The organism is Microbacterium sp. CCNWLW41 (assembly GCF_037083505.1).
The window spans coordinates 175,886-406,571 of sequence record NZ_JBAOJP010000006.1 but is presented as its reverse complement, the minus strand read 5'-3'; the positions used below and the strand labels follow the sequence as shown (position 1 = coordinate 406,571).

199 protein-coding genes and 8 tRNA genes are annotated in these 230,686 nt (G+C 70.0%); 63 read left to right on the top strand and 144 right to left on the bottom strand.

The features are described from left to right. Positions 1-76 precede the first annotated feature (76 nt). The gene (locus V6R91_RS22325) at positions 77-580 is read right to left on the bottom strand and encodes a DUF3145 domain-containing protein (protein WP_336397103.1); all 504 of its coding nucleotides are present in this window, start codon (positions 578-580) and stop codon (positions 77-79) included. Positions 581-725: 145 nt separating this feature from the next. Beyond that, a complete protein-coding gene (locus V6R91_RS22320; RefSeq protein ID WP_336397102.1) occupies positions 726-1,499 on the bottom strand; it encodes a hypothetical protein in 774 nt (257 codons plus the stop codon). A gap of 165 nt (positions 1,500-1,664) precedes the next feature. On the opposite strand from V6R91_RS22320, the gene V6R91_RS22315 reads away from it, so the two are divergent. After that, positions 1,665-3,671, top strand: a complete 2,007-nt coding sequence (locus V6R91_RS22315; protein ID WP_336397101.1) for a DUF262 domain-containing protein — start codon at positions 1,665-1,667, stop codon at positions 3,669-3,671. Positions 3,672-3,734: 63 nt separating this feature from the next. On the opposite strand, the gene nagE is transcribed toward V6R91_RS22315, so the two are convergent. From nagE to V6R91_RS22300, 3 genes are all read right to left on the bottom strand, one after another. Beyond that, positions 3,735-5,672, bottom strand: a complete 1,938-nt coding sequence (gene nagE, locus V6R91_RS22310) for an N-acetylglucosamine-specific PTS transporter subunit IIBC (RefSeq protein ID WP_336397100.1) — start codon at positions 5,670-5,672, stop codon at positions 3,735-3,737. Positions 5,673-5,869: 197 nt separating this feature from the next. After that, a tRNA-Ile gene (locus V6R91_RS22305) sits at positions 5,870-5,943 on the bottom strand. A gap of 54 nt (positions 5,944-5,997) precedes the next feature. Then, positions 5,998-7,089, bottom strand: coding sequence for a DMT family transporter (locus V6R91_RS22300; RefSeq protein WP_336397099.1), 1,092 nt, complete (start codon positions 7,087-7,089; stop codon positions 5,998-6,000). A gap of 42 nt (positions 7,090-7,131) precedes the next feature. Here V6R91_RS22300 and def point away from each other — a divergent pair, with 42 nt between their 5' ends. Next, on the top strand, positions 7,132-7,698 hold the full coding sequence (gene def / locus V6R91_RS22295) for a peptide deformylase (protein WP_336397098.1): 567 nt from the start codon (positions 7,132-7,134) through the stop codon (positions 7,696-7,698). A 76-nt stretch (positions 7,699-7,774) separates the two neighbouring features. Here the strand turns inward: def and V6R91_RS22290 are convergent. From V6R91_RS22290 to recO, 10 genes are all read right to left on the bottom strand, one after another. Continuing rightward, positions 7,775-7,847 (bottom strand) — tRNA-Asn (locus V6R91_RS22290). 74 nt (positions 7,848-7,921) lie between these two features. After that, positions 7,922-8,710 carry an ATP-binding cassette domain-containing protein gene (locus V6R91_RS22285; RefSeq protein WP_336397097.1) on the bottom strand — a complete coding sequence of 263 codons (789 nt, stop codon included), beginning with the start codon at positions 8,708-8,710 and terminating at the stop codon, positions 7,922-7,924. A gap of 49 nt (positions 8,711-8,759) precedes the next feature. Beyond that, positions 8,760-10,616 carry a DNA primase gene (dnaG, locus tag V6R91_RS22280; protein ID WP_336397096.1) on the bottom strand — a complete coding sequence of 619 codons (1,857 nt, stop codon included), beginning with the start codon at positions 10,614-10,616 and terminating at the stop codon, positions 8,760-8,762. After that, on the bottom strand, positions 10,616-11,980 hold the full coding sequence (locus tag V6R91_RS22275; protein ID WP_336397095.1) for a deoxyguanosinetriphosphate triphosphohydrolase: 1,365 nt from the start codon (positions 11,978-11,980) through the stop codon (positions 10,616-10,618). Before V6R91_RS22275 ends, dnaG begins: the two co-directional genes overlap by 1 nt. Further along, the gene (gene dusB, locus V6R91_RS22270) at positions 11,970-13,145 is read right to left on the bottom strand and encodes a tRNA dihydrouridine synthase DusB (protein ID WP_336397094.1); all 1,176 of its coding nucleotides are present in this window, start codon (positions 13,143-13,145) and stop codon (positions 11,970-11,972) included. The genes V6R91_RS22275 and dusB overlap by 11 nt, the downstream gene beginning before the upstream one ends. A gap of 118 nt (positions 13,146-13,263) precedes the next feature. Continuing rightward, positions 13,264-13,944, bottom strand: coding sequence for a DsbA family oxidoreductase (locus tag V6R91_RS22265; RefSeq protein ID WP_336397093.1), 681 nt, complete (start codon positions 13,942-13,944; stop codon positions 13,264-13,266). Positions 13,945-14,008: 64 nt separating this feature from the next. Continuing rightward, entirely contained in the window at positions 14,009-15,001 is a 993-nt protein-coding gene (locus tag V6R91_RS22260) for a hypothetical protein (protein ID WP_336397092.1), read from the bottom strand. Beyond that, entirely contained in the window at positions 14,998-15,774 is a 777-nt protein-coding gene (locus V6R91_RS22255; protein WP_336397091.1) for a hypothetical protein, read from the bottom strand. The genes V6R91_RS22260 and V6R91_RS22255 overlap by 4 nt, the downstream gene beginning before the upstream one ends. A gap of 88 nt (positions 15,775-15,862) precedes the next feature. Further along, entirely contained in the window at positions 15,863-16,675 is an 813-nt protein-coding gene (locus V6R91_RS22250; RefSeq protein ID WP_336397090.1) for an isoprenyl transferase, read from the bottom strand. Then, positions 16,672-17,415 (bottom strand): DNA repair protein RecO, encoded by a 744-nt coding sequence (gene recO / locus V6R91_RS22245; RefSeq protein WP_336397089.1) that lies wholly within the window; start codon positions 17,413-17,415, stop codon positions 16,672-16,674. Before recO ends, V6R91_RS22250 begins: the two co-directional genes overlap by 4 nt. A 91-nt stretch (positions 17,416-17,506) precedes the next feature. On the opposite strand from recO, the gene V6R91_RS22240 reads away from it, so the two are divergent. The 3 genes from V6R91_RS22240 to V6R91_RS22230 are packed head-to-tail and all read left to right on the top strand — an operon-like array spanning position 17,507 to position 19,354. After that, on the top strand, positions 17,507-17,974 hold the full coding sequence (locus V6R91_RS22240; protein ID WP_336397088.1) for a MarR family winged helix-turn-helix transcriptional regulator: 468 nt from the start codon (positions 17,507-17,509) through the stop codon (positions 17,972-17,974). Continuing rightward, positions 17,971-18,612, top strand: a complete 642-nt coding sequence (locus V6R91_RS22235) for a hypothetical protein (protein ID WP_336397087.1) — start codon at positions 17,971-17,973, stop codon at positions 18,610-18,612. The genes V6R91_RS22240 and V6R91_RS22235 overlap by 4 nt, the downstream gene beginning before the upstream one ends. A gap of 55 nt (positions 18,613-18,667) precedes the next feature. Further along, positions 18,668-19,354, top strand: a complete 687-nt coding sequence (locus V6R91_RS22230; RefSeq protein ID WP_336397086.1) for a trimeric intracellular cation channel family protein — start codon at positions 18,668-18,670, stop codon at positions 19,352-19,354. Between the two features lie 67 nt (positions 19,355-19,421). On the opposite strand, the gene leuA is transcribed toward V6R91_RS22230, so the two are convergent. Continuing rightward, positions 19,422-21,182 (bottom strand): 2-isopropylmalate synthase, encoded by a 1,761-nt coding sequence (leuA, locus tag V6R91_RS22225; protein WP_336397085.1) that lies wholly within the window; start codon positions 21,180-21,182, stop codon positions 19,422-19,424. Between the two features lie 258 nt (positions 21,183-21,440). On the opposite strand from leuA, the gene V6R91_RS22220 reads away from it, so the two are divergent. Then, on the top strand, positions 21,441-22,067 hold the full coding sequence (locus V6R91_RS22220) for a hypothetical protein (RefSeq protein ID WP_336397084.1): 627 nt from the start codon (positions 21,441-21,443) through the stop codon (positions 22,065-22,067). 54 nt (positions 22,068-22,121) lie between these two features. Here V6R91_RS22220 and era read toward each other — a convergent pair whose 3' ends face one another. From era to V6R91_RS22160, 12 genes are all read right to left on the bottom strand, one after another. Further along, positions 22,122-23,084: a GTPase Era gene (era, locus tag V6R91_RS22215; RefSeq protein WP_336397083.1), complete on the bottom strand. Its 963-nt coding sequence runs from the start codon at positions 23,082-23,084 to the stop codon at positions 22,122-22,124. Beyond that, positions 23,081-24,463: a hemolysin family protein gene (locus V6R91_RS22210; RefSeq protein ID WP_336397082.1), complete on the bottom strand. Its 1,383-nt coding sequence runs from the start codon at positions 24,461-24,463 to the stop codon at positions 23,081-23,083. Before V6R91_RS22210 ends, era begins: the two co-directional genes overlap by 4 nt. Beyond that, a complete protein-coding gene (gene ybeY / locus V6R91_RS22205) occupies positions 24,460-24,930 on the bottom strand; it encodes an rRNA maturation RNase YbeY (RefSeq protein WP_336397081.1) in 471 nt (156 codons plus the stop codon). Before ybeY ends, V6R91_RS22210 begins: the two co-directional genes overlap by 4 nt. Then, on the bottom strand, positions 24,927-25,958 hold the full coding sequence (locus V6R91_RS22200; protein WP_336397138.1) for a PhoH family protein: 1,032 nt from the start codon (positions 25,956-25,958) through the stop codon (positions 24,927-24,929). The genes ybeY and V6R91_RS22200 overlap by 4 nt, the downstream gene beginning before the upstream one ends. A gap of 70 nt (positions 25,959-26,028) precedes the next feature. Next, on the bottom strand, positions 26,029-26,376 hold the full coding sequence (locus V6R91_RS22195; RefSeq protein ID WP_336397080.1) for an HIT domain-containing protein: 348 nt from the start codon (positions 26,374-26,376) through the stop codon (positions 26,029-26,031). A gap of 86 nt (positions 26,377-26,462) precedes the next feature. After that, a complete protein-coding gene (locus V6R91_RS22190; protein ID WP_336397079.1) occupies positions 26,463-27,200 on the bottom strand; it encodes a 16S rRNA (uracil(1498)-N(3))-methyltransferase in 738 nt (245 codons plus the stop codon). Positions 27,201-27,203: 3 nt separating this feature from the next. Beyond that, a complete protein-coding gene (gene dnaJ, locus V6R91_RS22185; protein WP_336397078.1) occupies positions 27,204-28,316 on the bottom strand; it encodes a molecular chaperone DnaJ in 1,113 nt (370 codons plus the stop codon). A 51-nt stretch (positions 28,317-28,367) separates the two neighbouring features. Beyond that, positions 28,368-29,408: a heat-inducible transcriptional repressor HrcA gene (gene hrcA, locus V6R91_RS22180; protein WP_336397077.1), complete on the bottom strand. Its 1,041-nt coding sequence runs from the start codon at positions 29,406-29,408 to the stop codon at positions 28,368-28,370. Between the two features lie 139 nt (positions 29,409-29,547). Further along, entirely contained in the window at positions 29,548-30,765 is a 1,218-nt protein-coding gene (gene hemW, locus V6R91_RS22175) for a radical SAM family heme chaperone HemW (RefSeq protein WP_336397076.1), read from the bottom strand. Positions 30,766-30,772: 7 nt separating this feature from the next. Continuing rightward, entirely contained in the window at positions 30,773-31,423 is a 651-nt protein-coding gene (locus V6R91_RS22170; RefSeq protein ID WP_336397075.1) for a DUF1990 family protein, read from the bottom strand. Positions 31,424-31,433: 10 nt separating this feature from the next. Then, positions 31,434-33,284: a translation elongation factor 4 gene (gene lepA, locus V6R91_RS22165; RefSeq protein WP_336397074.1), complete on the bottom strand. Its 1,851-nt coding sequence runs from the start codon at positions 33,282-33,284 to the stop codon at positions 31,434-31,436. A 43-nt stretch (positions 33,285-33,327) separates the two neighbouring features. After that, on the bottom strand, positions 33,328-34,494 hold the full coding sequence (locus V6R91_RS22160) for a pyridoxal phosphate-dependent aminotransferase (RefSeq protein ID WP_336397073.1): 1,167 nt from the start codon (positions 34,492-34,494) through the stop codon (positions 33,328-33,330). A 40-nt stretch (positions 34,495-34,534) separates the two neighbouring features. Here V6R91_RS22160 and V6R91_RS22155 point away from each other — a divergent pair, with 40 nt between their 5' ends. Both V6R91_RS22155 and rpsT read left to right on the top strand, forming a co-directional pair. Then, a complete protein-coding gene (locus tag V6R91_RS22155; protein WP_336397072.1) occupies positions 34,535-35,314 on the top strand; it encodes an alpha/beta fold hydrolase in 780 nt (259 codons plus the stop codon). A gap of 116 nt (positions 35,315-35,430) precedes the next feature. Further along, positions 35,431-35,691, top strand: coding sequence for a 30S ribosomal protein S20 (rpsT, locus tag V6R91_RS22150; protein ID WP_336397071.1), 261 nt, complete (start codon positions 35,431-35,433; stop codon positions 35,689-35,691). 124 nt (positions 35,692-35,815) lie between these two features. Here the strand turns inward: rpsT and holA are convergent, their stop codons facing one another. The 5 genes from holA to pabB all read right to left on the bottom strand — a co-directional run bounded on the left by holA (position 35,816) and on the right by pabB (position 44,004). Continuing rightward, entirely contained in the window at positions 35,816-36,853 is a 1,038-nt protein-coding gene (gene holA / locus V6R91_RS22145; protein ID WP_336397070.1) for a DNA polymerase III subunit delta, read from the bottom strand. Positions 36,854-36,908: 55 nt separating this feature from the next. Further along, entirely contained in the window at positions 36,909-39,323 is a 2,415-nt protein-coding gene (locus tag V6R91_RS22140) for a ComEC/Rec2 family competence protein (RefSeq protein WP_336397069.1), read from the bottom strand. Further along, positions 39,320-39,940 (bottom strand): ComEA family DNA-binding protein, encoded by a 621-nt coding sequence (locus tag V6R91_RS22135; protein ID WP_336397068.1) that lies wholly within the window; start codon positions 39,938-39,940, stop codon positions 39,320-39,322. The genes V6R91_RS22140 and V6R91_RS22135 overlap by 4 nt, the downstream gene beginning before the upstream one ends. Positions 39,941-40,030: 90 nt before the next feature. After that, complete coding sequence (gene leuS / locus V6R91_RS22130) at positions 40,031-42,601, bottom strand: leucine--tRNA ligase (RefSeq protein ID WP_336397067.1); 2,571 nt, start codon at positions 42,599-42,601, stop codon at positions 40,031-40,033. A 92-nt stretch (positions 42,602-42,693) separates the two neighbouring features. Next, positions 42,694-44,004, bottom strand: coding sequence for an aminodeoxychorismate synthase component I (gene pabB / locus V6R91_RS22125; RefSeq protein ID WP_336397066.1), 1,311 nt, complete (start codon positions 44,002-44,004; stop codon positions 42,694-42,696). 42 nt (positions 44,005-44,046) lie between these two features. Between pabB and V6R91_RS22120 the strand changes: the two genes are divergently transcribed. From V6R91_RS22120 to V6R91_RS22105, 4 genes are read left to right on the top strand one after another with little or no spacing between them, the layout of a single operon-like run. Beyond that, positions 44,047-44,724, top strand: coding sequence for a DedA family protein (locus V6R91_RS22120; RefSeq protein WP_336397065.1), 678 nt, complete (start codon positions 44,047-44,049; stop codon positions 44,722-44,724). Between the two features lie 4 nt (positions 44,725-44,728). Beyond that, positions 44,729-45,784, top strand: coding sequence for an App1 family protein (locus V6R91_RS22115; RefSeq protein ID WP_336397064.1), 1,056 nt, complete (start codon positions 44,729-44,731; stop codon positions 45,782-45,784). A gap of 41 nt (positions 45,785-45,825) precedes the next feature. Then, positions 45,826-46,533, top strand: coding sequence for an SOS response-associated peptidase (locus V6R91_RS22110; protein ID WP_336397063.1), 708 nt, complete (start codon positions 45,826-45,828; stop codon positions 46,531-46,533). A 43-nt stretch (positions 46,534-46,576) separates the two neighbouring features. Next, positions 46,577-47,449, top strand: a complete 873-nt coding sequence (locus tag V6R91_RS22105; RefSeq protein ID WP_336397062.1) for a 3-methyladenine DNA glycosylase — start codon at positions 46,577-46,579, stop codon at positions 47,447-47,449. A gap of 1 nt (position 47,450) precedes the next feature. On the opposite strand, the gene V6R91_RS22100 is transcribed toward V6R91_RS22105, so the two are convergent. The 18 genes from V6R91_RS22100 to V6R91_RS22015 all read right to left on the bottom strand — a co-directional run bounded on the left by V6R91_RS22100 (position 47,451) and on the right by V6R91_RS22015 (position 69,511). Further along, positions 47,451-48,662, bottom strand: coding sequence for a glycoside hydrolase family 3 N-terminal domain-containing protein (locus V6R91_RS22100; RefSeq protein ID WP_336397061.1), 1,212 nt, complete (start codon positions 48,660-48,662; stop codon positions 47,451-47,453). Positions 48,663-48,689: 27 nt separating this feature from the next. Continuing rightward, complete coding sequence (locus tag V6R91_RS22095) at positions 48,690-50,369, bottom strand: acyl-CoA dehydrogenase family protein (protein ID WP_336397060.1); 1,680 nt, start codon at positions 50,367-50,369, stop codon at positions 48,690-48,692. After that, complete coding sequence (locus V6R91_RS22090) at positions 50,366-51,451, bottom strand: zinc-binding metallopeptidase family protein (protein ID WP_336397059.1); 1,086 nt, start codon at positions 51,449-51,451, stop codon at positions 50,366-50,368. The genes V6R91_RS22095 and V6R91_RS22090 overlap by 4 nt, the downstream gene beginning before the upstream one ends. A 39-nt stretch (positions 51,452-51,490) precedes the next feature. Further along, positions 51,491-52,630: a PQQ-dependent sugar dehydrogenase gene (locus V6R91_RS22085; RefSeq protein WP_336397058.1), complete on the bottom strand. Its 1,140-nt coding sequence runs from the start codon at positions 52,628-52,630 to the stop codon at positions 51,491-51,493. Then, positions 52,627-53,118 (bottom strand): VOC family protein, encoded by a 492-nt coding sequence (locus tag V6R91_RS22080; RefSeq protein WP_336397057.1) that lies wholly within the window; start codon positions 53,116-53,118, stop codon positions 52,627-52,629. The genes V6R91_RS22085 and V6R91_RS22080 overlap by 4 nt, the downstream gene beginning before the upstream one ends. Before the next feature lie 94 nt (positions 53,119-53,212). Then, positions 53,213-54,070: an ABC transporter permease gene (locus V6R91_RS22075; RefSeq protein WP_336397056.1), complete on the bottom strand. Its 858-nt coding sequence runs from the start codon at positions 54,068-54,070 to the stop codon at positions 53,213-53,215. Further along, positions 54,057-55,040: an ABC transporter ATP-binding protein gene (locus V6R91_RS22070; protein WP_336397055.1), complete on the bottom strand. Its 984-nt coding sequence runs from the start codon at positions 55,038-55,040 to the stop codon at positions 54,057-54,059. The genes V6R91_RS22075 and V6R91_RS22070 overlap by 14 nt, the downstream gene beginning before the upstream one ends. Before the next feature lie 10 nt (positions 55,041-55,050). Further along, the gene (locus V6R91_RS22065) at positions 55,051-56,178 is read right to left on the bottom strand and encodes a LolA family protein (RefSeq protein ID WP_336397054.1); all 1,128 of its coding nucleotides are present in this window, start codon (positions 56,176-56,178) and stop codon (positions 55,051-55,053) included. A gap of 129 nt (positions 56,179-56,307) precedes the next feature. Beyond that, a tRNA-Ala gene (locus tag V6R91_RS22060) sits at positions 56,308-56,383 on the bottom strand. A 204-nt stretch (positions 56,384-56,587) separates the two neighbouring features. Beyond that, positions 56,588-57,646, bottom strand: coding sequence for a hypothetical protein (locus V6R91_RS22055; protein ID WP_336397053.1), 1,059 nt, complete (start codon positions 57,644-57,646; stop codon positions 56,588-56,590). A 27-nt stretch (positions 57,647-57,673) separates the two neighbouring features. Next, positions 57,674-58,372: a M48 family metallopeptidase gene (locus V6R91_RS22050; RefSeq protein WP_336397052.1), complete on the bottom strand. Its 699-nt coding sequence runs from the start codon at positions 58,370-58,372 to the stop codon at positions 57,674-57,676. Between the two features lie 13 nt (positions 58,373-58,385). Continuing rightward, the gene (locus tag V6R91_RS22045) at positions 58,386-61,478 is read right to left on the bottom strand and encodes a type I restriction endonuclease subunit R (protein WP_336397051.1); all 3,093 of its coding nucleotides are present in this window, start codon (positions 61,476-61,478) and stop codon (positions 58,386-58,388) included. Then, complete coding sequence (locus V6R91_RS22040) at positions 61,475-62,206, bottom strand: TIGR02391 family protein (protein WP_336397050.1); 732 nt, start codon at positions 62,204-62,206, stop codon at positions 61,475-61,477. The genes V6R91_RS22045 and V6R91_RS22040 overlap by 4 nt, the downstream gene beginning before the upstream one ends. Further along, the gene (locus V6R91_RS22035) at positions 62,203-63,429 is read right to left on the bottom strand and encodes a restriction endonuclease subunit S (protein WP_336397049.1); all 1,227 of its coding nucleotides are present in this window, start codon (positions 63,427-63,429) and stop codon (positions 62,203-62,205) included. The genes V6R91_RS22040 and V6R91_RS22035 overlap by 4 nt, the downstream gene beginning before the upstream one ends. Continuing rightward, the gene (locus V6R91_RS22030) at positions 63,426-65,873 is read right to left on the bottom strand and encodes a type I restriction-modification system subunit M (RefSeq protein WP_336397048.1); all 2,448 of its coding nucleotides are present in this window, start codon (positions 65,871-65,873) and stop codon (positions 63,426-63,428) included. Before V6R91_RS22030 ends, V6R91_RS22035 begins: the two co-directional genes overlap by 4 nt. Before the next feature lie 278 nt (positions 65,874-66,151). Beyond that, positions 66,152-67,063 carry a hypothetical protein gene (locus tag V6R91_RS22025; protein WP_336397047.1) on the bottom strand — a complete coding sequence of 304 codons (912 nt, stop codon included), beginning with the start codon at positions 67,061-67,063 and terminating at the stop codon, positions 66,152-66,154. Then, entirely contained in the window at positions 67,054-68,232 is a 1,179-nt protein-coding gene (locus V6R91_RS22020; protein ID WP_336397046.1) for a hypothetical protein, read from the bottom strand. The genes V6R91_RS22025 and V6R91_RS22020 overlap by 10 nt, the downstream gene beginning before the upstream one ends. A 1-nt stretch (position 68,233) precedes the next feature. Then, positions 68,234-69,511: an N-6 DNA methylase gene (locus V6R91_RS22015; RefSeq protein WP_336397045.1), complete on the bottom strand. Its 1,278-nt coding sequence runs from the start codon at positions 69,509-69,511 to the stop codon at positions 68,234-68,236. A 21-nt stretch (positions 69,512-69,532) separates the two neighbouring features. Between V6R91_RS22015 and V6R91_RS22010 the strand changes: the two genes are divergently transcribed. Further along, positions 69,533-69,898 carry a hypothetical protein gene (locus V6R91_RS22010; protein ID WP_336397044.1) on the top strand — a complete coding sequence of 122 codons (366 nt, stop codon included), beginning with the start codon at positions 69,533-69,535 and terminating at the stop codon, positions 69,896-69,898. 974 nt (positions 69,899-70,872) lie between these two features. Here the strand turns inward: V6R91_RS22010 and V6R91_RS22005 are convergent. After that, entirely contained in the window at positions 70,873-71,223 is a 351-nt protein-coding gene (locus V6R91_RS22005) for a sulfate permease (protein WP_336397043.1), read from the bottom strand. Positions 71,224-71,501: 278 nt separating this feature from the next. Between V6R91_RS22005 and V6R91_RS22000 the strand changes: the two genes are divergently transcribed. The 10 genes from V6R91_RS22000 (at position 71,502) to V6R91_RS21955 (ending at position 91,041) form a co-directional block, all read left to right on the top strand. Then, positions 71,502-71,801 (top strand): hypothetical protein, encoded by a 300-nt coding sequence (locus V6R91_RS22000; protein WP_336397042.1) that lies wholly within the window; start codon positions 71,502-71,504, stop codon positions 71,799-71,801. Between the two features lie 459 nt (positions 71,802-72,260). Next, positions 72,261-72,884, top strand: a complete 624-nt coding sequence (locus V6R91_RS21995; RefSeq protein WP_336397041.1) for a hypothetical protein — start codon at positions 72,261-72,263, stop codon at positions 72,882-72,884. Between the two features lie 657 nt (positions 72,885-73,541). Next, positions 73,542-73,922 carry a nitroreductase family deazaflavin-dependent oxidoreductase gene (locus V6R91_RS21990; RefSeq protein ID WP_336397040.1) on the top strand — a complete coding sequence of 127 codons (381 nt, stop codon included), beginning with the start codon at positions 73,542-73,544 and terminating at the stop codon, positions 73,920-73,922. A 52-nt stretch (positions 73,923-73,974) separates the two neighbouring features. Then, positions 73,975-76,125, top strand: coding sequence for an ATP-dependent nuclease (locus V6R91_RS21985; protein ID WP_336397039.1), 2,151 nt, complete (start codon positions 73,975-73,977; stop codon positions 76,123-76,125). After that, positions 76,122-78,014 (top strand): ATP-dependent helicase, encoded by a 1,893-nt coding sequence (locus V6R91_RS21980; RefSeq protein WP_336397038.1) that lies wholly within the window; start codon positions 76,122-76,124, stop codon positions 78,012-78,014. Before V6R91_RS21985 ends, V6R91_RS21980 begins: the two co-directional genes overlap by 4 nt. 80 nt (positions 78,015-78,094) lie before the next feature. Then, positions 78,095-79,174, top strand: a complete 1,080-nt coding sequence (locus V6R91_RS21975; protein WP_336397037.1) for a hypothetical protein — start codon at positions 78,095-78,097, stop codon at positions 79,172-79,174. 195 nt (positions 79,175-79,369) lie between these two features. After that, positions 79,370-82,771, top strand: coding sequence for an exodeoxyribonuclease V subunit gamma (gene recC / locus V6R91_RS21970; RefSeq protein ID WP_336397036.1), 3,402 nt, complete (start codon positions 79,370-79,372; stop codon positions 82,769-82,771). Further along, positions 82,768-86,031, top strand: coding sequence for a UvrD-helicase domain-containing protein (locus V6R91_RS21965; RefSeq protein ID WP_336397035.1), 3,264 nt, complete (start codon positions 82,768-82,770; stop codon positions 86,029-86,031). Before recC ends, V6R91_RS21965 begins: the two co-directional genes overlap by 4 nt. 44 nt (positions 86,032-86,075) lie before the next feature. Continuing rightward, positions 86,076-87,932, top strand: coding sequence for an exodeoxyribonuclease V subunit alpha (recD, locus tag V6R91_RS21960; RefSeq protein ID WP_336397034.1), 1,857 nt, complete (start codon positions 86,076-86,078; stop codon positions 87,930-87,932). 406 nt (positions 87,933-88,338) lie between these two features. Beyond that, complete coding sequence (locus V6R91_RS21955; RefSeq protein ID WP_336397033.1) at positions 88,339-91,041, top strand: ATP-dependent DNA helicase; 2,703 nt, start codon at positions 88,339-88,341, stop codon at positions 91,039-91,041. Between the two features lie 370 nt (positions 91,042-91,411). Here V6R91_RS21955 and V6R91_RS21950 read toward each other — a convergent pair whose 3' ends face one another. The 14 genes from V6R91_RS21950 to rplU all read right to left on the bottom strand — a co-directional run bounded on the left by V6R91_RS21950 (position 91,412) and on the right by rplU (position 101,576). Beyond that, entirely contained in the window at positions 91,412-92,380 is a 969-nt protein-coding gene (locus tag V6R91_RS21950; RefSeq protein WP_336397032.1) for a hypothetical protein, read from the bottom strand. Next, the gene (locus V6R91_RS21945) at positions 92,373-92,648 is read right to left on the bottom strand and encodes a hypothetical protein (protein WP_336397031.1); all 276 of its coding nucleotides are present in this window, start codon (positions 92,646-92,648) and stop codon (positions 92,373-92,375) included. The genes V6R91_RS21950 and V6R91_RS21945 overlap by 8 nt, the downstream gene beginning before the upstream one ends. Positions 92,649-93,038: 390 nt before the next feature. Beyond that, positions 93,039-94,310, bottom strand: coding sequence for a site-specific integrase (locus tag V6R91_RS21940; RefSeq protein WP_336397030.1), 1,272 nt, complete (start codon positions 94,308-94,310; stop codon positions 93,039-93,041). Further along, on the bottom strand, positions 94,307-94,540 hold the full coding sequence (locus V6R91_RS21935) for a helix-turn-helix transcriptional regulator (RefSeq protein WP_336397029.1): 234 nt from the start codon (positions 94,538-94,540) through the stop codon (positions 94,307-94,309). The genes V6R91_RS21940 and V6R91_RS21935 overlap by 4 nt, the downstream gene beginning before the upstream one ends. 156 nt (positions 94,541-94,696) lie before the next feature. Continuing rightward, a tRNA-Ala gene (locus tag V6R91_RS21930) sits at positions 94,697-94,772 on the bottom strand. A 69-nt stretch (positions 94,773-94,841) separates the two neighbouring features. After that, positions 94,842-95,222 carry a ribosome silencing factor gene (gene rsfS / locus V6R91_RS21925; protein ID WP_336397028.1) on the bottom strand — a complete coding sequence of 127 codons (381 nt, stop codon included), beginning with the start codon at positions 95,220-95,222 and terminating at the stop codon, positions 94,842-94,844. After that, positions 95,222-96,412, bottom strand: a complete 1,191-nt coding sequence (locus V6R91_RS21920) for a hypothetical protein (protein ID WP_336397027.1) — start codon at positions 96,410-96,412, stop codon at positions 95,222-95,224. The genes rsfS and V6R91_RS21920 overlap by 1 nt, the downstream gene beginning before the upstream one ends. Then, positions 96,409-97,005 (bottom strand): nicotinate-nucleotide adenylyltransferase, encoded by a 597-nt coding sequence (gene nadD, locus V6R91_RS21915; RefSeq protein ID WP_336397026.1) that lies wholly within the window; start codon positions 97,003-97,005, stop codon positions 96,409-96,411. Before nadD ends, V6R91_RS21920 begins: the two co-directional genes overlap by 4 nt. Positions 97,006-97,014: 9 nt before the next feature. Further along, positions 97,015-97,239 carry a hypothetical protein gene (locus tag V6R91_RS21910; RefSeq protein WP_336397025.1) on the bottom strand — a complete coding sequence of 75 codons (225 nt, stop codon included), beginning with the start codon at positions 97,237-97,239 and terminating at the stop codon, positions 97,015-97,017. A gap of 54 nt (positions 97,240-97,293) precedes the next feature. Beyond that, positions 97,294-98,553: a glutamate-5-semialdehyde dehydrogenase gene (locus tag V6R91_RS21905; protein WP_336397024.1), complete on the bottom strand. Its 1,260-nt coding sequence runs from the start codon at positions 98,551-98,553 to the stop codon at positions 97,294-97,296. After that, on the bottom strand, positions 98,550-99,392 hold the full coding sequence (gene proB / locus V6R91_RS21900) for a glutamate 5-kinase (RefSeq protein WP_336397023.1): 843 nt from the start codon (positions 99,390-99,392) through the stop codon (positions 98,550-98,552). The genes V6R91_RS21905 and proB overlap by 4 nt, the downstream gene beginning before the upstream one ends. Continuing rightward, positions 99,389-100,897: a GTPase ObgE gene (obgE, locus tag V6R91_RS21895; RefSeq protein WP_336397022.1), complete on the bottom strand. Its 1,509-nt coding sequence runs from the start codon at positions 100,895-100,897 to the stop codon at positions 99,389-99,391. The genes proB and obgE overlap by 4 nt, the downstream gene beginning before the upstream one ends. A 94-nt stretch (positions 100,898-100,991) precedes the next feature. Then, positions 100,992-101,249, bottom strand: coding sequence for a 50S ribosomal protein L27 (rpmA, locus tag V6R91_RS21890; RefSeq protein WP_109211194.1), 258 nt, complete (start codon positions 101,247-101,249; stop codon positions 100,992-100,994). An 18-nt stretch (positions 101,250-101,267) separates the two neighbouring features. Then, on the bottom strand, positions 101,268-101,576 hold the full coding sequence (rplU, locus tag V6R91_RS21885; protein ID WP_109211193.1) for a 50S ribosomal protein L21: 309 nt from the start codon (positions 101,574-101,576) through the stop codon (positions 101,268-101,270). A gap of 154 nt (positions 101,577-101,730) precedes the next feature. Between rplU and V6R91_RS21880 the strand changes: the two genes are divergently transcribed. Beyond that, entirely contained in the window at positions 101,731-101,997 is a 267-nt protein-coding gene (locus V6R91_RS21880; protein WP_336397021.1) for a DUF4031 domain-containing protein, read from the top strand. Between the two features lie 3 nt (positions 101,998-102,000). Here the strand turns inward: V6R91_RS21880 and V6R91_RS21875 are convergent, their stop codons facing one another. Both V6R91_RS21875 and V6R91_RS21870 read right to left on the bottom strand, forming a co-directional pair. After that, positions 102,001-103,095 carry a glycosyltransferase gene (locus tag V6R91_RS21875; protein WP_336397020.1) on the bottom strand — a complete coding sequence of 365 codons (1,095 nt, stop codon included), beginning with the start codon at positions 103,093-103,095 and terminating at the stop codon, positions 102,001-102,003. A gap of 106 nt (positions 103,096-103,201) precedes the next feature. Beyond that, a complete protein-coding gene (locus tag V6R91_RS21870) occupies positions 103,202-105,628 on the bottom strand; it encodes an Rne/Rng family ribonuclease (RefSeq protein ID WP_336397019.1) in 2,427 nt (808 codons plus the stop codon). Positions 105,629-105,968: 340 nt separating this feature from the next. On the opposite strand from V6R91_RS21870, the gene V6R91_RS21865 reads away from it, so the two are divergent. Next, a complete protein-coding gene (locus V6R91_RS21865) occupies positions 105,969-106,586 on the top strand; it encodes a vitamin K epoxide reductase family protein (protein WP_336397018.1) in 618 nt (205 codons plus the stop codon). A 69-nt stretch (positions 106,587-106,655) separates the two neighbouring features. Here V6R91_RS21865 and ndk read toward each other — a convergent pair whose 3' ends face one another. From ndk to ileS, 4 genes are read right to left on the bottom strand one after another with little or no spacing between them, the layout of a single operon-like run. Further along, positions 106,656-107,072 (bottom strand): nucleoside-diphosphate kinase, encoded by a 417-nt coding sequence (gene ndk, locus V6R91_RS21860; RefSeq protein ID WP_336397017.1) that lies wholly within the window; start codon positions 107,070-107,072, stop codon positions 106,656-106,658. Positions 107,073-107,091: 19 nt separating this feature from the next. After that, positions 107,092-107,493, bottom strand: a complete 402-nt coding sequence (locus tag V6R91_RS21855; protein WP_336397016.1) for a DUF4233 domain-containing protein — start codon at positions 107,491-107,493, stop codon at positions 107,092-107,094. Next, positions 107,483-108,847: a bifunctional folylpolyglutamate synthase/dihydrofolate synthase gene (locus V6R91_RS21850; protein ID WP_336397015.1), complete on the bottom strand. Its 1,365-nt coding sequence runs from the start codon at positions 108,845-108,847 to the stop codon at positions 107,483-107,485. The genes V6R91_RS21855 and V6R91_RS21850 overlap by 11 nt, the downstream gene beginning before the upstream one ends. Continuing rightward, on the bottom strand, positions 108,844-112,236 hold the full coding sequence (gene ileS, locus V6R91_RS21845) for an isoleucine--tRNA ligase (RefSeq protein ID WP_336397137.1): 3,393 nt from the start codon (positions 112,234-112,236) through the stop codon (positions 108,844-108,846). The genes V6R91_RS21850 and ileS overlap by 4 nt, the downstream gene beginning before the upstream one ends. 310 nt (positions 112,237-112,546) lie before the next feature. Between ileS and V6R91_RS21840 the strand changes: the two genes are divergently transcribed. From V6R91_RS21840 to V6R91_RS21830, 3 genes are all read left to right on the top strand, one after another. Further along, entirely contained in the window at positions 112,547-113,884 is a 1,338-nt protein-coding gene (locus tag V6R91_RS21840) for an MFS transporter (RefSeq protein WP_336397014.1), read from the top strand. A gap of 140 nt (positions 113,885-114,024) precedes the next feature. Next, positions 114,025-116,622, top strand: coding sequence for a valine--tRNA ligase (gene valS, locus V6R91_RS21835; protein ID WP_336397013.1), 2,598 nt, complete (start codon positions 114,025-114,027; stop codon positions 116,620-116,622). 1 nt (position 116,623) lies between these two features. Then, positions 116,624-116,872 carry a hypothetical protein gene (locus V6R91_RS21830; protein ID WP_336397012.1) on the top strand — a complete coding sequence of 83 codons (249 nt, stop codon included), beginning with the start codon at positions 116,624-116,626 and terminating at the stop codon, positions 116,870-116,872. A gap of 9 nt (positions 116,873-116,881) precedes the next feature. On the opposite strand, the gene V6R91_RS21825 is transcribed toward V6R91_RS21830, so the two are convergent. Genes V6R91_RS21825 through V6R91_RS21815 form a run of 3 tightly spaced genes read right to left on the bottom strand, consistent with a single transcriptional unit; the run spans position 116,882 to position 119,107 of the window. Beyond that, positions 116,882-118,240 carry an MFS transporter gene (locus V6R91_RS21825; protein WP_336397011.1) on the bottom strand — a complete coding sequence of 453 codons (1,359 nt, stop codon included), beginning with the start codon at positions 118,238-118,240 and terminating at the stop codon, positions 116,882-116,884. Further along, positions 118,237-118,467: a hypothetical protein gene (locus V6R91_RS21820; protein WP_336397010.1), complete on the bottom strand. Its 231-nt coding sequence runs from the start codon at positions 118,465-118,467 to the stop codon at positions 118,237-118,239. Before V6R91_RS21820 ends, V6R91_RS21825 begins: the two co-directional genes overlap by 4 nt. A 10-nt stretch (positions 118,468-118,477) precedes the next feature. Then, positions 118,478-119,107, bottom strand: coding sequence for an ArsR/SmtB family transcription factor (locus V6R91_RS21815; protein WP_336397009.1), 630 nt, complete (start codon positions 119,105-119,107; stop codon positions 118,478-118,480). Between the two features lie 105 nt (positions 119,108-119,212). Between V6R91_RS21815 and V6R91_RS21810 the strand changes: the two genes are divergently transcribed. Next, positions 119,213-121,264, top strand: coding sequence for a M3 family metallopeptidase (locus V6R91_RS21810; protein ID WP_336397008.1), 2,052 nt, complete (start codon positions 119,213-119,215; stop codon positions 121,262-121,264). Here the strand turns inward: V6R91_RS21810 and V6R91_RS21805 are convergent. The 10 genes from V6R91_RS21805 to V6R91_RS21760 form a co-directional block, all read right to left on the bottom strand. Further along, positions 121,261-122,334 (bottom strand): alpha/beta fold hydrolase, encoded by a 1,074-nt coding sequence (locus V6R91_RS21805; RefSeq protein ID WP_336397007.1) that lies wholly within the window; start codon positions 122,332-122,334, stop codon positions 121,261-121,263. The two genes, V6R91_RS21810 and V6R91_RS21805, sit on opposite strands and share 4 nt — an antisense overlap. Before the next feature lie 80 nt (positions 122,335-122,414). Continuing rightward, entirely contained in the window at positions 122,415-123,545 is a 1,131-nt protein-coding gene (locus tag V6R91_RS21800; protein ID WP_336397006.1) for a class I SAM-dependent methyltransferase, read from the bottom strand. Between the two features lie 141 nt (positions 123,546-123,686). Next, the gene (locus tag V6R91_RS21795; RefSeq protein WP_336397005.1) at positions 123,687-124,514 is read right to left on the bottom strand and encodes a hypothetical protein; all 828 of its coding nucleotides are present in this window, start codon (positions 124,512-124,514) and stop codon (positions 123,687-123,689) included. 129 nt (positions 124,515-124,643) lie between these two features. Further along, complete coding sequence (locus V6R91_RS21790; protein WP_336397004.1) at positions 124,644-125,084, bottom strand: hypothetical protein; 441 nt, start codon at positions 125,082-125,084, stop codon at positions 124,644-124,646. A gap of 261 nt (positions 125,085-125,345) precedes the next feature. Further along, positions 125,346-126,614 (bottom strand): ATP-dependent Clp protease ATP-binding subunit ClpX, encoded by a 1,269-nt coding sequence (clpX, locus tag V6R91_RS21785; protein WP_336397003.1) that lies wholly within the window; start codon positions 126,612-126,614, stop codon positions 125,346-125,348. Positions 126,615-126,801: 187 nt separating this feature from the next. Beyond that, the gene (locus V6R91_RS21780; protein WP_336397002.1) at positions 126,802-127,476 is read right to left on the bottom strand and encodes an ATP-dependent Clp protease proteolytic subunit; all 675 of its coding nucleotides are present in this window, start codon (positions 127,474-127,476) and stop codon (positions 126,802-126,804) included. Positions 127,477-127,507: 31 nt separating this feature from the next. Further along, the gene (locus V6R91_RS21775) at positions 127,508-128,092 is read right to left on the bottom strand and encodes an ATP-dependent Clp protease proteolytic subunit (protein WP_336397001.1); all 585 of its coding nucleotides are present in this window, start codon (positions 128,090-128,092) and stop codon (positions 127,508-127,510) included. Positions 128,093-128,257: 165 nt separating this feature from the next. Beyond that, the gene (tig, locus tag V6R91_RS21770) at positions 128,258-129,736 is read right to left on the bottom strand and encodes a trigger factor (RefSeq protein WP_336397136.1); all 1,479 of its coding nucleotides are present in this window, start codon (positions 129,734-129,736) and stop codon (positions 128,258-128,260) included. A gap of 84 nt (positions 129,737-129,820) precedes the next feature. Continuing rightward, positions 129,821-129,894, bottom strand: a tRNA-Pro gene (locus V6R91_RS21765). 78 nt (positions 129,895-129,972) lie between these two features. Further along, a complete protein-coding gene (locus V6R91_RS21760) occupies positions 129,973-130,350 on the bottom strand; it encodes a nuclear transport factor 2 family protein (RefSeq protein WP_336397000.1) in 378 nt (125 codons plus the stop codon). 96 nt (positions 130,351-130,446) lie between these two features. Here V6R91_RS21760 and V6R91_RS21755 point away from each other — a divergent pair. Next, a tRNA-Gly gene (locus tag V6R91_RS21755) sits at positions 130,447-130,517 on the top strand. 130 nt (positions 130,518-130,647) lie between these two features. Next, entirely contained in the window at positions 130,648-131,550 is a 903-nt protein-coding gene (locus V6R91_RS21750) for an alpha/beta fold hydrolase (protein ID WP_442928170.1), read from the top strand. Positions 131,551-131,567: 17 nt separating this feature from the next. Here V6R91_RS21750 and V6R91_RS21745 read toward each other — a convergent pair whose 3' ends face one another. After that, positions 131,568-132,107: a gamma carbonic anhydrase family protein gene (locus V6R91_RS21745; protein WP_336396998.1), complete on the bottom strand. Its 540-nt coding sequence runs from the start codon at positions 132,105-132,107 to the stop codon at positions 131,568-131,570. Continuing rightward, positions 132,104-134,251 (bottom strand): acyltransferase family protein, encoded by a 2,148-nt coding sequence (locus V6R91_RS21740; RefSeq protein ID WP_336396997.1) that lies wholly within the window; start codon positions 134,249-134,251, stop codon positions 132,104-132,106. Before V6R91_RS21740 ends, V6R91_RS21745 begins: the two co-directional genes overlap by 4 nt. 166 nt (positions 134,252-134,417) lie before the next feature. Between V6R91_RS21740 and V6R91_RS21735 the strand changes: the two genes are divergently transcribed. Beyond that, positions 134,418-134,900 (top strand): Dps family protein, encoded by a 483-nt coding sequence (locus tag V6R91_RS21735; protein ID WP_336396996.1) that lies wholly within the window; start codon positions 134,418-134,420, stop codon positions 134,898-134,900. 48 nt (positions 134,901-134,948) lie between these two features. Here V6R91_RS21735 and V6R91_RS21730 read toward each other — a convergent pair whose 3' ends face one another. The 7 genes from V6R91_RS21730 to V6R91_RS21700 form a co-directional block, all read right to left on the bottom strand. Beyond that, the gene (locus V6R91_RS21730) at positions 134,949-135,632 is read right to left on the bottom strand and encodes a response regulator transcription factor (RefSeq protein WP_336396995.1); all 684 of its coding nucleotides are present in this window, start codon (positions 135,630-135,632) and stop codon (positions 134,949-134,951) included. Then, positions 135,629-137,026, bottom strand: coding sequence for a sensor histidine kinase (locus tag V6R91_RS21725; RefSeq protein WP_336396994.1), 1,398 nt, complete (start codon positions 137,024-137,026; stop codon positions 135,629-135,631). The genes V6R91_RS21730 and V6R91_RS21725 overlap by 4 nt, the downstream gene beginning before the upstream one ends. 109 nt (positions 137,027-137,135) lie before the next feature. Beyond that, complete coding sequence (locus V6R91_RS21720; protein ID WP_336396993.1) at positions 137,136-138,641, bottom strand: amidohydrolase; 1,506 nt, start codon at positions 138,639-138,641, stop codon at positions 137,136-137,138. Further along, positions 138,638-139,279 carry an FMN-binding negative transcriptional regulator gene (locus tag V6R91_RS21715; RefSeq protein WP_336396992.1) on the bottom strand — a complete coding sequence of 214 codons (642 nt, stop codon included), beginning with the start codon at positions 139,277-139,279 and terminating at the stop codon, positions 138,638-138,640. Before V6R91_RS21715 ends, V6R91_RS21720 begins: the two co-directional genes overlap by 4 nt. 50 nt (positions 139,280-139,329) lie before the next feature. Then, entirely contained in the window at positions 139,330-140,328 is a 999-nt protein-coding gene (locus V6R91_RS21710; RefSeq protein ID WP_336396991.1) for an Fpg/Nei family DNA glycosylase, read from the bottom strand. A gap of 4 nt (positions 140,329-140,332) precedes the next feature. Further along, positions 140,333-140,881, bottom strand: a complete 549-nt coding sequence (locus tag V6R91_RS21705) for a ribose-5-phosphate isomerase (RefSeq protein ID WP_336396990.1) — start codon at positions 140,879-140,881, stop codon at positions 140,333-140,335. A gap of 42 nt (positions 140,882-140,923) precedes the next feature. Next, the gene (locus V6R91_RS21700; protein ID WP_336396989.1) at positions 140,924-142,123 is read right to left on the bottom strand and encodes a ferrochelatase; all 1,200 of its coding nucleotides are present in this window, start codon (positions 142,121-142,123) and stop codon (positions 140,924-140,926) included. Between the two features lie 54 nt (positions 142,124-142,177). Here V6R91_RS21700 and V6R91_RS21695 point away from each other — a divergent pair, with 54 nt between their 5' ends. From V6R91_RS21695 to V6R91_RS21670, 6 genes are all read left to right on the top strand, one after another. Then, entirely contained in the window at positions 142,178-142,540 is a 363-nt protein-coding gene (locus V6R91_RS21695) for an ArsR/SmtB family transcription factor (RefSeq protein WP_336396988.1), read from the top strand. Further along, complete coding sequence (locus tag V6R91_RS21690; protein ID WP_336396987.1) at positions 142,537-144,234, top strand: SulP family inorganic anion transporter; 1,698 nt, start codon at positions 142,537-142,539, stop codon at positions 144,232-144,234. The genes V6R91_RS21695 and V6R91_RS21690 overlap by 4 nt, the downstream gene beginning before the upstream one ends. Positions 144,235-144,346: 112 nt before the next feature. Next, positions 144,347-146,893, top strand: coding sequence for an aminopeptidase N (gene pepN / locus V6R91_RS21685; protein ID WP_336396986.1), 2,547 nt, complete (start codon positions 144,347-144,349; stop codon positions 146,891-146,893). Between the two features lie 67 nt (positions 146,894-146,960). Then, positions 146,961-148,082, top strand: coding sequence for a mechanosensitive ion channel family protein (locus tag V6R91_RS21680; protein ID WP_336396985.1), 1,122 nt, complete (start codon positions 146,961-146,963; stop codon positions 148,080-148,082). After that, the gene (locus V6R91_RS21675) at positions 148,079-148,591 is read left to right on the top strand and encodes a globin (protein ID WP_336396984.1); all 513 of its coding nucleotides are present in this window, start codon (positions 148,079-148,081) and stop codon (positions 148,589-148,591) included. The genes V6R91_RS21680 and V6R91_RS21675 overlap by 4 nt, the downstream gene beginning before the upstream one ends. 29 nt (positions 148,592-148,620) lie before the next feature. Continuing rightward, positions 148,621-150,285, top strand: a complete 1,665-nt coding sequence (locus tag V6R91_RS21670; RefSeq protein ID WP_336396983.1) for an FAD-binding dehydrogenase — start codon at positions 148,621-148,623, stop codon at positions 150,283-150,285. A 35-nt stretch (positions 150,286-150,320) separates the two neighbouring features. On the opposite strand, the gene V6R91_RS21665 is transcribed toward V6R91_RS21670, so the two are convergent. Beyond that, the gene (locus tag V6R91_RS21665) at positions 150,321-150,998 is read right to left on the bottom strand and encodes a hypothetical protein (protein ID WP_336396982.1); all 678 of its coding nucleotides are present in this window, start codon (positions 150,996-150,998) and stop codon (positions 150,321-150,323) included. A gap of 83 nt (positions 150,999-151,081) precedes the next feature. On the opposite strand from V6R91_RS21665, the gene V6R91_RS21660 reads away from it, so the two are divergent. After that, positions 151,082-151,969 carry an acyl-CoA thioesterase gene (locus V6R91_RS21660; RefSeq protein WP_336397135.1) on the top strand — a complete coding sequence of 296 codons (888 nt, stop codon included), beginning with the start codon at positions 151,082-151,084 and terminating at the stop codon, positions 151,967-151,969. 1 nt (position 151,970) lies between these two features. On the opposite strand, the gene V6R91_RS21655 is transcribed toward V6R91_RS21660, so the two are convergent. The 4 genes from V6R91_RS21655 to ssb all read right to left on the bottom strand — a co-directional run bounded on the left by V6R91_RS21655 (position 151,971) and on the right by ssb (position 155,437). Continuing rightward, positions 151,971-152,498, bottom strand: coding sequence for an acyl-CoA thioesterase (locus V6R91_RS21655; protein WP_336396981.1), 528 nt, complete (start codon positions 152,496-152,498; stop codon positions 151,971-151,973). Continuing rightward, the gene (gene ettA / locus V6R91_RS21650) at positions 152,491-154,170 is read right to left on the bottom strand and encodes an energy-dependent translational throttle protein EttA (protein WP_336396980.1); all 1,680 of its coding nucleotides are present in this window, start codon (positions 154,168-154,170) and stop codon (positions 152,491-152,493) included. The genes V6R91_RS21655 and ettA overlap by 8 nt, the downstream gene beginning before the upstream one ends. Before the next feature lie 137 nt (positions 154,171-154,307). After that, positions 154,308-154,844, bottom strand: a complete 537-nt coding sequence (locus V6R91_RS21645) for a DUF6993 domain-containing protein (protein WP_336396979.1) — start codon at positions 154,842-154,844, stop codon at positions 154,308-154,310. A gap of 41 nt (positions 154,845-154,885) precedes the next feature. Next, entirely contained in the window at positions 154,886-155,437 is a 552-nt protein-coding gene (gene ssb, locus V6R91_RS21640; RefSeq protein WP_336396978.1) for a single-stranded DNA-binding protein, read from the bottom strand. Between the two features lie 239 nt (positions 155,438-155,676). Between ssb and V6R91_RS21635 the strand changes: the two genes are divergently transcribed. Continuing rightward, on the top strand, positions 155,677-155,940 hold the full coding sequence (locus tag V6R91_RS21635; protein ID WP_336396977.1) for a hypothetical protein: 264 nt from the start codon (positions 155,677-155,679) through the stop codon (positions 155,938-155,940). Between the two features lie 18 nt (positions 155,941-155,958). On the opposite strand, the gene yczR is transcribed toward V6R91_RS21635, so the two are convergent. Continuing rightward, entirely contained in the window at positions 155,959-157,383 is a 1,425-nt protein-coding gene (gene yczR, locus V6R91_RS21630; RefSeq protein WP_336396976.1) for a MocR-like transcription factor YczR, read from the bottom strand. Between the two features lie 61 nt (positions 157,384-157,444). Here yczR and yczE point away from each other — a divergent pair, with 61 nt between their 5' ends. Continuing rightward, positions 157,445-158,050, top strand: coding sequence for a membrane protein YczE (gene yczE / locus V6R91_RS21625; RefSeq protein ID WP_336396975.1), 606 nt, complete (start codon positions 157,445-157,447; stop codon positions 158,048-158,050). Between the two features lie 39 nt (positions 158,051-158,089). Here the strand turns inward: yczE and V6R91_RS21620 are convergent, their stop codons facing one another. Beyond that, positions 158,090-158,302, bottom strand: coding sequence for a methyltransferase (locus V6R91_RS21620; protein WP_336396974.1), 213 nt, complete (start codon positions 158,300-158,302; stop codon positions 158,090-158,092). 107 nt (positions 158,303-158,409) lie between these two features. Between V6R91_RS21620 and V6R91_RS21615 the strand changes: the two genes are divergently transcribed. The 6 genes from V6R91_RS21615 (at position 158,410) to V6R91_RS21590 (ending at position 160,495) form a co-directional block, all read left to right on the top strand. Continuing rightward, positions 158,410-158,482, top strand: a tRNA-Arg gene (locus V6R91_RS21615). Positions 158,483-158,559: 77 nt separating this feature from the next. Further along, the gene (gene orn, locus V6R91_RS21610; RefSeq protein WP_336396973.1) at positions 158,560-159,186 is read left to right on the top strand and encodes an oligoribonuclease; all 627 of its coding nucleotides are present in this window, start codon (positions 158,560-158,562) and stop codon (positions 159,184-159,186) included. Positions 159,187-159,223: 37 nt separating this feature from the next. Then, positions 159,224-159,299: transfer RNA gene (locus tag V6R91_RS21605), tRNA-His, on the top strand. A gap of 55 nt (positions 159,300-159,354) precedes the next feature. Beyond that, on the top strand, positions 159,355-159,705 hold the full coding sequence (locus V6R91_RS21600; RefSeq protein WP_336396972.1) for a metallopeptidase family protein: 351 nt from the start codon (positions 159,355-159,357) through the stop codon (positions 159,703-159,705). Then, positions 159,696-160,004, top strand: a complete 309-nt coding sequence (clpS, locus tag V6R91_RS21595; RefSeq protein ID WP_442928166.1) for an ATP-dependent Clp protease adapter ClpS — start codon at positions 159,696-159,698, stop codon at positions 160,002-160,004. Before V6R91_RS21600 ends, clpS begins: the two co-directional genes overlap by 10 nt. Then, positions 160,001-160,495 carry a DUF2017 family protein gene (locus V6R91_RS21590; protein ID WP_336396970.1) on the top strand — a complete coding sequence of 165 codons (495 nt, stop codon included), beginning with the start codon at positions 160,001-160,003 and terminating at the stop codon, positions 160,493-160,495. The genes clpS and V6R91_RS21590 overlap by 4 nt, the downstream gene beginning before the upstream one ends. 9 nt (positions 160,496-160,504) lie before the next feature. Here the strand turns inward: V6R91_RS21590 and V6R91_RS21585 are convergent, their stop codons facing one another. From V6R91_RS21585 to gatC, 6 genes are all read right to left on the bottom strand, one after another. Then, complete coding sequence (locus V6R91_RS21585) at positions 160,505-161,098, bottom strand: hypothetical protein (RefSeq protein WP_378881169.1); 594 nt, start codon at positions 161,096-161,098, stop codon at positions 160,505-160,507. Continuing rightward, the gene (locus V6R91_RS21580) at positions 161,073-161,393 is read right to left on the bottom strand and encodes a hypothetical protein (RefSeq protein WP_336396969.1); all 321 of its coding nucleotides are present in this window, start codon (positions 161,391-161,393) and stop codon (positions 161,073-161,075) included. The genes V6R91_RS21585 and V6R91_RS21580 overlap by 26 nt, the downstream gene beginning before the upstream one ends. Positions 161,394-161,475: 82 nt before the next feature. Next, positions 161,476-162,771 (bottom strand): DNA polymerase IV, encoded by a 1,296-nt coding sequence (locus V6R91_RS21575; protein WP_442928165.1) that lies wholly within the window; start codon positions 162,769-162,771, stop codon positions 161,476-161,478. 64 nt (positions 162,772-162,835) lie between these two features. Continuing rightward, complete coding sequence (gene gatB, locus V6R91_RS21570) at positions 162,836-164,359, bottom strand: Asp-tRNA(Asn)/Glu-tRNA(Gln) amidotransferase subunit GatB (protein ID WP_336396967.1); 1,524 nt, start codon at positions 164,357-164,359, stop codon at positions 162,836-162,838. Further along, on the bottom strand, positions 164,359-165,879 hold the full coding sequence (gene gatA, locus V6R91_RS21565) for an Asp-tRNA(Asn)/Glu-tRNA(Gln) amidotransferase subunit GatA (RefSeq protein WP_336396966.1): 1,521 nt from the start codon (positions 165,877-165,879) through the stop codon (positions 164,359-164,361). The genes gatB and gatA overlap by 1 nt, the downstream gene beginning before the upstream one ends. 9 nt (positions 165,880-165,888) lie before the next feature. After that, positions 165,889-166,188, bottom strand: coding sequence for an Asp-tRNA(Asn)/Glu-tRNA(Gln) amidotransferase subunit GatC (gene gatC / locus V6R91_RS21560; RefSeq protein ID WP_336396965.1), 300 nt, complete (start codon positions 166,186-166,188; stop codon positions 165,889-165,891). Positions 166,189-166,248: 60 nt separating this feature from the next. Between gatC and V6R91_RS21555 the strand changes: the two genes are divergently transcribed. Beyond that, the gene (locus tag V6R91_RS21555) at positions 166,249-167,949 is read left to right on the top strand and encodes a long-chain-fatty-acid--CoA ligase (RefSeq protein WP_336396964.1); all 1,701 of its coding nucleotides are present in this window, start codon (positions 166,249-166,251) and stop codon (positions 167,947-167,949) included. A gap of 38 nt (positions 167,950-167,987) precedes the next feature. Here V6R91_RS21555 and V6R91_RS21550 read toward each other — a convergent pair whose 3' ends face one another. From V6R91_RS21550 to V6R91_RS21535, 4 genes are read right to left on the bottom strand one after another with little or no spacing between them, the layout of a single operon-like run. Beyond that, positions 167,988-168,296, bottom strand: coding sequence for a YciI family protein (locus tag V6R91_RS21550; protein ID WP_336396963.1), 309 nt, complete (start codon positions 168,294-168,296; stop codon positions 167,988-167,990). 15 nt (positions 168,297-168,311) lie between these two features. Continuing rightward, positions 168,312-170,645: an NAD-dependent DNA ligase LigA gene (gene ligA, locus V6R91_RS21545; RefSeq protein ID WP_336396962.1), complete on the bottom strand. Its 2,334-nt coding sequence runs from the start codon at positions 170,643-170,645 to the stop codon at positions 168,312-168,314. A gap of 57 nt (positions 170,646-170,702) precedes the next feature. Further along, positions 170,703-171,800 carry a tRNA 2-thiouridine(34) synthase MnmA gene (gene mnmA / locus V6R91_RS21540; RefSeq protein WP_336396961.1) on the bottom strand — a complete coding sequence of 366 codons (1,098 nt, stop codon included), beginning with the start codon at positions 171,798-171,800 and terminating at the stop codon, positions 170,703-170,705. A gap of 9 nt (positions 171,801-171,809) precedes the next feature. Beyond that, positions 171,810-172,994, bottom strand: coding sequence for a cysteine desulfurase family protein (locus V6R91_RS21535; RefSeq protein WP_336397133.1), 1,185 nt, complete (start codon positions 172,992-172,994; stop codon positions 171,810-171,812). A 109-nt stretch (positions 172,995-173,103) separates the two neighbouring features. Here V6R91_RS21535 and glgX (V6R91_RS21530) point away from each other — a divergent pair, with 109 nt between their 5' ends. From glgX (V6R91_RS21530) to glgB, 3 genes are all read left to right on the top strand, one after another. Then, positions 173,104-175,191, top strand: coding sequence for a glycogen debranching protein GlgX (glgX, locus tag V6R91_RS21530; RefSeq protein ID WP_336397132.1), 2,088 nt, complete (start codon positions 173,104-173,106; stop codon positions 175,189-175,191). Between the two features lie 96 nt (positions 175,192-175,287). Then, on the top strand, positions 175,288-177,372 hold the full coding sequence (locus tag V6R91_RS21525) for a maltotransferase domain-containing protein (RefSeq protein ID WP_336396960.1): 2,085 nt from the start codon (positions 175,288-175,290) through the stop codon (positions 177,370-177,372). Next, positions 177,369-179,546 (top strand): 1,4-alpha-glucan branching protein GlgB, encoded by a 2,178-nt coding sequence (glgB, locus tag V6R91_RS21520; RefSeq protein ID WP_336396959.1) that lies wholly within the window; start codon positions 177,369-177,371, stop codon positions 179,544-179,546. The genes V6R91_RS21525 and glgB overlap by 4 nt, the downstream gene beginning before the upstream one ends. A 39-nt stretch (positions 179,547-179,585) precedes the next feature. On the opposite strand, the gene V6R91_RS21515 is transcribed toward glgB, so the two are convergent. Together V6R91_RS21515 and V6R91_RS21510 are read right to left on the bottom strand one after the other, a co-directional pair. Beyond that, entirely contained in the window at positions 179,586-180,530 is a 945-nt protein-coding gene (locus V6R91_RS21515) for a tetratricopeptide repeat protein (protein WP_336396958.1), read from the bottom strand. Continuing rightward, a complete protein-coding gene (locus V6R91_RS21510) occupies positions 180,527-182,446 on the bottom strand; it encodes a glycosyl transferase (RefSeq protein WP_336396957.1) in 1,920 nt (639 codons plus the stop codon). Before V6R91_RS21510 ends, V6R91_RS21515 begins: the two co-directional genes overlap by 4 nt. A gap of 174 nt (positions 182,447-182,620) precedes the next feature. On the opposite strand from V6R91_RS21510, the gene V6R91_RS21505 reads away from it, so the two are divergent. Continuing rightward, complete coding sequence (locus V6R91_RS21505) at positions 182,621-183,688, top strand: AI-2E family transporter (RefSeq protein ID WP_336396956.1); 1,068 nt, start codon at positions 182,621-182,623, stop codon at positions 183,686-183,688. Positions 183,689-183,710: 22 nt separating this feature from the next. Here the strand turns inward: V6R91_RS21505 and V6R91_RS21500 are convergent, their stop codons facing one another. The 9 genes from V6R91_RS21500 to rpsB all read right to left on the bottom strand — a co-directional run bounded on the left by V6R91_RS21500 (position 183,711) and on the right by rpsB (position 190,445). Further along, positions 183,711-184,439: an alpha/beta hydrolase gene (locus V6R91_RS21500; RefSeq protein ID WP_336396955.1), complete on the bottom strand. Its 729-nt coding sequence runs from the start codon at positions 184,437-184,439 to the stop codon at positions 183,711-183,713. Beyond that, positions 184,440-184,724 carry a hypothetical protein gene (locus V6R91_RS21495; RefSeq protein WP_336396954.1) on the bottom strand — a complete coding sequence of 95 codons (285 nt, stop codon included), beginning with the start codon at positions 184,722-184,724 and terminating at the stop codon, positions 184,440-184,442. It lies immediately after the preceding gene. Between the two features lie 3 nt (positions 184,725-184,727). Further along, on the bottom strand, positions 184,728-185,465 hold the full coding sequence (locus V6R91_RS21490) for a lytic transglycosylase domain-containing protein (RefSeq protein ID WP_336396953.1): 738 nt from the start codon (positions 185,463-185,465) through the stop codon (positions 184,728-184,730). A 58-nt stretch (positions 185,466-185,523) separates the two neighbouring features. Beyond that, complete coding sequence (locus tag V6R91_RS21485; protein ID WP_336396952.1) at positions 185,524-186,087, bottom strand: DivIVA domain-containing protein; 564 nt, start codon at positions 186,085-186,087, stop codon at positions 185,524-185,526. Beyond that, positions 186,084-187,172, bottom strand: coding sequence for a phosphatidate cytidylyltransferase (locus V6R91_RS21480; RefSeq protein ID WP_336396951.1), 1,089 nt, complete (start codon positions 187,170-187,172; stop codon positions 186,084-186,086). The genes V6R91_RS21485 and V6R91_RS21480 overlap by 4 nt, the downstream gene beginning before the upstream one ends. Positions 187,173-187,181: 9 nt before the next feature. Then, a complete protein-coding gene (gene frr / locus V6R91_RS21475; RefSeq protein WP_336396950.1) occupies positions 187,182-187,736 on the bottom strand; it encodes a ribosome recycling factor in 555 nt (184 codons plus the stop codon). A gap of 48 nt (positions 187,737-187,784) precedes the next feature. Next, positions 187,785-188,504 (bottom strand): UMP kinase, encoded by a 720-nt coding sequence (gene pyrH / locus V6R91_RS21470; protein ID WP_336396949.1) that lies wholly within the window; start codon positions 188,502-188,504, stop codon positions 187,785-187,787. A gap of 84 nt (positions 188,505-188,588) precedes the next feature. Next, complete coding sequence (gene tsf / locus V6R91_RS21465) at positions 188,589-189,416, bottom strand: translation elongation factor Ts (protein ID WP_336396948.1); 828 nt, start codon at positions 189,414-189,416, stop codon at positions 188,589-188,591. Positions 189,417-189,521: 105 nt separating this feature from the next. Further along, the gene (gene rpsB / locus V6R91_RS21460) at positions 189,522-190,445 is read right to left on the bottom strand and encodes a 30S ribosomal protein S2 (protein ID WP_336396947.1); all 924 of its coding nucleotides are present in this window, start codon (positions 190,443-190,445) and stop codon (positions 189,522-189,524) included. 351 nt (positions 190,446-190,796) lie between these two features. On the opposite strand from rpsB, the gene V6R91_RS21455 reads away from it, so the two are divergent. Beyond that, positions 190,797-191,336 (top strand): murein hydrolase activator EnvC family protein, encoded by a 540-nt coding sequence (locus V6R91_RS21455; RefSeq protein ID WP_336396946.1) that lies wholly within the window; start codon positions 190,797-190,799, stop codon positions 191,334-191,336. A 33-nt stretch (positions 191,337-191,369) separates the two neighbouring features. Here the strand turns inward: V6R91_RS21455 and V6R91_RS21450 are convergent, their stop codons facing one another. From V6R91_RS21450 to V6R91_RS21410, 9 genes are all read right to left on the bottom strand, one after another. Further along, positions 191,370-192,275: a tyrosine recombinase XerC gene (locus tag V6R91_RS21450; RefSeq protein ID WP_336396945.1), complete on the bottom strand. Its 906-nt coding sequence runs from the start codon at positions 192,273-192,275 to the stop codon at positions 191,370-191,372. 117 nt (positions 192,276-192,392) lie between these two features. After that, complete coding sequence (dprA, locus tag V6R91_RS21445; RefSeq protein WP_442928169.1) at positions 192,393-193,574, bottom strand: DNA-processing protein DprA; 1,182 nt, start codon at positions 193,572-193,574, stop codon at positions 192,393-192,395. A 5-nt stretch (positions 193,575-193,579) separates the two neighbouring features. Next, positions 193,580-195,103: a YifB family Mg chelatase-like AAA ATPase gene (locus V6R91_RS21440; protein ID WP_336396943.1), complete on the bottom strand. Its 1,524-nt coding sequence runs from the start codon at positions 195,101-195,103 to the stop codon at positions 193,580-193,582. After that, entirely contained in the window at positions 195,100-195,468 is a 369-nt protein-coding gene (locus tag V6R91_RS21435) for a YraN family protein (RefSeq protein ID WP_336396942.1), read from the bottom strand. The genes V6R91_RS21440 and V6R91_RS21435 overlap by 4 nt, the downstream gene beginning before the upstream one ends. 111 nt (positions 195,469-195,579) lie before the next feature. After that, entirely contained in the window at positions 195,580-195,903 is a 324-nt protein-coding gene (locus V6R91_RS21430; RefSeq protein ID WP_159843786.1) for a DUF2469 family protein, read from the bottom strand. Positions 195,904-195,966: 63 nt separating this feature from the next. Further along, complete coding sequence (locus V6R91_RS21425; protein ID WP_336396941.1) at positions 195,967-196,626, bottom strand: ribonuclease HII; 660 nt, start codon at positions 196,624-196,626, stop codon at positions 195,967-195,969. Next, positions 196,623-197,399 carry a signal peptidase I gene (gene lepB, locus V6R91_RS21420; RefSeq protein ID WP_336396940.1) on the bottom strand — a complete coding sequence of 259 codons (777 nt, stop codon included), beginning with the start codon at positions 197,397-197,399 and terminating at the stop codon, positions 196,623-196,625. The genes V6R91_RS21425 and lepB overlap by 4 nt, the downstream gene beginning before the upstream one ends. Positions 197,400-197,533: 134 nt before the next feature. Then, entirely contained in the window at positions 197,534-197,881 is a 348-nt protein-coding gene (rplS, locus tag V6R91_RS21415) for a 50S ribosomal protein L19 (RefSeq protein WP_172989725.1), read from the bottom strand. 167 nt (positions 197,882-198,048) lie between these two features. After that, the gene (locus tag V6R91_RS21410) at positions 198,049-198,543 is read right to left on the bottom strand and encodes an MFS transporter permease (protein ID WP_336396939.1); all 495 of its coding nucleotides are present in this window, start codon (positions 198,541-198,543) and stop codon (positions 198,049-198,051) included. A gap of 119 nt (positions 198,544-198,662) precedes the next feature. On the opposite strand from V6R91_RS21410, the gene map reads away from it, so the two are divergent. After that, positions 198,663-199,445 carry a type I methionyl aminopeptidase gene (gene map / locus V6R91_RS21405; RefSeq protein ID WP_336396938.1) on the top strand — a complete coding sequence of 261 codons (783 nt, stop codon included), beginning with the start codon at positions 198,663-198,665 and terminating at the stop codon, positions 199,443-199,445. 1 nt (position 199,446) lies between these two features. On the opposite strand, the gene treZ is transcribed toward map, so the two are convergent. Genes treZ through glgX (V6R91_RS21390) form a run of 3 tightly spaced genes read right to left on the bottom strand, consistent with a single transcriptional unit; the run spans position 199,447 to position 205,744 of the window. Further along, positions 199,447-201,180, bottom strand: coding sequence for a malto-oligosyltrehalose trehalohydrolase (treZ, locus tag V6R91_RS21400; RefSeq protein ID WP_442928164.1), 1,734 nt, complete (start codon positions 201,178-201,180; stop codon positions 199,447-199,449). Beyond that, positions 201,177-203,534, bottom strand: a complete 2,358-nt coding sequence (gene treY, locus V6R91_RS21395) for a malto-oligosyltrehalose synthase (protein WP_336396937.1) — start codon at positions 203,532-203,534, stop codon at positions 201,177-201,179. The genes treZ and treY overlap by 4 nt, the downstream gene beginning before the upstream one ends. Further along, entirely contained in the window at positions 203,531-205,744 is a 2,214-nt protein-coding gene (glgX, locus tag V6R91_RS21390) for a glycogen debranching protein GlgX (RefSeq protein ID WP_336396936.1), read from the bottom strand. Before glgX (V6R91_RS21390) ends, treY begins: the two co-directional genes overlap by 4 nt. 309 nt (positions 205,745-206,053) lie before the next feature. Here glgX (V6R91_RS21390) and nirB point away from each other — a divergent pair, with 309 nt between their 5' ends. Genes nirB through V6R91_RS21370 form a run of 4 tightly spaced genes read left to right on the top strand, consistent with a single transcriptional unit; the run spans position 206,054 to position 210,913 of the window. Continuing rightward, positions 206,054-208,633, top strand: a complete 2,580-nt coding sequence (gene nirB / locus V6R91_RS21385) for a nitrite reductase large subunit NirB (protein WP_336396935.1) — start codon at positions 206,054-206,056, stop codon at positions 208,631-208,633. Then, positions 208,630-209,028, top strand: a complete 399-nt coding sequence (gene nirD, locus V6R91_RS21380) for a nitrite reductase small subunit NirD (protein WP_194398192.1) — start codon at positions 208,630-208,632, stop codon at positions 209,026-209,028. Before nirB ends, nirD begins: the two co-directional genes overlap by 4 nt. Further along, on the top strand, positions 209,025-209,780 hold the full coding sequence (cobA, locus tag V6R91_RS21375; protein WP_194398191.1) for a uroporphyrinogen-III C-methyltransferase: 756 nt from the start codon (positions 209,025-209,027) through the stop codon (positions 209,778-209,780). The genes nirD and cobA overlap by 4 nt, the downstream gene beginning before the upstream one ends. Continuing rightward, positions 209,777-210,913 carry a uroporphyrinogen-III synthase gene (locus tag V6R91_RS21370; protein ID WP_336396934.1) on the top strand — a complete coding sequence of 379 codons (1,137 nt, stop codon included), beginning with the start codon at positions 209,777-209,779 and terminating at the stop codon, positions 210,911-210,913. Before cobA ends, V6R91_RS21370 begins: the two co-directional genes overlap by 4 nt. A 28-nt stretch (positions 210,914-210,941) precedes the next feature. Here the strand turns inward: V6R91_RS21370 and trmD are convergent, their stop codons facing one another. Next, entirely contained in the window at positions 210,942-211,637 is a 696-nt protein-coding gene (gene trmD / locus V6R91_RS21365) for a tRNA (guanosine(37)-N1)-methyltransferase TrmD (protein WP_336396933.1), read from the bottom strand. 181 nt (positions 211,638-211,818) lie between these two features. On the opposite strand from trmD, the gene V6R91_RS21360 reads away from it, so the two are divergent. Then, complete coding sequence (locus tag V6R91_RS21360) at positions 211,819-213,252, top strand: MFS transporter (RefSeq protein ID WP_336396932.1); 1,434 nt, start codon at positions 211,819-211,821, stop codon at positions 213,250-213,252. Positions 213,253-213,339: 87 nt separating this feature from the next. On the opposite strand, the gene V6R91_RS21355 is transcribed toward V6R91_RS21360, so the two are convergent. The 4 genes from V6R91_RS21355 to rpsP all read right to left on the bottom strand — a co-directional run bounded on the left by V6R91_RS21355 (position 213,340) and on the right by rpsP (position 218,845). Continuing rightward, positions 213,340-217,401, bottom strand: a complete 4,062-nt coding sequence (locus V6R91_RS21355) for a bifunctional nitrate reductase/sulfite reductase flavoprotein subunit alpha (RefSeq protein WP_336396931.1) — start codon at positions 217,399-217,401, stop codon at positions 213,340-213,342. A gap of 101 nt (positions 217,402-217,502) precedes the next feature. After that, positions 217,503-218,129: a ribosome maturation factor RimM gene (rimM, locus tag V6R91_RS21350; RefSeq protein WP_336396930.1), complete on the bottom strand. Its 627-nt coding sequence runs from the start codon at positions 218,127-218,129 to the stop codon at positions 217,503-217,505. 49 nt (positions 218,130-218,178) lie between these two features. Then, positions 218,179-218,409: an RNA-binding protein gene (locus tag V6R91_RS21345; RefSeq protein ID WP_018171095.1), complete on the bottom strand. Its 231-nt coding sequence runs from the start codon at positions 218,407-218,409 to the stop codon at positions 218,179-218,181. A gap of 4 nt (positions 218,410-218,413) precedes the next feature. Then, entirely contained in the window at positions 218,414-218,845 is a 432-nt protein-coding gene (gene rpsP, locus V6R91_RS21340) for a 30S ribosomal protein S16 (protein WP_336396929.1), read from the bottom strand. A 301-nt stretch (positions 218,846-219,146) separates the two neighbouring features. Here rpsP and V6R91_RS21335 point away from each other — a divergent pair, with 301 nt between their 5' ends. Further along, the gene (locus V6R91_RS21335; RefSeq protein ID WP_336396928.1) at positions 219,147-220,310 is read left to right on the top strand and encodes a glutamate--cysteine ligase; all 1,164 of its coding nucleotides are present in this window, start codon (positions 219,147-219,149) and stop codon (positions 220,308-220,310) included. Positions 220,311-220,350: 40 nt separating this feature from the next. Here V6R91_RS21335 and ffh read toward each other — a convergent pair whose 3' ends face one another. Both ffh and V6R91_RS21325 read right to left on the bottom strand, forming a co-directional pair. Continuing rightward, positions 220,351-221,913, bottom strand: a complete 1,563-nt coding sequence (gene ffh, locus V6R91_RS21330; protein ID WP_336396927.1) for a signal recognition particle protein — start codon at positions 221,911-221,913, stop codon at positions 220,351-220,353. A gap of 70 nt (positions 221,914-221,983) precedes the next feature. Further along, positions 221,984-222,979, bottom strand: coding sequence for a TetR family transcriptional regulator (locus V6R91_RS21325; protein ID WP_336396926.1), 996 nt, complete (start codon positions 222,977-222,979; stop codon positions 221,984-221,986). Positions 222,980-223,072: 93 nt separating this feature from the next. On the opposite strand from V6R91_RS21325, the gene lipB reads away from it, so the two are divergent. Continuing rightward, positions 223,073-223,711 carry a lipoyl(octanoyl) transferase LipB gene (gene lipB / locus V6R91_RS21320; RefSeq protein ID WP_336396925.1) on the top strand — a complete coding sequence of 213 codons (639 nt, stop codon included), beginning with the start codon at positions 223,073-223,075 and terminating at the stop codon, positions 223,709-223,711. Then, positions 223,708-224,760, top strand: coding sequence for a lipoyl synthase (lipA, locus tag V6R91_RS21315; RefSeq protein WP_442928163.1), 1,053 nt, complete (start codon positions 223,708-223,710; stop codon positions 224,758-224,760). The genes lipB and lipA overlap by 4 nt, the downstream gene beginning before the upstream one ends. Before the next feature lie 17 nt (positions 224,761-224,777). On the opposite strand, the gene V6R91_RS21310 is transcribed toward lipA, so the two are convergent. From V6R91_RS21310 to smc, 3 genes are all read right to left on the bottom strand, one after another. Then, on the bottom strand, positions 224,778-225,278 hold the full coding sequence (locus V6R91_RS21310; protein ID WP_336396924.1) for a DUF2004 domain-containing protein: 501 nt from the start codon (positions 225,276-225,278) through the stop codon (positions 224,778-224,780). Positions 225,279-225,382: 104 nt separating this feature from the next. After that, the gene (gene ftsY, locus V6R91_RS21305) at positions 225,383-226,255 is read right to left on the bottom strand and encodes a signal recognition particle-docking protein FtsY (RefSeq protein WP_336396923.1); all 873 of its coding nucleotides are present in this window, start codon (positions 226,253-226,255) and stop codon (positions 225,383-225,385) included. Positions 226,256-226,270: 15 nt separating this feature from the next. Then, positions 226,271-229,819 carry a chromosome segregation protein SMC gene (gene smc / locus V6R91_RS21300; protein ID WP_336396922.1) on the bottom strand — a complete coding sequence of 1,183 codons (3,549 nt, stop codon included), beginning with the start codon at positions 229,817-229,819 and terminating at the stop codon, positions 226,271-226,273. A gap of 488 nt (positions 229,820-230,307) precedes the next feature. Between smc and V6R91_RS21295 the strand changes: the two genes are divergently transcribed. Next, positions 230,308-230,562: a hypothetical protein gene (locus tag V6R91_RS21295; RefSeq protein WP_336396921.1), complete on the top strand. Its 255-nt coding sequence runs from the start codon at positions 230,308-230,310 to the stop codon at positions 230,560-230,562. Positions 230,563-230,686 lie beyond the last annotated feature (124 nt).

Sequence of the window (230,686 nt, the reverse complement as noted above, 5' to 3'; positions counted from 1 at the left end):
GGCGCCTCGCACCGCCCGGGTCTGTGAAGTTGTGTCACGCCGACGTGGCGGCGGCCGGGCCGCGCCCGGCCGGAGATCAGCCGACCTTGTGGAGCCAGACGACCGGCGCCTCGTCGCTCGCGTGCCGGAACGGCTCGAGCTCTTCGTCCCACGCCGCACCGAGGGCGACCTGCAGCTCCCGGTGCAGCTCCGAGGCGTCGCCGCCGGCGATCTCCATCGCATACCGGATGCGGTCCTCGCCGATCACGACGTTGCCCGCGGAATCGGTCTGGGCGTAGTGGATGCCGAGTCCCGGGGTGTGCAGCCAGCGGCCGCCGTCGCTGCGCGGGGTCGGGTCCTCGGTCACCTCGAACCTCAGGTGCTCCCAGCCGCGGATCGCCGTCGCGAGGGCCGAGCCGGTGCCTGCCGCGCCCTCCCAGTAGAACTCGGCGCGGCGGCTTCCTGCCAGCACCGGCTGTTCCGCCCAGTCGAAGCTGACGGCGCGGCCGAGGGCCCGACCGACCGCCCACTCGAGGTGCGGGCACAACGCTCGTGGCGCGGAGTGGATGAAGATCACCCCACGCGCCTTGTGTGTCGCCATGATCTCTCCGTTCATCAGGTGCGTCTTCCCCTACGACCTGAGACGGTGTCACAGCGTGCTGTTCGGTTGTGCTGTCGCCATTATCGCCGAGGGGGCGGTGGAATCACAAGTATGTGATTCCACCGCCCCCTGGATGAGATGCGGGTCAGGCCTCGCTCATGGCCTGGACCGCGGCCTTGCCCTTGGCCGCGTAGTAGGCCGCGCGGGCGGCGTCGCGGCGCGCCTGCTCTGCCTGCCCGGCGTCCAGGACGTCCTGGGGGACCTCGAACTGGTCCGTCGTGGGCTTGCCGTGGTACTTCTCGATGTAGGCGTCGAGCTCGGGGCCGGACTCCCACGACGTGATGAGGCAGTAGCGCGGCGCGTCGCCGTCGTGGTGCACCGCGTGCCACAGTCGCTGCGTGTCGACGATGAGCTGCGCGCCGGCAGGGAGCGCCACGCGGTACTCGATGCTCGGGTCGGTGCGGTTCTCGCGCAGGACGAAGTAGCTGTTCTTGTCGTCCGTCAGGTTGAAGAAGCCGCGGACCACCCAGCCGGTGCCGTCGGGGTTGAGGCGGTTGTTGTCGTCCTGGTGCAGGTTGTACAGCGCGTCGGCGTACGTGTTCGGCTGCAGTTCGATGATGCGGCAGCGCCCCACGTTGGAGCCCGGCTCCTGCGCGCGACGCGTCAGGGTCGGCGCCTTCTCGGTCTGCTCGGGGATCCAGACGCCGTCCTTGTCGGTGCGCGGCGGCGTGTGGTTCCAGAACCCGTTGCACTCGATCTCGCCCTTGGCGGAGGCGAGCGGTGCGAACCGGGTGTCGCCGGAAGACTTCCAGTCGACGTACTCGATCGAGAGCCACTCCTGGGGATCGATCTCCTCCCCGTAGGAGTCGAGCACCACGAAGCCGGTCTCATCGAGAGCGGCGGACTTGATGTAACCCATGACGAATCATGCCTTTCGGTCAGTGAGCCAGCACGTTTTAACAGGCTCAACTTAGGCAAGCCTACCTCGCACCCCTCGGGCGCCCCCGTGACCGAGCCGTGAATAACCGGCGCCCCGGCGGCCCGCCGATTCCGCGCCGGGGGCCCCGAATAGACTGAGGGAGCCATGGTCACTGCCACGAACGTCGATGCGACTGCTGTCAACACGATCGGGTGGCTCTCCGCCGCGGACTGGACCATCGTCGTCCCCGTCTACCAGCGGCAGTACCGGTGGGACATCGGCGGATGCGAGCAGCTGCTGGCCGACATCCGCGCCGTCGCGGACCTCGACGACCGGCACATGCACTTCATCGGCTCGATCCTGTCCTCCGCGAGCGGCGAGGGCGAGGGCGCGGAGCTCGTGCTCATCGACGGGCAGCAGCGCACCACCACACTGATGCTCCTCGTCGCGGCCCTGCACCACACGGTGCGGGAGGCCCGGCCCGACCTCGCCGACGAGCTGCAGCGCGTCCTGGTCCACTCCCACGACGTCACCCGCACGAAGCTGCGACCGCACCGCGCGTGGGCCGGCGTGTTCGAGCGCGTCGTGCTCGACCTCCCGCTGCCGCCCGGTGAGCACCGCGACTCCCGCTTCGACGACAACTACGCGTTCTTCCGCAGCCAGATCAGCGTGGAGGAGGCGCCGCACATCTGGCGGGGGCTGCAGAAGCTCGAGCACGTCGCGATCACGCTGGGTGCGGGCGCGAACGCCCAGCAGATCTTCGAGAGCCTCAACTCGACGGGCGAGCCGCTGCGCGACCACGAGCTGATCCACAACTACGTCCTGATGGGGCTCACGCACGCCGAGCAGCGCGAGGTCGAGGCGGACTTCTGGCGGCCGATCGAGGCGAACACGGGCGACGCGATCGCCGACTTCTGGCGGCAGTACCTCGTGATGCGGACCGGCCGCGAGGTCACCGTGGTCGGCGGACGCGGTGTCTACGACGCCTTCCGTCACGAGTTCCCCCGCCTCCCGTTCCCCGAGCTCGTCGCGCGGGCAGAGGAGTGGCGCGCGCTGTCACGCGTGTACCGGGTGCTGCTGCGGCCGGACGAGGCGCCGGATGCCGAGATCGCACAGCAGCTCCGTCACCTCAACACCTTCGGCACCGCGATGTACCCGCTCGTCATGCGCGCATACCGGGACGTCGAGACCGGTGCGCTCGCCCGCGAGGCGTTCATCGAGACCCTGGAGATGATCCAGGCGCTGTTGATGCGCCGGTCGGTCGTCGGGACGGGCACGCAGCGCCTCGTCGCGCGCCTGTGCCGCGCCCGAGAAGCGGGATGGGAGGCCCTCGTCGCGGCGATCTCACGCATCACGCCGTCCGACGAGCGCATCGCCGTGGCGCTCAAGTACTCCGAGCTGCCGCACGCGCGATATGCGCTCGGGCGCATCGCCGGACTCGACCCCGCCGCCGAGGTCGACATCGAGCACATCTTCCCCCTGGCCCCCGGCGATGCCTGGTCGGGCGACGGCGTGCGGGAGTGGGCCGCGTACAGCGAGGACGAGCAGAACAGTCATCGCGCGCTCGCCCAGACCATCGGCAACCTGGCCGTGCTCGAGGAGGACCTCGCGTTCCGAGCCTTCGACCGCTCGTTCCCCGAGAAGAAGGCCCTCTACGCCCGGAGCGCGATCGTGACGACCGCCGAGCTCGCCGAGGTGCCGGCGTGGGGCACCGCCGCCATCGCCGAGCGCTCCCGGCACCTGACCGAGCGCTTCGTGCAGGTGTGGAAGCGCCCCGGTGGGCCCGCCATCGACGACGACGGCCTCACCCCGATCCTCGACGCGGTCCGCCGGCGGGGATGGCCCCCCGGCTGGCACCGCGAGTGGTCGTACGTCGAGTACTGCGGCGAGCACTGGGAGGTCTACGACGTCAAGCACCTCTTCAACCGCGTCTTCAAGCGGCTGTGGGCTGATGCGCGTGCGGCGGTCGTGTCGTACAGCGCCCGCCGCGGCGGCCCGGTCTACACCGCGCAGTCCTGGAACGGTCAGTGGGATCGACTCGACGACCATCACTCGCTCTACATGGGGTGGGACTCCAGCTACATGCTGAGCGCCGTGCAGGGCGTCCTCGAGGAGGCGGGCATGGCCCCCGAGGTCTTCGTCAAGTACTCCTACATCGGCGAGGCGATGTGACGGGCGGGACGGATGCCTCGCGCCGAGGCATCCGTCCCACCCGTCATCGGGGTCCTGCCGGCGTCACTCGAACGAGACGGCCGCGTTCTCGTTGTTGAGGACGATGACCGGGGTCACCGCGGGGTGGCCGGCGGCGCGGATCCTCGCCAGGTCGAAGCGCAGCAGCGGAGTGCCTGCCGTCACCTTCTGCCCCTTCTGGACGAGGGTCTCGAATCCGTCGCCCTTCATGCCGACCGTGTCGATGCCGACGTGGATGAGCAGCTCGGTGCCGTCCTCCAGCACGAGGGCCACGGCGTGGCTGCTGTCGAACGTGGCGCCGATGGTGCCGTCAGCGGGAGCGACCACCGTGTCGCCGGTCGGCTCGATCGCGACGCCCGGGCCCATGACGCCCTCGGCGAAGGTCGGATCGGGCACCTCCGAGAGCGGCACGACGCGGCCCGCCAGCGGCTGGCGCAGCCGGATCGTGGTCGTCGCGGGAGCATCGGTCAGCACGGCGGTCCCACCCGCGGCCGGCGCGGGTGCCGGCTCGGCCGTCGCGCCGGCGGGAGCCGATGCGCGGCCCGCGAGGATCGCCTCCATGGCGTCCTTCACGAACTGCACGTTCGTTCCGTAGACCACCTGCACGGACTTGCCGCCGGGCTTCATGGTTCCCGCCGCACCGGCGCGCTTGAGCGCGGCGTCGTCGACCTTGCTCACGTCGTCGATCTCCATGCGCAGGCGGGTGGCGCAGTTCTCCAGCTCGAGGATGTTGTCCTTGCCGCCGAGGGCGTCGATGAACCGTCCTCCCGTGACGAGGTACTTGTCGTCGGCCGTGTGGGTGTCGTACTCGGTGCCCTCGCCGAGGATGTCGTCGTCCTCGCGTCCCGGCGTCTTGAGGTTGAACCGCTTGATGAAGAAGTAGAACACCACGAAGTAGATGAAGAACCAGAAGACGCCCATCACGGGGATGAGCCACGGGTTCTGCGCCATCGGGTTCATCCAGTTGAGGACGAGGTCGATGAAGCCGCCGGAGAAGCCGAATCCCATGCGCACCGGAAGGATCTGGCTGATCGCCATCGAGATGCCCGTGAACACGGCATGCGTGAGGTAGAGCACCGGCGCGAGGAACATGAAGGCGAACTCGAGGGGCTCGGTCACACCCACGAAGAAGGAGGCGATGGCGCCAGAGAACAGGATGCCGTAGGCGAGCTTCTTCCTGGTGGTCCTCGCCGTGAGGTACATCGCGAGGGCGGCGCCGGGGAGGCCGAACATCATGATCGGGAAGAAGCCCGTCATGTACTGCCCGGTCACGCCGTACGTGCCCTCGCCGGCGAGGAAGTTGTTGAGGTCGTTGATGCCCGCGACATCGAACCAGAACACCGAGTTCAGGGCGTGGTGGAGCCCCACCGGGATGAGCAGGCGGTTGAGGAACCCGTAGATGCCCGTGCCGAACGCGCCGAGCGTCACGATCCACTCGCCGAATCCGACCAGGCCGCCGTACACGAACGGCCAGACGAAGAACAGGACGACGGCGACGACCAGCGAGAAGCCGGCCGTGACGATCGCCACCGAGCGCTTGCCCGAGAAGAACGACAGCGCGTCGGGCAGGCGCGTGTCCTTGAACTTGTTGTAGCAGTAGGCGCCGATGAGGCCGCAGATGATGCCGACGAAGACGTTCTGCACACGCAGGAACGCCGGGTCGACCTCATTGACGTTGTCGACGCCGGTGAAGAGGAGGACGGTCTCGGGCTTGAGCAGCGTCGTGACCACGAGCCACGACACCAGGCCCGCCAGCGCCGAGGTGCCGTCCGACTTCTCCGCCATGCCCAGCGCGATGCCGACGGCGAACAGCAGCGCCATGTTGTCCAGCAGCGAGCCGCCGGCCGCGCCGAGGAATGTCGAGACGACGTTGGGACCGGCTGCCGAGCTGATCCAGTACGAGATGCCGGACAGGATCGCAGCGACCGGCAGCACTGCCACCGGAAGCATGATCGATCTGCCGAGCCTCTGCAGGAACTTCATTGTTCTCCTCCAGGGGGGGGCCAGGAATGGGTTGTGACGATGACGCTACCGTCAATCGGCGATCGCCGTCAGTGCCACTCCCTCCGAAAGTAAGGATGGTGAACGAATCCGGCTCGATCGGGCGCGGCGGCGGCGCGCACGCAGACCGGGAGCGCAGAGGACCGCCGCGGACAGGATGCCGCGGCGGTCCTCATCGGTAGGGCGGGTGGGACTTGAACCCACGATCGTCGGGTTATGAGCCCGCTGCCTTGACCAGCTTGGCCACCGCCCCCCGCACATCGGGTGCGCGAAGAAGCCTACCCGCCCGCCGGAGCGATCCGCGGCGTCAGCGGGTGTCGGGCTTGTCGGCCGGGTCCTTCACGGGCGGCTCCGGCCACACCTTCGCCACCGCCTCGGTGACCTTGATCGACGCGGTGGAGGGGTGCGCGTCGTCCGGTGCCGTTCCGGTGCTCCCCCGCTGGATCGGGAGCTCCTGGCTCTCGCTGAGCACCTGCGGGTGATGGCGCGCGAGCTGGAACACGCCCCATACCGCGACCGCGCCCACCACGGCGAAGGCGATGTACACCCACAGCGGCGCCCCCGCGACCTCCTGCAGGACGATCAGGCCGATGAGGATGGCGACGATCGGGTCGATGACGGTGAGGCCGGCGACCACGAGGTCCGGCGGGCCGGAGGCGTAGGCGCTCTGCACGAAGTACGCGCCGACGATCGCCCCGACGATGAGGGCGGCGAGGCACAGGAAGGTGAGCCCGTCGAAGTCGTTGTCCTTGATGCGCTCGATGACGACCTTGGCGAGCGTCGCGACGAAGCCGTAGATGACCCCCGCGGCGGTGATGTAGAAGAGGGCGCCCATCCGCTTGCGCAGCCACACCCACAACCCCGCGAAGACCAGCGTCACCACGGCGAGCAGCACCAGGATCGTGATCAGCTGTCCGCTGGAGACCGGCTTCTCGGTCGCGAAGAGGGCCGCGATGGTCACGAAGACGAAGATGCCCCCCACGCACGCCGCGATCGCGATCAGCGAGCGTCGCGTGGGCTTGTGCCCGCTGATCTGCGCGTTCAGAAGGGTCGTGATGACGAGCGCGATCGCACCCAGCGGCTGCACCACGATGAGCGGCGCCACGGCGAGGGCGGAGAGCTGACACACGATGGCCAGTGCGAGCATGACCGTGCCGATGACCCACGAAGGGCGCGAGAGCAGCTTGAGCAGGTGGCTCGCATCGAGGCCGCCCTGAGTCGGCTGCGAACGGCTCATCCGTTCGACCTTGGTCACGCCGCGGTGCTGATACTGGGCCCCGAACGACATGAAGACCGCGCCCAGCAGGGCGAGCGGGATGCCGTACAGCAGGCCAGGGTTCTGGAACGCGCCGACCAGCTGGTCTCCCACGTCCTCGAGCTCCACCGCGGTCCACAGCACACATCGACATTAGCCGCAGGCGTCGCTCGATAGGCTCAAGGCGTGGCTGTTCTCCCGATTCGCATCATGGGCGATCCCGTCCTGCACTCCCCCGCATCCCGTGTCGAGGCGATCACGGACGAGGTCCGCACGCTCGTCGCCGACATGTTCGAGACGATGGATGCCGCCCCCGGCGTGGGCCTGGCAGCCCCGCAGGTCGGCGTCCCGCTGCGGATCTACACCTACTCGTACACCGATGACGAGGGCGCTCCCTGGCGCGGCGTGATCGTCAACCCGGAGCTGTGGATGCGGCCGCTCGAGCCCGGCGCGCCCGACCCCGACGAGGAATCCGAGGGGTGCCTGTCGTTCCCGGGCGAGCGGTTCCCGCTGCGGCGCTCCGACGAGGTGCTCGTCACCGGGACCGACCTCGAGGGCGAGCCCGTGCGCATTCAGGTCGACGGCTGGCGCGCCCGCATCATGCAGCACGAGTTCGACCACCTCGACGGCGTGCTGTACGTGGACCGCCTCGACGACGGCGACTGGAAGACCGTGCAGAAGATCGCCCGCAAGCGCGGCTGGGGCCGGCCGGGAAGCTCATGGACCCCCGGCGTCGACGACCTCGACGCGTGACGCGACCCGCCGCGCGGCGTCCTCAGGGCGTCTGAAGACGAAGAAAGGCCCCGAGGTGGAGCTCGGGGCCGATCCGCTCCCCCACTTGGACTCGAACCAAGAACCTATCGGTTAACAGCCGATTGCTCTGCCAATTGAGCTATGGAGGAATGTTCCGCACTCTCGCGCGGGCAACCAGTCCATATTAGCAAAGCTCCACCCATGGTCATGACCACGGGAGGCCTCAGGACCCGACGAGTCTCCGATCCGCTTCGCCGCTCGGCGTCCACAGCAGGTCCTGTGTTCCGTGGCCGAATGCGACGGCATGGCCGGCGCGCAGCACCAGCACGTCGGCGTCGAGCTCGTCGACGACGTCGGCCTGATTCGTCACCACCAGCGCGGCCATGCCGAGGTCGCGCTGCCGTCGGAGGATCGCCTCGCGCGCGGCTTTGCGCACCTCGACGTCCATGTTCGCGTAGGGCTCGTCGGCGATGAGGACACGCGGCTGGAGCACGAGCGCGCGCGCCAGCGCGACGCGCTGGCGCATGCCCGCGCTCAGCTCGTAGGGGTACTTGGCCGAGGCGCCCAGCGGAAGCATCATCTCGTCCAGCAGTGACGCGACGCGCACCGCGAGAGCGCGCGAGCTCACCCGCCGGTCGCGGCTGGTGATGGGCGCGCTGATGACCTCGGCGACGGTGAGCCGGGCGGGAAGGCGCGCCCCCGCCGACTGGGGCAGGTATCCGGCGTAGTAGGTGAGGAAGCGATGGTCACGCCCTGGCCGGCGCACGGAGACGCCCTCGACCGTGCCGTCCCCGCCCACGACCGCGAGGCCGGGCTCGTCGGCTCCGGCCAGGACCGCGGCGAGCGAGGACTTGCCGGATCCGGTCGGTCCCATCACGGCGAGGTTGCGTCCATGCGCCAGGCGGAATGTGACGCCGTCGACGACGCGCTGACTCGGGCCGCCACGACCCGCGCGGGCGATCGACAGGTCGGAGCAGTCGATCGCGGCATCCGCGGTTCGTCGTCGAGCCATCTCCTCATCCTGCCCGGCAGCGGACCCTCGCGCCAGTCGGAGCAGTCCGTCAGGAGGACTCGTCGGCGATCGCCTGACGTCGTGCGTCGAGCTCGCGCAGGCGCAGGCGGATGCTGCGACCCTGTTCGGAATCGGCGGGCACCCGCTGGATCGCGCCCAGCAGCTCGGCCTTCTCGCGATCGATGGCGCGCATCACGAGCCGCCGCGCCAGGTCACCGGCCGAGGCGACGGCCGCCTCGTCGTTCAGGGCCGGGAAGTCGCCCGCAAGCAGCTCGGCCGCCAGCGACCGGTAGGGCTCCCGCACGGTGCCGACGACCGCAGCCGACCAGCCGGGCCGCTGCATGTCGGCGGCCGAGACCACCGCGGCGCGGACGGCGTCGAGCGCCGGGTGGCGGAACGGTTGCTCCAGCGCCCGTGCGACGAGGGCGGGCTCCATGCGGTGGCCGAACTGCAGGACGCCCATCAGGGCGTCGCGCTCGAGTCCCACCTCCGGCGTGCGCGGCAGCGTGGCGAGCGTGACATGCAGGGCGCCGTCCTCCGAGGAGGAGGGTGCGGGCGGCTCCGCAGCGGCCGGGGCATCCCGTCTCCCGCCGCGCCCGGCGCGCTCCACCTCCCGCCGGACGTCCTCGGTGTCCATGCCGAGCCGGCGTGCGAGCACCCTCACGTACTCCGGCTGCAGCAGCGGGTCGCGAAGCTCGGCCACCACGGGGGCGGCGGTGCGGAGCGCCCCGACTCGCCCCTCCACGCTCGCGAGGTCGTAGCCCGAGATGCGCTGGTCCAGGACGAACTCCACCATCGGGACCTTCGTCTCCAGAAGCCCGCGGACCGCGCTGTCGCCGCGGGTGAGGCGCAGGTCGCACGGATCCAGCCCCTCGGGCCCGGTCGCGACGTAGGTCTGCGCGTTGAAGCGCTTGGCGTCGGCGAAGGCGCGCAGCGCCGCCTTCTGGCCGGCCGCATCGGGGTCGAAGGTGAAGACCACCTCGCCCGCCGTGGAGTCGTCGCCCATCACGCGTCGCAGCACCGAGATGTGGTCGGAGCCGAAAGCGGTACCGCACGTCGCGATAGCCGTGGTGATGCCGGCGAGGTGACAGGCCATGACGTCGGTGTAGCCCTCGACGACCACGACGCGGTGCTCCCGCGAGATCTCGCGTTTGGCGAGGTCGAGGCCGTAGAGCACCTGGGCCTTCTTGTAGATGGTCGTCTCGGGCGTGTTGAGGTACTTGGGCCCCTGGTCGTCGTCGTAGAGCCTGCGTGCGCCGAAGCCGATGACCTGCCCGGTGACGTCGCGGATCGGCCACACGACGCGGCCGCGGAAGCGGTCGTACACCCCGCGCTGCCCCTGCGACACCAGCCCCGCGGACGACAGCTCCTCGTCGGTGTAGCCCTGCGCGCGCAGGACGGAGTGCATCCCCGACCAGCCCTTCGGGGCGTAGCCCACCCCGAAATGGGCAGCCGCCCCGGCGTCGAAGCCGCGCTGGCCGAGGAACCTCCGCGCCGTGTCGGCCTCGGCGGTCATGAGCTGCGCGCGGAAGAACTCGGCGGCGGCGGCGTTGGCGGCGTACAGCCGCGCGCGCCCGGTGTGCTCGGGGGCTGCGCCGCCGTCCTCGTAGTGCAGGGCGTAGCCGATCCGCCCGGCGAGGCGCTCGACGGCCTCGGTGAACGTCACGTGGTCCATCGCGCGCAGGAACGAGTAGACGTCCCCGGACTCGCCGCAGCCGAAGCAGTGGTAGAACCCGGCCTGCGGGCGCACGTTGAAGCTGGGGCTCCGCTCGTCGTGGAAGGGGCACAGCCCCTTGAGCGAGCCCACGCCGGCGGACTTGAGGGCCAGGCGCTCGCCGATGATGTCGGCGATGTTCGTGCGGGCCTTCACCTCGTCGACGTCGGCCTGCCGGATTCGCCCCGCCATCAGCGCACCTCGGATCGCTCGGGCGCGGCGCCCGCCGGTGCGTCCATCGGGCGGGCGCCGGGGGCCCAGACGCCGACGGAGGCCGGATCCAGCTGTCCGACGAGGGACCCGTGCCACGCGATCGCCAGCTGATCGGTGAGGCTCGCAACCTGATCCACGACGACCCGCCGGCGCGCGGCATCCGTCCGCGCCGACGCGAAGTCCTGCGCGTGCAGGCGGTCCAGCGCCTCCGGCCGTTCCCACAGCGCGCTCGCCAGGCGCTTGAGGACCCGCCGCTGCTCCTTGTAGAGATCCTTGCGCCCCTCGATCGAGACGACGGCCGCCCCGATGATGCCCTTGAGGACCGCCATCTCGGCCTCGACGACGCGCGGCACCACGAGGTGACCGCGGTAGCGCGTGAGGACGGAGGTCGCGTACGACTCGCGGGTGGCCGTCGTGGCGGCGCGGGCGAAGCGGCCGATCAGATCGGAGGTCAGGTTCTTCAAGCGCGCGAGCGCGGCGCGGGATCCGTCGAACGCGTCGATCCACTCGGGCATGCGCGTGAGCCGGAACAGGGCGTCCTCGAGCTCGTCGCGGGCGAAGTCGAAGCCGACCCACGACTGGATCGCGGTCAGCAGCCACTCGTGCTCGCGGGGATCGGCCAGGCGCGCGGGATCCAGGTAGCCGTTGACGATCGCGTCCTCGAAGTCGTGCACCGAGTAGGCGATGTCGTCGGACAGGTCCATGACCTCGGCCTCGATGCACCGCACACGTCCGGGCGCGTCCGCACGCAGCCAGCGGAAGACGTCCTCGTCCTCGGGGTAGACGCCGAACTTCAGCCGTCCGCCGGGATCGGGAAGCGGGTGGTCGGCGGTCCAGGGATACTTGCACGATGCGTCCAGGCTCGCGCGCGTGAGGTTGAGGCCGAAGCTGCGCCCGTCGGCGTCGATGACCTTCGGCTCGAGCCGGGTGAGGATGCGCAGCGTCTGCGCGTTGCCCTCGAAGCCGCCGAAGTCCTCGGCCCACTCGTTGAGCGCGCGCTCCCCGTTGTGGCCGAACGGCGGATGCCCCAGGTCGTGACTGAGACAGGCGGTGTCGACCACGTCCGCGGCGAGGTCGAGCGCGGTGGCGAGCTCGCGACCGACCTGGGCGACCTCGAGCGAGTGCGTCAGACGGTTGCGTGCGAAGTCGGCGGGGCTCGCGGGACTGAGCACCTGGGTCTTGGCCGCGAGGCGCCGCAGCGCGGCGGAGTGGAGCACGCGCGCGCGGTCGCGGGCGAAGTCGTCGCGCTGGGAGCGGTGCTGCTCGGCGTGGAAGCGGGCGGCGTCGGCGTCGTCGTAGCCGGCGGGCCGGTCGGCGGCGCCCGCGGAGTCGTCAGCCGCCACTGTGGTCGAGTTCCGCGTCGGCGATGGCGGTGGATGCCTCGGCGCTCAGCTCGCGCGAGTTCAGCCAGCCGTCGGGCAGCGCCGGACGCTTGGGGGTCCCCGCGCGGCCCCGCTGCCCCTCGGCGGCGGCGCCGGGGTACGGCGCGTCGGCGTCGAGGGTCGCCAGCAGATCGTCGATCTCGGTGAGGCTGGACGCCGTCGCCAGGCTCGCGCGCAGTTCGCCGCCGACGGGGTAGCCCTTGAAGTACCAGGCGACGTGCTTGCGGATGTCTCGGCAGCCGCGGCCCTCGTCCTCGAAGAACTCGACCAGGAGCTCGGCGTGCCGCCGGAACGCGCGGGCGACGAACCCGAGGGTCGCGTCGACCGGCTGCGCGGGCGCCGCCCCCGGGCCGCCGAGGGCGCGCGCCAGGTCTCCGAACAGCCACGGCCGGCCGAGGCATCCGCGTCCGACGACGACGCCGTCGCAACCGGTCTCAGCCATCATCCGCGCCGCGTCGTCGGCCGACCAGATGTCGCCGTTGCCGAGTACCGGGACGCTGGTCACGGCCTCCTTGAGCCGGGCGATCGCCGACCAGTCGGCCTGGCCGGAGTAGAACTCCGACGCCGTGCGCGCGTGGAGCGCGACCGCGGCCACGCCCGCGTCCTCCGCGATCCGCCCGGCGTCGAGGTACGTCAGGTGGTCGGCATCGATGCCCTTGCGCATCTTCACCGTGAGGGGGATGTCGCCGGCGGCACGCGCCGCGCGCGTCACGATCTCACGGAACAGGCCGAGCTTCCACGGCAGCGCCGCTCCGCCGCCCTTGCGCGTGACCTTGGGGACGGGGCATCCGAAGTTCAGGTCTATGTGATCGGCCCGGTCCTCCTCTACGAGGAGCCGCACCGCCGCCTCCGTCGTCGCGGGATCGACGCCGTAGAGCTGGATGGAGCGCGGGGTCTCGGACTCGTGGTGGGTGATGAGCCGCATCGTCGTCGCGTTGCGCTCGACGAGTGCGCGCGTCGTGATCATCTCGCTGACGTACAGCCCCGCGCCGTACTCGCGGCAGAGCCGGCGGAACGCGGTGTTGGTGATGCCCGCCATCGGCGCGAGCACCACGGGCGCGTCGAGTTCGATGGGCCCGAGGCGCAGCGCGCGGGTCGGGGCGAGGGCGGTGGTCACGCGTTCCATTCTCGTACAGGAATCCGTTCCTTGGCTGAACGCCCGTCTCGGCTGTGGATCCGCGTGGCGCGGCGCGGCCACGGGACGGGCCCGCCGCGGATCGCGACGGGCCCTGGGCGGGTGCGGGTCAGGCGTCGACGTCGGCGGGCTCGTGGTGCTCCGCCCACACCTGGCGCACGATCTGCGCGAACGCCTCGGCCGGCTGCGCGCCCGAGACGCCGTACTTGCCGTCGATCACGAAGAACGGCACTCCGTTGATGCCGTACGCGGCGGCCTGCGCCTGGTCGGCGCGCACCGCGCTGAGGTACCGGCCGCTGACGAGCGCCTCACGGGCCGCCTCGGCGTCGAGTCCGGCATCTGCCGCCAGCGAGACCAGCTCGTCCTCGCGGCCCAGGTGCCGTCCCTCGGTGAAGTAGGCCGACATGAGGCGTTCGGCGAGCTCGGGCTGACGACCGTGCTCCTTCGCGAAGTGCAGCAGCTCGTGCGCCTTGACGGTGTTGGTGTGCTTGAGCAGATCGAACCGGTACGCCAGACCCGCCTCGTTGGCGACGCCGGTGACGCGCTCGAGCATCTGCTGCGCCTGCGCCGACGAGATGCCCTTGTGGGTGGCGAGGTAGTCCGCCTCTCCGCCCTCGAAGTCGACGGGGGTGTCCGGCGACAGCTCGAACGAGTGGAACGTGACCTCCACAGCGGGCGCGTCCTCGTCGGCGGATGCCGCGGCCAGCCCGTTCTCCAGGTTGCGCTTGCCGATGTAGCACCAGGGGCAGGCGATGTCACTCCACACGTCGATCTTGATCGCTTCCGTCATGCTGAGGGACAACCGCGCGCGGATGCTCATCTATTCCGTCGCATGGGTCTGCGCGACGCGTCCGTCAGGAGGTCGGCGGATCGGCGTCGGGCACGAACCGGAATCTCACGCGGACGTCGTCGTACGGCACCACGATCGTGGACGCGTCCGGCGACCAGGCATCAGGGACGAGGTAGAGCCTGCCACCGCCCTGGGCGAGCAGCCGGAGTCCGAAGTAGCGATAGGCGAAGGCCGGCGGCGTGAGCCCCTCACCGTTGGCCGGCGCCTGCGCACCGAGCTGCTGGAACGCGATGTCGTCGTTGCCCGGGTACAGTCGCTCGGTCGTGTCGAGCACCACGGCGGGAAGGGTCGTGAGGTCGGCGGCGAGCGAGCGCGCCTGCCCGCGTCCCCACCACTGGGCGATGGTGGCGGTCGACCAGAACGTGCCCGCGACCATGACGAGGACGAGGAGGACCACCACCGCGCGGCTCACGGTCGCGCCTCCGAAGGCGCGTGCGGTGGAGGCGGCATAGGCGGCCAGTCCTGCGCCGATCGCCAGCGACAGCGGCGTGAGCAGCTGCCCCCACGCCCAGGCGGGGAAGAACGGCACGAGGAACGCGCACGCCAGGCCGGCCAGGAGGAACGCGATCCCCGTCCAGGCGATCACGCCCACCACGCGGCGCCGCACCGCATCGGGCCGCTCGCCGAGCCGGCGTCGCAGCGCGCGGTGCCCCACGATCCCCGCGGCCGCCAGGAGCAGGAGCACCATGACCGGGATGAACAGGGCCCCCGGGCTGCGCATGACGAACTCCTGGGTGCTGAGTCCGATGATGTCGACGTCGACGCCGAAGTAGCGGAAGAACTCCCGCGTCGAGACGTATCCGAAGTAGAACAGCAGCGCCGTGACGAGGGTGAGGGGCGCGACGAAGGACGAGAGGAACCCCATCCACTTCTCGAAGCCGAGGCCTGGTTCCACCTGAACGGCGCCCTTCGGGACGGGCTCGGCGTCGACGGCGGCCTGCTCGGCCGGTGCTGCCCCGGGCGTGGGGGCCGCCGGGCGTACCCGCCAGGCGCTCAAGGCTCCTCCCCGGGCTGCTCGTCGGCCGGTGGCTGGTCGGGGTCTTCGGACGGCTGCTGTTCGCCCGGCGCCTGCTCGTCGGACTCCTCCTCGCCGTCGATCGGCGCGTCGCCGCCGTCCGCCTCGGGGTCGGTGACGACGATCGGCGGGCCGGGGTCGACCGCGCGGGCCGCGACCGCGTCGCAGATCTCCGCGCTCGGGCATTCGAGCGTGCCGACGAACGAGATCAGCGTGCCGTCTTGGAAGTCGGCGGACGGGCGCAGGAGGAGACCGCAGAAGATCCCCGACTCGTTGGCGGCGACAGTCAGTCCGAGGCAGGAGCGGTCGGCCCCGCGGGAGCCGCAGGCCTCGCCCTCCACCTGCAGTCCCGGCCGATCGGTCACCGCGCCGTCGAACGTGAAGCGCACTCCTTCGGGGATCGGCTCGCCGCCGCCCCAGAAGACGGCGATGGTCTTGCACCAGACACCGGCCGCGATGACCTCGGCGACGCCCTGGTCGCCGTACGCCGGTCCCCCGTACTGCGCGACGGGTCCGGTCCGGACGCGGTCCTGTGCGGGATCCTCGCCCCCGTCGGAGCCGCCCCCGTCGGAGTCGGTCCCGCCAACGTCCTCACCGTCGGCGTCGGTCCCGTGGTCCGAGCGGTCGGGTGACGGGCTCGCGCTCATCGTCGCCCCGGCGTCGCCGGGGCTCACGGGCGTTCCGCACCCGGCGAGGCCGAGCAGCAGGACGACGCACAGGGCGGTGGCACCCGCCCTCGGTCTCGACAGCGCCACGATGCACCTCCGACCGGCCGCGCATGCGGCTCACGTCAATGATGAGCGCGCGCGGGCGCCGTGGATACCCCGGCCGAGGCGCGGCCGGTCAGCCGGTCGAGGCGTCCGGCGCGTCCACCGCGCCGCCGAAGCGGCGATCGCGCCCGAGGTAGACGTCGATGCCGTGCCACAGGTCCGTGCGACTGAAGTCCGGCCACAGCGTGTCGAGGAAGACGAACTCGGCGTAGGCGGACTCCCAGAGCAGGAAGTTCGACGTGCGCTGCTCGCCGCTGGAGCGGAGGAAGAGGTCGACGTCGGGCATGTCCGGGCGGTAGAGCCGCCGCTGGATCAGCTTCTCCGACACGGCCGAGGGCCGGAGGCGTCCCGCGGCCACGTCGTCGGCGATCGAGCGCATCGCGTCGACGAGCTCGATGCGGCCGCCGTAGTTGACGCACATCGTGAGGGTCAGCACGTCGTTGCCCGCCGTCAGCCGCTCGGCGAACTGCAGCTCCTTGATGACGCTCGACCACAGTCGCGGCTTGCGTCCCGCCCACTGGATGCGCACGCCCCACTCGTTCAGCTGGTCGCGCCGGCGGTGCAGCACGTCGCGGTTGTAGCCCATGAGGAACCGCACCTCCTCGGGCGAGCGCGACCAGTTCTCCGTCGAGAACGCGTACACCGACAGGTGCTTGACGCCTGCCTGGATCGCGCCCGCGACGACGTCGAGCAGCGCCGCCTCCCCCGCTTTGTGTCCCTCGATCCGAGTGAGCCCGCGACGATTCGCCCAGCGCCCGTTTCCGTCCATGACGATGGCGATGTGGTTCGGCACTGCTCCCTTCGGGTACTCCGGCGGGTGCACTCCGGTCCAGTCGAGCGGCCGGTACGGAACCGCGTCGCGGTGGGTGTAGGGCTTGGGGGTCACCGGCGGCCTTCCTGCGAGGGTGACGAGACGTGGGAGAGCGAGCGGATGCCGCGCTCGAGGTGCCACTGCGCATAGGCCGCGATGAGGCCCGAGGCGGCCGCGGTCGCGCCAGGGGACGCGGCATCCACCACGTCCCACTCGCCGGCCATGAGCGACTGCAGCAGCGAGACGGTGGCGGGGTCGACGCGCGCCGCGCCCGTGGGCGCGCAGTCGCGGCACACGATCCCGCCCTGCTGGGCGACGAAGGTGTCGTGGGGCCCGATGCGTCCGCAGCGGGCGCACTCCCCGAGCCCGGGCGCCCAGCCCGACAGCGCCATGGCCCGCAGCAGGTAGGAGTCCAGCACGCTGCGCGAGGCGTGCTCCCCGCGCGACAGCGCGCGCAGCCCGCCCACCAGGAGCAGGTACTGCTGGGGCGTGGCCTCGGCCTCGTTCAGGCGATCGGCCGCCTCCACCATCGCGTGCGCGGAGGTGTAGCGGTCGTAGTGCGCGGCGATGTCGGCGCCGTAGGAGCCGAGCGACTCGGCCTGCTGCACGATGTCGAGCGAGCGGCCCTGGTAGAGCTGCACGTCGGCGACCATGAACGGCTCGAGCCGCGCGCCGAAGCGCGACGACGTGCGCCGCACGCCTTTCGCGACCGCGCGCAGCTTGCCGTGACGGCGGCTGAGCATCGTCAGGATCCTGTCGGCCTCACCCAGCTTGTGGGTGCGCAGGACCACGACTTCGTCGCGGTAGGTGGGCACCCCTCGATTATCCCCGCGCGCGTGCGGGATCGGGCGGCGGCGCGGCGGGCGGGCGGCCAGCGCATCGGAATAACCGTGTACATTGTTCACTATGTCGGGGACTCACATATTGGACACCCTCCTTGCGATCTCCGTCGTGCTGGAGGACGACCAGCGCCGCGAGCTCGAGCGACGTGGTCTCACCCAGCCCCGCACCCATCTGCTGTGGCTGCTGCACCACCGAGGTCCGGCGACGCAGGCCCAGCTCGCGGAAGCGCTCGGTGTGACGCCGCGTCATGTGACGACGCTCGTCGACGCGCTCGAAGCGACCGGGTTCGCGCACCGGCAGCCGCATCCCGCCGATCGCCGCGCCGTGCTCGTGACGCTGACCGACCGCGGACGGTCCGCCATGCGGCGGATGGATGCCGAGCACGAGGTGCTCGGCGCAGGCCTCGTCGAGGGCCTCGACGAGGAGTCCGTGACGGCGGCGGGCCGGGTGCTGGAGCACGTCCTCGCCAGGCTGCAGTCACTCGTCGCCGAGCACGAGGCGCGCGAGAAGCGTCGGGCGGACTCGGCATGAATCTCTCCACGGACAGCGGCACCGAGGTCCGTGCGCGCGGCCGCGTGCTGCGGCTCGCACGGCTCGCCTGGCGCGCCGAGATCGGCGTGTGGCAGAGCCTCTACCGCTGGATCTTCCGGCGTCCGCGCGTTCCGGCCGGGGCGACGGCCTTCGCCTACCACGCACCCGTCATGACGATCCTCATGGTGTTCATCGTGCTGTCGGCGGTCGAGATCCCGATCATCGACCTGATCGTGCATCCCTGGCCGTGGGTGCGTATCCCGCTGCTCGTCGCGGGCATCTGGGGCCTGACCTGGATGATCGGTCTCGCGCTCAGCTACCTCACCCGTCCGCACGCCGTCGGAGCCGCCGGTATCCGCGCACGTGCCGGCGCGGACGTCGACATCGACCTGCCGTGGGAGGTCGTCGCATCGGTCGAGAGATCGCACGACGTCGTCGAGAAGGCGCCGAAGCTGCGCGACGAGCAGCACGGCCGCACGCTGTCCCTGCGCATGGCCAACGAGACCAACATCCTGGTCGTGCTCGAGCGACCGGTCCTCGCACGCGTGTCGGATCGAGACGTCGAGATCGACGCCGTGCGGCTCTGGGCCGACGACGTCGACGGCTTCCTGCAGGCGGTGCGCACCCACATCCCGTGAGTCCTCCTGCGGGCGCGCTGCGCAGCCCGGGCCGCGCGGACGCGACAATGGTCCTGTGAACGAGCCGGTCTTCATCATCCCGCTGTGGGCGGATCTCACCGCCGTGGCCCTCGGAGGGGTGCAGGGCGCCCTGTTCGCCTCCGGCTTCCGGGGCCAGCGCCGACTCGATCTGCTCGGCGTCGCCATCATCGGCGTCGTGGTGGGCATGGGCGGCGGCCTCATCCGCGACCTGCTCCTGAACGTCGCGCCGACCACGCTGCAGAGCAACTGGTACCTGCTGACCGCGACCGGCGCGGCGCTGTTCGGGATGCTCCTCGCCGGCGTCTTCCAGCGCCTCAACGCCCTCATCGTCGGCCTCGACGCCGTGGTCATCGGCATGTTCGGCGCTTTCGGCACCAGCAAGGCGCTGGCCCTCGGTCTCCCCGCGGTGCCCGCCGTGTTCGTCGGCGTCTGCGCCGCCGTGGGGGGCGGCATCCTGCGCGACATGATCATGGGGCTTCCGGTCGCCATCATGCACGTCGGCTCGCTCTACGCGGTCGCCGCCGGTGCCGGATGCCTCGTGCTGGCGATCTCGCAGCAGCTCGGGCTGAACGTCGTCGCGGCGTCGGCGATCGGCATCCTCGTCACGGCGGTGATCCGCCTTCTCGCGGTGATCTTCGACATCTCGCTGCCCGAGCAGCGAGCCCTCTACCGCCGCAAGGTGGCCGTGGAGACGTCGACGATCCCCATCGTCAAGCCCTGACGACGCCCACCACACACCGACGGGCGCGCGCGGGGATCACCCGCGCACGCCCGTCGACGGTTCGCGCTCAGACGCCCGCGAGGGCCCCGGAGCGCTGCCGCGTGCGGATGGCGCGGTTCACGCCCGACACGATCGCCTTCAGCGACGCGGTCGAGATATCGGAGTCGATGCCGACGCCCCACAGGCGCTCGCCATCGACCTGCAGTTCGATGTACGCGGCGGCCTGCGCGTCGCCGCCTGCGCTCAGGGCGTGCTCGACGTAGTCGTAGAGCGTCACGTCGAATCCCTGCGCGCGGATGATCTCGAGGAACGCCGCGACGGGACCGTTGCCGCGCCCGGATGCCTCGAACCGCTCGTCGCCGTCGCGCAGCGTGATGTCGAGCGAGACATCGCCCGACAGGTCGCTGCGCGTGCTCGTCGCCAGCAGCTCGAACCGGCCCCAGCGCTCGTCGGCGTTGTCGGAAGGCAGGTACTCGTCGGTGAAGATCTTCCAGATCTGCTCGCTCGTGACCTCGCCGCCCTCGGCGTCGGTCTTGGCCTGCACGACGCCCGAGAAGTCGATCTGCAGCCGGCGGGGCAGATCGAGCGAGTGGTCGGTCTTCAGCAGGTAGGCCACGCCGCCCTTGCCCGACTGCGAGTTGACCCGGATGACCGCCTCGTACGAGCGTCCCAGGTCCTTGGGGTCGATCGGCAGGTACGGAACTGCCCAGTCGATGTCGTCGACAGTCACCCCGGCCGCCGCGGCGCGGGCCTCCATCGCCTCGAAGCCCTTCTTGATGGCGTCCTGGTGCGAACCGCTGAACGCGGTGAACACGAGGTCGCCGGCCCACGGGCTGCGCTCGTGGACGGGCAGCTGGTTGCAGTACTCGACGGTCCGCTTGACCTGGTCGACGTCGCTGAAGTCGATCTGCGGGTCGATGCCCTGCGTGAGCAGGTTGATGCCGAGCGCCACCAGGTCGACGTTCCCCGTGCGCTCCCCGTTGCCGAACAGGCATCCCTCGATGCGATCCGCGCCGGCCATATAGCCGAGCTCGGCGGCGGCGATCGCGGTGCCGCGGTCGTTGTGCGGGTGCAGCGACAGGATCACGTTCTCGCGATGCGCCAGGCGCCGGCTCATCCACTCGATCGAGTCGGCGTAGACGTTCGGCGTGGCCATCTCGACCGTGGCGGGGAGGTTGATGATGACCTTGCGCTCCGGGGTCGGCTCGAAGATCTCGATCACCCGGTTGCAGACGTCGAGTGCGAACTCGAGCTCGGTGCCGGTGTAGCTCTCGGGCGAGTACTCGTAGAACACCTGGGTCTCGGGGATGCGCTTCTCGAACTCGCGGCACAGCCGTGCGCCTTCGAGGGCGATGTCGACGATGCCCTGGCGGTCGGTGCGGAACACGACCTCGCGCTGCAGCACACTCGTGGAGTTGTACAGGTGCACGATGGCCTGCTTGGCGCCGGCGATCGACTCGTAGGTGCGCTCGATCAGATGCTCGCGGGCCTGCGTCAGGACCTGGATCGTCACGTCGTCGGGGATGAGGTCCTCTTCGATGAGCTGGCGCACGAAGTCGAAGTCGGTCTGGCTCGCCGACGGGAAGCCGACCTCGATCTCCTTGTACCCCATCCGCACCAGGAGCTCGAACATGATGCGCTTGCGCTCGGGGCTCATCGGGTCGATGAGCGCCTGGTTGCCGTCGCGCAGGTCCACGGCGCACCACCGCGGCGCGGCGGTGATCCGCTGGTCGGGCCAGGTGCGGTCGGGCAGATCCACCCGGATCTGCTCGTGGAAGGGCCGATACTTGTGGATCGGCATGCCCGAGGGCTTCTGGGTGTTCTCCATGATTCGTCGCTTCCGTCTGTTCTCGAGCGGTCACCGGATCGGACCGGCTCGATGCCTGATGATGCGGGCCAACGAAAGCTCCGCGACGAGGAAGGCCCTAGATCGAGGTCTCGTCGCGGCGGCTAAGAAGGAGAAGCCCGCGGAAGCGCATGGCACCAGGCTACACCCCGTCGCGAGACAGGGCGAACGCGTGACGACCGCCGGATGCCGCGGCATCCGCTTCTGAGACGATCGGCGCGCGGGCGACACCAAAAGGACATGACAGGTCTTCGTCGTCCGCTGCGCCTCGCCATCGTCGCCGTCACCGCGCTCGCCCTCGCCGGCTGCGCGGGTGCGGCGCCGTCAGGAACGCCCTCTCCCCCGTCGCTCGGCGCCGTCACGCCGGTGCCGCCCGAGGGCGAGGTGACGGCGGTGGGGACGGTGCTGGACACCGGCGGCGTCGCGGAACTCTGCCTCGGGCCGGTGGCCGAGTCGTACCCCCCGCAGTGCTCCGGCATCCCGCTCGAGGACTGGACGTGGGAGGGCGTCGAGGGTGCCGAGTCGTCGGGTGACGTGACGTGGGGCGCGTACGCGCTGCAGGGCACCTTCGACGGCGAGTCGTTCACCGTCACGCAGCCGCCCGTCATGCTGGCCCTCTACGACCCGATGGCCCCCGAGGACCCCACCGGCGGTGAGCCCGGTGCGGGCGACGAGCAGACGCTCGCGCGCATCCAGGAGGAGCTGCCCGATCGCCTCGGCTCGTCGTATCTGAGCTCATACCCCCAGGACGGGCGGCTCTGGGTCGACGTCGTCTGGGACGACGGCACCTGGCAGGACGCCGCCGATCGCGAGTTCGGCGAGGACGTCGTGCTCATCCGATCCGCGCTGCGCGAGAGCGGCGGCTGACCCGGCGGCGAGTGCACGGCCGGGGCGCGGCATCCTTCCGGAGTCAGGGGCGGCTCAGAAGCCGAGACGACCGAGCTGCTTGGGGTCGCGCTGCCACTCCTTCGCGATGCGCACGTGCAGCTTGAGGAACACCTTGGTGCCCAGCAGCGGCTCGATCTGCGCGCGTGCGCGGGCGCCGACATCGCGCAGCCGGGAGCCCTTGTGCCCGATGATGATGCCCTTCTGGCTGTCGCGTTCGACGACGATGTCGGCGAAGACGTCGGTGATGTCGGAGTCCTCGCGGGCCGCGATCTCCTGCACGACGACGGCGATCGAGTGCGGCAGCTCGTCGCGCACGCCGTCCAGCGCAGCCTCGCGGATGATCTCGGCGACCCGGTCCTCGGTGGACTCGTCGGTCACGACGTCGTCGGGGTACAGCGCCGGCCCCTCGGGCATCAGCGAGAGGAGCTCGTCGCTCAGCACGTCCAGCTGGTCTCGGGTGAGCGCCGAGAGCGGGATGACGGCGGCCCAGTCCTCGCGCAGCTGGTCGACCTCGATCAGACGCTCGGTGATCTGGTCCCGGGTCGCCGCGTCGGTCTTCGTGACGATCGCGACCTTCTTCGCCCTGCCGTAGCCGCCCAGCGACTCCGCGATGCGGCGGTCGCCGGGGCCGACCTTCTCGGTGGCCGGGACGCAGAAGCCGATGACGTCGACATCGCCGAGCACCTGCTCGACGAGGTCGTTGAGCCGCTGGCCCAGCAGCGTGCGCGGCTTGTGGAGCCCGGGGGTGTCCACGATGACCAGCTGGCCGCCGGGCCGGTTGAGGATGCCGCGGATCGCGCGCCGCGTCGTCTGCGGCTTGTCGCTCGTGATGGCGACCTTCTCGCCCACGAGGGCGTTGGTGAGCGTGGACTTGCCGACGTTCGGGCGGCCGACGAAGGTCACGAAGCCCGAGCGCCCGTCGACGGGCGCGGGAGAAGCCGTGGGTTCGGTGGCAGGAGCGGCCTCGGGGTCCCGGCCGGTGTCGGAATCGGTCATGGCGTGTCTTCCTTCCTCGGCAGGCGGACCTCTCCGCTGCGGGGGCTCACGGTGCGGATCTCGCCGGTGCGCGTGCCGACCGTGCGGTTCTCGCCGGTCCGCGGCTGACGCGAGGAGTCGGGCGGCGTCTCGCCGCGCTCGACGAAGACCGTCGAGATGCCGCGGCCGCGGCCGCGCGAGGCGCCGCCGGTGAGCACGAGGCCGGCGTACTCCGCCGTCGCGCCCGGCTGGGGAACGCGGCCGAGCGCCTTCCCGAGAAGTCCGCCGATGGAGTCGACGTCCTCGTCCTCGAGCTCCATGCCGAACAGGTCGCCGACCTCGTCGAGCCCGAGCCGTGCGCTGACGCGGTAGTGACCGGGCTCGAGCTCGGTGACCTCCGTGGCGCGCGGGTCGTACTCATCGGCTATGTCGCCGACGAGCTCCTCGATGAGGTCCTCGAGCGTCACGAGTCCTGAGACGCCGCCGTACTCGTCGACGACGAGGCACACGTGCACGGCGTCGCGCTTCATCTGCTGCAGCAGCGTCTCGGCCTTCATCGACTCCGGCACGAACACGGCGGGGCGGGCGATGCGGCTGATGGGGGCGTCGCGCCAGCCCACCTCGTCGCGGAAGGCGAACTGCACCAGGTCCTTGAGGTACAGCACTCCGACCACGTCGTCGGCCTCGTCGTCCACGATCGGCACACGCGAGACGCCCTTCTCGAGGAAGACCGTCATGGCCTCGCGGGTCGAGGTCGAGGCATCCACCGTGACCATGTCGGTCCGTGGCACCATCACCGCGCGCACGAACGTGTCGGTGAAGTCGAACACCGAGTGGATCAGCTCGCGGTCGTCCTGCTCGATGAGCTCGTTCTCGGCCGCCTCGTCGATGATGCTGAGCAGCTGCTCCTCCGACGCGAACGACGAGCCGCGCGAGGCGCCCGGGGTGATGCGCGTGCCGAGGGCGACCAGCCCATGGGCGAGGGGGCCGAGGATGACGCGGACGCCGCGGATGATCGGCGCCGCACCGCGCAGCAGGCCCTTCGCGTGAAGGCGGCCCACGGTGCGGGGGCTCGCCCCAACCACGACGTAGGACACGCCCGTCATCAGCAGCGCCGCGGCGAGCATCGCCCACCAGGTGTCGTCGAACAGCAGGATGAAGGCGACCGTCACGAGGACTGCGGCCGTGGTCTCGGCGAGGACGCGGATGAACACGACGGCGTTCGCGTGCGCGTCCGGATCGGCGGCGATGCGCCGCAGGGCGTCCGCGTTGCGACCCTCGGCGCCCAGCTCGGCGAGGTCGGCGCGCGAGGTCACGCCGAGCGCGGCGTCGATCGCGACCATCAGCGCGCCGAACCCGAGGAGCAGGACCGCGGCGGCGAGGAGGAGAGCGGCGGTCATGTGCGCGGTCGTCGACGCTCGGACGCCTGGAACGCCGCGATCAGCTCGCGCTGCAGTCCGAACATCTCGCGCTCCTCCTCCGGCTCGGCGTGGTCGAAGCCGAGGAGGTGGAGCAGGCCGTGCGTGGTGAGGAGGATGAGCTCGTCGAGGGTCGAGTGCTTCGCCGCGACGGCCTGCGTCTCGGCGACCTGCGGGCAGAGCACGATGTCGCCGAGGAGCCCCGGCGGCGTGGGCGCGTCCTCGGTGCCGGGGCGCAGCTCGTCCATCGGGAAGCTCAGCACGTCGGTCGGGCCGGGCTCGTCCATCCACTGCACGTGCAGGGCCTCCATCGCACCCTCGTCCACGAGGAGGATCGCGATGTCGGCGTCGGGGCTGACGTGCAGCTCCGCGAGGTGGTGCTCCATGAGCCGCAGCAGCACGGTCTCGTCGACGGCGATGCCGGACTCGTTGCCGATCTCGATGGTCATGCGCGTCCTCGCTTCGGAAGGTGGTCGCGCGGTCCGCCGTGGCGGACCGTCGCGGCCCGGCGCTCCGCGCGATTGGCGAACTCGGATGCTTCGTCGCGCTCCCTCCGCGCGGCGAGCCGGCGCTCGTCGTACTCGCTGTAGGCGTCGACGATGCGGCCGACGAGCGTGTGACGCACCACGTCCTGGCTGGTGAGGTACGAGAAGTGGATGTCGTCCACCTCGTTCAGCACCCGCGTCACCAGCCGCAGGCCGGAGGCGCCCTGCGGCAGGTCGATCTGCGTGATGTCGCCGGTGACGACCATGCGCGTTCCGAACCCGAGGCGGGTCAGGAACATCTTCATCTGCTCGGGCGTGGTGTTCTGCGCCTCGTCGAGCACGACGAAGGAGTCGTTCAGCGTGCGGCCGCGCATGTACGCCAGCGGCGCGACCTCGATCGTGCCCGTCGCCATGAGCTTGGGCACCAGCTCGGGGTCCATCATCTCGTTGAGCGCGTCGTACAGCGGGCGCAGGTAGGGGTCGATCTTGTCGGTCAGCGTTCCCGGGAGGAATCCCAGGCGCTCCCCCGCCTCGACGGCCGGGCGCGTGAGGATGATGCGGCTCACCTCTTTGCGCTGCAGAGCCTGGACGGCCTTCGCCATGGCGAGATACGTCTTGCCGGTGCCGGCGGGGCCGATGCCGAACACGATCGTGTGCTCGTCGATCGCGTCGACGTAGGCCTTCTGGCCGAGCGTCTTGGGCCGGATGATCTTGCCGCGCGACGACAGGATCGCCTCTCCGAGCACCTCCGACGGACGCGGCCCGCCCTCGGTGCGCAGGATGCGGTTCGACGAAGCGACGTCCTCCTCGCCCAGCGCGTGGCCGGCCTTGGTCATCGTGAGCAGCTCGTCGACGAGGGAGCGCGCCGCGGCGACCGCTCCGGCCTCGCCGGTCAGGGTGATCTCGTTGCCGCGCACGTGCACGTCGACATCGGGGTGCTCCCGCTCGACCACGCGGAGCAGGCGGTCCTGCGGGCCGAGCAGCTGGACCATGGCCACGCCATCGGCCCAGACGCGTTCGACGGTGGTGGCGCGCTCGCGCGCGTCGTGATCAGCAGGTTGGTCAGGCACCTACGCTCTTCTCTTCGAGGCCTCCCGCGAGCACGTGGGCGTGCACGTGGAAGACGGTCTGGCCCGCGTTGGGGCCGGTGTTGAAGACCAGCCGGAAGTCGCCGTCCGCGTGTTCGGCGGCGAGCTTGTTGGCCAGGCCCACGAGTTCCGCCATCAGGTCGGGGTCGCCGGCGGCGAGCTCGACGACGTTCCGGTAGTCCTCGCTCTTGGGGATCACCAGCAGGTGCACGGGCGCCTGCGGGTGGATGTCGCGGATCGCGAACGCGTTCTCGGTCTCTGCGATGATCTCGGACGGGATCTCCCCGTTGTGGATGCGCGTGAAGATCGAGGGTTCGCTCATGCGGCAAGTCTAGCGACGGGGCCCTGCCACCGGCTCGGGCGCCGATCGACCGGTGCGCCATGCCGGCCCGGCGCACGGCCCACCCTTCACCACCGTCCCAGCGCCGCGCTGACGACGGCCAGGGCGGCCGGGCCCGCGGTGGAGGTGCGCAGGACGGTGTCGCCCAGGCGCACGGCCCGGGCGCCCGCGGCGGTGAGGACGTCCAGCTCCTCGGGGGCGATGCCGCCCTCGGGGCCGACGACGAGGACGATGTCGCGCTCCTCCCCCTCGCCCACCCGCAGGGCGCTCAGGGGCTCCGTCGCCGTCGGCTCCAGGATCAGGACGACGGATGCCTCCGCCCGGCGTGCCAGCTGAGCGGTGGTCGTCAGCTCCGCGACGTCCGGGAGCCACGCGCGGTGAGCCTGCTTGGCGGCCTCGCGGACGATCGTGGCCCATCGCGCCCGCCCCTTCGACGCCTTCGCCGCGTCCCAGCGCGACACACTCCGGGCTGCCTGCCACGGCACGATCTCGTCCACGCCCAGCTCGGTCGCCGCCTGCACGGCGAGCTCGTCGCGGTCTCCCTTGGCCAGCGCCTGCACGAGCACGACCCGTGGTCGCGGTGCGGGGGCATCCGTCCGCTCGCGGACCCGGACGACGACCTCGCGCGGCGCGACGGCCTCGACCTCGCCGGTCAGCCACGCACCCCTCCCGTCGCCGACGGTGACCCTCTCGCCGACGCGGACACGGCGCACGGTGGCGGCGTGATGCGCCTCGGGGCCGATCAAGGTCACGGTCCTCCCGGGCGAGAGCCCAGCGGCGTCGTCGACGAGGAAGTGCAGCGGCACGGCTCAGCCGTTCCGGAAGCGGTCGCGCAGCTTGGCGAACAGTCCCTGGTGGAACTCCGCGAGCCGGGGACCGGGGGCCTTCGTGCGCTTGGCGAACTCCTCGATCAGGGCGCGCTCCTTGTGGTCCAGCCGTGTCGGGGTCACCACGTGCACGCCGACCTTGAGATCGCCCCGCTGCGAGCCGCGCAGCGGGGTGATGCCGCGCCCCTTGATCGTCAGGATGTCGCCGGCCTGCACGCCGGGGCGCACCTCGAGCTCGACCGGGCCGTCCAGCGACTGGATCGTCGTGGTCGTGCCGAGGATCGCGTCGGGCATCGACACCTCGAGGGTCGCCAGCAGGTCGTCGCCGTCACGGCTGAACACCTCGTGGGGCGACACCGTCACCTCGATGTACAGGTCGCCGTTCGGGCCGCCGGCGGGGCCGACCTCGCCCGAGCCGGGCAGCTGCAGGCGCAGGCCGGTCTCGACGCCGGCGGGGATGTCGAGGGACACGGTGCGGCGCGCGCGCACACGCCCCTGCCCCTGGCACGTCGCGCAGGGGTACGGGATCGTGGTGCCGTAGCCCTGGCACACGTTGCACGGCTGCGACGTCACGACGTTGCCCAGCAGGCTCCGCACCTGACGCTGGACGTTGCCCGTGCCGTGGCAGATGTCGCACGTCACGGGGCTGGTGCCGGGCTGGCAGCACGACCCCTGGCAGGTCTCGCACAGCACGGCGGTGTCGACGTCGATGTCGCGGTGGGCGCCGAACACCACGTCCCCGAGCTCCAGGGTGACGCGCACGAGGGCGTCCTGCCCGCGCTCGCGCCGCGACCGCGGCCGGCCGCCGCGCGTGCCCCCGGCCGCGCCGAAGAAGGTCTCGAAGATGTCGTTGAACCCGCCGAACCCGCCGGCGCCGCCGAACGGAGAATCGGCGCCGCCCATGTCGTAGCGGGCGCGCTGCTCGGGGTCGCTGAGCACGTCGTAGGCGTGCGTGACGAGCTTGAACCTCTCGGCCGCGTCCTCGCCGGGGTTCACGTCCGGGTGGAGTTGGCGCGCGAGCTTGCGGTAGGCCTTCTTGATCTCGTCGGGGGTGGCCTCGCGCGAAACGCCGAGGACCTCGTAGTGGTCAGCCACTTTCGCCTTCCTGCCGCGGCGGCGCCGCGGGATCGTGGGTACGCGTCCGCGTCAGCGGGAGCTGTCGTCCTGCTCGAGCATGCGCGTGAGGTAGCGCGCGACGGCACGGACCGCCGCGAGGTTCGAGGGGTAGTCCATGCGGGTGGGGCCGAGCACGCCGACACGCGCGAGCGAGCCGGTGGCATCGTAATCGCTGGCGACGACGGATGCCTCGGCCAGGCCGAACGGCTCGTTCTCGCGTCCGATGCTGGCGGCGAGCCCCTGCTCGTCGGCCACCATCTCGCCCATGAGCCGCAGCAGCGTCACCTGCTCCTCGATCGCCTCGAGGAGCGGATAGATGCTGCCGCGGAAGTCCGACTCGCTGCGCGCGAGATTGGCGCTGCCGGCCATCACGAGCCTGTCCTGGCGGAACTCCTCGAGCTCCTCGGCGACCGCACGCACGATCTCGTCGGTGGCGCGCTCGTGGGCGGGGGCTTGCGGGGCCTGCGCCTCCAGGCGGTCGGCGATGCGCTGCAGCCCCTCCCGGACGGGCCGGCCCACCAGCAGCGTGCCGAGCTCGGCGCGGATGCGCGCGAGGTCGGCCTCGTCGAACTCGTCGCCCACGAAGGCGAGCCGCTGCGAGACCCGGCCGGTGTCGGTGACGACGATGACGAGCATGCGCCCGGCGCCGAGCTGCACGAGCTCGACGTGCGTGACGGTGGCGCGGGCGAACGACGGGTACTGCACGATCGCGACCTGGCCCGTGAGCTGCGTGAGTGCGCGCACCGTGCGCACGAGCACGTCGTCGAGGTCTCCGGGGCCGTCGAGGAACGAGGCGATCGCGGACCGCTGCGCCGGCGAGAGCGGCCGCAGCTCCGCCAGATGGTCGACGAACACCCGATACCCCTTGTCGGTCGGCACGCGGCCGGACGACGTGTGCGGGGCGGCGATGAGCTCCTCGTCTTCGAGCAGGGCCATGTCGTTGCGGATGGTCGCCGCAGACACGCCGAAGGCGTGCCGCTCGACGATCGCCTTGCTGCCGACCGGCTCGCGCGTGTCGACGTAGTCCTGGACGATCGCCCGCAGCACCTGGAGTCCGCGCTCGCTGACCATCACGCCTCCTCACGCCCGATCTGGCACTCGCATGACTGGAGTGCCAATTCTATCCGATGAGCCCGTCACGATCGCTGAGCGACGCCGCGTCCGCAGATGTCCGCGCGGCTCCGCCCCGGCACGCCCCGGCGCGGGCGCCTCACGGCGTCAGCGCCCGGACGACGGCGTCGGCCAGGAGCCGCCCGCGTCGGGTGAGCACGACACGGCCCCGGAGCGCGTCCCGCCCCTCGATCAGGCCGTCGGCGATCAGCGCGGCCACCGCGTGCCGACCCTCGCCCAGCAGCTCGTCGACGGGCATCCCCTCGCGGATGCGGGTGCGCAGCAGTACGCTCTCCAGACCGCGGGCGGCGGCATCCGGGATCTCCCGTCCCGCCGCGGGCGACTCGCCGGCCGCGAGGCGCTGGGCGTAGGCCGCCGGGTGCTTGACGTTCCAGAAGCGCACGCCGTTGACGTGGCTGTGGGCGCCGGGGCCGAAGCCCCACCAGTCGGTCCCCGTCCAGTACGCCAGGTTGTGCCGGGAGCGGTGCTCGGGGCCGCGGGACCAGTTCGACACCTCGTACCAGTCGAAGCCGGCGACGGACAGCAGGTCGTCGGCGAGCTCGTACATGTCGGCCTGCAGGTCGTCGTCGGGCGCGGCGACCTCGCCGCGGCGGATCTGACGGGCGAGCTTGGTGCCATCCTCGATGATCAGCGCGTAGGCCGAGATGTGGTCGGGCTCCAGCGCGACGGCCGTCGCGAGCGAGCTGCGCCAGTCGTCGAGCGTCTCGCCCGGTGCGCCGTAGATGAGGTCGACGCTGACGTCGAGTCCCGCCTCGCGTGCGGCCGACACGGCGGTGCGCACGTTGTCGGGGTCGTGGGTGCGGTCGAGCGCTGCCAGGACGCGGGGGACGGCGGACTGCATGCCGATCGACATCCGGGTGACCCCCGCTGCCGCCAGCTCGGCCGCCACCGCCGGCGACACCGTGTCGGGATTGGCCTCGACGGTGATCTCCGCGTCGTCCCGGAGCCCGAACGCCTCGCGCACCCCGTCGAGCATGCGCGCGAGATCCCCCGGCGGCAGCAGCGTGGGCGTGCCTCCGCCGAAGAAGACCGTCGATGCGGGCCGGGTGCCGCCGGCGCGCTCGAGGACGCTCCGGGCGAGGCCGATCTCGCGCAGGAGCGTGTCGGCGTACTGGTCCTGGCGTGCCCCGCGCAGCTCGGACGACGTGTAGGTGTTGAAGTCGCAATACCCGCACCGCACGCGGCAGAAGGGCACGTGCAGGTACACGCCGAAGTCGGTGGCCCGATCGATGCGGATGCCGGCCGGCAGCGAGCCGTCCGCCGGAACGGGCTCGCCGAGAGGAAGAGCGGAGCCCATCAGCGCCTCACGCGGGGGTGGTGTACAGCGGCGAGATCGCGCGCAGATAGCGCGTGAACAGCTCACGCCGGCGGCGCCTGGTCAGCGCGGGAAGCATCCGGTACAGCAGCGCGTGCGGGGCGTCGAACGCGCGAACGGTGAACCACACCTCGTCCTTGTCGTTCCAATCCAGCATGAACGACTCCTCGCCGCTGACCACCGAGTCGCCGACCGTGCCCAGGGCGAAGCCGACGCGCCGGGGCTCCTCGATGGCGAAGATCACCCGGAGCTCGGCATCGGCCCGAAGCCCCTTCACACGGCCCGCGACGCGGATCGTCGTGCCGGGCCCCACGTACGGGGTGCCGTCGGCGTCGAAGCGCTGCTCCGACTCGGTGCGACTCGGCGCGACCGGGTTGCCCTCGGCGTCGAAGCTCACGCCCGAGTACATCGGCCCGGAAGCCGGGCGGACGTCGGTCACCTCGAGTCCGGCGCCGCGCTGGGCGGTCCACGACAGCAGCGCATCGCTCGCGGCGTGGAAGCGGGCCTCGCCGCTGCCGATGCGCCACGACTGCTCCGCGGGGATGCTGCGCTCCGGCGGGAAGTGCATCAGATCGGCCGCCTGCGTCGCCCCGACGGCGGCGTAGTCGACGGTGTCGTCACGGAAGGTCCCTCGACGCATGAGGACCAGCCTACTTGGCGCCCTTGGTCTCGACGTCACCCGAGAGCGCGGCGATGAACGCCTCCTGGGGGACCTCCACGCGCCCGACCATCTTCATGCGCTTCTTGCCCTCCTTCTGCTTCTCGAGGAGCTTGCGCTTGCGCGAGATGTCACCGCCGTAGCACTTCGCCAGGACGTCCTTGCGCATGGCGCGGATGTTCTCGCGCGCGATGATGCGGGCGCCGATGGCGGCCTGGATCGGCACCTCGAACTGCTGCCGCGGGATGAGCTTGCGCAGGCGCTCGGTCATCATGGTGCCGTACGCGTACGCCTTCTCGCGGTGCACGATCGAGCTGAAGGCGTCGACCTTGTCGCCCTGCAGCAGGATGTCGACCTTCACCAGGTCTGCCGTCTGCGAGCCGGCGGGCTCGTAGTCGAGGCTCGCGTAGCCCTGGGTCTTGGACTTCAGCTGATCGAAGAAATCGAACACGATCTCGCCGAGCGGCATGTTGTAGCGCAGCTCGACGCGGTCCTCGCTGAGGTAGTCCATCCCCAGCAGCGACCCGCGGCGCGACTGGCACAGCTCCATGACCGTGCCGACGTAGTCCTTGGGCAGCAGGATCCCCACCTTCACCACGGGCTCCGAGACCTCGGCGACGCGGCCGTCGGGGTACTCGCTGGGGTTGGTGACCACGACCGTCTCCCCCGTGTCGGTGGTGACCTCGTAGGTCACCGACGGCGCGGTCGTGATGAGGTCGAGGTCGAACTCGCGCGACAGGCGCTCGGTGATGATCTCGAGGTGCAGCAGCCCCAGGAAGCCGCAGCGGAAGCCGAAGCCCAGCGCGACCGACGTCTCGGGCTCGTACTGGAGGGAGGCATCCGACAGCTTGAGCTTGTCCAGCGCCTCGCGCAGATCGCCGTAGTCGCTGCCGTCGATCGGGTAGATGCCGGAGAACACCATCGGCTTCGGGTCGGTGTACCCCGGCAGGGCCTCGGCGGCGGGCTTGCGCTGATTGGTGATCGTGTCGCCGACCTTCGACTGGCGCACGTCCTTCACGCCGGTGATCAGGTAGCCGACCTCGCCGACGCCGAGACCCCGGGTGGGCACCGGCTCGGGGCTGGACACGCCGATCTCGAGGAGGTCGTGGGTGGCTCGCGTCGACATCATCTGGATCCGCTCGCGCGGCTCGAGCTTGCCGTCGACCATGCGGACGTACGTCACGACGCCGCGGTACGAGTCGTACACCGAGTCGAAGATCATCGCGCGGGCCGGGGCGTCGGCGTCGCCCGTGGGCGCGGGGATCTGCTCGACGATGCGGTCCAGCAGGTCCTCGACCCCCATCCCCGTCTTGCCGGACACCCGCAGCACGTCGTCCGGCGAGCCGCCGATCAGGTTGGCCAGCTCGGCGGCGAACTTCTCGGGGTCGGCTGCCGGGAGGTCGATCTTGTTGAGCACCGGGATGATGTGCAGGTCGTTCTCGAGCGCGAGGTAGAGGTTGGCGAGGGTCTGGGCCTCGATCCCCTGCGCGGCGTCGACGAGCAGGATCGCGCCCTCGCAGGCGGCGAGCGAGCGCGACACCTCGTAGGTGAAGTCCACGTGCCCGGGCGTGTCGATCATGTTCAGCGCGAACGTCCCGTCCGCGGTGGACCACGGCATGCGGACGGCCTGCGACTTGATCGTGATTCCCCGCTCGCGCTCGATGTCCATGCGGTCGAGGTACTGCGCGCGCATGTCGCGGTCGGATACGACGCCGGTGATCTGCAGCATCCTGTCCGCCAGCGTCGACTTTCCGTGGTCGATGTGGGCGATGATGCAGAAGTTGCGGATCAGCTCAGGAGGGGTCGCAGACGGCTCGAGAGGCTTCAGGGCACGGGGTGACATGTCCAGACGATTGTACGGGTGACGGATGCCGCGACCCTGCGCGTCACCGGATCCCGCCGTGCGCAGGCCGCGCCGGGGCCGGCAGGCGGCTGAGGCCCTCCAGCAGCTCCGCCTTGTCGCTCGCGACGCAGACGCGCACCCATCCCTCGCCGGAGGCCCCGAACGCGCTGCCCGGTGCGACGGCCACCCCGTGCTCGTCGAGGAACCGCTCGCACCACGCGACCACGTCGCCGCCCGAGGCGTCCGAGACGTCGATCCAGAGGTAGAACGCGCCGGTGGGTGCGAGATAGCGCAGGCCGCGGGCATCCAGCAGCGCCGTCGCGGCGGCCAGGTTGTCGCGGTAGTGCGCCGCACTCGCCGCGACGGCGGTCTGCTCCCCCGTCAGCGCCGCGACAGCCGCCCGCTGCGCGGGCTCGTCGACGCAGCTGACCACCGACTCCTGCACCCGCAGCATGGTCTGGCGCCATCCGGGAGGCGTCACGAGCCAGCCCACCCGCGCACCGGTCATCGCGTACGTCTTCGACATCGAGAACACCGAGAGCACGCGCCCGTCGTCGTCCAGGGTCGCCGGGCTCACGTGCGGATGTCCCCACGTGAAGCGCTCGTACACCTCGTCGCTGATCACCCACAGGTCGTGCCGTCGAGCCAGCGCCATCAGCGCCTCGAGTGTCGCTCGATCGAAGGTGGACCCCAGCGGATTGGACGGTGTGTTCACGATCAGGGCGCGCGTCCGCGGGGTGACGAGGGCGTCCAGCTCGTCCAGGTCGGGCTGGAAGCCGCGGTCCGGACGCAGGGGGTAGGGCACCGGCGTCGCCTGCAGCAGGTGCGCGTTCATGGTGAAGGTCGTGTACCCGGGGTCGGGCACGAGCACCTCGTCGCCGCGCGACAGGGTCAGGGCCATCGCGAGGTGCAGCGCCTGCGTCGCGCCGACCGTCACCCAGATCTGCTCGACGTCGGCCTCGAGCCCGTTCTCGCGCGCGAGCTTCGCGCGGATGGCTTCGCGCAGGGCCGGGATGCCGCCGTTCGGCGTGTAGCGGATGGCCCCGGCCGTCCACGCCGCCGCCGCCGCGTCTCTGATCGCCGCGCCCGCCACCTCTCCGGGCTCGCCGACGGCCAGGACGATGGTGCCCGGCCGGCGCAGCGCGCGCTCGAGGATGTGTCGCACGCCCGAGCCGGGCATGCGCGCGATGTGCGGGGCGATCTCGGGCATGCCGCCATGCTAGGGCGGGCGCTGTGGCTAGCCTGTCGTCATGGCGGTCCACGTCGTCCTCGTCCACGGCATCCGCACATCCGCGACGATGTGGCGGTCGCAGGTCGCGTATCTCCAGGCGCGCGGGACCCCGGTCACGGCGGTCGATCTGCCCGGGCACGGATCCCGCATGCGCGAGGAGTTCACGATCGAGTCCGCCTTCGCCACGATCGACGACGCCGTGCAGGCCGCGGCGGAGCGCGGCCCGGTGCTGCTGGTGGGGCACTCCATGGGCGGGCTGCTGTGCATCGAGTACGCGGGGGCCGAGGAGCGGCCGCCGGTCTCGGGATTCATCGCGGCGTCGTGCACCGCGATCCCGCGGGGCATCGGCCTGCGGGCCTACCGCCTGCTGGCGCGGGGCTTCGACTCGCTCCCCGACCGGGGCATGTGGCTGACGGACCGGATGCTCGATCGCATCCTCCCCGAGGAGACCCGCGCGGACTTCGGGGCAGGCGGCTACGCGCTGGACGCGCAGGACGTCGCCCTGCGGAGTCTGTCGGTGCTGGACCTGCTGTCGGCGCTCAGGCGCATCGAGGTGCCGCTGTGGATCGTCAACGGGCAGTACGACCAGCTGCGGGTGAATGAGCGGCTCTTCACCCGCGTGGCGCAGCACGCCGAGCTCATCGTCGTCCCCCGCACGACCCATCACGTCACCGTGATGCGCCCGCGGGTGTTCAATGCGGTGCTGGAGGTCGCCCTCGCTACGCTCGAGGCGGGGCAGCACGAGCACCCGGGCCGCAGCGTCGGCGGACTCCCGTCATCGACCGGGCGACCGACCTGATAGAATCCTTGTTTGGCTTGCGTGTGGGTTCGCCCTCACGACCGCCGAGCAGCGCCCCTCTCCCGCTGACCGGCATCATCAATCCGATTCCCTTCGAACGAAAGAAACGTCGACACGTGGCGAACATCAAGTCGCAGATCAAGCGCAACAAGACCAACGAGAAGGCGCGAGAGCGCAACAAGTCCGTCAAGAGCGAGCTGAAGACGCTCGTGCGCCGCACGCGCGAGGCCGTCGCCGCGGGCGACAAGGCGGCCGCTGAGAAGGCGCTCGGCAAGGCCACCAAGAAGCTCGACAAGGCCGTCAGCAAGGGCGTCATCCACAAGAACCAGGCGGCGAACCGCAAGTCGGCGATCTCCAAGCAGGTTGCTGCGCTCTGACGCCGGAACGGCTCGGCAGGTCCGCGTCGCATGAGAAGGCCCGTCCCGCGAGGGGCGGGCCTTTCGCATGTACACGGCGCCGGCGGTGTCGGCGACGCGCCCCGAGCGGCGAGGACCCGCGGGGTCAGGAGCCGTAGGGAGCGCGCGTGGCGATGACCGTGATCATGCGCTCCAGCGCGAAGATCGGGTCTCGCGAGCCGCCCTTGACCTCGGCGTCCGCGCGCGCCGTCGCCTGGATCGCGCGGCCCAGGCTCTCTTCGTTCCACCCGACCAGGTCGCGGCGCGCGCGGTCGACCTGCCAGTCCTTCATGCCCAGGCGCGCGGCGAGCGCCGCGGCGGGCTCGCGGTTGCCTGCGACCCTGGCCATGGTCCTCAGCTTCATCGCGACCGCGGCGACCAGCGGGACCGGGTCGGCTCCCGAGGCCAGCGCGTGCCGGAGCGCGATCAGCGCCTCGCCGTAGCGCCCGGCGATGGCCGTGTCGGCGACGGTGAAGGCCGAGGTCTCGACCCGACCGCCGTAGTACCGCTCGACGATCTGCTCGGTGATGTCGCCGGGGACGTCGGCGATGAGCTGCTGGCACGCCGCGGCGAGCTCGGTGAGGTCGTCGGCGAACGCGGACACGAGCGCGCGCAGCGCGACCGGGGCGATCCGCTTGCGCGCAGCCTGGAACTCTCCCGCCGCGAAGTCGAACCTGTCGGAGTCCCGCTTGATCGCCGGGCAGGCGATCTCCACCCCCGCGCCCTGGCCTGCCCGGATCGCGTCGAGGAGCTTCTTCCCGCGCACGCTCGCGCCGGTGTGCCGGAGCACGACCGTGGCGCCGTCCTGCGGGGCGGCGAGGTACGCGAGCGCTTCGGAGAGGAAGGTGTCGGAGCACTTCTCGACGCCGCTGACCCGCACCAGGCGCGGCTCGCCGAACAGGGACGGCGAGGTCACACCCAGCAGAGACCCCGCCGGGTAGTCGTCGGCCCGGATGTCGGACACTTCGAGCGTCGGATCCTCTGCGCGCAGATAGTCGCGGACACCGGCGATCGCGCGCTCGGCGCAGACCTCCTCGGGGCCGGACACGAGCACGACGGGAGCCGGCTGCGGGGTGCGCCACGACAGCTGAGGGATGGCGCTGCGCGCCGACTTCGCCGGTGATCGGCGCGCGGGTGATGCCATCCCCTCAGCCTACCGACGACCGCCGACGCGAGCCGCGGCGCCCCCCCATGAGCGATCAGCCGCCCCGGTCGCGCCAGAGTGCCACCGCTCCCCCGGCCGTCGTCCACAGCGCGACGGATCCGTCCTCGTCGGTGCGCACCACGCGTGCGCGGGCGTCCGCGAGGACCGCGAGGAGCTCGGGGCGCGGGTGGTCGTAGTCGTTGTCGAGCCCGACCGTGATCACCGCGACGGCGGGCCGGGCGGCGGCGTAGAGTGCGGCATCCTGATCCGCGCTGCCGTGATGGGCGACCTTGACGATCGCGTACGGCGGGTCCAGCGTCGCGGATGCCACGAGGGCGCGCTGCGGCGACGCGGACAGGTCGCCGAGCAGCAGGGTGGGCGGCACGCCGCCGCCACGCACGTCCAGCACCACGCTCGCGTCGTTGCCGGCCGGGTAGGCGCGGCTGTCGGCGCGCGGCCAGAGCACCCGCCACCGCGCCCCGCCGAGCGACCCCGACATCCCCGCGGACGCCTCGACGGCGCGGGCGCCCGCCGCTTCGAGGGCGGCGATCCCGGCGTGCCCGGCGGCGTCGGTGGGGCCGTGCAGCACCGTGCCCACCCGCCCCTGCACGGCGTCGAGACCGCCCGCGTGGTCGAGGTCGAAGTGCGTCAGCACGAGGAGTTCGATGCGTCCGACTCCGGCGCGCGACAGGCATGCCTCGAGGGCGCCGGGGTCCGGTCCGGTGTCGACGAGCGCCACGGCGTCGCCCGAGCGCAGCAGCACGGCATCGCCCTGGCCGACGTCGCACGCCAGCATCGCCCACCCCGAGGGGAGGGTCAGACGCCCGGCGACCGTCGCCAGCGCGCCCGTGCCGAGTCCCGCCCCCACCACCGTCGCCACGAGGACCGCCGCGCCGGCGCGCGCGGCGCGAAGCGCGGGCGGGCCGGCGCGCGGAAGCGCGATCGCGGCGCCGACCGCGAGACCGACGAGCGCGAGCGCCACGGCGCCGGGCACGCCCTCGGGCCACGGCAGCTGATCGGCGGGCAGTTCCGACATCGTCACCGCGGTCGCCGCGATCCAGGACGCCGGCACCCATGCCAGCACCGCGAGGCCCGACTGCAGCCACGGCAGCGGCGCGCTGAGGCACGCGGCGAGGCCGAGCACGGTCGCCGCCGGCGCGGCCGGACCTGCCAGCAGGTTGGCCACCACGCCGTAGACCGGCACCGTGGGCTGGATCAGGATCAGCAACGGGCCGCAGGCGAGCTGAGCCGCCAGCGGCACCGCGAGCGCCAGCGCCAGCGGACGGGGTACCCAGCGGGCCAGCCCGGAGGCGAGCGGGCGCGCGAACAGCAGCAACGACCCGGTCGCGGCGACGGAGAGCCCGAATCCGAGGGATGCCGCCAGCCACGGGTCGAAGACGAGGAGCAGCGTCACCGCGAGGCACAGCAGCGCCATTCCGGCGCCGGGACGGCCGAGGAGGACGGTGAGCATCGCGATCGCCGCCATGGTCGCGGCGCGAACGACGCTCGGCTCGGGGGTCACCAGGACGACGAAGCCCAGCAGCACCGCCAGCGCGCAGCCGACCCGCAGCCCGCGGGAGGCGCCGGCCGCCGCCGCGAGGCCGAACGCGATGCCCACGACGAGGGCGCAGTTCGCGCCGGAGACGGCGGTCAGATGTGACAGGGAGGCCTCCTTCATGGCGGCGTCGAGCTCCGGGGAGACGATCGACGTGTCGCCGACGGCCAGCCCCGGCACGAGTCCGGCGCCCGCCCCCGGCAGATCCGCGACGGCGCGGACGAGGCCGCGCCGGAGGTCGCCGGTCAGCGCCGCGGCACCGTTCGCCGCCTGCCGGACCTCCACGCCGCGAGATGCCCACAGCACCAGGACCGCGCGATCCCCCGCCCGGCCAGTGCTCGCGGTGCCGTGGACCTCGACGTCGGCGCCCACATCGAGCAGGTCCGGGCGGTCCACGTCGTCGGGAGCGACGCGTACCGTGACGTCGATCGCCACGCGGTGGGTCTCGCTGCCGGCGTTGACGCTGCGGGCGCGCGCGGCGAACGAGAGCGTGCCGGCGCGCCGCTCGACCTTGCCGGCCACGTCGGCCCGCACGTCGACCGCCCGGCCGCCTTGCAGGGCCAGCTCCGTGACGGCTTGGCGCCCGGGCCAGGCCACCGCCACGTGCGCGGCGGTCGTACCCGCGGCCGCGGCGGCGAGCACGATCACCGCCAGGACGACGCGTGCTGTCCGGGTCGGCATCCCGAGCCTCGGTGCGACTCCGGCGGCCGGAATCGGCGCCGCAGCCGGGGAGAGACGCCCGCTCGAGACGCGGCGACCCGCTCGCGCGACGACGGCGACGGCGACGACGGCGACCGCCCAGGACCCCGACGCGATCCAGCCCGCCGCCGCGGGAGCGAGGATCGCCGCCGCGGCGACCGCCCACGTCGCGCCGGCGACGGGGACGAGGCGCAGTGCCGGGAGACGCCGTGTCACACCGTCACCAGGTCGCGGAGTGCCTCGAGCATGGTGTCGCCGATCCCCGGGACGGCCAGCAAGTCCTCGACGCTGGTGAACCCGCCGTTGTCATCCCGCCACGCGATGATCCACTCCGCCAGGGCCGGTCCGATGCGCGGCAGCGTCTCGAGCAGCGTCGCGTCGGCGGTGTTGATGTCCACACGGCCGTCCGGCGCCTGTCCCGGCGGTGCCGCCGTGGGCGGCGCGGCCTCGCCCTGGCGCGGAACGGGCAGCTGCTCGCCGTCGTCGATCGGCCGCGCGAGGTTCACCGCATCGCGCGCCGCGTCGTCGGCGAATCCGCCCGCGGCCGCGATCGCGTCGACCACCCGGGCGCCGGCGGGGAGGACGTACAGGCCGGGCTCCCGCACGGCGCCCGAGACGTGGACGAACAGCTCTTCGCCCCCGCCGGGGGTCGCGACCGGCGAGGGGTCGACGGCCACCTCGTCGACGGGAGTCGTCGCGCCGCGGACGATGCCGATCGCGATGGTGACGGCGAGGGCCACGAGCACGATGACCACGACGGCACCCGCGCCGAAGCGTCGCCGCGCGCCAGGACCCGGCGCCTGCTCCGGGTCGTCACGGGCACCGGCTGTCACGCGCCCACGCTACGAGTGCGCCGCGACCGCCCGGGACGCCCGGAACGCGATTGTGCAGTCCGCGCGCCCGTCCGCTCCTGGGGAGGAGCGTCAGTGCGTGCTGAAGCTCACGACCTTCGGCGCTCGCACGACCGCGCGCGTGATCTCACGACCCGCCAGCGAACGGACGACCTTCTCGTCCGCCCGCGCGAGGCGCTCGAGCTCGGCGGCCTCGATGCGCGCGGGCACCTGCAGGGTTCCGCGCACCTTCCCGTCGATCTGCACGACCGCCGTGACGCTCTCTTCGACCAGCAGCGTCGGGTCGGCCGTGCGCCACGGCACGAGGCCGACAAAGCCCTCGTAGCCCAGGATCTGCCACATCTCCTCGGCGGTGTGCGGGGCGAACAGATCCAAGATCATCGCGGTCGCCTCGGCGGCCTCGCGGACGGCGGGGTCGGCGGGGCCGGCGCCGGTGTCGATCGTCTTGCGGGTGGCGTTGACCAGCTCCATCAGGCGGGCGACGACGACGTTGAACTTCGTCTGCTCGACCAGCCCGGGGGCATCCGCGAGCAGTCTGTGCGTGACGCGGCGGAGCGCGGTGTCGCCCTCGGCCCAGACGACATCGGGGTCGCTCGTGACGTCCTTGGCGACGCGCCAGGCGCGCGCGAGGAACTTCTGGGCGCCCGTCGTGGACACGTCCTCCCAGTTGATGTCGTCCTCGACGGGACCGGCGAACGCGATCGCGATCCGCACTGCGTCGGCGCCGGGGTCGACCATGCTCGAGGCGAACTCGACGAGGTTGCCCTTCGACTTCGACATCTTCGAGCCGTCCAGCAGCACCATGCCCTGGTTGATGAGGCTCGAGAACGGCTCCGTGAACTCGATGAGCCCCATGTCGAAGAGGACCTTCGTGATGAAGCGCGCGTACAGCAGGTGGAGGATGGCGTGCTCGACACCGCCGATGTACGAGTCGACGGGAGCCCACCGGTCGGCGACACGCGGCGGGAACGCCTCGGCGTCGTCCGTCGGCGACAGGAACCGCAGGAAGTACCACGAGCTGTCGACGAACGTGTCCATCGTGTCGGGGTCGCGCAGCGCGGGCTCCCCCGTCTCGGGGTCGGTCGTCTGCATCCACTCCGTGGCCCCGCCCAGCGGCGAGGTGCCCTTGGGCGCGAGGTCCAGGCCCTGCGCGTCGGGGAGGCGCAGCGGCAGCTGGTCGTCCGGCACCGGCACGATGCGCCCGTCCTCGGTGTGGATCATCGGGATGGGCGTGCCCCAGAAGCGCTGGCGCGAGATCAGCCAGTCGCGCAGGCGGTATGACTTCGCGGCGCGGCCGGTGCCCGCGGCATCCAGCTCCTCGATGACCCGCGCGATGGCGTTGCGCTTGGACAGGCCGTCGAGCGAGCCGGAGTTGATCATGCGGCCGTCGCCGGTGAGCGCGATGCCGGTGCGCGCGGGGTCGATGTCGTCGAGGGTGTCCACCGGGCCCGGGTCGATCGGGACGCCGTCGTCGTCGAGCTCGATGACGGGGATCGCGCCCGTGATCGGCGCGGTCGTGTCGACGACCACCTTCACGGGCAGGTCGAACGCTCGGGCGAAGTCGAGGTCGCGCTGGTCGTGGGCGGGCACCGCCATGACCGCGCCGTGCCCGTAGTCGGCCAGCACGTAGTCGGCGGCCCAGATGGGCAGGCGGTCGCCGTTGACCGGATTGATCGCGAAGCGGTCCAGGAAGACGCCGGTCTTCGGCCGGTCGGTGTTCTGCCGTTCGATCTCGGTCTCGCGCTGCACGGTCTCGAGGTAGTCCTGGAAGCGCATGCGCACCTCGGCGGTCGAGCCCGCGGCGAGCTCCGCCGCCAGGTCGCTGTCGGGGGCGACGACCATGAACGTCGCGCCGTGCAGCGTGTCGGGTCGCGTGGAGAAGACCGTGACCTTCTCGGCGCGACCCTCGATCTCGAAGTCGATGTCGGCCCCGACCGATCGGCCGATCCAGTTCCGCTGCATGCGGATGACCTTCTGCGGCCAGAACCCCTCGAGCTGGTTCAGGTCGTCGAGCAGGCGGTCGGCGTACTCGGTGATCTTGAAGTACCACTGCGTGAGCTTCTTCTTGATCACCTCGGCGCCGCACCGCTCGCAGTGCCCCTCGACGACCTGCTCGTTGGCGAGGACCGTCTGGTCGTTGGGGCACCAGTTGACCGGGCTCTCCTTGCGGTAGGCCAGGCCGCGCTCGTACAGGCGCTGGAACAGCCACTGGTTCCACCGGTAGTACTCCGGGTCGCTGGTGTGCAGGATGCGGCTCCAGTCGTACGACGAGCCGTACTCCCGGAAGCTCTTCTTGTGCTGCGCGATGTTCGCGTAGGTCCACTCGCGCGGGTCGGCGCCGCGCTGGATGGCGGCGTTCTCGGCGGGCAGCCCGAACGAGTCCCAGCCGATCGGGTTCAGGACGTTGTAGCCGCGGTGGCGCCAGAAGCGCGCGACGATGTCGACGTACGCGTAGCTCTCGGCGTGGCCCATGTGCAGGTCGCCCGAGGGATACGGGAACATGCCCAGCACGTACTTGCGCGGCCGCGTGTCGTCGTCGCCGCCCGCACGGAAGGGGTCGGCCTCGGCCCAGCGCGCCTGCCACTTCTGCTGGATGGCGTAGGCGTCGTAGCCCTCTGCGGGCGCACTGGTGTCGGAGGACATGGTCTGACTCACGGGGGAAGAACCAATCATGGGAGGGGCTGAGACGCGCTCAGCGCGCGAAGCGCGTCTTCCAGGTTAGCGGAAGGGCGCCCTCACCAGCCGGGCGGCAGTCCGGCGCCGAGCGCCGCCAGCGGCCCCCGCGCCTTGATGCCCACCTCGGCGACTTCGGCCGCGGCATCCGATCGCCATGTGATCCCCCCGCCCGCGCCGACGTACGCGCCGTCCGGGCGCACCACGATCGATCGGATGACCATCGCGAGATCCAGCGCGCCGTCGTCGCCGACCCACCCGAAGCAGCCCGAGAACACGCCGCGCGGCGCGGCCTCCAGCCGATGCAGGATCGTCATGGCGGAGAGCTTCGGCGCACCGGTCATCGACCCGGCGGGGAACGTCGCGTCGAGCAGGTCCGCGAGCGTCGTGCCGGGGACGAGCGCACCGGACACCGTGCTGACCAGCTGATGCACGGCGGGATACGACTCCACCTCCAGGAGCGCGTCGACGCCGACCGTGCCGGGCACGCACACGCGCGAGAGGTCGTTGCGCATGAGGTCGACGATCATGACGTTCTCGGCGCGCTCCTTCTCGCTCCCGCGCAGCTCCGCCCGAAGCGCCGCGTCCTCGGCGGCGTCGCGGCCGCGCGGGCGGGTGCCCTTGATGGGGCGGGTCCGCACGATCGCCGCGCCCTCGCCGCCGCGCTCCACGTGGAGGAAGCGCTCCGGGCTCGCGCTCAGCAGCGCAGAGTCGCCCGAGCGCACGAACCCGCCGTGGTGGGCGGGGGTCGCAGCGCGCAGCCGCAGGTAGACCTGCACCGGGTCGACGGATGCCTCGACCTCGAAACGCGTCGTCAGGCACAGCTGGTAGGCGTCGCCCTCGCGGATCGCATCGCGGCAGCGCTCGATGAGAGTCGCGTACTCGTCCGGCGTGTGGCGCGAGCGGGCGTGTCCCAGGGGCGCGGGCGGCGCAGGCGCCGGCCCGGTCGTCGCCGCGGCGACGGCCTGGACCAGCCCGGTCAGCGCGCTCGGGGGCGCGAACACGCGGACGCGCCGGCGGGCATGGTCGAAGGCGACGAGCCGCTCGACCCGCAGCCACCGCTCGTGCGGCACGGCGTCGTCGTCGCGGACGGCGGGGGCGCCGGCGCGGGCCGCGGCGTCGTCGTAGCCGATCCAGCCCACCCAGCCGCCGCGGAACGGGCTGTCGCCGTCGTCCTCGCCGCCGCCGCACGCCGTCGCGCGCACGACGGCGGCGTCCTGAGGCGTGCCCGTGCCCATGAAGCTCCAGCCGGCTTCGGCCGCCGGCCCGGCATCCAGCCAGAAGGCGTGCTCCGCATCGGCGAGCAGCGCGGAGAAGACGGATGCCGGATCCACCCACTCCGCGAGGTCCGCGGCGGCGAGAGGGTCCGACATGTTCCCAGGTTAGAGGGACGGACGGAGCTCTAGGCTCGTGGCGTGAACGAGTTCCTCACGTGGCTCCTCGACGCCGTCCAGAGCGTCGACCCCCTCGTCAGGACCCTCCTCGCCGGTGTCGCGGTGATGCTCGAGACCAGCGTGCTCATCGGGCTCGTCGTGCCCGGCGACACCATCGTCATCGTCGCCGGGACGGCCGTGGCGTCGCCCCTGGAAGGCGTGCTGCTCGGGATCGCCGTCGTTCTCGGCGCGCTGGCCGGCGAGAGCATCGGCTTCTGGCTCGGACGATTCCTCGGCCCCAAGATCCGGCATTCCCGGCTCGGGCGCCGCATCGGCGAGGAGAACTGGGCCCGCTCCGAGCGCTATCTGCGGCGTCGCGGCGGCCCCGCCATCTTCATCTCCCGCTTCCTGCCCGTGCTCCACTCGCTGGTCCCGCTCACGGTGGGGATGAGCGGATTCCCCTACCGGCGCTTCCTCGCGTGGACCATCCCCGCGTGCGTCATCTGGTCCACGCTGTACATCTCCGTGGCCGCTCTCGCGGCGGGGACGTACCGGGAGCTGGCCGATCAGCTGCACTACGCCGGCTACATCTTCGTCGGGGTCATCGTGCTGTTCCTGGGCCTGGTCTTCGTCAGCAAGAAGGTGATCGAGCGCGCCGAGCGGAAGCACCTCGATCATGACGGTCCCGACCAGGCCGCCGTGGCGGACATGGAAGACTGAAGGAGTGTCTGCCACCGATACCCGGTCCGAGCCCGCCAACGTGCTGTGGTTCGCTCGCCTGGAGTATCGCTTCCACGCCTGGCGGGAGCGACGCGCCCGGCGACGCGGCCACAGGCCGACGGTGGCCCCCTTCCCGGGGTATGCGGGGCCCGATTGGGTGCGCGTGCTCGGGCGGGTCATGATCGCCCCGCCGGCGAAGACGACCGAGTCCGGCGAGTACGCGGGCGTCCGCGGCTGGCGCAGCTTCGTCGCCGTCCCGATCGGCTATGCGCAGGTGACGGTCTCCATCGGCGGCGTCGACCACGAGGTCGTCGCCGATCGCGGCGGCGTCATCGACACGCGGCTTCCGGCGAAGCTCGAGCCGGGCTGGCAGACCTTCACGATGTCGGTCGAGGGCGGCGAGCCGGTCGAGACGCGCACGTTCGTGGTGGGCTCCGACGTGGAGTTCGGAGTCGTCTCGGACGTCGACGACACCGTCATGGTCACGGCGCTGCCCCGCCCGCTGCTGGCGGCGTGGAACTCGTTCGTGGTCAATGAGCACGCCCGCCAGCCGGTCCCCGGAATGGCGGTGCTGATGGAGCGGGTGGTGCGCGAGAACCCGGGCTCGCCGCTGATCTACCTCTCGACCGGCGCCTGGAACATCGCGCCCACGCTCATCCGCTTCCTGAGCCGTCACGTCTTCCCTCCGGGGTCGCTCCTGCTGACCGACTGGGGTCCCACCCACGATCGGTGGTTCCGCAGCGGGAAGACCCACAAGCTCACGAACCTCCGGCGCCTGGCCGACGAGTTCCCGCACGTGCGGTGGCTGCTGATCGGCGACGACGGCCAGCACGACGACGAGATCTACACCACCTTCACCGACGAGCACCCCTCACAGGTGGTGGCGGTCGCGATCCGGCGCCTCTCCCCCGCCGAGGCCGTGCTCGCCGGTGGCCGCACGGCCGTCAACGACCACGCCGCGGCATCCGTGCCCTGGGTGAGCGACGACGACGGCGCCGGCCTGCTGGAGCGCCTGGAGGGTGTCGGCGTCCTCGGCAGCGGCGGCACGATCGAGGCCTGAGCGGCCGCGCCGACGTCGGCGGCCGCGCGTAGGCTGGCCGCATGTGCGGACGCTTCGTGGTGGCAAGTGCCGGTTCCGACCTCGTCGGGGTGCTGCGAGTCGACGTCGAAGGCGATGACCTCCCCGAGCCGTCGTACAACGTGGCGCCGACCTCCCGCGTGGCGATCGTGCTCGACTCCGCCAAGACCGAACCGCCGACCCGGCGGCTCGAGGCGGCGCGGTGGGGGCTCGTCCCGTCGTGGGCGAAAGACACCAAGATCGGGGCGCGGGCCTTCAACGCGCGCGCCGAAGAGCTCGAAGACAAGCCGATGTTCCGCGGAGCGCTCGAGAAGCGCCGAGCAGTGGTGCCCACCTCCGGCTACTACGAGTGGAAGAACGTCGACGGCGTCAAGATCCCGCACTACATCCACCCGGCCGACGGCGAGCCGCTGTTCCTCGCGGGCCTGTACGAGTGGTGGCGCGACAAGACGAAGGGCGACGACGACCCCGATCGCTGGCTGCTGAGCTTCACGATCCTCACGCGCGACGCCATCGGGCGGCTCGGTTCGATCCACGACCGCATGCCGCTGTTCCTCGACCCGGATCACGCCGACGCGTGGCTCGATCCCACCACCGACAATGTGCGGGACGTGCTCGACGCCGCGATCGACGCCGCTCCCGCCCTCGCCGAGACGCTCGACGACCACGAGGTGTCCACCGCCGTCGGCAACGTCCGCAACGATGCGCCGGAGCTCATCGAGCCGGTGTGACGCTCCGGCTCGGCGGCTGTACGAGCCCGCGTATCCTCGAACGGTGACCATCGCGCCGCCCTCCGCCCCCGTGCTGCCGGCGGCGGTCTGGCGTGAGCGCGAGGCCGCGCACGAGACGCGGGCACGGGCCTCGACGGCCGCCCGCCGGGCGCGCCAGGAGCGCCGCGAGACGCACCCGGTGGAGGACTTCCTCTTCACGTACTACTCGTACAAGCCGGCCGTGCTGCACCGCTGGCATCCGGGTGAGGGCGTGGAGCTCGCGGATGCCGCAGCCGATGCCCGTGCCCGGTGGCGCTGGTACCGCCCCGGCAGCGCGCGCGGGGCGATCGCCGTCGACGGCGCGGGATTCCGCGCGGAGCGCGGGGCCCTCGTGGGCAACATCGCCCGGATCCTCCGTGCCACCGCGTACCGGGCACCCGGGTTCGGCTGCTTCGGTCTCCACGAATGGGCGATGGTCTACCGGCAGGCGGAGCACCGGCATCCGGTCCCCTTGCGTCTCGGGCAGGACGCCACCGATGCCGTGGTCGATGCGCACGACCTGCGCTGCACCCACTTCGACGCCTTCCGGTTCTTCACCCTGGCCGCCGTCCCGCGCAATCGCGAGACGCCGACCCGCGAGCGGCAGGCGGAGCTCGAGCAGCCCGGATGCCTGCACGCGGGAATGGATCTCTACAAGTGGGCCGTCAAGCTGGGGCCGCTGGTGCCCGGCGAGCTTCTGCTCGACGCCTTCGAGCTCGCGCGCGACATCCGGGTGCTCGACATGAGGGCATCCCCGTACGACCTCGCCGACTGGGGATACGACGCCGTGCCCATCGAGACCGCCGAGGGCAAGGCCGCGTATGTCCGCGAGCAGCGCGGGTTCGCCGAGCGCGGCGCGATCATCCGTGCCCGCCTGCTCGAGATCGCAGCGGGCTGAGTCAGCCCGCCGGCTCGCAGGTCGTGCACGGCAGCTCGCCGCCGTCAGCCTCCGCGATGGCCAGGCGCAGCTCGGTCACGCGCTCCGCCGCCTCCTGGAGCCGCTCGGCGGGGAGAGCCCCCGACTCCACGGCTGCGACGATGCCGTCGACCGTCTGCGGCGCGGTGTCGGCCGTCGAGTACACGACGGTCAGCACCATGTCATTGCCCGCCGCCAGGGCGGCGACGGCGTTGGCGACCGGGTCTGCGTACACGTCGATGCCGGAGGCCTGCAGCATGCCGAGATCGTCGGTGATCGCGACGCCGTCGAAGCCGAGCTCCTCGCGCGCGATCCGGTGCCACTCGGTGGAGAGGCTGGCCGGCGCCGCGTCGACCGCGGTGTAGGCGAGGTGCCCGTACATGAGGAGCTCCGCCCCCGCGTCGATACCGGCGCCGAACGGCAGCGCATCGGCGGCCCGCCACTGATCGAGCGTCATCCCCGTCGACGGGATCGATGCGTGGGAGTCGCCGGGAGCTGCGCCGTGACCCGGGAAGTGCTTGAGGGTGGAGAGCACGACGCCCTGCTCGCCCTTCACCGCGGCGGCCACCCTCGCGGCTCCCGAGTCCGGCGTCGTGCCGAGCACGCGCCGGTGGATGAACGAGGCAGGGTCGGCCGACACATCGGCGACGATGCCGAAGTTCACGGTGATGCCGCTCTGGGCGAGAAGCGCCGCGCGGCCTGAATAGGCGGCCTCGGACGCGGACGGGTCGGCCTGCTGCAGCTCGTACGGCGCGGGGAGGTCGTCCCACGGAAGACGCGAGACGTCCCCGCCCTCCTGGTCGATCGCGATCAGCGGAGGGTTCGCGGGATCGACGGTGAGGGCGGCGGTGATCTCCTGCAGAGCGGCCTCGTCGGCGGGCATGTTGGCCCCCATGAGGAGGAAGCCGCCGATGCCGGTCTCCGACATGTACGAGTGCAGCGCCGCGGCGTCTGTCGTGGGGATGTGCCCCATCACGACACTGGCAGCCCGCTCCCGCAGGGTCATCGCCGCCACCGCGTTCTCAGCGGGCGTCGCCGCCTCGTCGGGCGACGGCGACGGCGTGGGCGTCGCGGCCGCGGACGGTGAGCGAGTGGGCGAGGCGGTGGGCGTGGGCGCCGGAGCGCAGGACGCGCACGCGATCGCCGCGGCGGCGACGACCGCGGCGAAGCATCCCACCCGCGCCGCTGCCGTCATCCATCAAGCCTAAGCGGCGTCGAGGTGTCAGTGGCGCGCGACGACGGCAGCGGCATCCGTCCCGACCGGCAGCACGCCGTACTGCGCGCGGCGCTCGTCGCCCAGCCGTGCGGCGATGAACGCCTCGGCATCGCGCGAAGGAGCATGGCGGAGCATGAGCGAGGCCTGGAAGGCCAGCGCGAGGTCCTCGCTGATCCGCCGCGCCTGCGGCGCCGCGTCGCCGGATGCGGCACCCGACAGCCGGCTCAGCAGCGAGAGCGTGCGGTCGACGTGCCGATCGAGGACGGCCGAAGCCCCCGCCGTGCCGGCGAGCTCGTCGGCGAACGCCTCGCCCGAGTCGCGGTCGCGTGTCAGCGCTCGGAGGACGTCCAGGGCGATCACATTGCCGGAGCCCTCCCAGATCGCCATCACCGGCTGCTCGCGGTATCGGCGGGCCAGCGGGAAGGACTCGGTGTAGCCGTTGCCGCCGAGGCACTCCAGCGCCTCGTAGGCGTGCTGCGGACCCCGCTTGCACACCCAGTACTTCGACACCGGGGTCGCCAGCCGCCGCAGCGCGACGTCCCGGTCGGACGCCCCGGCCTCGAACAGCTGCGCCAGACGCAGGCCGGAGAGCATCGCCGCCTCGTACTCGAGCGCGAGGTCGGCGAGCACCGCGGTCATCGCCGGCTGGTCCACCAGCAGCGCGCCGAACGCGCGGCGGCCACGCGTGTGCCACAGCGCTTCGGCCAGCGACTGCCGCATCCCGGCGGCCGTGCCCAGCACGCAGTCCAGCCGGGTGCGCTGCACCATCTCGATGATCGCGCGGACGCCCCTGCCGGCTTCGCCGACCAGGAATCCGACGGTCCCGTCGAGCTCGATCTCGGCGGACGCGTTCGAGCGGTTCCCGAGCTTGTCCTTCAGCCGCTGGATGCGCAAGACGTTGCGCATGCCGTGGGGAAGGATCCGCGGGACGAAGAGGCACGACAGTCCCTCGTCGGTGCCGCCGTTCCGCGTGTGAGCCAGGACGAGGAAGGCATCCGACATCGGCGCCGAGCAGAACCACTTGTGCCCGGTCAGCTGGTACGCCCGGCCGCCCATCGATTCGCCGACCGTGGTGCCGGCGCGCACGTCCGAGCCGCCCTGCTTCTCGGTCATGGCCATGCCCACCAGCGCGCTGCGCTTCCCGCCCTCGACGACGAGGCGCGGCTCGTACTCGCGTGAGAGGAGCCTGGGCAGCCATTCGTCCGAGATCCACCCCGCGTCCTGCAGCGACGCCGCGGCGGCGTGGGTCATCGACACCGGGCAGGCGTGGCCCGGCTCCACCTGCGCGAACAGCATGAACATCGCCGCCCGTGCGACGTGCGCGCCCTGCCGCGGATCCGCCCACGCCGAGGTGTGCGCGCCGCGCGCGATCGCCTCGCCGATCACCCGGTGGTAGGACGGGTCGTACTCGACCTCGTCCAGCCGGAAGCCCCAGCGATCGTGCGCGTGCGAGGCGGGCGGATGCACCTCGGCCAGCTGCGCATCGCGCTGGAACGACGCCGATCCGACGAGCCGTCCGGCCTCGAGGAGGTCGTCCTCGGCCCAGCCCGCCCCGAAGGTCCGCACCGCCTCGCCGAGCGGGACGTTCAGGTCGTACTCGTTCACGTCGACGCGCCACGGCGGCTGATTCTCGACGTGGTGCGTCGCCTGCCCGATCACCCGATCACCGCGCCCGAGCGAGGTCATGCCCGTTCGCTCTCCACCGGCAGGGCCAGCGCATACTGCTGCTCCGGCGTCAGCGGTGCCCGCGTGACGATGTCGTGCACGAACGCCAGCTTGTGCCGCACGGGCGTGACGATCGTGAACGGGTACAGGTCGCCGAAGCCCATCGACCGGTTGATGCGGTTGAAGCTCTGCGAGAGCCATTCCCAGTCCGTCAGCAGGCGCTGGATCGGCTCGCGCTCGTAGGAGACGAGCGGAACGACGTCGGTGTCGCGCAGATTGGTCACCGCCGCGTCCAGGCGGATGCCGATGATCGCAGCCGTCTGCAGGGTGCCGGTGATGTGCAGATAGTGGGCGAAGGTCTCGGCGAAGTCCTCCCAGGGGTGCATCGTCGCGTACTCCGAGATGAAGGACTCCTGCCAGCCGGCCGGCGCGCCCACCTGGTAGTAGCGGGTGAGCGCTTCGCGGTAGCTCGTGCGCTCATCGCCGAACAGCTCGCGAGAGCGCGCCCACAGCTCGTCGTCGGTCAGGAGCACGTTCTGGAAGTAGTGGCCCACCTCGTGGCGGAGGTGGCCGAGGATCGTGCGGTACGGCTCGCCGAGCCGTACCCGCAGGGCCTCGCGCCGGTCGTCCAGACTCTCCGCCAGGTCGATCGTGATGATGCCGTTCGCGTGTCCGATCGTCACCGGCTTGCCGTTGGAGAGACTGGAGATGAGGTCGAAGCCGAGGCCGCCCTCACGCACGTCCCACCCCACGATGGGCAGGCCGAGGTCGGCCAGCTGCAGAAGCAGCCGGCGCTTGGCCTCTTCCGTCTTGGCCAGCTTGTCCAGGGCGACGGTGTCGTCCGCCGCGGGCCGGCGGCGCGTCAGGCGGCACGAGAAGCAGCGCCCGGCGGGTGCGTTCTCCCACACCAGCCAGTTGCACGCCCAGTCGCGATTGGAGCACGTGTACCAGGTGGCGCCGTCGATGACGACCTGACCGTGACGGATGCCGTAGAACTCGCGCGTCAGCAGGTGGTACGCGATCTCCCCTTCGCAGTTGGGGCACTGCAGCGTGTCGAGGTAGACGAAATGGCGGCAATGCGGACAGCGGGGCTGCGAGCTCACGCTCTCACCGTAGCGCGCCGCCACAGCAGACGTCCCGCGTCAGGTCGCCGGTGTCAGCGGGACGCGGAGCAGGAGGTCGTCGCCCTCTCGCGGCGTTCCGCGGCCGTCGGTGTTGCCCGTGAGCACCCAGAGCGAGGCATCCGGCAGCGCGATGACGTCGCGGAGCCGACCGTGCGCGCCGTCGAGGGCGGCCACGGCGCTCCCTACCGGCTCGCCGTCCCGTGTGTCGATCTGCCACAGCCGCTCGCCGCGCAGACCCGCGACGAAGACGGTGTCGCCATACGCGGCGATTCCGCTGGGGCTCGCCTCGCTCGTCGCCCATGTGACGACCGGATCCACGAACTCCGCCCGCCCACCCACGCCTTCGACGACCGGCCATCCGTAGTTCGCGCCGGCGTCGATGCGGTTCAGCTCGTCCCAGGTGTTCTGGCCGAACTCGCTCGCCCACAGTGTGCCGTCGGAGGTCCAGGCGATGCCCTGCACGTTGCGGTGTCCCATCGAGTAGACCGCGTTGCCCCAGGGGTTGCCGGGCGCCGGGTCGCCGTCCGGCGTGACGCGCAGGATCTTCCCGCCGAGGGCGTCCGGATCCTGCGCGGCATCGGACCGCTGCGCGTCGCCCGTCGTGACGTACAGGGAACCGTCCGGGCCGAACGCGAGGCGACCGCCGTCGTGCGTGCTCGCGCGCGGTATGCCCTCGATGACGACCTCCGCCGGACCGAGGGCGTATGCCCCGGCCTCCCCCTGCAACGGCATCCGGACCACCCGGTTGTCCTCCGCCGCGCCGAAGTACGCGTACAGCAGCGTGGTCTCCCCCGCCTCCCGCAGAGCCAGGCCGTGCAGGCCCGACTCGCCTCCGGAGGCCACGCCCGGGATCGTCCCCGCGAGACGCAGATCGCCGTGTGCCGTGAGCTCGAGCACGGTCCCGTCCCCGCGCTGGGAGATGAGGGCTCCACCGTTCGGGAGCGGGACCACCGACCAGGGCGCGTCGAGGCCGGATGCCAGCGTGCCGGTCGCCGAGCCGGCGCGCCACCGTGTGCCGGCTTCGGGGGCAGGGCTCGGCCCGAGCGTGGGGGCCTGCGACGTCGGCGCCCCGCCCTGCGGGCGGGAGGTGCAGCCGGATGCCGCGAGGAGTGCGAGCACGAGGAACGCGGCCGCCGCCACGCGGGCGGGTGACGTCATCCGTCGCCCACGGCGGTGTCCGCCACGGCGGCCTCGAGAGTCGCGAGGTCGATGCGCCGCATCCGGAGCATCGCCTGAACGGCACGGTGTGCGACGTCGGCGTCGGGATGGCGGATAAGTTCGACGAGGCGATCCGGGATGATCTGCCACGACAGTCCCCAACGGTCCTTCAGCCACCCGCAGGGCTGCTCCTGGCCGCCGTCGGCGGTCAGCGCGTCCCAGTACCGGTCGACCTCGGCCTGGTCGGCGCACGAGACGTACAGCGAGACGGCCTCGGTGAAGGGGAACTGCGGACCCGCATCCATGCCGTAGTAGTCCCGGCCCGCCAGTCGGAAGTGGACGTGCATCACCTTGCCGCCCATGCCGGGCACCTCGTCGGGATACCGGCCCAGCGAGACGATCTCGGAGTCCGGGATGAGCGCGGTGTAGAAGCTGACCGCCTCCTCCGCCGAGTCGTCGAACCAGAGGAAGGGAGTCACGCCGCTCATGCGTCCCACCCTCGCCGACGCGGCCCCCTCGCGCAATGGCCGGCGCATCCCGGGAAGGGGAAGGGCCGGCCGGTCGGGCGGCCTGCTCATGGTCCTACGAGAGGACGTCCTTCGTGGTGAACCTGGTGATCGCGGCGAACCCGAACACGAGGATGTAGCCGCCCTGCAGCAGCGCGTTGCCTGCGAACGAGTCCCAGGCGATCGGCGAGCGCAGCAGGTCGCCGAAGTCCAGCCACCGGTCGGTGAAGAGCCACGGGTGCACGGCGTCGAGCTGCGGGATCGCACCGACGATCTGGGCGGCGACCGCCAGGATCGCCGTCGCCGCCATCGCTCCGATGGGCACGGTGGTGAGCGTCGAGAGGAACAGTCCGATCGCCGCCAGTCCGCACAGCGACACCGACACGTAGGCGCCCACGGCGAGAAGACGCAGCAGGCCCTCGCCGACCGACACCTGAGTCCCGGTGATCAGCGTGACCGGCCCGACGGGGAAGAGGATCCACCCCACCAGCACTCCGATCGCGATCACCGTGAGCGTCGCCGAGAGGCAGAACGCCACCGCAGCGAGGTACTTCACGAGGAGGAGGCGCACGCGTCCGGCCGGGGCGATGAGTAGATAGCGAAGCGTGCCGTGGCTCGCTTCGCCCGCGATCGCATCGCCCGACGCGACGCTCACGGTGAGGGGGAGGAAGAGCGGGATCGCGACCGTCAGCGCCGCCAGCGAGACGAAGAGCCCGTTGCCGGTGATCTGATCGAGGAACGCCGGTCCGCGACCAGGGCTCGATCCGCCCACGAGCCGGATCGCGACCCCCAGCAGGATCGGGATGAGCGCGAGAGCGGCCAGCATCGCCCACGTGCGCCGGCGCCGGAACTGGGTGAACAGCTCGTTGCCGAACAGCTGCAACGTCCCCGATCCGGCGCGGGGTGTGGCCGTCGCGACGTCACGCGACGACATCGAAGCCCTCGCCGGTCAGCTCGACGAACCGCTGCTCGAGAGTCTCGCCCACCACGTCGAACCCTCGCACGCGCACGTCTGCCGCGACGAGCGCGGCCACCAGCGCCTCCGGGGGGACGCCGTCGTGCAGCATCCCGGTCACCAGATCATGATCGGATGCCCCATCCTGCGCGTCGGGGCGGATCTTCATCGATGCGAGCACCGCCCGGGCCGCGTCGACGTCGGGGGTGCGGACGCGGACGCGGGTGGGTCCGCCGCGGCGGCGGAAGTCGTCGAGGGTGCCCTGGGCCACGAGCCGTCCGCCGCTCATCACTCCGACGTGGGTGCACAGCTGCTCGACCTCGGCGAGCAGGTGGCTCGACACGAACACCGTCGTGCCGTCGGCGGCGAAGGAGCGGATGAGGGACCGGACCTCGCGGGTGCCCTGCGGATCGAGCCCGTTGGTGGGTTCGTCGAGCACGAGCAGCTCTCGCGGCATCAGCAGTGCGTTGGCGAGCCCGAGGCGCTGCTTCATGCCGAGCGAGTAGGCGTGCGCCTTCTTCCTCGCGGCGTGCGCGAGGCCGACGCGCTCGAGCGCCGCCGCCACCCGCGCCGTGCGCGTGCGGCTCGGCGAATGACGGTCCGCGGCATCGAAGCGGGTCAGGTTCTGCTCCCCGGTGAGGAAGGGCGAGAACGCGGGGCCCTCGACGAGCGCTCCCACGCGGGGAAGGACGGTGTCCAGTGACCGGGGCATCGGGGCGCCCAGGACGCGCGCCGCACCGCCCGTCGGCCTCAGCAGTCCCAGCAGCATCCGGATCGTCGTGGTCTTGCCCGACCCGTTCGGCCCGAGGAACCCGTAGACCGACCCGCGGGGCACCGCGAGGTCGATGGCGTCGACGGCGGTCTGCGCACCGAATCGCTTCGTGAGGCCGGTGGTCACGATGGCCGGCTCGGCCCCCTCGGTCGGGCGCACCGGGGTCGGGATCGTCACCGGCGGTCCGTCAGCGGCCGGTCCGGGCGGCTTCGACGAGACGCGCAGCGGGCACGGCGCCCGCCAGCACGCGACCGTCGTCCGTGAACAGGACGCTGACCAGCGAGGTCTGCAGGACGCGGCCGCCCTCGACGGCGGTGGTGACGCTCTCCAGCATCGCGAGCTGAGCAGGCTCGAGCGCCTGCGGCACGCCCGAGCCATCCGCCGCGGTCAGCGCGACCACCGTCGCCCAGCCCTCTCCGATGACCACGGGGGCGGCATCCCCCTTCTCTGCGTCCCTCTCGTGCTCGGCGTCATCCGGCCCGGTGAGGTCCTTCTCCACCACGACCATGTCGGCGCCGGGCTCGAAGGCGAAGGTGTCGGGGGCCGGAGCGGAGAAGTCGATGCGCGTGAACGCGATCTCGAAGGCGGGCGCACTCGCGCCCCGCGCGGTGACGGAGGCCGCGAGCGCGGCGCCGTTCTCGCCGTCGATGGCGAAGCGCACCTCGCCGACGAGGGTGTCCTCCATGCGCGGCACGATAAGGAGCTCGTACACCTCGCGCCCGGCCACACGCGCGTCGGTTCCCACCGTCACCTCGGTGGTGGCGTCGAGCCGGGCCAGCGCCTCGTCGAGCATCCGGTCGGGAGTCGGCAGGGTGCGGTCGGCATCGCCCGCACCGGGTGACGCGCCCGCCGGAACGGTGAGCCTCGTGGCGGTCTGCGACTCGCTGTCGACGAACCAGGCCTCCCCCGCTTCTTTCTCGACGTAGACGTTGCGCTCGCCGAGCTGGTCGAGCACCTGCAGGCGCGCCTGATCGCCGTCGAGGTAGACGTTCGCCGTGTGCGAGCCGGTGACCAGGGCGATCAGATCGTCGACCTCTGCCGCGCGCGGCCCGTCGTCGCGCTCCCGTGGTCCGCCGGTCAACCCGGCCAGGTCCGGCAGTCCGAGCTCGGACGACTGCTCGATCGTCCCGCTGAGCGCATCGACCTCACTGGCGCTCGCGAACGCGATCAGTTCCTCGACGGACTTGTCGGGCAGATCGACCGCTCCGCTGGCCGCCATCGGCACGAGCACCGCGGCGCCCACCGCGATCGGTGCGGCGATCGCCGCTACCCACGCGAGGGGACGACCGGCGAGCACACGGCTCCTGCTGCTCATGCGGCAAGGCTACGCCGGTGCCGGCATCCCGTCCCGGATCACGGTGAACACTCAGGGTCCAGAAGACGACTGCGAACCAGTGACAATCCCTGATGAGGGAAGGAAGATTCGGTGCTTTACCGGAAGTTTTGGTGGACCTGAGGGGACTCGAACCCCTGACCCCCTGCATGCCATGCAGGTGCGCTACCAGCTGCACCACAAGCCCGCATGGTCTCGCGGATGCCCAAAACCCCCGGAATCTTGCGCTTCGGCTTCACTCCGGTGGTGGTGACTGCCAGCATACGCGACTGGGCTTCGAGGATTCTCGACGCACCTCGAGGACCTGCGAGGTATCCGAACTGTCGAGAAAAGGACTACAACTCAATTTCTCCGGCGATCGGAGTGCGCGGCGAGACCAGTGCATTGTCCGCTACGCGCGGAGATCCAACTGACTGACCCAAGCCGACCAGTCCCGGTTCTGTATGCCGCCTGACTCAGCGCTCACCTGCGCCAGCGCCTCCACCCCGGACTCTTCGACGGTGTCGGACTCTAACGACTCGCTGTCGGGATCCCATCGAAGGAAGTCGACGCTGACTCGAAGTTCGACTAGCGCGAGTGCGGTGGCAGTTTCGTCTCTTCGGGACACTTCAATGTCGTCAACGTTCACCACACGATCGATTCCGAGCACGCGGACCACAGGATCGTAATTGGAGTCCCGGCGCGGCAGCAATCCTGGTGGCAAACCACCAACAACGGTTGTGCGATGGAGCTGACGTTCGGACAGGCGCGGCAAGTCCTCGCGGATCGCCTGATCAACCAGATTGAACGCGAGCTCCGATCCGTTCTGCAGACGAAGCAACGCCTCTTTTGCGGCCCAGATATCTCTGAGCAAGACCGGAGCATCACCGTCAGCAAAGTGCCGGTCCGCATCGCCGTCAGCCGTGACGAGCACGACCCTTCCCAAAGAGTCAGCCGCCGCTTGGATTAAGCGCCACGAAGCGCTGTCCGATGCTCCAGTCTTTACGGCTTGACCCTTGTCCGACTTTGTACGCCCGGCCCCTAACCTGAGCACCTGATCGCGAATCCCCGCGACTGCCGCTTCTGCATGGCTACCAAGATCAAGAACTACAACGGCCTGTCGCCCATCGTCTAGCCAAAAGTCAGTGACCTTCTCCTCCAGGTGCTCGACAAGCTCAGCAACGCTCCAGTTGTACGCCACTTCGGCGAACCCCTCGACGCCAGATGCGTCTAAGCGCCGCGCCGCCGTCTCCGTTGTCTTCTTTGTGGTCAAGGCCAAGTTGTGGGCGTGTTCGGCCCACTCCCATAGCGCGGGCTCTGGGATCCAGATTTCCACGTCCAGTTCTTGCGCGTTGATCACGTGGACCAACTCCTGGATCTGATCCAAGTTCAAGAAGCCGTTGCTGCCCGAGTTGGTATCCAGCACAATCGCTTGCACATCTTGAGGGATCTCACGGTTTCGTTCGGTCATCACGCCCCTGACCCATGCGCCGTTCGCTCATGCCGTCCAGACCTCTTCCGCCAGCGGCGCATCGTTTAGCTCAGCGCGACGGACGCGCCAGTCGGGCAGGTTGCGATCCATCAGCGCGGCAAAGCGCGCGCCGTGCGCGCCGTCGAGGTAGTGGGTGAGTTCGTGCACGACGATGTACTCGAGGCAGTCCGGGTGCTTCTTGGCGAGTTCGACGTTGAACCACAGGTGGTGACTCTCGCGGTTACATGAGCCCCACTTGGTCTTCATCTTCCGAATAGTCCACTTCGGAACTCGCACCTCCAGCCGCTCCTCCCAGGTGCTGATGAGGTCAGGGAGCGCAGAGCGCAGCTGCGCTCGATACCACTGGTCGAGATAATCCCGGCGCTGCTCGATCGAGGCGTTCGGAGCCACATACAGCGCGAGACGATCGCCGTCGACTTCGACGTGCGCGCGACCCGGTCGCTCGATGACCTTCAGCCGCTTCCGGATCCCCCAGACGTAATGCGACTCCCCTGTCACCATTTCGCGATGCGACTGCCGTGCGGCGCCCTGCAGCTCCTTGCGCTGTCGCCGGATCCAGGCGAGACGCTGAATCACCGCCAGGCGGATTTGCTCGTCGTCCAACCCTATCGGCGCAGCGACGCGCACGCGGCCGGCCGGAGGGTAGACACCGACATGGAGATGCTTGATGTTTTTGCGGACAATGTCGATGTCCAACCCGCGCACAGTGAGGTATGCACTAGCGGTACTCATCACGTGACCTCACGAGATCAAACACCGCGTCGAGCCGACCGTCGGCGTCAGGAAGCGCCCGCGCGATAGCTTGCCTAACCTGCTTCCGCTTCATCGGGTTGTCGGCCCAGTCGTGCTTCTTCACGTTTCGCACCGCCGAGTCGATGACGAACGCGAGGTCAGCATCGTCATCCAACGTGTCGATCAGCGCCTTCTGTCCACCGTGCTTCGCCCACGTCGGGTAGGTCTTGCCGGTGTCCTTGCTGCCGAGTTGCTGTGCTGCTTCGAGGATCTTTGCGAGGTACGCCTCGTAGTCGAGTGCTTGTTTGCGGCGCTCCTCGAGTATCGCGTCGAGCAGTTCACTCATCCGGTCGTAGAACTTCGGATTGAGTGCGTGCTCGTCGATGATCACCTTGCGCATGTTGTTGACGATGGTCTCGGCGACCGCGTCCTTGCTCTTCCTGATGCCCGGCGGGAGCTTGTCAAACGCGGCCGGGCCGAGCTTGACGATGAGGTCAATGAGGCCGGTGTCCTCAAAGTTGGACACAACTTCCGAGGCACCCGCCTTGATGTAGGTATCGAGCAAGAAACGCATGTCGGCCTCGTAGGCCTTGAAGTCGACGTCCTCACCTGCGGCGAGCTTCACCTCGGCCCGCACGTCGCTGTAGTGCGCGATCTCATTTTTGATCTTCTCGACGTCCGCAGGACTGTAGCCCGCTTCGTCCATGTCGTTGGCGAGGTTCGCGAACGCGCGCACAACGCCTGAGACAGCCTTATACAGCTCCACGCGCTTCGGTTCGTTGACCTTTATCTGGGCAGCATCGCCGGCCACCTTCGAGACGAAGTAGGCCCGATACTCGTCGGTGCCCTTCGGCGGAAGCACAGGCTCACAGAGCGCACGGATCCGCTCGAGCGCATCATCAAGCTCGTCGCGAGCCTTATCGATGCGATCGGTGAGGAGCCCTTCGATGTCCTTCTTCTCGTACCCTTCGAGGGCACCCGAGGTGTAGTCGTTGATAGCGCTTTCAAGCGAGTTGAACAGGTCACGGTAGTCAACGATGTAGCCATAGTCCTTATCGTCGCCGTCGAGTCGATTCACACGGCAGATCGCCTGGAACAGCCCGTGATCCTGCATCTTCTTGTCGATGTAGAGGTAGGTGGCGCTCGGCGCATCAAAGCCGGTCAGAAGCTTGTCAACCACGATGAGAAGCCGCATCTGTCCCGGCTCTTCGATGAACTGCTTCTTGACTGCAGACTCGAACTCTTCGACGCGCCCCATGGCAGCGTCCTCGGACTCGTCAAAGTAGTCTGCTAGCATACGGCGGTACGTGTCGTACTGGGCGAGCTTTTCCGTCCTGCCGGCCCCGGAGTCTTCCTTCGAGATCTCGGTGACGTTCGGCTGGTAGCTCGTGACGATGGCGCACTTGCCCTTAAAGCCAGCGGCGACGAACAGGTCATAGAACTTGCACGCCTGATAGATACTCGCGCCGACAAGCATGGCATTCCCGCGCCGGTCCATGAGTCGCGGCTTGGTCTCCATGTCGAGCAGGATGTCCCCAACGATCTGCTCCGCGCGCGACTTGCTGGACACCACCTTCTGCATCGTGCCCCACCGCTTCTTGAGCTCGGCACGCGAGAGGTCCGTCATACCCTTGGTCTTCGCCTCGAACCACTTATCGACACGCGCAGGCGAAGCGAGGTCCTGGTCAATATCGCGCGCCTCGTAGCGGAGGTCGAGCACGACGCCGTCGCTGACGGCTTCGTTGAACTTGTAGGTGTGGATGAATGAGCCAAAGGTCTCGATGCTGGTGGCCTTATCAGCCTTCAAGAGCGGCGTACCGGTGAATCCGATGAACATCGCGTCGGGGAGGAGCTGCTTCATGGCGCGGTGCATGCGTCCGGACTGCGTTCGATGGGCTTCGTCAACGAAGACGAAGATATTGCCCTTGGCGCGGAAGTCCTTCGGAAGCGCAGCACTCAGCTCCGCGATGTAGTCGTCGGCGTCAGCGTCGGCATTGGAGTCGTCGCCACTGTCGCGGAACTTGTGTACCAGCGACCCGATCAGCCACTCCTCTGAAGTGTTGAGGGTGGCGATGAGATCGGCGCCGCTCTTCGTCCGATAGATCGACTCGTTGACGCCCTTAAAGACCTTCTCGATCTGTTCGTCGAGTTCGGTGCGGTCGGTGATGATGAGGACACGCGGATCGGTGCCGACCTGGGACTCACGGATCCACTTTGCGAGCCACACCATGGTCAGGCTCTTGCCCGACCCCTGGGTGTGCCAGATGATGCCACCCTCGCGCTGCGCGATGCGCTTCTGCGCGGCCTTGACACCGAAGTACTGGTTGTGGCGCGGACCCTTCTTGACGCCCTTGTCGAAAACCATGAAGTCGTGGATCAGTTCGAGGAAGCGATCCTTCGAGCACACCTGCAACAGCGCACGGTCGAGAGGAGAGTCAACGTCGGAATCCTCCTTCCACTCCAGCCAGTACTTTTCCGGGGTATCGATAACTCCGTACCGAAGACCCTCGGCGTCATTGCCGGCGAACAGGTACTGGACGGTTGAAAAGAACGGACGGATGAAGTCCTTACTCTGATTGCCGATGGACTGGCGGATCCCTTCAGTCAGCGAGACCTTAGAGCGCTTGAGCTCAACGACGCCAAGCGCCAGGCCGTTGACGTAGAGCACGATGTCCGGACGCTTGGTGTGGTGGCCGAGGACGGTCACTTCCTCCGCGATCGCGAAGTGATTGGCGGACGGGGTCTGCCAATCGATCAGCCAAACAGTCTGCGTTGACTCCCCTACCGCTGCCTTCACCTTCACGCCGTAGCGAAGCAGCTGATAGACGTCGCGGTTCGCTTCGTAGAGGTTGTGACCGACGCCGACGGCGGCGGCCTTCTCCAGCTGGTCCAGCGCGCGGGTGATGAGCGTCTCGTCATAACTCCGAGCGCGCAGGTTCTGCGTCAGGAGATCCGGTTCGATCCCGTTGGTGCGGTTGCCGTCGTGCCAGTCGCCGAGGTACTCGTACCCCAACTGTTCAGCGAACAGCCTCACGACCCGATCCTGTGTCTTCTTCTCGATCTGTCCAACTGTGCTCATGATGCTCCCCTTGCGTGCTCAACTACTGATTCATCTACCCAACGTGCGAGCACGCTCAGCGCCGCCAAGTACTCGAGGGCAACCTGCTCGATGAGCTCCTGATCCGCTTCGTGCGAAAGCGGATTGCGAATGCCCGCAAACACGCCCTCAGCAAACGCCATCGCTCCGCGTTGTACGGAGCGGTACGTGTCGCTGTCCTCGGGCGGCAGGCGCCGCAGCCGTGACTTCCCTGCCTTCGCTTCATCGAGCGAGAAGGACTGCTTGAAGAGATCCGTCTCGCTGACGTCGCGACGGCCCACCTTGTTCTGCGTCTCGGCGTTGAGCTTGGTCACGGCGTCGCGCACGGCCTGGACAAAGTGACCGGATTGCCAGAGCGAGCGCGCGCCGCTCCAGATCCACGGGTGGAGATCCGCCGCCGAGATCTCGGGCGCGTCGTCACCGAGGTTCTGCCTGATCTCGTCCGCACGCTTCAACTGCGCACGCGCACGCGTCGCAGCCTCACGATGTCGAGCCCACGCGGTGTACTCATCGTCGGGAACTTCGACCCGCCAGCGTGGAAGCACTCGATTCAGAATCTGCTCAGCGACCTGCGCTTGCGCCGCAATATCTTCCTCGGAGCCTCTCGGAAAGCTACCTATGACATTCGGAGACGGATGCGGAACAAGCTCGGTCAAGTGAATAAGAGTGTCGAGCTCCTTGAGCGCCCATTCGGTGTTGAGGCCACTCACGCTGCGATCCCCACAGGAATCCGAACGCGTCCGGTAAGGAGTTGCTGCATCATGCCTTGCTTGATGGCGCGAGCTTTCGCAATGCGCCGATTGATTGCGTCAAGTTCATCGTCTATGGACGTGAGGACTGTCGCGATTGCGCTCTGTTCATCAACTTCGGGCATGAGCACTTCGAGTCTCTTGATGATCGCCAGATTGAGCCCACCACGGCCACCGTCCCCCGAGGACCCACCACGCAACTCCGCATAACGGGTGTCGAGGTTGTAGTACAAGAAGTCTGAGTTGTGCTCTGTGCTGGGCAGAATTCCGGCGATCGACTGATTGGTCGACAACTCGACGCGCGAGACCGCGACTGTGCCTCGAGTCTTGCCTTGTCCCGCAAGTGCGATCAGGACAGTGCCCGCTGGTAACAGCTGTGCAGCGGACTCCCGCAGGCCCGCTCTCGTAATGCGTCCCACGACTTCGGTGATGCGCTTGAGGTGAATCTCACCGGAACTCATCCACCTCACGTCACCACCCCAGTATCGAGCTACAGCTGTCGATGGCGTCCCGCCCGCCTTCACTTGGGCGAAGCTGCCTACCTGCCGTGCGGTCCATTCGCCTTGGAACCCCGGAAGGCGCGTGTGAGCAGTCAGAAGTTCCCTCATCATGCCCTCCTTCAGCGACTTCTTCTTCACAGCAAGGCGCTGCAGGGTTGCGATCAAGCGCTCGACGTCCTCGAGCGCGTCCCCAATTGCCCGTTGCTCGTCCGCATCCGGGGCGAGAATCTCAAGTGCGAGTACGCGGTCCTTGGGGATGCTCTGCATGCTCATGCTCGTTCCCGAAGCAAGCCCATGGAGAAGCGCTGAGCCCGGCTCCGAGGCGAGGAAGTATGTCAGCCAACGCATATCCGTGCGTGCTCCGCGTTTCGACCGTGCGAGCCACAGCCGGTCAGGCAGGTAGAGGTTGGGGTATGTCTTGTCTACGTACCCAACATCGCCGACCATCGCCGGCGTGTTCATTCGACTGATGATGAGGCTTCCTGCGACGGGGTTGCAGCGAGCGCGTCCGCGATCGGCGGCGAGGATTGTCTTCACCTCATTCGGCACGAATCGACCCTGGTCCACGGCAGACGTCTTTAGGACTGACGGCCCGAAGCCGACACCATCAACTGAGCGCACGCTCACACCAGCGGTTAGGCCGTCGATCAAATCTGAGATGCGACGCGTCTGCCACTCACTCACGACGAGATCCCCATTGCTTCCAGGTGCCTAGCGACGTTCGCCTCCAACGTCGCTAGCTCGGCGTCCAAATCGTCCACGGTCTCGGCGTAGCGTGCTCCGAGCACAGTGACTCGCCCAACAAGCTTGAGCGTGAGGTTGCTCACCGCGTCATCGACGCGCGTGAGCAACGTGGATCGCCACTTGCCGTCAAGCACAACCTCGTGCACGTCCGAATCCTGCAGCACTCCGTACTTGCGCAACGCAGATTCATTGAGGTCAGCCTGCGCCTCTTTCGCCGCCTTCTTCGCCGTGGCCTCGTTCCCGTAAAGCTTGATCAGGCGAGTCAGTGCGGCGATCTCGTCCGCATCGCCGCTCCCCTTGATCTCACGCAGACGCTTGGCCGCCAGAACCTTCGAAATCTTGTCATCGTCCATGGCATCGGCAAGCAATCCTTCTTCGCCCGCGTGCTCTTCGACGTACTCCTCAACCGCGCGAGTGGCGTCGTCCGCAGCCGCTTGCAGTTCATCGGCCTTGAGCTGGTCATCTGGGAAGAACCGCGCCACGATAAGCGCCGGCGGAACGAGGTCCATCTTGAACTTCTTCTTCGAGCGTCCGGTGCCGATCTCGAGGTCAGCTTCCTCGCTGAGCTTGCGCTCCTTGTCCTCGATCGTTGGTCGGGGCTTGGCCGCGCTGGCCCACGATCCTCCGTTGCCAAGCTCAGTCATGAGAAGGTACACGTCATCATGCATGGTGTCGTTCCAGTAGCTCATGAGCTGCTGATAGACGTCATACTCGTCAAGCAGTGGCATGTCCTTGAAGCGCGTAAGCAGGTCGTCGCCGAGCTCTCGGATCAGGTCATTCGGAATCGTCTCGGCCGAGATGCCGAGAAGCGCGCTGCGGTGCGCTTCGAACCAGTCCGCCACCACCGTCGCCACTTCCTGGCGGATGGAATCCAGCCCGCTGCGGTTGAGCGCATACTCCTGCACCTCGGAGGGGTCAACGACCAGCGTCGAGTAGCCGTCACGGAGTGGCTGGAACAGTTGGCCTTTTAAGGCGGGTAGCGCGTCCCAGTAGTTCTGCAACGCATCGATGTCGCGGTTCGGAATGCCGCCATGCAGATGACCCGACAGATCTTGAATGTCCTCGGGCTCGGAGCTGTCGATGTAGCGCGGGATGTTGAGGTTGTAAGAGTTCTTAGGGTCTGCGATCTCGCTCATCGGCACCATGCGCGAGTAGCCATCGATCGGCACCTGGCGATTGAACGTGTCGACGATCTTGTGGATGTCCTGATCGCGGAGGCGGTTCTTGTTGCCGTCCTTCGTAAAGCCCTTGCTGGCATCCACCATGAACACGCCGGTGCGACTGACCGCGTTCTCCTTATCGAGGAGCACGATGCACGCCGGGATTCCGGTGCCATAGAAGAGGTTTGCGGGCAGCCCGATGACGCCCTTGATGAAGCCCCGCTTGAGGAGCTCGCGGCGGATGTTGCCCTCGGCGTTCCCACGAAACAGGACACCGTGCGGCAGGATGACTGCTGCTTTGCCTTCAGACTTCAGCGACGTCAGCGCGTGAAGGAGGAAGGCATAGTCGCCGTTCTTCTCCGGAGGCATGCCGTACTCGAACCGGCCGTAGTCCTCTTCCAGTCCGTTGTTCCACGACTTGATGGAGAACGGAGGGTTCATCACGACGTAGTCGAAGGTCTTGAGGCTCTTGCCGTTCGTGAGCTGCGGGTTGGTGATGGTGTCGCCCTTGTAGACCTCGGCATCCGCGTTGCCGTGAAGAATCATGTTCATCTTGGCCAGCGCCCAGGTCGCGTTGTCCTTCTCCTGGCCGTATATCGTCATGCCACGAGGAGCTTCCGCGGCCGCCTTCAAGAGCAGCGACCCCGACCCACAGGCGGCGTCGTAGACAGTCTCGTCCTGGCTGGTGGAGCTTCCGATGCCGACCACCTTCGCCAGGACGCGAGAGACCTCGGCAGGCGTGTAGAACTGTCCCTTGCTCTTGCCCGACTCCGTTGCGAAGTGGCGCATCAGGTACTCGTACGCGTCGCCGAGAAGGTCGTCACCTTCGGCCCGCGAGCCGCGGAAGTCCAGGTCGCGGAAGATGGTGACGAGCTTGGAGAGGCGATCCTGCATCTCCTTGCCGTTGCCGAGCTTCTCCGCGTCGTTGAAGTCGGCCTGGTCGATGACGTTGCGGAGCCCGTTCGCGTCGGCCAGTTTGCCGATGATCTTGTTGAAGCGATCACCGATCTCCGGGTCGCCCTTGGCGGCGAACATGTCGTCGAAGGAGCCGCCGTCGGGTACCTCGATGAGACTATCCGGATCGGAGGCAGCCTTGTCTGAGACGTACTTCATGAAGAGCATCGTCAGGATGTAATCCTTGTACTGGCTGGCGTCCATGCCGCCGCGCAGCTGATCGCAACTTGCCCAGAGGGAGCTGTAGAGATCGGACTTCTTGAGAGCCACTACCACACCACCACCCTCGACCGCGCAGCAGCACTCTGCGTCAGCGCGCAGCGGTTGGTGTGTCGGGTTGTGGCGTGAGTCATTCGTGAAAGTTCCTTCTGCGCATCTGCGCGCGATCGTTAGTGATGTCCGCCAGGGCATCGCTCTCAGACTAGTGATCGACAGCGACACCCCTTCGGAAGTGGCGGGGGTGGCGTGCCGCGGGAGCCAACGCTCGACCGGCCTTCACGGCGCTGCCCTTACTTTTACGCTGTTCCGCCCGAGTTGCATACCCCGACTTACGAGTACCCGCCGCCGATGTCGTACTGCATCGTCGGCCACAGTGTTCCCCATGGCGGTCTGTTACCGGGGTCGGCTAGTTCGGCCGCGACGTGCTGACAGATGAACTGCGTAACGCCGGCGATCGTTGGCGTGACCTCTCGATGCTCGGACGCCTTCCTCGCGGCATCGTCGAAAGTGATGCCGTCCGACTTGACGTGCGTGAGCACATTTCGCCTCGGAACGAACTTTGGGTCGTTCCAGTGACTCTTCATCGCCAGATACTTCCGGCCCTCCATGTGACGCTGGGACTCACTCACCAGCTGACCGATCGACGACGAAAGGCTCGGCGGATCCCGAGGGCTGAGCGATTCCGCCAAGCCAGCGCTCCGCCAGTGCGTGGATGAACCCAGCATCTCCGGCCACGGCGTGGACTTTGGGAGCGTTCCGACGTGCTCGACCAGCCCGATGTAAGCCGCAGCGATGTCGTCATCGGAAGGGAGTTTGGCCGGCACAACGGGCAGCACAACGTCGAACTCGCCGACCACCTTCCCAAGGGTCCACGCGACGACGATCCCGGCCGCTCCTTCAGGCAGGATCCCCGTCGCCACGCCAGTGTCCGCGGAATAGCGCTGAAGTACACGAGCTCGCAGCTCATCGCTGAAGTTGTCGCTGGGCTCCTTTAGGCGAAGCGCGGCTAGGATCCAGCTGGCAAGGTGCGCATGGTCCTCCGAGAGCAGGGCCATCGGGCTTGCGTCCGTCACCGTGTCCCAGTAGCTCGAGTACATCTGCGCGGCTTCGCTCAACCACGCCAAGTCGAGTCCGCCGTCCGTGAGACGGTCCTCGAGAGTGTCGGCCCAAGCGGTCTTGTCACTCAACAGCGAGTAGATCTCGGCAAACACGAGGGGCGACAGCTCACAGGTCAGCCCCATAGCAGCTGCTCCAGTCGCGCCTCGAGGGGAGGCGCCCAAGAGTACACAGCTCCGTCACGTCCGACCTCGCTGTAGACGTCATCAGTGACACGGAGCTGACGAATGTCCCGCAGGTTCAGTCGCGTGATGAAGCTGCCAGTAAGCCTGAGCGCGCGCATGCCGAGTCCCGTTCGGCTATTGAGGAAACGCGCGAGACCGCGGGAGAGCTCCGGGTTATGAAGTGTCACAGCGGCGACGCTCGTATCGATGACGAGACCAGCGGGTGCAACCTGGGCGTGCGCGGCGCGGCCAGTCACAGCCATCACCACATCGTCCTGTTCGGTTCTTAGTGCCGCTCGAGGACTGTCGGGCGCGCACCATCGGCGGAATTTGCCGCTCCGCAGCCAACCGGCGTCGGCGACGGGCAGGTCAAAGGGGCCGGGTGCATTTGTGGGCGCGCTTCCGACCGAGCGCCCGATGCGTATGTCACTCGCGAGACTTTCGAGAGGAACACCCTGACCGAGCAGCTCGGGACGCGACGTAGCGAGCGCAAACCGCCACTCGGTGTCACGGATGTCCGCGACCCGCCACCACGAAGTGGGTGCATCCTCCTCATCTGCTCCGGTCATGGTGACGAGATCACGTAGAGCCGGCTCCACACGTCGTTGCTGCGAAAGAGGCGGTCGAGGGATAAGAAGAGAGAGCAGTGCGGCCTTCTGGCCCAGCCTCAATGTCTTGCTCGTCGTTGCCATGGCCCGGAGTTGCTTGCCCTCGGTCGAGTTCAGGACTCCCCAAAGCCACAGCGAATCGGCGTCCGTTCGAAGCGCCAAGAAGGATCCCGCGACCAACGCGCCTTGCATCGCCGGTGTCACGTACAGGACGGGGAGGCTGGCGATCGGAGGTACGAGGAGGTCGCCTTCGCGCAAGCTGCGCTCCGAAGCGCCTACTTGATAGACGTTGCCGAGGTACTTGTTGGTTCGCCGTCTAATCCCGCCTGTGCGTGCGTCCAGTCCGCCTGGAGCTATGACTAGCGCGCCTTCTGGTGGCGAAGTGGTGGGAGAGATCATGGCGGCGATCTCGCCGAGGGGCACAGTACGCCAGTCCACCGGCCATTCGAAGGCATCCGCGAGGAGCCGCCCCAGATCCCAAGTGCGCTCGACGCGAAGATCAACGGTGGCTGTGCCGCTCACGTCATTCCCCCGCCGTCGACGACTCGACGTGAAGCAGCGCCGCCTCCAGTGCAGCGCCTCCCGAAGCGAGTTGAGACTCCCAATCTCCAGCGAGCTGAGCGATGAACGTCTTTCCAGGTTCAGCCCTGTCGATGACCAGCAGAACGGTCGACACACTCGTGCTGGGTTGAAGCGCCGCATCGAGCCCGATGAGCGCGGCGACACGGTAGTTCTCCGCGAGGTACTGCCGATAGCGCTCACCACTTGCGCGGAAGGTAAAGCTGCTCGGCACAAGCAGGACAGCGCGCCCGCCAGGGTTCAGGCTCCGCAGTGCCATGTCGACAACGACGAAGTCCCCATCGCGAGCGGGTGATCCATCGAGCAACTGATACGGTTTGGCGCTCGATGGCTGCACACGGATGCCGAACGGCGGAACGCTGATGACGAGGTCCGCTGAGGCGACTTTTTCGAAGAGATCGCTCACCGGCTCGAAGATCGCAGGCGCCGGACTCGTGAGCGCGATTGCTGAAGCGAGTTCGCGAGAGCGATCGGCAATCTCGCGACCAAGAAGAGTAACGGTGGCACCCCGGCGCTCAGCTTCATCAGCCGAAGCCCAAAGGAGCGTGCCGACACCCGCAAACGGATCGACGACCGTGCCGGAGAGATTCTGACCTCCGAGCGCTGCCATCGCAGCCGCGAGAACTGGATGTGGCGAGAGGAACGAAGCCCGATGTTGTCTCGCAATCACGCTCTCGACGAGTCGGCGGCTTGCCTCAAACAATGCGCTCCGCGACACCGGGGCGAGCTCACCTTGCGCCAGTTCGATCCCACGCTCAGCGGCGGCGCGTATGACATCAGCAGCGTCGCTCAACTCGGCTCCGTCGCGGTCGATGGACGTCGCGCGATTGATCTGCAATGCCAGAAGGGAGGTAATGAGGCCAACATCGGCGAGTTCACCCGCCGAGCCGAATGGCGGCGCCTGGGGCATCTCAACCTGGCGCAGCGAACGGAGACCGTCGTCAGCGCGGAACCACCTCCCGTCCACAACCACGTAGTGATCGACCGTTCCGAGAAGGTCGCGGTATCGAGCCAATTGGGGAAGCACTAGGTCCGGCGGCCTCTGGGAGCCACGCTTGACCTCGACGACCGCCCACGGAACCAACTCACCACGCTCGTTGGCCGCCCAGGCGATGAGATCCGGCCGGTAGTTTCTGAGCTCCGGCAGTCGCGGCTCAACCTGAACGAACGCGAAACCCGCATGCTCAAGTGTTTGCTGTGCTTGCGCTTCCACTTTCGTCACCTCCGCGCTCCAAGGCAGCCGATGAAGCTATCAGCACGTGTGAAGTCATCGCAACTGTCAACGCAATTCATCGCCCACGGAGCATATGAGGTCCATGCAGCACTCGTCGACCTACGAAGCACTCCCACAGGACTGGGCGCTCGCGCTCCAACCGAAGGCTTCGGTGATCCGGAGATCCTCGAGGTCCGCGCTGCGGCCAACGATCCCGCCGCAACGCAGGTTCTCTCGCTCGAGACGAACCTCTTCCGCGCGTTCTACGCAACGCCGCTCCGCAAGGTGCGTGTCGTCGTCGTTGACGTTGCCCGCACTTCGCGGCTCGTGGGCATCGGCAACATCGCCGAGCTGAAGCGCGCCATGGAAGATCCGGTCGCCGTCTTCGAGCTGTAGGCACGCTCCTCAGGCTCCGACAAGGACACTCTCAGGTCGCATCACCAGGTGGCACGATTCGCACCACCACGCACCAACGCGCGGATCCATGCTGTGGAGACAGTCGGGGCAGCGCTCTACCGCGAACTCGATCGGATCAAAGGGATCAGCACAGCCCGAGGATACTGATTGCGTGCATGTGGACGCCGAAGTTGTCCACACGGAGTCAGCGTGACACCTGACGACCGAACTAGTGAGCACTCGGTCGTCAGGACTTCTCGCTGACCCGATTCCAGGGTCCCGGGCGTAGCGTCGGCGGCGACGCACGGCTTCTGCCGAGACAAGGAAGCCGTCGCAGGTGTCCGGCGGTTGTGACCCAATTCGTCGCTTAGACCTGGAGCGGGGCTGGGCGCGGCGACGCTCCTGTGTGAGATTGGCGAACGGCAACTTGCCGAAGTGGGCGGTGAACTTCTGAGTGAGATCCGCCTCGACCGCACCGGGGTCCGCTGGTTCCTCGCGCCACGCGACCAGCAGGTCGTCGCAGTCCTCGAGGCACCAGATGTAGCGGCCGCCCGGTGCCCGATCGGCTCCCGCCAACACCACGTCGGCGAAACTCATGCGAGCGCTTCGCAACGCCCCGTCGCCCCCGTGCTCCGGGCGTGGCCACGCCGATGTAGACGACGAATGCGGCATCCACCCAGGCCCTCTGTAGCTTCTCGCTCGCGACTGAAGAATCACGCTGCTGGAACGAGCCAGCTGGGCACGCCTGCCGAAACTCTTGCGGATGTTCGGGGTCTGGACGAACCACAATGTAGACGCCACCAGTCTTCGGAACGTCGGCACTGGGGAGCCCCGCGAATGGGACGAATCCTCCGAATCCCTCTGCGCGCAGTTCGTCAATGAGCTGATCGGTGGTGGTCGCGTTGGGACTCTATCCGCCGGTTCACACAGCACCCTGCCGTTGGAGCGCCGCGAGCGTTCATTGGCTCGAGGTCTCAGCCCACGGACATCCATTCGTTCGAGGCAACATCCGCGTAACGGTAGCGACGCTCGACTGCTCGAACGCGAACCAGCCGCGCGAGCGTGATCGGCCCATTCACCACGAACTTGAGCGCATTCCACAGGCTGACCAGCACGAGAAGGTTGATCCAGCCGGGCGCTCCGCCGGCGACCCACTGCGCGAGCGCAGCAGCGACGACGACGTAGACAACGGCGAGAAGCATCGCCGGAGCGCCCCACTTCAGCCCGCGTCGGGGGTGGGTGGCGCGGATGAGGATGTTCGTCGGCATCGTACGCTGGAAGAACGCGTAGATGCGGCTCACGAGACCGATCAGCAGTTGAAACATCGGCCAGGCCTCTCCTTCAGGCGTGGGGCTTGCGGTTGCGCTCAGGCTACGCCCGGCATTCCGGTGCCGATAGGACCATCCGCTACAGGCTGTGAACAGGCCGCGTCCGCACAGGTGACCGCGGCGGCTGTGTAGGAGTATCCGTCCGTGACAGCCAGATCGCACGGTCCCGCGCGACGGCTGCGGCCGCGGCATCTATCCGCTGGTTCGGTGACGTGGCGGGCGCGCCGAGCGCGTCACCCTCGAAAACGCCGTACCGGTCACGATAGGCAGCAACGATGCGCACCTGGAGCCGCCACGCACTCGCGCGCGCCGGATCGACGGGGACGCGCCCGAGCGACGCGATCCACCTGGGATCAGGCCTAAAGAAACTCGAAGCAGCGGGCTTGCCGATCCACCCTGCACTAAAGGCAGCCTGGCTAGAGATGTACGGCTGGACGTCAGACGACGACGGGATCCGCCCCGGTGGGATCGAAGCGGCGGGAGCCGACCAAGCGCTCGCCAAGTACGTCCTGGTCACCTCCTCCGCGTTCGTGTCGCTCCTCATCGAAGAGGGCCGCAAGATCGGCCTGCTGTGACTCAGTGTTCCCGCTCTCCGGCTCGCTGAGTCTGAGGGTCGCAACCTCGCCCGAGGATCCCTCAGGGTTTATCGAGCCACCGGTCGTCCCAGGAAGATGACGAGCAATCCCTCGGCGACCTTCGAGCCGTCACGCTACCTCGGCGTGGCTGGCGTCCAGCTCCCGATCTGAAGGCGCAGTCGCTGCCGCGTCGGTGGGTGGATCGCGGCGGAGCGAGATAGGCGGCCGGCGGCAGCACCCGGGTAGCCCTCGCAGCATGCCCTTGTGCGGGATCGACCCAAAGCGCGGCGCTTCCGATCAATTGGACTGACAGGGTCGGAACTCGGTTGCGTGGACCTCAAACTAAACCCGCGCAAAGTCCGAGCGACTTCGCATCGGCGTCGAGTTCGCGCCATGATCGAGACCTAATGCCCGTCCGGAACCTGGAGTGGGCCCCAGCCCGCGTCAGAGAGGACATGTATGGGCAGGCGAAGCAACCGAACTGATCCCATCAAGCTGTTCCAGTCAGTACCGAACACCGACTACAGCCGTCTGATCGTGCGATACCCCTACCAGGACGACGCCACATTCGCATTCTCGTACAAGGAGTCAGCTGAGCGACTCGCGAGTACGTTCAAGGGAGTCGCCCCCGATGATCTGATGCTTCTCCCCTTTCTGACTCTGTACCGCCAGGCATTTGAGCTTCAGCTGAAGGTTATGGCTCGCCAGCTCGCTAAGATAAGGCGCACCTACGAGGGTGATTTCGGGCCTGAGACCGACGCGGCCAGTCTCGACGCGCGTCTGCAGAAGGAGATCGGCCACAATCTGCACAAGCTCCTCAACGAGGTGCTCAAGCACTACGACGCACTCGATCTCGGAGAGCCGTTCCCGGCGAGCATCAAGAAGTTGATACTCCTCCTGCACGATGCGGATGCCAGCGGCACGGCGTTCCGGTATTCCGGACAGCTTCCGGACGTCACTGAGCACATCGACTTTCCCGACCTTGTCAAGATGCTCGATGACGAGTGGGAACTCCTCAACGGAGTCTGGAGCTGGATCGAGGCGGGCTACGACTCCATGCCGACTCTTGACGAGTTGATGTAGGCCAGAGTCGGAAGCCGACGGCTCTCCGTCGACACACCACCGTCGCTACCCGGGAGCGCCGCGGGACGGAGATCGCGCGCGACACCGCGCCGCGCGGAAGACGACCTCCTTGCGGTCCTGGGGCGAGGCCCCTAGCGACTGCGAAGTCGCTTCTTGCGGAGGGCGGCGACCGTGACGACCATGATGACCGGCGCTCGATGCAGGCCAAAGCCAGATATTCGTATCGATACCGATAAGCGAGCGCTGGAATGAACCGCGACGCGATGCGCCTTCATCTGGCGCATCGGCACACCATCCGCCGCTGATCACCGGCGCGAACAGGATGGAGGTTGCGACCAGTCCCGCCACGCCAAGCCAAGCGATCGAGGCGGAAGATCGCTCGGTGCGTCATGACGCCATCAATCAGAAGGGGCACTGCGGCGGCCGAGTTGAGACAGGCTCGTAATCGAGAACGCTTGGATGAGAACCGCAGGTCACCTGTCGCACACGAAGACGCCGCTCGCTCGAGGACCGGCTGAAGTGCGGCGATCGAGCGCCTAACGACCCGCTGGTCACCCAAAGGGCTTTGCTACCGGGGACGTTGGGCATCAGCGTTGCGCCCGGAGTGTGTCACCGATCGTGTGGAATGTGTGCAGCAGCGAGGTTGCTTCCACAGGTGTGAACAACGACGTCAGCACAGCCCTGCACCGAAGTCAGCTCATTGACTTGACGACGACCGGTCGCCGTAGCGGGCTACCTCGCCGCATCGAGATCTTCCTGCACGATGAGGACGGCGTGCTGTTCATCACTGGGATGCCGCGTCGAGACCACACGAGGGATTGGATTCACAACATCACCGCAGACCCCAACGTCATCGTGCATCTGAAGAAGGGCATCGAGGCCGACGTTCCTGCCACGGCGCGGATAATCGCTGACCCCCAAGAAGCTCGGCCGCTCATCGAGGCCGCCGCCCGCCGATGGCGCAGAGACGATGTCGGCGAGATGATCGCGCACAGTCCGCTCATCGTGCTGACTCCGGCTACGGCGCCCGCCGCCTGACCGCATCACGAGGCACTGGCCGCTGTCCTCGGTGAGAGGGAGCGGAGCCTCCATGAGCCAGACGAGCAGCGGGGAGGCAAATGCCACAGCTACGGGAGCTCCCCGACCGGACCGGATGAGCGGAAGTTCCGACTCCTCGGTCGCACTACTAGCGATTCTGGACCTTCGCATGGGCGACACGGCTGCCAGCGAGCAGTTGAGGATAGGGAGCCGCTGGATACGCTCAGAGGACTGGGCAGTAGAGAAAGGGGTGCAGGCGGTGCACCTAGAGCGCGTGAGCATTGCGGGTTTTCAGAGTTTTGGTCCGAAAGCGGAACAACTCCGGTTTGACCCACAGCTGACAGCGTTCGTTGGAGTCAACGGCGCGGGCAAGACGTCCGCGTGTCAGGCGCTCCTCCGGATGTTCAGCGTTGTGAAGGACCAGCGTGCGCTCACCCTGGCTGACTTTCATGTCCCCGAGAACGAGACGGAGGCACCGACTTCTCGCCGGTTGCAGGTCGATGCAGTGTTCGCGTTTCCTGAACTCGATGACCCAACTAGTGACGCCCACCTGACGGTCCCCGAGTTCTTTCGACAGATGACCGCCCAGGAGGATGGCGCGCTGAAAGTTCGGATCGTGCTCGAAGCGGAATGGAACGACGACGGCTCGCCAGACGGGGTCATCGCCTCGAGCGTGCGGGTCGTTCACACTTTCGAACCCGATTACGGTGAGAAGTGGGTTCCGCTGCGCGAGCGCGGCAGAATCCAGGCGGTCTATGTTCCGGCGACACGTGATGGGGCCAAGGAAATTACCGCCTTCCTTCGCGGACGACTATGGAGGGCAAGTCAGTGGTCCGCCGACTTTCGCACACATCTGTCCAACGCGACGGAGGAACTGACATCGCGCTTTCAGGATGAAGACGTCGTTGCTCGAGCGACCGAGGTCATCGCCAGCCGCTGGCAAGAGCTTCATCATTCAGCCGCAGAGTTCGAGCCGACTTTTCGACCGGTCAGCAAAGAGTTGAGAAGTCTGGTCTCGAATGCGGAGTTGCTGTTTGACCCGGCGCCCGGCGGCAGGAGCAAAAATGCATCGGAACTCAGCGACGGTCAACGTGCGCTCCTCCACATCGCAATAACATCGGCGACGCTCGATCTCGAACGGGAGATCGTCGCGGGTGAGCATGCTGAAGTTTTTGAGCTCACCCCTACTGCCCTGCCGACGCTCACCCTCCTGATCCTGGAGGAACCCGAGAACAATCTCTCGCCATACTTCTTATCCCGTGTCGTTGAGCAGCTCATATCGGTCACGGGGGCAGGCGGGCGTTCGCAAGCGATCATCTCGAGTCACTCCGCAAGCGCTGTTACCCGCGTCAGCCCAGAGCGCATTCGCCATTTCAGGTTGAGAAGGAAAGACAGAACGACTCGGGTGAGAGAGCTCAGTCTCCCCGACGGCGGCACCGATGTGGGCAAGTACATCCGGCAGGCGGTGCACGCTTTCCCCGAGATCTACTTCGCCCGATATGTGGTACTCGCCGAGGGTGACTCTGAAACGATTGCGCTACCTATCCTCGCCGGCGCGAGAGGCATTCACATAGACCAATCATTTGTAGCAGTGGTGCCTCTGGGCGGTCGTCACACCAATCATTTTTGGAGGCTGCTCCGCGAGTTGCGCATTCCGCACGCCACACTTCTGGATCTGGACTGGGGTCGTGCCGGTGGCGGCGAAGGACGCCTCCGCGACGCGTGCAACCGTCTGGTCGAACTCGGCTACGACCCATTCGAAGGGGCGCCCGGAGGCGCGGCGTCCTCGGCCGATCTCAATGGCCTGGACCAGGACCAGGACCTCATGAAGAAGTGGCTGCAGCACCTCGAAGGGTTCGGGCTCTTTTTCGCGACTCCGCTAGACCTGGATTCTCGGCTGCTCTACGACTTCCCGGAGGCGTATCACGCGACCGTCCCGGCGGGAGGCAGCGGCCCTTCGTCTAGTGGGGACCCGCGGAAGACAGTGCTCGGGAAAGAAGCCGCTCGGCCTGACATCGAGTTCTGGGACAGAGAGGACCAAGTCGAGTTCCTGCGTTGGTACCGGTACCTGTTCCAGACTAACTCGAAACCAAGCACGCATCTGCTGGCGCTCTCGAAACTCTCGACGGAGCAACTCTCCTCCGTCGGTGGAAGCATCGGTCGACTTCTCGATACTGTCGGAGAAAGCATCGCGGCCAGATGAGGATCCAACCTGAGGAATGGCGCCCCACCGGTGTCGATGAGCTCGAGAAGGCAGCGTGGGACGCGCTGCGAGCTGGTACGGCATCAGTGGCTGCCGGACCTGGAGCAGGAAAGACCGAGTTTCTCGCCCAGCGCGCGGCCTATTTGCTCGAGACCAACGAGTGCCGATCCCCCACCCAGATTCTGGCCATCTCGTTTAAGCGTTCCGCAGCGGCGAATTTGCAGGATCGTGTTGCACAACGAGTACCGGAGCACGCGGACCGTTTCAAATCGATGACGTTCGACGCGTTCACAAAGGCGCTCGTCGACCGGTTCGCGAACGTGCTCCCACCATTCTGGTCCCGAGAGCAGTACAAGATTGACTTCGCCAGTCAGAATGACACGAAGGTATTCCTTGGTGTCACGGGTGGCGCAGCGCCGCCTACGTTTCGGTCGGACGTCTACTCGCTCTCTGCCGACTCATTCCTAGCTTCTGTGGTCGGTTCATGGAGTCTCCCTCCTGAGCTGGGAGAGCCCGTGGACGGCGCCGAGTTTGCGATTCACGAGTGGTGGAAGGCCCGTTACCTCAACGAGGAACCCCCACTTGTTGACTTCGTAATGCTCAACAGGCTCGCGGAACTTATCGTCCGCACGAGCCCGCAGTTGCGGAGAGCTCTCGCCGTCACGTACCCATTCGTCTTCATAGACGAGTTCCAAGACACGACGTACGCGCAGTACACATTCTTGAAGACTTTGTTCGGTGGAACGGGCGCGACGGTGACCGTCGTCGGAGACCGCAAGCAGCGCATCATGGGTTGGGCGGGGGCCATGGACAATGCCTTCGAGGAGTTCAAATCCGACTTCGGAGCCGCGTCGTTTGAGTTGGTACACAACTATCGTTCCTCGGCTGAGCTTGTGAAGCTGCAGCATCGCTTCGCAAAGATCCTGGCGCCTGACGCCGCCGAGCAGGTCTCGCAGCGGATCAGCGATGTCGCTGACGCTTCGGCGCAAGTCTGGAACTTCTCGAGCGCGCAGTCGGAGGCAAGGAAGATCGCCGCATGGATTGAGGCGGACATCGCCGACTCCGGTCGCCGACCCGCCGACTACGCCGTACTCGCGCGCCAGAAGGTTGCGGATCTTGAACCGCATCTTGCGGCCGCTTTTGGGGACCACGGACTTCGTGTTCGAAACGATGACGCCGAAGTGGGGCAGATTCGGCTGCAGGACCTACTAGCGGACAGTCTGGTTCGCCTGCACGTTGCGCTCATTCGCCTTGCAACCTCGGGGGTTGGAGAGCCAGATGCGTGGCGTTTCGCAATGGCGGTTGTCGAGGAGTTCATCCCCGAGGGACGTGAAGCGGATCTCGGCTCGACGGCCGAGGATTCGTTGTCCGCACATATCCGAGAGCTTCGTTCCTGGTTCGCCTCGCACGCCGACGATCTTGTTTCGAAGCTCGACCTCGAAGACTTGGCACGCGAACTGATGCACCAGACAGGGCAGTTCGTGACGGCCGAGAGAATCGGCAACAGCCGCACGCTGGCCGAGAGTGCGGGTGACGCGGATCTCAAACTTGCAGCCACCCAAATCCGGCTCGCGCAGACTCTCGCTAGGTGTGACACATGGAACTCGGTGCCGGACGCCTTCATGGACGAGGACGCCGTTCGTCTCATGACAGTGCACCGAAGCAAGGGGCTCGAATATCACTCCGTGTTCATCATCGGCCTGGACGACGAGCAATGGTGGTCTCATCGACGGAACGTGGTCGAGTCGACTATGACATTCTTCGTCGGTGTGTCGAGGGCAGCGGAGCGGATCATCTTCTCGCGCGTGACCACAAACTCGTCAAGCAACCTCGAGCAGTTCTTCGCCGAACTTGAAGCCGCTGGCGTGCCCACGCTAGATCTTGGCTAATTCCGCGGCGTGAGCGTGGGCGTTGAAGGCGGAGTCGGGCGAGTGGTAGTAGCGTTCGATCAGTTCGGTGGGAAGGCACTATGACGATCGAGTCCCACACAGGAGAAATGGCGATCGTTCGCGCGCAACTCGGGCAACACTTCGACCAGCTCGTGACCGTGATGCGCGACGTAGATACGTTTCCGATCTTCCTGTTCTCTGATGACCGGCCACGACTCGTCGAGGCACGTACGCGAGCCGTGGAGGTTCTCGACGCGTGGGTAGTTGCTGCCCCTGAGTCGGCTCAGCGCATCTACAAGACGCTGCCCGACTACCATCAGACCAGGTCAGTCGCCGAGTCACTCCTTGAAGCAGCGACCGCGACAGACTTCAACGATCCCTCCATCGGCCTTTTCGCCGCTCCGGACCCACGCTCGCGGGTATTCGCTGCGGCACCTCATCTCCTGCCGCTACTTGACGAGAGTGGGCTCGTCCTTATTGATGGGCTCGATGCTCGTCCATGGGGCCTGCACACCCACGACTACGCCTTTCAATATCACCAACTTCTCCGGCGCGCTTATGGTTCGGGGATTCACTACGGCCTCATCGACACCATCCTGCGACTCAGCGCGGCGCATGGACTCACCGCACGCCTGGCGCTGGACGAGCGACGCGTCCGTTTCAAGAACGAGTACCAGGAGGTCCACGAGTTCGACTACTGGTACGGGCGTGCACTTCAGGAGGAAGAACTCGACACCCTTTCGGTGGTCGGAGAAACCTTCCACGGCGATCCTCACGGCGGGACTTCCCTACTGCACCCGTATGCCGGCCTATCGGTTCGATGGAAAGCGGACGGCCCGCTCAAGGTAGTCGAAATCGAGGAGTTCATGCCGGCCCCTGAGGCCGACACACAGTGGGTCTTCGCGCGATACCTGCACGCTATCCGTGATACCAAGCAGCAAGCCTTCGTTCACTGTGATGGGGCGGTGAAGGCTTTCGCCGCGGACAAGTACCCGCGCGAGGCGTCGGAATTCAAGAACCGCGGAAAGGGAGATCGCTATCGAAAGCTGTTTCGCGTTGACGGTATGTTTCCGGCGAGCGCATGGTCCGAACTCGCATCGTCATGGTTTCGAGGGAACGAACTCGTCGCCGAGTACTTCGGCAGAGAACATACTTCGTAGCCGCGCACCGGGGCCGTGAGTTTCGCACAGGCGGTCTGACTCGAGCCGCGGTTGCAGGCATACCGAAACTGCGCGCATGCGGACTCAGGCGCGGAGGATTGACTGGGAACGACGCGGATTGCGAAACGTATCGCCCCCGACCATCTTCGGGGCCCGTACACCAGCCACTACTCTCACAGGGAAGGGGTGTGAGGCATGTTTGTCGTCCATCGGGCAGAGAGCGGCGCAGTACTCGCGGAAGAGCTCGCGCGGCTGCTGGCGGACCCACTCGATGATCCCTTCGCGCCCGAGATCGTCTCGGTACCCGCGAAGGGTGTGGAGCGTTGGCTGACGCAACGTCTATCACTGCGCTTGGGAGCAATCAATCTCGATGGCATCGCACCCAAGGACGGGGTGTGCGCGAACGTTGATTTCCCTTCGCCTCGGCAACTGTTTGAAGAGACGGTTGCCTTGAGTTCTCCCGCTCTTGGGGAACGGTTGGCGATGTGGGCGCCACCGCGTTTGACCTGGTCCGTCCTTGCCGCTCTGGACGACAACCTCAACGAGGATTGGTGCCGGCTGCCACGTCAGTATCTGTTTCCGAACGGTGCAGGTGACGATGACGCGCCGGATCGTCGCCTAGGTTTCGCGGCGCGCGTTGCGCGACTGTTCGACACGTACGCACATTCTCGACCGGAAATGTTGGCCCGGTGGGCGAATGACGAGTACGTCCTCCCCGACGGCTCGCCGGTCCCTGCATCAGAACAGTGGCAACCCCGGCTCTGGCGGAGCGCGCTGAACATGCTAGGAGGCACCTCCCCCGTTGACCTGCACACGCAGCTTGTGGAGGAAGTGAGAACTCACCCCGAGCGGGTGGCACTGCCGCGCCGCTTGAGCGTGTTCGCGCCGAGCAGGGTGACCCGACGTGACCTCGAGATGTTCCACGCTCTTGCAGAACACCGGGACGTACACATCTGGCTGCACCACAGCTCCCCTGCACTCTGGGAGTCCGTCTCCCGATCCCCCGTCGCTGTGCGCCGATCCGAGGACGCCACATCGGTATCCAATCCGCTTCTGCGCAGCCTGTCGCGGGACGTCCGTGAACTGCAGATGATGCTGCGCGCCTACGCGCCGGGCCACATGTCGGTTCACCACCCTCCGCCCTCGCGGAGCGAGAATACTGACCTGTTGAGGAAGGTTCGAAGTGACCTCGCCGCAGATGTAGTTCCCGAGTCACGCGCCGCTCTAGGCACCTCAGATCGCAGTGTCCAGGTGCATGCCTGTCACGGTCGCACCCGGCAGGTGGAAGTGCTCCGCGAAGTCGTTGTCGGGCTGTTGGCGGACGATCCAACCCTGGAGCCACGAGACGTGCTGGTCATGTGCCCCGACATCGAGACGTTCGCGCCCCTGCTATCAGCCGTGTTCGCGCCTCGTTCCCCGGGCGATGAGACACATCCGGCGGAGCAGATGCGTGTCCACATCGCCGATCGTGCCCTGCACCAGTCCAATCCAGTGCTTGCAGTCCTGGACGCGCTCCTCGAGTTCGGAACGGCACGCCACACCGCCAACGAGGTGCTCGGGTTCGCTGAGCTGTCTGCGGTTGCACGCCGTTTCCGCTGGGATGACCAAACCCGCGAGCAGCTGCGCGAGTGGACGCGCGCATCGAATGTCCGGTGGGGATTGAACGATGCGGATAGGAGTCAGTGGCAGCTGTCCAGGGTCACTGATGGCACTTGGCGGAGCGGAATGGACAGGCTGCTGCTCGGCGCCGCATTCGATGCAGCCAATGACGACACACGTCCAGTGGCGCAGCTGCTTCCTTCGGACGATATCGACTCCGCTGACCTGGACCTGCTGGGACGGTTCACCGAGTTCCTCGACCGGGTCGACGCTACACAGAGCCTGCTCACACAACCACACACCGCAGCGGAGTGGGCGGACATCCTTCAACAGGCGACGACTGGCCTGACGTTGCCAGACCCGGACGCACCGTGGCAGGCACTCCAGCTTCGTGAGCTGCTGCAGGAGGTGCTCGTCGACAATGCTGGCGGGACCGGCGCAAATTTGATGTTGACGTTGCGGGAGATCCGCCCCGCGCTACGGGAAGCGTTGGCGGGACGCCCGACCCGGGCCGGGTTCCGCACCGGCGCCCTCACTGTGTGCGAGCTCGTTCCGATGCGGTCTGTTCCCCATCGTGTCGTGATTCTGCTGGGGCTGGATGACGGGGCCTTTCCTCGTCAGAGCGCACGCGACGGAGATGATCTGCTCGCTCGCGATCCGTGGATCGGCGACCGCGACCCGCGCAGCGAGGATCGGCAACTCTTCCTGGATGCGATCGGAGCAGCCGGCGAACGACTCGTCGTCATCTACACCGGGCACGATCAACGCACCGGCGCACCGATGCCCCCAGCAGTTCCCCTGGGGGAGCTTCTCGATGCGCTCGATCGCACCGCGATTGGCCCCGACGGGCGGTCCGCGCGGGATACGGTGACCACTCACCATCCTCTGCAACCTTTCGACGCGCGTGCGTTCATCGCCGGGGCCTTGGGAACCGATCGCCCGTTCAGTTTCGATCCCCGCGCGCATGCCGGGGCGACCTCGGCCACGCAGGATCGTTCCGCCCCTCCCCTACTGACAGATACACCGTTGCCGGCGCTGCCCCCCGCCGATGTGGAGTTGGAGGACCTCGTGGCGCTGCTGTGTCATCCTGCCCGGGGTTTCCTGCGTCAACGACTGCAGATCAGCACCACCGAGGTCGACGAAGGTCTAGAAGACTCTCTGCCGCTTGAGCTGACCCCTCTTGAGCGGTGGGCGTTGGGTGGTCGGGTGTTGCGCGAACTGCTCACCGGAAGTGACACCACCCTAGTCCGTGAGCGCGAGCTAGCCCGAGGTAACCTCCCGCCTGGCCCGCTGGGCACCCAAGAACTGAGTGTCGTCGGGCCACGTGCAGAGGCGATCGCCCACGCCGCTGACGCGCTCCTCGCCGAAGAAGCGGAGTCCTACGACATCGACGTCGACCTGGGCGACGGGACACGACTGCTCGGCACCGTCAACAACGTCCGCGGTAGCTGCCTCACCGGGATCGGGTACGGAGCCCTCACCCCCCGGCAACGATTGAGTGCATGGCTACGGCTACTCGCCCTGACCGCGACCCTCCCCAACGAGCCCTGGCGGGCCATCACGCTCGGGCTCGACCGTGACCGAGCGCAGTGTGCACGCAGCACGCTGCAAGCTGTCGACGAAGATGTCGCGGGTCGGCTTCTCCGCCAATACGTGTCCCTGTACCGGGACGGCTTGCAGGCACCCCTTCCTCTTTCCCCGCGCAGTTCCGAGGCGTACGCTGCACGGCGCTTCAATGGGACGCCACCGCAGCTTGCCCGCTCGGAAGCAGCACGGCAGTGGAACGACGCGTGGAATGTGCCCGGGGAACAGTCCGACGATGCTCACGCGCTGCTTTTCGGCAGTGCTGCACCGTTCGATGTGCTGCTGCGCGATGCGGCCAGCATCGAGGACTATTTCCAACGTTGGCCCAGTGACGAGGAAGGTGACCGGTTCGGGGTGTTGAGCCGGCGACTGTGGGGTCCACTACTTCGATACGAAACCCGGGACACTGTATGACCGCGCCCTCACACTTCGACGTCGAAGGCCCGCTGCCCACGGGAACGTCGGTGTTGGAGGCGAGCGCCGGAACTGGGAAGACATATACCATCGCGCGCCTGGTGTCTCGCTACATCAGCGAAGGGCACGCTCGGATGGACGAGCTGTTGGTCGTGTCGTTCAGTGAGGCGAGTTCTCGGGAACTGCGCGACCGAGTCCGCAGTCGACTCGTCCAGGATCGCGACGCGGCGATCGGGGTCGCGCGCGATCGGCTCGAGCAGGCACTGACCGATTTCGACGGGGCGACCGTGACGACCACGCACGGGTTCTGCTACGCGATGCTTCGTGAGTTGGGGACCGCGGTAGACCACGACACCGACGCGTTGCTCGTCGAGGATCCCTCTACGATCGCCGCGGATGTGGCCGACGATCTGTACGTACGGAAGTGGGGATTTCCCGGTGCCGAGACCGCAACTCTCGCACCGGGAGACTTCCGCGAACTAACGCAGCAGGTGGCTCGCGATCCGGTCGCCGCCTTGGTGCCCCGTCCCGATCCAAACGGATCTGCCGATGCGCAGCTTCGGGCGCGAATCGCCACTGCGATACGCGGGGAGGTCGCCCGACGGTTGCGTGCCGGACGCCTGCTCACATACGCCGATATGGTCACCCGCCTCGACGCTGCACTGCACGACAGGTACACGGCGGACGTAGCAGTCAGTCGCCTGAGGGCACGCTATTCGATTGTACTGGTCGACGAGTTCCAGGACACCGACCCTGTGCAATGGCGGATCCTGCGAACGGCATTCCACGGGTATTGCACCCTGGTGCTCGTAGGCGACCCGAAGCAGGCGATCTACGGCTTCCGTGGCGCCGACGTCCAGGCATATCTCAACGCTCGGCGGGCCGCCGCCACCATCGAGACCCTGCCCGCGAATTACCGCAGTGATCCCGGCGTGCTGGACGGTCTCGCCGCCTTGTTCGCCGGCGCTGCGCTGGGAGACCCCGCAATCACCGTCCCCACTGTGTCCGCAGCCGTCGAGGGCCGCATGATCGACACCGGCGCTCCGGTCCGGCTGCGGATCGTTCCTCGTGACGGACACCCGCTGACTGATACCGGCGACATCAAGACCGATGCCGCAAGGAGGACGATCCGTGACGATGTTGCGCGGCAGGTCATCGATGTCCTTGGCGCCCCTCTGCGGCAACGGGACGGCCTCGAGCGAGCGGTCACTCCCGGCGATATCGCCGTGATCGTGCGCAGCAACGCGGAAGCGGAACAGATCCGTGACCGTCTCCGTCGTGCGGGTGTACCCGCTGTGGTGTCCGGACGTTCCAGCGTTTTCACCACCGACGCAGCCGCCACCTGGCAGTACCTGCTGGACGCACTCGAACAACCCCACAGCACCGCCCGGGTGCGACGTCTGGCGGTCAGCTCGCTGGTCGGATGGACGGCAACCATATTGCTCGAGCACGTTGACACGCTCGCTCTGCACCTGCGGCAATGGGTACCCGTCATCGTCAACAACGGTGTCGGCGCCCTGTTCGAACGCGTCCAGTCCGACATGCGCGTCCAGGAGCGCCTGCTCCGCCAGCCCGACGGGGAGCGGCTTCTGACAGATTTTCGACACCTCGCAGAAGTTCTGCAGGAGGAACAGACCCGCAATGCACTCGGCCTAACCGGGCTCACGTCCTGGCTGCGCCGACGACGCCGCGACCACGATGACTCCACCATCGAACGCAGCCGCCGCCTCGAAAGCGACGCCGCTGCTGTGCAAGTACTCACCTCTCATATGAGTAAGGGGCTTGAGTTCCCTGTTGTGCTGGCTCCCTCGCTCTGGGACCACCGGCCGCGGCCCCAGACATACCCGCGCTTCCACGATGGTGGCGAACGGTTGCGAGACATCGGCGGGCCTTCTGGTCCCGACAACGCCGCGCACGTACAAGCGAACAAGGAGGAGGATGCGAACGATGAGATGCGTCTCGCGTATGTCACCCTCACGCGAGCTGCCGCCCTCGTGATCGCGTGGTGGGCGCCCACCCAAAACAGCTCATCCGGGCCTTTGACCCGGATCCTGCTGCACAGCGACCCGACACGCGTTGCACCGTTCTCGATGCCGATACCCAGTGACCGCGATGTCCTGGCTCGCGCCGAGGACCGCGCTAGCAGCAGCCGCGGCGCACTCCACGTCAGCACGATCACATCGCAGACCCTGAGCGCGCCTCCAGAGTGGGTTGCGCCTGCCCCGGATACGGTGGAGCTTCGTCTTGCATCCTTCGACCGTCCCATCGATCGAGGGTGGCGTCGGACGTCCTACACGGCACTCACCCACCATCCAGCCCAAGCGCACGCCATCGGGAGACCCTTCGCTGACGATCTGGATGCGGCACTCAAGAATGACGAGCAAGACATAGCCGACACGTCGCTCGTGTCCGTGCCGGCCGACGACCCCGACGCCGACCTGCACCAGTTCCCGTCGCTGTGGGAAAGACTGTCCACTGGAAGTGGATTCGGAACCCTCGTGCACCGGGTCCTCGAGCAATACGAACCAGAGTGCGACCTCGCCGAACTGATCACGTCGGTATCCCCCGGTTACAGGAACACCGCGACGCTCAGTGACGCACTCCAACACGCGCTGGACACGCCGCTGCGCCCGCTCTTGGACAGCTCCTGGTCCGCGATTGACGCAAGCGACCTGATGCGGGAAGTGACGTTCGAGCTCCCCCTCGCCGGAGGTGACATCCCCCACAACGCAGCCGTCACCCTTGCCGGGCTGGTCGACCTTTGGCGTCAACATGTCCCCGAAGGGCTCATGGCCAGGTACGCCGACACGCTTGCCCAACTCGCCACCGACGACGCGGCGCACACGCTGCGCGGCTACTTGACCGGATCGATCGACGCGCTCCTGCGCACCCGTGCGGACACAGCCAGCGACGAGCAGTATGTCGTCATCGACTACAAGACCAACCGGCTCACCCCCACAGACGAACCGCTCACCGGCTGGCACTACCGACACACCGCCATGGAGACGGCGATGATCGACGCCCACTACCCGCTGCAGGCGGTGCTGTACTCCGTCGCCCTGCACCGCTACCTGCGGTGGCGGCGCCCCGGCTACGATCCGGACCGGCACCTCGGCGGCGTCCTATACCTGTTCCTCCGCGGTATGAGCGCAACAAACCCACTCGACCACGCCGGCTTCACCCCAGGCGTGTTCACGTGGAAGCCGCCCGCACGCCTGATCACCGACCTCTCCGACCTGCTGGCTGGAGGTGACCAGTGACGTCCCCACCCTCGGCCGCAGACATCACGCAACGGGCAACCGGCGTGCTCGCCGAGTTCAACCAGCACGGCATCCTCACCCCGGCCGATGTGCATGTGGCGTCCCGGCTCGCCGCCCTCCTCCACGAAACCGACGACAGCGTCATCCTCGCCCTCGCACTTACTGTTCGCGCCACTCGTCACGGCTCTGTCCTCATTGACCTGTCCTCGATCGCGCAAACCACCATCGCGGGCGAGGACGCGGAGACATCGGATAGTCCCGGCGTCCCCTGGCCCGAACCGGGCGCATGGACGGCCGCCTGCCAGGCCAGTGCTCTCACGAGCGGAACTGAAGCCCCGCTACGCCAGCAAGGGACACGGCTGTGGTTGGCCAAGCATGACGCACGAGAACAGCGTGTCGCCGATCAGCTCCTCGCGAAGACTCGAACACTGCCGGACGACCTCGACCTTCCACAATTGCGTACTGGCCTCGACCGGCTGTTCCCTGACCCCGACGATGCGGACCAACGCCTCGCCGCGGCTATCTGCGCCCTTCCCGCGGTTTCGGTGCTCGTCGGGGGTCCCGGCACCGGAAAGACCACGACCGTGTCACGGCTGCTCGCGCTTCTCCGCGAACAGCGCCCGCAGTGGCGGATCGGGCTCGCAGCTCCCACAGGGAAAGCGGCTGCCCGGCTCGGCGAAGCTGTCGCCCGATCTCTCGAGACACTCCCAGTCGCAGACCAGGACCGACTCTCCGGACTCGAAAGCATCACCTTGCACCGGCTCCTCGGATGGCGCACTGGACGGCACCCCGGTTTTCGGTACGACCGTACCAACCGGCTTCCGTTCGACGTCGTCGTGATCGATGAAGCCTCCATGGTGCCGCTGTCCCTGATGGACAGACTCCTGGATGCCCTACGCCCCGCCACACGTCTCATCCTCGTCGGAGATCCCGATCAGCTCGCGTCGGTGGAAGCCGGTGTCGTGCTTGCCGACATCGTCGGCGACGCAACGCCAGGACCACGCACCGCGCCGTTCCTTGCGGCGCTCGATGCGATCAATCCCAGCCACGGGTCGACTTCGGTGGAATCCACGCCGGCGCATGGCCTTCGGGACGGTATCGCCCAGTTGACCACCAACCACCGCTTCCACGCATCCTCCGCGATCAGCGCATTGGCGTCAGCAATCCGGGCTGGGCACACCGACGACACCCTAGACATCCTGCGCGCCCGCGACACCGAGGTCGAGTTCGTGGAGCTCGACGACACCACTCCACCCAGCGCGGCGGTTCTGGGCACCGTCCAAGCTGAAATCGAAGCATGGTCCGCTGCCCTCCGAGCCGCGACGGTGCGCGGCGACCACCACGCAGCACTGCAGGCGTTGGAGAGTTACCGGCTCCTGTGCGCGCACCGCCGGGGCCCGCGCGGCGTACAGCACTGGGGCGCCCTCGCCAAGCGATGGGCGACCTCCTACGCGTCCGGATTGCGCGGTCCGAGTTTGGACGCTTACCAGCCCGGTGAGCCGCTCCTCGTGACAGCCAACGACTACGAAATCGGCCTCTTCAACGGTGACACCGGTATCGCCGCCGGATCGCCCGACCCTGGATCTGGTCTTACACAGGCGTGGTTCGACCACGGCGGCCAGCCCGTCACCGTTCCACTTGTCCGGCTCGGCGCTGTACAGCCCGCGTACGCGATGACCGTGCACCGCACCCAGGGTTCGCAGTTCGGACGTGTAACCGTCATCCTGCCTACGACGGCCTCGAATCTCGCGACCCGTCAGACGCTGTACACCGCAGTTACCCGCGCCGTCCACCACGTCCGAGTGATCGGATCTTCCGAATCAATCAAAACCTGTGTCAGCACACCTATCACTCGCGCCACCGGTCTTCAGGCGCGGCTTACCCTTCAGGATGCGAGCTGAGCCGCGTCGGTAGCAGCAGGACATCTGCGAACGCATGCCCGCGTTTGTGGTTAGGTCCAGTGGGTCTCGATCCCGCCGGCCTGGTCAAGATGTTCGTAACAACTCGCGGATACGACTCTGTTGACCCATCCGTTGGTAGCGGTGAACACGGTGCGATGCGCTGTGCGCGACAGGAGCAACCCAACGGGCTCCGGCGAGACTCACCACCGCTGATTTGAATGTAATCGCCGAGTCCATCGACGACGGGTACTACTGAGACCTCCGGCCGGGTCGCCGTGACAGTTGAGGCTGAATCGATACGCTTGGTGAGAGTGCTCGGTAACTTAGCTGAGTGTGAGTCTCGGGGGACACGCCACATGGGGCGGCGTGATCTGCGCTGAGCGCTGTGCGATGGTGAGGTACGGTAATGGCCAGCGTCGATTCCCAGATCCGCGCGACCGCCAAGACCATCTCTGATGCGATCGACGCGCTCGCCCACGACCGCAATCTGCTGTCCCGGCTCACGATCAAGCAGTTGCGCGACCTGGTCGAAGCTGTCGCTGTGCGCCTGCATCTGGGTAGTGGCGAAGCCGAGTTCCATTTCGAGAAGACGCATGCCGCGATCGAATGGGTAGGCTCCTCCGACGCGTCGACCAACTTCCTATACGGGTTTCACCGGATGCTGCAGGCGGGCATGTCGCACTACTCGTTCGAGGGTGACGCGGCTGAGCGGCTGATGCTGAAGTACTACGAGTTCCTGCTACGCACCCGCGTGCTGATGAAGGAGCTCGATGGCACCAGGATTCTCCGCAACCTGGAGAAGTTCCCGTTGGACACCGACCCGGCGCTGACTGAGTACCACGAGAAGATCGCCGAACGTGTGGTTTGGGCCCGGGAGCTTCCGGGGGAGCGTGGGAACCGGACCCGCTACTACGTGCACAGTGTCCGCCCGTTCTTCGTCGGCGGGCGGATCTTCTACGAAGTGACGTTCTCGAACATCGCGGATCAGCCCAACAAGTTCGACCGGGTGATCGCGTTCACCGACATCGCCATGACCGACGCGTATGCCGCGCAGTTGCGCGTCTACCCGGACGAGATCGAGATCCTCGGGCAGCGCATGCCGATCCTCATCATCCGGCAATGGGACGTGTCCATCCGCCCCTGCGAGTTGGAGCACTTCGCGGAGATCTTCGGTAAGGCCGTCGACGTGGATGCCCGCAGTGCCGAGTACACCCGGCTCATGGAGATCCTCACCCGCACGTCGTTCAACCTCATTGACCTGACACTGATGAGTGACACGCGCTACGCCGAGATACGCACGTCGGTCACCGACAAGATCGTGCGGCCGCAGATCTTCCCGGCACTGGATGAGGCACGCCGGGTCGTTCAGGGGAAGCTTCCGGGGCACAACATCGTGCGCTACCTGATGCTCGAGATGCGCAACCGAGTCATCAAGAATCAGCTGGGCGACTTCCCTCACCGCTACCTGTCGCGGTTGTACCTGTCCCCGAAAGTCAGCCCGTTCGACCAGATGCCGTTCTGTGCGATGCCGGTGCGTCACGTTCCTCACTTCCGCGACCTGATGGCCAGCGTCGACGCACGCAAACGCAAGCACGAGTTCCTGGGGCGGCGGATCCGCAACAACGTCGAACGACACGGGACGCTGTACACGCCGGTCGGAGACTTCTCCGACCTAGGGGATATCGACGAGCTCGTCCAGACGCACAACGACACCCTCCCGCCGACTGCGAATCATGCGGGGCGGGTCATCGAGAAGGACATGGACCACGTGTTCATGCACACCTACGAGGACAGTTCGGTCGCCATCGTCGAGCATCTTCAGGAGCTCGCCGCGTCCGGCGTGAGCGGGTACCAGTCTGCGATGACGAGGTGGTTGGCTGAGACCACGCTCGATATCGACGATTCCGTCAAACGCAAAGCGCTGCCCGCGCTGTTCGCCACCTCGAAGGTCGCGTTGGTGTACGGCGCGGCCGGCACCGGTAAGTCCACCATGGTCGGCTACATCGCGAGCTACTTCGACGACAAGCAGAAGCTGTTCCTCGCGCACACCCACTCGGCGAAATCCAACCTGGAACGCAGGGCCGCCACCGCAAACGCGGACTTCCGCACGATCAAGAGCCATATCAACCGGTCGGGTCGCAGCCAAGTAGACGTGCTCGTCATCGACGAGTGCAGCATCGTGAGTAACGACGACCTGTTGGCGGTGTTGCGCAAGACCGACTTCAAGCTGCTGGTGCTCGTCGGCGACGTCTACCAGATTGCTTCCATCCAGTTCGGCAACTGGTTCAACATCATCCGCGGATTCATGCCGAAATCAACGGTGTTCGAGCTGACCAAGCCGCACCGCACGAACAGTTCGGCGCTGCTGGACTTCTGGGCGAGAGTGCGAGCGCTGGATGAGGGAATTGAAGAGGCCATCGCCGCCCACGGCTACTCCGCCGACCTCGATGAGTCTCTCTTTCAGACCTACGACGAGCGCGAGATCATTCTCTGTCTCAACTATGACGGTCTCTACGGGATCAACAACATCAACCGGTTCCGACAGAGCGCGAACCCCGGCAAGTCTGTCGTCTGGGGCGTGAACACCTACAAGGTGGGAGACCCGGTTTTGTTCCAGCACACCGACCGGTTCGCACCGTTCATCTACAACAACCTGAAAGGTCGCATCGTCGACTTCACCGCCGACAAGGAACGCATCCGCTTCGACATCTGGCTTGACCGCCCGGTCACCGAGCTGGACGTCGACGGGGAAGATTTGGAATACGTCGGAGATTCGACGGTGCGCTTCTACGTCCACCGTCGCGGCAGCACCGACCGCGACAACGAGAAGCTAAACACGTTCGTGCCGTTCCAGGTGGCGTACGCGGTATCGATCCACAAGGCGCAGGGGCTCGAGTATGAGTCGGTGAAGGTCGTGATTACCGAAGCGAACAGTGATGACGTGACCCACAGCGTCTTCTACACCGCGGTCACCCGCGCACGTACACACCTGAAGATCTACTGGTCGCCGGAGACTCAGAAACGAGTTCTTGAGCGACTGGAGCACGGCCGAAGCGGGAAGGACGTGGCATTGCTGCGGGCCCGGCGTGGGGTGCGCCCGCTGCGCTGACTGACCCGCTCAGAGCGAGCCGAACACCTGAGCATGCAGGTCGACCGAGCGTGGAGCCCCCAGGTCGCCACGCAGCCGGGTATGAACCGACCGCGCGGATCGCCACGACTACCCTCTCACGCTAACCGGCGAGTACGGCGGCGTGGATGTTGTTGTCTCTCGGTCTCTCCGCGTTACGTCATACCGACGGCCTACCGAGCGGTCGGCGGTGCCATAGTCCGGCGGCGTATGCCAAACGTGACCACGACTGCCGCGGCCGGTGTGCGTTGCAACTACAGTGCGCCGACGACATTCCCCGCAAAGAGGATAACCGTCCACGGGTTCGCCGAGGTCTCCGCCCAAAGCATTTAGTGCCCGAACAGCAGGGCGCTTAGAGCACGATGTCAGGTCCCCACTTGGTGAGATCGGTCGTGAGCCAGCGAAACACGGCCAACGACGACGTCGGCGAAGCGACATTGGCACGGAGATAGCCCCGGCTCGCGAACCCCAGCGCGTGACGGCGCGGCTCCGTGTACACATCGAGGGGCAGCATCCCGCCCCGGAAGCGCGCTCGGGATACCTCTGCGACCCGTGCCCGCAGCTCGAGTTCATGATCGGCGAAGTACTCCTCGGCGATCGCGAGGATCTCGCGAACTACGCGGCGGTTCTCGGAGCGCTCCCGCAAAGCGTGCACCAAGTCCGGAGGAGTCGGCTCGTCCTGCAGTCGGATTCGGGCGACGTCTTCACCAGAGCGCTTCTGGGCGAAGAAGGCGTCCGCCGCGGCATCGTTGTGGCGCCGCTCCGGAGCGTGCACGCGGTGCAGCTGACGCTCCGGCAGCCCGGCACGGGCACGACGCCGCGCCATGCGCCTCGCCTCGTTCTCGCGCTCACGGTACGTCGCCCGTTGATCAGATGTGGGCGACCAGGTCGAATTGCGGCCGGCCTCCCGGGCACGGTCGACCGCGCGCCGACGAGCCTCGTTCGCCTTGCCCGGGTTGGCAGCCTCCCGAGAGCGCCGGCGCTCCGCGATCGCCTCACGATTCCGGTAGTAGTAGTCACGCTGAGCCTGCCTGTATGCCTCGGGATGCTTCTGCTTGTACCGCTCGCGTGCCTCCTGGCGCTCCTCGGGGTGCTCCTTCGCCCACGCCGTCGCGCGGTCGATCCCCTTCTGGCGCCGCTCCCTCTCGTCGCGCTCGCGCTGAGCCTGATCTCGCATGTACTCGCGGTTCTTGCGGCGGATCTCCTCACGGTTCCGATCACGGTACTCGGCGTAGTAGGTCGGGTTCGCGTCGTTCCAGGCCTTCCGCTGAGCGGCCAGCCGCGCTGCTCGCGCATCGGCGCTCGAGCGCTCGTCACTCACGGTGATCCGCCGTGGGCACGCGGTCGAGGTCAGCGAGCGCCGTGAAAAGCTCCTCGCGCGCCGCTGTGGGGTCCGTGATCGCTCGCGCGAAGAGCGCGCCCATCCGCTTGCGCTCGGCCTCGGGCACGTCACCGAGCCGCACGAGACACCACTCGATGTCCTCGGCGAGGCGATATCTCGGATCGTCCACCTCGATGCCGGGGTAGTACAGGAATGCGAGCACGGCCACGTGCTCCAAGACCGCGTCAGCGCGCTCACGATCGCTCATGACAGGAAGGTGCGCCGCCCGCGCCCATTGCCCGCGTGGCGATGTCGCCGTCCCGCTCTACGCTCATACGTGTTCGGCCGGAGGGAGAAAGCCCGATGGCCGAACCGAGGCGATGGCACCCCCTGCTCGCAGCGCAGGAAGGCCCAACCGGAACGTGGGGCTTGCTCGACGGGTACGACCGTGTGTACGGCACTATCGAGATCCGCCGAGTGAAACGCCACTGAAGTCCGTCACCGCGCCAGCTTCCAAGGCAAAGTCATCGGCTGGTCAACATCACTTCGCCTCGCGCGCGAGGGGGGTGCACACCGAGTTCCTGCGCAACCACGGCCCCGATGGCGGACCGATCGCGAGTTGGGGTGCGAGCAAACAAGACCCATAGGCCGAGAAGCCCTACGCCGCCTCGATGTCTTCCTCGTCGAGGAAGTTGAGCGCCGGATCGTCGGCCGTTGCATCTTCGGTCGACAGCAGAGAAGTATCGGGGCTCTCGCGGCGTAGGGTCCGCTCGAGGATTCCTGCCGGTACGCGGTCCACGGTGCGATCCGGCTCGATGTAGTGCCCCTCGGTGATCGCGGTCGACCCGTGCCCGAGAAAGGTCGCGGCAGCATCGGCGCTCGCACCGCGGGCGATGACGGTTGCGCCAGTCCGTCGATACCAGCGAAGTGTGATTCTCTCCCCCGGGAGATCCGCAAGCTCGAGAATTGCACGGAAAGTCCGTCGCACATTGAACGGGCTGAGCGGCTTGCCTGCGCGACTGGCGAAGATCGTCCGCTGCGGATCCGAGGTCGGGATGGCAGCGAGGCGCGCTCGAAGGACGGCGGCGGCGAAGTCCGGAACCGCAAGGCGGCGGATGGAGTGCTCAGTCTTCGGGTGGTCTTGACGCACGGCACCGCTGCCGGTGCGCAGCACGACCGTACCCGTCACGGAGATCGTCATCCCGCTGGCGCCGTCCTCGACGTCGCATATGCGGAGAGCCAGACATTCGCCGATGCGCAACGCGGTACCGAGAAGCACTTCGAGGATGTCGCGCACCTGACCGTCCGGCTTGGGCCCCTTGACGTCGGGCCCGGTCCGCCAGCGACTGGCGGCGTCGCGGATTGCACTGATCTGCTCGACGTTCAGCGCCTGCCGCTCCCCTTTCGGCCGCCGCAACGGACTCGTCCCCTGCACCGGATTCCGCGGGATTGCATCGTGCCGGAGAGCAAACCCGAAGAGCTGATTGAGGATCGTTCGCGAGTGGTGCGCTCGCGAGAACGACACGGCCCTCTCGGAGCGCAGAAACCACTCAACCCGACCCGTGGTGATCTCACCGAGCGAGAAGTGCTCGAACTGCGGCCTCACTCGAAGCCGGAGATCGTCGCGATAGTTCTTCTTCGTCCCGTCCGATAGCTCGCGCAGCTCCAGATCCTCGAGCCACAGGTCGGCGAGGTCTGCGAAGGAGCTGCTGAGGTCGAGCAGGCCGCCGGCCCCGAATCCGGGCCTGTCGAGGAGGCGCTCCTTCAAGCGGGCTCGAGCCGCCGATTCGGTGCGAGCAGCACCCGTTACCCTGCGCAGGCGCCCGTCGGTATCGCGGATGCGCGCGAGAGCGACGTACGAGGCGCCGCGCCTGCTGACGCTGATGGTTCCGTACGAGCCGATCAGGGTGCGTGGCCGCCCGCCGTTCATGATGCGCCGCCGGCGTGACGCTGTTCGTCGGCCAGCTCCATGCGCTCGACCCAGGCATCGATCTCGCTCTCGCGGAACCTCAGCTGCGTGCCGACACGGAAACCGCGGGGGCCGCGACCCTTGCTCCGCAGATCGTAGATCGTCTGCACCGTGACTTTGAGCTGAGCGGCGAGCTCCGCCAGCGACACGTAGTTTCCGTGCCCTGCATCTGAGCTGCCCGCGCCGTCCATGTAGCCAAGGTGCGCGGGCGTTGCCGCGCACCTTCCAGATAGTTCTAGAAGGCTCGAAGGCGCCCGGCGGCGGCTTGGCGAAGTGTCCAGTAAACGACGACCAAACATTCAAACTCCCTGATTAGGGAGTGAAGTTTCGGTGCTTTACCGGGAGTTTGGTGGACCTGAGGGGACTCGAACCCCTGACCCCCTGCATGCCATGCAGGTGCGCTACCAGCTGCGCCACAGGCCCTGACGTTCCCCGCTCTCGCGGGGCAACTCGTCTAGCTTACAACACCGCTCGGGGTGCTCCGAACCACCGTCACTCCTCCGCGGCCGCACGAGCGGGAAGGGTCACCGGCACCACCGGGCAGTCCTTCCACAGCCGCTCCAGGCCGTAGTAGACGCGCTCCTGCTCGTGGAAGACGTGCACGACGAGGTCGCCGAAGTCGATGAGCACCCAGCGCGACTCCTGGCGTCCCTCGCGGCGCAGTCGCTTATAGCCGGCCTCGAGCAGCTTGTCCTCGATCTCGTCGGCGATGGCCGCGACGTTGCGCTCGCTGCGACCGGTGACGAGGAGGAAGATGTCGACGAGCGGAAGCGGCTCGGACACGTCGAGGGCGATGAGATCCTCGCCGCCCTTCGCGTCCGCCGCGGCCGCGGCGATCCGGAGCATGTCGTGCGACTGCGCACTCGCGACCATCAGAAGACTCCCGTCACGAACGCGAGGATGAGGACGCCCACCAGCGCGAGGGCGAGGACGCCCGCCGTGATCGCCAGCGACATCATGAGCTTGCCGCCCTTCTCCGGTGCCGGCGGCTTGATGACCTCGCCCGGCATCTTGGAGGTGCTGACCGCGGCGCTGGCGGCGATGGGCGTCGGCGAGGAGTGGCGCGGCAGCTCGCCGTCGATGAGGGTCGCGTCGATCTCCTTGCCGTCCGCGGTCCCCTTCGCGTGCCCGGTCGAGCCCAGTCCCTCGGGCAGGTTGAAGGTTCCGGTCACGATGACCTCGCCGGTCGCGGTGACGGGCGCCACCAGCGGCGACACCTCGGGCGCCTGCGAGACGATGAGGGTGTTCGGGATGACCGTCGCCCCCGTGGTCCGCGAAAGCAGCTGATCGAACGACGGCGGGAACTCCACGGCCTGTGGCGTGCCGGCGACGGGGTCGGCGTCGAGGAGGCTCGCACCGAGGTGAGGGCTGACGACCGACTTCGGCTGCTCCTCCTCGCGCGACTCATCCTCGTCCGGGTCGGAGGACGCGTCGGCGGAGGCCTCGTCCTCGTCCGTCCGGGCGGTGCGCTCGGGAGCGAGTACCGGCGCCACGCTGGCCGACGCCGAAGCGCCCTGATCGCGGCCGGCTGCGGGAGCCGCCGGCTCGCTCTCGCGCGAGAGGCCGAACAGCGAATGCACGCCGCTGTCGGTGGATATCTGCGACGCGTCGTCCGGGGCGGTGAAGAGCGGACGCCCGGACTCCTGCGTCGCGGCGTCCGGCGCGGCGGCCACGGGCGCTGCAGGCAGGCTGGGGGCGGGTGCGGGGACGCCTGCGGCGTGCGCCGCGACGATCTCCGGCGTGATGACGGGGACGGATGCGGTGCGGATGCGCTCCTGCTGACGGGCCTGCCGTCGGGTCAACGGCGAGACGCCGAGATCCACCGCGGAGTCCGCGACCGGGGGCGGGGGCACGTCGACCGGCTCGGCAGGACGCGGGAACGGCGCAGCGGCCGGCGGCGCGACGGGCGCGGCGTCGGCAGGCGCCTCGGTCTCGGAGGTCTCGGTGATTTCGTCGGCCGATGCCGGGGTTCCGGTGATCACGGGGGTGGATCCCGTGTTGCGCAGCTCGCGGATCTGCTTGCGCGTGAGGGCTGGTGTCGCCGGGTGCTCGGGTGTGCTCATTCCTTGCTCCGGTAGAGGTGGTGCTTCGCAATGTATTGGACGACCCCGTCGGGAACGAGGTACCACACGGGGTGTCCCCGCTGAACCCGATCGCGGCAGTCCGTCGATGAGATGGCGAGGGCGGGGATCTCGAGCTGGCTGACGTCGTCGCTGGGCAGACCGTCCGTGTTCAGAACGTGTCCGGGCCTGGACACCGCGACGAAGTGGGCGAGGTCCCACAGTTCATCATGGTCTCTCCAACTGAGAATTTGCGCTATGGCGTCGGCACCGGTGATGAAGAACAGCTCCGCATCGGGGCGCTGGGCCTTCAGATCGCGGAGCGTGTCGATGGTGTACGTGGTTCCTTCGCGGTCGATGTCGACGCGACTGACCGTGAAGCGGGGATTGGATGCCGTCGCGATGACGGTCATCAGATAGCGATGCTCGGACGGCGAGACGTCGGCCTTGTGCCATGGCTCGCCCGTGGGGACGAAGACGACCTCATCGAGATCGAACCACTGCGCCACCTCGCTGGCGGCGACGAGGTGACCGTGATGGATCGGGTCGAACGTCCCGCCCATGACCCCGATCCGCGGGGCCGCCGTCGCCGTCATGGGGCAGCCTCAGTGGCCGTGCCCCGCTCGCTGGAGGTCGTCGGCGTGGGCGCGGGCGTACGCCTCGGCCTTGTGGGAGTGACGGTTGGCCACGTTGCGGTACGACAGCGTCACGAGTGCCAGCGCGGCGAAGACGATGACCGCGACGATGCCGTACCAGACCGTCTCGAGAGCGACGTTTCCGTGGTGCTCGGCCTCTTCGGCGGCGAGGGCGATGATCGTGGCGAGTGTCATTCGGGCTCCGTTCGGGTTCGCCTCTGGGGCGCAGGACTGGACCAGTCTATTCCGTTACGCGCGGACCTGCCCTGCGCCGCGCGCGAGCCACTTGGAGCTGGTGAGCTCGGCCAGGCCCATGGGCCCGCGGGCGTGCAGCTTCTGCGTCGAGATGCCGACCTCGGCGCCGAACCCGAACTCGCCGCCGTCGGTGAACCGGGTGGAGGTGTTCGCCATCACCACGGCAGAGTCCACCTCGGCGAGGAACCGGGCCTCGTTCGCGGTATCCCGCGTCACGATCGACTCCGTGTGATGGGTGGAGTAGCGCCGGATGTGGTCGAGCGCATCGTCGAGATCATCCACGACGCGCATCGCCAGGTCGAGGCTCAGGTACTCCGTCGCCCAGTCTTCGTCGGTGGCCGGTGTCACCCCCGGCGCGAGCCGCGCGACGGACTCGTCGCCGTGCACGGTGACGCCGCCCTGCTGCAGCGCCTCGACGACGGGGCCCACGAGTCGCTCGGCGGCCGCCCGGTGGACGAGCACGGTCTCGACCGCGTTGCAGACGCTGGGACGCTGCGTCTTGGCGTTGACCACGATGTCGCGGGCCCACTCCAGCGGCGCGGTCTCGTCGAGCACGATGTGCACGACGCCGGCACCTGTCTCGATCACCGGGACCGACGATTCGGTCACGACCGTCTCGATGAGCTGCGCACTCCCCCGCGGCACCAGCACGTCCACGATCCCCCGGGCATGCATGAGCTCCCGCGCGCCCTCGCGCCCGAACTCGTCGACCGTCTGGATCGCCTCCGGGTCGAGGCCGCGATCGGCCAGGGCTCCGCGCATGGCGCTCACGAGAGCGGCATTGGTGCGCTCGGCAGCGGTGCCGCCGCGGAGCACCACGGCGTTGCCCGACCGCAGGGCGAGAGCGGCGATGTCGACGGTGACGTTCGGACGTGCCTCGTAGATCGACCCGACGACGCCGAACGGCACGGCGACCTTCGTCAGCGAGACGCCGTTGGCGAGGGTGCGCTCGTCGAGGACCCGCCCCACCGGATCGGGCAGTGCCGCGATCTCGCGCACCGCTGCCGCCAGCGCGGCGACCCGCGGCTCATCCAGCCGCAGCCGGTCCTGCAGTGCCGTGGAGAGTCCCGTCTCGGCGCCGCGCTGCAGATCCTCCGCGTTCGCGGCCACGATGCGGGGCGCCGCGGCCTCGATCGCATCGGCGATGGCCAGCAGCGCGTCGCGCTTGGCATCGTCGCCGAGAAGGCCCACGGTGCGGGCGGCGTCCTTCGCCAGAAGCATCCGTTCGCGTGCCGTCGTGGCGGTGGTGGTCATCGGACCAGTCTATCGGCGGCGGTGCGCACGGGTCCGGTCGCGGCGGGCGCAGCGGGCTCGGGATTCGGCTGGAACCACGTGCCGATCTCGGCGCCCGCGAGCGCCTCGGCGACGAGGTCGGCGCTCGTGACGAGCACTCCGATCCCGGATGCCGCCGCCAGACGTGCAGCGGACACCTTGGTCGCCGCGCCGCCGGTGCCGACGCTGTTGACCACGACCGACCCGAACTGGAAGCCGTGCAGGTCGTCGCCGTATGCCACGCGCGGGATGGGCGCTGCGCCCGGCTCGTCCGGCGGGCGCGTGTAGAGGCACTCGATGTCGCTCAGCAGCACCAGTGCGTCGGCACCGATCAGCTGTGCGACGAGCGCGGCGAGGCGGTCGTTGTCGCCGAAGCGGATCTCGTGGGTCGCGACGGTGTCGTTCTCGTTGACGATCGGGAGGATGCGGAGGCCGAGCAGGCGCTCCATCGCGCGGCGGGCGTTGGAGCGGTGCGTCGGGTTCTCGAGATCACCCGCGGTCAGCAGCACCTGACCCGCGACGATGCGGAACGGTCGCAGCGCCTCCTGGTAGCGGTAGATCAGCACGTTCTGGCCGACGGCCGCCGCCGCCTGCTGCGTGGCGAGGTCGCTGGGCCGCTCGTCGAGCAGCAGGTAGGGCATGCCCGTCGCGATCGCGCCGGACGACACGAGCACGACCTCGGTCCCGCGCCCGTGCGCCGCGGCGAGGGCGTCGACGAGCGGCGCGATCTTGTGGGCGTTGTCACCGCTGATCGAGCTCGATCCGACCTTCACCACGACGCGGCGCGCGGCCGGGAGGTCGCGGCGCTCGGGGGTGCTCACTCGGCGTCCTCCTCGGCCCACCCGCGCTCGGCGAGGCGCTCGGCCTCGAGGTCGGCGCGGGCCTGAGCCTTCGCGTCCATGAGCTCGTGGTACTGCTCACGGCGCTCGGAGCTGGTGCGCCGGCCGCCCTGGTACAGACGAGGGTCGGTGCCGCGCGGGGCCGTCATGACCTCGGCGGCCGACGTCAGCGCCGGCTGCCAGTCGAAGACGATGCCGTCGCCCTCGCCGATGACGACGGTGGCCCCCGGCGTGGCTCCCGCGCGGTACAGCGCGTCGTCGACGCCGAGCTTGTCGAGACGGTCGGCCAGGAAGCCGACGGCCTCGTCGTTCTGGAAGTCGGTCTGCTGCACCCAGCGCACCGGCTTGTCGCCCAGGATGCGGTACACGTTGCCGTAGGTGCCGCCCTCCACCCGCACGGTGAAGTCCCGGTCCGCGCCCTTCGGCCGGATCACGATGCGCTCGGGGGCGGGTGTCTTCGCCTGCTCGAGACGATGCGCCGCGACGATGTCGCCGAGGGCGAAGGTGAGCTGGCGCAGGCCTGCGTGACTGACGGTGGAGATCTCGAACACGCGGTAGCCGCGTGCCTCGAGGTCGGGTCGCACGAGGTCGGCCAGATCCTTCGCCTCCGGGACGTCGACCTTGTTCAGCGCGATGAGCTGAGGTCGCTCCAGAAGCGGGACCTGACCCTCCGGGACCGGGTAGGCGCCGAGCTCGGCGAGGATGACGTCGAGGTCGGTGATGGGGTCGCGGCCGGGCTCGAGCGTCGCGCAGTCGAGGACGTGCACGAGCGCCGTGCAGCGCTCGACGTGGCGGAGGAACTCCAGTCCGAGCCCCTTGCCCTCGCTCGCACCCTCGATGAGACCCGGCACGTCGGCCACGGTGAAGCGCACGTCGCCGGCCTGCACGACACCGAGGTTGGGATGGAGGGTGGTGAACGGGTAGTCCGCGATCTTCGGCCGTGCCGCCGACACCGCGGCGATGAGGCTCGACTTGCCGGCGGACGGGAAGCCGACCAGCGCCACGTCGGCGACGGTCTTCAGCTCGAGGAGGACATCGCCCTCCCAGCCGGGCACCCCCAGCAGCGCGAACCCGGGCGCCTTGCGCTTGGGGTTGGCCAGCGCCGCGTTCCCGAGACCGCCCTGACCGCCCGGCGCCACGATGAAGCGCATGCCGGGCTCGATCATGTCGACCAGGACCTCGCCGTCGGGGTCGCGCACGACCGTCCCGACGGGCACGGGGAGCTCGAGGCCCTCTCCGGCGGCACCGGAGCGGTTGTCGCCCATGCCGAACCCGCCGTTGCCGGCGTTGCGGTGCGGAGAGTGGTGGTACGACAGCAGCGTCGTCACCTGCGGGTCGGCGACGAGCACGATGTCGCCGCCGTGCCCGCCGTTCCCGCCGTCGGGGCCGGCGAGCGGCTTGAACTTCTCGCGGCGCACCGAGACGCAGCCGTTGCCGCCCTTGCCTGCGCGCAGGTGAAGCGTCACCCGATCGACGAACGTGACCATCCGGTCCCCCTCAGGGATAAAGGGAAGGGGCGAGCCGAAGCCCGCCCCTTCTCGAAGTCTGCGCCACTTTCGCGGTGCGTGAGCCTGTCGAGGATTACTCCGCGACCGCCACGACGTTGACGACCTTGCGGCCGCCCTTGTGGCCGAACTCGACCGCGCCCGCGGCGAGCGCGAACAGGGTGTCGTCGCCACCGCGGCCGACGTTGGCGCCGGGGTGGAAGTGGGTGCCGCGCTGGCGGACGAGGATCTCGCCGGCGTTGACGGCCTGGCCGCCGAAGCGCTTCACGCCGAGGCGCTGCGCGTTGGAGTCACGACCGTTGCGGGTGGAGCTTGCGCCCTTTTTGTGTGCCATCTCTGCGTCTCCTGTGGCTTACTTGATGCCGGTGACCTTGACGCGCGTGAGGTCCTGACGGTGGCCCTGGCGCTTCTTATAGCCGGTCTTGTTCTTGAACTTCTGGATCACGATCTTGGGGCCGCGCTCCTCGCCGAGCACCTCGGCGGTCACGGTGACCTTCGCGAGCTTGTCGGCGTCGGTCGTCACGGTGTCACCGTCGACGAAGAGCACCGCGGGGAGCTCGATCTTGTCGCCGACCTTCGCGGCCTGGCGGTCGAGAACGACGATCGTGCCGACCTCGACCTTCTCCTGCCGGCCACCGGCGCGCACAACTGCGTAAACCACTTCACACCTGTTTCTTCTGGGAGCACGCGCACGCGCTCAGGACGTCATGAAAGACTCGGTGCGGATATCTCGACGCACCAAGGGTCCACTTTATCAGATGCCGGATGCGGTCGCGAAAGCGGGCGCGCGCGGCATCCGTGCGTAGGATTCGGACGTGGCGATCCTCATCGACGATCCGCGCTGGCCGGCGCACGGGCGACTGTGGGCGCACCTGGTGACGGACTCCGACCTCGGCGAGCTGCACGCGTTCGCCGCGGCCAACGGCATCCCGCGACGAGGCTTCGATCTCGACCACTACGACGTCCCGGAAGAGGCGCATGCGAGGCTCGTGGCGGCCGGAGCGCAGCACGTGAGCGGACACGAGCTGGTGCGCCGTCTCATCGCATCCGGGCTCCGGGTGAAGGCCCGCGACCGACGCTGAGCCTCACCGGCCGCCGGAAACCGCCAGCTCCAGGACCTGTGCCGCCCGCCGGGGTCCGTCGAGCTGTCTGATCGCCGCCCCGAGCTCCTGCGCACGGCGGTGCAGCGCCGCATCGCGCCGCATCCGCTCGATCGTCGCGCGGATGGCCGCCGGGCCGGCCCGCCGCGGAAGGGTCTCCCCGACTCCGGCCAGCGTCACTGCGCGAGCCATGCGGGGCTGATCCGACGTGGTGTCCAGCGGGAGCACGAGCACCGGCACGCCGTGGGCGAGCGCCGCGAGGGTCGTCCCGTGCCCGCCGTGCCCGACGATCAGCGAAGCGTCCGGGAACAGCTCGTCATGGGGCATCCACTCGTGAACCCGCACACCCGGCGGCGCAGTCACCTCGCCCGGCGCGACCGCGCGGCCGAGCGTCGCGACCACCGGCGCCTCGATCCCGTCCGCGGCATCGAGGATCCGCTGCCACATCGCGACCAGATCGGGGAACCGGAAGGTGCTGAGGGTGAGGACGACGGTCGACGCGTCGGGGCGCGCCGCCACCGCCGGCGTCATGACTCCGGCGTACACGACCTCCCCCGGCCCCGCCGACAGCGGCCGCTGAGGCGGGAAGGGCGCACGCAGGCGGGGGACGGATGCCACCAGGATCGGCGTCGCATGCGAGCGCGGCCGCGCGACGCGGATCCCTCGCGTCCAGGCGATCGCCTCGAGGGCGCGGAACCCGGGGACGAGGAAGTCGTGCATGGTGTGCTCGAGCACGGCGAAGCGCTGATCCATACGGTCGAGTACGTCCAGCACCGCGACGAGGGTGCAGTCCACGACCACGATGTCGACCGGAGCCGCGGTCAGCTGGGCCACGGCGTCGTCGGCCAGTCCCCTGTCCGTGAACAGCCGCAGCAGGCCGCCCGGACGGGGATCGAGCACGAATCCGGGCGCGCTGGGGTACGCCGTGAAGCGCAGGTGCGCGGCGCGATAGGCTTCGGCCTGCGAGTCGTGCCCCAGCACCCGCACATCGTGCCCGCGATCGACGAGAGCCCGCGCGACGGCGATCGTCGGCACGCGGTTCCCACCGCCGTCCCACGTGACGAACATGTAGCGCGCCATGGCGCCCCCGCTCCCCCGGCCCCTCGGCGCTCACACTAGCGATGGCGGGGAAGCGCCGACAGGGGGTGGCCGCCGGGGCCCGGCGTGCGCCGGGCCCCGGGCGACCTCAGTCCTCGGCGGGCGCGTGCGGAACCGGCGTGCCGGTGAGGGCCGCCGTGGTCACGCGCCGACGCGAGCGCCCCTGACCAGGAGCCTTGGGCTCGGGGAGGGCGTTGAGTACCGAATCGAGGAGCATGTCCTTCTCGGTCTTCGTCTCGCGCTTCTGGCCGGCGTCCTGACGCTTCTTGCGCTTCTTGGGACGCTCGGCCTGCGGCTGCTCCACGACGGGGGCGGCCTCGGCCACCGGTGCCTCGTCATGGTGGTGGATGGTCGAGGCGGCGATCTGGGCCAGGGCCGACTTCACGCCCTCGGTGATGACATGGGTGCCGTTCGAGCCGCCGTTCGTCGGCGCGGGCGACGCGCCGCGGCCCCGGCGACCGGACGAGGACGCACCCGCGGCCGGCGCGCGGTGCTTGACCACGGGGTCGTGGTGCACGATCAGGCCACGGCCCGCGCACACCTCGCACGCCTCGCTGAAGGTCTCGAGCAGACCGAGGCCGAGCTTCTTGCGGGTCATCTGCACGAGTCCGAGCGAGGTCACCTCGGCGACCTGGTGCTTGGTGCGGTCGCGGCTCAGGCACTCGACGAGCCGCCGCAGCACGAGGTCGCGGTTGGACTCGAGCACCATGTCGATGAAGTCGACGACGATGATGCCGCCGATGTCGCGCAGGCGCAGCTGGCGGACGATCTCCTCGGCGGCCTCGAGGTTGTTCTTGGTGACGGTCTCTTCGAGGTTGCCGCCCGAGCCGACGAACTTGCCGGTGTTGACGTCGACGACGGTCATGGCCTCGGTGCGGTCGATGACCAGCGAGCCGCCCGAGGGCAGCCACACCTTGCGGTCGAGTGCCTTCTCGATCTGCTCGGTGACGCGGAACTCGTCGAACGGGTCGTGCTCGCCCTCGAAGCGCTCGACGCGCTCGAGGAGGTCGGGTGCGACAGACTCGAGGTACTTCGAGATCGTGTGGTGGGCGTCTTCGCCCTGGATGAGCATCTTCGAGAAGTCCTCGTTGAAGACGTCCCGCACGATCTTGACCAGCAGGTCGGGCTCCGAGTGCAGCAGCGCCGGCGCCTGGATGGACTCGATCTGCTTGGAGATGTGCTCCCACTGGTTGGTGAGACGCTGCACGTCGCGGGTGAGCTGCTCTTCGGTCGCCCCCTCCGCCGCGGTGCGGACGATGACGCCAGACGACTCGGGCAGCACCTCCTTGAGGATCTTCTTCAGGCGCGCGCGCTCGGTGTCGGGCAGCTTGCGGGAGATGCCGTTCATGGCGCCGCCCGGCACGTACACGAGGTAGCGGCCCGGCAGGGAGATCTGGCTGGTGAGGCGGGCGCCCTTGTGCCCGACCGGGTCCTTGGTCACCTGCACGAGCACGCGGTCGCCGCTCTTGAGGGCGAGCTCGATGCGACGCGGCTGGTTGCCCGTCTCGACGGCATCCCAGTCCACCTCGCCCGAGTACAGCACGGCGTTGCGGCCACGGCCGATGTCGACGAACGCCGCCTCCATGCTCGGCAGCACGTTCTGCACACGGCCGAGGTAGACGTTGCCGATCAGCGAGGCGTCCTGACTGCGGGCGACGTAGTGCTCGACGAGCACGTTGTCTTCGAGCACCGCGATCTGGATGCGGCCGTTGCGCGAACGGACGATCATGACGCGGTCGACGGACTCGCGCCGGGCGAGGAACTCGGCCTCGGTGACGACCGCACGGCGGCGACCGGCCTCCCGGCCGTCGCGGCGCCGCTGCTTCTTGGCCTCCAGCCGCGTCGATCCCTTGATGCGCTGCGGCTCGGTGATGAGCTCGACCGCGCGCTGCCGCGGCTGCTGCGGCTGCTGCGGCTGATCGGAGGACGCGGATGCCTCGTCCCTGCCCTCGCCGCCGCGACGACGGCTGCGGCGGCGCGACGACCCCGAACCGGAGGCGTCGGCCTCGGGCTCCCGCTCCCGTTCCCGCTCGCGTCCGGGACGGGCGGGGAGGACGGCGATCTCGGGCGCGTAGAAGTGCAGCTGCGTCGAGACCGCCGAGACGAACTCCTGCGGCAGCAGGCCGAGGCTCACCGCCGTGACCGGCTCCGTGGGCGACGGCCCACCGGCGTCCGCGGGCTGCGCACCACCGGGGCTGTCCGCATCGGCGCTCGCGCCGTCCGCCGACTCCTGCGCCGGGACGGCGGCGGCCCCGGGGGCCGTCTCACCCTCGGCTGCGGCTGCCTCAGCCGCCTCACCCGCGGGGGTGTCGGCGGTCGCCGCAGGCTCTCCGTCGGCTCCGTCGCCGTCGGTCGCGACGCCGGCATCCGCCGTCGCGCCGTCCGTGTCGGCCACCCCGTGGTCCTCGACCTGTGCGCCCGCCGCTGCGGACGTCGCGTCGTCGACCGGCGCCGCTGTCAGCGGAGCGTCCGGATCGGTCCCAGGGATGAATTCTGCATCGGTTCCATCAGCCATCACTGGCGTACTCCTAGCGGGGCGGCACCGCGCGTCGCCCGGCGAAATCTCGTGCGGCGCCGCCCATGCCCCTCCGGACGGGGCGGTGCCGCGAACTCACTCGGTCTGCAGCGGATCTCGGCGCTCTGGCGGAGGTTCGCGCTGCCAAGGGCATTCGTCGCCCTGAAGTCTTCTGTATGCGACCGGCACGGCGCGGCCGTGATCGATCGACCCCCATTATCGCACTTCCCCCGCCATATTGCCCATTCGCGGCGCGCCGATGCGGTGGAGCGCCGTCTCGGGCATTTGGCACGGCGCCGGGTGCGGCAACCGATCAGAGCCGGATGCCATAATCCGAGGCATGCCCGAGCAGCACAGCCACGCCCGTCCGACCGGTCTCGCCGTCTGGCTCGTGGTCGCCGGCGTGATCGGCTGGTGGGCGGCGTTCTCGCTCACCCTCGAGAAGCTCCACGCGCTCGCGAATCCCGACGCCATCGCGTCGTGCGACTTCTCCGTGCTGGTCCAGTGCAGCGCCAACCTCGACTCGTGGCAGGGCAGCGTGTTCGGCTTCCCCAACCCGATCCTCGGACTCACCGGCTGGATGGCGCCGATCGTCGTGGGAATGGCGATCCTCGCGCGGGCCCGGTTCGCGCGCTGGTTCTGGTGGTGCTTCTGGGCGGGGATCGCCTTCGCGTTCGGCTTCGTCATCTGGCTGATCGGCCAGAGCATCTACGACCTGCACACGCTGTGCCCGTGGTGCATGGTGACGTGGTCGGTGACGATCCCGACGTTCTACGCCGTCACCCTCCACCTGCTGCGGGCGGGACTCTTCCCGGCGTCGGCAGGCGTGCGGCGCGTCGCCGACCGGCTGATGGCGTGGGTGCCGCTGGCCGCGATCCTCAGCTACGCGATCATCCTGCTGCTGGCGCAGCTCGAGATGAACGCGATCGTCAACGTCTGGCAGACGCTCTTCGGCTGATGCGACGGACGGCCGCGCCGTCGACCGGCGCGACCGCCCGTGCGCACGATGGCCCCCGCGCCGGTCGGCTCAGGCGAACCAGATGTCCAGCTCGCGGGCGGCCGACTCCGGGCTGTCGGAGCCGTGCACGAGGTTCTGCTGCACCTTCAGGCCCCAGTCGCGGCCCAGGTCGCCGCGGATCGTTCCGGGCGCCGCGGTGGTGGGATCCGTCGTCCCGGCCAGCGAGCGGAACCCCTCGATGACCCGGTTGCCGGCCAGGCGGATGGCGACGGACGGGCCGGACATCATGAACTCCAGCAGCGGCTCGTAGAACGGCTTGCCCTCGTGCTCGGCGTAGTGGCGCTCGAGCCGCTCGCGGTCGGGCTCGACCAGGCGGATGTCGACGAGGGCGTACCCCTTCGCCTCGATGCGGGCGAGGATCGCGCCGGTGAGGCCGCGGGCGACGCCGTCGGGCTTGACGAGGACGAGGGTCTCTTCGGTGGGCATGCGGGCCTTTCGTTTCGGATCAGGCTTCTTCGGGGGGATTCGCCGCGAGCTGCGCGTTGCGCCGGTCCAGAGCGGCCCCCTTGATCGTCGCATACCCGTACATGCCGCCGAAAATGACGGCGACGAGCGCCAGCGCGGGGACGAGGAGGGCGCCGAGCGCCACGATCACCTGCAGGGCCCAGCCGAGCGCGATGCCCCACCGGTGGCGCAGCACGCGCGTGGTGGCGATCATGAGCGCCGCCACCACGGTGCCCGCGACGATCCCCCACCACGGCTCGATCGGCGCGGGCAGCGCCTTCAGACCGTAGATCACCAGTCCAGCGAGGAACGCGATGAGCGACTCGAATCCGAGCACGATGGCGCCCAGCGATTCCGCCGCCCCTCGGGCGCGATGGGGCCGTACGGGCCGTTCAGCGCTCATCGCTCGACCCGCTCTTCCAGTCCTCGGAGGCGGACAGCGCCAGCGCCTCGCCGGCGAGGACGACCGAGCCCGCGATGACGACGGCACGGCGATCGGATGCCGCCGCCCACGTGCGCGCCGCCTCGGCGGCATCCGCGAGGTCGCGGTGCACCGACACCCGCAGGTCGTGGGCCTCGGCGAGGTCGGCGATGGCGTCGGCGTCCTCGGCCCGCTCGGAGTCCGGCGCCGTGGCGAAGACGTGGGCGGCGACCGGTGCGAACTCGGCCACGATTCCGGCGGCGTCCTTGTCGGAGAGCACGCCCAGCACCACGCCCCATTCGTCGAAGTCGAAGCTCTCGCGCAGGGCGCCGACGAGTGCGCGGACGCCGTGCGGGTTGTGCGCCGCGTCGACGAGCACCGTGGGTGCTGCGCCGACCAGCTGGAGACGCCCCGGCGAGGTGACGGCGCCGAGACCCTCGGCCAGGACGTCGCCGGCGATGCGCTGGGCTCCTCCCCCGACGAGGGACTCCACCGCGGCGATCGCGAGGGCGGCGTTGAAGCCCTGGTGGGCGCCGTACAGCGGCAGGTACTCGTCCTCGTATGTGCCCGCGAGCCCGCGCACCGTGATCTGCTGCCCGCCCACGGCCAGACGCTGCTCGGCGAGGGCGAACTCCGCACCCTCGAAGGCGATCGAGGCGCCGTGGCGGGTCGCTGCCTCGCGCAGCGCCGCCTCGGCGGCGGCATCCTGCCTCGCCGAGACGACTGCAGCGCCGTCCTTGATGATGCCCGCCTTGACCGCGGCGATCTCGGCGATCGTGTCGCCGAGCCGGTCGGCGTGGTCCACGTCGATCGGCGCGAACACGGCGACGTCCCCGTCCGCGGTGTTGGTCGAGTCCCAGGACCCGCCCATTCCCACCTCGAGCACCAGCACGTCGATCGGCGCGTCCGCGAACGCCACGAACGCCAGCACCGTGAGCAGTTCGAAGAAGGTCAGCGGCGCATCGTCCTTCGACTCCAGCTCGGCATCGACGATGTCGACGAACGGCGAGATCTCGTCCCACGCGTCGGCGACGGCGGCGTCGTCGATCGGCTCTCCGTCGATCATGATGCGCTCGGTGAACCGCTCGAGATGCGGGCTGGTGAACAGGCCCGTGCGCAGGCCGTGGGCACGCACGAGGCTCTCGATCATGCGACTGGTCGAGGTCTTGCCGTTCGTGCCGGTCACGTGCACGACGCGATACGTCTTCTGGGGGTCGTCGAGCAGCTCGAGCACGCGGCGGGTGCGCTCGACGCGCGGCTGCACCCACCGCTCCCCCTGGCGCTGGAGCAGCGCCTCGTAGACGGCGTCGGCCCTGCGGCGGTCGCGGTCGCTCATGCCGAGACCCCCACCCTGCCGACCGAGACGGTGAACGCGCCGCGATTGGCGTACGTGCCCGCGTCGACGACGGCCTCGTACTCGACGGGCGTGTCGCCGTCGCCCGAGACGACGAGCCGGCTGCCGCGGGTGCTCACCGAGTGCGCGACCGCGAGGGTCTCACCCGCGACGTCGGCGACGTCGAACGCGGACGCGACGGCCTCGCCGTCGGCGGCCTCGTCGAAGAGCAGCGCCAGGCGGATGCGGTCGCTGACGTCGAATCCGGCGGCCTTGCGCGTGTCCTGCACGGCTCGGATGACGTCCCTCGCGAGCCCCTCGGCCTCGAGCTCCGGCGTGGTGGTCGTGTCGAGCAGCACGAAGCCCTCGCCCGCGAGGAGGGCGATCGCCGTCCCCTCCGCCACGCCCCCGGCTTCGAGGGTCAGGTCGTACTCGCCGGGCTGGAGGGCGATGCCGTCGACGATCACGGCGCCGTCGCGCTCCTCCCACACACCCGCCTTCGCCCCGGCGATCACGTGCTGCACCTGCTTGCCCAGGCGCGGGCCGGCGGCGCGGGCGTTGACGGAGAGGCGCTTGCTGATGCCGTAGCGCTCCGACACGTCGTCGCCCAGCTCCATGAGCTGAACCGTCTTGACGTTGAGCTCGTCGCGCAGGATGCCCTCGAACTGCGCGAGGGCTGCGGCATCCGGAACCGCCACCGTGAGCGTGGGAAGCGGCAGGCGCACGCGGCGGCCCTCCTTCTTGCGCAGGGCGTTGGCGACGCTCGATGCCTCGCGCACGGCGTCCATGGCGGCGCGGATGTCGTCCGCCGCGGGGAACGCCTCGGCGTCGGGCCAGTCCTGCAGGTGAACGCTGCGGCCGCCGGTGAGTCCCTGCCACACCTTCTCGGCCACCAGCGGGATGAGCGGGGCGGCCACGCGGGTGAGCGTCTCGAGCACCGTGTACAGCGTGTCGAACGCCTGGCGGCTCTCCGGGTCGTCCGACACGCCCGTCCAGAAGCGGTCGCGCGAGCGGCGGATGTACCAGTTCGTCAGCGCCTCGCCGAAGTCGCGGAGCTTGGCCGCGGCCAGCGTCGAGTCGAGCGCCTCCAGGTCGGCGGCGACGTCGCGCACGAGGTCGCCGGTGAGCGCCAGGATGTAGCGGTCCAGCACGTCGGTCGAGTCGGTGCGCCACGACGCCTCGTAGCCCGCTCCGCCGGCGCCGCGCGCCGCGTTGGCGTACGTGGCGAAGAAGTACCACGCGTTCCACAGCGGGAGCAGGAACTCCCGGACGCCCGCGCGGATGCCCTCCTCGGTGACGATGAGGTTGCCGCCGCGCAGCACCGAGCTCGACATCAGGAACCAGCGCATCGCGTCGGAGCCGTCGCGGTCGAACACCTCGCTGACGTCGGGGTAGTTCTGCAGCGACTTCGACATCTTCAGGCCGTCGCTGCCCAGAACGATGCCGTGGCACGAGACGCCCGTGAAGGCCGGCCGGTCGAACAGCGCGGTCGACAGCACATGCATCACGTAGAACCAGCCGCGCGTCTGTCCGATGTACTCGACGATGAAGTCGGCCGGCGAGTGCTCGTCGAACCACTGCTGGTTCTCGAACGGATAGTGCACCTGCGCGTAGGGCATCGACCCCGAGTCGAACCACACGTCGAAGACGTCCTCGATGCGCCGCATCGTCGAGCGGCCGGTCGGGTCGTCGGGGTTCGGGCGGGTGAGCTCGTCGATGTAGGGGCGGTGCAGGTCCACCTCGCCCTCCGCGTTGCGCGGCAGACGGCCGAAGTCGCGCTCGAGCTCCTCGAGCGAGCCGTAGACGTCCACCCGCGGGTGCGACGGGTCATCGCTCTTCCACACCGGGATCGGAGAGCCCCAGTAGCGATTGCGGCTGATCGACCAGTCGCGCGCGCCCTCGAGCCACTTGCCGAACTGGCCGTGCTTGACGTTCTCAGGCACCCAGGTGATCTGCTCGTTGCCGGCGATCATCCGGTCCTTGATGTCGGTCACGCGCACGAACCAGCTCGAGACGGCGCGGTAGATGAGGGGGTTGCGGCATCGCCAGCAGTGCGGGTACGAGTGCTCGTAGCTCGCCTCGCGCAGGAGACGGCCCTCCTGGCGCAGCAGACGGATGAGCGGACGGTTGGCGTCCATCCACAGCTCGCCGGCCACGTCGGTCACCTGCGGCAGGAAGCGCCCGCCGTCGTCCAGGCTCATGATGAGCGGGATGCCGGCGGCCTCGGTGATCCGCTGGTCGTCCTCACCGAACGCCGGAGCCTGATGGACGATGCCCGTGCCGTCGCCCGTCGTGACGTAGTCGTCGACGAGGATGCGCCAGGCGTTCTCGGTGCCCCAGGTCGCGGCATCCGCGTAGTAGTCGAACAGACGGTCGTACGCGACGTTCTCGAGCTCGGATCCGAGGACCGTCTGGACGACGGCGGCGCGGGCGGCCTCGGCGGACGCGTAGCCGAGGTCCTTCGCGTACCCACCGAGCAGCTCCTCGGCGAGGAGGTAGCGGTGGGCGTACGCCTCCTCCGCCTCGTCGGCCCGGCCGTCGGGCCCGTGGTGGACGTCGGCGGCGCCGTCGGGCCCGCCGGGCACCACGACGTACCGGATGCCGGGGCCGACCGCCAGGGCGAGGTTGGTCGGCAGCGTCCAGGGGGTGGTCGTCCACGCCAGCGCGCGCACCCCGGTGAGGCCGAGGGACTCGGCCTTGGCGCCCACCAGCGGGAACGCGACGGTCACCGACGGGTCCTGGCGCATCTTGTACACGTCGTCGTCCATGCGCAGCTCGTGCGCCGACAGCGGTGTCTCGTCGCGCCAGCAGTACGGCAGGACGCGGTACCCCTCGTACGCGAGGCCCTTGTCGTGAAGCGTCTTGAACGCCCACAGCACGGACTCCATGTACGACGGGTTCAACGTCTTGTAGCCGCGCTCGAAGTCCACCCATCGCGCCTGGCGCGTGACGTAGTCCTCCCACTCGCGCGTGTAGGCGAGGACGGACTCGCGGGCCTTCGCGTTGAAGGCGGCGATGCCCATGGCCTCGATCTCGCTCTTCTCGGTGATCCCGAGCTGCTTCATGGCCTCGAGCTCGGCGGGGAGACCGTGCGTGTCCCAGCCGAAGACGCGGTCGACCTTCTTGCCGCGCATGGTCTGGAAGCGCGGGAAGAGATCCTTGGCGTAGCCGGTGAGCAGGTGGCCGTAGTGCGGCAGGCCGTTGGCGAACGGCGGACCGTCGTAGAAGACCCACTCGTCGGCGCCTTCGCGCTGGTCGATCGACGCGCGGAAGGTCTGGTCGGCCTCCCAGAAGGCGAGCGTCTCCCGCTCGATGTCGGGGAAGCGGGGGCTCGGGACGACGGCGGCTTCGCCGGTGCTCGGGGACCGTGACTCAGATCGTGGGTAGGTCATCATCTCTCGCAGGTGCTCGCTCGTGTGCTTCCTGCGGGGACGACCGAACCGGAGACTCTCCGGCCGACCGCGGTACCACCCTGCATTGACGGATGCCTCGGCGGAGGCATCCGTCCTCTCTCACTGCGGCTGTGACGGGCCTGACCCGCTCGGTTCTAATGGGGATGCCACGCGGTGGCGTCCTGTTCTTCCGAGAGCTCCCCGGTGATGGCCGGATCGGTGCTGATCGCACGAGTCTACCGGGCGTGCGCAAGGCGGGAATGCGAACGGCCGCGTCCTGGTTTCTGGACTCGTGCCAAGATTGACGTCCGTGACCGCCGCAGCACCCGCATCCACCCTCCCCCTCGACAACGCCCCGACGCGCCGCGTCGCATGGGCATCGATGGTGGGGACCTCCCTGGAGTCGTTCGACTTCTACCTCTTCGCGTACTTCTCGGCGTTCTTCGTCGGGCCGCTGTTCTTCGACCCGCTGGGGCAGTTCGGCGCCACCAGCGCGGCGTTCCTCACGATCGCGCTGGCCTTCGTCGTCCGCCCGATCGGCGCGGTGATCTTCGGGTACATGGGAGATCGCGTCGGGCGCCGCGCGACCCTCCTGTGGACCGTCGCCATCATGGGTGTCGCGACGGGCCTCATCGGCCTGCTGCCCACCTACGCCCAGGCCGGATGGCTCGGCGCCGTGCTGCTGATCGTCCTGCGTATCGTCCAGGGGCTGTCGCTGGGTGGCGAGTGGGGCGGCTCGATCCTCATCGCCACCGAGAACTCCGGACCGGTCAAGCGCGCGTTCTACGCCGCGATCCCGCAGCTCGGCTCGCCCGTCGGCTCGATCCTCTCCGCCACGGTCTTCATCGTCCTGACCGCCGTGCTCCCGCCCGAGCAGATCGCCGAATGGGGCTGGCGCATCCCATTCCTCCTCGCGCTCCCACTCCTGCTCGTCTCGCTGTACCTGCGCTGGTCCATCTCCGAGACCCCGGTGTTCGAGGGGATCGTCGCCGAGGGGCGCCGCGACCGCGTGCCGTTCGTGACGATGTTCGCGAAGCGTCCCGGTGCGATGGCGATCGCCGTCGGCGCCGCGCTCCTGGGCATCGGGTCGTACTCGCTCATGAACACCTACACCGTCAACTACGGCGTCGAGCAGCTCGGCTTCAGCTTCCAGGACCTTCTGGTCGCGACGACCATCGGCGGTCTCCTGCAGCTCGTGACGATCCCGCTGTTCGGCGCATGGGCGAGCCGCGTCGGCTCGGCGAACGTGGTGGTGTGGGGTGCGCTGGGAACGCTCCTCATCACCTTCCCGATGTACTTCCTGCTGCAGTTCGCGACGTTCCCGATCCTCGTCGGGACCATGATCGTCGGCGGCATCCTGCCGACGATGGCGTGGGCGGCGCTGGGCGGGCTCATGAACGACCTCTTCCCCGACCACTTCCGGTACTCGGCGCTGTCGTTCGCGTACGCCCTGGCCGCGACGCTGAGCGGCTTCGTGCCGTACCTGACGCTCAGTCTCGGCGAGGCGACCGGCTATGCCTGGTGGCACCCAGGCGTCATCCTCGCGATCATGTCTGCGGTGACGCTGGTGGCGGCCTTCCTCGCGTCCCGCCGCCGCGTGGAGCCGGAGCTGGCGACACGACCCGAGACGGCGACGGCGAACGCCTGACGAGACATCGAGGGAGCGGATGCCGCAGCGCGCGGCATCCGCTCGCTTTTCCGCCTTCACGCGGCCCGGGCTAGAATCGAGCGGCATCCCACACTCAGGCACGCTCACACAGTGCCGCACATATCGCTCGAGGAGTTCGCATGACCGACGCCCGCCCCGCACAGGGACAGATCCCCGACAAGCCCGCGCTGGAGGGCCTCGAGCAGAAGTGGGACGCCGCGTGGTCCGCGCAGGGCACGTACCTCTTCGACCGTGATCGCGCCGTCGAGGTCGGGCGCGGAGGCATCTACTCGGTCGACACTCCCCCGCCGACCGCCTCGGGATCGCTCCACATCGGCCACGTCTTCAGCTACACCCACACCGACGTCAAGGTGCGCTACGAGCGCATGCGCGGCAAGACGGTGTTCTATCCGATGGGCTGGGATGACAACGGCCTGCCGACCGAGCGCCGGGTGCAGAACTACTACGGCGTCCGCTGCGACCCGTCGCTGCCGTACGAGCCGGGCTTCACGCCGCCCTACGAGGGCGGCGACAACAAGTCCAGCCGCGCCGCCGACCAGATCCCGATCAGCCGCCGCAACTTCATCGAGCTCTGCGAGAGGCTGACCGTCGAGGACGAGAAGCACTTCGAGGCGCTCTGGCGCTCGCTCGGCCTGAGCGTCGACTGGACCCAGACCTACCGCACCATCTCCGACGACACGATGCGCACCAGCCAGCTGGCGTTCCTGCGCAATGTCGAGCGCGGCGAGGCGTTCCAGGACCTGGCGCCGACGCTCTGGGACATCGACTTCCGCACCGCTGTCGCGCAGGCCGAGCTCGAAGACCGCGACCAGCCGGCCGCGTATCACCGCGTCGCCTTCCACAGGACCGACGGGTCGGGCGACGTCTACATCGAGACCACGCGGCCCGAGCTGCTCGCCGCTTGCGTGGCGCTCGTCGCCCACCCGGACGACGAGCGGTATCAGCCGCTCTTCGGCACCACCGTGCGCACTCCGCTGTTCGACGTCGAGGTGCCCGTTCTCGCCCACCCGCTGGCCCAGCAGGACAAGGGCTCGGGCATCGCGATGATCTGCACCTTCGGCGACGTCACCGACATCGTCTGGTGGCGCGAGCTCCAGCTTCCGAACCGCACCATCCTCGGACAGGACGGCCGGGTGATGGCCGAGGCGCCCGACGTCATCGCCACGGATGCCGCCAAGGCGGCGTACGCCGAGATCGCCGGCAAGACGGTCTTCAGCGCGAAGAAGCGCATCGTCGAGCTCCTCCAGGAGTCCGGCGAGATGGAAGGCGACCCGAAGCCGTTCACTCACGCCGTGAAGTTCTACGAGAAGGGCGACCGCCCGCTGGAGATCGTCTCGACGCGCCAGTGGTACATCCGCAACGGCGCACGGGACGAGGCGCTGCGCGACAAGCTCATCGCCCTGGGCAAGAGCATGTCGTGGCATCCGGACTTCATGCGCGTGCGCTTCGAGAACTGGACGAACGGTCTCACCGGTGACTGGCTGGTCTCCCGTCAGCGCTTCTTCGGCGTTCCGATCCCGGTCTGGTACGCCCTCGACGAGAACGGCGACCGCGACTACGGCCGCGTTCTCACGCCCGACCTCGCCGCGCTCCCGATCGACCCTTCCACCGACGTGCCCCCCGGCTACACCGAGGACCAGCGCGGCGTCCCTGGCGGGTTCGACGGCGAGAACGACATCTTCGACACGTGGGCGACGTCATCCCTCACGACGCAGCTGGCCGGAGGCTGGGAGCGGGACCCGGAGCTGTGGAACCTCGTCACGCCGTTCGACGTCCGTCCGCAGGGACAGGACATCATCCGCACCTGGCTCTTCTCGACGCTGCTGCGCAGCGCCCTCGAAGACGACCGCGCGCCGTGGACGGATGCGGCGATCTCCGGCTTCATCGTCGACCCCGACCGCAAGAAGATGTCGAAGTCCAAGGGCAACGTGGTCACGCCCGCCGACATCCTCGCCCAGCACGGGTCGGACGCGGTGCGGTACTGGGCGGCCTCGAGCCGTCTCGGCACCGACGCGGCCTTCGACCCGCAGAACCCGACGCAGATCAAGATCGGCCGCCGCCTCGCGATCAAGGTGCTCAACGCCGCCAAGTTCGTCCTGTCGTTCCCGGTCCCCGAGGGCGCCGAGGTCACCCACGCGCTGGACGCATCGATGCTCGCCACGCTCCACGGCGTGGTGCGCGAGGCGACCAAGGCGCTCGAGGACTACGACCACGCCCGTGCTCTCGAGGTGACCGAATCGTTCTTCTGGACGTTCTGCGACGACTATCTCGAGCTGGTCAAGGAGCGCGCCTACAACCAGACCGATGTCGGCCAGGCCTCCGCCGCACTCGCGCTGCGCCTGGCGATGTCGGCGCTCCTCCGGCTGCTCGCGCCGGTGCTCGCCTTCGCCGCCGAGGAGGCCTGGTCCTGGTTCAACGAGGGCTCCGTGCACACGGCCGCGTGGCCCGTGGCGCCGGACGAGGAGTGGGGCGACCCGGCCGTGCTCACCGCGGTGAGCGCGGCGCTCGTCGGCGTGCGTCGCGCCAAGACGGAGGCCAAGGCGTCGCAGAAGACCCCGGTGGCGCGGGCGGTCATCGCCGCCCCGGCCGCGACCCTCGAGGCGCTCAAGCTCGCCGAGGGTGACCTCAAGGCGGTCGGCCGCATCGAGCGGATCGAGTACGCCGACGCCGACGCCGTGTCGGTGACCGACATCCAGCTCGCCACTCAGGAGGCCTGACATGCAGCTCGGAACACGCTGGACTTCGGGCGACGAGCCTCCCGCCGCCGTGCCGGACGCGCTGCGCCGCGGCGTCAAGTCCGTCGACGCGACGATCCCGGCCGACCAGTTCGGACAGCCTCGGCCGCGCTGGACGCTCACGTGGCTCGAAGGCAAGCCGATCGCCGAGCTCGACACCGGGATCATCGTGTCGCTCGACGCCGACGGCGAACCCGTCGCCCGGAACGATCCGGAAGACGGGTTCGGGTAGCATCCGCCGTCAGTCCTCCGGGGCGTCGTGCCGCGACGCCTCGAGCAGGAGCCTCACGGCGACCGCCGTCGCCACGAGGGTGACGCCGGCCGCGATGAGGAACGGCAGCCGGAGGTCGAAGCGCGCCACCCAGCCGCCCAGCAGCGTCGCGAAGGGGAAGATGCCCCACGTCAGACTGCGGATGATGCCGAGCACGCGGCCGAACAGGTGGCCGGGGATGATCGACTGACGCAGAGCGCCCCACGGCACGTTCCAGATCGACACGGCGCACGCCATCACCGCGTAGGCCACGGTGCCGGTGATCGCCTCCGGCGCCAGCCACACCCCGAACAGCCCGGCCGCGGCGACGACGTTCGCCGCGAGCATCACGCGGCCCCGTCCGAACCGCTGCACGAGACCGGGGGCGATGAGCGAGCCCACGAGGGCGCCCAGTCCGATGCCCGCTGTGACGAAGCCGATGGCGGCGGCGTCGACCGCGAGCTCGTCGAGGAAGTAGAGGAAGATCGGGGCCTGGGCGAAGGCGAATGCCGAGCCGACGACGCAGGTGAAGAGCACCATCGCCCGCAGGAAGCGGTGGTTCCAGAGGTACCCCAGCGCCTCCCGTGCCGAGACCGCCTCCGCCGGACGGGGCTGCGCGGCGGCGGGCAGCTCGGCGGCGGCCAACGGCTCCGCGGATGCGATCTCGCCCTGCGCGGCGATGGTCGCCGCGCGGTCGAGATCCCGCGGCTCGCGGAGGGGTCGCGCTGCGGAGAGCGGAAGGAGCAGTGCGAGGGCGATCGGGATGACGTAGCCGGTGGCGCCCACCCAGAGCGGCAGGGCGAGCGAGAAGGCGAACAGGACGCCTCCGATCGGCGCCGAGATGAAGTTGTCGATCGTGATCTGCGCCGCCTGGAGGAACCCGTTTGCGCGGTCGAGCCCTCGCCGGGGCACCAGGGTCGGGACGATCGAGTTCGTCGCGTTGTCGAAGAGCGTCTCACCCAGGCCGAAGACCAGCACGCCGGCCAGCAGCCACCACACCGTGATCGCTCCGGACACCGTCAGCGTCGCGAGCCCCACCGCGGCGAGGCCGCGGATCGTGTTCGCGATGGCCATGATCCAGCGCCGGTCGAAGCGGTCGACGATCATCCCGGCCGGCAGCCCGAACACGAGCCATGGCAGGAACGCGAGCGCGCTGATCGCCGCGATGGCGAGGGGATCCCGCGTGAGCGTCGTCGCGATCAGCGGCACCGCGACGCGTCCGACACCGTCGGCGAGATTGCTGAAGGCTGCCGCGGTCCACAGCTTGCCGAAGTCGCGGCCGAGCGGCACCCTGGCCGGTCGCTCGCTGCGCGACCCCTTCCGCGGCTGCGTGTCGGTGGCGGCGCTCATCGCGGGAGGATCCCGATCGCCGCGCGAGCTGTCGCGTCACGGCGGATGCCGTCGGCGGCCGCCTGAGCCGACACTGCGCGTCGGAAGGCGACGCCCGCGCGCCGTTCGACGCGTCCGAGGACGTGGGCGTCGAGGGCGGATGCCGCGCGCAGCAGGGCTCTGTCGAGCCCCGTGGCGGCGGCGGAGAGGGTTCCCGTCGTCACATCCGGGAGGGTGATGGTGGTCATGACTGCGCTCCTATCCTTCGAGTCCGGGGAGCGGGAACAGGTCGGCCCGGATGGTCACCGGGCGGACGTCCTCGCCGTTCTGTTCGCGGTACGTGTCGACCGCTTCGTCGATGAGGGCCATGATCGCCGTGGCGAGCTCTTTGCTCTGCTCGGGCGTGAGGCGCACGGTGGCCGTGGAGATCAAGCTCGCGTCCTGCCACGCGTTCTCTTCCGCGTTCAGGCCCCGGTCGATGAACCGCATGAGCTGCTCCTGGCGAAGCCGGAAGAACTCGCTCATCACGATCTGGGTCGCCGCACGGCCGGAGGGCGTCTTGAGCGCCTCCTCGTTCGCGAACGACACGCCGCCGACCGGACGCTCCCACCAGCGTTCCCGGCCTGATCCGCGGTCGGCCACCTCGTGGATGAGGTCGTGCTTGGCCAGCGCGCGGAGGTGGTAGCTGGTGGCGCCCGAGGACTCCCCCAGCCGCTCGGCGAGCGAGCTCGCCGTCTGGGGGCCGTACTGGCTGAGGATGTCGTAGATCTTCACGCGGAGCGGATGCGCCAGGGCCCGCAGCGCGCCGGCGTCGAGGACCCGGTCCTGCCGCCCGCTCGGGGCCGGCGAACGGTCGTCGGTGCTCGGGGCCGTGATCTCCTCGTCCATGGCTTCAGCGTACGACCGCAAAGGATTCTTTGCAAGTATTTCTTTGCATAAATTGGTTTGCAAAGCCTCGGCGGCAACGGTCGAGCCCGCGGCTAGGCTTGCGGGATGCCGACCAGCAATCCCCTCCTCTCCCCCAGCGCGCTGCCCTACGGACTGCCCGACTACGCCGCGATCCGGCCCGAGCACTACCTCCCCGCATTCGAGGAGGCGTTCGCCCGGCATTCGGCCGAGGTGTCGGCGATCACGAGGGCCCGGTCCATGCCGACCTTCGAGAACACGCTCGTCCCGCTCGAGGAGAGCGGCCGCCTGCTGGGCGACATCGCGCGCACCTTCTACACGGTCTCGTCCGCGGATGCGACGCCGGAGATCCAGGCGATCGAGGAGGAGCTCGCGCCGCTCACGTCGGCGCACCACGACTCCATCCAGCTCGACTCGGCCCTGTACTGGCGCATCAAGACGATCCACGACCAGCTGGACGAGCTCGACCTCACGCCGGAGCAGCGCTACCTCGTCGAGCGGCACCACACCGAGATGTCCCACGCCGGCGCCGGCCTCGGAGAGGAGGCGAAGAAGCGACTCACGGAGCTGAACCAGCGGCTCTCCACCCTCACCACCCAGTTCGAGAAGAACCTCCTCGCCGACACGAACGACCTGGCGGTCGTCTTCGATGACGCGCACGAGCTCGACGGGCTCTCGGAGGGTGAGCTGTCCGCTGCGGCCCAGGCCGCCGCCGACCGCGGCCTGGACGGCAAGTGGGTCGTGACGCTCACGCTCTTCACCGGCCACCCGTACCTCGCCGCCTTGACCGATCGTGCGTCGCGGGCGCGCCTCTTGGAGGCGTCGCGCTCGCGCGGCTCGCGGGGCAACGACAACGACAATCGCCAGACGCTCCTCGAGATCGTGCGGCTGCGCGCGGAGCGCGCAGCACTGCTCGGCTACGACTCGCACGCGGCCTACATCACCTCCGACCAGACCGCGGGCTCCCCCGCCGCCGTCCACGACCTGCTCCGCCGGCTGGCGGTGCCCGCCGCCCGCAACGCCCGCCGCGAGCAGGAGAAGCTGCAGGCCATCGTCGACGCCGAACCGGCACCGTTCGCCCTCGAGGCGCACGACTGGGCGTTCTACACCGAGAAGGTGCGCGCCGCCGAGTACGACCTCGACCGTGCCGCGCTGCGCCCGTGGTTCGAGGCCGAGAGGGTGCTGCAGGACGGCGTCTTCCGCGCGGCCACCGAGCTGTACGGCATCACCTTCACCGAACGCGACGACCTCGCCGGCTACCACCCCGATACGCGGGTGTTCGAGGTGCACAACGCGGACGGCTCGGCGCTCGGGCTGTTCATCCTCGACCTCTACACGCGCGACACCAAGCGCGGGGGCGCGTGGATGAACTCGATCGTGCTGCAGTCGCGCCTGCGCGGCACCGCTCCGATCGTGGTGAACAACCTCAACGTGTCCAAGCCCGCCGCCGGGCGCCCGACGCTCCTCAGCCTCGACGAGGTCACCACGCTCTTCCACGAGTTCGGGCACGCCCTCCACGGGCTCTTCGCAACCGTGACATATCCGCACTTCGCGGGGACGAACGTGTTCCGCGACTTCGTCGAGTTCCCCAGCCAGGTCAACGAGATGTGGATCTACTGGCCCGAGATCCTCGCCTCGTACGCCCGGCACATCGAGACCGACGAGCCGCTGTCCGCCAGCATCGTCGAGAGGCTTCACGCCTCCGAGGCCTTCAACCAGGGCTTCGCGACGAGCGAATACCTGGCCGCGGCGTGGCTCGACCAGGCGTGGCACTCGCTCTCGGTCCAGGACGCCGCGGCGGACCTGGACGTCGCCGCGTTCGAGGCATCCGCCCTCGCCGACATCGGGCTGGACAACCCGGCGGTGCCGACACGCTACTCGTCCACCTACTTCGCCCACGTGTTCTCGGGCGGGTACAGCGCGGGGTACTACTCCTACATCTGGAGCGAGGTGCTCGACGCCGACACGGTCGAATGGTTCCGCGAGAACGGCGGCCTGCGCCGTGAGAACGGCGATCGCTTCCGTGATCGCCTGCTCGGCGTCGGCGGTTCCAAGGACCCGCTGGAGGCGTACCGCGACTTCCGGGGCCGGGATGCCGACACCCAGCCGCTCCTCGAGCGCCGGGGTCTCGCAGGCTAGACGCCGTCCCGGTGCGAGACCGCCCACGCCGCGGCGGCCGCCCGCGAGGGCACGCCGAGCTTGGTGCGCGCATTCGCCACGTGCCGGTGCACCGTGTGCACACTCAGGAACAGCTCCGCGGCGATCTGGGCGTCGGTGAGGCCCTGTGACACGAGCAGCAGGACCTCGAGTTCGCGGCCAGAGATGGGCGAATCGGCCTCGCGAGCGCCAGGCTCGGCAGGGGGAGCTTTCACAAGGTCGCCCGCCAGCGCGGCCTCCGGGACGCCGTCGAACGCGAGGGCGCGCCTCAGGAAGGCAGATGAGTCGCCGTGCCACGGATGGTGGTCGGAGCCGTCGAGCACCTCCAGATGCGCGCCGGGGATGGCGGACGCCGTGGCCGTGCCGAGCGCGAGGCGGATGGCCCGGTCGCCGCGGCGGTGCAGCACGAGAGTGGGCGCCGTCACGGCGGCTGCGTCGGCGCGCGCGTCGAACGAGTACACCGCCTCGAGGCCGGCGGCGGCCGACTCCGCCGTCGCGGTGGAGCGCTGATGGCGCGCATACGCGCGGCGCTGCTCCGCCGTCGCGTCCGGGTAGAAGATGTCGGACATCACCCGCGAGCTCACCCCCCAGCTGCTGCGGACGAGGTCGACCAGCGCCGCCCGATCCCCCGCCGACGCGATCGAGGCCCCGTCGAGGTAAGCGCCGGCCAGGATGAGCCGGCGCACGCGCTCGGGGTGGCGTGCGGCGAACGCGACCGCGACGGCGCACCCCGACGAGCCGGCGAAGAGCGTCGCCTGCTCGGCGTCGGCAGCGTCGAGGACCGCCTTCATCGCGTCGACGTGCGGCTCCAGCGTGTCAGGGGTGCCGGTGCGGGAACGCGAGAGTCCGCTGCCCGGAGGGTCCATCCGGATGACACGACGGTGGCGGGCCATCGCCTGGACGAACCGGCGGAAAGGCTCATACTCCCAGTCGCGCTCGAGGTGGCTCATCCACCAGCCGCCGACCAGCACCGGTGCGCCGTCGCCGAGCTGCGACCAGGCGACATCGTCGGAGCCCGACCAGGCATACCGGACGTCGATGGGGGTGGACACGACATCAGTATGGGCCACGGTCCGGCCCGCCGGGAGCGGGCCGGACCGCGGCACACGGAGCGTCGGTGCAGGCAGCGTGGTCACGCGTCCAGCCGGTAGAACGACCAGGCCGGGTGCTCGATCGGCAGGCGTTCGGCGCGTCGCAGCCCCGCCGCAGCACTCCACGCCATGACGGTCGGCGCGCGCAGCACGGTGCCGTGGGCGTGGCCGCTGCCCTCGGCGAGGGTGGCGGGCAGGCAGTGGAGCACGCTGAACGCCGAGAACATCCGGTCGAGCGGCCCGGCAGGCGCGAGGAACTCGTCCTCGACCTTGGCGTCCCCGATGAGGACCGCGCCGCCGGGGGCGAGCAGTCCGGCGAGCGACGACAGGGCCCGCTGCGGATCGTTCATGTCGTGGAGTGCGAGGAAGACCGTGACCAGCGTCGCCGGCCCGCCCACCAGCGCCCGGAGCGCGGCGTCGTCGCCGACGTCGGCGCACTCGAAGCGCACGCGGTCCGCGACACCCGCCGTCTCGGCGTTGCGTCGCGCCTCCTCGATCGACGCGGCATCGAGGTCGACGCCGAGGACGACAGCCCGCGGGAAACGCCGGGCGAGGGCGATGGTGGACCAGCCGGTGCCGCAACCGGCGTCGACGATCGTCCCGCCCGCCTCGAGTTGAGACTCGATGTCGGGCAGCTGCTCAAGCCACGACGGCAGCGCGTGCGTGTAGCCCGGTCGGTAGATGACCTCCAGGCCGTTGCGCACGGGGGCGCCGAAGCGGGCGAAGCTCACGGCGCCGTCGGCGGTGAACGACTCTGCGACCGCATCGAACGCCGAGGCGATGCCGGCGAACATCGAGGCGAGCCCCGCACCGTGCACGGGTGACGTCGGATCGAGCAGGACCGCTCGATGCGCGGCGGGAAGCCGGTAGCGTCGCCGTGTCCCCGCCTCGCTCTCGAGGATCCCGGCGATCGCCTGCTGGTCGAGCCACTCGCGCAGCTGACGCTCACCGTATCCGGTGAGGCCCGCCAGGTCGTGCGCCGTGACCCCGCCGGCGGCGTCGATGGCGGCGTACAGGCCCAGCCGGTGTCCGAGCTCGATGGTGAGCAGCTCGAGGGCGGGGCCGACGGATTCCAGCAGGCGCTGCGTGAGTGCCGCCGCCTGCTCGTCGGGGCCGATGATGACCGGCTCTGACAGCGCGTCCGCGCGGTCGAGGATCGTGGTGGTGGACATTCGGATTCCTTTCTGGTGCGACGCCGGGCGCATGCCCGCGTCTGGTGGACAGTCCACCCGGCAGAGCCGGTGGACGGCATCGGCAGGATCTGCCATTGCGGATCGGGCGGGATGGCCGGAACCGGCCATCCCGGTGGTGGTTCAGCGCAGCCGGCTCGCCACGGCCGCAGCCTTCTGATGCCTGAGGGCGATCCAGGTCGCGTCGGCGCGGGCGATCTCGTCGCCACGCGCGTCTACCATCGCGACGGACGTCTCGTAGCGACGACCGCGGGCTTCGCGCGTCCAGCTGTGCACGACGAGGTGCTCGCCGACGCGCGGTCGGCGGTCGACACGAGCGGTCATCGTGCCGAGGAGACAGAGGATGCCCTGCTCGAGCGCCGCGGCCGGATAGCTGGTGCAGTCGAGCGCCGCCCAGACCGCCGGATACCAGGCGAGCCCCGCGTGGGCGAACGCGCCCGACACGGTCCACGGCGCCGCCAGCCGGTCGTCGTGGCCGACGACGGGGCCGGGGGTCACGTGCATCCCGTCGGCCCGGCGCGGCCCGCAGACGACGCAGTCCGAGAGCGCGTGACGCACGCCGACGAGCGGATGCCGCTCCCGCGCGTGCACGGCGTCGGCGAACGAGGGTGCGAGCGGAGCGGCGGCGGCGACCAGGGCGCCGGGATGCGCCCTTGCGACGTCCTTGCGCCGGTCGCGGACGACTACGCCGCCCGCGCCTTCGTCGAAGACGCCGAGCGACCGACCGAGCGGGACGGGGCTCTGCAGGACGACGGACACGGTGTCGCCGTCGACGTGCTGCGCGATGGAGCCGGCCGCGAACCCGCCGTTGGCGGAGCCGCGGGGGCCGTTGAGGTGGCGCTCGATGAGGACGGACCCGACCGGACGCGCGCCATGCCCGTCATCCGAGCCGAGTGCGTGCGTCTCGACGGATGTCGACGGAGAGTGAAGCGAGATGATGAGAGCTGACATGCTCACAAGTGAACGTGCGAGGGCGGCCCGCCCGCGTCGCACGGTCGGGCCATTCGCCGGTGGCCCGAACCGGCCAGTCCCGGGTTGTGCCGGCGAGTCGAGCCCGTCACCGCGCCGCGCAGCTGTGCCTCAGAGCATGCCCAAGCTCCGGGCGAAAGCTCGCACCCGTGCGGCCATCACGGCGGGCACCTCCCCCACCGCGAAGTGCCCGCCCTCTTCGAGACGCTCGAAGACCCGCAGATCGCGGTAGAAGCGGCGCGCCAGTGATTCGGGGTAGTCGCCCTCGTGGCGCTGGATGTGGACGGATGCCGGAACCACGACCGGTGGCATCTCTTCGGGCTGGTCGGCCCCCTCGTAGTAAGGGCGGAACGAAGAGCCGATGGTCTGCGTGGTCCAGTAGACCATCGCCTCGGTGAGGATGCGGTCGCGCGAGATCCGGCGTTCGACGGCCCGTGGATCGCCTGTGGTCGTGTCGCTCCACTCGACGAGCTTCTCCGCCAGCCACGCGACCAGCCCCGCCGGAGAGTCGTTCAGTGCGGCCGCCAGCGTGTCGGGTCGCGTCGCCTGCACGTGGCCGTACGCGCCGTTGGCGCCGCCCCACTGCTCGAGGCGTGAGAAGAACGGCAGTCGGCGCTCATGCCGGCCTCCGGCCGACGCGGCGAATCCGGCAACGGCCGGAACCGATCGAGACGCTCGCGCAGATCGGCCAGCTCAACGTCGGGGATGTGGATCGAGAAGGGGCGCGCGGTCACACGCCGACGCTATCGGCCACCCCCGACAGCCACGCGTACGGCGTCCCTGTCAGCCCGCAGTCCCGCAGACCGGTCGCGATCAGGCGCTCTTGCGCTTCTCCCGCAGCACCAGCGTGGGGGCAGCGCCCTCGTCGACCGCGGCGCGGGTCACGACCACCTTGTCGACGTCGTCGGTGGACGGGATCTCGAACATGATCGGCCCGAGCACGTCCTCGAGGATCGCGCGGAGTCCCCGGGCACCGGTCTTGCGCGCCACGGCGAGATCTGCGATCGCCTCGAGCGCCTCGCGCTCGAACTCGAGCGAGACGCCGTCGAGCTCGAACATGCGCTGGTACTGCTTGACCAGGGCGTTCTTCGGCTCGACGAGGATCTCCATGAGGGCCTCCTGGTCGAGCGGCGAGACCGATGCGACCACAGGCAGACGCCCGATGAACTCGGGGATGAGGCCGAACTTGTGCAGGTCCTCGGGCCGCACCTCGCTGAACAGGCTGAGATCGTCGCCCTTGTCGTGGAGCGGGGCGCCGAAGCCGACGCCGTGCTTGCCCACGCGCGACGAGATGATGTCTTCCAGTCCCGCGAACGCGCCGGCCACGATGAACAGCACGTTCGTGGTGTCGATCTGGATGAACTCCTGGTGCGGGTGCTTGCGGCCGCCCTGCGGCGGAACGGACGCGACCGTGCCCTCGAGGATCTTCAGCAGCGCCTGCTGAACGCCCTCCCCCGACACGTCGCGCGTGATGGAGGGGTTCTCGGCCTTGCGGGCGATCTTGTCGACCTCGTCGATGTAGATGATGCCGGTCTCGGCGCGCTTCGTGTCGAAGTCCGCGGCCTGCAGGAGCTTGAGGAGGATGTTCTCGACGTCTTCGCCGACGTAGCCCGCCTCGGTCAGCGCAGTGGCGTCGGCGACCGCGAAGGGCACGTTCAGGCGCTTGGCGAGGGTCTGGGCGAGGTAGGTCTTGCCGCAGCCGGTGGGCCCGAGCAGCAGGATGTTGCTCTTGGCGATCTCGATCTCGTCGGCGCGCTGCTCGGCCGACTGGATGGTGCCATGCGCGCGCACGCGCTTGTAGTGGTTGTACACCGCGACCGACAGCGCCCGCTTGGCGTCGTGCTGGCCGACGACGTACTCCTCGAGGAACGCGAAGATCTCACGCGGCTTCGGCAGATCGAAGTCGGCGACCACGCCCGACGAGGACTCGGCCATGCGCTCTTCGATGATCTCGTTGCACAGTTCGACGCATTCGTCGCAGATGTAGACGCCGGGACCCGCGATCAGCTGCTGGACCTGCTTCTGGCTCTTGCCGCAGAAGGAGCACTTGAACAGGTCGGCGCTCTCACCGATGCGTGCCATGCGGCTCCTCCTCGTCACCGCCGGGGAAGCCCCCAGCTGTCTCCGAGCCTAATAGGTGGGGCCGACAAGCGGCGGCATTGCGACGCACGTTGTGGACGGCCGTGGTTCGCGCTCAGCGGACACCGGACGACGAAGCGCCCCGCCACCCGACGTGCGGATGGCGGGGCGCCCGGCGCGGAACGCAGCCCTACTTCGTGAGCGCGGCCTGCTGACCCCGCTTGCGCGTGGTGAGCACCTGGTCGACGAGGCCGTACGCGACCGACTCCTCGGCGGAGAGGATCTTGTCGCGGTCGATGTCCTTGTTGACCTCCTCGACCGACTTGTTCGAGTGCTTCGCGAGCGTCTGCTCGAGCCAGGTGCGCATGCGCATGATCTCCTGCGCCTGGATCTCGATGTCCGACGCCTGGCCGTGGCCGGCCTCGCCCATCGCGGGCTGGTGGATGAGGATGCGCGCGTTCGGCAGCGCCAGGCGCTTGCCCGGCGCGCCGGCCGCGAGCAGCACGGCCGCAGCGGACGCGGCCTGGCCGAGCACCACGGTCTGGATCTGCGGCGACACGTACTGCATGGTGTCGTAGATCGCGGTCATCGCCGTGAACGAGCCGCCGGGCGAGTTGATGTACATGATGATGTCGCGATCGGGGTCCTGGCTCTCGAGCACGAGGAGCTGGGCCATCACGTCATCGGCTGACGCGTCGTCGACCTGGACACCCAGGAAGATGACGCGGTCCTCGAAGAGCTTGTTGTACGGGTCCTGGCGCTTGTAGCCGTAGGCCGTGCGCTCCTCGAACTGCGGCAGGATGTAGCGGCTGCCGGGCATCTGGAGCCCCTGCGGGGCGCTGGGTCCGAAGGTGGGGGTCTGCATTCGGGTTCTCTCTCTTTCGCCTTCGAAGCCGTCAGTTCGCCGTGCCGCCGCCGCCGATGACATCGGTGGCGGACTCGCGGATGTGGTCGACGAAGCCGTACTCGAGCGCCTCCTCGGCCGAGAACCAGCGGTCGCGGTCGCCGTCGGCGTTGATCTGCTCGACCGACTTCCCGGTCTGCGCGGCGGTGATCTCGGCGAGGCGCTTCTTCATGTCGAGGATCAGCTGCGCCTGCGTCTGGATATCGCTGGCGGTGCCGCCGAAGCCGCCGTGCGGCTGGTGGAGCAGCACGCGGGCATTGGGGGTGATGTAGCGCTTGCCCTTGGTGCCTGCGGTGAGCAGCAGCTGGCCCATCGAGGCCGCCATGCCGATGCCGACGGTGACGATGTCGTTCGGCACGAACTGCATCGTGTCGTAGATCGCCATGCCGGCGGTGATCGAGCCACCCGGCGAGTTGATGTAGAGGTAGATGTCCTTCTCGGAGTCCTCCGCGGCGAGAAGCAGGATCTTGGCGCAGATCTCGTTGGCGTTGTCGTCACGCACCTCCGACCCCAGCCAGATGATGCGGTCCTTCAGCAGCCGGTCGAAGACGCTGGTCGCGACAAGTGGTTCGGCCATGTGTACTCCTGTTTCCTTGGGTCGCCATCGAATCTACCGGGGCGCCGCGAGCGACCCGCGCGTGTTCGCCCTGGGCAGATCGGGCGGAACGAGAAGAGGACGGATGCCGCGGCATCCGTCCTCCTCGTCACCCGGTCTCGGTGCGAGCACCGAGAGGAGCGGGCGTCACTCCTTCTCTGCGGCAGCCTTCTTGGCCGGAGCCTTCTTGGCCGGTGCCTTCTTCGCGGGAGCCTTCTCGGCGTCGGCGTCGGCCTTCTTGGCGGCGGTCTTGCGCGCGGGGGCCTTCTTGGCCGGCTTCTCGGCGGCCTCGGCGTCGGCATCCGTCGTCGCCTGCTCCTCGGCGACCTCGTCCTCGCCTTCAGCCTCGTCCTCGACGGCCACGAAGCCCGTGAGGTCCACCGGCTCGCCGTTCGTGTCGACGACCTTCACCTTGCCGAGGGCGACGGCCAGCGCCTTGTTGCGGGCGACCTCGCCGACGATGGCGGGAAGCTGGTTGCCCTCCTGCAGCGCGTTGACGAACTCCTGCGGAGCCATGCCGTACTGCGCGGCCGACTGCACGAGGTACTGCGTGAGCTCGTCCTGGGAGACCTGCACGTTGACCGTCTCGGCGATCTTGTCGAGCAGCATCTGCGTCTTGAACTGCTTCTCGCTCGCCTCGGCGACCTCGGCGCGGTGCACATCATCCTCGAGGCGGCCCTCGCCCTCGAGGTGGTTGTGCACCTCGTCCTCGATGAGCTGCGGCGGCACGGGGATCTCGACCTGCTCCAGCAGCGTCTCGATCAGCTTGTCGCGCGCGGCGGAGCCCTGCGTGAAGGCGCCCTGCTGGCCGACGCGCTCCTTGAGGCTGTCGCGCAGCTCGCCGATGGTGTCGAACTCGCTCGCGATCTGGGCGAAGTCGTCGTCCGCCTCGGGAAGCTCGCGCTCCTTGACGGCCTTGACCGTCACAGACACCTCGGCCTCCTCGCCGGCGTGGTCGCCGCCGACGAGCTTGGAGCGGAACGTGGTGTCCTCGCCCGCGGTGAGCGAGTCGATGGCCTCGTCGATGCCCTCGAGGAGCTCACCCGAGCCGACCTCGTACGACACGCCCTCGGCGCGGTCGATCTCGGCGCCGTCGATGGTCGCGACGAGGTCGAGTTCCACGAAGTCGCCGGTCGCGGCGGGGCGGTCGACGGTGACGAGCGTGCCGAAGCGGGCGCGCAGGCGGTCCAGCTCCTCGTCGACGGCGGCCTCGTCGACCTCGACCGCGTCGACCTCGACCGTCGTGCCCTCGAAGGACGGCAGCTCGAACTCGGGACGGACGTCGACCTCGACCTCGACCTCGAGGTCGCCCGAGAAGTCCTTCTCGTTCGGCCACTCGGTGACCTCGGCCGACGGCCGGCCGAGGACGCGCAGCTCGTTGGCGGCGACGGCCTCGCGGTAGAAGGTGTCCAGCCCTTCGCTGACGGCGTGCTCGAGCACGGCCACGCGGCCGATGCGCTGGTCGATGATGGGCGCCGGGACCTTGCCCTTGCGGAAGCCGGGGATCTGCACGTCCTGCGCGATGTGCTCGTACGCGTGCTTGATCGAGGGCCCCAGCTCGTCGGGGCTGACCGTGATGTGCAGCTTGACCCTGGTCGGGCTGAGCTTCTCGACGGTGCTGTTCACCATGCCTGTTACTTCTCCTCTATCGGACCGCGCGAGGACGCGGCGGGCTGAAGGTCTGGGTTCGGAAATTCCGTGGCCGTGATGTCGGGGCGACAGGATTTGAACCTGCGGCCTCCCGCTCCCAAAGCGGGCGCTCTACCAAGCTGAGCTACGCCCCGGGCGGGTTCGCACGCGTGCGCGCGCCGTTCGGCCCCGAGAAGTCTAGCCGACCGAGCCGGTCGGTTCCTGCGCAGCCCTCACATCCGCTCGACCCACTGCGCCCGCCAGTCGGGGGCAGGGAAGGGCTTCGTCCAGTACGCAGTCTCCTTCGCGATGCGGCCGTCGCGCATCTCGAACACGAACACCGTCTGGTACGGATCGCCGTCGCCGTAGTCCAGGTCGGCCTGCAGCACCCACAGGTCGCCGTCGCCCACCAGCCGGCGCGGCGAGATCGCCGGAAGCCGCGGGAACGACCCGTAGACCGCACGCCGGTTGTCCGCCCCGACGATCCGCTCCCCCGACTGCGGCCACTCCATGACGGCATCGTCGTGGAACAGATCGTCCATGCCGGCGACCACGCCCGCGTTCAACGTCGCGACGAGATCCTCGACCACCTGCCTGCCCGTGCGCTCCATCGCGGCGTCCTCTCTCGGCCGCGCGTCTGGATCGACTCGGAACGGGATGGCCGTCGCGATGTACTACGATTGGTCGGTGCCCGTCAGCGGGCGCACGGGGATGTAGCTCAATGGTAGAGCCTCAGTCTTCCAAACTGATGGTGCGGGTTCGATTCCCGTCATCCCCTCCGATGCCCCGAGCGGTCGGCCGACAGCCTGCCGTGCTCGGGGCTTCTGCATTCACGCGATCTGCGCTATCGCGGGCGTCCCGCCCAAGGGCAGACTGGCATGAGCACCGTTCCCCGCTCAGGAGGCGCGATGGGCAACCGCAGGCCGACGCCACAGTGGCCGCAGGCGCGCAAGCTCCCCCGCCGGCCCGCGTCGACGCTCGCCGAGCGGTGGACGCGGATCGACGACGTCGACGTGTTCTACCGCGAGTCGCCGCATGCACCGCCGGATGCCCGGGTGATGGCGCACATCCACGGCTTCGGTCTCTCGGGGCGCTACCTACTCCCGACGGCGGAGCGGCTCGCGGACGAGTTCCACACGTACGTCCCCGACCTGCCGGGGTTCGGGCGCAGCGGCAAGCGGCGGGACATGCTCGACATCCCCGATCTCGCGCGCGTCGCCGTCGACTTCCTCGATGATCGCGGCGTCCGGAAGGCCACGCTGGTCGGCAACTCGATGGGCTGCCCCGTGATCATCGAGTGTGCGCACCGCTACCCCGAGCGTGTCGACCGCGCGGTGCTGGTGTCCCCCGCCGGCGGACTGTTCAATCAGCCGCTGCGCCGTGCCATCCGGCAGCTGTCGGCCGACGCGCCGCGCGAGCCGACCCGCATGGCGCGGGTCGCCGTGCCGGACTACGTGCGCTTCGGCGTGCCCAGCACGATGCGCATGTTCCGCGCGCTCACGCAGTACCCGTCGCTCGAGCGCCTGCTCGAGCTCCGCATCCCGACGCTGGTCGTGCTCGGTCAGCGCGACCCGCTGCTGCCCCACGCGCATCGCATCGACGAGATCGCGAGCCAGACCGACAGTCACGTCCTCATCGTGCTGCTGGAGGGGGCGGCGCACGCGATCAACTTCAGCCACCCCGGCCAGCTCGCCCACGTGATCCGCCTCTTCATGGACGACCTCCCGATCGAGAACGACCCGGAATGGCCGGGACACGTGCGGCTGTACGAGGTGCACCGCGGCACGCACCACCCGCCGGCGAAGAGCTGAGCCGTCGCCTCGACCCGTCAGCCGACGGGGGTCGCGTCGCGATGCTCCTCCACGTGGGCGAGGTAGTGCTCGGCGTTGCGCAGCAGTCCGGCGCGCTCCTCGGCGGTGAGCGCGCGGCGCACCTTCGCCGGCACGCCGGCCACGAGCGAGCCGTCGGGGATCTCGGAGCCCTCCAGCACGACGGCGCCGCCGGCGACGAGGCATCCGTCGCCGATCCTCGCGCCGTTGAGGACGACGGCGCCCATCCCGATCAGCGAGCCGTCGCCGATCGTGCAGCCGTGGACGACGGCGTTGTGGCCGACCGAGACGTTCTCGCCGATCACGACGGGCCTGCCGGCGTCGACGTGGACCGACACGTTGTCCTGCAGGTTGCTGTTGCGCCCGACCGTGATGGTGTCGCCGTCGGCGCGGAGGACCGCGTTGTACCAGACGCTCGCGCCCTCGGCGAGGGTGACTCCCCCGACGACGCGTGCACCGGCGGCGACGAAGGCGGTGGGGTGCAGGTCGGGCGTCCTGCCCGCGGCAGAGAGGACTGATGCTCCGGGTGCGACCGTCATGATCCGACCCTATTGGCCAGTGCCGTCTGGATAGCCTCGGTGTACCAGGGCGCGAGGGTGTCGGCGAAGGTCACCGTGAGGTGATCCTGGTCCCGGTAGACGTTCGCACCGCCGACGACCGGTGCACAGGTTTCCGACGCGCAGAAGACGTCGGTGAAGTCGAGCAGCGTGACCGCGTCGAGGCCGGATGCCGCGTCGCGGAGCGGATCGTCGGCCACCAGCACGTCCGATCGGGCGGCGTCGCACTCGGACGTGTCGCGGGTGCGCAGGCACTTGTTCGGATCCGTCTCCCACACCGGGTTGTCGACGACGGTGATGACGGGGATGCCGCGCTCCGTCACTGTGCTCCACGCGTCGCGGTAGCCCGCGACGGCCGCGTCGTGGGCCGAGTCGAAGCCGGCCGGCGAATACGGGGTCGTCGCGATGGCCGCGGTGAAGACGGCGTCGAGGTCTGCGTCGTCGATCGCCCGCTGGACGCGCTCCCGCCATTCGGTGCACGCGGCGCCGAAGGCGCCGGGGGTCGAAAGCGGGGTCGCATTCCACGGGCACGCGCCCTTGAACCACGTCACGAGCTGCCAGCCGTTGTCCTGCGCCATGCGCTGGAAGGTCGAGAGCAGCTGGTAGGCGTGGCTGTCGCCGATGAGGGCGACGCGCGGCGCGTCCGGATCGTCCGAGCCGAACGTGCACGACACCGGGCGCGAGTCGGTGAGCTGCACGAAGCACTGCTCGTCGGCCGGCCGGTCGATGCCCGCGAAGCCGGGTGCCGGCAGGATCGTGTCGCCGAACGCGGCGTCCGCGCACGAGGGATCGAGGACGGATGCCGCACCGAAGCACTCCGGCGGATTCTGCTGCAGCTCGGCGATGTCGCGCGTGCCCCGTTCGTACAGCGGTGCGTTCGCGAACCACGCGGTGCCCGCGACCAGGGCGACGACGACCATGCCGGCCAGCGACGACCACAGCGTCACCCGCGCCGGACGCCGCGTGAGCACCTTCCAGCCGCGGACCGGATCCTCGACGAACCGCTTCGTGAGCCACGCGAGCACGAAGCACAGCACCAGCAGCGACACGCGGTGGTAGATCGTCAGTCCCCAGAACGGCACCGACGGCGCGATGACGATGAGCGGCCAGTGCCACAGGTACAGCGAGTACGAGATGTCGCCGACGAACTGAGCGGGACGGATCGAGAGGATCCTCGTCGGATACCACCAGCGGTCGGTGTTGGACGCGGCGATGACGGCCGCAGCGCCGAGCGTGGGAACAGCGGCCATATAGCCGGGGAAGGGCGTCTGCCCGTCGAATGTGAAGGTCGCGTAGAGGAGCGCGGCGATGCCCGCCCAGCCCAGCAGGAAGCTCCCGACGGCGTGGCGCACGCGCAGCAGCGGGACGAGGGCGATGAGCGCGCCGACGCCGAACTGCCACATGCGGCCGAACGTCACGAAGTAGGCAGGTGCGGGGTCGGTGATCGTGAAGACGACGCAGAACACGAACGAGACGGCCGTCACGAGCCCGAGCGCCACGATGATCGCCCGCCGACGCGCGCCGCGGAACCACTTCACCGCGACCCAGGCGGCCAGCAGCATGATGAGCGGCCACATCACGTAGAACTGCTCTTCCAGCGACAGCGACCAGTAGTGCTGGACCGTCGTCGGCTCGCCGCCGTGGTTGAGATAGTCGGCGGAGTTGAGCGCCAGGTACCAGTTCTCGACGTAGAACGTCGACGCCAGGATCTCTCGCACCTCGTTCGGCAGCGCCGACGTGGGCATGAGGTACGGCGACATCACCACGACGGCGCAGAACAGCAGCACCAGGAGCGATGCGGGGAGCAGGCGTCTTGCGCGGCGGGCCCAGAACTGGCCGAGACGGACGGTGCCGGTCGCCGTGAGCTCCCGCATCAAGTGGGACGTGATGAGGAAGCCCGAGATGACGAAGAAGATGTCGACGCCGATGTAGCCGCCGGTGACACGGCCGGGCCAGAAGTGGTAGAGCACGACGCAGAGCACGGCGATCGCGCGAAGACCCTGCACGTGCGGCAGGAAGCGCGACGGCTCCGCGTGCTCCGGGGAGCGGTCGCGCGGCTCGCGCGTCACGGTCTTGGCGGGATCGCCCAGATGCTGCGGTCCGAGGTCGTGATCGGCGGAAGGCACGAATCGACGTTAGCCGCTGTGGTCGCCGCACCCGAACCGACGGGCCCGGAGGCAGCTGTTTAGCCCAGCCTTCACTTGCTTGCGGAATGACTCCCGCTGAGTACCGTTGCAGTCATTGGAGGCCGATCGCCCAGCTGAGCGACCCTCCGAACGATGGAGGCCAGACATGTCGAACACCCAGACCACCCCCGCCACCGCTGCAAACCCCGACGTCGCCGCCGCGACCGCGCAGTTCCTCGCTCCCGTCGTACTGGGGCTGCAGGCGCTCGCCGTCAACGGCAAGCAGGCGCACTGGAATGTGCGCGGCGCGAACTTCATCGCGATCCACGAGCTGCTCGACTCCGTGGTCGCCCACGCGCAGGACGGCGCCGACCAGGCCGCCGAGCGGATCGTCGCCCTGGGGCTGCCGATCGACGCGCGGGTCGCCACGGTGGCGCAGAAGACCGCCAGCGCGGTGCCGGCGGGCTTCACGCAGTGGGAGGCGCTCATCCGCAACGTCATCACCGACATGGATGCCGTCATCGCCGACGTCCAGGCGGCGATCGACGGCCTGGACGAGTTCGACCTCACGAGCCAGGACATCGCGATCGGCATCAAGGAGTCGCTCGAGAAGGACCGCTGGTTCCTCTTCGCGCACCTCGCCGAGTGACGCCGGACCTGTGACGAGAGCCCTCGGGGATCCCGGGGGCTCTCGTCGTCAGGGGCTCTGCAGGAACGCGAGGACGGCGAGCACCCGCCGGTGCTCGGTGCCCGATTCCTCCAGGCCGAGCTTGGCGAAGATCGCGCTGATGTTCTTCTCGACAGCGCCCACCCCGATGAACAGACGCTCGGCGATGCTCCCGTTGCTGCGTCCCTCGGCCATCAGCGTCAGCACGTCCCGCTCCCGCGGCGTGAGGCTCGAGAGCGGGTCGGGACGCGCGGACAGCAGAGCCTGTACGACGACCGGATCCAGCACGGTGCCCCGCTCCCGCACGCGCCGCACGGCGTCGGTGAACTCCTCGAGCGAGGTCACCCGGTCTTTGAGCAGGTAGCCGACGCCCCCTTCGCCGCCGGCCAGCAGCTCGCGGGCATACACCGCCTCGACGTATTGACTGAGCACCAGGATGCCGACTCCGGGAAGCGCCGCCCGCACGTCGAGCGCAGCCCGGATGCCCTCGTCGCGGAACCCCGGCGGCAGGCGCACGTCGAGGATCGCGACATCCGCCTGCGCGTCGCGCACACGCGCCACCACATCCTGCGCGTCGCCCCATGCCCCGGCGGTGAGGTAGCCGGCCTCGTCGAAGAGTCTCACCAGGCCCTCGGCCAGGAGGAGCGAATCCTCGAACAGCACGACGCGGAGCGGGCCGGAGGCGCCCGTCGCCTCAGAGGCCGAAGCGGTCACGGCGTGCCCGCCAGGGGGACGTGGGCGCCGACCGATGTCGGCCCGCCGATAGGGCTCCGAACGTCCAGCACGCCCCGCAGGCCCGCGACGCGCTCACGAAGACCTTCCAGGCCGTGGCCCGGCGTGACCACTGCGCCCCCGCGCCCGTTGTCGACCACCCAGACGTCCAGGTGCGTCGCAGCACCGCCCGCCGCGCGCCGCAGCGACGCCTGCAGGGTCGCGGCGGTGGCGCCGGAGTGCTTGACGGCGTTCGTCATCAGCTCGGCCACCACGAAGTAGACGCCTCGTGCCGTCTCCTGGCTCACCGCCCGGTCGATGGCGGGGTCGACGTCGACCTGGACGGCCAGCGGCGAACCCGCGGCGAGGGCGTCGAGCGCCGCGGCGAGTCCGCGATCCTGCAGCAGCGGCGGGGCGACGCCGCTGGACAGGGCGCGCAGTTCGTCCAGTGCCGCCTGCGCGTGCCCCCGTGCCTCGCGCGCGAGGTCGGCCGCGGCATCCGCGTCTCCCGCCTCGGCGCGGCGCTCGAGGGCCGCGAGATCCATCTGCAGTCGGACGAGGCGCTGTTGCGGCCCGTCGTGGATGTCGCGCTCGAGGCGGCGCAGCCCGAGATCCTCGGCGTGCACCGCGGCGCCTCGCGCAGCCGCTTCGGCGCGCACCTCCGCGGCGAGATCGTCGGAGTCCCAGCGGCCGAGCATGCCCGCGGCCACGGCGTGGTGCCCGCGGGCCAGGCCTCCCAGCACCCACGGCATCGTGGCCGTGAACACGACGCCGGCGATGAGATACAGCGTCACCTCCAGGACCCAGCTCGACCAGCCGCCGAACAGCCCAGGCAGGTAGTCGGCGACGTACTGCCCCCACTGGCCCGACCTGTCTTCGCGCGGCAGGAACAGCCTCCAGAACCAGTACGTGAGGCCGCCGAGCCCCACGCTGAGCCACACGGTGGTCAGCGCGAACGACACGATGCTGATGATCGGGCTGACGACCATGCCGTGCACGAGGTACACCCAGTAGTGCGCGTTGCGGAGCGGACGTGTGAGCGTCATCCAGAAACCGGTCGCATCGGTCCTGTCGCGGTTCCACTCGGGCTCTGCGATCGCGGGCAGACCCGTGAGGCGGAGCAGGAAGCGGTCGGCGACGCCGAAGCCGCGCGCGATGAGAAGGGCGAGCACGGCCAGCGGCAGTCCGACGACGAGGATCAGGAGGCCGACGCTCGTCGAGAAGAGCACCGCGAGGATGCTGAGCGAGAGCATGGCGAGGACGAAGACCACGAGCAGGTACAGCGCGCTGCCCGGCGTCCGCGCCCACGCGCGGCCGTAGGACGCCCAGAAGCCGCTGCCGACCGCCGTCGCGGCCGGCGGCTGCAACGGCGCGGATTCAGTGATCGTGGTGCTCATGGGCGTCTCCCTCGGAAGTCATGATCCCAGCCTCCCGGCGCGGCCGGCGCTGCGGCATCCGACATCCACCCGAAGACGTACGGGGGAAGACCCCCGATGAGTGCCCGCGTCACGCGATGTGCGTGAGGCGCCCGCCGACCGCCGTCGCGGCGACCCGCATGCCGCGCAGCTGCGCCTCGTCGGCCGTCAGAGGGTCGCGCTCGCAGATCGCGAGGTCCGCGACGTCGCCCGGGGCGATGCGGGCGGGTTCGGCGGATCCGCCGCGGGTCGAGGCACCGAGCGCCGTCGCGGCGTCGATCCGCTGCTGCGGCTGCCACGGGTCCCGACCGTCGCGCGTCCGGAAGACCGCCGCCGCCATCGCCGCCCAGGGGTCGAGCGGCGACACCGGGGCATCCGATCCGAACAGCAGGTTCGCTCCCGATTCGTGCAGCGCCCGCAGCGGATAGGGCTGCGCGGTCTGGCCGGCCCACAGGGTGTCGGTGAGATCGCGGTCGTCGAGGGCGTGAACGGGCTGGACGCTGGCGCCGACGCCCAGGCGGGCGAAGCGCGGGAGGTCGGCGTGCGCGACCAGCTGCGCGTGCTCGACCGTGCCCCAGGCGCCGGTCGCCGCGAATGCGTCCAGGGCGCGCGCGTTCGCGACGTCGCCGATCGCGTGGATGGCGGAGGCGATGCCGGCGGCGGTGGCGCGGCTCATCAGATCGACCAGCGTCGCGAGATCGACGGTGAGGAGACCGTGATCGTGCGGATCGCCCGGATAGGCGTGGGAGCACGCGGCCGTCCGGGTGCCGAGGGATCCGTCGGTGATCACCTTGAGAGGACCCACGCGGACCAGATCGGATGCCGCGCCCCGCGCGGCATCGCCGGTCCGCAGCCCCTCGGCGACGGCCCGGTCGAGGAACTCCGGGTAGATGCCGAACGCGACGCGCAGCGCGTCGAACCCACCGGCCAGGCGACGCACCCACGCGTCCTCGTTCCACGCCATGTCGAGGTCGACGAGCCCGACGACGCCGCGCGCGGCGGCATCCTGCGCCATCCGCGCGACGAGAGGATCGGACACCGACGCGTCGACGGCGTTGAGGCGCCGCGAGATCTCGAATGCGGGCTCCTCGCGCAGGATGCCGACGCCGTCCGGCTCGAAGCCCTCACGGCGCAGCGCGGCGGAGTTGAGCCACACGCTGTGCACGTCGGCGTTGACGAGGTAGGTCGGCACGTCGCCGGTCGCGGCGTCGAGCACGGCCAGATCCGGGGCGTCCGGCCAGAACGCGTCGCGGAAGCCGCCGCCCACCCGGCGTCCGTCCGGGAGGACGTCTGCGGCGCTCATGAGCGAGGCAGCCTCGGCGGCGGATGCCGCGTCGCCGAGAGCAGCGCGCTGCGCCGACAGCGCCCACTGCACCGTGTGGACGTGGTGGTCCCACAGCCCCGGGACGACGAACCCACCGTCGGCGTCGAGCACCGGGCCGCGGCGGGGCAGGGCGCCGGCGGGGGCGATGTCGGCCACCACGCCGTCGGCGAGGTGGACGTCGACGGGCTCGTCGCCGAACGGATCGGTGCGGTCGGCGCCGGTGAGCCGGGCATTCGCGATGACATGGGGAACGTCGCCGCGGCCCGCCGTCACCGGGCGGCCTTACGGGTCTCGAGGTCGCGGCGCATCTCGCCCGGCAGCCGCGGGTCGGCGTAGGGGCCGCCACCGGCTTCGAGCTGCGTGATGATGTTCTCGACGGTCTCGTCGGGGCGGTTCTGGCTCAGCTTGCGCTTGCCGACGACCCGCGTGGGCGTGAGCCGGAATCCGACGGTGCCCCGCTCGAGACGGCGCACGTAGTCGGGGTCGTTCGGCGGCGCCCACATCATCCGAGGCTGCGGCATCCCGCTCTCGAATCGCGCGACGAGCCGCTCGAGCACCTGGAGGTTCTCCTCCGCGGTGAGCAGCTCCGGGATGCCGCTCAGATGCGCCGAGACGAAGTTCCAGGTCGGGACGCTCGGAGTGTCGCCGTACCACCCGGGCGAGACGTAGCCGTGAGGCCCCTGGACCACCACGAGCAGCTCACGGTCCCCGAGACCGTGGACGAGATCGTCCGGCTTGCCCACGTGACCGACGATCGTGAGGTCGTCCCGCCCGGCATCGAGCAGGACCGCGTAGTGGGAGGCGACGAGCCCCCCGTCGGCGGCGCTCACGATCGTGACCCACGGGTTGTGCTCGATGAGCCGGCGGATCTCGCCCACATCCGTCATCGCGAAGCTCGGGTTCTGACGCATGGCTCCAGCCTATGGGCGCGCTCGCGGCGCGACGCCCGACGCCGTGGCGGTCAGCGCTGGCAGGACGGGCACCAGTAGAGCTTGCGGCCGGCGGCCTCCTCGACCACGATCGCCGTGCCGCAGACGCGGCACGGCAGACCCGCGCGGTGGTACACCCAGTGGCGGTCGTCGCGGCTGGCCATCGCCCTGCGATAGGCGTGCTCGTCGAGGTCGTCCATCGTCATCATCTGACCGGTCTCCACGCCGATCGCGAGCAGCCGCACCCAGTCCTGCCAGATGGCGCGCACGATCTCCTCCGGCACGTCGCGGCCCGGTGTGTGCGGGTTCTGACGCGCACGGAAGAGCAGCTCGGCGCGATAGACGTTGCCGATCCCGCTCACGACGCCCTGATCCATCAGGAGCAGCCCGATCGCGGTCGGCTTGCGACGCACGACCGAGGTGAACCGCTCCTCCCCCTCGGCGACGTCGTCCACCAGCGGGTCGGGTCCGAGCTTGGCGATCGTGGTGGCGACCTCGTCGGGTGTCTGCAACTCGCAGGCGGTGGGGCCGCGAAGGTCGGCGCAGGTGACGTCGGTCAGCAGGCGGAGCCGCACCTGCCCCACGACGGGCGGCGGCCAGCTGTCGCCCTCGTCGGCCAGCCCGGTGGTCTGCTCCGACATGCGCACGTGCACGCGCGTGCGGCGGGGCGCTCCGATCGACGTCAGCGAGTTCTCGCCCGCGGCGTCGAGGATCGGCTCGCCGACGTCGGTGCCGCGCTGGTTGGTCTGCCCCATGCGGCCGTTCGCGGAGGCGATGGTCGGGTCGACGAGGATCTCGCCCGCGAAGTCCCACGCGCCGTACATGCCCAGATGCACGCGAAGCCACAGGTCGTCGTCGAACTCGAGGAACATCTGCTTGCCGACGGCCCGCACCGAGGTCGCCGTGCGGCCGTCGAGGACTGCGGCCCCCTCGACGAAGCGACCCTGCGGGCTGGAGGCCTGCACGGGCCGGCCGACGACGTTGCGATCGAACTGACGAGCGATGCGGTGGACGGAATGGCCCTCGGGCATCGGGTCAGCCGGCTTCGGGGTCGAACGAGCTGTCGTCGGCGGCCAGGACGTCGGGCTGTCCGGGTGCGGTGGCGCGCGGATCCGGCTCGAGCGCGCCGTCCTGCTCGTAGGCCGCGAGCTGGGCGATCCGCCGCGCGTGGCGCTCCTCGCCCGAGAACGGGGTCGCGATGAATCGGTCGATGAACGACGCCGCCTCGGCGAAGGTGTGCTGGCGGGCGCCGATCGCGATGACATTGGCGTCGTTGTGCTCACGAGCGAGTTCGGCCGTCGCGACGCTCCACACGAGGGCGGCGCGCACCCCCACGACCTTGTTGGCGGCGATCTGCTCGCCGTTGCCGGACCCGCCGAACACGACGCCGAGGGACTCGATGCCGTCTGCCTGGTCGCGCACGACCGCCTGGGCGGCGCGGATGCAGAACGCCGGGTAGTCGTCGAGCGGGTCGTACTCGATGGGGCCGTGGTCGACGACCTCGTGACCGGCGGCGGCGAGGTGGTGCTGGAGCTGCGTCGAGAACTCGAGGCCGGCGTGGTCGGTCGCGATGTGGATGCGCATGGGCTCCATCCTAGAGAGCCACGCGAGGCGGGAAGACGCGCCTCAGGGGGCGATGCCCGCCGCGGCGGGCTTGAAGCCGGCCCGGACGTTCTCGCAGCACGCGGGCCGGCACACGTCGAACCACGGGCCGAGGTCGGTGCGGTGCGCGCGGGCGGTCGCGGGGGTTCCCTGGAGCCGCTCCTCCACGAGGTCGATCAGCCCCGACACGAAGACGGGGTCCACTCCCGGAGTCGGCGTGCGCACGGCGCGGATGCCCGCCTCGGCGGCGGCCTCCATCGCCTCGGTGTCGAGGTCCCAGAGCACCTCCATGTGGTCGCTCATGAAGCCCAGCGGCACGATCGCCACGGCCTCGATGCCCGCCGCGGGCAGACCGGAGATCACGTCGTTGACGTCGGGCTCGAGCCACGGCTGCGTGGGCGGGCCGGAGCGCGACTGGTACACCAGCTCCCACCCGATGCGCTCGGCGCCCGGCACTTCGGCGGCGACCGCCGCCATGACGACCTCCGCCACCGCCAGGTGCTGGGCGGCGTACGCGCCGCCCTCCCCCAGGTCGCGGTGCCGCTCGTCTCCCGCGCGGGGGCCGGAGCGCTCGGCATCCGCCGTCGGGATGCTGTGGGTCGAGAACAGCACGCGGACCGTCTCCGGCGCGTGGCCGTCGGAGAGGAAGGCGGCGACCGCGTCGCGCACGCCGTCGATGAACGGCTGCACGAAGCCGGGGTGGTCGAAGAACTGACGCACCTTGTCGATCGTGACCGTGTCCGCCAGCTGGGTCTCGGTCAGCACGCGCGCGAAGTCCTCGCGGTACTGCCGGCAGCTCGAGAACGAGGAATAGGCGCTGGTGGCGAGCCCGAGGAGGCGCGTGTGACCGGCGGCCGCGGCATCCGTCACCGCCTCGGCCAGATAGGGCGACCAGTTGCGATTGCCCCAGTACACCGGAAGGTCGATGCCGCGGCGGGCGAGCTCCGCCTCGAGCGCCGCCTTGAGCGCGCGGTTCTGCGCGTTGATCGGGCTCACCCCGCCGAAATGGCGGTAGTGGTGCGCGACCTCCTCGAGGCGCTCGTCGGGGATGCCGCGCCCCCGTGTGACATTGCGCAGGAACGGGATGACGTCGTCCTGGCCCTCGGGGCCGCCGAACCCCGCAAGGAGAAGGGCGTCGTACGCGACCGGCTGCTCCACCCACGGGGCGCCCGGCGCAGCGGCGGGAGAGGCGAACGGGACCACGTGCTGCTCGGAGGACGTCACCCGTCCATCCTGACACCGCGGGCGCGGCCCCCAGCGCGATATGATGAATTCATCATGCCGCTAACACGTCAGCAGCGTCCGCTCTACGAGGTCAAGGCGGGCCTGTTCAAAGGCCTGTCCCATCCGCTGCGCATCCGCATCCTCGAGATCCTGTCCGCCGCCGACGAGGTGGGGGTCGCCGAGCTCCAGACCGAGACCGGGCTGGAGCCGTCGCACCTCTCGCAGCACCTCGCCGTGCTGCGACGCCACCGTCTGGTGGACTCCGAGCGCCGCGCGAGCCGCGTGTACTACCGGCTCGCCGACGACAAGGTGGCCGACCTGCTCGCGGTCGCCCGTGCGCTCCTCCTGGACGTGCTGGCGTCCGAGCGCGACCTCCTCGCCGACGCCGGCTCGCTTCCGACCCTCCCCGCCCGATGAGCGGGGCGGATGCCGCGACGCCGGCGCGCCCACGCCGGCGGGCAGGTGCCGTCCTCCGGGCGCTCCTGCCGTCCGCCGCGGACTACCGCGGGCTGAGGCGGAGCTGGCGCGCGGACCTCGTCGCGGGGGTCACCGTCGGCATCGTGGCGCTGCCGCTGGCACTCGGGTTCGGGGTGAGCGCGGGCCTGACGGCGGAGGCCGGCCTCGTGACGGCCATCGTGGCGGGCGTCCTGGCCGCGGTGTTCGGCGGCTCGAACGTGCAGGTCTCGGGGCCGACCGGAGCCATGGTGGTCGTGCTCGTGCCGATCGTGGCCGCACACGGACCGGCGGCCGTGGCCGCCGTCAGTGTGATGGCGGGCGTCCTGGTCCTCCTCGCCGGCGTGCTGCGGCTCGGGCGCGCGGTGTCGTTCATCCCGTGGCCGGTCATCGAGGGGTTCACCCTGGGCATCGCGGTGATCATCTTCCTGCAGCAGGTGCCGCTCCTCGTCTCGGCCGCGCCGGCAGGGGCGGGCGAGCACAGTGCCAACGCGGTCGCCGCCGCCGTCGAGGCGGTCGCGGCGGCGGACTGGGCGTACGTCCCGTGGGCGCTCGGCGCGGCCGGCCTGGTGATCACGTGCATGATCGCCGCTCCCCGCGTGCACCCCGCCATCCCCGGCTCGCTCGTCGGCATCGTGATCGTCACGGTCCTCACCGTGCTGCTGCCGACACCGCTCGCCGCCATCGGCGCTCTCCCCGCATCGCTTCCCGCCCCGGCGCTGCCCTCCCTCGACCCCGCAGTGCTCGGCGACCTCGTGGCCCCCGCCGTGACAGTGGCCGCCCTCGCGGCGATCGAATCCCTGCTCTCGGCCCGCGTGGCCGCCTCCCTCGCCGACACCGGCGCCTACGACCCGGACCGGGAGCTCGTGGGCCAGGGCATCGCCTCGCTGGGGTCGGGCCTGTTCGGGGGCATGCCCGCCACCGGTGCGATCGCCCGCACGGCCGTCAACGTGCGCTCGGGCGGCCGGACCCGGCTGGCCTCGCTCGTGCACGCCGTCGTGCTCCTGGGCGTGGTCCTCGTCGCGGCAGGACCGGTCGGCGCGATCCCGCTCGCCGCCCTCGCGGGCGTGCTCATGCTGACGGCGGTGCGCATGGTGCACGCGGGGACGGTGCGTGCGATCCTGCGCTCGACGCGCTCCGACGCGCTCGCCTTCGGGATCACCGCGCTCGTGACGGTGTCGTTCGACCTCATCGTCGCCGTCGCGATCGGCGTGGTGTGCGCGGGCGTCTTCGCGCTGCGCTCCCTGTCCCGCTCGGCGTCGGCGCACCGGGAGCCGCCGCCGGGCGAGCCGATGCCGGAGGACGAGCACATCGCCGTGGTGCGGCTGGACGGACCGCTCTTCTTCGCCACGGCGGACCGCGTCTCGGCGGCGATCACGGGCCTCAGCGGGATATCCGTCGTGATCCTGCGGATGTCCAGACTTGAGCTGGTCGATGCGACAGGCGCGCGTGTGCTGACCGAGATCGTGCAGACGCTCGAGCGCCGCGGCGTCACCGTGCTGATCAAGGGCGTGCAGCCCGGCCACGAGGAACTGTTCCGCACCGTGGGCGTGCTGGCCTCGCTCCGCCACCAGAACCACCTGTTCACGCAGCTCGAATCCGCGCTGGAGCACGCGCGCAGCCACGTGCGACGGCGATCAGGCGCGCACACCGCGTAGGCTGGACCGGTTGTCGCCGGCGCCAGCAGCGCTGGCGGCGTCCGCCGGACCGTGTGTCCGCACAACGGGCCCAAGACATCATCCGTCATCCTCACCCACGGGAGCCGAAGCAGTGCCTGGAGAGAACCTCACCCGCATCGAGGCGCAGGAGCGCCGCGCGATCGTCGACACGCAGTCGTACGAGGTCGTGCTGGACCTCACGAAGGGCGCGGAGGTCTTCGGATCGCGCACCGTCGTGCGCTTCACCGCGACACCCGGCGCCTCGACGTTCATCGACCTGATCGCCCGCGAGGTGCGCGAGATCACCCTCAACGGCCGCGCGCTCGATCCTGCGACGGCGTTCGCCGACTCGCGCATCGCCCTGGGAGACCTGGCCGCCGACAACGAGCTCGTCATCGACGCCGACTGCCTCTACACCAACACCGGCGAGGGCCTGCACCGATTCGTCGACCCCGTGGACGGCGAGGTGTACCTGTACTCGCAGTTCGAGGTGCCGGACTCGCGCCGCGTGTTCGCGGTGTTCGAGCAGCCCGACCTCAAGGCGACGTTCCAGTTCACGGTCACCGCGCCCGAGCCGTGGAAGGTCGTGTCGAACTCCCCCACCCCCGAGCCCAAGAAGCACGGCGACGGCAGCGCGACCTGGCGCTTCGAGCCCACGCCGCGCATCTCCTCCTACATCACCGCCCTCATCGCCGGTCCGTACGAGGCCACGTTCTCGGAGCTGACGAGCGCCTCCGGCCGCGTCATCCCGCTCGGCGTCTACGGTCGCAAGAGCCTGTGGCAGCACCTCGACGCGGAGTACATCTTCGACAAGACGCGCCAGGGTTTCGCCTACTTCGAGGCGAAGTTCGACTACGCGTACCCGTTCGCGAAGTACGACCAGCTCTTCGTGCCGGAGTTCAACGCGGGCGCGATGGAGAACGCCGGTGCGGTCACGTTCACCGAGACGTACGTCTTCCGCTCGAAGGTGACGGATGCCGTCAAGGAGCGTCGCGTCGTCACGATCCTGCACGAGCTCGCGCACATGTGGTTCGGCGACCTGGTCACGATGAAGTGGTGGAACGACCTCTGGCTCAACGAGTCGTTCGCCGAGTGGGCCTCGACCATCGCCACCGCCGAGGCCACCGAGTGGACCGAGGCGTGGACCACCTTCAACGCGATGGAGAAGACCTGGGCGTACCGCCAGGATCAGCTCCCCTCCACGCACCCCGTGGTCGCGCAGATCAACGACCTCGAGGACGTGCAGGTCAACTTCGACGGCATCACCTACGCCAAGGGCGGCTCCGTGCTCAAGCAGCTGGCCGCCTGGGTGGGCATCGAGGCGTTCTTCGCCGGCGTGGCCGCCTATTTCAAGAAGCACGAGTGGTCGAACACCGAGCTGTCGGACCTCCTCGCCGAGCTCGAGGTCACGAGCGGGCGCGAACTGTCGACGTGGTCCAAGAAGTGGCTCGAGACCGCGGGCGTCAACACGCTCGCACCCGAGATCGTGACGGATGCCGATGGCACGATCACGCGCTTCGCCATCGTGCAGACCGCCCCGGCCGACTACCCGACCATCCGTCCCCACCGCCTCGGCGTCGGCTTCTACGACCTCCAGGGCGACGCGCTGGTGCGCGTGCACCACGTCGAGCTGGACGTCGACGGTGACCTCACCGAGGTGCCGGAGCTCAAGGGCACCAAGCGTCCCGCGCTCGTGCTGCTCAACGATGAAGACCTCGCCTACGCGAAGATCCGCCTCGACGCCCAGTCGCTGCAGACCGCGATCGACCACCTCGGCAAGATCAGCGACCCGCTCGCCCGCTCGCTGGTGTGGGGCGCCGCGTGGGACCAGACCCGCGACGCCGAGGCATCCGCCTCCGACTACGTCGACCTGGTGCTGCGCAACATCGGCGCCGAGACGGAGTCGACCACCGTGCGCACGACGCTCGCCCAGCTGCTGCTCGCGGCCAACGCGTACGTCGCGCCCGAGAAGCGCGAGGCGACGCGCGCCAAGGTGGCCGACGCCCTGTGGGAGCTCGCACAGCGTGCCGAGGCGGGCAGCGACAGCCAGCTGCAGTTCGTCACCGCGTTCGCGTCCGGGGCGGCCACGCCGAGTCAGTGGGACACGGTGCGCCGGCTGCGTGACGGCGAGGCGGCCCTCGACGGCCTCGAGATCGACACGGACCTGTCGTGGCAGCTGCTCGTGTCGCTCGCGGCCGGAGGCATCGCGACCGAGGCCGACATCGAGGCCGCGCTGGCCGCCGACAACACCGCGAAGGGCGGCGAGTTCGCCGCGCAGGCCAAGGCGGCGCTGCCGACCGCAGCGGCCAAGGCCGCGGCGTGGTCGTCGCTGGTGGAGAGCGACGACCTCCCCAACACCATCGTCCGCTCGGCGGCCCTCGGCTTCGTGCACCCGGCGAGCCGCGATCTCCTCGGAGAGTTCGTACCGCAGTACTTCGAGGCGCTCCTGCCGATCTGGGACTCGCGCACGTATCAGATCGCGCAGTACCTCATCGTGGGGCTGTACCCGGCGCCCCTCGCGGACGTGGCTCTGCGCGACGCGACGCGCGCATGGCTCGAGGCGAACACCGACGCCGCACCGGCGCTGCGTCGCCTCGTCGCCGAGAACCTCGCCGGCGTCGAGCGCGCGCTGTCGGTCCAGGACCGCGACGCCCAGTAGTTCCCGATCGGATGCCTCGGCCCCGCTCTCAGGCAGGGCCGAGGCATCCGTCGTTAGGATCGTCACGATGATCAGCGCCCCCCACGCCGCCGGCACCGGCGAGACCCCCGCCCCCGAAAGCCCCGGCATCACCGACGCCGCATTCTGGACGGGCATCGGTGACTTCTTCGTGGCCGCCGGCTGGAACGTGCTGTCGATCGCGCTCATCATCCTCGGCGCCTTCATCCTCGGCTGGATCCTCAAGTTCGTGATCCGCCGCGTCGTGAACCGGATCGTGAACGGGGCGAAGTCCAAGGCCAACGTCGACGACACGCAGGCGCTCGAACGCTCCCCGCTCGCGTCGGTGCGGCTGGTGCAGCGCACCCGCACGCTGGGCTCGATCCTGCAGAACGTGGTCAACGTCACCATCGTCGTGATCGCGATCCTGCTGGTCATCAACGTCGTCGCGCCGACGGCCCTCGGGTCGCTGACGCTGCTGACCGCCGCCGTGGGCGCAGGCCTCGGGTTCGGTGCGCAGAACATCGTCAAGGACGTGCTCAACGGCATCTTCATCGTCGCCGAGGATCAGGTGGGCATCGGCGACGTCGTCGACCTGGGCCTGGCCACCGGGATCGTGGAGTACGTGAGCGTCCGGGTGACGCACGTCCGGGACGTCAACGGCACGCTCTGGTACGTGCGCAACGGCGAGATCACCCGCATCGGCAACCTCTCCCAGGGGTGGTCGCGGGTCATCATCGACCTCTCGGTCGCCGTCGACTCCGACATCGCCGAGGTCGAGCAGGCCCTGCTCGACACGGCCAAGGGGCTGGCGAAGGACCCGAAGTGGCGCACGCGCATCCTCGAGCAGCCCGAGGTATGGGGTCTGGAGTCGATCTCGGGCGACGCACTGGTGATCCGGCTCGTGATGAAGACGCGGGCCAACGCGAAGGACGACGTCGCGCGTGAGCTGCGCATGCGACTCAAGCACACCATCGATGAGATGGGCATCAGCCTTCCCGCGCTGACCGCCGTCATGCCGACGGGCATCGAGGGCGCGCAGCGGGTGCGCGGCGCCAACCCGCCGAAGACCAAGCCGACCCCGGTCCCCCCTGCGGCCGAGAGACCGGTGTGGAAGCCCAAGCGCACCCCCAAGAAGAACCCGCAGCCCGGCGACGCCGAGGACGGCAGCGCCCCCGGAGGAACGTCATGACCGACGAACCCGTCAGCCCCGCTCCCGCCGAGCCCTCGGACGTCCCGCTGAGCTTCTACGACGAGATCGGCGGGCACGAGGCGTTCGTCCGCCTGGTGGACGCCTTCTACCGAGGGGTCGCCGACGACGAGGTGCTGCGCCCGATGTACCCCGAGGAGGACCTCGGGCCCGCCAAGGAGCGGCTGACGCTCTTCCTGGAGCAGTACTGGGGCGGCCCGACGACGTACAGTGCCCAGCGCGGGCATCCGCGGCTGCGGATGCGCCATGCCGCGTTCCACGTCGATCCCGATGCGCGCGACCGCTGGCTCGCCCACATGCGGGTGGCCGTCGACGAGCTCGACCTGCCGCCGCTGCACGAGGCGACGCTGTGGGACTACCTGCAGCGGGCGGCGCACGCGATGGTGAACACCTTCCAGCCATCGGGCATCGGACCGGCCGCGGGTGCGCGGGCGGCGACATCGCTTCCCGTCACGGCCGCTCCCCCGGCGGACCCCGACCCGTCCCGCTGACCCAGGCCACCGCCGACGAAGGAGTCGACATGCCCACTGCCAGCCACCGCACCGACGTCCTCGTGATCGGGTGGGGCCTCGCCGGCCTCGTGGCCGCGGCCGAGGCCGCGTCCGCGGGCAAACGCGTGACGATCGTCGACCAGGAGCCGCGGTCGAACCTCGGCGGGCAGGCGTGGTGGTCGTTCGGGGGGCTGTTCTTCATCGACTCGCCGGAGCAGCGCCGGCTCGGCATCCGCGACTCGATCGAGCTGGCCCGCCAGGACTGGCTCGGCACCGCCGGCTTCGACCGCGACGAGGACCTGTGGCCGCGCCGCTGGGCCGATGCGTACCTCGACTTCGCCCACGGCGAGAAGCGCGCCTGGCTGCGCGAGAAGGGCGTGGGGTTCTTCCCCATCGTCGGATGGGCCGAGCGCGGCGGCTACACCGCGACGGGCCCCGGCAACTCCGTGCCGCGCTTCCACGTCACGTGGGGAACCGGCCCGGGGCTCGTCGCCCCGTTCCAGGCGGAGGTGGAGGCCGCAGAGACGGACGGCAGGGTCACGATCCTCCCCCGTCACCGCGTCGTCTCGCTCACCGTCGAGGACGGCGTCGTCACGGGTGCGACGGGCGACGTCCTGGCGCCCTCCGGCGCCGCCCGCGGGGTCGCGAGCTCCCGCGACGTGGTGGACTCCTTCGCCGTCACGGCGGGCGCGACGATCGTCGCCTCGGGCGGCATCGGCGGCAACCACGACCTCGTGCGCCGGTGGTGGCCCGCGCGCCTCGGTGCCGCGCCACAGACGATGGTGACCGGCGTCCCGGCGTACGTCGACGGCTCGATGCAGCCCATCGCGTCGGCCGCCGGCGCCCGGCTCATCAACGGCGACCGCATGTGGCACTACGTGGAGGGCATCCAGAACTGGGACCCGGTGTGGCCGGGTCACGGCATCCGGATCCTCCCCGGCCCCTCGTCGCTGTGGCTGGATGCGACCGGCTCGCGTCTGCCCGTGCCCCTGTTCCCCGGCTTCGACACGCTCGGCACCCTCTCGCACCTGCGCGCGACGGGGTACGACCATTCGTGGTTCGTGCTGTCCCAGCGGATCATCGAGAAGGAGTTCACCCTCTCGGGCAGCGAGCAGAACCCCGACCTCACCGGCAAAGACCTCCGGCTGCTGGCCTCGTCGCGACTGGGCAAGGGGGCGTCCGGACCCGTGCAGGCCTTCATGGACCGGGGCGCGGACTTCGTGGTCCGCGACGACCTGGACGACCTCATCGCCGGCATGCGCGCCCTCCCCGGCGGCGAGGTGCTCGACGGCGATCGCGTGCGGCTCGAGGTCGAGGCACGCGACCGCGAGGTCGAGAACGACTTCACCAAGGATGCGCAGATCGCCATGCTGCGGTCAGCGCGCGCCTTCCGCGGCGACCGGCTCATCCGCACCGCGGCTCCGCACCGCATCCTGGATCCGAAGTCCGGGCCGCTCATCGCGGTGAAGCTGCACGTGCTGACGCGCAAATCGCTCGGCGGCATCGAGACCGATCTGTCGTCGCGGGCCCTCGGAGCCGGCGGCGAGCCGGTGCCCGGACTGTTCGCCGCGGGCGAGGCCAGCGGCTTCGGCGGCGGCGGCGTCCACGGCTATCGCGCGCTGGAGGGCACTTTCGTCGGCGGATGCCTCTTCTCCGGGCGCATCGCAGGGCGTGCGGCAGCGGCGGCGGTCTGAACGGCCTTCCGGCGCCGGTGATCGGCCGCGTCCGGTCAGCTCGACGCCGAGCCGGTTCTGCGCACGGCCGTGAGGCCGGTGGCCACCGGGCCGCGAACCAGCACGTGACCCCTGGTGAGGCTCACCCGCGTCCAGGGACCGCTGGCGAACACGCGCGCCGTCTCGGCGCCGCTGATGAAGCCGAGGCTGAGGGCCGCGAAGGCCACGCCGGCGGGCAGGCCCCCGAGCTCCTCGTCGGGGGCGCCCCACACCGCGGCGCGCACCGCGCGCACGACGTCCTCGCCGGAGTCCGTGGGAACCGCATCCGAGACGCGGGCGATGCCGCCCTGCGCCGTGGCGGCGAGGGTCGACGCCTCGATCCCCGGCCGGGCGTCCCAGCCGGTCCGCGGCGGGGTGATGCCCGCCCAGGCGGGCGACAGGGCGGTCTCGGGAAGGTTCAGCGCGCGCGGGTCGTCGTCCGCCGCGGACAGAGCGGATGCCTCCACCACCAGGTCGCACACGAGCTCGGGGTCGGCGGCGAGCGTGCGCAGAGCGAGCACCGTGGGCGTCGGATCGCCGAAGCCGCGCGGAGCGAGCGCCGCCGCCGTCATGGCGAGCACGCCGCCGGATGCGGCCAGCCTCACCCCTTCGACCGTGAACCGGGCGGCGCGTCCGGCGAACGTGAGGGCGTCGGCGGCGGAGTCGGGATCGGCGAGCAGGAGGCGCGGAGACATCGCCCCTAAGCTACCAAGCGGACCTGCGGGCGGCGGACGCCCCGGGAGGGAGCAGCGTGGACCAGGACCGGAACGCCGAGGCCATGCCGGAGGCGGATCCCGTCGCCTCGATGCTGTCGGTGATCGACCTGAGCGCATCGGACGCCCGCACCACGGAGGACATCTTCACGGGCACCTCGCAGCACATGCCGCTGGGCCGGGTCTACGGCGGCCAGGTGCTGGCGCAGTCGATCGTCGCCGCGTCGAGGACGATCCCGGAGGAACGCGTCGTGCACTCCATGCACGGGTACTTCCTCAGGCCGGGCGACTCCACCGAAGGCATCACGTTCTCCGTCGATCGCATACACGACGGCCGCTCGTTCTCGACGCGCCGCACTCAGGCGTTCCAGGAGGGCGTGCCGATCTTCTCCATGATCGCCTCGTTCCAGGACGACGACCCCGGCCTGGATCACCAGGCGCCGATGCCGGACGGCGTCCCCGCGCCGGACGATCTGCCCGACGTCGAGTCGCACCTGAAGGGGCTGCATCCGATGTCCAAGCGGCTCTTCACCGATCGGCCCGTCGACCTGCGGCACATCCCCTCGCCGATCTACGCGACGGTCTCGGGTGAACGGGTGCCCCGGCAGGCGGTGTGGATGCGCGTGCGACGGCCGATCCCCGACACGCCGTCGGTCCACCGTGCGGCCCTGGCCTACCTGAGCGACCTGACCATCCAGGAATCGATCCTGCGCGCCCACGGGGTGGCCTGGTCCACGCGCGGGCTCAAGGTCGCCAGCCTCGACCACGCGATGTGGTGGCACCGCTTCGGGAGGGTGGACGAGTGGATGCTGTATGTGCAGGAGTCCCCGAGCGCGCGGGGCGGGCGGGGACTGGCCACCGGGCGCATCTACTCCGCCGACGGCACGCTGATGGCCAGCGTCGCGCAGGAGATCATGGTCCGGGTGCCGGACGAGGACTCTCCGGAGGGCTGAGTCAGCGCCGGTGGGCGTAGAGGATCGGCTCGCCGAGGTACGGCTCCCAGGCTTCCCGCTCCTGCGTCGTCAGCCGCATCGGCCGTCCGCTCTCGGCATCCACCTTGACGATGACCGTCGTGGCCCGCGCGTACACGGTCTGACTCGCTTCCGCGGTCGCGAGCGGGCTGCACACCTCGTAGCACACCTCGATGCTCGAGCCGCCGAGCTTGCCGAACCACATCTGCACGTCGAGCGGATGCCGCTGATACGGCACCGGGGCGAGGTACTCGATCTCCTGCCGGGCGATGAGCGTCAGCATCCCGCTGAAGATGCTGGAATCGAGCACGGCCGTGGACGGGGCGTCCTCCCCAGGCTCGGGCACCCAGAACGCCCGCACTCGAGCCTCTTCGAGCAGCTTCAGCATCGACGTGTTGTTGACGTGGTTGAACGCGTCGAGGTCACCCCATCTCAGGTGGATGGGGATGTGCAGGCGACGGTCGCGAGCCGCGGCCGCGGCCGCGACCGTCGCGTCGCCGCCGTCAGTCACGGGTGAGCTTGCGGTACGCCGTGCGGTGCGGACGCGCCGCATCGGGTCCGAGCCGCTCGACCTTGTTCGCCTCGTAGGCCTCGAAGTTGCCCTCGAACCAGTACCACCGGTCGGGGTCCTCGTCGGTCCCCTCGTACGCGAGGATGTGCGTCGCGATGCGGTCGAGGAACCACCGGTCGTGCGTGATGACCACCGCGCAGCCGGGAAACTCGAGGAGCGCGTTCTCGAGCGACTGCAAGGTCTCGACGTCGAGGTCGTTCGTGGGCTCGTCGAGGAGCAGCAGGTTGCCGCCCTCCTTGAGGGTCAGCGCGAGGTTGAGGCGGTTGCGCTCGCCGCCCGAGAGCACGCCGGCCTTCTTCTGCTGATCGGGACCCTTGAAGCCGAACTTCGACACGTAGGCGCGCGAGGGGATCTCGGTCTTGCCGACCGTGATGATGTCGAGCCCGTCCGACACGACCTCCCACAGTGTCTTGTTCGGATCGATGTTCGAGCGCGACTGGTCGACGTAGCTGATCTTGACGGTCTCGCCGATCTTGAGATCTCCGCCATCGAGCGGCTCGAGGCCCACGATCGTCTTGAAGAGCGTCGTCTTGCCGACGCCGTTCGGGCCGATGACGCCGACGATGCCGTTCGGCGGCAGGCTGAACGTCAGCCCGTCGATGAGCGAGCGCCCGTCGAAGCCCTTCTGGAGCTTCTTCGCCTCGATGACGATGCTGCCCAGGCGCGGGCCCGGCGGGATCGTGATCTCCTCGAAGTCGAGCTTGCGCGTGCGGTCGGCCTCTGCCGCCATCTCCTCATAGCGGGCCAGGCGCGCCTTGGACTTGGCCTGACGACCCTTCTGGTTGGACCGCACCCAGTCGAGCTCTTCGGCGAGTCGCTTGGCGAGCTTCGCGTCCTTCTTGCCCTGGATCGCGAGACGCTCGCCCTTCTTCTCGAGGTAGGTCGAGTAGTTGCCCTCGTAGCCGATCAGGCGGCCACGGTCGACTTCGGCGATCCACTCGGCGACGTTGTCGAGGAAGTACCGGTCGTGGGTGATCGCGATCACGGCGCCGGGGTACTTCTGCAGGTGCTGCTCGAGCCACAGCACGCTCTCGGCGTCGAGGTGGTTCGTGGGCTCGTCGAGCAGCAGCAGATCGGGCTTCTGCAGCAGGAGCTTCGTGAGCGCGACGCGCCGCTTCTCACCGCCCGACAGTGGCCCGATCTCGGCGTCGCCCGGCGGGGTCCGCAGCGCGTCCATCGCCTGCTCGAGCTGGGAGTCGAGGTCCCACGCGTCCGCTGCGTCGATCTCCTCCTGCAGGGTGCCCATCTCGGCCAGCAGTGCGTCGAAGTCGGCGTCGGGGTCGGCCATCAGACCCGAGATCTCGTTGAAGCGGTCGAGCTTGGGCTTGATCGCGATGCCGTCCTGGATGTTCTCCAGCACCGTCTTCGTCTCGTCGAGCTCCGGCTCCTGCATGAGGATGCCGACCGAGTAGCCCGGAGTCAGCTTCGCCTCGCCGTTCGAGGGCTGATCCAGGCCCGCCATGATCTTGAGGATCGTCGACTTTCCGGCGCCGTTCGGGCCCACCATGCCGATCTTCGCCCCGGGCAGGAACGCCATGGTGACGTCGTCGAGGATCAGCTTGTCTCCAACGGCCTTGCGGGCGCGGACCATCGAGTAGATGTACTCAGCCATGCGGGATTCAGTTCTCCTTGGAGTCGGACGTCAGCGTCCCAGCCTACCGGCCGCCGGTGCGGCGGGCGTGTGGGCCCGCGCCGTCGCGTCCGCTCGCGGCAGGACCGCGGGACTGCCGCCGCCGTCCGCGGTGCCGGTCACCAGTCGATGGGGCGCGTGTTGCCGACGAGGCAGGTGCCCTCCGCGAGGACGGGCATGACCGTGGTCACCGGCTCGCCGGTCGCCGGACCGACCTGCCCGATGAGGCACTCCTGATCCCATCGGACGGAGAACTGGATGCTCTCGGCCGGGTCGCCCACGGTGGAGCGGTCGTGCGTCACCTGCATCGCGGACCTGTCGAACCCCGCCTGCACCAGCGCGTCGACGTAGGCGCGCCCCGCGACGCGGTCATCGGTGGCCCAGACGGCCGCCGTCACCGCGGCGAAGGCCGGCAGGTTGTCTGCGGCCGTGCCGTCCGGGACCAGCGGCGGCGCGCTCGGCTCCGAGTCCTCCGGCGCGCTCGACGCGCTGGGTGCGGCGACCGGCGAGCTCGCCGCCGGCGGCGGGGCCGTCGCGGGGCCACCCGGGGTGCAGGCGGCGAGGGAGACGGTCAGGACGGCGGCGACGGCCGCCATCCCGGTCGTGCTGCGGGGCGACCCCCGCAACGACGAGCGGGAGGCGAGGTGACGGCGCACGGAGAGAGTCTAAACGGCCACCGGTGGAGCCTCGGAACGGCTCAGAACGGCGTCTCCGGCTCCGGCTCCGCCCCGCCCTCACCGGTGTGCTCCTCGAGGAGTGCCGGCGGCTGCGGCGCTTCGGCGGAGTGCGGCGCGCCGAGTTCGTGCTCGCCCGCGTCCAGGCCGGGCGCCGCCCACGCGTCCTCGGGCCCGGCGGAGGTGCGGCTGCCGACGTGAGCCGTCGGCCGCGCGGCTTTGACGAACGTCGTGGTGCCCCAGCGCAGATCGTGCCCGATCGCCTCCGCGTCGATCTCGACCGCGGTGCCCTTCGCCGACGAGGTCTCCCAGTCACGCACACGCAGCCGACCGGTGACGATCACCCTGTCGCCCTTGTGCAGTGACGTGAAGGCGTGGTCGGCGAGGTCCCGGAAGACCGACACGGTGTACCAGCTCGTCCCCGCATCCGACCACGCCGCGGCGTCGCGGTCGAATCGGCGCAGCCCTCTGGCGAGGCGGAACGTGGTGACGGCCACGCCCGCGTTCGTGCGCTTCAGCTCCGGGGTGGTGCCCACGTTGCCCGTGACGGTGATCATGTCGCCCATATCGCTCATGTCGCATCCCTTCTCTGCGTGCGAGGACTCTCCTCGGCACCGCCGGCGCCCGTGCCCGAAGGCGCCGGCGGTGGGTTCAGCATGGCCGCCGGCATCGCTCGCCTGGACGGGGATCGGCCCTTCTGGGGACGAGCGGCCCCGCACGCCGGCTGGGGAGGAGCCGCCGTGGGAGCCGCCGTGGGGTGAGGGCCGCTGCGATGTCGGAACCCGTACGTATGTTCGAATGGAGAGGAGAGTCGATGAGCCGGCAGACCATGTCCGAAGTCCTCGTCACGCCCGAGCCCGCCGTACGGCGGGACGTGCGCCTGATCCGCGCTGCGCCGTCCCTGTGGAGGGTGCAGGACGCCACCGGCCGGGTCATCGGGCACCTGCAGGCCGTCGCCCAGGCAGGCGGGACGCGCTTCCGGGCCCGGAGGTATCACCCGGCGTCGCGCGCATTCCGCGATGTGGGCGACTTCTGGAGCGCCGAGGATGCGATCGACTGCCTCCGCCTCGGACGGTGAGGGCATCGCGCCCGCGACTCAGACGACGGCGCCCGCCGCCTCGACGACCGATGACGGCGCGCCCGCCCGCACGGCCGCCCAGGCATCCGCCAAGAGGCCGGCGGCACGCGTCATCTCGTCCGGCGGCGAGGTGAACGGCACCCGCAGATGCCGGTCATGGCCGCCGTCCACCGAGAACCGCGGCCCTGCGCTCAGCAGCACGCCGCGCGAGCGCGACTCCATCACCAGGGCGGAGCTCAGCGGTGCGCCCAGCTCGATCCACAGTGAGACTCCCCCGTGTGCGACGGGGATGTCCCATGACGGCAGCTGTGCGCCGAGCGCCTGCACGACCGCGTCGCGGCCGGCCTTCAGCAGCTCCGACCGCTGGGCGACCACGTCGTCGAAGCGTGCGAGCAGGTTCGTGGCGAGCGCCTGCTCGAATTCGGGGGTGCCGAGATCGTGTGCGGGTCGCGCCGCGACGAGGCGCCGGATCAGGTCGCCGTCGGCTCGCACCCAGCCCAGCCGCAGCCCGCCCCAGACGGTCTTGCCCAGCGACCCGATCCGCACGACGGTGCCGGGCTCGGACGCCTCGAATCCCGGCGCCACGGCGCCGCGGTCGATGTCCAGATCGGCGGTCGTCTCGTCGAGGACGAGGACGGAGCCCGCGCGCTCGCCCGCGGCAAGGACGGCTGCGCGCTCGAGAGCGGTCATGCTCCGTCCCGTCGGGTTCTGGAAGTCGGGCATGAGGTACGCCATCACGGGCAGAGTCCGGGCGAAAGCCTGCTCGGCCCGGTCCACGTCCCACCCGGCCTCCGTCGTCACGGGGACGCCCACGAGGCGGGCTCCGGCGCGCCTGAGTGCGTCGACCGCGTGGGGATACGTCGGGGTCTCCATGAGGACGCGGTCTCCGCGCCCGACGAGCACAGACGAGACCAGGTGGATCGCGCTCTGCGCGCCCGTGGTGACCAGCACCTCCTGCGGCTGCGTGGGGATCCCCCGTTCGGTGTACCGCCGGGCGATCGCCTCGCGCAGCTCGATGCGTCCGAGCACGTCGTATCCGGCGCGCGAGAGCAGCGCCGACGCGTTCGCGGCGGCCTCGGCCATGATGCCGGCCAGGCCGGGCCAGGCGGGAGGACTGGCCTGCTGCAGGTCGATCATGCCGTCCGCCGCCGCCACCCGCCCAGGGTCGCGGCGCGCGAGCGGGAGCGTCACGCTCCCCGAACCCCGAAGGCTCGAGATGTGTCCGGTGTCACGCAGGCTGCGATACGCCGCCGCCACGGTGCTGCGACTGAGGTGGAGGGCGGCGGCGAGCTCACGCTCGGCCGGAAGCGTCGTTCGAGGGGCCAGGCGGTTGTCGAGGCAGAGGAGACGGATGCCGTCGGCGAGAGCCTCGTAGGCCGGTTCTCGCGAGCGCCACCCGCCGAGCGCCGATGCGAGAGCGCGGGCAGACACGCGGGAGTCCATGGGGCCAGAGTAGCCACATTGGACTGCATCCGGCATGCCAATCATGCGATTGGATGGCTGTATGCCACGCCGCATCGCTCAGCTCCTCGTCGGCCTGTTCCTCTACGGCGCAGGGTGCGCGCTGACCGTGGAAGCCGGACTCGGGGTGGACCCGTGGACCGTGTTCGCTGAGGGCCTCTCCCTGCGCACCGGCATCGGCATCGGCTGGATCACCAACATCGTCGGGTTCTTCGTGCTCCTGCTGTGGATCCCGCTGCGCCAGCGCCCCGGCGTGGGGACGATCGCGAACATCCTCCTCGTCGGGACGAGCATGCAGATCGTGCTGGGGGTCGTGCCCCCGATCTCCGGCCTGGTGGCCCAGGTCGCCATGCTCCTCGGCGGCATCCTCGTCGTCGCGCTGGCCTCCGGCCTCTACATCGGGGCGCGCTTCGGCCCCGGCCCGCGGGACGGGCTCATGACGGGCCTGAACGCGCGCCTCGGATGGCCGATCTGGATGTGCCGTGCGCTGGTGGAGCTGTCGGTGCTGGCCGTCGGCTGGCTCCTCGGCGGCACAGTCGGCGTCGGTACGGTGCTGTTCGCGTTCCTGATCGGTCCGCTGGTCCATGTCGCGCTGCCGCTCCTGGACACGAGGAAGCAGCCGACGCCGACCGCCGGGCGATCGGTCTGACGCCCGGCGGTACGACGACCCGGTGCGTGGGCGCCTGCCTCAGTGCTCCCGGAACATCGGCCATTCGCTGCCCGGCGCCATCCTCGCGTGGAGAGCGCTCTTGGCGATCTCCATCGACGGATAGGTGCCCGAGGGGGCGTCTGCGCCGGCCATCGTGACGGTGTAGCCGTCGTCGTCCTTCCGGATGCTTCCGGCGACGCCGGACGCGCCGTAGGCGACCCAGAGGGGGTGGTGCGTCTCCGTGGTGCTCATCGGTGAACTCCTTTCGATGCCTCCGCCCCTGACGCTACGCCGGGCGGCGTCCCAGCGCCAGCGTCGGCGAGGGCGTGGCGCCACCTAGTAGTCTGGGCAGGACCTTTCCCTCCGTAGCTCAGGGGACAGAGCGAGCGGCTTCTACCCGCAAGGTCGGGGGTTCGAATCCTCCCGGAGGGGCACGGGGTCTCGGCGTGGGAGCCGGGACTCGCGTCCAGACCCGTGGGATGTCTGGACCTTGCACAAGGATGGAGCACATGGTGGGGGCATCCGAGAACGACCGTCTGGTGTGGATCGACTGCGAGATGACGGGGCTCGATCTCGGTGTCGATGAGCTCGTCGAGATCGCCGTCGTCGTGACGGACTTCGAGCTGCGACCACTCGACCCGGGCTTCGCCGTTGTGATCAAGCCCGACGACTCCGCGATGGCGAACATGAACGAGTTCGTCACGAACATGCACCGGACGTCCGGCCTGCTCGATGAGATCCCGCACGGGGTGAGCCTCGCGGACGCCGAGTTCCAGGTCCTCGAGTACATCCAGCGCTTCGTGCCGCTCGAGGGCAAGGCGCCCCTCGCAGGCAACACCATCGGCACCGACCGCATGTTCCTGGCGAAGTACATGCCGCGCGTCGACCGGTGGCTGCACTACCGCAACGTCGACGTGTCCAGCATCAAGGAGCTCGCCCGCCGGTGGTACCCCCGCGCGTACATCCATGCGCCGGCGAAAGAGGGCGGCCACCGGGCGCTCGCCGACATCCTCGAGTCCGTCCGCGAGCTCGCGTACTACCGCCAGGCGGTGTTCGTTCCCGAGCCCGGCCCGACCAGCGACGGAGCCCGCGCGGCGGCCGCCGCCGCCGTGTCGTCGTTTGCCCCAGAGGTGTGAGAGAATCTTCTGGTTGCCCGCGCAGGCGGGAGACATGGTGGGTATAGCTCAGTTGGTAGAGCGCTGGCTTGTGGTGCCGGATGTCGCGGGTTCGAGTCCCGTTACTCACCCCAATTCCTTCGAATGGGGCGCGCGAATCGCGCCCCATTCGCGTCGGAGCGGGGCATCATGATGGAGATGGATGCGGCGACCTTCGAGCAGCTCGTGATCGACGAATTGGACCTCCTCCCCGACGACATGGTGGAGGGGCTCGACAACGTCGTGTTCGTGGTCGAGGACCGCCCCGAGGACGGCAGCCTCGACCTGCTCGGGCTGTACGACGGGTGGGCGCTCACCGAGCGCGAGCGCTACGGCGTCGGAGAGCTGCCCGACCGCATCATCGTGTACCGCGAACCTCATCTGGCGGCGTGCGAGAGCGACGAGGAGCTGCGCAGCGAGGTCCACACCACGCTGGTCCACGAGATCGCGCACTTCTACGGCATCGACGACGACCGCCTCCACGAACTCGGGTGGGCATGATGACGGCGCTGACGACGCCCGGCACCTGGGAGGACACCGACCAGGCCACACGCGTCGATCCCGATGCGCCGTGGCAGACGGTGGTGTGGGATGACCCGGTGAATCTGATGAGCTACGTCACCCACGTGTTCCGCGAGTACTTCGGACTCGCCCGCGCCGAGGCGGAGCGCCTCATGCTCGCCGTCCACCACGAGGGTCATGCCGTCGTCTCGCAGGGCGTCCGCGAGCAGATGGAGCTGCACGCACAGGCGATGCACGACTACGGGCTGTGGGCCACCGTTCGACGGGCTCCGCTGTGAGCGCGCGGACGGTCGTGATGCAGATCACCCGCCTGGAGGCGGCGCACCTCTCGGGCCTGGTCGGCCAGTTCGCGGACCTGCTCCGCGAGTCGGGACCCGACGACGGCGATCCGGCGATCGCGCGACTGGTGCCGTCCGCGTACTCGGACGACGAGGAGGCCGCACGGGAGTTCCGCGCGCTCACGCAGTCCGATCTGCTGGACCGCCGCAGTGCCGATGCCGCCGTCGTGCTGGCCTCGCTCAGCGAGGCCTCGCAGATCCCCGACGACCCCGAGGACCCGGCGCTCCTGGAAGAGACGGAGATCCGGCTCGATCCGGCCGCCGCCCAGGCCTGGCTGCGCACGCTGGCTGCGGTGAGGCTGGTGCTCGCCACCCGGCTGGGCGTCGCCGAGGCCGATGACCATGATTCCGCCGATCCGCGCTTCGGCATCTACGACTGGCTGGGCTACCGGCTGGACGGACTGGTCGGCGCGCTCGACCCGCACGACTGAGCGTTCGCGTCACGGCACGTCGAAGACGTGCGTCGCGAGCCGCATCGGTTCGTTCCGCGTGATGTGCCGCTGCTCCTGGCGGGCCCACCCTTCCCAGTGCGGGCGGAAGGTCTCGCCGTCGCGATCCAGCGCCCGCTGCCGCCGCGATGGCGCGGGCGACTCGAGCCAGACGCGCACGTCACCGAGCTTCGCGCTGGCCGGGGTCAGCAGTCCCGCTCCTTCGACGATCAGCGGCAGCGAGGGGTCCACGGCGTGCGCTTCAGCCGGCTCGCCCGCGGTCCAGTCCCACCGCTGCCACACGCCGATGACGCCGCGCGCATGCGGCGTGAGGATCAGCTGACGGGCGAGTTCCGCGCCCTCCTCCAGCCCGTTCCATCCTGGATAGATCGAGTCGAGCGCGACGAGCTGCACGCGTCCGCGGAGCGGCCACCGTGCGACGAGGGCGCGAGCCAGCGAGGACTTCCCCGCACCGCTGCGGCCGTCGATGAGCACGACCGGATTGGATGCCGCCACGTCGGCGACCGCCGCCGTGATGCGCGCGACAGCGAGAGCCAGGGAGGAGCCGACCGCGTCCGAGCTACTTCTTGAGGGCGCGGATGACACGGCTGAGCGCGCGACCGGCGAAGAACACGAACGGGACCGCGACGGCCACCAGCGCGACGAGGTTCGGCTCGAACCGCACGTCGTCGCCTCGACGGATGTATGCGCCGACCGGGATGGCCCACCCGCCACCGCCGCCGCCGCCGTTGCCCGCCTCGTCGGATCCGCCGCCGAAGCCGGACCACGTCAGTGCCACCGGGATCAGGCGGACGCCGTCGACGTCCTGCTGCTCGCCGTAGGCGCTCTTCACGCCGAAGGACGCGGACTGCCTGCCGAGTTCGAGTGCGATGTTGGGCATGGCTCCACGCTAGCGGGCGCGGGCCCGCAGGCACAGTCATCACCGCAAGGCCGGTGCGTCACGCTGCCGAGGCGGCCTCGTGTCAGCCGTGGTCGAGACGCGGCGCCGGAGGGCTCGTCGGCACGGATCCGCCGCCCCGCGAGCCCAGCAGCGTCGCGCGCGTGACGGCTCCGCGGCCGAACTTCGCCGTCGCCCCGTCCAGGGCGTCCTCGATGCGCCGCCAGCCCTCGTCGTCGTCCCACAGCGTGGGCGCCGCCACCCCGGCGGGACGGAGCCTCTCGGCGCGCACGCCGATGAGCCGCACCGGAAGCGCGCGTTCCACCGACCCGAACAGCTCGTGCGCGGCATCCCCGATCCGCTGACCGACGGCCGTGGGCTCCGCGAGGGTCTGCGACCGCGAGATCGTCGTGAAGTCCGAGAACCGGACCTTGATCGCCACGGTCGACGCCTCCCACCCGTTCGCCCGCAGGCGCGCGCCCACACGATCCGCGAGCCGCCGCAGCTCCGACCGCAGCACGACGGCGTCGCCGATGTCCTGGTCGAAGGTCTCTTCGTGGCCGACGCTCTTCTCCACCCGCTCGGTGTCGACCTCCCGGGCATCGATCCCGCGGGCGAGATGCCAGACGCGGTCGCCCATCGCGGGCCCGAGCGCGCGGTCGAGGACCTCGCGAGGCGCATCGAGCACGTCCGCGATGGTGCGGATGCCGCGGCCTTCGAGCGCTTCCGAGGCCTTGGGGCCCACGCCCCACAGCGCCCGCACCGACCGCGGGGCGAGGAACGCCTCGGTGTCCGCCGCCGCGACGATCAGCATCCCGTCGGGCTTGCTCAGCGTCGAGGCCATCTTCGCGACGTGCTTGGTCGCGGCGACGCCGACGCTGCACGTGAGCCCCGTCTCGTCCCGCACGCGCTGCCGCAGCATGAGAGCGATGTGCCCGGGACTCCCCCACAGCCGACGCGCCCCGCGCACGTCCAGGAAGGCCTCGTCGATCGACAGCGGCTCGACGAGCGGCGTGATGTCGCGGAAGATCCGCATGACCTGAGACGACACCGCGAGGTACCGCTCGAAGTGAGGCCGCACCACGACGGCGGTCGGGCACAGCCGGAGCGCCTGGCCGACCGGCATGGCCGAGCGCACACCGAAGCGTCGCGCCTCGTACGATGCGCTCGAGACGACGGATCTGCCGTCGGGCGCCCCGACGATGATCGCCTTGCCAATCAGCGACGGGTCGTCGAGCTGCTCGACGGAGGCGTAGAACGCGTCCATGTCGACGTGCAGGATGCCGGTGCCGGAGTCGTCGGCACCATCCGCAGAGACGACTCTGCCGCTCCCGTCGCCACGACCCATGCGTCGATTCTTCCAGCAATCGCGGCACCGCACGCCGGAGCGTGGGTGCGCCGCAGACACCGGCCGCGGGCGCAGCCGGCGTGCTGCGGCGCGGCGCTCAGGCGCCGGTGGCGGCCGCGCGTTCCAGGATCAGCTCACGCACGCGCGCGGCATCCGCCTGCCCCTTCATGGCCTTCATCACGGCGCCGATCACGGCGCCGGCGGCCTGCACCTTGCCGTCGCGGATCTTCTCCAGCACGTCGGGCTGTGCGGCCAGTGCGTCGTCGATGGCGGCGATGAGCGCGCCGTCGTCCGAGACGACCGCGAGTCCGCGCTTGTCGACGACCTCCTGCGGCGAGCCCTCACCGGCGATGACGCCCTCGAGCACCTGGCGGGCGAGCTTGTCGGTGAGTGTGCCCGCGTCCACCAGCGCCTGCAGGGCGGCGACCTGGGCGGGGGTGACGAGCGCGGCTGGCTCGCGGTTCTCCGCGTTCGCGATACGGCTGATCTCGCTCATCCACCATTTGCGGGCGGCAGCAGGCGACGCACCGGCCGCCACGGTCGCCTCGACCTCGGCCAGGAGCCCGGCGTTCACGACACCCTGGAAGTCGATGTCGTTGAAGCCCCACTCCCCCTTCAGACGCCGGCGACGGGCGGCCGGCGGTTCGGGCAGCGCCGCGCGGAGCTGCTCGATGAGCTCGGGTGCCGGGGCGACCGGGAGCAGGTCCGGCTCCGGGAAGTACCGGTAGTCGTCGGCATCCGACTTGGGCCGACCAGGCGAGGTCGTGCCGGTGTCCTCGTGCCAGTGGCGGGTCTCCTGCGTGATCGTTCCGCCGGCCGCGAGGATCGCCGCTTGCCGCTGGATCTCGTAGCGCACCGCGCGCTCGACCGAGCGCATGGAGTTGACGTTCTTCGTCTCGGTGCGGGTGCCGAGCTTCTCCTGGCCACGGGGCCGCAGCGACACGTTCGCGTCGCACCGCAGGTTGCCGCGCTCCATCCGCGCCTCCGAGATGCCCAGGCCGATCACGATGTCGCGGATCGTCTGCACGTACGCCTTCGCCACCTCCGGCGCGCGGTGCTCGGCGCCGAAGATCGGCTTGGTGACGATCTCGACGAGCGGGACGCCGGCGCGGTTGTAGTCCACGAGCGAGTACTCCGCGCCCTGAATGCGACCGGTGGCGCCGCCGACGTGCGTCAGCTTGCCGGCATCCTCCTCCATGTGCGCCCGTTCGATGGGCACCTCGACGACCGTGCCGTCGGCCAGCTCGATCTCGACCTGCCCCTCGAACGCGATCGGCTCGTCGTACTGGGAGATCTGGTAGTTCTTGCCGAGGTCGGGGTAGAAGTAGTTCTTCCGCGCGAACCGGCTGGACGGTGCGATCGAGCAGCCGAGCGCGAGACCCAGGCTGATCGAGTACCGCACCGCGGTCTCGTTCACGACAGGGAGCGAGCCGGGCAGGCCCATGTCCACCGGCGCCACGAGCGTGTTCGGCTCGGCGCCGTGGTTGGCGGAGTTCGCCGGGTTCGCCGCGCCGGAGAACATCTTGGTCTCGGTGTTGAGCTCGACGTGCACCTCGAATCCGAGCACCGGCTCGAAGAGTTCGAGCGCCTTGTCGAAGTCCATCAGCTTGTCCTTCGCCATCAGCGGGCTCCTCCGTTCACACCGAGCGCGGGCGCCCTGTCGAGGAGCTGACCGCCCCATGAGTCGACGAGCAGGGCCTCCAGCGCCGCGCCGACGCGGTACAGGCGCGCGTCCTCGTAGGCGGGGGCCAGGAACTGGATGCCGACCGGCAGGCCGTCCTCGGGGGCCAGGCCGGACGGGATCGAGATGCCCGGGACGCCGGCGAGGTTGGCGGGGATGGTGGTGACGTCGTTGAGGTACATCTGCAGCGGGTCGTCGATCTTCTCGCCGAGCTTGAAGGCGGTGGTCGGAGCGGACGGCGTGGCGATGACGTCGACCTGCGAGAACGCCTCGGCGAAGTCGCCCTGGATGAGGGTCCGCACCTTCTGCGCCGATCCGTAGTACGCGTCGTAGTACCCCGCGGAGAGGGCGTAGGTGCCGAGGATGACGCGACGCTTCACCTCGTCGCCGAAGCCGGCGTCGCGGGTCGCGGCCATGACATCCTCGACCGTGCCGCCCGGCACGTCGACGCGGAGCCCGAAGCGCACCGAGTCGAACTTGGCGAGGTTGCTGGACGCCTCGGCCGGGAGGATCAGGTAGTACGCGGCGACCCCGTACTCGAAGTGCGGTGCGCTGATTTCGACGATCTCGGCGCCCTGCGCCTCCATCGCCGCCAGCGCGGACCGGAAGGACTCCGAGACGCCGGCCTGGAAGCCGCTGTCGGGCAACTCCCGGATGACGCCGACCTTGAGTCCCTTGAGGACGCCACCGCTCGCGCCTTCCCGCGCGGCCGCGGCGAACGACGGCCACTCGTGCGCGAGCGAGGTGGAGTCGTGCGGGTCGTGGCCGCCGATCACGTCATGAAGGAGCCCGGCGTCGAGCACCGTGCGGGTGACCGGACCGACCTGGTCCAGGCTCGAGGCGAGGGCGATGGCACCGTACCGGCTCACGCCCCCGTAGGTGGGCTTGATCCCCACCGTCCCCGTGACGTGCGCCGGCTGACGGATCGATCCGCCCGTGTCGGAGCCGAGCGCGAGCGGCGCCTCGAAGGCGGCGACAGCCGCGGCCGAGCCACCACCGGAGCCGCCGGGGATGCGGTCGAGGTCCCACGGATTGCGGGTCGGTCCATACGCCGAGTGCTCGGTCGAGGACCCCATGGCGAACTCGTCCATGTTCGTCTTGCCGAGCGGGACGAGTCCGGCGGCGCGGGACCGTGCGACGACGGTGGCGTCGTACGGCGACATGTACCCCTCGAGGATCTTCGATCCGCTGGTGGAGGGCATGTCGGTCGTGACCAGCACGTCCTTGATCGCGAGCGGCACGCCCGCGAGCGGGCCGAGCTCCTCGCCGGAGGCGCGACGGCGGTCGACGTCGGCGGCGACGTCGAGCGCGCGCGCGTTGACGTGCAGGAAGGCGTGGATGTCGGCATCCACCGCGGCGATGCGGTTGAGGTGGGCCTGCGTCGCCTCGACGCTGGAGACCTCGCCGGCGGTGAGCTTGTCTGCGAGCGCGGCGGCGCTCAGCTTCGTGAGATCGGTCACGGGGGCCCCTTACTGCTCTTCGCCGAGGATCGCGGTGACGCGGAAGCGGCCGTCGGCGGCATCCGGTGCGTTCTGGAGCACCTGCGCGCGGGTCAGCTGCTCACCGGCAACGTCCGAGCGGAACACGTTCTGCAGCGCGATCGGGTGGCTGGTGGCCGGGACGTCGGGGGTGGCGACCTCGGAGACCTTGGCGATGTTGTCGACGATCGCGTCGAGCTGCCCTGTCAGGCGCCCGACCTCCTCGTCGCTGAGCTGGATCCGGGCGAGCACACCGAGATGGCGCACGAGATCGGGGGTGATTTCAGACACCCCCACAGCCTACCGGGGCCGCACCCCCGGCCCGTGGCGCGTGCGGCGTAGGCTGAGCGCGTGACGACGTACGACCCGCCTCGCCCCTGGATCGCCAGCTATGCGGAGGGGGTTCCGGAGGACCTCGCTCCCGTGACCGGATCGCTCGTGGACATCGTCGACGCGTCGGCGCGGGACTATCCGGATGCCGCGGCCCTGCAGTTCTTCGGTCGCGAGACGTCGTACCGCTCCCTCCACGAGCAGATCGAGCGCGCGGCCGCGGGGCTGCGCGACCTCGGCGTGAAGGCCGGAGACCCGGTCGCGATCGTGCTGCCCAACTGCCCCCAGCACATCGTCGCCTTCTACGCGATCCTGCGACTCGGGGCCGTCGTCGTCGAGCACAATCCGCTCTACACGCCGCGCGAGCTGCGCAAGCAGTTCGAGGACCACGGCGCCAAGCACGCCATCGTGTGGACCAAGGTCGTCAAGACCGTGCAGGAGTTCCCCGCCGACGTCGCTGTGTCGAACCTGATCTCGGTGGACGTCGTCAAGGCGATGCCGCTGCGCATGCGCGTCGCCCTGACGCTTCCCATCGCCAAGGCCCGCGAGGCGCGGGGGGCGCTCGCCGAGCGCGTCTCGGGCACCGTGCCGTGGGCGCAGGTCGTGGGCGCGTCGCCGCTGCCCGCATCGCACCCGCGCCCGGGCACCGACGACCTCGCCCTGATCCAGTACACCAGCGGCACGACGGGCGCACCCAAGGGCGCGGCGCTGACCCATCGGAACCTCCTGTCCAACGCGGCGCAGGCCCAGGCGTGGGTGCCGTCGATCGTGCGGGGCGACGGATGCGTCTTCTACGCGGTCCTGCCGATGTTCCACGCGTACGGGCTCACGCTGTGCCTGACCTTCGCGATGTCCATGGGCGCGCGTCTCGTGCTGTTCCCGCGCTTCGACCCCGACATGGTGCTCGAGGTCACGAAGAAGCATCCCGCGACGTTCCTCCCGCTGGTGCCGCCCATCGCGGACCGCCTGCTCGCGGCGGCGCGCGAGAAGGGCGTCTCGCTCGCGGGCACGCAGGTCGCGATCTCGGGGGCGATGGCGCTGCCGCATGAGCTCGTGGTCCCGTTCGAGGAGGCATCCGGCGGCTATCTCGTCGAAGGCTACGGCCTCAGCGAGTGCTCGCCCGTGCTCATGGCGAATCCCGTCGCCGAGAACCGCGTGCCGGGGACCGTCGGCCTTCCGCTGCCGGGCACCGAGTGCCGGGTCGTGGACCCGGATGACCCGACGGCCGACGTCCCCGCAGGCGAGCGGGGCGAGCTCGTCGTCCGCGGCCCGCAGGTCTTCAGCGGCTACTACGGCAAGCCGGAGGAGACCGAGGCCGTCTTCGCCGACGGCTGGTTCCGCACCGGCGACATCGTCACCATCGACGACGCCGGCTTCGTGCGCATCGTGGACCGCATCAAGGAGCTCATCATCACCGGCGGTTTCAACGTCGCCCCGACCGAGGTGGAGAACGCGCTGCGGCAGCACCCGCAGATCGAGGATGCCGCCGTCGTGGGCCTTCCCAGCGACCACTCCGGCGAGGAGGTCGTCGCGGCGGTGGTGGCCGCTCCCGGTCAGGAGGTCGACGTGGACGCCGTGCGCGAGTTCGCCCGGGGCATCCTCACGCCCTACAAGGTGCCGCGCCGCGTCTTCGTGGTCGATGAGCTGCCGAAGTCGCTGATCGGCAAGGTGCTCCGCCGTCAGGTGCGCGAACGCCTGCTGGCGCTCAACAGCGGCTCCTGATCAGCAGGGGTCGGTCTCCGTCGCCGGGAGATCCGGCGTCAGTCGGCGAGGCCGTCCCGCGCCACAGCGACGCGATAGGGGTGGAGGGTCGCAAGGAACACTCCTCCCGAGATCCCTGGGTCGGCCGCCATGACCGCCCGGGCGGCCTGCTCGTCGTCGGCCTCGAAGATCGTGACGCCGAACGTCCCCTCGTCCTCCTGCGTGCGCCCGGCGAGGATCAGGATGCCGCGGTCGCGCAGGTCGACCAGATACTCGAAGTGGTCCGCGACGATGCGCTGCTCGTCGTCGGTCGCGTCGGCGACCATCTCCGGTCGGGAGGGCACGATGCGGTAGAGCCATTGGGCCATGGCGCCATCATGCCCTCATCCGGCATCCGGGGCGAGCGGCTCCAGCGCCTCGGGCCCCTGGGTGACGAGCACGTGGAACTGCGCGGCGTCGAGGATCCGGATGCCGAGCTCCTCGGCCTTGGCCAGCTTGGAGCCTGCGCCGGGACCCGCCGCGACGAAGTCGGTCTTCTTCGACACGCTGGAGGCGGCCTTCCCGCCGGCCTGGATGATGGCCTCCTGCGCTCCCTCACGCGTGTACCCCTCCAGTGAGCCGGTGGCGACCACGGTGAGACCATCGAGCACCCCGCCGCCGGCCACCGCGCCGCCGGGCCCGGGGTGACCGGGCGTGGCCAGCCGCGCGCCCGCTGCTTCCCAGCGCTCCACGATCTCGCGATGCCAATCCACGGCGAACCAGTCGCTCAGCGAGTCGGCGATGATGCCGCCGACGCCCTCGACCCCCGCCAGCTCGTCGCGCGACGCCGCGCGGATGGCCGCCACCGAGCCGAACCACTGGGCGAGAGCGCGCGCGGCGACGGGACCGACGTGCCGGATGTTCAGTGCGACGAGGAATCGCCAGAGCTCCTTGGTCTTCGCCCGCTCAAGCTGATCGAGCAGGGTCAGGGCCTGCGCCGAGGGCTGCGGGCCGGTCAGGCCCGCCTTCTTCTCGGCCGCCGAGGGGTTGCGGCGGAACGGCGCCCGCCGCACGAGCTCGCCGGTCTTCTCGTCGACGCGGGGCTCGCCCGTCTCGGCGTCGCGCACCACGACCTCGATCGGCACGAGCTGATCGAGGGTGAGGTCGAACAGGCTCGCCTCGGTGTCGAGCGGGGGCTCCTCGGGCACCGAGGGCTGCGTGAGGGCCGCCGCGGTCACCTCGCCCAGCGCCTCGATGTCGAGGGCGCCGCGCGAGCCGATGTGCTCGACCCGGCCCCGCACCTGCGCCGGGCAGGCGCGGGTGTTGGGGCACCGCAGATCGATGTCGCCCTCCTTGGCCGGCGCGAGCGGCGATCCGCACTCCGGGCAGTGGGCGGGCATCACGAACTCGCGCTCGGAGCCGTCGCGCAGCTCGACGACGGGGCCGAGGACCTCGGGGATGACGTCGCCGGCCTTGCGCAGCACGACGGTGTCGCCGATGAGCACGCCCTTGGCGCGCACCACGTCCTGATTGTGCAGCGTCGCCTGTCGCACCACGGAGCCGGCGACGCGTGCGGGCGCCATGACCGCGAACGGGGTGGCGCGCCCGGTGCGCCCCACCGACACGACGATGTCGAGCAGCTTCGTGTTCACCTGCTCGGGCGGGTACTTGTACGCGATCGCCCAGCGCGGCGCACGGCTCGTCGCGCCCAGCTCGTCATGCAGCGCGAGCTCGTCGATCTTGACCACGACCCCGTCGATCTCGTGCTCCACGTCGTGGCGGTGCTCACCATAGTGGGCGACGAAGTCGAGCACCCCGTCGACGTCGTCGGCGGTGCGGAAGTACGGGCTCGCGGGCAGGCCCCACTCGGCCAGGAGGGCGTACGTCTCGCTCTGCGAGCCGACCGGCGGCTCGCTCCACGCGCCGATGCCGTGGACGAAGAGGCGCAGGGAGTCCAGCCTCGCCTGACCGGCCTCGCGCTCGAGGCCGTCCTTCTTGTCGAGCTGCTGGCGGAGGCCGCCGGAGGCGGCGTTGCGGGGATTGGCGAACGAGGGGAAGCGACGCTCCGCGCTGATGCGGGCCTTGGCCTCGTCGAAAGCCCGGCTCCGGGCGCGCGTCTCGCCGACGGCGCGATCGCGCATCTCGGCTTGCAGCGCGTTGAGCCGCTCGAAGGCGGCAACGGGGATGAACACCTCGCCGCGGACCTCCACGAGGTCGGGGTGCCCGGTGCCGGCAAGGCGGTGCGGGATGCCGGCGACACGCGCCGCGTTCATCGTGACGTCCTCGCCGATCCGGCCGTCGCCGCGGGTGGCGGCGGAGGTGAGCACTCCGCGCTCGTACCGGAGGCTGATGGCGAGCCCGTCGATCTTGAGCTCGGTGAGCCACCGCACCCTGCGCCCGGCGGCCGCTTCGGTCTTGACGCACCAGTCGTGCAGCTCGTCGGGACTGAAGACGTTGTCGAGGCTCAGCATGCGCTCCGCGTGCTCGACCGGGGCGAACATCGAGCTCTCGGCCGCGCCCACCGTCTGCGTGGGCGAGTCCTGCCCCTGCAGCTCGGGGTGCATGTGCTCGATCTCTTCGAGGCGCCGCATCCAGGCGTCGTACGTCGCGTCGTCGACGATCTCGGCGTTGCGGCCGTAGTACGCGTCCCGCGCGTCGAGGATGCGATCCGTCAGTTCCTGGGCTTCGGCTCGCGCGGCCTCGAGACCGGCGTCTGCGGGAAGTACGGCATCCGTCACCCCGTCAGTCTAGGAGTGGGGTCCGACAGCACGAGGTGCTTGCGGATCTTCCGCCGCTCAGGCGCCCACGGGGACGGCCGACACGGTTCGGTCGATCGTGAACTGCCCGATGACGCGGGTTCCGTCGTAGAGCACGGCCGTCTGGCCGGGCGCGACGCCGTCGAACGGGGTCGTCGGCACGACGGTCAGCACGCCCTCGCGGAGAACGGCGGCGGCCGGCACGGGGTCGGCGTGCGCACGGATCTGCACATCGCACGCGAACGCGCCGGTCCCGGGCGCGCGCCCTGCCCAGGTGTAGCGCTCTCCGGCGATCTCGGCGGTCGCCAGGGCCTCCTTCGGACCGACCACGACCGTGTTGGTGACGGGTCGGACCTCCAGCACGAAGCGGGGCTTGCCGTCAGGCGCGGGCATGCCGAGCTGAAGGCCGCGGCGCTGGCCCACCGTGAAGGCGTGCGCACCGTCGTGCGCGCCGACCACGGTGCCTGTCCGGTCGACGATGTCGCCGCGCTCGGCGCCCACCTTCTCCGCCAGCCAGCCGCGCGTGTCGCCGTCGGGAATGAAGCAGATGTCGTGGCTGTCGGGCTTGTGCGCGACCGTGAGCCCCCTGGACTCCGCCTCGGCGCGTACGACCGCCTTGGAGGGCGTCGCGCCGAGCGGGAAGTACGTGTGCGCGAGCTGCTCGGCAGTGAGCACGCCGAGCACGTACGACTGGTCCTTCGCGGCATCCGACGCGCGGTGCAGCTCCCGTCCGCCCGGTCCCTCGACGAGCGTGGCGTAGTGGCCCGTGCAGACGGCGTCGAAGCCCAGCTCGAGCGCACGCTCGAGCAGCGCGGCGAACTTGATCTTCTCGTTGCAGCGCATGCACGGATTGGGGGTGCGCCCGGCGCGGTACTCGGCGACGAAGTCGTCGATGACGTCGTCGCGGAAGCGCTCCGAGAAGTCCCAGACGTAGAAGGGGATCCCGAGCCGGTCGGCCGCGCGTCGCGCGTCCATCGCGTCCTCGATCGTGCAGCACCCGCGGCTGCCGGTGCGCAGCGTGCCGCCGGCGCGGGACAGCGCGAGGTGCACGCCGACGACGTCGTGACCCGCGTCCACGGCGCGCGCGGCCGCGACGGCGGAATCGACGCCACCGCTCATGGCCGCAAGGATTCGCATGCGTCCAGTCTACGAACGCGAGCCTGACCGGGACCCGGACGCGGCCCGGGCGCGCTCGACCGCGTCCGGCAGTGCGGCCAGCACCGCGTCGACGTCCTCGTCGGCCGTGGTGCGACCCATCGTGAAGCGGAGCACCTGCCGGGCCTCGGCATCCGTCCGCCCCATCGCCCGCACGACGTGCGACGGCTCCGGTACGCCGGCCTGGCACGCCGACCCGGTCGAGACCGCGATGCCGGCGACGTCCAGCAGGAACAGCAGCGTCTCGCCCGATGCTCCGGGGAACAGGACATGCGCGTTCCCGGGGATGCGGTCGACGGGGTCGCCCAGCAGCACCGCGTCCGGGATCGAGTGACGGATGCCGCCCACCAGCCGTCCGCGCAGAGCGGCCAGCCGCCCCGCCTCGGCCTCGCGCTCGGCCTCGGCCAGCTCGGCCGCCACCGCGAAGCCGACGGCCCCCGGCACGTCCTGCGTGCCGGCGCGGAGGCTCCGCTGCTGGCCTCCCCCGTGAACGAGGGGGGTGAGCTCGGCGCCGCGGGCGACCACGAGGGCGCCGACGCCGGCGGGCCCGCCGATCTTGTGCGCCGAGACGCTCAGGGCTGCCAGGCCCGCCCTTCCCCGGGCATCCGCTCGCCACGCACGGAACGACACCGGCACGTGACCGAAGGCCGCGACGGCGTCCAGGTGCAGGGGAACCCCGGCGTCGAGCGCCGCTCGCGACATCGAGGCGGCGTCGTTGACGGTGCCGCACTCGTTGTTCGCAACCAGGCCGGTCGCCAGCGCCGCCCCCGGCATGCGCGCGGCGAGCTCGTCGAGGCGGATGCGCGCCTCGGCGTCGACGCCCACGTGGCGCACGTGCGCACCCTGCGACTGCAGCCACGCCACGGCATCGAGCGTGGCGTGGTGCTCGGCGTCGGGCAGCACCACGGAGTCCTCCTCCGGGCCGCGAGCCCACCACAGGCCTTTGACGGCGAGGTTGACGGCCTCGGTGCCCCCCGAGGTGAACACCACCTCGATCGGGTCGGCGTCGAGGACCGCCGCCAGTCGCTCTCGCGCCTCCTCCAGCAGGCGCCGGGCGTGCTGGCCGGCACCGTGGATCGACGAGGCGTTCCCGACGCTCGAGGCGGCGTCGATCCAGGCCACGCGCACCTCCGGTCGCAGCGGGGCGGTCGCGGCGTGGTCGAGGTAGATCTGCACGCGGACCTCCTTCGCGATCGATCTGCGGTCGCCGTGCGCCCGAGTGCCGGAGGTCATGGGACCGAGTCCCGTAACATCCCCGACTCCGACCATGGTTATCGTAGTCCGCATGGTCAGCCCGGAGTCCGTCATCTCGCCTCCCCTCCCGGGACTGCTCAGCCCGGAGCTCGACGGGCTGGGCGTGGTGCTCGTGCCCGGGGGCGGCCGGCTGCGCGTGTGGTCCGGAGCGGCGGGCGCAGTGGACCTCGTCATCTTCGACGACACCGACCTCGACTGGATCACCGCGACCGAGCCCCTCGCTCACGTCGGAGGGGGCGTCTGGGAGGTCACCTCTCCCCTGCTCCGCCCCGGCGTGCGCTACGCGATCCGCGTCGACGGCCCCCCGGGGCCGGGCAACATGTTCAATCACGGCGCGCTCCTGCTCGACCCGTACACGCGGGGCCTCGTGCGCACGGGCTACGACGGCTGGCGATCGGCGGTGGTCGACGGATCGTTCGATTGGGCGGGTGCAAGCAAGCCGCGGGTGCCCATGGACCGCACGGTGATCTACGAAGGACACCTCAAAGGCCTGTCCAAGCGGCATCCGGATGTCCCGGGCGCGCTGCGCGGCACGTACGCGGGACTTGCGCACCCGGCGATGGTGCACCACTTCCTCGACCTCGGGGTCACGAGCATCCAGCTGCTTCCGGTGCACGCCTTCACGACGGAGCCCCGCCTCCTCCAGCACGGCCTCACCAACTACTGGGGCTACAACTCCCTGAACTTCTTCACGCCGCACGCGGCGTACGCCACCGAGGACGCCCGCCGCCAGGGACCCGACGCGGTGCTGCGCGAGTTCAAGGGCATGGTGAAGCTGCTCCACGAGGCGGGCCTGGAGGTCATCCTCGATGTCGTGTACAACCACACCGCCGAAGAGGGCATCGGCGGTCCGCGGTCCAGCCTCCGGGGCATCGACAACCGCGCCTACTACCGGCAGCAGGCGGACGGCGCTTACATCGACGTGACCGGCTGCGGCAACTCGCTGGACACGTCGACGGATGCCGCGGCCCGGCTCGTGCTGGATTCGCTGCGGTACTGGGCAGACGACGTCCAGGTCGACGGCTTCCGCTTCGATCTCGCCGCGACGCTGGGGCGCGACGCGGCGCATACGTTCACCCCCGATCACCCGCTCCTGCGCGCGATCCTCGACGACCCCGCCCTCGAAGGCGTGAAGAAGATCGCCGAGCCGTGGGACGTCGGCCTGGGCGGCTGGCAGACCGGCGGCTTCGGCGAGGGCTGGAGCGAGTGGAACGACCGCTACCGCGACCGCGTCCGCAACTTCTGGCTCAGCGACGTCGACTACGCCCGTCGCGCGTCGACCTCGCCGGTCGGCGTCGGTGGATTCGCCACCCGCCTCGCCGGATCCGCGAACACCTTCGTCGAGGAGCGCGGCCCCCTCGCCGGCGTCAACTTCATCACCGCGCACGACGGCTTCACCCTGCGCGATCTGGTGTCGTACGACGTCAAGCACAACCACGGGAACGGCGAGCAGAACCGCGACGGCGCCGACACCAACCGGTCGTTCAACCACGGCGCGGAAGGACCCACCGACGACGAGGCCATCCTGGCCACGCGACGCAAGGCGATGCGCAACCTGCTGGGGACCCTGCTGCTGTCCGCCGGCGTCCCGATGCTGACCGCCGGCGACGAGTTCGCGCGCACTCAGCGCGGGAACAACAACGCCTACTGCCACGACTCGATGCTCACGTGGCTGTCCTGGGAGCACGCGCCGTGGCAGCGCGACCTCTACGCGCACGTGCGCCACCTGCTGCGACTGCGGCGGGACAATCCGGCCCTTCGCCCGAGCCGCTTCGCCCGTCTCGGCGAGCACACGCCGTCGGCGTCCGTCATGGAGTGGTACGACGAGCACGGCCGGACGATGTCGGGCGAGCGCTGGACCGACCCCGCGCACCGGACGCTCCAGTACGTCGCGGCCTCGACGCCGGAGTTCGAGGGCTTCAACCGCGTGCTGCTCATGGTGCACGGGACCGAGCGGCCGATCGATGTGACGCTGCCCGACATCGACGGTGTGACGAGGTTCACGTCGCTGTGGTCCAGCGCTGACGAGGTCCCCTCCGCGGCCACGGAGACCGCGTACGCGCCGGGCGAGATCGTCCGGCTCCCCGGGACGTCCATGCGCCTCTTCCGCGCCGAGTAGACGAGCTCCCGCCCGCGGCGGGGACGCACGCTACCGCATCCGGCGCCGGTCGTCACCTCGCTGTGCTGTTCGACGGGCGCGCGATAGGTTCGACTCGTGGTCACGTCGACGCGCTCAGAGCGCCCCCGCCCGTGGCGGAGCGCCGCAGCCCTTCCCGTCCGCCCTGTCCCCGCCCGGCAGCCGGAGTCCGACACGGCGTCGCGCCGGGTCCCGCTCGCCAAGCCGTCCCCGGCGGTGCCGTGGGGCGATTACCGGCCGAAGGCGTTCGTAGGCGAGGTCGTCCCGTTCGTCGTGACGTCGTTCCGCGAGGGGCATGACCGCATCGGTGTGCAGCTGCGCCTGTTCTCGCCCTCCGGCGACGAGTCGCTGCACCGCCTGGACCCCCTCGAAGACGGATTCGACCGGTGGCGGACGGAGGTCGCGCTGCTGGAGCAGGGCGTCTGGCGCTTCCGGTTCGAGTCGTTCGGCGACGAGTTCGCCACGTGGGAGCACGCCGCCGCCCTCAAGATCGCCGCCGGGGTGGATGCGGCGCTCATGCGCGAGATCGGGGCGCTCCTGTTCGACCGTGCGCGCGCCGAGAAGGACCGCCCGGCGGCGGAGCGGAAGGCGCTGGCGACTGCTGCCGCGTCGCTCCGTGACGCCGGCCTCGACGACGCCGGCGCGCTGGAGATCGTGACCGACGCCACCATCGCCGGCTTCTTCCGTCAACGCCCCGTCATGTCGCTCGTCACGCTCGGGGACGACCTGGAACTCCTCGTGGAGCGCGAGCGTGCCGGAGTGGGCGCGTGGTACGAGTTCTTCCCGCGCTCGGAGGGCGCGCGCCGGCTCAAGGACGGCACCGTCAAGAGCGGCACGTTCCGCACTGCCGCCAAGCGGCTCCCGGGCGTCGCGGCCATGGGGTTCGAGGTGCTCTACCTGCCGCCCATCCACCCCATCGGCACGCTCAACCGCAAGGGACCGAACAACACCCTCGACGCCGGACCCGGCGACCCGGGGTCCCCCTGGGCGATCGGCTCGGCGGCGGGGGGCCACGACGCGGTGCATCCCGACCTCGGCGGGCTCGCGGACTTCCGGGCGTTCGTCCGGGCTGCCAGGGCCGAGGGCCTCGAGGTCGCACTGGATCTCGCACTGCAGGCCGCACCCGACCACCCGTGGGTCGCCGAGCACCCCGAGTGGTTCACGACCCTTCCGGACGGCTCGATCGCGTACGCCGAGAATCCCCCCAAGAAGTACCAGGACATCTATCCGGTCAACTTCGACAACGACCCCGCCGGCATCCGCGCCGAAGTGCTGCGCATCGTGCGGCACTGGGTGGCCCAGGGCGTGCGCATCTTCCGGGTGGACAATCCGCACACGAAGCCCCTGCAGTTCTGGGAGTGGCTCATCCGGACGGTCAACGCGGAGAACCCCGACGTCGTGTTCCTGGCGGAGGCCTTCACCAGGCCCGCTCCGCTGCAGAGCCTCGCATCGGCCGGCTTCCAGCAGAGCTACACGTACTTCACGTGGCGCAACACCAAGGCCGAGCTCGAGGAGTTCCTCTCGCAGCTGGCCCACGAGACCGCCGACTTCCTCCGCCCGAACCTCTTCGTCAACACGCCCGACATCCTGACGGAGTACCTCCAGTACGGCGGCCGTCCGGCGTACCGGATCCGCGCCGCCATCGCGGCGACGGCCGCCCCGACGTACGGCGTGTACGCGGGCTACGAGCTCTACGAGAACGTCGCCAGGCCGGGGTCGGAAGAGAACATCGACAACGAGAAGTACGAGTACAAGTTCCGCGACTGGGCGGGTGCCGTCGAGCGGGGCGACTCGCTGGCGCCCTTCCTGACCAGGCTCAACGAGATCCGGCGCGCCCATCCCGCGCTCCGGCAGCTGCGCAACCTCAGCGTCCACTGGAGCGACGACGACGCCATCCTGGTCTACGCGAAGCACCTGGATGCGGCGGTGTCCCCCGACGGACGCAGCGACACCGTCATCGTCGTGGTCAACACCGACCCCCACTCGGTGCGTCAGACGATGGTCCACCTCGACACCCGCGTGTGGGGAGTCGAGCCGGGCACTCCGTACGAGGTCGAGGACCTCGTCACCGGCGCGACGTGGACGTGGTCGGATCACAACTTCGTGATGCTCGACGCGTTCACCGAGCCGGTCCACATCCTCCACGTGAAGGAGTCCCGATGATGCCCTCCGACGAGCTCCTCGACACCGTCGCCACCGGCTCGTACCACGACCCGCACGCCGTGCTCGGCATCCACCCCGACACGGATGCCGAGGGCACGAAAACCTGGATCGTGCGTACGCGGCGACCTCTGGCGCGGAGCGTGACGGCCGTTTTCGCGGACGGCACGCGGGTTCCCCTCGAGCATGTCCGCGCCGGGATCTGGGAGGGGACGCGCACCGGGGCGCCGGGCCGATATCAGCTCGTCGCCGGATACGAGGACGGCCCGGACTACGTCGCCGAGGATCCCTACCGGCACTCCCCCACGATCGGCGCGCTCGATCTCCACCTGATCCGCGAGGGCCGGCATGAGGAGCTCTGGCGCGTCCTGGGCGCGCACGAGCGCGACCACGAGGGCGCATCCGGCACGGCGTTCACCGTGTGGGCCCCCAACGCCCGCGCCGTCCGGGTCGTCGGCGACTTCAACGGCTGGGACGGACAGGGCCACTCGATGCGCTCCATGGGCGACAGCGGCGTCTGGGAGCTCTTCGTCCCCGGCATCGGCCAGGGCACCGCCTACAAGTTCGAGCTGCTCGGCCGCAACGGGCAGTGGGTGCTGAAGGCCGACCCGATGGCGCGGTTCGCCGAGGTGCCGCCGGCGACGGCATCCGTCGTCACTCGCTCCTCGTACACGTGGGGCGACGACGCGTGGCTCGCGCAGCGCGCGAAGACCACCCCGGTGTCGCGGCCGATGTCGGTCTACGAGCTGCACTTCGGCAGCTGGCGGCAGGGCCTGTCGTACCGGGATGCCGCGGACCAGCTGATCGACTACGTCACCGGGCAGGGATTCACCCACGTGGAGTTCCTCCCCCTCGCCGAGCATCCGTTCGGCGGCTCCTGGGGCTACCAGGTCACCGGGTACTACGCGCCGACGAGCCGGTACGGCGACCCCGACGACCTGCGCTACCTGATCGACCGCCTGCACCAGGCGGGCATCGGGGTGATCATGGACTGGGTCCCCGGCCACTTCCCGAAGGATGCCTTCGCGCTCGCCCGCTTCGACGGCGAGGCCCTGTACGAGCACCCGGATCCGCGGCGCGGCGAGCACCGCGACTGGGGCACGTACATCTTCGACTACGGCCGCAACGAGGTCCGCAACTTCCTCGTCGCCAATGCCCTGTACTGGTTCGAGGAGTTCCACGTCGACGGTCTGCGGGTGGATGCCGTCGCCTCGATGCTCTACCTCGACTACTCCCGCAACGAGGGCGAATGGGCGCCCAACGTGCACGGCGGGCGTGAGAACCTCGAGGCCATCCGCTTCCTGCAGGAGGTCAACGCCACCGCCTACAAGCGCTACCCGGGCATCGCGATGATCGCCGAGGAGTCGACCAGCTTCCCCGGCGTCACCGCCCCGACCAGCCAGGCCGGTCTCGGCTTCGGGTTCAAGTGGAACATGGGCTGGATGAACGACTCGCTGCAGTACATCGCGCGCGATCCGCTCTACCGCTCCCACCATGAGGGCGAGATGTCGTTCTCGTTCGTCTACGCCTTCAGCGAGAACTACGTCCTCCCGATCAGCCACGACGAGGTCGTCCACGGCAAGGGCAGCCTCTTCGGCCGGATGCCGGGCGATCACTGGCAGCAGCTGGCGAACATGCGGGCGTTCCTGGCCTACATGTGGGGGCACCCGGGCAAGCAGCTGCTGTTCATGGGACAGGAGTTCGGGCAGCTTTCGGAATGGTCCGAGGGTCGCTCCCTCGACTGGTGGCTGCTGGACCAGCCGGCGCACGCCCAGCTGCAGCACTTCGTGGGCACGCTCAACCGGGTCTACCGCGACCAGTCCGCGCTCTGGGCGCGTGACAGCGACGGCGCCGCCTTCGCGCGGCTCGGCGGCCCGCAGTGGAACCCCAACGTCATCGCGTTCGCACGGCGCGACTGGCACGGGAACACCGTCGTCGTCGTGGCGAACTTCTCGGGCTCGACGATCGGCTCGTACGAGCTCGACCTGCCCGAGAGCGGGGTGTGGCACGAGATCCTCAACACCGACGCCGAGGCATATGGCGGATCCGGGGTCGGCAACCTGGGCGTCGTGCATGCGGGCGCAGGAGGCCGCGCCTCACTGGTGCTGCCGCCCTTGGGCGTGCTCTGGCTGCGTCACGGAACGCAGGCGCACATCCCCTCGCCGACGCAGGGCTGACCTCGCCCTCGGCGCCGGGGCTCCCGGCGCCGGGGCTGCTCAGAAGAGCAGCGACGCCAGGCGACCCCTGGCCGCGATGACGCGGGGATCACCGTCGCCGATGAGGGCGAACAGCTCGAGGAGCCGCTCCCGCACCGGCGTGCGCGCGTCCGACGGAAGCTGGGCGAACAGGTCCAGGAGGCGGCCGAACGCGTCCTCGACGTGCCCGCCGGCGACGTCCAGGTCGGCGACCGCGAACTGCGCGGCGACGTCCGTCGGTGCATCGGCCGCCGCGGCGCGGGCCGCCTGCAGATCGAGGCCCTGCACGCGGTCGAGGAGGCGCACCTGCCCCAGTCCCGCGCGCGCCTCCGCGTCGCGCGGATTCTCGGCGAGAGCCTTCTCGTACGCCGCGATCGCGCGGGGGTAGTCGCCCGCCTCGATCGCGTCGAAGGCCTCCGCGTGGAGCGGCGGCAGGGGCGGCTCGGCAGGCGCCTCCTCGGCGCGCTCACCGTCGACGGAGACCGTGCCCGTCACGCCGTTCTGCGCGGCGAGCTGGAGCAGCTGTGCGAACACCTCGCGGACCTGCTGCTCGGGCACCGCGCCGGTGAACAGCGGGACCGGCTGGCCGCCGACGAGCGCGACGACCATGGGGATGGACTGCGCCCGGAAGGCCTGCGACAGCTGCGGGTTCGCATCGACGTCGACCTTCGCCAGGACGAGGCGGCCGCCCAGCTCGGTCACGACGCGCTCGAGCACGGGGCTCAGCTGCTTGCACGGTCCGCACCACTCGGCCCACAGGTCGATCACGATGGGAACGGTGCGCGACAGCTCGAGCACCTGCGGGAAGGTCTCGTCGGTGACGTCGAGCACGAGGGACGGCACGACGACTCCACCGGCGCCGTCGGCGGCCTGCTCGCCATCGGGAGCGCCGGTCGTGGGGCGGTTGCGGAGAGCCGAGAGATCGACGGCGCCGCGCACCGCGGCGCCCAGGGTGGGATCGGTCACGAGAGAACCTTCGCATCGAGGATGTCGGACGAGTAGCCCAGCAGGCGGATCTTCTCGCTGGAGCCCGGGCCGGGCACGTAGAAGAAGACCTGATCGCTGAACGTCGTGGCGAAGCCGGTCGCGGACTGGTCGACGCCGGCCAGCGACTTGACGGTCAGGTTGCCGTCGACCTTGATCACGGCATCCTCGTTCGTCGGCTTCACGGTGTCGATCTCGTTGACGTTGACCGCCACGATCGCTCCGCTCTCGACCGTCTGCAGCGCGAACGGCGCCTGCGGCCCGGGAGCCGAGCTGAATGTGAGGCTTCCCGTGGAGGACGCGGTCTTGTTGAACTCGTCGAGGCGTCGCTGACGATCGGCGGTGATGCTGGCGCGGAGCTGGTCGCCCTCGACCTCGAAGAGGTCGTAGAACTCGCTGTCCTCACCCTTGTTGATCACGTCGGAGTACGCCGCGGCGACCTGGTCGGGCGCGAGAAGCAGGAACGGCGAATCAGGCTCCACCTGCGGCGCCCCGATGTAGGCGGGTGCGAGGTCGGGAAGCGTCGTCGAGGCTTCGAGGCTGGCGATGTACGACAGCTTGTAGTCGGCCCAGGCGTCCTTCTGGGTCATGACCATGATGCTCGAGGTCTTCGACTCCTCGTCGTCGGCGACGGCGATGACCGAGCGCGGCCAGCCGTCGTACGCCTGGGGAAGAATGATCTCGAGCGGCTTGGCGAGGATCGGTGCGGGAACCGCGTAGTCGGCGATCGCCGAGCGCAGCTTGTAGTTCGTGTCTCGCGCGGCCAGGGCCGCGCCCTCGAGACGGGTCTCGGCGAGATCGCCGTCCATCGCGGCATCCGCGTCCGCGACCGTCGCCGCGATGCGGGTGAGGATGCGCTCCGCCTGCGCCTTGGTCACAGCGGGCGCCTGCTGCCCCTCGGGCGCGATCACCGTCGCGGTCGGGGACGGCGTCGGCGACGCCGCGAACTGCGGCCAGGCGTCGGCGGAGCAGCCGCTGAACAGCAGCGCGGAGACCGCGACGACCGGCACGACGGCGAACGCGCGGCGACCGCTGGAGACGGCCCGGCGCGTCGTGGCCTGGCCGTTGCTGATGACGCCCTTGCCGTCGGGATCGGTGATGGCGATGTTGATCGGCTCGGTCACCGGGAGCGGAAGCCCCTTGCGGCGCGGCCCGCGCTTCCGCCGGGCGTGGCGGATGCCGAGGATGTAGAGGAAGACGCCGACGGCCATGAGGAGGCCGCCGAACACGATGAGCGGGCCCGCCCAGGGGGTGGACGTCTGCAGCGGCCAGGTCACCGTCACCCGGTCGGGTGCCGGTGCCGTGCCGTCCGCCGCGACGAGCACGCTCATGCCCTCCGGGAGCTGCAGCGGGGCGATGAGGAGGTCGGTCTGCTGGTACTCGTCGAGCCAGAGGTCCGAACCGATGGGGCTGCGCCCCGGGGTCGCCGCTTCCTCGGCAGCCGCGTCATCCGCCGCGGCATCGTCCGCCGCGTCATCGTCCGCCGCGTCTGCGGCGGCCGCCTCGTCGGCGGCGGCCTCGTCGGTGGCTGCGTCTTCGGCGGCGGCCTCGTCGTCGGGGGCGACGGCATCGGGAGCCGGCTCGACCAGCGTCGAGTCGAGCACTCCCTCATCGCCCAGCGTGACGTGCGTGTACTCGGCATCCGAGAGCCAGGCCTGCATGTCGGCGGTGCGGCCGTAGGAGGCGAAGAGCTCGCCCTCCCCCTGCGCGCGCAGCGTCTGGGTGCCGGGCAGCTGATTGAGCACGGCGCCGTCGATGAGGAGGTAGGGAGCCTCGTCCTCGACCGAGATCGCCGCCGTCTCGGTCCGGGGTCCCTGGAAGATCGTCCGCTGGGCGATGCCCGCCCCGATCATCACGGTGGCGAGCACGAAGGCCGCCACGGCCCACACGAAACGCACGAAGAAACACCTTTCCGGGGTGCGCGGACACTCCGCACCCTTCGATTCGACATTTCAGACTAGCGAACACGACCTGTGAGGCGCGTGGGAGGTGCCGTTCCCGGGTCCAGGGCCCGCGAATGCGTATCCTTAGCGGACTGGTGCATCGGCGGTCGTCGATGGGAGGGGATCTCGATGAAGCTGCACAACCCGTTCCGCACCGCGCTGCTCGCCACCCTCGGCGTCGGTCTCGGGCTGCTTCTCATCGGGAGCATCCAGAACCTCCAGACGATCCTGCTGTACGTCGGCACGGCCCTGTTCCTCTCGCTGGGGCTCGACCCGATCGTGGAGTGGCTCGAACGACGCAGGCTGCCGCGGTGGGCGGCGGTGCTCATCACGATCCTCGGGGTCCTCGCCGCCTTCGCCGGCATCGTGCTGATGATCGTGCCGGTCATCGTGCAGCAGATCGGGCAGCTCGTGGTGGCCATCCAAGAGCTCGCCGAGGACGGCATGTTCGACGACCCCGTCGGTGCGATCCAGGACTGGCTGCACACCGTGTTCCCGGCGCTGAACGTCGACGAGGTCTGGACCTACATCGAGGACTGGTACGCCTCGCTGGACGTCGGCGCGATCGGCTCTGAGGTGGGCGGGAGCATCATCGCCATCGTGGGCGCCCTCCTCGCCGGATTCGCGGGCGCGTTCATCGTGCTCATCCTCACCATCTACTTCACCGCCTCCACGCCGAACCTGAAGCGTGCGGTCTACCAGCTGGTCCCGGCATCCAAGCGCGCGCGCTTCATGGACCTCGGCGAGCAGATCACCGACTCGGTCGGGTACTTCGTCATCGGCCAGGCGGCGCTCGGCGTCATCAACGGCGTCCTGAGCGCGATCTTCCTGTCGATCATCGACGCGCCCTTCCCTGCGGTGCTCGCCGTGATCGCCTTCTTCTTCTCGCTCATCCCTCTCGTCGGCACGCTCACCGGTTCGACGATCATCGTGCTGACATGCCTCGTCGTCGGCTCCCCCACGACAGCGCTCATCGCGGCGATCTACTACCTGATCTACATGCAGATCGAGGCCTACGTCATCGCGCCGCGCATCATGGGCCGTGCGGTGTCCGTGCCGGGCGCCGTCGTGGTGATCGCGGCACTCGCCGGCGGCTCCCTGCTGGGCCTGCTGGGCGCGCTCGTGGCCATCCCGGTCGCGGCGAGCATCCTCATCATCTACCGCCAGGTCGTGATCCCGCGTCAGAACGAGAGATGACGCCGCGCGCGACCCGATCGGGTCAGCCGTCGGCGACGATCGGGCCGTTCCACTGGCCAGGCAGCGGAAGCGCGTCGGGGTTGATCGCCGCGACGATCTCGGTGAGCACACGCCGCGTCTGGTTCTCCCCCACCCAGAGGTGCTTTCCACCCTCGACCGGAATGAGGACGGCGTCGGGGACGCTGGAGAAGCGCTGGGCCGCGGCATCCGGTCGCAGGTAGTCGTCGAACTCCGGCACCAGCACGATCAGCCGCCGCTCGTCACCCGACCACGCCGCGACCTCGGCGTCGGTAGCCCGATGCAGCGGCGGCGAGAGCAGCACCGCACCCTCGACCGCATGGTCACGGCCGTACTTGAGGGCGAGCTCGGTGCCGAACGACCAGCCGACGAGCCAGGGCCGCGGCAGCCCCCGGGCGTGGACGAAGTCCATGGCCGCCGCGACGTCGAAGGCCTCTGCGCGGCCGCCGTCGAAGGCTCCCTCGCTCGTGCCCCGCGGCGAGGTCGTGCCGCGCGTGTTGAACCGCAGCACCGCGAGGTCGGCGAGGGCGGGAAGGCGCCCCGCGGCCTTGCGCAGGATGTGCGAGTCCATGAAGCCACCGGCGGTGGGAAGCGGATGCAACGTCACCAGCGTCGCCACCGGATCGCGCGTCTCGGGCAGTGCGAGTTCGCCCACCAGCGTCAGGCCGTCGAGCGTCTCGAGTTCGATGTCCTCGCGCCGGGCGGGCAGCAGCATCGGTCCGCGGATCTCCACTCAAGCCACCTTCCAGCAGTGCTGATGCCAGTGCCGCCGGGCCGCCAGGTCGGCTGCGTCGCCGAGCACCCCGTCCGCGCGCCAGGTCACGAGGTGCGCCACCCCGATGTCGATCTGTCCGCCGCAGCCCGGGCAGGTGTACGGCTTCTGCGCCTGTGCTGCCGACACCGGCTGCACCGTCCACTCGACCCCGCGACGCACCTCGGTGCGCTTCCAGCCCGCGAGCAGGCGCTCGAAGGAGGCGTCGCCGCTCGCAGGGTGCCGACGGCGATGGGACCGCGGCACGGCTCAGTACCAGCCTGTGCGCTGCGAGTGGTCCCACGCGCCGCACGGCGTGCCGTAGCGGCCGCCGATGTAGCCCAGGCCCCAGGTGATCTGCGTGGCGGGGTTGGTCTCCCAGTCCGCGCCCGCCGTGGCCATCTTGGTCCCGGGCAGCGCCTGCGGGATGCCGTACGCGCCGCTGCTGGCGTTGTAGGCGTTGACCCGCCACCCGGATTCCTTGTTCCACAGCGCCACGAGGCACGCGAACTGGTCGTCGCCCCAGCCTCGCGCCAGGACCATGTCGTACGCGATCGCCTGGGCGGTGCCGGGATCGGGGGTCGCGAACGGAGGCCGCCACCCCGTGCCTGCGTTCGACGAGGCCGCCCGGACCGTCGGCGTGGGTGTCGGCTTCGGTTTCACATAGACGGTGTAGTTGCCGCGATCGAGGACCGCCGGCTCGACAGGCGCCGCCTCGTCGTCGCCTTCGATGCGCTGCACGTCTCCCAGGCCGCTCGCGTACAGCGACACCGTGGTGTCGTCATCGACGCTCGCCTGTGCGAGGGCTAGTCCGGTGGGCCCGATGTACGCCACCACGAACCCGAGGACCGCGAAAGCCGCGAACGCGCCGAGGACCCCGCGTCGTCGCGACCAGCGGGGGTCGGGCGTCGGGGCCCTGCGCGTCGGCGCGGCAGGCGTCCTGGTCCGGGGCGACACCTCCTGACGACGGGCGCGCCGGGTCGGGTGCAGCTCGTTTCCAGAAGTCACAGTGCCCCGATTCTCGCACACGCCCGCCGTGCCGTGCCATCAGCCCGGCCGCCGTCCGTCATTTGACGGCGAGCATCACCTCGACGACCGCGTCGAGGACGGCATCCACCTGGGTCTCGCGGTAGCCGCCGCGCTGCATACGGAAGGCGACCGAGCGCACCTGTTCGACGGTGACGGACTCACCCGTCTCGAGGTAGCGGGCGAGCTTGTCGGTCACGAGGTCCACCTCGGAGACGCGGTAGCCGTATCGCAGCGCCGACACGCGGTCGAAACGCTGCTGGGGCGGGCGCGACAGCCGGTCCAGCACCTCCTGCGCGAGTTCGCGCGTGTGACCCACCCACGCCTGCACACCCGCTTCGGCCACCGCCGTCGAACGCTCGCGAGCCGCGAAGGCGTCCTCGATGCGGCCGAGCGCGGCATCCACCGACGCGATCGCGTACCCGTGCCGCACGAGCGGGAAGGCGGCCTGGCGGATGTCGGCCGAGCTCAGGTCGTCCGTGCCCTGCTCGAAGGAGGTGCGGGCGCGGGCGAGGAACTCGTCGACCGGCTGCTTGTCGTAGCCCTTCTCGCGTCCGTGCGCCTCGGGGAAGGCGGTGCGGGCACTCGTGTCGGACGTCGTCATGAAGCCACCAGCGGGGTGAAGAGGTAGTACAGGCCCAGAGCCGCGACGACCGACAGGAGGATCGAGTCGAGCCGGTCCAGGACGCCGCCGTGGCCGGGAAGCCACGAGCTCATGTCCTTGATGCCGAGGTCGCGCTTGATCATCGATTCCCCGAGATCGCCGATGGTCGCGGTGACGAGGATCAGGATGCCGAACACGACGCCCATCCACCACGTGATCCCGAGGAGGAAGATGCCGGCGATGACGCCCGCGAGGATCGCCGCGGCTGCCGCGCCGGCGAAGCCCTCCCAGGTCTTCTTCGGGCTGATGCGCGGCGCCATGGGGTGCTTGCCCATCGTGATGCCCGCCACGTACGCCCCGGTGTCGGCGGCGACGGCAACGATGATGAACGACAGCACCCAGTACTCGCCGCGGTCCTGGCTCAGCAGCACGACGCACAGGCTGCCGAGGAACGCGACGTACAGCTGCAGGAGCGACGCGATCAGGACGTCGCCGAGGACGGCGTCGTAGGCGCGGCCGTCGTGCGCGGCCATCTGCGCCACGAGACGCCACACGACGACGAAGGCCAGTGCCACGAAGAGCAGCAACCACAGCGACCACGGATCCACGAAGTACGCCGAGACGACCACGACCGTCGTCGCGATCAGCTGCGGGACGACGTCGACGCGGCGGCCGCTGACGATGAGCGCGCGCGAGAACTCGAACACCGCCAGCAGCGCCGCGCCGAGCGCGAAGCCGATGAAGGCCCACTTGACGAACAGGAGCGATGCGATCAGCACGGCGCCGATCGCCAGGCCGATCAGGGTCGCCACGATGAGGTCACGGCCCGTGCGCTCCTTGATGCGCTCGTTCGCCACCTCGAAGTCCGCTCTCGCCCGCTCGACCTGGCTCTCCAGCTCGCTTCGCGCGGCGCGCAGGTGCGCCTGGAGGGCGGGCTCGTGCGGGTCGTGCGCGCGTTGCGCGTCGTGCGCCGGCTGCGCGTCGTGCGCACGCTGCGCGTCGGCGGCGCGCCGGAGCTCCTCGGCCTCGCGCCGGGTCAGCGGCGCGGCCGGCTCACCGGCCAGCGGATCGGAGGGGTCGGTCATGCGCGGGGCTCAGACCTCGAGCAGCTCTGCCTCTTTGCGCTTGAGCGCCTCGTCGATCTCATCGACGTGCGAGCGCGTGAGTGCGTCGAGCTCCTTCTCGCCCCGGGCGAGCTCGTCGTCGCCGACCTCGCCCTTGAGCGAGTCGATGTCGTCCTTCGTCTTGCGGCGGATGCCGCGCACGTGCACCCGCGCGTCCTCGCCCTTGCTGCGCACGAGCTTGACGTACTCCTTGCGGCGCTCCTCGGTGAGCTCCGGCATCGTGACCCGCACGAGGTTGCCGTCGTTCGTCGGGTTCACGCCGAGGTTCGGGATGTCGCGGATGGCCTGCTCGATGGCCTTCAGCGCCGACTTGTCGTACGGGGTGACGATGAGCGTGCGCGCCTCGGGGTTGTTGATCGAGGCGAGCTGCGCGAGGGGCGTGGGGGTGCCGTAGTAGTCCACGAGCACCTTCTGGAACAGCTGCGGGTTCGCGCGGCCGGTGCGCACCGTCGCGAAGTCCTCCTTCGCAGCCTCGACGGCGCGGTCCATGCGCGCTCGGGCATCGGCCAAGACGTCCGCGATCACAGTGTCTCCTTCGCGTTGATGGGGCTCGTCAAGTGTATCGGCGGGCCGTCACGCCGTGACGAGCGTGCCGATGGACTCGCCGAGCAGCGCCCGCGTGACGTTGCCGGCCGGCTCCATCCCGAACACCCGCATATCCATCCGGTTGTCCATGCACAGACTGAACGCCGTCGAGTCCACGACCTTCAGACCCCGCTGCAGCGCGTCGAGGTAGGTGATGCGGTCGATGCGCGTCGCCGTGGCATCCTTCTTCGGATCAGCCGTGTACACCCCGTCGACGCCGTTCTTGGCGACGAGGACCTCCTGCGCGTCGATCTCGAGCGCACGCTGCGCGGCGACGGTGTCGGTGGAGAAGTACGGCAGGCCGGCGCCGGCGCCGAAGATCACGACGCGGCCCTTCTCCATGTGGCGCTCGGCCCGCCGCGGGATGTACGGCTCGGCGACCTGCGTCATGGAGATCGCCGACTGAACCCGTGTCGCGGCCCCCGCCTGCTCGAGGAAGTCCTGCAGCGCCAGCGCGTTCATGACCGTGCCGAGCATCCCCATGTAGTCCGCGCGGCCACGGTCCATCCCGCGCTGGCTGAGCTCGGCCCCGCGGAAGAAGTTGCCGCCGCCGACGACGACCGCGATCTCGACGCGGTCGACCGCGGCGGCGATCTCCCGCGCCATCTGGCTGACCACATCGGGGTTGACTCCGAGCTGCCCCCCGCCGAACGCCTCACCGGACAGTTTCAGAAGGACGCGCCGGCGCCCGGTGTTCTCGTTGATCACTGTGGTCCTCTCGTCTACGACAAACTACCGAAGGGCATGAGAAAAGGCCCGCATCGGATTGCCGATGCGGGCCTTCTCAGATGATCAGGCGCCGACCTTGTAGCGGGCGAAGCCCGTCAGGGTGAGCCCTGCGTCCTTGGCGACCTGCGCGACAGACAGCTTGTTGTCCTTCGCGTAGTCCTGGTCCAGCAGCGAGACCTGCTTGAAGAACGCGTTGACGCGTCCCTCGACGATCTTCGGGAGGGCGGCCTCGGGCTTGCCCTCGTTGCGCGAGATCTCGGTGACGATCTCGCGCTCCTTCTCGACCTCGGCCTCGGGGACCTCGTCGCGCGACAGGTACGTCGGGTTCGCGAACGAGATGTGCTGCGCGAGGCTGCGCGCCGTCTCGGCGTCGTCGCCCGAGTAGGCGAGGACGACGCCGACCTGCGGCGGCAGGTCCTTGCTGGTGCGGTGGAGGTAGATCTCGAACTTGTCGCCGGACAGCGTGTCCACGCGACGCAGCTCGACCTTTTCGCCGATGATGGCGGCCTCGTCCGAGATGAGCTCGGCGACCGTCTGGCTGCCCGCGGACGCGGCGAGGGCGGCCTCGGCCGAGTCGGCGTGCGCGGCGGCGGCGGCGTCGAGGACCTTCTCGGCCAGCGCGATGAAGCGGTCGTTCTTCGCGACGAAGTCGGTCTCGGTGTTGAGCTCGATGATCGTGACCTGACCGTCGACCTCCTTCGCGGCGACGAGGCCCTCGCTGGTGGAGCGGTCGGCGCGCTTGGCGTTGCCCTTCGCGCCCTTGAGGCGGAGGATCTCGACGGCCTTCTCGAGGTCGCCGTCGGCCTCCTCGAGCGCCTTCTTGGTGTCGACCATGCCCGTGCCGAGCTGCTCGCGCAGCGCCTTGATGTCGGCGATCGTGAAGTTTGCCATGGGTGGCGGCTCCTTGATGTGTGTGACTTCTCGTGGATGCCTCGGCGGGACCGTCCGGCCGTGCGGCCAGGGCGATCCCGCCGAGGCGGAGTGCGTGTGCGAGCCTTACTCGGCGGCGGTCGCCTCGGCGGTCTCGGGAGCCTCAGCGGTCTCGGGAGCCTCAGCGGTCTCGGGAGCCTCAGCGGCCTCGGCGGCCTCCGCGCCGGCCTCGTCCGAGGCCGACTCGGTCGCGGCGGTCTCGACGGCGGCGGCCTCGGTCTCGACCGGAGCGCCCTGCTCGAGCAGTTCGCGCTCCCAGTCGGCCAGCGGCTCGGCGTCGGCGGCCTCGTCGCTGGGCTGGTGGCGCTGGATGAGGCCCTCCGCGGCGGCGTCGGCGATGATGCGGGTGAGCAGGCCCACCGAGCGGATCGCGTCGTCGTTGCCGGGGATCGGGTACTGGAACTCGTCGGGGTCGGCGTTGGTGTCGAGGATGCCGATCACCGGGATGCCGAGCTTGGACGCCTCGTCGATCGCGAGGTGCTCGCGCTTGGCGTCGACGACCCAGATGGCCGAGGGGGTCTTCTGCAGGTTGCGGATGCCGCCGAGCGACTTGTGGAGCTTGTCGAGCTCGCGCTTCTTGAGGAGGAGCTCCTTCTTGGTGAAGCCGCTCGCCGCCGGGTCCTCGAAGTCGAGCTCCTCGAGCTCCTTCATGCGCGCGAGGCGCTTGGACACGGTCGAGAAGTTCGTGAGCAGACCGCCCAGCCAGCGCTGGTTGACGTAGGGCTGGCCGACGCGGGTCGCCTGCTCGGCGATGACCTCCTGCGCCTGCTTCTTGGTGCCGACGAAGAGGATGGTGCCGCCGTGCGCGACCGTCTCCTTGACGAACTCGTACGCCTTGTCGATGTACGTCAGCGACTGCTGGAGGTCGATGATGTGGATGCCGCTGCGCTCCGTGAGGATGAAGCGCTTGACCTTCGGGTTCCACCGGCGGGTCTGGTGTCCGAAGTGGACGCCGCTGTCGAGCAGCTGGCGAATGGTGACGACGGCCATGGCCGTTCTCCTGTTCCGGCGCTGTTGCGCCTGCTTGCGGTTGTTCTCTCGCCGGTGTGGTGCCGGCGGGCCTGGCGCCCGGCTCTCTCCCGCCCCGCGCTCGCACTCAGGCGTTCACGGGGACCGATGGGATGGGATGCCGCGCTGCTGCCCCTCGGAGACCTCGGGGACCGGAGACCGGATCGCAGCGCTCTGGGCACGCGGAGTCACTCCGACAGGCGGAGTGCGGCCTCCAGTGTATCAGCAGGCGACCCCACCGCCCCTCCTCCCCCATGTCGCCCTCACCGCGGTTCTCCACGTCTCTCGTCCCTCCCGCGTGATCGGCTCCCGGAGCGGCGCAGAGTCGAGGGCATGAGAGCAGCCGGCACCCGCGCGGTCGGCGTCGCCGCGGCCCTCCTCCTCGTCGCGGGCGGGCCGACGCCCGCCGCAGGCGCCCGCCGCGCCGACCCGCTCCCCGCCGGGGACGGCGGTTCGGTGGCGGTGTCACGGGGATGGCATTGGCCGGTCGAGCCGTTCCGGCTGGAGAGGCTGTTCGTCGCCCCGCCCCACCGGTACGGGCCTGGCCATCGCGGGGTCGATCTGCGTCCGCTCGACGACGACCCCGTCATCGCTCCCGCCCCGGGGGTCGTCGCGTTCTCGGGTCAGGTGGCGGGGCGACCGGTGGTGACGATCGACCACGGCGACGGCCTCGTCACCACGCTCGAGCCCGTCGCCTCCGAGCTCGTCGCGGGGACGCCCGTGGCGGCATCCGCTCCTGTCGGCGTGCTGGCCACCGGCGGACACGTCGAGCCGGGCGTCCTGCACTTCGGCGTGCGACTGGGCGGCGAGTACGTCAACCCGCTCGTGCTGCTCGGCGGTGTGCCGCGCGCCGTGCTGCTCCCGTGCTGCTGAGCTGCGGCGCTCAGCCGGCCGGGTGGTCGCCGCTCATGCGCGGGGGTGCGCGAGGCGGTACGAGGCCGCGAGGCGCTCGCTCGACACGTGCGTGTAGATCTGCGTCGTGCCGAGGCTCGCGTGGCCCAGCATCTCCTGCACCGCGCGGAGGTCGGCGCCCCCGTCGAGCAGATGCGTGGCCGCCGAGTGCCGCAGTGCGTGCGGACCTGCACCGGCTCCGATCTCGGGGCCCAACTCTCGCGACACGAGGTCGTAGACCGCGCGTGATCCGAGGCGCGCACCCCGCACACCGAGGAAGAGGGCGGATGCCGCCGCGTCCGTCGCGCCGCGGGCGAGGAGCGCCGGCCGACCGCGCACCAGGTACGCCTCTACCGCCCGCAGCGCCGGCAGGCCGAACGGCACGACCCGCTCCTTCGACCCCTTGCCCAGGACGCGCAGCGTCCGGCGCTCCCGATCGAGGTCGTCGACATCGAGCCCGCACAGCTCCGACACCCGCACCGCCGCCCCGTACAGCAGTTCCAGGACGGCGTGGTCGCGCAGGGCGACCGGGTCGCCCTCCGCGGCGGCCGTCTGCAGGCGCAGCAGCACGCCGTTCAGCGCGTCGACGGTCGCCACCTTCGGCAGCGTGCGCCCCCGCTTCGGGGCGACCAGCCGCAGGCTCGGGTCCGCGGCGATCGCGCCCTCCTCCGCCGCCCACGCGAAGAAGCCGCGCACGGCGGCCGTGCGCCGCGCGATGGTCGCGCGGCTGTCGCCGCGCTGGACGGCCCGCCACAGCCACTCCCGGAGCTGCTCGAGGTCGACCGTGGCGAGTTCCGCGTCGCCGCAGGCCTCGGCGAGTCCCGCAAGGTCGGATCGGTAGGCCCGCACGGTGGCCGGTGCGAGGCGGCGCACGGCGGCCAGGTGGTGCAGGTACGCGTCGGCCGCCTCCGAGATCTCCACTCCCCCAGCTTGCGCCCGGAACGACTCGGCGTCGCAGTACGACGCACCTCTCGCGGCGCGCGGCGGCCCCGATCGCTGGACGGCGGCGGGTCTGGTGCCCTCGCGCGCACCCGGTCGTCATCGGCCGCCGGGCGGACGCCGCCATCCGCTCGCGCCCGCTTCGGCCTCCCCGGCCAGCGCCAGCATGCCCAGGCACGGTTCGACGGCGTCGGGCGCCATCCCTGCGCGCCGCGCGATCTCATCGACGCCGCGCCACACCCGGCTGCTCAGGGCGTCCTGCACGCGCGTGGTGTCGTCGGTGTAGCCGTCCGCGGACGCCGCGCCGTTCGCGTGCGCGCTGAGCCCCAGCATCTCGCAGACGTCGTCGGCACCGGTGATGCACTCGGCTCCGTACTCGCGGATGAGGCGCAGCGCGCCGGCCGACGCCGCCGAGGTGATCGGGCCGGGGACGGCGCCGAGCGGCCGTGACAGCGCGGCGGCGTGGCCCGCCGTGTTCAGGGATCCGCTGCGCCACCCGGCCTCGACGACGACGGTCGCCCCCGCGAGAGCGGCGATCAGGCGATTCCGCTGCAGGAATCGCCACTTCGTCGGCGCCGAGCCGCACGGCACCTCGCTCATCACGACGCCACCGCGTCGGGCGATGTCGTCGATCAGCTGCGTGTGCCCGGCGGGGTACGCACGATCGGCGCCACCGGCGAGGAGGGCCACGGTCAGTCCGCCGGCCGCGAGAGCGGCGCGATGGGCCGCGCCGTCGATGCCGTAGGCGCCCCCGGAGACCACCGCGACACCGCGCGCTGCGAGCTCGGAGGCCAGCTCCATCGCGACATGGTCGCCGTACCCCGTCGCCGCCCGGGCCCCGACGATCGCCACCGAGGGGGTGAGCCGGCGCAGCGCCGTGGCGTCGCCGCGGACCCACAGGCACAGCGGAGCGTGGTCGCCGAGGTCGTCGATCGGATCGGGCCAGTCGGGATCGCCTCTCGTGACGAGCTGGACGCTGCGTGCCGCCGCGGTGCGCACCGCGTCACCGACCGCCTCGGACGAGAGACGGGGAAGCCAGCGTCTGCGGCCGTCGGCCAGCTCCCGCGGCGTGAGGGCCGGGACGGGGTCGCCGGCGAGGACCGCCTCGAGGCCGTCCGCGGCGCCGCACGCCGCGATGACCCTGCGCGCCACGGAGTCACCCGGCTCGGTGAGCAGGCACCAGACGACGGTGGCGTGGCGTTCGCGGGCGTCCTCGTCGTCGGATGCCTCGCGTCCCAGCGGCGCGAGTGCCCGGCGGGAGGCACGCGGGCCGAGGTCGATTCCGTTCACGGGGCCAATCCCTTCTTCAGAAAGAGGGCGCGACCGACGTGCTCGCCGCCCAGCTGGGGGCGTCCGTCGATGTCGGCGAGCGACCATGCCACGCGGAGCACCCGGTCGTACCCCCGGAGGGTGAGTGCGCCGCGGTGCAGCGCCGCGTCCAGCGGTCGACGCACGGCCGGCGGCGGCGCCGAGGGTCCTTCGCGGAGCCAGGTACCCGGAACGTCGGCGTTGACACGCCATGGCGTGCCCTCGAGCCGTCGTCGCGCCCGGGCCCGGGCGTCCTTCACGCGTTCCCGGGCCGCCGCGCTGGACATCGCCGGGCCGAGGTCCCGGTGCGCGACGGACACACGGGTGAGGGTCAGCTCGATGTCCATGCGATCGCGCAGCGGACCGGACAGCTTGCCGAGGTACCGGCGGATGGCCGCCGGCGGGCACGTGCAGGTCCCGCCGCGGATGCCGTAGTCGCCGCACGGGCACGGGTTGGTCGCCAGCACGAGCTGGAAGCGCGCCGGGTAGCTCGCGGAAGCCCCCGCGCGGTGGATGGTGATCGCGCCCGACTCCAGCGGCTGACGCAGCGCGTCCAGCGCACTGGCGGCGAACTCGCCCGCCTCGTCGAGGAAGAGCACGCCCTCGCTCGCGCGGGCGATCGCACCGGGCCGGATCAACCGGGTGCCGCCGCCGACCAGCGCCGCGATGCTCGCGCTGTGGTGGGGCGCCTCGAACGGCGGCGTGCGCGACAACTCGACCACCCGGGCTCCGGCGAGACTGCGGATCGACGCGCTGGCGAGGGCAGCCTCGTCGTCGAGCTCGGGGAGGATCCCCGGCAGCCGCCGCGCGAGCATGGTCTTGCCGGCGCCGGGCGGGCCGCACATCAGCAGGTGGTGACCCCCGGCGGCGGCGACGATCAGGGCCTCGACCGCGTCGCGCTGGCCGATGACCTCCGCGAGCTCGGGAGCGGGTTCGGCGGGCGGGTCGTCGTCGGTGACGGCGACCGGCTCGTCGTCGGGGACCTCGACGTCGCCGCCGTGCCACGCCACGACCTGAGCCAGATTCACCGCGGCGAGCACCTCCATGCCGTCGACGAGGGCCGCCTCGGCGCCGTTCGCGTGAGGCACCACGACGCGGCGATGCCCGGCGCGGCGTGCCGCGACGACGGCGGGCAGCACGCCCACGACGGGACGCAGCCGACCGTCCAGCCCGAGCTCACCGATGTGCACCGTGCCGGCGACCGACGCGGCGTCCATCGACGATTCGGTCGCCAGGCACGCGATCGCGATGGCCACGTCGAATCCGGATCCCTGCTTGGGAAGGCTGGCCGGTGAGAGGTTCACCGTGAGTCGGCGTCGCGGCAGCGGCGTGCGGCTGTTCGCGCAGGCGTTGTGCACGCGCTGCACCGCCTCGCCCAGCGCCTTGTCGGGAAGGCCGATGATGCGGAACTCCGGCGTCTGCTTCGACAGGTCGGCCTCCACCTCGACGCACTCGCCCTCAGCGCCCACGAGGGCGACCGCCCAGGTGCGCGCGACGCTCACGGCACCTCCACGTCGACGAGATGCTCGAGCCGGGCGTGCTCGGGGACGGCGCCGGTCAGTCCGATCGCATCGATGCGGAGACGGCGCCCCTGGACGGCATCCCGATTCGCCGCCACGAAGGCGACGGCGAGCCGCCACAGCCGCGCCCGCTTGCGCGCGTCGATCGCCTCGAAGGGGTGCCCGAAGTCCTCCCCGCGCCTCGTCTTGACCTCGACGGCGACCACGGCGCGCGCGTCCGCGACGACGAGGTCGAGCTCACCCTCTCGCGAACGCCAGTTGCGGGCGAGGACCGTATAGCCCAGCTCCTCGAAGTAGCGGGCTGCGCGATCCTCGCCGGCGCGCCCGAGCACGTCCTTGTCTGCCATGACGGCATGCTCGCGCACGGTCCCGCGTGCGCGGGCGGCCGAGGGAGGCATCCGTTCAGAACGCCGGCTGCCCGCGGGAATCGCCGGGCTGGGGAGGAGCCGCCGCGGGGCTCAGCTGTCGAGCGAGAGCTCTTCCGGAAGGTGGAAGTCGCGGCGCGAGAGCTCTTCGACGTTGACGTCCTTGAAGGTGAGCACCCGCACGGCCTTGACGAACCGGTCTGCGCGGTAGATGTCCCACACCCAGACGTCGGACATCGAGATCTCGAAGTAGAAGTCGTGCTCGGTGTCTCGCCGGACGACGTTGACCTCGTTCGCGAGGTAGAAGCGCCGTTCCGTCTCGATCACATACTGGAACTGCGAGACCACGTCGCGATACTCGCGGTACAGCGCCAGTTCGAGCTCGCGGTCATAGTCTTCGAAGACCTCGTCATCCATGGTGCCTCCATCCTATGGGCGCCGGGGCAGGCTCGATGTCCGGTCCGCGCGAGGCGAACACCCTCAGAAGAGGGTCGGCGCGTCCGCGATCGACCACGAGGCGCGATGATGCCTGCTGATGCCGTGCAGACGGATCGCCTCGCGGTGATCCGGACTGGCATATCCCTTGTTGCGCGCCCAGTTGTACGCGGGCAGCTCGTCGTGGAGATCGGTCATCAGCCGGTCGCGTGCCACCTTGGCGATGACGGATGCCGCAGCCGCCGAGGCGCAGTCGCGGTCGGCCTTGACGACGGGCCGGACGGTCAGTCCCCACGCGCCGGCGGGGGTGATGTAGTCGTAGTTCCCGTCGAGGATCACGATGCTCTCCTCGGGCACCACGCCGTGCGCCCGGAGGTCGGCCAGAGCCCGGACCGACGCGAGTCCCAGCGCCCGGATGATGCCGATCTCGTCGACCTCCTCGGAGCTCGCCCAGCCCACCGCGCTGCAGGCGACCCATGCCGCCGCGCGGGCCGCGACGTCGGCGCGCTTGGGCTCGGGGACGAGCTTGGAGTCCCGCAGGCCCTGCGGGATCCGCTTGCGGGAGCGCGCGGGGTCGATCACGGCCGCGCCGACGGCCACCGGTCCGGCCAGCGCGCCCCGCCCGACCTCGTCGAACGCGATGACGAGAGCGTGCTCCCGCAGGAGGCGGCGCTCGAGCGTGAGCCGAGGCTCCGCGACGGTCACCGCCCGCTGCCCTCCGCGGCCGGGCTCGGCACGCTCGCGAAGACCTCGTGGTGGAAGTCCAGCGGGCCGAACCGGTCGAACGGCCACGTCACGAGGAACGCGCGGCCGACGAGGTTGTCGATCGGCACGAATCCCTTGCCCGGCTGCTCGGTGTTGTACCGCGAGTCCTTCGAGCGATAGCGGTTGTCGCCCAGCACCCAGAGGCTTCCCTCGGGGACGACGACATCGAAGGCGTCGCCGGACGCCGCGGCCTCCCCCGTCGGCAGCTTCAGATAGTCGGTCTCGTCGATCGCGACGTCGTTGATCGTGATCTGACCGGCGGCGTTGCAGCAGACCACGTGGTCGCCGGGGACGCCGATGATCCGCTTCACCAGGTGGTCGTCGCTGTCGGGCGCTGCGAGCCCCACCAGCGACAGCACCCACTCGATCCCCTCGACCACGGGCGGGCGCGCGGGCTCGGTGCTCGGCGGCAGCCAGCCGCCCGGGTCGCGGAAGACGACGATGTCGCCGCGCTCGTACTCGCCGAATCGCGGGGTGATCTCGTCGACGAGGATGCGGTCCTTGACGTGGAGGGTGTCCTCCATCGATCCGGAGGGGATGTAGAACGACCGCACCAGGAAGGTCTTCACGACGAGCGAGACGAGCACAGCGATCAGGACGATCACGATCACGTCGCGCAGGAAGGTCAGCCAGCCGCGACGCCGCGGCTGCAGGGCTGCCGCGTTCTCGGGCCCGGGCGCCGGTTCGGCAGGAGCCGACTTCTCGGTCGTCATGGAGTTCCTTCGCAGGCGCCGTCGGTCGCGGCGGCCCGTGTTCAAGGGTCGCACATTCCGCGCCGCCGCGGAGAACGACGAAGCCCCGGACGCGTGGCGTCCGGGGCTTCGTGACCGCGATGCGAGAGCGGGTGTCAGTTCTCGCGCTTCTCCTTGATCTTGGCCTTCTTGCCACGGAGGTTGCGGAGGTAGTAGAGCTTGGCGCGGCGGACGTCACCGCGGGTCACGACCTCGATGTGGTCGATGACCGGGGAGTGCACCGGGAAGGTGCGCTCGACGCCGACCTGGAAGCTGATCTTGCGGACCGTGAAGGTCTCGCGAACGCCGTCGCCCGAGCGGCCGATGACGACCCCCTGGAAGACCTGGATGCGCGAGCGGTTGCCCTCGGTGATGTTGACGTGCACCTTCACGGTGTCGCCGGCGTTGAAGGCGGGGATGTCGGAGCGGAGCGAGGCCGCATCGACGGCGTCGAGGATCTGCATGATCGTCTCTCTCTGCGGCCGCCACAGGTCGACCGCGGGAAGGATAGTAAGGACTGGGTGTGCCGCAGGCCTCCGGCGTGACGCCGTACAGCTGGTTCCCCTGAGGCAGAACCGGTCAGGGCACAAACATCCATTCTGCCACGGATGCCGCGACCGGCCAAAACGCGTCAGCCGGCGGGCGGCGCCTGCTTCTCGGTGATCACGAAGACCTCCCGGTCCTGCTGCTCCGGAGCCGCGCCCTCGGCGGGGAGGTAGGCCATCCCCTCCGACGTGCGCAGCACGAAGCGGGTGGGTCGGGCCTCGCTCCACAGCTGCCACAGCTCCAGCCAGAACAGGCCGACGCCGGCGAGGATCGCCACGACCATGATCGGCGCCCACCAGTCCTCGGCGAAGAACCCCAGCGAGATCACCAGAGCGTGCCACACCGTGAACCCGAGGACGTCCCACCACGACACCGCGCGGTGCGCACGGACGGTTCCTCGGGCACGCACCAGAAGGGTGAGCAGCAGCTGCCACAGGAAGACGCCGGGGATCGCCAGGAACAGCACCCAGAGGAACGCCCAGCCGCCGGCGTTGAACACGGCCCAGCCGACGAGCAGCCACAGCGGCAGGAGGAAGGCGGCAGGAAGGAGCCAGCCGAAGAACGCACGACGCAGCCACATGCCCCCGATGGTACGCCCGCCCCACCGCGCCGTGGTGCCCTTCCGCGCGCCGCGCGGCATCCTCACAGCCTCGGGGTCACCGGTCGGCCAGAATGGATCCGGACGAGAGGAACCTCCACATGATCGAGCTGCGCACGCCTGCCGAGATCGAGGCGATGAAGCCCGCAGGGCGATTCGTCGCCGAGACCCTGGCGACCCTGCGCGACGAGACGAAGGTGGGGACGAACCTCCTCGCGATCGACCGGCGCGCCCACGATCTGATCCGTCGCGCCGGAGCGGAGTCCTGCTACATCGATTACCACCCCTCGTTCGGCGCCCGGCCGTTCGGCAAGGTCATCTGCACGTCCGTGAACGACGCCGTGCTGCACGGGCTCCCCTTCGACTACGCCCTGCGCGACGGGGACCTGGTGTCGCTGGACTTCGCGGTGTCGATCGACGGCTGGGTGGCCGACTCGGCCGTCTCCTTCGTCGTCGGAACGCCGCGCGACGAGGACCTCGTGCTCATCGACACGACCGAGCGCGCGCTGGACGCGGCGATCGCCTCGGCAACGGTCGGCAACCGCATCGGCGACATCTCCGCGGCGATCGCCGAGGTCGCCCACGGCCGGGGCTACTCGATCAACACCGACTTCGGCGGCCACGGCGTCGGCCGCGTCATGCACGGCGACCCGCACGTCGCCAACGACGGCAAGGCCGGCCGCGGCTACCCGCTGCGCCCTGGTCTCGTCGTCGCGCTCGAGCCGTGGTTCCTGCAGACGACCGACGAGCTCGTGACCGACCCCGACGGATGGACGCTGCGCTCGGTCGACGGTTCGCGCGGCGCGCACTCCGAGCACACGGTGGCGATCACCGAGGACGGGCCGATCGTCCTCACCGACCGCTCCTGGCTCGGCGTCGCCTGAGTCAGGACGTCGCGCGAGCCGTCACGACGGCCGAGCGCGGTGGCAGGGTGAGACGAGACCGCTCCAGACGCGCACGTTCGTCCGTCGCCAGCAGGAGGTCGGCGGCCTCCGTCGCGGCGAGCTCCACCTCGGTCGCCGAGAAGTTCACGATGATCTCCACCGCGCCCCGGGAGAGGCGGTACCACCGCTGATCCTCGTCGGCCGATGCCTCGAGGTGACGGAAGTCCGGATCCGTGAGCTCGGGCCGCTCCCGGCGCAGTGCCAGCAGCGCGCGGTACAGCGCGAGGATCCTGCCGTGCGCTCCGGCATCCTTCTCGTCCCAGCGCAGCTTCGATCGCGAGAACGTCTCGGGATCCTGCGGGTCGGGCACCACGGATTCGTCCCACCCCATCCGCGCGAACTCCGCCTTGCGCCCGCGCGCGGTCGCCTCCCCCAGCTCGGGCTCGGGGTGCGAGGTGAAGAACTGCCACGGCGTGGAGGCCGCCCACTCCTCCCCCATGAACAGCATGGGGGTGAACGGGGCGAGCACGGTGAGGACGGCCGCGATCGCGAGTCCCCCCTCGTCGAGCGACTGCGACAGCCGGTCGCCGGCCGCGCGATTGCCGATCTGGTCGTGATCCTGCGAGAAGGCGACCAGGCGCCAGGTCGGAATGCGCGGATCGATGGGGTGTCCGTGGGCACGTCCGCGGAACGACGACCACGTCCCGTCGTGGAAGAACCCGCGAGTGGACGCCTTGACCAGCGCGCTGAGCGGAGCGAAGTCGGCGTAGTAGCCCGCCGTCTCGCCCGTCAGGGCGACATGCACCGCGTGGTGGTAGTCGTCGCTCCACTGCGCGGTGAGCCCGTAGCCGCCCGCCTCCCTCGCGGCGATCAGACGGGCGTCGTTCATGTCCGACTCGGCGATGAGGGTCAGCGGCCTGCCGAGGTGCGCGCTGAGCGCGTCGACGGCCTCGGCGAGCTCCTGCAGGATGTGGACCTCGCGGCGGTCCTTCAGCGCGTGGACGGCGTCCAGGCGGAGGCCGTCGACGTGGTGGTCGCGCAGCCACATCAGGGCGTTCTCGACGATGTAGCGGCGGACCTCGTCCTCATCGAGGTCCACCGACGATCCCCACGTGTTCGACTCCGCGTCGCGCAGGTACGGCCCGAACTCCGGCAGGTAGTTGCCGCTCGGCCCGAGATGGTTGTGCACGACGTCCTGGATCACGCCGAGGCCCGCGGCGTGACAGGCGTCGACGAAGCGCTGATACGCGGCCGGACCGCCGTAGGCCTCGTGGACCGCGTACCAGAGGACGCCGTCGTAGCCCCAGTTGTGCACGCCGTTGAAGGCGTTGACCGGCAGCAGCTCGACGAAGTCGACCCCGAGCTCCACGAGGTGATCGAGGCGCTCGGCCGCGGCATCCATGGTCCCCTCCGGGGTGAACGTGCCGATGTGCATCTCGTAGACGACGCCCCCGGCGAGCTGGCGCCCCGTCCACGCGCTGTCGCCCCAGAGGTGCGCTGCGGGATCGAACACGGCGCTGAGGTCGTGGACGCCGCGCGGCTGCCGGCGCGACCGGGGATCGGGCCGGGCATGGTCCGCGCCGTCGAGCACGAACCCGTACTCCTCGCCGTCCCGGAGCGCCACCTGAGCCCGCCACCAGCCCCCGCCGCGCGCCGTCATCGGAGAGTCCGCGCCGCGTGCGGGAGCGCGCAGCGAGACGGCAGCTGCCCGGGGAGCCCACACTTCGGGGATCACGCCGGCTCCTCCGGGACGAGGAGGGCGACCGGGTACAGCTCGAGGAGCTCGGCGAGCGCGACGTGGTCGCGGTAGACCCGCCCGGTGAAGACGTCGGTCGTGGTGCCGGCGTGTCTCAGCAGCATCGTGTCCTCCCAGGGCGAGCCCGATCGCGTGCCGCGTGCCGCCAGGGCCACCGGAAGGCGGGTCGCGACGGCCAGCGCGCCGCCGCGGTCGACGGCGATCGCGTGATGCGCGGCGGCGCCGACGACCGCCGCCGGCGTGTAGCGCGTGAACAGCTCGGGACGGTCCCGCCGCAGGCGGAGGGTGCGCGCCGTGACGAGGAGCTTCGCCGCGCCCGTGCGGTCGATCAGCGGCTGCCCGCCCCGATCGATCGCCGCGAGGAGTCCGCGGCGGACGTCGAAGTCCACGGCACGGCGGTTGTCGGGGTCGACGAGACTGTGCTCCCACAGCTCGCTGCCCTGGTACACATCCGGCACGCCCGGTCCTGCCAGCTGCAGGAGCTTGGCCGACAGCGCGTTCGACCATCCCGCGCCTTCGATCTCGGACACGAACGACTCGACGCGGGCGGCCACCGCGGGGTCGTCGAAGGCCGCGTCGACCATCGCGTGCATGCGGCGCTCGAACGCGGCATCCGGATCCAGCCAGTTCGTCGCCTCACCGGCCTCCCGCGCCGCCTTCTCGGCGTACGCGTGGAGGCGGTCGCGTGACGCCGGCCATGCGCCGATGACGGCCTGCCACAGCAGCGCGTCGAAGGGGCCGTGACCGCTGGAGGCGGCATCCGTCAGCTCTTCGAGGACCTCCGCCCACCGCTCGGGGATCTCCGCCAGCACCGACAGGCGTGCGCGGACGTCCTCGCCGCGCTTCGTGTCGTGCGTCGACAGCGTCGTCATGGCGTGCGGCCACGCCGCGAGCCGGGCCGCCTGCGCCGCATGGAACCTGTCGACCGGCAGCGCGAACTGCGAGGGGTCGGCGCCCACCTCGGTGAGGGTGCCGAGGCGGGTCGCACGGTAGAACGCGGTGTCCTCCACGCCCTTGGCCATCACCATCCCGCTCGTCTGCTGGAAGCGCAGGGCGGCGGGATGCCGGGGGTCGCGGAGCGCCGCGACGACGGCGTCGATCGCCGCGGCGAGGTCCGGGCGGTGCGCGCGCGCGTCGTCCGTGGCGGCGTCGAGATGCTCCCGCCCCGCAGGCAGATAGGAGCGGTACACCGGGAACCGGGCGAGAAGCTCGACCACGGCGTCCTCCACCGCTGCGTCGTCGGGCGCGCCGAGCTCACGCGCGAGACGGCGCACCTCCGATCGCAGGATCCCCTCGCCGATGGCGCGCTTGGTCCCCGCGATCACGTCGGCCCACGGCTGAGGAGCGGGAAGCCCGGAGCGCTCGCGGAGGCGGGCGTCGAGGGCGTCGAGGGCGTCCTCGCCCCGGGGGTCGACCAGCACGCGGTCGATCTCGGCCAGCGCGTCGTATCCGGTCGTGCCCTCTGCGGCGAAGAACGGGGGCAGCGCCTCGCCGTGCTCCAGGATCTTCTCCACGAGGACGTACGCCCCGCCGGTGAGCTCTGCGAGCCGTTCGAGATACTCCACCGGGGCGCGCAGCCCGTCCGGGTGGTCGACGCGCAGACCGTCGACGAGGCCGTCGTCGAACCAGCTGCGGACCTGGGCGTGCGCTTCGTCGAAGACGTCCGGGTCCTCCACCCGCACGGCGGCGAGACTGGAGACCCCGAAGAACCGGCGGTAGTTGAGGTCGGACGCCTCGCGCCGCCAGTGCATCAGCTCGTAGTGCTGCCGGGCGTGCACGGCGAGGACGTCCTCATCGCCGGGTGCAGACCCTCCAGCCAGGGGGAAGCGGTGGTCGTGGTAGCGGAGCTCGCCGTCCTCGACGCGCAGAGCGCCCGACGCTGCGGCCTCCTCGACCGTCTCGCCCAGCACCGGCAGGCGCACCTTGCCGCCGCCGAAGTCCCAGTCGATGTCGAACGCGCGCGCGTACCGCGACCCGCGCCCCTTCGCCAGCACGTCCCACCACCACGGGTTCTCGGCGGGGCGCGCGACGCCCACATGATTGGGCACGATGTCGACCAGGACGCCGTGACCCGCCTCGTGGAAGGCGCGGGCGGCGCGCTCCAGCGCATCGCGGCCGCCGCGCGCGGGGTCGACGGTGCTCGGATCGACGACGTCGTACCCGTGATCGGATCCCTCGGACGCCGCGAGGATCGGCGAGAAGTACACCCAGTCGGCACCGAGCGCGCCGAGGTAATCGCGCAGCCGGGCGGCGTCGTCCAGCGTGAACGACGGCCGGATCTGCAGCCGGTACGTCGAGCGCGGCCGCGCCCCCCGCGCTGGCGTTCGGGTCACCGGGACAGCTCCGCCCGCGGCGCCGCACCGGGCACCTCGTCCGGCCCGGCCACCCCTGTGACTGCGAGGGATGCGGCGACGGAGTGGTCCACCTCCGGCTCCTCCATCTGGTGCTCGCGCAGCACCATGAGCGAGCGACCGCGCACCGTCAGCGTGGTGCCGGGTTCGACGGGGTCGGTGTCGGCGTGCTGACCTGCGGTGTCGACGATGACGTCCCACTCGGGACTGAACTCCACCGCGGGGATGAGGAAGTCCACGTCGTCGTCTCCGGCGTTGAACAGGATGATGAAGTGGCGGTCGGTGATCGGCTCGCCACGGCGGTCGCGCTCGCGGATGCCGCCGCCGTTGAGGAAGACCGCGACGGCACGGCCGAAGCCCGAGTCCCAGTCCTCCGGCTGCATCTGCGAGCCGTCCGGACGCGCCCACACGATGTCGGGAACGGGGGCGCCCTCCTCCCGCCGCACCGGCCGGCCGTCGAAGAAACGGCGACGGCGGAAGGTCGGGTGCTCACGGCGCAACCGCGCCAGCGCCGCGGTGAACTCCAGCAGCGGCTGGTCCACGGCCGACCAGTCCACCCACGTGATCTCGTTGTCCTGCGCGTAGCCGTTGTTGTTGCCGCGCTGCGTGCGCCCCAGCTCGTCGCCGTGCAGCAGCATGGGCACGCCCTGCGACAGCAGCAGTGTCGCGATGAAGTTGCGCTGCTGACGTGCACGCAGCGACAGCACCTCGACGTCCTCGGTCGGGCCCTCCGCGCCGCAGTTCCACGAGCGGTTGTCGTCCGCCCCGTCTCGGTTGTCCTCGCCGTTGGCTTCGTTGTGCTTGTCGTTGTACGAGACGAGATCGCGCATGGTGAAGCCGTCGTGCGCGGTGACGAAGTTGATGGATGCCACGGGCCGGCGCCCGGAGTGCTCGTAGAGGTCGGCCGACCCGGTGAGCCGGGAGGCGAACTCGCCGAGGGTCGCGGGCTCGCCGCGCCAGAAGTCGCGGACGGTGTCGCGGTACTGGCCGTTCCACTCCGTCCACTGGGGCGGGAAGTTGCCGACCTGGTAGCCGCCGGGACCGACGTCCCACGGCTCGGCGATGAGCTTCACCTGCGAGACCACGGGATCCTGCTGGACCAGCTCGAAGAACGTCGCGAGCCGATCGACCTCGTAGAACTCGCGCGCGAGGGTCGACGCCAGGTCGAAGCGGAACCCGTCGACGTGCATCTCCAGCACCCAATACCGCAGCGAGTCCATGATCAGCTGCAGCGTGTGCGGATTGCCGACGTTGAGGCTGTTGCCCGTGCCGGTGTAATCGGTGTAGTAGCGCTTGTCGTCCGCTTCGAGTCGGTAGTAGGCCTCGTTGTCGATCCCCCGCATCGACAGGGTGGGGCCAAGGTGGTTGCCCTCGGCCGTGTGGTTGTAGACCACGTCGAGGATGACCTCGATCCCCGCCGCGTGCAGCGACTTCACCATCGCCTTGAACTCCTGCACCTGCTGCCCGCGCTGGCCGTTCGAGGCGTAGGTGTTCTGCGGGGCGAGGAACGCGATGGTGTTGTAGCCCCAGTAGTTCGACAGCCCCTTCTCCTCGAGCACCGAGTCGTTGACGAACTGGTGGACGGGCATCAGCTCGATCGCGGTGACTCCGAGCTTCTGCAGGTGCTCGATGATCGCAGGGTGGGCGATCGCGCTGTACGTCCCGCGGATCTCCTCCGGGATCGCGGGGTGCAGCTGCGTCAGGCCGCGCACGTGGGCCTCGTAGATGAACGTCTCCGAGTAGGGGGTCTTGGGAAGGCGATCGCCGGCCCAGTCGAAGTACGGGTTCACGACGACGCCCATCATCTGGTGCGCGGCGGAGTCCTCGTCGTTGCGGGAGTCCGGCTCGCCGAAGTCGTAGCCGAAGACCTGCTGGCCCCAGTCGACCTGCCCCTCGACGGCCTTGGCGTACGGATCGAGCACGAGCTTGTGGGCGTTGAACCGCTTGCCCGACTCGGGATCGAACTCCCCGTGCACACGGTAGCCGTAGCGCTGGCCCGGCTGCACGGAGGGCAGATAGCCGTGATGCACGTACGCGTCCACGTCCACGAGGTCGACCCGTGTCTCGTTGCCGTCGTCGTCGAACAGGCACAGCTCGACGCGTTCGGCACCTTCGCTGTAGAGCGCGAAGTTCGTCCCGCTCCCATCGAAGGTCGCACCGAGCGGGTACGGGGAACCTGGCCAGATCTGCATACGACCTCCATCTTGCGGGGCCTTCACGATATCGGTCGGCGATGACCGGGCGCCGGGACTGGCGCACCGTGCGCGAACAGGGTAGGCCCCCCGCCACGACCGCGACCTCACAAGGGCGTCGCATGCCGTGTGAGAGAAACGTTCGCTCGAGGTAACCCCCGCCCGCAGGGCGGTGAAACACCGCGCTCGTAGCTTCGTGTTCACCGAACATCCGGCCGACGAGGAGGAGCCATGGCCCACCGCGACCATGTCAACAACCGGAAACATGACGCTGACGCCGCTGCAACATCACCCGCGTACGGTGACCTCATGATGCACAGCCCCGCGCTCGGCACCCACGTGGTGGTCGTCGGCGCGGGCATGGTCGCCCACCGCTTCGTCGAGAGCCTGCTCACCCGAGCCGGCGACGAGTGGCGGGTGACGCTCATCGGCGAGGAGGACCGCCCGCCGTACGACCGCGTGGGGCTGACCGGCTTCTTCAGCGGCGCCTCGGCGGCCGACCTCGAACTCGAGCGCACCGTGCTCGAGGACCCGCGCGTCCGCTTCCTGCGCGGCGACGCGGTCACCCGCATCGACCGCCAGGCCCGGCGCGTGACCACCCGCAGCGGCACCAGCGTCGCGTACGACCGGCTCGTGCTCGCGACGGGATCGTACGCCGCCCGCCTGGCCGTGGACGGCTTCGGGCTCGAGGGCTGCTTTGTGTACCGCACTCTCGACGACGTCGAGAAGCTCGAGGCGTTCGTCCAGCGCCGCTCCGCGGAGCTCGGCCGCCCGCTCGTCGGCACCGTCATCGGCGGAGGACTGCTGGGCCTCGAGGCGGCCGGGGCGCTGCAGGGGCTGGACGTGGACTGCACGGTCGTCCAGTCCTCCGATCGGCTGATGTCGGCGCAGCTCGACCTCCCCGCGGGCGACGCCCTCCGGCGACTCATCGAGTCCCGGGGCATCGCGGTGAAGACCCGGACGGTCACCACACGGCTCGATCCCGACCGCACCGGCCAGGTCGCGGGACTGGAGTTCCAGGACGGCTCGTACGACCGGACGGACGTGGTCGTCTTCACGGTGGGGGTCCGCCCGCGCGACGAGCTCGCGCGGACCGCAGGCCTGGACGTGCACCAGCGCGGCGGCATCCTCATCGACGCCGGCTGCCAGACGTCGGATCCCCGCGTCCTCGCGATCGGCGAGGTCGCCAACTACGACGGCCTGTGCGTCGGCCTGGTCGCCCCGGGCTACGCGATGGCCGAGGTCGCGGCGACGCGGCTGCTCGGCGGCGAGGCATCCTTCCCCGGCTACGATCTGTCGACCAAGCTCAAGCTCTCCGGCGTGGATGTGGCGAGCTTCGGCGACGCCTTCGCCGAGACGCCCGGTGCACTGGACGTCACCTACGCCGATCCCGTGGCCGGGGTCTACAAGAAGCTCGTGCTGTCCGACGACGCGAAGACGCTGCTCGGGGGGATCCTCGTCGGCGACGCCTCCGCGTACGGATCGCTGCGGCCGCTCGTGGGCGGCGCGCTCGGCGGCGATCCCGCCGCGTATCTCATGCCCGAAGGCGGCGTGGCCGCGCCCACCGGCGACCTCCCCGATGAGGCGCTGGTCTGCTCCTGCAACAGCGTGACCGCCGGCGCCATCCGTCACGCGGTCCACGAGGAGGGCTGCACCGACGTCGCAGGTGTCAAGGCGTGCACGAAGGCGGGAGCCGCCTGCGGCTCGTGCGTGATGATGGTCAAGAAGATCGTCGGCACCGAGCTCGCGAAGACCGGTGCGGCACTGAGCAACGCGCTGTGCGAGCACTTCGACATGTCGCGCCGCCAGCTGTTCGACGCGGTGCGCGTCTCCGGTCTCACGACGTTCAGCGCCGTCATCGAGCGCTTCGGCACCGGTCGCGGCTGCGACATCTGCAAGCCGGCGCTCGCCAGCATCCTGTCCACGCTCGTGCGCGGCCACGTGCTCGACGGCGAGAACGCGACGCTGCAGGACACCAACGACCACGTGATGGCGAACCTGCAGAAGGACGGCAGCTATTCGGTGGTGCCGCGCATCCCGGGCGGCGAGATCACGCCGGAGGGGCTCCTGGTCATCGGGCAGGTCGCGAAGGACTTCGGGCTGTACACCAAGATCACCGGCGGACAGCGCATCGACATGTTCGGCGCCCGCCTGGAGCAGCTGCCCGACATCTGGCAGCGCCTCGTCGAGGCGGGGTTCGAGTCCGGGCACGCCTACGGCAAGTCGCTGCGCACGGTGAAGTCGTGCGTCGGATCCACGTGGTGCCGCTACGGCGTGCAGGACTCCGTGGGCATGGCGGTCCAGCTGGAGCTGCGCTATCGCGGCCTCCGCTCGCCCCACAAGATCAAGCTGGGCGTCTCGGGCTGCGCCCGGGAGTGCGCCGAGGCGCGAGGCAAGGATGTCGGCGTCATCGCGACCGAGGCCGGCTGGAACATGTACGTCGGCGGCAACGGCGGCTTCACGCCGCGCCACGCGGTGCTGCTGGCCGAGGGGCTCAGCGACGAGGAACTGCTCACCGCGATCGACCGGTTCCTGATGTACTACATCTTCACCGCGGACCGCCTCCAGCGCACGGCGCCGTGGTTCGAGGATCTGGACGGGGGCATCGACGGCCTTCGCGCCGTGATCTTCGACGACAGCCTCGGCATCTGCGCGGATCTGGATGCCGCGATGGCCGCGCACCTGGAATCGTACGAGGACGAATGGAAGGCGACGCTCGAGGACCCCGAGAAGCTGCGCCGCTTCGCCTCGTTCGTGAACGCCCCGAAGACCCCCGACCCGTCACTGGCCTACACCGCCGAGCGCGGACAGCCCCGACCTGCCACCGAGGACGAGCGGGCCGACTCGCGCGTGCTCATCGCCGGCACGACACTGGAGGTGCGCCGATGACCCTCGTCGACCCGCAGACGACCGAGTACACCGCACCTCCCGGATGGGTGCGCGTGTGCGAACTGGCCGACCTCGAGATCGAGCGCGGGCGCGCCGCGCTCCTGGGCGGGACCCAGATCGCCCTCTTCCTGCTCCGCGGCCCGGACGGCACGGGCGGCCGCGTCCACGCGGTGTCGAACCTCGACCCGTACAGTCGCGCGCACGTCATCTCGCGCGGGATCGTCGGAACGCGCCAGGACATCCCGACGGTCGCGTCGCCGATGTACAAGCAGGTGTTCGACCTTCGCACCGGCGCCTGCCTCGACACGCAGGGCAAGGAGCCGATGAGCCTGCACGTGTGGCCGGTGTCCGTCGACGGCGGGCACGTGCTCGTGCGCTGGGAGGACGAGGCATGAGCGTCGGCCGCGTCGACCTGATCGGCGGCGGACCGGGGCCCCTGGACCTGCTCACCGTGCGCGCCTGGCGGCTGCTCACGCGTGCGGATGTCATCGTCATGGACCGGCTGGGGCCCACCGACATCCGCGAGCATGTCGGGCCGGAGGTCGAGATCATCGACGTCGGCAAGCATCCCGGCCACCACCCGGTGCCGCAGGAGGAGATCAACGAGCTGCTGGTCGCCCGCGCGAAGGCGGGCAAGCACGTCGTCCGTCTGAAGGGCGGCGACCCCTTCGTGTACGGGCGGGGCGGCGAGGAGGTCGCCGCGTGCCTGGCCGCCGGCATCCCGGTCGACGTCGTGCCGGGCATCTCGAGCGCCATCGCCGTGCCCCAGGCCGCCGGCATCCCCGTCACCCATCGCGGCGTGGCGGGCGCGGTGCACATCGTCAACGGCCCCGCCGAGGTCACCGCGGCCACTCTCGCGGCGATGCGCGACGACGCCGTGACGACCGTGATCCTCATGGGCGTCGGAGCCCTCCCCCGCATCGTCTCGGACGCGCTGCACGCGGGCGTCCCGGCGGACCGGCCCGTGGCCATCGTCGAACGCGGCCACCACCGCGATCAGCGGACGACACGCAGCACGCTGGGCGCGGTCGTGCTCGACGCGGGCGTCGCCGGCGTCCGCAACCCCGCCGTCATCGTCGTGGGCGAGGTCGCCCGCGCCGGGCTGCTGCTTCCCGACCGCCAGCTGGCAGGTGACACCGTCCGTTGAGCTCCACCACCCGCCCCACCCTCTCGGCCGCGCTCGACGGCTGCACGATCGTCATCGCCGTCGACCGCCGCTCGCTCGAGCTGGCAGCCGCACTCGAGCGACACGGCGCGCAGGTGCGCCACGCGCCCGCGCTGACGATCGTCCCCCACATCGACGACGACGCGCTCATCGCCGCCACGCAGGAGCTCATCGCGGGTCCCCCCGACATCGTCGTCGCCACCACCGGCGTGGGCTTCCGCGGCTGGATGGAGGCGGCCGACGAGGCCGGGCTCCTCGACGAGCTGCACGACGCGCTCGCCGGGGCGCAGATCGTCGCCCGCGGCCCCAAGGCCCGAGGTGCGATCCAGCAGGCCGGGCTCACGGCGGACTGGGTGGCCGAGTCCGAGACGTCCGCCGAGCTCGGCGAGTACCTCCTGGCCGAGGGCATCGCGGGCCGCCGCGTCGCGGTGCAGCATCACGGCTCGGGTGCCGACGGGCTGGATGAGCTGTTCCAGCGCGCCGGCGCCGACGTGGTGAGCCTCACCGTCTACCGCTGGGGGCCACCGCCGGACCCGGCGGCGGTGTCGCGGTCCGTCGTCGCGGCGGCGCACGGCGAGGTCGACGCCGTCCTGTTCACCTCGGCACCGGGCGCCGCCGAGTGGCTCGCGGCGGCACGGCAGGAGGGGATGCTCGAGGCGATCCTCGAGCGCGACGCCGAGGGCCGCCTGCTGACGGCAGCGGTCGGGCCGATCACGGCCGGCCCGCTGCTCGACGCCGGCCTCGAGCCCCTCATCGCCGAGCGCGGCCGGCTCGGCTCGCTGGTGCGGGCGGTCGTCACGCACTTCGGCGGCGGCGGCGCGGCATCGCTTCCCACCTCCGCCGGCCGCCTCGAGCTCCGCAGCACGGGCATCGTGCTCGACGGCCGCCACATCGCGCTGTCGCGCAGCGCGACCGACATCGTCGGCGTGCTCTTCGACGCGCACGGCGGCGTCGTGTCGCGCCATCGCCTGCAGACGGCGCTGCCGCGCTCGGGGGAGAACACCCACGCGGTCGAGATGGCCGTCGCACGCCTCCGCGAGTCGCTGGGCGTGCCGGACCTCGTCAAGACGGTCGTCAAGCGCGGCTACCGGCTCAACGTCATCGATCCGGCGTGAGCGGACCGGTCGCCGGGACGCGCCGCCGCTACGACGCGGCGTCGGGCTCCGGCAGCAGGTCGGGCCGGTGCGCACGCGTGCGCGCGAGGCTCTGCTCGCGCCGCCAGGCCGCGATGGCCCCGTGATTCCCGCTGAGCAGCACGGGCGGCACCTCCAGCCCGCGCCACTGCGCGGGCTTGGTGTAGCTGGGGTACTCCAGCAGTCCCAGCTCGTGCGACTCCTCGACGAGGCTCTCGGGATTGCCCACGACGCCGGGGATCAGCCGCGAGACCGCCTCGATCACGGCCATGGCGGCGACCTCCCCGCCGTTGAGGACGTAGTCGCCGAGACTCACCAGCCGCACGCGTCCGCGCTCGGCGTAGTGGTCCACGACGCGCTGGTCGATGCCCTCGTACCTCCCGCAGGCGAACACGAGGTGCTCCTCCTGGGCGAGCTCGCGCGCCATCGGCTGCGAGAACAGCTCCCCCGCCGGGGACGGCACCAGCAGCACGGCGTCGTCGGTGAGCACCGCGTCCAGCGCCTCGCCCCACGGCTCCGGCTTCATCACCATGCCGGCCCCGCCGCCGTACGGCGTGTCGTCGACCGTGCGATGACGGTCGTGCGTCCAGTCCCGCAGGTCGTGGACGTGCATCTCCAGGATGCCGCGGTCACGGGCCTTGCCGATCAGCGAGACGCCCAGCACGTCGAAGAACGTCGGGAAGATCGTGACGATGTCGACGCGCATGCCTCCGAGTCTAGGAGGCGCGCGTGTTTCGGACGTGTGTCGCGGCACCCACCGCGGGAGGCGCCGGACGGTGATCGAGAAGTGACCGGGAAGTAACCGCGCGGGCAGACGGGCCGAAACACCCCGTTCCTAGCGTGGAAGCACACTCACCCCCAGTGTCAGCTCACCTCAGGGAGGCGCCATGACAACCACCGTGACCCCGTCCACGACCCAGACCGACGCACCGCCCCGGTCCATCGCCCCGGCCGACGCGCCGGTCGCCCTCACTCATCGACCCGGACGCTGGATCGACGGCTGGAACGCCGAGAACCCGGCGTTCTGGAAGGCCGAGGGGCGTGCGATCGCACGCCGCAACCTCGGCTGGTCGATCTTCGCCGAGTTCCTGGGCTTCATCATCTGGCAGCTGTGGAGCATCGTCGTCGTGATGCTCCCGGCCGCGGGCTTCCAGCTGACCAGCTCGGAGTCGTTCTGGCTCATCTCCCTCCCGAGCCTCGTGGGCGCCACGCTCCGCTTCCCGTACACGTTCATGGTCGCGATCTTCGGCGGCCGCAACTGGACGATCGTCTCGGCCGCGCTCCTGCTCATCCCGGCCGTGCTCCTGGGCATCGTCGTGTCCAACCCCGAGACGCCGTTCGGCGTCCTCCTGCTCGTCGCCGCCCTCGGCGGCGTCGGCGGCGGCAACTTCGCCAGCTCGATGGCCAACATCACGTACTTCTTCCCGCAGAAGGAGAAGGGCTGGGCCCTCGGCCTGAACGCCGCCGGCGGCAACCTCGGCACGTCGGTCGCCCAGTTCGCCGTGCCGATCGCTGTGACCATCGGCGCCGGGGCGACGCTGAACATCTCGCTCGCCGGCTGGATGTGGATCCCGCTGATCCTGCTGGCGATGTTCGGCGCGTGGCGCTACATGGACAACCTCTCGTCCGCGAAGGCCGACTTCGCGGGGTCCGCGGCGGCCCTCCGCGAGCCGCACCTGTGGGTCATGGCGGTCCTGTACATCGGGACGTTCGGATCGTTCATCGGTTTCGCGAGCGTCTTCCCGAAGCTCATCGCCGACCAGTTCCCGGCGCTGTCGACCATCCAGGTCGGCCAGGCGGCGATCTCGCTGGCCTTCCTCGGCGCCCTCGTCGGCTCGCTGGCCCGTCCGTACGGGGGCAGGCTCGCCGACCGTTTCGGCGGCGCGCGCGTGACCGTCGGCGCCTTCGCGGTGATGGCTCTGGGCGCGCTGGCGCTCATCCTGACGATGCCGCTGCGCAACTTCGCCGTGTTCCTGGCGTGCTTCCTCGTGCTGTTCGCCGCGACCGGAATGGGCAACGGCTCGACCTACCGCATGATCCCGAGCATCTTCGCGGCGCGCTCCCTCGCGCGAGGCGACGAGCCGGGGTCGCCGGAGGCGACCAGGATGATGCGCAAGGCCGCGGCCGCCCTCGGCCTGATCTCGGCGATCGGCGCCTACGGCGGGTTCCTCGTGCCGCAGGTGCTCAACGCCTCGCAGCTGGCGACGGGCGGCTACACCGCGGCGTTCGCCGGGTTCGTCGCCGCGTACGTCGCGCTGCTGCTCGTGACGGTGCTCGTCTACGTCGTCCCCCGGGCCTCGCTGGCGAAGCAGCGCATCTGACGCGACACCACAAGATGAGCGGATGCCTCGGCCGAGGCATCCGCTCATCTTCGTGTTGCCCCCGCGCCCGTGGGGACGAGGCGGTCCTCAGTACACGTCGCGGGCGTAGCGGCCGTCGGCCGCCAGGGCGCGGACGTACTCCGTCGCCGCGTCCTCGGACAGCTTGCCGTGCTGCTGGGCGATGCCGAGGAGCGTCGCCTCGACGTCCTTGGCCATGCGCGTCGCATCGCCGCACACGTAGACGTGGGCTCCGTCCTCGAGCCAGCGCCAGAGACGCGCACCGTGCTCGACCATGCGGTCCTGGACGTAGATCTTCTGCCGCTGGTCGCGCGAGAAGGCCAGGTCCAGGCGGGTGAGGAAGCCGTCCGCGTGCATCTGCTGCAGCTCCTCGCGGTAGTAGAAGTCCGTCTGGGCGTGCTGCTCCCCGAAGAACAGCCAGTTGCGGCCGGTGTGCCCGTCGGCGCGACGGTCGTGGAGGAATCCGCGGAACGGGGCGATGCCCGTGCCCGGCCCGATCATGATCATGGGCGCATCGGATGCGGCCGGCGGACGGAAGGCGGGCGAGCGCTGCAGGTACACGGGCGCCGCCGTCGCCTCGCCGTCCGCGAGGAACGTCGAGCAGACGCCGCCCCGCGCACGGCCCGACTCGGTCTGGAACCGCACCACCGACACGGTGAGCTCGACGGTGCCCGGATCGGTCTTCGGGCTCGACGAGATCGAGTACTGGCGCGGCTGGAGCCGCTTGAGAACGCCGACCCACTCGTCGGCCGACGCGGCGACGCGGAAATCGCGGACGAGGTCCACGGCCTGCTGGCTCCACAGGAACTGTTCGAGCCGGCCCTTGTTCTCGCGCCGGAGCAGTGCGTTCAGCGCGCTGTCGCCGCTGCGCTCGGCGATGAAGCGGACGAGGTCGAGCGGCGTCCTGGTGATGTCCAGCCGCGTCCGCAGCGCGTCGGCGAACGTGCGCTCCTCGCCGTCGAGCTCGACGATCGTGTTCGGGGCGATCCCGGTGGCCTGGAGCCACTCCGTCACCACACCCGGCGCGTTGGCGCAGACGACGCCGAGCGAGTCGCCCGCCTCGTACGTCGCGCCGGACTCCGACAGGTCGAAGCCGATCCGCCGCACCTCCTTCTGCGACCCGGGCCGGCTGAGGAGCTCATTGCGCACCAGGGGCGCGTGCACCGGGTTGGCGCGGGTGAACAGGCGCTTCATGGGGACCGGAGGTGCGACGACGGATGCCGCAGCCACCGTCCCCTCCCCCGCCAGCGTCTCGAGGATCTGCGCCAGCCACGCCTCGCGCGGCTCGTCGGCATCGGGCTCGACGTCGACGCGCTCGAGCAGGGCCGTCGCCCCCAGCTCGCCGAGCCGCGCGTCCAGACGCCGGCCGTGACCGCAGAAGTCGTCGTAGCTGGAGTCGCCGAGCGCCAGCACGGCGTAGCGGAGGTCCGAGAGCTCCGGCGCGCCGTCGGCGTTCAGGTCGTGCCACAGTGCCGCGCCGTTGTCGGGCGGGCCGCCGTCGCCGAACGTGGACGTGACGACGAGCAGTCGGCGCACGGCGGTGAGATCGGTCGCGCGCAGCTCCGCCATGCTCCGCGACCGCGCCGGGATGCCGCGCGCCCCGAGGGCGGCGGTCGCGGCCGTGGCGAACTCCTCGGCGTTCCCGGTCTGCGAGCCCCACAGCACGACGACCTCATCGGCATCGCCGGACTGCGGCGTCGCGCCGCCGACGGAGGCGCGCGAGAACGCGCCGGCGAGCACGCCGTCGAACCAGGCGCGCGCGAGCGCCCCCAGCGGCGCCTCGGCCGGCAGCACCGGCACCTCACCGGGCGCGAGCGCCACCGACCGCACCGTCGACAGGAAGCCCGCCAGATAGGCGCCCTCGGTGTCGCTCAGCGGGGGTGGCGCGAGGGGCACGCCCGCCTGGGCCAGCGCCTCGTCGGCGGAGGCCGTCGACGGCTCGGCGGCGCCGGCACCGGGCCCGACGCGGCGCAGCGACACAGCGGCGACCTTGAGCTCGGGCTGCGCCGACATCGGGTCCACCGCGTCGTTGGTCACGGCGTTCACGGTGACGTACTCGCCATGCTCGTCGTTCCAGTGGAACGGGGCGAACAGACTGCCGGGCTGGACGCGATCGGTGAGCACCGCCGGCACGACGAACCGGCCGCGGCGCGATGCGACCTCGACCTGGTCGCCGTCCGAGATGCCGTGACGCTCGGCGTCGAACGGGTGCACCTCGACGAACGGTCCAGGGTGCAGCTTGGCGAGCTTGGCCACCCGGCCCGTCTTGGTCAGGGTGTGCCAGTGATGCGGCAGGCGTCCGGTGTTGAGCACCCACGGGTAGTCGTCGTCGGGCAGCTCCGCCGGATCGAGGTGCGGACGGGCGAGGAACTGCGCGCGCCGCGACGGCGTCGCGAAGGCCAGCCGCGGCACCGTGCCGTCGTCCTCGACGTGGAGGGACTGGCTGACGCCGTCGTTCACATACCGGATCGGATGACGCGTCGCGGGGTCGCCGGGCGGGGCGGGCCACTGCACCGGCGTCTCGCGGAGGCGCTCGTAGGTGACCCCGCGCAGGTCCCAGCCGGTCTGCGGGTTCCAGAACCGGCGGATCTCGTCGAAGACCTCGGCGCTGGAGGCGAAGTCGAAGCCGTCGAATCCCATCGCCTGCGCGATGCGGCAGATCAGCAGCCAGTCCGGCTGCGCGTCGCCCGGAGCGGGCACGACGTCCCGCACCAGGGTGAGGGTGCGGTCGCTGTTGACCGTGACGCCGTCCGCCTCCACCCAGAGGGTCGCGGGGAGCAGGATGTCGGCGTATGCCGTGGTGGCCGTCTCGGTGTAGACGTCCTGCGCGATGACGAGCTCCGCGCTCTCGAGCGCCTCGATCACGGTCCTGCGGTTGGCGACGGAAGCGACCGGGTTGCTGCAGACGATCCACAGCGCCTTGATCTCGCCCTCGGCGGCGCGACGGAACATGTCGATGGTCCCGGAGCCCGATTCCGCGCGGATCGCCCCCGGCTCCAGGCCCCACACATCCTCGACGAACGCGCGGTCCGTCGCGCTGAACACCGCGCGCTGGCCGGGCAGGCCGGGCCCCATGTACCCCATCTCCCTGCCGCCCATCGCGTTGGGCTGACCGGTGAGCGAGAACGGGCCGCTGCCCGGGCGGCAGATCGCCCCGGTCGCCAGGTGCAGGTTGCAGATGGCGTTGGTCGACCAGGTGCCGTGCGTGGACTGGTTGAGTCCCATGGTCCACAGGGTCATCCACTCGCCGGCCTCGGCGATCCAGCGCGCGGCGGTGCGGATGTCCTCCTCGGCGAGGCCGGTGATGTCGGCGACGCGATCGGGCGGGTAGTCGGCCAGGAGCGCGGCCATGTGCTCCCAGCCCTCGGTGTGCGCCTCGATGAACTCCTCGTCGATGTCGCCGGCGGCCACGAGCAGATGCAGCAGCCCGTTCAGGAGCGCGAGATCCGTCCCCGAGCGGATCTGCAGGAAGAGGTCGGCCCGGTCCGCCGTCGCCGTCCGGCGCGGGTCGACCACGATGAGCCGCGCGCCCTGCTTCAGCCGATCCGCCATCCGCAGGAAGAGGATCGGATGGCAGTCCGCGGTGTTGGACCCGATGACGAAGAAGAGGTCCGCCCTCTCGAAGTCCTCGTACGACCCGGGCGGGCCGTCGGCGCCGAGCGACTGCTTGTAGCCGGTGCCGGCCGATGCCATGCACAGTCGTGAGTTCGACTCGATGTGGATGCCGCGCAGGTACCCCTTCACGAGCTTGTTGGAGAGGTACTGCGCCTCCATGCTCATCTGGCCCGAGACGTACAGCCCGATGGCATCGGGGCCGTGCTCGTCGAGGATGGCCCGCAGGCGGGCGGCGGCATCCGTGACCGCATCGGTCAGCAGGACGGGCTCGGCGGGCTCGCCCCGGGCCGGTCGGATATGCGCCGACGTCATGCGGCCGGGGGCCTGCATGAGCTCGGCGTGCGTGGCTCCCTTGGTGCAGAGGCGTCCGGCGTTCGTCGGATGCTCGCGGTCGCCCACGACTTTCGCGATGGTGAGCGGATGCCCCGCTCCGCCGTCCGCGGTGGTCACCGAGATGCCGCAGCCGACGCCGCAGTAGGAGCACACGGTGCGCACCGGGGAGCGGACTTCGGCCATGTGACCATGGTCGGGCAGAGAGGTTCCGGGACCTTTCCCGCCGTGTTTCCCGCAGATCACATCTGCCGCACGCCCGCCGGGAGAGCGGCGTGAGGGCGGCGTCAGCCGGCGGTGCCGTCCTCCGCGTCCTCGGCGTCGTCGTCGTCCGACCGCGACGGCCTCTCATCGCCCTCGTCGTCGGGGAGCTCCTCGAAGAGGCCGTCCGGCGGCGTGACGATCACGCGGCCGCCGGCGACATCGACCTCGGGGACGATCGCCTTGACGAACGGCACGAGCACCTCGTCCTCGCGGACCTTCACGATGAGGAGGTCCTGCGCCGGGAGGTGGTCCACACGCACGACACGGCCGACGGTCTCGCCGTCGCGCACCACGTCGAGGCCGACGAGCTGGTGGTCGAACCACGCGTCGTCCTCGGCGGGCGAGGACTGGGAGTCCTCGTCGACCCACAGGATCGCGCGGATGAGCTCCTCTGCGGCGGACCGGTCGTCGACGCCCTCGAAGAACGCGACGGGGTGGCTGTTCATCCACCGGAACTCGCGCACCGTCAGCGGCTTGCCGTGCCACGGCGACGACTCCGGCACCTGGAGCGTGAACGTCGCGCCCGGGACGAAGCGTCCGTCGGGATCGTCGGTGTACAGCTCGATCTTGATGGCGCCCTTGAGGCCGTGGGCCTTCACCAGGCGTCCGACCCGGAGCTGCGTCCTGCCGGTGGGGGGAACCGCGTTCACGGGGCGGCGGGCCTCAGGACCCGCTCCCGTGGTGTCTTCGCCTGCCACCTCAGTCGTCCGCCACGTCGACGCGCACGCGGCGTCCGTCGGCGAGGGCGGTGATGAGGGTGCGCAGGGCCTTGGCCGTGCGGCCGCCGCGCCCGATCACGCGACCCCGGTCATCGGGGTGGACGTGCACCTCGAGCACGTCGCCGCGAGGCGACGTGGACGAGTCGATGCGGACGTCGTCCGGGTGATCGACGATCCCCTTGACGACGTGTTCGAGCGCGGCGGCGAGCAACGGATTACTCGGCGGAGTCGGCGGCCTCGTCGGCCGCGTCGGTCGCCTCGGCGGCGGGAGCCTCGGCGGGCTCCTCGGCCTTCTTCTCGGCCTTGGGCTTGACGACCGACTTCTTGGAGGAGTCGACCTCGAACGCGGCCTTCTCGTCGCGCGTCTTCACGGTCGAGACGGCGTCCTTGTCGCCCTTGAAACGACCCCAGTCGCCGGTCAGCTTGAGGATGGCGAGCACCTGCTCGGTCGGCTGCGCGCCGACCGACAGCCAGTACTGCGCGCGGTCGGAGTCGACCTCGATGAACGAGGGCTCCTCGGTGGGGTGGTACTTGCCGATCTCCTCGATGACACGACCATCGCGCTTGGTGCGCGAGTCGGCCACGACGATGCGGTAGTACGGCGCACGGATCTTGCCGAGACGCTTGAGACGGATCTTGACAGCCACGATTCTCCTGAATGTGTGGAAAGTGATCGAACCGATCGCCTGGAGCGTGGGGTGCACACCCGGCGGAAGCTCTGAAGGGAGGATCTCCGCGCTGGATAGAGGGTCGAGCGGGTGATCCAGCCCTCTATTCTGCCAGACGGCAGGAGCCCCCGCGAACACCCCGCCCACCAGACCGCAGGAGCCCCCGCGAACACCCCGCCCACCAGACCGCAGGAGCCCCCCGCGAACATCCCGCCCATCACGTGACGCACCGTGCCGTCAAGCGGACGGGACCGGCGGAACACCGTGCCAGACTGTGCGCATGACGGTGCCCTTCGCGACATCAGCCCGTTCCTCGGTGGGCCTCGAATGGGAGCTGATGCTCGCCGACACCGCGACCGGAGACCTCATCCCCCGCGCTCCGGACGTGCTCGACGCGCTCGAAGACGACTCCGCGCTGGAGCGCTACACCGTCACCGGCGAGCTGCTCACGAACACCATCGAGCTCACCAGCGGCATCGGCGACACGGTCGCGGCCGCCGTCGACGACATCGGCGACGCGATCGCGGCGGTGCGCACGTTCACCGATCCGCACGGCATCGACCTGCTGTGCGCCGGCAGTCATCCGTTCGCGCAGTGGTACCACCAGGCGGTCACCGACAAGACGCGGTACCACAAGCTCATCGAGCGCACCCAGTGGTGGGGACGCAACATGATGATCTGGGGCATCCACATCCATGTCGGCGTCGAGGACGTCAACAAGGTGTTCCCCATCATCAACGCGCTGGCCGTGTACCTGCCGCACCTGCAGGCGCTCTCGGCCTCGAGCCCGTACTGGGCGGGCGAGCGCACGGGCTACGCCTCGAACCGGGCGCTGGTCTTCCAGCAGCTGCCGACCGCGGGGCTCCCGTGGCCCCTGCAGGACTGGCGTGAGTTCGAGGGTTACCTCGACGACATGGTGGGCACGGGCGTGATGGAGGACGCCACCGAGGTGCGCTGGGACATCCGCCCGGCGCCGCGCTGGGGAACGATCGAGGTGCGCGCGTGCGACGGGATGTCGACGCTGCCCGAGCTCGCGGCGGTCGCCGCCCTCGTGCAGGTGCTCGTCGAGCATCTCTCCCGCCGGCTGGACGAGGGGCTCGAACTCGAGACCATCCAGCCCTGGTTCGTCCGCGAGAACAAGTGGCGCGCCGCCCGCTACGGCCTGGACGCACGGGTGATCGTCGATCGCGCGGGCACGCAGCGCCCGGTCGTCGACCACCTGCGCGAGACCCTCGAGCAGGTCCGCGACATCGCGGTCGATCTGAAGTGCGCGCGCGAGCTCGCGGGCATCGACACGATCCTCACGCAGGGCGCGAGCTACGCGCGGCAGCTCGCGGTCGCCGATGCCGCGGACGGCGATCTGCGCGAGGTCGTGCGCCACCTCGTCGGCGAGTTCCGCTCCGGCCCGACGCTGCGCGAGCATCTGGCCACGCTCGGCCACTGACACGGCCGATGCGCGCCGACCGCGCCTGATCCCGCCGTCGTCAGCCGCGTCCGAGCATCTTCTGGAGCTCGGCCAGCTCGGCCTCGCTCGGCACGCCCTTGGCGCCCGCGCCCAGGCCGAAGCCCGACCCCGTCGGCGCCTCGGAGGCCTGTGCGGCGATGCCCGCGTTCTCGGCGGCGCGCTTGGCCGGGTTGCCCGACCGCGAGCCCTTCGCCTTCTGCTGCTTGCCGCGCTTGGACGAGGCGCCGGGACGACCCGCCCCCGGAACCGGGCCCATGCCCGGGATGTTGGGCACGCCGCCGCGCGCGACCGTCTTCATCATCTTGGCCGCCTGCTCGAAGCGCTGCACGAGCTGATTGACGTCGGTGACCGTCATGCCCGAGCCCCGCGCGATGCGCAGGCGGCGGGAGCCGTTGAGGAGCTTGGTGTTGCGCCGCTCGGCCGGCGTCATCGAGCGGATGATCGCCTCGGTGCGGTCGATCTCGCGCTCGTCGAAGTCCTCGAGCTGCTGCTTCATCGAGCCCATGCCCGGGAGCATCCCGAGCATCTTCTTCATCGAGCCCATCTTGCGCATCTGCTGCATCTGCTCGAGGAAGTCCTCGAGCGTGAACTGCTCGGTCGCAAGCTTCTCGGCGACCTTGAGCGCCTCCTCCTCGTCGAACGCCTGCTGGGCCTGCTCGATGAGGGTGAGGATGTCGCCGAGGTCGAGGATGCGCGACGCCATGCGGTCGGGGTGGAAGGCCTCGAGGTCCTCGAGGCCCTCGCCGGTGGACGCGAAGATGATCGGGCGGCCGGTGACGGAGGCCACCGACAACGCAGCGCCACCGCGCGCGTCGCCGTCGAGCTTGGACAGGACGACGCCGGTGAAGTCGACGCCCTCCTGGAAGGCCTTGGCCGTGTTGACGGCGTCCTGACCGATCATCGCGTCGATGACGAACAGCACCTCGTCGGGATCGGTGGCCTTGCGGATGTCGGCGGCCTGCTTCATGAGCTCGGCGTCGACGCCGAGGCGACCGGCGGTGTCGATGATGACGACGTCGTGCTGCTGACGGCGCGCGACCTCCACGCCGTCGCGCGCGACCTTCACCGGGTCGCCGACGCCGTTGCCGGGCTCCGGTGCGTAGATGGCGGCGCCGGCACGCTCCGCGACGACCTGCAGCTGGTTGACGGCGTTCGGGCGCTGGAGGTCGGCGGCGATGACGAGCGGGGTGTGCCCGTCCTTCTCGAGCTGACGCGCGAGCTTGCCGGCGAACGTCGTCTTGCCGGAGCCCTGGAGGCCGGCGAGCATGATCACCGTCGGCGGGTTCTTGGCGAACTGCAGCCGCCGCTGCTCGCCGCCGAGGATGGCGACGAGCTCCTCGTTGACGATCTGCACGACCTGCTGCGCCGGGTTGAGCGCCCGGTTGACCTCGTCGCCGAGGGCGCGCTCGCGCACCTTGGCGGTGAAGTCCTTGACGACGGGAAGCGCCACGTCGGCGTCGAGGAGCGCGCGACGGATCTCGCGGACCGTGCCGTCGACGTCCGCGGGCGTGAGCTTGCCCTTGGTGCGGAGGTTGCGGAAGGTCTCGGTGAGCCGGTCGGAGAGAGTGCCGAAAGTCGCCATGATCCCCCGATTCTAACGGCGACGGATGCCATCGCCTCGCGCTCGCCCCCTGCCGGGCCCGGGCGGCGACTCAGCTCTCGGGCCCGAGCTCCTGGAAGAGGGTGAGCTGCAGTCCCGCCGGCCCGCGCAGGCGCGCGTTGCGGGATCGCCACGGCGTGACGCGGGCGGATGCCTCGATCACGGCGCCGCCCTCGTCGAGCCGGGCGACGGCGGCGTCAGTGTCGGCGACCTCCAGGGCCAGACGGATGCGGTCGCTCGGGGCGTCGCCGTCGGTCTCGACGCGGTCGATGAACTCGACCTGCGCAGGATTGGCGATCTCGAGAGTGGCGCGCCCCGCCGCGAGGATCGCCACGCGCGCACCTCCGTCGGCCTCGTACGCCTCGGCCTGCGGCATCCCCACGACGTCGCGATAGAACGCGAGGGTCTGCTCGAAGGCGGCGGCCTGCACCACCACCCGCAGCTGCGCGACCTCGCCCACCGGATCCGTCCACGAGGTCGACCCTGCCGCGTCGCTCGCCCGGGCGAGGAACCGCGCCAGCGACGTGCGGCCGGCGCCGTCGTGCGCCCAGGCCTCGATCGCGGCGATCACCGCGCCGCCCCATGCCGCGCCCGCGACCTCGGCACGCACCCGATCGGCGCCGCCGTGGGCGAGGCGGGCCGACACCGCGCGTGCGACGCGGGCTCGTCGGAGCGCGGCGTCGCGCTCGTACTCGACCTCGAGATCCATCGCCGCGGCGTTGACGATGCCGAGCGCCAGGCTGTCGGGCGCGAAGCCGTCGGCGATGGCGAGCGTCGCTGCGCGCACGGCGGCCGCGGCATCCGTGCTCCCATCCGTCGCGATGCGCCGCTCGAACTCCGCGAGCCTCTCGTCCAGGCCTGCCCACAGCACGTCGGACTTCGAGGAGAAGTAGTTGAAGAAGCTGGAGCGGCTGACGCCCGCCCGCCGGGAGATGTCGACGATCGAGGTCTGCTCGTACCCCTGCTCGAGGAACAGTTCGCAGGCCGCCTCGGCGATCGTCTCGCGCGACGACGCCTTCGGCCGGCCCGCCCGGTGCTCGCTGGACATGAAGCCACCCTACGGCGGGCTCCATCCCGCGCGCCGCGATGTATTGTTGGACGCGATCCATGAATGGCTGCAGACTCAGCGCGAAGGAGCACGATGCTCGACATCAGGACGGTCGGCCTCTCCCCCGACTACGTGCCGTACCTGGAGGGCTGGGCACTGCAGCGCAGCGTCCACGCCGACGTCGTGGCGCAGGTGCGTCCCGACACGCTGCTGCTCCTCGAGCACGAGCCGGTGTACACCGCCGGTGCCCGCACCGCACGCCATGAGCGCCCGGCCGACGGCACGCCGGTCGTCGACGTCGACCGCGGCGGCAAGATCACCTGGCACGGGCCCGGCCAGCTCGTCGGCTACCCGATCGTCCGGCTCGCCGAGCCGGTCGACGTGGTCGCGCATGTGCGGCGCCTCGAGCAGCTGCTGATCGACGTGCTCCGCGAGTTCGACGTCGAGGGCTACCGGGTCGAGGGGCGCAGCGGCGTGTGGGTGCGCCGCCCGCTCGGCGAGGACAAGGTCGCGGCCATCGGCGTCCGCGTGCAGCGCGGCGTGACGATGCACGGCTTCGCGCTCAACTGCGACAACACGCTGGCGGGCTTCCGCGGGATCATCCCGTGCGGGATCACGGATGCCGGGGTCACGACCCTCAGCGAGATCGCCGGCGCCGACATCGGCCCGGCCGACGTCATCGACACGGTGAGCCGCGTGTTCGCCGCGGACTTCGCGCGGGTGCCGGCATGAGCGCGTGCGGCGGCTCCGCCGGGGCGACCGCGGCCGTCCCGGGTGCGGCATCCGCGCCGTCCGCCCCCGAGGGGCGCAAGCTGCTGCGCCTCGAGGTCCGCAATGCGCAGACGCCGATCGAGCGCAAGCCGGAGTGGATCAAGACCCGCGCGAAGATGGGCCCCGAGTACCAGGCGCTGCACTCCCTCGTGAAGACCGAGGAGCTGCACACCGTGTGCCAGGAGGCCGGCTGCCCCAACATCTACGAGTGCTGGGAGGACCGCGAGGCGACGTTCCTCATCGGCGGCTCGCAGTGCACGCGCCGGTGCGACTTCTGCCAGATCGACACCGGCAAGCCCGCCGACTACGACACCGACGAGCCGCGCCGCGTCGCCGAGAGCGTCGTGCGCATGAACCTGCGGTACGCCACCGTCACCGGCGTCGCGCGCGACGACCTGCCCGACGGCGGCGCGTGGCTCCACGCCGAGACCGTCCGGCAGATCCACGAGATGAACCCGAACACGGGTGTCGAGATCCTCGCGACGGACTTCAACGGCGATCCCGCGCTGCTCGCCGAGGTGTTCGACAGTCGCCCAGAGGTCTTCGCGCACAACGTCGAGACGGTCCCGCGCATCTTCAAGCGCATCCGCCCTGCGTTCCGGTACGAGCGCTCGCTCGACGTGCTGACGCGGGCGCGGGATGCGGGGCTCATCACCAAGTCCAACCTGATCCTCGGGATGGGCGAGGAGCCCGACGAGGTGGTTCAGGCCCTCGAGGACCTGCACGCCGCGGGCACCGACATCATCACGATCACGCAGTACCTCAGGCCGTCGCCCCGGCACCTGCCGGTCGCCCGATGGGTGAAGCCCCAGGAGTTCGTGGAGTTCAAGGAGCAGGCCGAGCGCATCGGCTTCCTCGGGGTGCTCGCCGGCCCCCTCGTGCGCTCCTCGTACCGGGCGGGGCGGCTGTGGGCGCAGTCGATGCTGTCGAAGGGCCGCGCGATCCCCGCGCACCTCGCGCACATCGCCGAGGACGTCCACGTCGAGCGGGGATTCGCCCAGGCGGTGTGACCCGCCTCTGGGCGGGGTCAGTCGGCGCTCGTCACCGACAGCACCGCGCCGTCGGAGCCGAGGTTGACCAGCAGCACGTCGTCGGTGGCATCCGGGTCCAGCGCGTACTCGAGGACGGCGAACGGGTCGGCTCCGCCGTGCTCGTCCGCGAGGATCGTCATGCTCATCAGCTGCAGCGAGCGGATGACGTCGATGTGGACATCGCCGGAGATGTCGACGAGGGTGTCCTCCAGCGACTCCCCCAGCGTCTCCTGCTGCTGCAGGATGTACTCGGTCACCTCGCTGGTGCGATCGCTGAGCTCGTTGACCATCGCGTTGCGGGCGCTGCGGTCGATGTCCTCGAGCGCGGAGATCAGCGCCGCCGCGACGTCGAGGGCCGCCTCGGAGACGTCGTCCTGATCGGGCGCGGTCAGATCGACGGTCACGGACTGGTCGCCGAGCTCGACGTTCTCGGACCAGAAGATCGATCCGTCCGGCCCGGATTCGAGGAGTCCGAAATAGTCGTGCTCGATCGCCATGTCCCCATGAAACCGCAACCCGCGCCCAGGCGATACCCCGAACCCGGCATGGCGCGGAATCGGCCGCCGCACCCGCGTCGCGCGGCCGGGCTCAGAGCCCCGGATCAGTCCACGAGCGAGGCCGCGAACACGTGCGGCGTGAAGCCGGTGAGGTCGCCGATGCCCTCGCCCTGGCCGAGGAGCTTGACCGGGATCCCGGTGCGCTCCTGGACGGCGAGGACGAATCCGCCCTTCGCGGAGCCGTCGAGCTTCGTGATCACCAGCCCGGTCACGCCGGCGTGCTCGAGGAACGCCTGCGCCTGCATGACGCCGTTCTGGCCGGTGGTCGCATCGAGCACGAGCAGGACCTCGCTGATCGGCGCCTGCTTCTCGACGACGCGGCGGATCTTGCCGAGCTCGTCCATCAGCCCGCCCTTGGTGTGAAGCCGACCCGCGGTGTCGACCAGCACGATCTCGGTGCCGGTCTGCTTCGCGTACGCGATGGTCTGGAAGGCGACGGATGCCGGATCCTGACCCTCCTGCTGCGGCCGGACGATCGCCGCCCCGCCGCGCTCGGCCCACGTCGCGAGCTGGTCGACGGCGGCAGCGCGGAAGGTGTCGGCGGCGCCGACGACCACCGAGCGGCCGTAGCGCTGCAGGAACTTCGCGAACTTGCCGATCGTCGTCGTCTTGCCCACGCCGTTGACCCCGACCACGAGCACGACGGCCGGGCGCTCCGTGAGCCGGAGCGTCGTGTCGAACTTCGCGAAGTGCTCCTCGAGCGTCTCCTTCAGCATCCGCTGCAGGTCCCGCGGGTCGGTCGTGCGATAGCGCTCGACCTTCTCGCGCAGCTCGTCCACGATCCGCTCGGTGATGTCGGGGCCGAAGTCCGCGGTCAGCAGCGCCGTCTCGAGGTCTTCCCACGTGCTGTCGTCGATGGTGGGCTTGACGAACATGCCGCGCAGCGCGCGACCGAGCGACCAGGAGCTCTCTGCCATACCCCCAGCCTAGGGTCAGGACGCGACGCGCTCGGCGATGCGCTGCCCCACCACGGCGGACACGCCGTCCTGCCGCATCGACACCCCGTAGAGGGCGTCGGCGATCTCCATCGTGCGCTTCTGATGCGTGATCACGATGAGCTGGCTGGACTCCCGCAGCTGCTCGAAGACGCCCAGGAGGCGACCCAGATTCGCGTCGTCGAGCGCCGCCTCAACCTCGTCGAGGATGTAGAACGGACTCGGGCGCGCCTTGAAGATCGCCGTCAGCAGCGCGACGGCGGCGAGCGACCTCTCGCCGCCTGACAGCAGCGAGAGGCGTTCGATCTTCTTGCCCACTGGCCTCACCGCGACCTCGATGCCGGTGGTGAGGGGCGAGTCGGGGTCGGTGAGGCTGATCGATCCCGTGCCACCGGGGAACAGGATGGGGAACACCTCGCCGAACGCGGTCTTCGTGTCTTCGAACGCGGCGAGGAAGATGGTCTGCATCCGCTCGTCGAGCTCCTCGATGATCGTCAGCAGGTCCTTGCGCGTCTGCGTCAGGTCGGCCAACTGCTCGGTCATGAACTTGTGGCGCTGCTCGAGCGCCTCGAACTCCTCCAGCGCCAGCGGGTTCACCCGGCCCAGCTGGCTGAGCTTCCGCTCCGCGTCCTGCAGGCGTCGTCGCTGCTGCGCACGGTCGAACGGGCTGGATGCCGCACCGTCGTCGTCGCGCAGCGTCTCGGTCGCATCCGCCACGGGATCCAGCGGAACCGGCTGATCCGGACCATATTCCGAAATCAGAATGTCTTCGTCGAGGCCAAGCTCGGACTGCACCCGCTCGAGGATGCCGGTGACGTGCAGCCGCTTCTCGTGGATCTGCAGCTCCAGGCTGTGCACGCTCTCGGTGAGCCCCGCGAGGCGCTCGCGCACCGACGCCTCCTGGCCGCGCAGCGTCGCGAGCTCCGTCGTGACGGCGGTGCGTTCGGCTTCGGCCGCGGAGAGCTCCGCGCGCGCCTGCGCGAGCGACCGGTCGACCGAGTCGATGACGGCCGGAAGCTGCCCCGCCACGCCTGCGGCGATCTCGCGCTGCGCGCGGCGGACGACCGCGCGGCGTGCGGCCTCGGCCGCCGCCTCGCGCTCCCGCTCGCGCTGACGCTCGAGCGCGATCACGCGCGCCTCGCCGGCCCGGATGCGCTCCCGCAGCGTCTCGACGTCGAGCCGCGCGCGCATCTCGCCGTCCCGCGCCTCTTCGAGCGCCGCGAGCATGCCCTCGCGCGCCGAGGCGTCGAGGATCGGGCGCGGGGCCTCCAGTGCCGCGGTCAGCTGCTCCTCCGCCGAGCGCGCGGCGCCCTCGGCCTCGTCTACGGCTGCTGCAGCCTGCGCGAGTCCGGCGGCCAGGCGCTCGCATTCGGCGACGGCGGCTTCATGACGCACCGTGGCCCGGTTGACCTGCTCGGCGTGGGCGGCGAGGGCCGCGTCGTGCTCGCGCAGTGTCGCCAGCGCCGTCTTGGTGCGCTGCCGCGCCGACTCCAGCTCGCGCGTCGCGTCCGCCAGCGCCTCCCGCAGCGAGTCGGCGACGACGGCGATCTCGTCGCGGCGGTCGGCTGCGGCATCCCGCTCGGCAGCAAGCTCCAGGCGCGAACGCGACGCGCCCGCGCCCGCGCGCAGCGAGTGCTCGGTGTACACCTCGCCACGACGGGTGACGAGCGTGATCGGCCCGCCGAGCTCTGCGGCGGCCAGCGCCGGACCGGCCGCACGCGCGGTCGGAAGGTCGTCGGCGACCACGACGTACGCGAGCAGCCCGAGCACGCCGTCGGGCGCCGTGACCACCTCGCGCGCCGGCACCACGCCGTCCTGCGGCGGGAACGCCGGACGCGTCGTCCCGGCCGAGGCGATCACGATGTCGACCATCCCGGCCTCGGAGTCGCGCGCGTCGTCCGCGACGGCGAACGCGCTGTCGCGGTCGTCGACGAGCACGCCCTCCGCGACGGGACCCAAGACGGCCGCGATGGCCGCCTCGAACCCCGGCTTGACCTGCACCGCGTCTCCGACGAGCCCACGGACGCCTTCGCGCCCCTGGGCGATCAGCGCGGACGCGCCGTTCTTGACGTCGAGGGCGCGGCTGAGCGCCATGGTCTGAGCCGTCAGGGCGTCTCGCTCGCGTTCGGCGGCGTGCAGACGGTCGCGGAGGGCCGCGACCGCCGCCTCCGCGTCGGCCGCCTCCCGCTGCGCGCGCTCGTAGGCGGCGGCCTGGTCGGCGGACGAGGATTCCGGCACGAGATCGGGGTCGACGCCGTCGAGGATCTCCTCGGCCTCCGCGCGGCGTGTCAGTGCCGCATCCAGCGCCCGCTGCTGACGCTCGACGGCGCCGCGGACGGCCGCGAGAGCGGATGCCGCGGCCTCGGCGGTGCCGCGGAGCGCCGTGATGCGCATGTCGTGCTCCGACACGAGGGCGCTCTGCTCCGCGATGTCGACGTCGAGCGCGTCCAGCTCGGCGCGGGCGCGCACGACCTCGCGTGCCGCCTCGGCGGCGGCATCCTGGGCCGCTCCCAGCCCGTCGGACACGTCGTCGATCTCGGCGCGCGCCTCGTCGATCATCGCCTGCGACACGGTCGTCAGCTCGATGCGCTCCTCGTCCTCGGCGTCACCCAGCAGGGCGAGCCGCTGGCCGGCCAGGGCGTACAGGCTCCGCAGCCGCTCCTGGACGCGCTCGAGGCCGTGCGCGACGTGGCGGGCGCGGTCGACGCTCTCCGAGCGCTGATCGTTCTCGAGCTGCTCGATGCGCACCCGGGCGTTGTCGAGGCGCTCCTGCAGCACCATGCGCTCCCCATGACGCTCCTGCTCGCTCCGGGCGTGCGAGGCCAGCTCGCCCCGCAGGCCCGCGATCTCGTCTGCGAACAGCCGCGCCTTGGCGTCCCGCACCACCGCAGCGATCGTCGCGGCCTCGCGGGCGATCTCCGCCTGGCGGCCCAGCGGCTTGAGCTGGCGCCGCAGCTCACCGGCCAGGTCGCTCAGTCTCGTGAGGTTGGCCTCCATCGCGTCGAGCTTGCGCAGGGTCTTCTCCTTGCGCCGGCGGTGCTTGAGGATGCCCGCCGCCTCCTCGATGAATCCGCGGCGGTCCTCGGGCGTGGCCTGCAGGACGCTGTCGAGCCGGCCCTGGCCGACGATCACGTGCATCTCGCGGCCGAGCCCGGAGTCGCTCAGCAGCTCCTGGACGTCCAGGAGCCGGCAGGACTCGCCGTTGATCGCGTACTCGCTCGTGCCGTTGCGGAACAGCGTGCGGCTGATCGTCACCTCGGAGTAGTCGATCGGCAGCGCCCCGTCGCTGTTGTCGATCGTGAGCTGCACCTCGGCGCGGCCCAGCGGCCCACGGGTCGCGGTGCCGGCGAAGATGACGTCCTCCATCTTGCCGCCGCGGAGGGTCTTCGCCCCCTGCTCACCCATGACCCAGGCGAGGGCGTCGACGACGTTCGACTTGCCGGATCCGTTCGGTCCCACGATGCAGGTGACGCCCGGCTCGAGGGCGAAGGTCGTCGGCTGGGCGAACGACTTGAACCCTTTGAGCGTCACGCTCTTCAGGTGCATGGATCGCCCTCCACCCCGCCTCGATTACCCGCCTACGCTACCCGAGCCGGCCGCGTGAGCCCGGCAGGCGAGCGGAGCGCCGGGCGGATGCCGCGACACGCCATGGGATCACCGAATCTGCGAAAACGCTTGACGCGGGTCTCCCGCACCCTGTAACGTCACTCACCGCGTCTGAAGTCGAGAAAGGAGGTCACCGATGATGCACATGAACACCACAGGAATCACCGCCGGATTCGGCGGTGCGATTCGTCTGCGCGCGTCGGGGACCCTCTCCTTCGGCGCGGTGCTGAGCGGCCGCTTCCCCGCCGCCATCTGATCCCCGCAGGGGACGAGTCTGCCCGCTTCCGGGCGACACCCGTCTGCTGCGCCGCATCCGCAACGCGGTGCTGAGCGCGCTCCCCCTGCATCGTCCCGTCGTGCTGCGGCACGGCATCTCCGCCTCCGGCGCCCGCCGGAGGCATCCCTTCCAGATCGGAAAGAGAACCATCATGAACACCCTTCTCGCGCCGCAGCGCCCCTCGGGCCGGCCCGATACGCTGCGGCTCCCGAGCCGCGACACCCGCATCTCGCTCCTGGACCGTCTCGCCCTGCACGCGGGCTTGCGTCTCCTGCTGTGGAGCACCCGCACACCGCGGCTCACCGACGATCGCCGCCGACACGCCGAGGCGTACCGGCGGCAGGAGGACGCGGCGCTCCGAGAGCGCCTCTACTTCCGCGAGGCCTCCCTCGCGCCACGGCCGTGACGGCCACCGGGTCCGCCCCCCCCCCCCCGGGGGCGGGCCCCCCCCCCCCCCCCCCCCCCCCCCCCTCCCCCCCCCCCCCCCCCCACGCCCCCCCCCCCCCGGGGGCGGACCCCGCGCGGCGCGG

Coding starts and splice junctions, on each gene's coding strand:
- rpmA (WP_109211194.1), bottom strand. CDS start 101,249: ATGGCACACAAAAAGGGCGCAAGCTCCACCCGCAACGGTCGTGACTCC.
- V6R91_RS21360 (WP_336396932.1), top strand. CDS start 211,819: ATGACAACCACCGTGACCCCGTCCACGACCCAGACCGACGCACCGCCC.
- V6R91_RS21455 (WP_336396946.1), top strand. CDS start 190,797: ATGAGAGCAGCCGGCACCCGCGCGGTCGGCGTCGCCGCGGCCCTCCTC.
- V6R91_RS22220 (WP_336397084.1), top strand. CDS start 21,441: ATGACAGGTCTTCGTCGTCCGCTGCGCCTCGCCATCGTCGCCGTCACC.
- V6R91_RS21815 (WP_336397009.1), bottom strand. CDS start 119,107: ATGGACGAGGAGATCACGGCCCCGAGCACCGACGACCGTTCGCCGGCC.
- V6R91_RS21505 (WP_336396956.1), top strand. CDS start 182,621: ATGAAGCTGCACAACCCGTTCCGCACCGCGCTGCTCGCCACCCTCGGC.
- V6R91_RS21980 (WP_336397038.1), top strand. CDS start 76,122: ATGAGGATCCAACCTGAGGAATGGCGCCCCACCGGTGTCGATGAGCTC.
- nirB (WP_336396935.1), top strand. CDS start 206,054: ATGATGCACAGCCCCGCGCTCGGCACCCACGTGGTGGTCGTCGGCGCG.
- V6R91_RS22065 (WP_336397054.1), bottom strand. CDS start 56,178: ATGAGCAGCAGGAGCCGTGTGCTCGCCGGTCGTCCCCTCGCGTGGGTA.
- V6R91_RS22315 (WP_336397101.1), top strand. CDS start 1,665: ATGGTCACTGCCACGAACGTCGATGCGACTGCTGTCAACACGATCGGG.
- V6R91_RS22080 (WP_336397057.1), bottom strand. CDS start 53,118: ATGAGCGGCGTGACTCCCTTCCTCTGGTTCGACGACTCGGCGGAGGAG.
- V6R91_RS21695 (WP_336396988.1), top strand. CDS start 142,178: ATGCCGCTAACACGTCAGCAGCGTCCGCTCTACGAGGTCAAGGCGGGC.
- V6R91_RS22265 (WP_336397093.1), bottom strand. CDS start 13,944: ATGACGGAAGCGATCAAGATCGACGTGTGGAGTGACATCGCCTGCCCC.
- V6R91_RS21435 (WP_336396942.1), bottom strand. CDS start 195,468: ATGGCAGACAAGGACGTGCTCGGGCGCGCCGGCGAGGATCGCGCAGCC.
- ybeY (WP_336397081.1), bottom strand. CDS start 24,930: ATGACCATCGAGATCGGCAACGAGTCCGGCATCGCCGTCGACGAGACC.
- glgX (WP_336397132.1), top strand. CDS start 173,104: ATGGTCAGCCCGGAGTCCGTCATCTCGCCTCCCCTCCCGGGACTGCTC.
- V6R91_RS22210 (WP_336397082.1), bottom strand. CDS start 24,463: ATGACCGCCGCTCTCCTCCTCGCCGCCGCGGTCCTGCTCCTCGGGTTC.
- V6R91_RS21705 (WP_336396990.1), bottom strand. CDS start 140,881: ATGCGCATCCACATCGCGACCGACCACGCCGGCCTCGAGTTCTCGACG.
- V6R91_RS21635 (WP_336396977.1), top strand. CDS start 155,677: ATGAGCCGGCAGACCATGTCCGAAGTCCTCGTCACGCCCGAGCCCGCC.
- yczR (WP_336396976.1), bottom strand. CDS start 157,383: ATGGACTCCCGCGTGTCTGCCCGCGCTCTCGCATCGGCGCTCGGCGGG.
- map (WP_336396938.1), top strand. CDS start 198,663: ATGATCGAGCTGCGCACGCCTGCCGAGATCGAGGCGATGAAGCCCGCA.
- lepA (WP_336397074.1), bottom strand. CDS start 33,284: ATGTCACCCCGTGCCCTGAAGCCTCTCGAGCCGTCTGCGACCCCTCCT.
- V6R91_RS21410 (WP_336396939.1), bottom strand. CDS start 198,543: ATGTGGCTGCGTCGTGCGTTCTTCGGCTGGCTCCTTCCTGCCGCCTTC.
- rsfS (WP_336397028.1), bottom strand. CDS start 95,222: ATGGTCGCGAGTGCGCAGTCGCACGACATGCTCCGGATCGCCGCGGCC.
- V6R91_RS22195 (WP_336397080.1), bottom strand. CDS start 26,376: ATGAGCGAACCCTCGATCTTCACGCGCATCCACAACGGGGAGATCCCG.
- V6R91_RS21975 (WP_336397037.1), top strand. CDS start 78,095: ATGACGATCGAGTCCCACACAGGAGAAATGGCGATCGTTCGCGCGCAA.
- V6R91_RS21865 (WP_336397018.1), top strand. CDS start 105,969: ATGCCCGAGCAGCACAGCCACGCCCGTCCGACCGGTCTCGCCGTCTGG.
- lipA (WP_442928163.1), top strand. CDS start 223,708: ATGAGCGCGTGCGGCGGCTCCGCCGGGGCGACCGCGGCCGTCCCGGGT.
- smc (WP_336396922.1), bottom strand. CDS start 229,819: ATGCACCTGAAGAGCGTGACGCTCAAAGGGTTCAAGTCGTTCGCCCAG.
- V6R91_RS21780 (WP_336397002.1), bottom strand. CDS start 127,476: ATGCAGACCCCCACCTTCGGACCCAGCGCCCCGCAGGGGCTCCAGATG.
- V6R91_RS22055 (WP_336397053.1), bottom strand. CDS start 57,646: ATGACCGAACGAAACCGTGAGATCCCTCAAGATGTGCAAGCGATTGTG.
- V6R91_RS21955 (WP_336397033.1), top strand. CDS start 88,339: ATGGCCAGCGTCGATTCCCAGATCCGCGCGACCGCCAAGACCATCTCT.
- V6R91_RS21670 (WP_336396983.1), top strand. CDS start 148,621: ATGCCCACTGCCAGCCACCGCACCGACGTCCTCGTGATCGGGTGGGGC.
- V6R91_RS21875 (WP_336397020.1), bottom strand. CDS start 103,095: ATGGCGCGCTACATGTTCGTCACGTGGGACGGCGGTGGGAACCGCGTG.
- V6R91_RS21580 (WP_336396969.1), bottom strand. CDS start 161,393: ATGCCCAACATCGCACTCGAACTCGGCAGGCAGTCCGCGTCCTTCGGC.
- leuS (WP_336397067.1), bottom strand. CDS start 42,601: ATGTCCTCCGACACCAGTGCGCCCGCAGAGGGCTACGACGCCTACGCC.
- V6R91_RS21325 (WP_336396926.1), bottom strand. CDS start 222,979: ATGTCCAGCGAGCACCGGGCGGGCCGGCCGAAGGCGTCGTCGCGCGAG.
- V6R91_RS21995 (WP_336397041.1), top strand. CDS start 72,261: ATGGGCAGGCGAAGCAACCGAACTGATCCCATCAAGCTGTTCCAGTCA.
- V6R91_RS21550 (WP_336396963.1), bottom strand. CDS start 168,296: ATGGCCCAATGGCTCTACCGCATCGTGCCCTCCCGACCGGAGATGGTC.
- mnmA (WP_336396961.1), bottom strand. CDS start 171,800: ATGCGAATCCTTGCGGCCATGAGCGGTGGCGTCGATTCCGCCGTCGCG.
- tsf (WP_336396948.1), bottom strand. CDS start 189,416: ATGGCAAACTTCACGATCGCCGACATCAAGGCGCTGCGCGAGCAGCTC.
- V6R91_RS21855 (WP_336397016.1), bottom strand. CDS start 107,493: ATGAGCGCTGAACGGCCCGTACGGCCCCATCGCGCCCGAGGGGCGGCG.
- nagE (WP_336397100.1), bottom strand. CDS start 5,672: ATGAAGTTCCTGCAGAGGCTCGGCAGATCGATCATGCTTCCGGTGGCA.
- V6R91_RS21985 (WP_336397039.1), top strand. CDS start 73,975: ATGAGCCAGACGAGCAGCGGGGAGGCAAATGCCACAGCTACGGGAGCT.
- V6R91_RS21830 (WP_336397012.1), top strand. CDS start 116,624: ATGCAGCTCGGAACACGCTGGACTTCGGGCGACGAGCCTCCCGCCGCC.
- V6R91_RS21660 (WP_336397135.1), top strand. CDS start 151,082: ATGCCGGAGGCGGATCCCGTCGCCTCGATGCTGTCGGTGATCGACCTG.
- hrcA (WP_336397077.1), bottom strand. CDS start 29,408: ATGGTCAGCGAGCGCGGACTCCAGGTGCTGCGGGCGATCGTCCAGGAC.
- V6R91_RS22160 (WP_336397073.1), bottom strand. CDS start 34,494: ATGCCCGAGATCGCCCCGCACATCGCGCGCATGCCCGGCTCGGGCGTG.
- V6R91_RS22005 (WP_336397043.1), bottom strand. CDS start 71,223: ATGTTTCAACTGCTGATCGGTCTCGTGAGCCGCATCTACGCGTTCTTC.
- V6R91_RS21870 (WP_336397019.1), bottom strand. CDS start 105,628: ATGGCTGATGGAACCGATGCAGAATTCATCCCTGGGACCGATCCGGAC.
- V6R91_RS21665 (WP_336396982.1), bottom strand. CDS start 150,998: ATGTCTCCGCGCCTCCTGCTCGCCGATCCCGACTCCGCCGCCGACGCC.
- hemW (WP_336397076.1), bottom strand. CDS start 30,765: ATGGGCTCCGCTCTTCCTCTCGGCGAGCCCGTTCCGGCGGACGGCTCG.
- glgB (WP_336396959.1), top strand. CDS start 177,369: ATGATGCCCTCCGACGAGCTCCTCGACACCGTCGCCACCGGCTCGTAC.
- V6R91_RS22075 (WP_336397056.1), bottom strand. CDS start 54,070: ATGTCGTCGCGTGACGTCGCGACGGCCACACCCCGCGCCGGATCGGGG.
- V6R91_RS21810 (WP_336397008.1), top strand. CDS start 119,213: ATGCCGACCAGCAATCCCCTCCTCTCCCCCAGCGCGCTGCCCTACGGA.
- V6R91_RS22155 (WP_336397072.1), top strand. CDS start 34,535: ATGGCGGTCCACGTCGTCCTCGTCCACGGCATCCGCACATCCGCGACG.
- leuA (WP_336397085.1), bottom strand. CDS start 21,182: ATGGAGAACACCCAGAAGCCCTCGGGCATGCCGATCCACAAGTATCGG.
- nadD (WP_336397026.1), bottom strand. CDS start 97,005: ATGACGGCGACGGCGGCCCCGCGGATCGGGGTCATGGGCGGGACGTTC.
- glgX (WP_336396936.1), bottom strand. CDS start 205,744: ATGCAGATCTGGCCAGGTTCCCCGTACCCGCTCGGTGCGACCTTCGAT.
- V6R91_RS22110 (WP_336397063.1), top strand. CDS start 45,826: ATGTGCGGACGCTTCGTGGTGGCAAGTGCCGGTTCCGACCTCGTCGGG.
- rpsB (WP_336396947.1), bottom strand. CDS start 190,445: ATGGCCGTCGTCACCATTCGCCAGCTGCTCGACAGCGGCGTCCACTTC.
- V6R91_RS21825 (WP_336397011.1), bottom strand. CDS start 118,240: ATGAGCGCCGCCACCGACACGCAGCCGCGGAAGGGGTCGCGCAGCGAG.
- V6R91_RS22010 (WP_336397044.1), top strand. CDS start 69,533: ATGAAGCTATCAGCACGTGTGAAGTCATCGCAACTGTCAACGCAATTC.
- V6R91_RS21480 (WP_336396951.1), bottom strand. CDS start 187,172: ATGACCGACCCCTCCGATCCGCTGGCCGGTGAGCCGGCCGCGCCGCTG.
- gatB (WP_336396967.1), bottom strand. CDS start 164,359: ATGGCGAAGGACAAGCTGATGGACTTCGACAAGGCGCTCGAACTCTTC.
- V6R91_RS22240 (WP_336397088.1), top strand. CDS start 17,507: ATGTCGGGGACTCACATATTGGACACCCTCCTTGCGATCTCCGTCGTG.
- ftsY (WP_336396923.1), bottom strand. CDS start 226,255: ATGGCAGAGAGCTCCTGGTCGCTCGGTCGCGCGCTGCGCGGCATGTTC.
- V6R91_RS21940 (WP_336397030.1), bottom strand. CDS start 94,310: ATGAACGGCGGGCGGCCACGCACCCTGATCGGCTCGTACGGAACCATC.
- V6R91_RS21430 (WP_159843786.1), bottom strand. CDS start 195,903: ATGGATGACGAGGTCTTCGAAGACTATGACCGCGAGCTCGAACTGGCG.
- holA (WP_336397070.1), bottom strand. CDS start 36,853: ATGGCATCACCCGCGCGCCGATCACCGGCGAAGTCGGCGCGCAGCGCC.
- cobA (WP_194398191.1), top strand. CDS start 209,025: ATGAGCGTCGGCCGCGTCGACCTGATCGGCGGCGGACCGGGGCCCCTG.
- yczE (WP_336396975.1), top strand. CDS start 157,445: ATGCCACGCCGCATCGCTCAGCTCCTCGTCGGCCTGTTCCTCTACGGC.
- V6R91_RS21620 (WP_336396974.1), bottom strand. CDS start 158,302: ATGAGCACCACGGAGACGCACCACCCCCTCTGGGTCGCCTACGGCGCG.
- V6R91_RS22320 (WP_336397102.1), bottom strand. CDS start 1,499: ATGGGTTACATCAAGTCCGCCGCTCTCGATGAGACCGGCTTCGTGGTG.
- ettA (WP_336396980.1), bottom strand. CDS start 154,170: ATGGCTGAGTACATCTACTCGATGGTCCGCGCCCGCAAGGCCGTTGGA.
- V6R91_RS22200 (WP_336397138.1), bottom strand. CDS start 25,958: ATGGTCCAGCTGCTCGGCCCGCAGGACCGCCTGCTCCGCGTGGTCGAG.
- V6R91_RS21920 (WP_336397027.1), bottom strand. CDS start 96,412: ATGAGCACACCCGAGCACCCGGCGACACCAGCCCTCACGCGCAAGCAG.
- lepB (WP_336396940.1), bottom strand. CDS start 197,399: ATGACGACCGAGAAGTCGGCTCCTGCCGAACCGGCGCCCGGGCCCGAG.
- V6R91_RS22025 (WP_336397047.1), bottom strand. CDS start 67,063: ATGGGGCTGACCTGTGAGCTGTCGCCCCTCGTGTTTGCCGAGATCTAC.
- V6R91_RS21910 (WP_336397025.1), bottom strand. CDS start 97,239: ATGACACTCGCCACGATCATCGCCCTCGCCGCCGAAGAGGCCGAGCAC.
- V6R91_RS21850 (WP_336397015.1), bottom strand. CDS start 108,847: ATGAGCGACCGCGACCGCCGCAGGGCCGACGCCGTCTACGAGGCGCTG.
- obgE (WP_336397022.1), bottom strand. CDS start 100,897: ATGGTCACGTTCGTCGATCGGGTGACGCTTCACCTGCGCGCAGGCAAG.
- V6R91_RS21945 (WP_336397031.1), bottom strand. CDS start 92,648: ATGAGCGATCGTGAGCGCGCTGACGCGGTCTTGGAGCACGTGGCCGTG.
- rplS (WP_172989725.1), bottom strand. CDS start 197,881: ATGCAGATCCTCGACGCCGTCGATGCGGCCTCGCTCCGCTCCGACATC.
- V6R91_RS22100 (WP_336397061.1), bottom strand. CDS start 48,662: ATGACGGCAGCGGCGCGGGTGGGATGCTTCGCCGCGGTCGTCGCCGCC.
- V6R91_RS21750 (WP_442928170.1), top strand. CDS start 130,648: ATGGGCAACCGCAGGCCGACGCCACAGTGGCCGCAGGCGCGCAAGCTC.
- V6R91_RS21735 (WP_336396996.1), top strand. CDS start 134,418: ATGTCGAACACCCAGACCACCCCCGCCACCGCTGCAAACCCCGACGTC.
- V6R91_RS21600 (WP_336396972.1), top strand. CDS start 159,355: ATGATGGAGATGGATGCGGCGACCTTCGAGCAGCTCGTGATCGACGAA.
- V6R91_RS21295 (WP_336396921.1), top strand. CDS start 230,308: ATGAACACCCTTCTCGCGCCGCAGCGCCCCTCGGGCCGGCCCGATACG.
- V6R91_RS21675 (WP_336396984.1), top strand. CDS start 148,079: ATGACCGACGAACCCGTCAGCCCCGCTCCCGCCGAGCCCTCGGACGTC.
- nirD (WP_194398192.1), top strand. CDS start 208,630: ATGACCCTCGTCGACCCGCAGACGACCGAGTACACCGCACCTCCCGGA.
- ndk (WP_336397017.1), bottom strand. CDS start 107,072: ATGCCCACCGAAGAGACCCTCGTCCTCGTCAAGCCCGACGGCGTCGCC.
- V6R91_RS21310 (WP_336396924.1), bottom strand. CDS start 225,278: ATGGCGATCGAGCACGACTATTTCGGACTCCTCGAATCCGGGCCGGAC.
- pabB (WP_336397066.1), bottom strand. CDS start 44,004: ATGTCGGACCCTCTCGCCGCCGCGGACCTCGCGGAGTGGGTGGATCCG.
- V6R91_RS21795 (WP_336397005.1), bottom strand. CDS start 124,514: ATGTCAGCTCTCATCATCTCGCTTCACTCTCCGTCGACATCCGTCGAG.
- V6R91_RS21800 (WP_336397006.1), bottom strand. CDS start 123,545: ATGTCCACCACCACGATCCTCGACCGCGCGGACGCGCTGTCAGAGCCG.
- V6R91_RS22085 (WP_336397058.1), bottom strand. CDS start 52,630: ATGACGTCACCCGCCCGCGTGGCGGCGGCCGCGTTCCTCGTGCTCGCA.
- V6R91_RS21690 (WP_336396987.1), top strand. CDS start 142,537: ATGAGCGGGGCGGATGCCGCGACGCCGGCGCGCCCACGCCGGCGGGCA.
- ffh (WP_336396927.1), bottom strand. CDS start 221,913: ATGGCGACTTTCGGCACTCTCTCCGACCGGCTCACCGAGACCTTCCGC.
- lipB (WP_336396925.1), top strand. CDS start 223,073: ATGCTCGACATCAGGACGGTCGGCCTCTCCCCCGACTACGTGCCGTAC.
- V6R91_RS21760 (WP_336397000.1), bottom strand. CDS start 130,350: ATGGAGCGCACGGGCAGGCAGGTGGTCGAGGATCTCGTCGCGACGTTG.
- dusB (WP_336397094.1), bottom strand. CDS start 13,145: ATGGAACGCGTGACCACCGCCCTCGCCCCGACCCGCGCGCTGCGCCTC.
- ileS (WP_336397137.1), bottom strand. CDS start 112,236: ATGACCTACCCACGATCTGAGTCACGGTCCCCGAGCACCGGCGAAGCC.
- orn (WP_336396973.1), top strand. CDS start 158,560: ATGGTGGGGGCATCCGAGAACGACCGTCTGGTGTGGATCGACTGCGAG.
- V6R91_RS22045 (WP_336397051.1), bottom strand. CDS start 61,478: ATGAGCACAGTTGGACAGATCGAGAAGAAGACACAGGATCGGGTCGTG.
- V6R91_RS22000 (WP_336397042.1), top strand. CDS start 71,502: ATGCGCACCTGGAGCCGCCACGCACTCGCGCGCGCCGGATCGACGGGG.
- V6R91_RS21775 (WP_336397001.1), bottom strand. CDS start 128,092: ATGGCCGAACCACTTGTCGCGACCAGCGTCTTCGACCGGCTGCTGAAG.
- V6R91_RS21905 (WP_336397024.1), bottom strand. CDS start 98,553: ATGACCACCACCGCCACGACGGCACGCGAACGGATGCTTCTGGCGAAG.
- ssb (WP_336396978.1), bottom strand. CDS start 155,437: ATGAGCGATATGGGCGACATGATCACCGTCACGGGCAACGTGGGCACC.
- clpX (WP_336397003.1), bottom strand. CDS start 126,614: ATGGCACGCATCGGTGAGAGCGCCGACCTGTTCAAGTGCTCCTTCTGC.
- V6R91_RS21725 (WP_336396994.1), bottom strand. CDS start 137,026: ATGAGCACCACGATCACTGAATCCGCGCCGTTGCAGCCGCCGGCCGCG.
- V6R91_RS21355 (WP_336396931.1), bottom strand. CDS start 217,401: ATGGCCGAAGTCCGCTCCCCGGTGCGCACCGTGTGCTCCTACTGCGGC.
- V6R91_RS21745 (WP_336396998.1), bottom strand. CDS start 132,107: ATGACGGTCGCACCCGGAGCATCAGTCCTCTCTGCCGCGGGCAGGACG.
- V6R91_RS21965 (WP_336397035.1), top strand. CDS start 82,768: ATGACCGCGCCCTCACACTTCGACGTCGAAGGCCCGCTGCCCACGGGA.
- V6R91_RS21935 (WP_336397029.1), bottom strand. CDS start 94,540: ATGGACGGCGCGGGCAGCTCAGATGCAGGGCACGGAAACTACGTGTCG.
- V6R91_RS22235 (WP_336397087.1), top strand. CDS start 17,971: ATGAATCTCTCCACGGACAGCGGCACCGAGGTCCGTGCGCGCGGCCGC.
- V6R91_RS21710 (WP_336396991.1), bottom strand. CDS start 140,328: ATGCCCGAGGGCCATTCCGTCCACCGCATCGCTCGTCAGTTCGATCGC.
- V6R91_RS22095 (WP_336397060.1), bottom strand. CDS start 50,369: ATGACCTCGCTCGGGCGCGGTGATCGGGTGATCGGGCAGGCGACGCAC.
- V6R91_RS22285 (WP_336397097.1), bottom strand. CDS start 8,710: ATGGCTCGACGACGAACCGCGGATGCCGCGATCGACTGCTCCGACCTG.
- era (WP_336397083.1), bottom strand. CDS start 23,084: ATGACCGATTCCGACACCGGCCGGGACCCCGAGGCCGCTCCTGCCACC.
- V6R91_RS21485 (WP_336396952.1), bottom strand. CDS start 186,087: ATGACGACGTCCGACACGAGTGCCCGCACCGCCTTCCCCGAGGCGCAC.
- V6R91_RS22170 (WP_336397075.1), bottom strand. CDS start 31,423: ATGCGTCGAGGGACCTTCCGTGACGACACCGTCGACTACGCCGCCGTC.
- recC (WP_336397036.1), top strand. CDS start 79,370: ATGTTTGTCGTCCATCGGGCAGAGAGCGGCGCAGTACTCGCGGAAGAG.
- V6R91_RS21820 (WP_336397010.1), bottom strand. CDS start 118,467: ATGACCACCATCACCCTCCCGGATGTGACGACGGGAACCCTCTCCGCC.
- V6R91_RS21715 (WP_336396992.1), bottom strand. CDS start 139,279: ATGCGTCAGAACCCGAGCTTCGCGATGACGGATGTGGGCGAGATCCGC.
- V6R91_RS21335 (WP_336396928.1), top strand. CDS start 219,147: ATGACGGTGCCCTTCGCGACATCAGCCCGTTCCTCGGTGGGCCTCGAA.
- V6R91_RS22325 (WP_336397103.1), bottom strand. CDS start 580: ATGGCGACACACAAGGCGCGTGGGGTGATCTTCATCCACTCCGCGCCA.
- trmD (WP_336396933.1), bottom strand. CDS start 211,637: ATGCGCGTCGACATCGTCACGATCTTCCCGACGTTCTTCGACGTGCTG.
- dnaG (WP_336397096.1), bottom strand. CDS start 10,616: ATGGCGGGGCGAATCCGGCAGGCCGACGTCGACGAGGTGAAGGCCCGC.
- V6R91_RS21680 (WP_336396985.1), top strand. CDS start 146,961: ATGATCAGCGCCCCCCACGCCGCCGGCACCGGCGAGACCCCCGCCCCC.
- valS (WP_336397013.1), top strand. CDS start 114,025: ATGACCGACGCCCGCCCCGCACAGGGACAGATCCCCGACAAGCCCGCG.